Origin of the sequence: Amycolatopsis dongchuanensis (assembly GCF_039542405.1) — a bacterium.
GTDB classification, from domain to species: domain Bacteria; phylum Actinomycetota; class Actinomycetes; order Mycobacteriales; family Pseudonocardiaceae; genus Amycolatopsis_E; species Amycolatopsis_E sacchari.
The window spans coordinates 54,638-279,662 of sequence record NZ_BAABIB010000045.1 but is presented as its reverse complement, the minus strand read 5'-3'; the positions used below and the strand labels follow the sequence as shown (position 1 = coordinate 279,662).

Genomic DNA, 225,025 nt, shown 5'->3' with positions numbered 1-225,025 from the left:
GACACGACGGGGAGCGCGGACACGATCCCGCTCGACCCCTCGCACCAGGCACCGCCGCCCGCCGAGTTCCCCCGCGTACTCGAAGGCAACGACGGCTGGATGTACCTGGGTGACGAGATTTCCAGCCACTGCGAGCCGGTCCAGCCACTGGACACGACCTTCGCCCAGCTCGACCGGTTGCGCGCTGGGATCGAGGCGACCGGCCGGAAGTTCGTCGTGGTCGTCGCACCGGACAAGGCCACGGTGGTTCCGGACCACCTGCCGGACGACTACGCGGGCAAGGACTGCCACCAGGCCGGGATCCAGGACTTCTGGCGCCGCATCGACCAGGTCGACTACACGGTGGACCTGCGCGCGGGGCTGCGGGACTGGGGCGCACAACTGGGCAAGCCCGTGTACGGCCCGCTCGATGCGCACTGGTCCGACGAAGGCGGCGTCCTCATGGCGCGCGCGCTGGCGGAGAAGCTGCGGCACGGGATCAGCACCACGTGGCGCGTCGAGCCTGGTCAGCCGTGGACGCAGCCCGCCGACCTGCCCCCGCTGATCGGGAAGTCGGGCGAGACCACCGGGCGGAGCTACCAGGTGCTGCCCGACGGGGAGCGGAACCAGGTCCACCCGACCTCCACCGACTTCAGCACCCCGCTGCACCTGAACACGACGTCCGGGCCCGGCACCTACGGACTCGGCGTCGGCCTGCTGTCCGACTCGTTCACCATCCGTGCCCTGCCGTACCTGGCCGCCGCCTTCGGTGATCTCACCGTGCTGCACCACAACGCGGTGGAAGCCGATCAGGGCAGGCTCGCCGGACAGGTGCTCAAGCAGAAGAGCGTGGTCGTGCTCGAGGTCGCCGAGCGCTCTCTGGCACGGGGAACCGTTCCGGTGCTGTCCCCGGCGGTGGTCGACAACATCCTGAAGGGGCTCGCCCCGTGAGCCCCCGTCCTGCCGTGATCCCTGCCGAAGTGATGGAAGAGACGTGACTGACATTCGCATGGCGGAAGCTCTGGACCGCCTCACCCGGCACTACGAACTGCACCTGCCGCCCCGCCGCACCGACCTGCTCGGCAGGCTGGTGTTGCGTTTCCTGTGGCGGCGGCAGCTCAAGTGGCAGGTCGAAACCAACCTCGCCATCCGCGACGCGCTGAGGGTGCTCGACGAGGAGCGCCGCGCCCAGCGGTCCGAACTCGAGGGCCTCGCCGACCGGAGCGGGCTCGTCGGCATCGAGCAGTTGACCCACGAGGTGGCCCAGCTGCGCCAGAGCGACCAGAACCTCACCGCGGGGTTCAACCAGCGCCTCTACTCCGCGGTCGGGCGCCTGCAGTCCGAACTCAGCGATCTGCGGCTGCGCCTCACCGAGTCGGCCGAGCACACCGACAGCGCGGTCGGGCGGCTGAAGGCGCTGGAGGAACAGGTCGAAGCGCTGGGCGCGACCGCGCGTGAACTCCGGCTGCGGAGCACCCGTCTCGACCTCCTGCTCGGGGAGCACCCCTCGGCGCGGCCGGACGAGTCGGAAGGGGCCGCTCCCCAACGGGATTCGTTCCTGGAACTCGCCGTGGCGGAGCTGCTGGACGGCCCCGCCGAGCACGTCCGCACCGCACGTCAGGCGTACCTGCCGCTGATCACGGAGGCTCGCGAGGCCGGCGCGACCGGTCCCGTGCTGGACATGGCACCGGTTCGGGGCGAATGGCTGGAACTGCTCCGCAACGCCGGAGTGCCTTACGAAGCGATGTCGACGAACGGCCTGGTGCGGCGGCACTGCGGGGAGCTCGGTCTCGCGGTGGGCGAAGGCGACCCGCTGCACCGGCTGGCCGCCGCCCCGCCCCGGTCCCTCGGGGCGATCACCGCGTTCCGCTACGCGGAGCGGCTGGACCCCGACTCGCTCGCGCGGTTCGTCAACCTGGCAGCGACGGCGCTGCAGCCGGGCGGTGTACTGATCGTCGAGACGCCCACGACGGGTGCCGCGGCGCCGGACTTCCACCTGGACCCGTTCGCGCGACGCCCGGTGCACCCGGTGTTCCTGCGGTTCCTCGCCGACTCGGCCGGCTTCGCCCGCACCGAGACGAGGTACCCGCAGCCCGGCCCGCTCGCCGGCTGGCCTGCCGAGGCGGCGCTCACGGCGGACCGCACGACCGACCGCTACTGCCTGTTCGCCACGCGGTGAGGGGGTCGAACGTGCGACACCGCGTGTGGACCCCGTTGCCGCCCGAGCGCAGCGGTATTTCGGACTACAGCTACGAGCTGCTCGGCGAGCTGGCCAAGCTGGTCGACGTCGACGCCGTGAGCAGACAACCCGGCGAGGTGCAGGCGCCCGCGGGCGTCCCCGTCGTCGGCCCGGCAGCGGCCGACGGCGATGACGTGCTGCACACCTACCACATGGGCAACCACGTCGGCGTGCACTCGTGGATCTACCGGCAGGCGCTCGCCGAACCCGGCGTGGTCGTGCTGCACGACACGTCGTTGCTGGACTTCGTCCTCGGTCACGTGGGCGGCCTCGACAAGCCTGAATTCGCCGAGGAGGTCCGGTTCGCGCACGGCCCGATCTGGGGTGACCGCGACGATCCCGTGCTGCTGCACGGCTGGCCCGCCATCGAGGTGGACGGCGTGAAGGTGCTCGACGCCCAGACGCTCACGCTCGAACGGCGGCTGCTCTCGGCGAGTCGCGGTGTCCTCGTGCACGACCCGTTCACGGCGGGACTGCTGCGTGCCCGGTACCCGCACCTCCCGGTCCACACGGTGCCGTCCGGAGCTCCCCTTCGTGACGATTCCGGACGCGCCGCGACCCGGGCCCGGCTCGGCTGGCGGGACGACCACGTGGTGTTCGGCATCTTCGGTGGCTTCAACCCGATCAAGCGGACCATGGTGGCGGTACTGGCGTTCGCCGAGCTGCGGCAGCGGTGGCCGCAGGCCCGGCTGCTGATCGCCGGGCACGCGGACTTCCCCGCCGAGGTCCAGGGCGTGCGGCAGGCCATCGGCCAGCTCGGGGTCGCGGACTCCGTGCACCTCGCGCTCTCCCCGGCCAAGGAGGAGTTCGAAGAACTGATCTCCGCCACCGATGCCGTGATCAACCTGCGGTGGCCGACCGCGGGTGAGACGAGCGCCGTGATGATGCGTGCGTTCGGTGCGGGCCGGGTGGTCGTGACGAGCGAACTGCCCCAGCACCGGCACCTCGATCCGGAGTTCTGCCTGCAGGTGCCGACGGACCCGGAACAGGAGTCGGCGCGGCTCTACGCCCACATGGAACGGGTGGCCACGTACACCGACGAGGTGCGCGAGGCCGGCGCGCGTGCGCGGGAGTGGGTCCGCGACAACGCCTCGTGGCCGGTGGTGGCCGCCGCCTACCGGGACGCGCTCGACGCGATCCAGCTCGCACCTCGGGGAAGCCGTCCCGAGCCGGCCAGGGGCGTGAACGTGTTCGCCGACGCCAGGGCGACGACCGGACTCGCGGAGTCCGCGCGGCGGCACGCACTCGCGTTGCTCGGCGCCGGTGCCGACATGACCTTCACCGAGTTCAACACCCGTGCGCCGAACCGTTCGCTGCCGGTGCCCCGCGAGCTCGCCGACCTCCGGCGCGGCAAGGACTACCCGGTCGACCTCTGGTTCATCAACGTCAACGAGTTCCAGCTCATCCCCGAGCACGCCCTCGACCGGTACACCATCGCGGTGTGGGCGTGGGAGCTCCCCGAGGCCCCTGACTACGCGCTGCGGCAGCTGCCGAGGATGGACGAGTTGTGGGTGCTGTCGTCGTTCGTCGCCGACGCGTTCCGCACCGCGACCGACCTGCCGATCACGGTGATCCCCAGCGTCATCCCGCACCGCCCGGGGATCGAAGGCGACCGTGCCCGCTTCGGCCTCCCCGAAGACGCCTTCGTCGCCCTCTTCACCTTCAGCGCGTCCTCGAGCGATGCCCGCAAGAACCCGTGGGCGGTCATCGAGGCGTTCCGCCAGGCGTTCTCCCCCGCCGAGCGGGGCACGGACGCCCACCTGGTGATCAAGGTCGTCGACCTGCACCGCTTCCCGGACCTCGCGCTGCACCTCACCCAGGAGGTGGCGAGCGTCAACGGGACGCTCATCGCCGGTGACCTCACCCGCGACGACATGGACCGCCTGCTCGCCACGTGCGACACCTACGTCTCGCTGCACCGCTCCGAAGGGTTCGGGATGGGCATGGCGGAAGCGATGGCCATGGGCAAGCCCGTGATCGCCACCGGCTACGGCGGCAACGTCGACTTCATGCCGCCCGGCGCGGCCGCACTGGTCGGCTACGAGATGCGGAAGATCCACGAGCGCGACCACCGCTTCGGGGCGGAGTTCGGCGACTGGTACCGCGTCGGACAGCTGTGGGCGGAGCCGGATGTCGGTCAGGCCGCCCGCTGGTTGCGGCGGCTCGCGGACGACCCGGAGCTGCGCCGGTTGCTGGGCAAGCGCGGGGCCGAGGCCATCGAGGCGACGTGCAGCCCCGCGGCTGTCGGCGCCGCGATGCTGCGCCGGCTCGCCGAGATCAACCCGTAGCAGCCGTAGGGGACGCCACCCCTACACGTAGGCCGACAGGCTGACGTGGGGGGTGGCGAACTCGATCCGGCCGGGTTCGGTGCAGAGGTCGAAGTGCCGCACGTTCTCCACCCGGGAGAACCCGGCGGCCAGCAGCATCCGCTCCAGCGCGAACGCGCTGAACTCCCAGTAGTACCAGTAGTCGGCCTCGGTGGCCCGGTCGCCGCGGAAGTAGCACACCGGCTGCCGCGTGGTCGCGCTGTCGGGAGTGGCGGCTGACGACAGGATCAGCCTGTCCTTCGTGACGCTGCGCAGCGCGCGGAGCGCGCCGACGGGATCCGGGAGGTGCAGCAGCAGCGAACCGCACACGACGAGGTCGAACTGACCGAAGGTCGAGTCGAGGTCGTACAGGTTCTTCTGCACGTAGCGGATGCCGAGGTGGAAGGTCCGGATGAGCTGGGCCAGCAGGCAGTCGTCGCCCCAGATGTCGATCGCGGTGACCGTGGCACCACGCCGCTCGGTCTCGATCGCGAAGAAGCCGGAAGCCGTGCCGGCGTCGAGCACGGTCTTCCCGGCGAGGTCCTCCGGCAGGTCGTAGTACGGCAGGTACTTCGGCATGTCGTAGTCGCCCTCGATCACGAGGCCGTCGCCGAAGTCGAGGCGGTGGTAGGTACCGCCCTGCGCGTTGGCCTGCCCGACGAGCCACTTGGCCGCGTCGATGTCGACGGACTCAGGGCTCGGACTCGCGATCGTCATGCTGGATCCTGCTTCTCCCGTGGGGTGACCTCGGCGGGTGGGGGAACGTTCCGCGATGCCGTCAGCTCCGCCACCCTGCTCTCGAGTGCCGCAGCGTACCGCGCGGCTTTCGTGGCACGGTGACGTTCCGCCGCCACGGCCTCTTCGAGGGTTTTGATGTACTCGACGTCCTGGGCCCTGGCTTGTTGCGCCTCGCGCAACCGCTCCTCGAGCCGCCGCACGTAGCCGACCTCGGCGGCACGCACGGAGGGCTGTCTCGCCAGTTCCTCGCGCAGCCGCACCACGGCGTACGGCTCGAACTCGTCGAACACGTTGGCAGGGGCCGACAACGCTTCGACGGCGTCGGCGTCGTCCGCCTGGGCGTAGAAGCGGTTGAGGCCGTCGAACAGCACGCAGCGGTAGCCGGAGTCGAGGAGCACCGGCTCCCAACCGCCGTACGTCGGCGTCGGCACACCGGGCGCGGTCGCCTCGACGACGAGCACCCGCGGGCGGTGGCGGTCCCAGGCGGCGCCCTCGATCACGTCCTGCTCCGCGCCCTCGACGTCGATCTTGAGGAAGTCGACGGCACCGGGGTGCTCGTCGAGGACCTCCGCGAGCGTGACCACCTCGACCTCGAGGTCTTCGACCTGCCAGTGCTGGTCCTCCCGGTACTGACCGGCGAGCTCACCGTCCAGTGTGGACCTTCCGAGCCCGTCGTTCACGACGTGCAGGGTCGCTTTCCCCGGCTCGGCGCCGACCGCCACCTGGAGCGTGGTGTCCTCGGGTCGCGCGGCGCGCAGCTGGTCGGCCTTGACGGGCAGGGGCTCGATGTTGATCCCGCGCCAGCCGATGTCGTAGAAGTGCTTGGTCACCGAGTCCTCGACGGGATCACAGGCACCGATGTCCACGTACCGGCCGGTGCTCTGCCCGGCGAACACCCGGGCGAGCACCACGTCCTCCCAGTTCTGCGCGTAGGAGATCACGGCAGTTCGAGCCCGGCCTTGCGCGCCTCGTACCGCAGGTCGTGGTCGACCATCATCGCCACGAGCGAGTCGAAGTCGACCTCCGGTTTCCAGCCGAGCTCGGTGCGCGCCTTGGTCGCGTCGCCGACGAGGAGGTCCACCTCCGCGGGGCGGAAGAAGCGGGGATCCTGCTGGACGAAGCGCTCCCAGTCGTCGAGGCCGACGTGGCGGAACGCGGCGTCGACGAATTCGCGCACGCTGTGGGTGTGCCCCGTCGCCACCACGTAGTCCGACGGCTGGTCCTGCTGCAGCATGAGCCACATCGCCTGCACGTAGTCCCCGGCGAAACCCCAGTCCCGGCGTGGTTCCAGGTCGCCGAGCACGAGCGTCTCCTGCAGGCCGAGCTTGATCCGCGCGACCGCGTTGGTCACCTTCCTGGTCACGAACTCGATGCCGCGGCGTGGGCTCTCGTGGTTGAACAGGATGCCGGAGCAGGCGAACAGGCCGTAGCTGTCGCGGTAGTTGACCGTGATGTCGTGGCCGAAGACCTTGGCGACCCCGTACGGCGAACGCGGGTAGAAGGGGGTCTGCTCGGTCTGCGGCGACTCACGGACCTTGCCGAACATCTCGGAGCTGGACGCCTGGTAGAAGCGGATCGGGTTGCCGGAGCTGCCGCCGACCATGCGGACCGCCTCCAGCAACCGGAGCACGCCGAGCCCGGTGACGTTCGCCGTCAGCTCGGCCTGCTTGAAGCTGAGCGCCACGAAGGAGATCGCCCCGAGGTTGTAGACCTCGTCGGGCTGGACCTGCTCGAGAGCCGCGACGAGGCTCGACAGGTCCTGCAGATCACCGGACACCAGTTCGACGAACGGGAGCTCGGCCTGGATGAGCTCGATCCTGGGGTTGTTCTGCCCCTTGACCAGGCCGAACACCTCGTAGCCCTTGCTGTTGAGCAGTTCCGCGAGGTACTGCCCGTCCTGACCGGTGATACCGGTGATCAATGCACGCCGCATTCGCAACAGGATAGCGGGGTACCCCCAGCCGGGTGACGGACTCTGCCCAGTTCACCGCCCTGGGGTGACCAGGCCGGACTCGTAGGCCAGTACCACCAGCTGCGCGCGGTCGCGGGCGCCGACCTTCGTCATGATGCGGCTGACGTGCGTGCGGGCCGTGGCGGTGGAGATCACCAGGTGGGCCGCGATCTCGTCGTTGGACAGGCCGCTCGCCACCAGTGCCAGCACCTCGCGTTCGCGGTCGGTGATCTGGCGGACGGCGTCGCGGTCGACGTGGCGGTTTTCGGGTCTCGTGACGAACTCGGCGATCAGCCTGCGGGTCACCGTGGGGGCCAGCAGCGACTCCCCCGCGGCCACCACGCGCAGGGCCCGCAGCAGCTCGACCGGTTCGGTGTCCTTGAGCAGGAAGCCGCTCGCGCCCGCGCGCAACGCCTCGTAGACGTACTCGTCGACGTCGAACGTGGTCAGCACCAGCACCTTCACCGCCGCCAGCTCCTCGTCCGCGGTGATGCGGCGCGTCGCCTCCAGGCCGTCCACCCCGGGCATCCGGACGTCCATCACCACGACGTCCGGGCGGTGCGCGCGCGTCAGCTCCACCGCCTCGCCGCCGTCGCTCGCTTCGCCGCACACCTCGAAGCCGTCCTCGGTCTCCAGCAGCACCCGGAAACCGGCGCGCACCAGTGCCTGGTCGTCGGCGAGCACCACGCGGATCGTCATGAGACCTCCTCGGCGGGCAGCTCCGCCCGCACCTCGAACCCACCTTCGACCGGTCCCGCGGTGACTCGGCCACCGAGCGCCGCGGCCCGTTCCGCCATGCCCCGCAGTCCGTTGCCCGCCACCGCTTCCTGCGGTGCACGGCCGTCGTCCCGCACCGCCAGCGCGAACCTGCCGTCACTGCGTCCGAAGTGGATGTCCACTCTGGACGGATCGGTCGCGTGCCGCACCACGTTCGTCAGGGACTCCTGCAGTATCCGGTACGCCGTGCCGTCGACGGGGGCGGGCAGCTCCCCCGGGGAGCCGTGCACCTCGACCCGCAGACCGGTCGCCCTGGCGCGGTCGAGCAGGTCGTCCAGCTGCCGCAGGCTCGGCGCCGGCGCGAGCCCCTGCCCCGACCGCAGCACCGCGACCGTCGCCCGCAGGTCCGCGAGCGCCGCCGCGCTCGCCTCCTTGATCGCCAGCAGTGCGGCGACCGCCTGCTCCGGCCGCCGGTCCGCGACGTGCGCCGCGACCCCGGCCTGCACGTTGATCATCGCCAGGCTGTGCGCCACGACGTCGTGCACCTCGCGCGCGATGAGCAGCCGTTCCCGTTCGGCCATCCGGGACTGGTGCTCCGCCGCGCGCTCCCGCGCCGCGTGGACGGCGGCCGCCCGGTTGCGCACCGCCGTGCCGATGCCCAGCACCGCCGCGAGCCAGACGACGAGCAGCCCCACCGGGGTGTTCGCCGCGAGCCTGCCGCCGGTGCCGAAGTACACGGCGAGCGCGGCCAGCAGCGCGGCGCCGCCGGTGATCCCGGCGACGAGCGGACCCCGGCGCCGGGTCAGGATGAACAACGCGATCGTCGGCAGCAGCAGCGCCGGGCCGTCCGGGTACGGCATGCGGTAGTAGGCCACCACCACCGACCCCGTCACGAGGAACACCGGCAGCGGGAACCGGCGCACCAGCAGCAGCGGCAGCGCCGCACCGATCAGCCACAGGTACCCGGGCAGCTCCAGCGGCTCCGAACCGGGCCGCATGCGCCCGGCCGCCGTCGTCGCGCCGAGCACGAACACCATCGGCACGAACGTCAGCAGCAGGTCACGCGCATACCCGCTCACTCGCCACACGCACAGAAAACTACGGCACCCGCGGCCGTCCGCGCGTCCGTCGAAAAGCGGCTTCCCCGGCTACGCGTTGTGCAGGCGCAGCTTGCGCTCGGTCTCGTCGTCGGCGGGCACGAACGTGGTCAGCCGCGTCTCCGAGCGGCGGCCGAACCACATGTGGGTCGAGTCGAAGCTGAGCAGCCCCGCCTCGGGGTGGCGCACCCGCTTGGTCAGGTTGCGCATCGGCTGGACGTCGTGCCGGTGCCACAGCGCCGCGAACTCCGGCGACTCGCGGTTCAGCCGTTTGACCAGCTGCTTCCAGGCCGGCTCGTCGACGTGCTCCGCCATCGAGGCCCGCAGCTGCGCGACCGAGCGGGCCTCGTTCGTCTTCCAGTCGACCATCCGCGCCTGCCAGGCGGGGTTGGTGAAGCACTGCAGGATCGAGTTGCGCTCGTCGAAGGGCACGGCACTCACGTCGAAGAGCCAGTCGTACACGCGGTTGAAGGCGAGGATGTCGGTGCGCGCGTTGTACACCGCCGCCGGGTAGGGCTCCAGCTTCTCGAGCATCGCGCGGACCGCCGGGGTCACCGCGGCGCACTCCCGCTCGTCCACCGGCTCCGGCAGCCCGGCGAGGGTGAACAGGTGCGAGCGCTCGTGCGGGTCGAGCCGCAGCGTCTTCGCGACGGCACGCAGCACCTGCTCGGAGGCGTTGATGTCGCGCCCCTGTTCCAGCCACGTGTACCAGGTCACCCCGACGCCGGCGAGGTGCGCGACCTCCTCCCGCCGCAGCCCCGGCGTGCGCCGCCTGCCGCCCACCGGCAGACCGACCTGCTCCGGGGTGATGCGCTCGCGGCGGCTGCGCAGGAAGGCCGCCAGCTCACGACGGCGGATCTCGTCGGCGGACAGGCGCACAGCGGTGGTCATGCTGCCACTGTCACACAGCCCGCAGCCGGTTACCAGGTGGTGCGGATACCTGGATAACCACGCTCTGGTACCACGATCCGCGGCGGCCGACCGTGGGTTCCATGACGACTGTTCTGCCACTCGCGGCGCCCGGGACCCGGACGCTGTCGCGAGCCGGGCTGGCGACCGTGCTGCTCGGCGCGGCGCTGGCCCCCATCGACCTGTTCATCGTCAACGTCGCACTGCCCACCATCGACGCCGACCTGCACGCCTCCACCGCGACACTGGAGTGGATCGTCGCCGGGTACGGCATCGCGTTCGCGCTGCTGCTCGTCGTCGGCGGCCGCCTCGGGGACGCCTTCGGCCGCCGCAGGATGTTCATCGGCGGGCTCTCCGCGTTCACCCTGCTGTCACTGGTCTGCGGGATCGCCCCGGACGCCACCACACTGGTGCTCGCCAGGGCGGCGCAGGGCGCGGCCGCGGCGATGCTGGTGCCGCAGGTGCTGTCGATCATCCAGGCCACCACCACCGGCGAGCACCGGGCCCGCACGCTCGGCTACTACGGCGCGATCGGTGGCATCGCGATGGTCGTGGGACAGCTGCTCGGCGGCGTCCTCGTCTCGGCGGACCTCGGCGGCTCGGGCTGGCGGCCGATCTTCCTGGTGAACGTGCCGATCGGCGTGCTCGGCGTCGTGCTGGCGCGCCGCACCCTGCCGGAGACCCGCGCGGAGCACCCGATGCCGGTGGACCGCGCCGGGACCGCGCTCCTCGGCACCGCACTGCTGGCGCTGCTGATCCCGCTCATGGAAGGCCGCGCGCTCGGCTGGCCCGTGTGGTGCTGGGTGCTGCTCGCCCTGTCGCCGGTCGCGGCGGCCGCTTTCGTCGCCGTCGAACGCCGGCTGGAGGCGGCGGGCGGCGTACCGCTGCTGCCGATGTCGCTGCTGCGCACCCCGACCATGCGGCGCGGGCTCGGCATCGCGGCACCGTTCTTCGTCGGCTTCGGCGGTTTCCTGTTCGTCTACGCGCTGACCCTGCAGGACGGTCTGCACCTCGGGCCGCTGGAGTCCGGGCTCGCGCTCACCCCGCTCGCGGTCGCGTTCCTCGGCGCGTCCCTGCTCAGCAGCAGGCTCGTGGCCCGGCTCGGGCACCGGGTGGTCGTGCTCGGCGCGAGCACGCAGCTGCTCGGGCTGCTGACGCTGGTCGCCACGGTGCTGGTGGCCTGGCCGGACGTGAACGCGCTCGCCCTCGTGCCCGGCACCCTGCTGTGCGGCATCGGGCAGGGCCTGACCGCGCCGACGATGTTCCGCGTCATCCTGTCCCGCGTGCCCGCCTCCAGCGCCGGGGTCGGCAGCGGGATGCTCACCACCACGCAGCAGACGTGCCTCGCGCTCGGCGTCGCCCTGCTGGGCACCCTGTTCTCCGCCTTCGACTTCGAACGCGGGCTGGTCACGGTGACGCTGGTGCAGGCACTGCTGGTCGCCGGGATCGCGTTCGCGGCGCGGCGGCTGCCCGATCCGCGCGGCTGAAAAAAGTCCGGTTCGGGGCGTCGGAAAACCCCGGCGCCGGACGACGATGGGGATGTGAGCGAACCGCGGGTGAGACCGGACCCGGCCTTCGCGCTGCTCGACGTGTACGAGGAGGCGCTGCCGGAGGTGTACGGCTACCTGCTGTCCCGCTGCGGGAACCGGGCGGTCGCCGAGGAGCTGACGTCGGAGACGTTCCTCGGCGCCGTGTCCGCCTGCCGCACCCCGGGAGCGCCGCCGGTGAGCACCCGGTGGCTGATCGGGGTGGCCCGGCACAAGCTGGTCGACCACTGGCGGCGCCGGGAGCGGGAGGAACGCGGGCTGCGGCTGGTGCACGAGACCGAGGCCGTCGACCCCTGGGATTCCGAGGTCGACGCTTTGCTGGCCCGGGAGGTGCTCGCCGAGCTCGGCGGGCACCACCGAGCCGCGCCCGCCCGTCGCCCGACCACCACCCCCGATCGAGACACTTCGTGCCACAGTGTTGTCGTGCGGTACCTCGACGGGCTGCCGGTCCCCGAGGTCGCGCGACTGCTCGGGCGCACGGTGCGCGCGACGGAAGCACTGCTGGTGCGGGCGAAAGCCGCGTTCCGCGCCGCCTACCGGGGGAAGGAGGGCCGCCATGACTGACCCGTTCGACGCCCTCCGCGAGCCGGTGCGCCCGGCCGAGCCCGATCCGCGGTTCGCCGCCGAACTACGCGAGAGGTTGCAGCGTGCCGTTCTGAACGGAGGAGACATGACCACGACCGAAGCGCCCGCGGAAGCGCGGCTGCACTCCCTGACCCCGTACCTCGCCGTGTCCGACGCCCGTCGCGCGCTCGACTTCTACGTCGAGGTGTTCGGCGCGACCCGCCGCGCGGAGCCGATCGTCATGCCGGACGGCCGCATCGGGCACGCGGAACTGGCCATCGGCGACTCGGTGCTGATGCTCGCCGAGGAGTTCGAGGACATCGGCCACGTCGCCACGCCCGGTGGCGCGTCCGTCCGCGTCGAAGTGTCCGATGTGGAGGATTGCGTGCGCAGGGCGGTGGACCGGGGCGCGGAGGTGCTGCGCCCGGTCGCCGACACCGGGCACGGGCTGAGCGGCGCGATCCGCGACCCGTTCGGCCAGCGGTGGCTCGTCGCGCAGGCCCCGGTCCGGACGCCGCAGGGCACGCGCCCGCGGCACGGGGAGGCCGGGTACTTCACGTTCCAGGTGCCCGACGACGAGGCGGCGAAGGCGTTCTACGGCGGCGTGCTCGGCTGGCAGTTCGCGCCGGGCCGCGTCGAAGGTGGTTGGAACGTGGAAGGTTCCGGGCTTTTCGGCGGTCTGTGGGGCGGCCCGGGCCGCCAGGTCGGCTGGAAGCTCATGTACGCGGTCGACGACCTGGACGCCGCTCTCGTCCGCGTCCGCGAACTGGGCGGCCAGGCCGGTGAGGTGGAGCGTCAGCCGTACGGGCTGTCCGCGGACTGCGTGGACAACCAGGGCATCGAGTTCTGGCTCTGGCAGCCCTAACCGGCGAGGGCGCGGGCGCGCGGCCTGCCGAGGCCCAGCCACGACAGGCCCGCCGCCAGCACCGAGCGCGGGTCGAGCAGGTTGCGGGTGTCGACGACGGAGTCGCCGTGCATCAGCTCCGCCACGTAGTTCCAGTCGAGCCTGCGGAACTCGTCCCACTCGGTCAGCACGACGAGCGCGTCCGCGCCCTTCGCCGTCTGGTACGGGTCGTCCACCACCCGCATGCCGGGCAGCTCGCCGCCGACCGCGGGGTCGTAGGCGGTCACCTCGGCGCCGTGGGCGGCGAGCATCGCGGTCACAGACAGGGCAGGCGAATCCCGCAGATCGCTGGTGCCCGCCTTGAACGCCAGCCCCAGCACCCCGATCCGCGCGCCGGCGAGCGTGCCGACGGTGCCCGCGATCTTCGCGACGATCCGGTCCCGCTGGGCGATGTTCTCCTGGATCGCCGCGGACAGCAACGAGAAGTCGAACCCCACGGATTCGGCGACCTGCACGAGCGCGTGGGTGTCCTTGGGCAGGCAGGAACCACCCCAGCCGGGGCCGGGCTTGAGGAACGAACGGCCGATGCGGCGGTCGTAGCCCATGCCCTCGGTCACCGACTCGATGTCGGCGCCCAGCCGCTCGCACAGCTCGGCGATCGCGTTGACGTAGGACAGTTTCATGGCGAGGAAGCAGTTCGCCGCGTACTTCACCAGCTCGGCGCTGGCGGCGTCGGTCACGACGCTCGGCGCGGCGAGGTCGGCGTAGAGCCCGGCCACCCACTGCGCGGCGGCCTCGTCGTCCGCGCCCACGACGATCCGGTCCGGGTTGAGGAAGTCGGCGACCGCGGTGCCCTCGCGCAGGAACTCGGGGTTCGCCACGACCGGCACGTCCGGGCGGCCGAGGAGGGCGCGGATGCGCTGCGCGGTGCCGACGGGCACGGTCGACTTGGTGATCACGGCGCAGCCCGGCGGCAGCGAGCCCGCGATCTCGTCGATCACCGCCTCCACCGCACGCAGGTCGGCGCCCCCGCCGGCACCCATCGGCGTCGGCACGCAGAGGAACACGGCCTCGGCGTCGGCGACCGCCTGCCGCGACCCGACGACGAAGGTGAGCCGTCCGGCCGCCAGCCCGCGCGCGACCAGCTCCTCCAGTCCGGGTTCGAGGATGTCCACCCGGCCGGCCGCGAGTCTCGCGACCTTCACGGCGTCCACGTCCACGCAGGTGACCTGGTGGCCGAGGCTCGCCAGGCAAGCTCCCGTGGTGAGGCCTACGTATCCGGTGCCGATGACGACGATCCGAGCTGAGCCCATGCTGCGAAGGTCGCATCCGGAGTTGACGCCCGTGCTAACGCCGGTGGTCGCGGCCGAATACTCCGCGCGACGGTGAGGAGGACCACCAGGCGGCGATGCGAACGACCGTTAACCTGAGGGCCTGGCAGTGTGGCGAGGAAGGGAACGACATGCGGATCACGGACACGGCGGCGATCGTCACCGGCGGGGCTTCCGGACTCGGTGGCGCGACGGCGAAGGCGCTGGCGGAGCGGGGCGCGCGGGTCTTCGCGTTCGACCTCCCGGCGGGGATCGAGAAGGCGCCCGAGGTCGACGGCGTGACCTACGTGGGTACCGACGTCACCGACCCCGAGCAGGTGAAGGCCGCCGTCGAGCAGGCCGCGGGGGCGGGCGTCCCGCTGCGCACCGTCGTCAACTGCGCGGGCATCGGCCCGTCGGCCCGCATCCTGTCCCGCAAGGGCACGCACGACCTCGGCCTGTTCAAGAAGGTCATCGAGGTCAACCTGATCGGCACGTTCAACGTCATCACGCTGGCCGCCGAGGCGATCGCCCAGACCGAACCCCTGGAGCACGACGCCCGCGGCGTCATCATCAACACCGCGTCCGTGGCGGCGTTCGACGGGCAGATCGGGCAGGTGGCGTACTCGGCGTCGAAGGGCGGTGTGGTCGGGCTGACCCTGCCCGCGGCCCGCGACCTCGCCTCGCAGGGCATCCGCGTCATGACGATCGCGCCGGGCATCGTGGACACCCCGATGCTGGCGACGGTGAGCGAGGAGTTCCGCGCGGGGCTGGCGGCGGGCGTGCCGTTCCCGAAGCGCCTCGCGCGCCCGGACGAGTACGCGCAGCTCGCCCTGTCCATCATCGACCACGACTACCTCAACGGCGAGGTCATCCGCATGGACGGCTCGTTGCGGATGGCGCCGCGGTAGTTAGGCTCGCGGCATGCCGGATACGCAGTACGAAGACCTGCTCCGCCATGTGCTCGAGACGGGTGCTCGCAAGGCCGACCGCACCGGGACGGGTACGCGGTCGGTCTTCGGGCACCAGCTGCGGTACCGGCTGTCCGACGGCTTCCCGCTCATCACGACGAAGAAGGTCCATTTCCGCTCGGTCGCGTACGAGCTGCTGTGGTTCCTGCGTGGCGACTCGAACATCGGCTGGCTGCGGGACAACGGCGTCACGATCTGGGACGAGTGGGCGGCGCCGGACGGCGAGCTGGGCCCGGTGTACGGCGTGCAGTGGCGTTCGTGGCCCACGCCGGACGGCGGGCACGTCGACCAGATCTCCGAGGTGCTGCGGACGCTGCGCGAGAACCCGGATTCGCGGCGGATCATCGTGTCCGCGTGGAACGTCGCCGACATCCCGCGGATGGCACTGCCGCCGTGCCACGCGTTCTTCCAGTTCTACGTCGCCGACGGCGAGCTGTCCTGCCAGCTGTACCAGCGCAGCGCCGACCTGTTCCTCGGCGTGCCGTTCAACATCGCCAGCTACGCGCTGCTGACGCACATGATCGCCGAGCAGGTGGGCCTGCGCGCGGGTGACTTCATCTGGACCGGCGGCGACTGCCACATCTACGACAACCACGTCGAGCAGGTGCGGACGCAGCTCGCCCGCGAGGCGCGCCCGTTCCCCACGCTGCGGCTGAAGCCGGCGGAGAGCCTGTTCGACTACACCTACGAGCACATCACGATCGACGGCTACGACCCGCATCCCGCCATCAAGGCGCCGGTGGCGGTGTGATCGGGCTGGTCTGGGCGCAGTCGGCGAACGGGGTCATCGGCCGGGACGGCGCGCTGCCGTGGCACCTGCCCGAGGACCTCAAGCACTTCCGCACGCTGACCGCGGGCGCCGCCGTGGTGATGGGCCGCCGGACGTGGGAGTCGCTGCCGCCGCGGTTCCGGCCGCTGCCGGGCAGGCGCAACCTCGTGCTGTCGCGCACCCCGCAGGAGGGCGTGGAGACGTTCCCCGACCTGCCGCGGGCGTTCGCCGCGGTGACCGGCGACGTGTGGGTGATCGGCGGCGCCGCGGTGTACCGGGCGGCACTGCCGTTCGCGGACCGGATCGTGGTCACCGAACTCCAGGAGCACTTCGACGGCGACACGCACGCCCCGGACGTCGGCCGCGCGCCGGACTCCGCCGGGGAGTGGCAGGAGTCGGTGACCGGCCTGCACTACCGGTTCCTCACCTGGGGCTAGAGATCTCCCATGTACGGGATCGCGTTGGCGCGGCCGGACATCCAGTCACGCAGGACGCGGGTGGCCTGGACGTCGTCCTCGTTGTAGCGGAGGAGGCGCTCGCGCTGGGTGTCATCCGGGACGCCACCGTCCATGCCCACCGCGTCGCGGTACCAGCGCATCGACGCCTCGCCGCCCGCCTCCGGGTCACGCCACGTGAAGCCGGCCACCGGGGCGATCACCTTGAGCCCCTTGCCCCGGGCGCACAGGAACTGGTCGGTCACCCCGCGGAACAGGTCCACCCACTCGTCCGAGTCCACAAAGGACTGGACCTCGCGGCGCGACGGGATACCGGGGCGGCCCGCGAAGCGCTCGACCGAGCCGAAGAGCCAGCGGTTCTCCGCCAGCGCGTTGTAGCAGTACGCCCGGAACGTCAGCCCCGCCGCGAGCGTGCGCTCCCGCACCTCGCGCAGCCACGCCCAGAACTCCGCGAACGAGCGCGCTTCATCCACAGTGGGCAGTGGGTCCCACGTCGCGAACGCCCGGTACCCCTGCGGCACGCCGATGTCCACGCCGGACAGCAGGCACCCCCACAGGTACGCCCCGGACTCGCCGAAGCTCTCCATGTCCACGTCGACCTCGACGTCCCCGCGCGGCACCGTCACCTCCGGCACGCGGCGCACGACCGTCAGGTCCGCCAGCCACGCCCTGGCCAGCGCTACGGCGTCCCCGAACGGGCCGGACGTCCACGCGACCGGCGGTTCGTCGGCCGGGTCCAGCGCCGCCAGCTTGTCCACAGTGGAGACACCCGCGCGGCGCAGTTCCATCGCGTCCTCACCGCGGACCACGAGGCTCACGTCCCGCTCCGCCCGCAGTCGCGCCTCGCACGTCGGCCACCACGGGCACGTGCGGCACTCCAGCACCCGCGACGGCTCCGCCAGCTCGGGTTCGCCGTTCGCCGCCGCGAGCGCGACGGCCACCCGGTCGGCGAAGCGGCTGTCGTACTCCGTGAGCGCGCTGCGGCCGCCCGGCCACGTCGGCGCCGCCAGGTCGTGCCACAGCACCACGTCGGCGTCCAGCCCGATGACCCCGCCCAGCGGCCGGTGCGCCGCCCTGCCCAGCGTCTGCAGCATCCGGCGCAGGTGGGCCAGGCGCAGCTGGTCACGGGCGTGCGAACGGACCTTGCGCTCCTCGTCGACGACCGCGCGCCCCGGATCGAGCACCGTCGGCGGGGTGGTGACCGCGCCCGTGCCCGGATCGGTGACGCGGTGGCGCACCACGAGCACCGGCAGGTACCCGCCGTCGGAACGCACCAGCAGCTCCGCGCCGCCCCGGCGGTGACCCTCGCGGTCCGGCGGCAGCAGCGCCCCCCAGATGAACTCGGCCTCGTCGGCCAGCGCCCGCTCGGTGACGCGCACCCGGTCCTCGGCGGGAAGATCACGCGGCACCGTCACCCAGCCGGCCCCGGGAACGGCCTCCACCAGGCGCTTCCTGATCACCTCGCGATGCGCGGCGGCGTCGGCGATGCGCTGCTCGGCGGCCGGATCGGGCGGCGCCAGCGGCACACCGCGCATCGCCGGATCGGCTTCGAGGTGCACGCGACGCCGGCAACGGCTCACCGCTCCGGCATCCAGCAGCACCTCTGTTTCCACGTGAACCACTGTAGAAGCACCCACCGACAGAAAGGTCCGGACGTCCGTTATGCAGTAGGGCCAGCCGCTTCCCCACCGCCACCCTCAACGGAGGCGCTCCGCGCCGCTACATTTACCCAATGAGCCGCAAGAAGGACTCCGTCGAGAAGGGCCTCACGCCGAAGAGGGCCCGCAACGCCGTCTCCGTGGCCAAGGTCGTGGTACCGGCGGTGGCACCGGTGCTCGCGCCGGTCGCCATCAAGGTGGCGGCCGCCGTGCGCGAGGGCTACGACCGGTACCAGGCCCGGCGCATCGGGGTGCCCGTCGAGCGCTTGCCGGAGTTCACCGGCCGCGGCGCCGGCCTGCTCGCGCGCATCGCCGGGGTGTCCGACGCGCTCGCCGACCTCCGCGGTGCCGAGCGCGCGAGCGACGACGACCGGAAGTTCGCCGCCGACGCGCACGCGACGCTGCAGCAGCTCACCGCGGCCGTCCGCGCGGCGGAGCGGATGCCCGCGTCCCGCCGCAAGGCCGCGCACCAGGCGGTGGCGAAGGAGCTGGAGCGGCTGGAGACCGAAATCCTTCGCCGCCTCGGCCTTACTTGATAAAGCCCTTCGACACCATCCAGTCGCGCGCGACCTCACCGGCGTCCCTGCCGTCCACGTCGACCTGCTTGCACAGCTCGACCATCTGCTTGTTGTCCATCGCCTTGCCGACGGGCACCAGCACGTCGGCCAGCGCGGGATGCGCCTGGAGGAACGACTTCTTCATCGTCACCGCGGCGTTGTACTGCGGGAAGAACTTCTTGTCGTCGTCCAGCACCCGGAGGTTCAGCCCGGCGATCCGGCCGTCCGTCGTGAAGATCTCGCCGAAGTTGCAGGTGTTGTTCGCCACCGCGGAGTAGATCGCCCCGGTGCCGAACGTCTTGACCGTCGTGGTCGGGAACCCGTAGGTCTTCGTGACGCCCGGCATGCCGTCCTGCCTGCTGGCGAACTCCGTCTCCACGCAGAACACCGCCTGGTCCGGGTGCTCCTTGAGGAACGCCGTCATGTCCGAATTGGTCTTGAGGTTGTGCTCGGCCGCGTAGGCCTCACGCGCGCCGAAGGCGTAGGTGTCGTTGAGCGGCGAGTAGTCCAGCCAGGTGATGCCGAACTGCTGCTCGTCGGCCGCCTTGACCGCGTCGTACTGGCGTTGCTCGTCCGGGATCGGCTGCGTGTTGCCCTGGTAGGAGATCCAGCCGGTGCCGGTGTACTCCCACGACAGGTCGATCTGCCCGTTGAGCAGTGCCTGCCGCGCGCTGTTCGACCCGCTGATGTTGGTCAGGTCGATGACGTTCGCCCCGGCCGCGGACAGCGCCAGCTCGGCCAGGTAGCCGAGGATGATGTTCTCGGTGAAGTCCTTCGAGCCGACCGTCACGGTCAGCCCCTCCAGGCTCGGCACCGGGCGGATCGTGCCGGGTTTCACGTCGTAGGGCAGTGCGGCGTTGACGTTCAGCCCGCACGCCGTGAGCGACGACGCGAGCAGGACCGCGCCGAACAACGCCTTCAGCCGGTGCTTCACTTGAGCCCCCTCGGTCCGAAAACCTCCTCCAGCACCGCGCCCACCCAGTCGACCAGCAGCGCGAGACCGACCGCGAGGACCGCGCCGGTGATGAGCACGGGGATCCGGTTGAGCTTGTAACCGGTGTCGATGAGTTCGCCGAGCCCGCCGCCGTTGACGAAGAACGCCAGCGTCGCGGTGCCGACGGCCAGCACGAGCGACGTGCGCAGCCCGGCGAGGATCAGCGGCACGGCGAGCGGCATCTCGATGCGCCACAGCACCCCCGCGCCGGACATCCCGATGCCGCGGCCGGCGTCGGTGAGCGCCGGGTCGACGGCCTCGATGCCGACGATCGTGTTGCGCAGCACCGGGAGCAGCGAGTAGAAGGCCAGCGGCAGCACCGCGCACCAGAAGCCTTCCCAGTTGGTCCACAGGAAGAACAACACGATCATGCCGAGCGCGGGCGCGGCCTGGCCGATGTTGGCGATGGTCAGGAACACCGGTGCGACGCGGCGCGCCCAGCCGCGGGTGAGCAGCATGCCCAGCGGCACCGCGACCCCGACGACGATCGCCGCCACGGCGACGGTGATCAGCAGGTGCCGCCACGTGTCGGCGAGCAGCGTGGAGAGGTTGAGGTTCTCCGCCTCGATCGCGTCGTTGTCGCGCGTGAGCGCCCAGGCGAGCACGGCACCGACGATGAGCACGACGGCGACCGGCTGGGCGATGAACCGCCCGCGTTCCGCGCGGCGCGAGCCCGACTCGGTGGAGAAACCGCTTTCTACGGTCGTGGTCATGACTCGGTGTGCTCCTCGCGCAGCCGCTGGATCTCCGCCATCACCGTGTCCATTTCGATCATCCCGGCGTACTCGCCGCGCTGACCGGTCACCGGCACCGCGCCACCCTCGACGAGCATGGCTTCCAGCGCGTCCTGCAGGGTGGACTGCAGGCTGACCGAGTCACCGAGCGGTTTGCCCGCCGTGGCCAGCGAGGAGGCGTTCCGCAGGTCACGCACGTGGACCCAGCGCAACGGGCGCCGCCGCTGGTCGAGCACCAGCGCGTACTTCTCGTTCTGCTCGGTGAGCTTCCGGTGCAGGTCGGCCGGCGCGTCGGCGACGCTCGCGGTCACCGTGCTCTGCCGCAGCTCCACGTCGCGGACGCGCAGCAGGGTCAGCTGCTTCAGCGAGGCGCCGGCCCCGACGAAGCCGGCGACCGTGTCGTCGGCGGGGTTGGCCAGGATCGCGTCGGGCGTGTCGTACTGCAGGATCTTCGACTGCGGGCCGAGCACCGCGATCTTGTCGCCGAGCTTGACCGCCTCGTCGAAGTCGTGCGTGACGAACACGATCGTCTTGTGCAGTTCGGACTGCAGGCGCAGCAGCTCGTCCTGCAGGTTGCCGCGCGTGATCGGGTCCACCGCGCCGAACGGCTCGTCCATCAGCAGCACCGGCGGGTCCGCGGCGAGCGCCCGCGCCACACCGACGCGCTGCTGCTGACCGCCGGAGAGCTGGCGCGGGTAGCGGTCGCGGAACTGCGCCGGGTCGAGCCCGACCAGGTCCAGCATCTCCTCGACCCGGTCGTTGACCTTCTTCTTGTCCCAGCCCAGCAGCCCCGGTACGACGGCGATGTTCTGCGCGACGGTGAAGTGCGGGAACAGCCCCGCCTGCTGGATCGCGTAGCCGACCTTGCGGCGCAGGCGGTCGGGGTTGAGCTTCAGCGCGTCCTCGCCGCCGATGGCGATCTTCCCCGACGTCGGTTCGATGAGCCGGTTGATCATCCGCATCGTCGTGGTCTTGCCGCAGCCGGACGGGCCGACGAGGATCACGATCTTGCCTGCCGGGATGGTCATCGTGACGTCGTCGACGGCGGGCTGCCGCGAACCGGGGTACCGCTTCGTGACGTGCTCGAGCTGGATTTCGACGCCGGAGACGGCGTTCTCCGCCGCGGCGGACGACGGACTGGCGATCGTTTCAGACACGGACACCCCTCGGAACGGTGAAACGGGCGATGAGGACGTAGATGCCGTCGAGGATCAGCGCCAGCACGACGACTCCGATCGTGCCGGTCAGCGCCTGGTTGGTGGCGTTGGCGCTGCCCGCGCGCGTGAGCCCGGAGAACACCTCCGACCCCAGGCCGGGCCCCTTGGCGTAGGCGGCGATCACCGCGATGCCCATCAGCATCTGCGTGGCCACGCGCATCCCGGCGAGGATCGCGGGCCACGCCAGCCGCAGCTCGACGCGGGTCAGCACGCGCAGGCGGTTCATGCCGATGCCGCGTGCGGCGTCGGTCACCGCGGGGTCCACTCCGGACAGTCCCACGATGGTGTTGCGCACGATCGGCAGCAGCGCGTACACGACGAGCGGGATGACGCTGGGCGCCACACCCAGGCCCACGACGGGGATGAGCAGGCCGATGAGCGCGAAGGACGGGATCGTGAGGATCGTGCTCGCGAGCGCCGTGGCGAGGGCCGAGCCGATGGGGCTGCGGTACACCGCCACGCCGATCAGCACCCCGAGCACCGCGGCGACGACGGTCGCCTGGACGACCTCGCTCACGTGCAGCCAGGCCTGCAGCGACAGTCTGCTCCACCGGTCCGCGATGTAGTCGAACAGGTTCACGCGGGGCGGCCTCCCTCCGGTTTGTCACTCTTTCGGCGTAGCGAAGGAGCCGGTTCTTGGCTTGATCACCGTTCCTCATTCCTCGGTGATCAGCAACTTCCCGCCCTGGTCAGCACCGCGCGTATCACCCACAAGGACGACGGCTGACCAGGGAAGACAACAGTTGTGCACAATTTTTCCGGGACGTACCCAAACGTTGGGTTCACCACACGACACGGGCTTACCGCGGCTTTGCGACGGTCTCCTACGCTGGGCCGGTGAACAGGCCCCGGGCACGACACGGCGCGTCGCGCGTCGCGCGCGGAGCGCTGCTCGCCCTCTCCTCGGCGGGGCTCGCGATCACCGCGCACGCCCTCGCCGACGGCGGCCTGCCCGACACCGCGCTCACGCTCCTGCTGACCGCGCTGATCGGCTGGATCGGCTCCGCGCTGGCCGAACGGACCCGCGGGCCCCTCGGCGTGCTCGCCGTCCTCGGGACAGCGCAGCTCGCCATGCACCTCGTGCTCACCGGGCTGATGGACCACGGCACCACCACACCGGGCATGTACCTCGCGCACGCCGTGGCGACCGTGCTCACCGCCGGGCTGCTCTCGCACGCCGAGTCGATGCTGCGGGTCGGCGTCGCCCGGCTGTGGCTGCTGCTGCCCGTGGTGTGGCGCCCGGCGCCGGTCGCCGCGGGCCCGGTGCCGGTGCCCGTTCCCGCGCCGGACGTGCCGTTCGTCTCGGTGCTGCTGCGCCGGGTGCACGGGCGGCGCGGCCCACCCGTCCGCTCCTGAACCCCTGTCACCTCGCCGGCGTGTCACCCGCACGCCGGATCCCTTCGTCATGTTCAGGAGCGAACACCCCATGTCCCACCACCGCGCACTGCGCGCGACCGTGCTGGCGACCGCCTTCGGCGCCGCCGGCCTGCTCGGCGCCGGCATCGCGTCGGCGCACGTCACCGCCAACATCTACGGCGCCGAACCCCAGAAGGGCGGCAGCGGCGCCATCGTGTTCCGCGTGCCCAACGAGGAGGCCGACGCGGGCACCACCAAGGTCGAGATCGACATCAAGCCCGAGTACGGGATCAGCTCGGTGCGGTACAAGCCCGTCCCGGGCTGGACCGCCGAGGTGGTCAAGACCACGCTGCCCACGCCCGTGAAGGACGGGAAGAACCTCGACGTGACCGAGCCGGTCACCAAGGTCGTGTTCACCGCACAGCCGGGTTCGGGCATCGCCAAGGGCGAGAGCCAGTTCCAGGAGTTCGAGATCACCGCGTACTCGCTGCCGTCCAACGTGGACGAGCTGGTCCTGCCCGCGATCCAGACCTACGACAACGGCCAGGTCGTGAACTGGGACCAGGTCGAGGCCCCGGGCGGCGAGGAGCCGGAGCACCCCGCGCCGACCGTCCACCTGGCGGCGGCGTCCTCGGGTGACGGGCACGACGCGCACACCGCGAGCACCTCGACCACGGGTGAGGCGGCGAGCACCACGTCGGCCGACACCACCGCCCGCTGGCTCGGCGGCGCGGGGCTCGTGGTCGGCGCGCTCGGGCTCGGTGCCGGCGCCGGGGCCGTGCTGCGGAGCCGCAGGACGGCGAAGTAGATGCGCAAGGCACTGACCGTGCTGGTGGTGGCGGTGGCGGCGCTGGTCGCCACCGCCACCCCGGCGCTCGCCCACAACGTGCTGATCTCGACGGACCCGGCGAAGGGCGCCGCGCTCGACGCCGGGCCCGCGAGGATCACGCTCACCTTCGACGCACCGGTCCAGGGCGGCGACATCAACCAGGTGTCGGTGCTGGGCCCGGACCGCTCGCAGTGGGCGGAAGGCACGGTGGAGATCAACAGCAACGTCGTCAGCGCACCGGTGCGGCCACTCGGCCCCGCCGGGACGTACACCGTCGGCTACCGGATCCTGTCTGCGGACGGGCACCCGGTGGAGGGCGAGTACACGTTCACCCTCACCAAAGCCGGTAACGGCACCCCGGCGACCGCCGGTGCCGCGACCGGAGCCGCGCAGCAGTCCGGCGACAGCTCGGGCGGCAGCGGGGTCCCGGTGTGGGTGTGGATCCTCGGCGCGGTCGTGTTGCTGGCGATCGGGCTGACCCTGGCGCTGCGGACGGGTCGGGAGAAGACGCAGTGAGCAAGACCGAGACCACCTCGCCCACGCGGTACTCCACCGCCGTCGCGACGGTCGCCGCCGCGCTGGCCGGTGTGCTCGTCGGCGTCGCGCTGACGGCCACCGGCCCGGTGCCGGGCGTCACGGACGCGGGCGCGGTGGTCTCGGTCGCCATCCCCGTCGTCCGCGTGCTGCTCGACCTCGCGGCCGTGGCGACCGTCGGGCTCGGCCTGCTGTCGGTGCTGGTCGGGTACGACCGGCCGAAGCTCACCGAACCCGTGCTCGCGCTGGCCCGGCCCGCCGCGGTGGCGAGCGCACTGGTCTGGGCCACCGCGGCGATCGTCACCCTGCTGCTGCAGACCGTGGAGTTCCGCCCTCGCTCGAAGACGGTGTCCTTCGGCGACATCGCCGCGTACGTGGGGCAGATCGGCGCGGGCAAGGCGCTGCTCGTCGTCGCGGGGCTCGCGCTGGCCCACGCGGGGCTCGGCGTGCTCGCGCTGCGGCACGGCGAGAAGGTGCCCGCCGAGGTGCGGGTGGGGCTCGCGTTGTTCGCCCTGCTGCCCTTGCCGGTCACCGGGCACGCGGCGAACTGGAACTACCACGACTACACGATGATCTCGATGGAGCTGCACGTCATGAGCGCCGTCGCGTGGACGGGCGGGCTCGGCGCGATGGTCGTGCTGCTCGTCGGCAACCGGACGCTGCTCGCGCACGCGCTGCCCCGGTTCTCCAGGCTGGCGACGCTGTGCCTGGCGTTGACCGTGGTCACGGGACTGTTCAACGCCGCCGTCGAGATCCTGCTGAACCCGACGATCGGGTTCTTCCCCGCGTTGTTCACCACGGCCTACGGGCAGCTGGTGCTGCTGAAGGTGGTGTGCGCGGTGGCCATCGGCGTGCTGGCGGCGAACCTGCGGTGGCGGCTGATGCCCCGGATCGTCCGGCACGAGCGGACGGCGCTGGCTTCGTGGGCGAGCCTGGAGCTCGTCGTCATGGGGCTGGCCTTCGGCTTCGCCGTCGTGCTGACCCGGGCGCCCGTCTCATAACACCCTGTAGCCGCAATTTGCAAGCGGGGAGTAGCAACTCGCCCGATCAGGGTGACTAGTCGAGCCGAATTTATTACTCAATGCACGTGCATTTGCACAAACGACGAGCGGTCCCCTGTCATCGGCGAATGTCACCGAACGGTCTCGATCTGCGGCTAGCGGTAACGCGCCCAGGGATCGGCCGTGCGCCCGGCCCGCAGGTCGTCCAGCCGGCGCCGCAGCTCCGCCCGCACCTGGGGGTGGCTGCGCAGGATCGGCAGCACGCTCGTCGTCAGCTTCAGCTCCCGCGCCGCCCTGAGCACCGGAAACCCGTCCCAAGCGGCCACGTCGAAGCCGTAGACGTCGGCCAGCATCCGGTACCGGCCCGCCGGGTCCCCGAACCGCTCACGGCCCACCGCGAGCGGCGTCAGGTCCCACTCGCGCGGCCCGTGGGTCGTCGAGTCGAAGTCGCACAGCACCGGCCCGTCCGGCCCCACGATCACGTTGCCGGGGTGCGCGTCGCCGTGGATCAGGCCGCTGGGCAGCGGGAACTCCAGCTCGCCGAGCGCCGCTTCGACCTCGGCGCAGCGCCGCAGCAGGAACCGCCGGTCGCCCGGGTCCAGCTCCTCCGCGTCGGCCACCCGCGCCCGCACGTCGGCGAGCGGCGCCCACTCGCCCACGCCGTCGGGCACGGGCAGCTCGTGCACGCGCCGCAGCAGCAGCGCGAGGTCCTTCGCGGACGCCCTGCGCGCGGCAGGCGGCACGTACTCCCAGGCCGTGACGAGGTGCTCGCCCACGACGAGCGGCTGCTCGACACCCGGCAGCAGGCGGATCGCCGGCACCCCGTGCCGTTCGAAGTGCCGCGCCACGGTCACCACCCGGGAGACCCGGTGCCGCAGCGCGCGGGAGCCGACGATGCGCAGCACGACGGGTGCGCTCGCCAGCCGGTAGACGGCGTTGTTGGTGAACCGCAGCAGCCGGGCACCGCTCGGGTCGAGCCCGAGCAGCCCGGCCGCCGCGGTCAGCGCACCGGCCAGCTTTTCCCTGGTGAAACGGCCATCGAGAGTCGCGGTAGGCATGGTCGTGCACCCACCTTTCGCGGCAGGTTCAGGCGGCGAAGAAGATGCCCAGCCGCTCGGCGAGGTCGCGCGCGTCCGGGTTGTTCTTCCGCTTCTCCGCCTCTTCCTTGAGCGGCTGCATGCGGTCCCGCACGCGGGCGGACTTCAGGCCCTCGGCCGCTTCGAGCGCGGCCCGCCCGACGCGGGCGCCGTGGTCGATGTCGCCCTCGAGCAGGTGGTTGGTCGCCAGCGCGCTCAGGTTGAAGGTCTTGCTGCGCTGCATGTCCTCGCCATAGGCATCGACTGCCCTGGTCAGCGCCGGTATCGCGTACTTCGTGTGCTTGAGGTCCACGCTGCGCGCCAGCACCGTGTGCACGGTGCCGATCATGGCGTAGACGTCGGTCTCGTTGAAGAACTTCACCCAGTCCTCGGCCTCGGCGAGGTTCGCGCGGGCGAACTCGTCCTTGGCGAGGCCCAGCAGCTTCAGCGCCTGGTCCTCGTTCTCCATCATCGCGTAGGCCCACGCCTGGTTGGCCGCGAGCACGGCGATGGCCAGCTCCGAACCCGACTCCTGCGCCGCGATCTGCCCCAGCTGGAACAGCTTCAGCGCGTCGTTCGGGGCGTCCTGGTGCAGGTAGACGCGGCCCATCCGGTACAGGATGTTGGCCACCAGCGGGTTGTTGTCGCCCTGTTTCGCCAGCTCCAGCGCGTTCGCGAAGTGGCCGCGGGCCGAGTCCATCAGGCCCGTGTCGAACGACGTCCAGCCGGCCAGGCTGTGCAGGTCGGCCAGCGCCACGAACAGTCTCGACTTCACCGGGGTCGTCGCCGAGGAGTCCAGCATCTGCTGCCCCCACGACAGCTGCGCCACCACGGCGTCCCGGCAGAACCCGCCGCCGTACTGGTAATCGAGTGCCCGCAGCGCCCTCGTCGCTGCCTCCACCTGGCGCACGTCGGTCATGCCGATGTGGCCCGGCGCCGGCGTCCTCGCGGGAGCCGCCCCCCAGGCCTGCGGGGACGATCCGAAGACCGCCGCCCCCATCGTGACCTGGGCGGCATGCGCGAGGAAGTTCCGCCGTTTCACGGACTCGTCCTCCTCAGCCTGCTGCTCGTCGGCCGCGCCGACGACCTGAATCTCGGTGGCCTCGTCGTAGGCGAGGCCCATGTATCCACGGGGGACGCCCAGTCCGTCCGCGATCCTGGCCAGCACGTCGTAGGCCATGACCTGCCGTCCCTTGAGGATCTCCGAGACCTCGGACTGCGACTGTCCGGTGAGGGCGGCGATCTGGCGCTGGGAGATGCCCTCCTTGCGGAGGTTGCGGTAGACCGCGCTGATCTCGCGCGCGGCCAGCGCTTCGCGCATCTCCCGCTTCTCCCAGACATCAGCGCTGATCGGGTGGCCCTGCCGGGCGTCCCCAGTGCTACTGGCGTCCATTGCGCCCCCTCACCGTTCACGTCGGGCGTCGATTCGCAGCGTAGGCATTCTCATTCAACCGCGCGAAAGCCACTTTGCCGAGTCTGATCAGCCCGGCCGAACTCTCCTGACCGTTCACCGTGTACCCCGGGCCGGTCGCCGCTCCCGTGCCGCAGCGGCTTCTCTTCGCGTCTGGTTCATCGCAATCTAGTTCTCAGTTCTCCGTGAGCGAGCGGGCACACCCCGCGATCACACAGAGCAACCGAAAGACCCGGACAGGCCCGAGACCGACAGAGCGGAGTTGACGCGGTGGAGTTCATGGACTCGATCCCGGCAGCACGTGCGACCGCCGCCCAGGCTCACCACCGCGTCGGGGCGGTGAGGACGGCGGCCCGCTCCGCGGTGCCGGCCGTGACCGACCCGCGTGCCGCGCAGGTGCGCCGTTACGAGGGCGGCCAGCTGGTGTGGCGCGTGCAGTGCGGCGACATGATCAACCGGGAACGTTGTGTGACGGTGCTCGTGCAGGACGACCAGGTGGTGCTGGTGGGACCGCCCGGGGAGACGGCGCGGCTGACCGCGGGCCAGCTCGGCCAGCTGCGGGCGGCGCTCAACGAAGCTGCGAAGCTGACGGAAAGGTAGTTCTGAAGTGGACCAGATTCTTGGGCAGGTGCTCCGCAACGCGGTGTGGGAGCGGCTCGACATGCTCGCCGACCTCGCCACCCGCGCCGACACGGACTCGCTGGTGTCGGTCGCCCGCTCGGAGCTCCCCCGGCTGACCGAAGGCTGGCGCGCGATGCTCTCGGCGCACGAACCGGACGAGCGGGGCGACTGCCCCACCTGCTCGACCCGGTGGCACCGCTGCAAGGCGCCGTGCTCGGTGTGGCAGGTGGCCCACGAGCACCTGGTCGCCGGCGGCCTCGCTCCCCAGCAGGACCTGCGGCGCACGTGGCGCCGGACCAGGGCGAACGTCCCCGCCCAGACCCGCGCCCCGAAGCCCACGCAGGCGGAAACCACGGGACGCCACGCGCTTATACCGCAGGTCGCAGCGCACTGACCGCTCGTCGATTAATCGTAAAAACCTGGCTCCAGACTCTGGCGGACAGTCCCCTCCGCCGCTATGTTGATCACCATGGTCGCTGGTTGCGAAATTGCAGACCGCAGCTTGCGACCGCCCCGCCCTTGACCGGGTGGCCCCGATACCCGCCCCTGACAGGGCGGCCCGAAACTCCGCGGGCCGGTGCCGTTGCACTCCCCTCCCCCGACCGGCACCGGCCCGCGGGCCCACTCCCACTCACTCGCTGCGCTCGTTTCGCGGCGGAGCGGGCCGGTCATCGTTTCCGGGGGGCGACCCCCCGGACCCCCACGGTGCGAGTTCCTCACCCTGCCGGGCGCTGGGCACGTGAACGTTGGACCAACACGGGCGCAGCTTCCTAGTCGGCCGCTGGCGCGGCCTCGTGTTTGGCGAACGCCGCGGACTGGGCCGCTTGCGACTCGCGTTCCCACTGGGGTTTCAGCGCGGTGGCCCAGTCGTAGTTCGCCCGGAGGCTGTCCAGTGACCCCTGGAAGACCGGTGCGACGTGCTGGGCGAACAGTTCGTACGAACGCAGGGTCGCCGCCCGGTCGGCCCAGTTGCCCTCGAAGATCACGAACGACCCGAATCCGCCCGACTGTTCGGTGAGCCGGTTGATCTGCTCGATCGCGTCGTCCGGGGTGCCGATCACGGCGAACCCGCTCTGCCGCACGGCCTCCACCAGATCGCTCACCCCGCTCATGTCGGGCAGCGCCGCCGATGTCAGCTTGGTGACGTAGCCGTGGACCCAGTCCTCGAGCCCGGCCGCGACGTTCGCCGCGGCCTGTTCGCGGGTCTCCGCGAGGTGCACCGGGCAGACGAGGCGCCAGGAACTCCGGTCCACGGTCTGGCCGAACTCCCGCGCTCGCTGCCCCAGCACGTCCCAGTGCCAGGCCAGCGCGTTGAACCCCTCGGGCTGGGTCGCGGCGGCCGACAACAGACCGGCGCCGAACCTCCCCGCCAGGCTCGGCCCCGAGGGCGAGGCGACCGCTGTCACCACGATCTCGAACCTCGGGCGCGTGTAGGGCCGCAACTGCAGCCGGGCGTCCCGCAGCTCGAACCAGCTGGTCTTCCGGTTCACGGGTTCGTCGCCGTCGAGCAGCGCCACGATCGCTTCGAGCGACTCCTCCATCATGTCGCGCGCCCGGCCGAGGTCGACGCCCAGCATGTGCGCGTCGGCCGGGAGCGAACCGGGACCGACACCGAGCATGGTCCGACCGCGCGTGAGGTGGTCCAGCAGCACCATCCTGTTCGCGACGTTCAGCGGGTGGTGGAACGGCAACGTGATGGCGCCGGTGCCGAACCGGATCCGCCGCGTGCGCTCGGCGGCGGCCGCGATGAACACCTCGGGCGAGCTGATCGTCTCGTACCCACCGCTGTGGTGCTCCCCGATCCAGGCTTCGTCGAAACCGAGGTGGTCGAGGTACTCCATCAACTCGACGTCACGCCGCAGCGCGAGCGTCGGGTTCTCGTTGCGCGAGTGAAAGGGCGGGTGGAACACCCCGAACCGCGTCGGGTGCTGGCTGTCGCTCATGGAACCTCCGTTGGGTGTGCACCTTCCAACGTGAGCGTCCCGAGACGTGGTGCCGGCCGAGCTCGCCTGGGGCCCGTTCGGTCCCGTTACCTGCGCCAAAGGGGAACGCGCTAACGGACTGTTTTCACCCCCGCCACGGCGCCTCCGGCCAGTAGCGTCGCGAGGCCAGCGGCCGCGAAGAGCGCCGGGTAGCCACCCAGGTCGGCCAGGATGACGGTCGCCAGCAGGGGCGCGATGACCTGGGGCAGCAGGTTGGCGATGTTGATGACCCCCAGGTCCTTCGCGCGGTCCTGCGCCTTCGGCAGGACCTGCGTCAGGATCGCCAGCGCCACCGCCCAGTAGGCGCCGAAGCCGACGCCCAGCAGCGGGGACGCCGCCAGCGCCGCGGGCCACGTCTGCCACGTCGTCAGCGCGAACGCCGCCGCGGCCATCACCACCACCGACAGGTACACGTACGGCTTGCGCCTGCCGGTCTTGTCGGACAGGTGCCCGACCGCCACCCCGCCGATCGCCAGTGCCACGCCGTAGAGGCCCATCATGATCAGCAGGCCGGTGTCCGGATCCGGGTAGTGGACGGCGTCCTTGAGGAAGTACAGCAGGAAGAACGTGCCGAGGCTGTTGCCGAGGTTGATCAGGAAGTGGCAGCTCCACGCCCAGGCGAAGTCCGGGTGGGCACGCGGTGACACCCACAGCTCCGCCAGCACCTGCCGCCAGCCGTGCGGGGGTCGCCAAGTCCTCGGCAGCGCGAGGTCGGGGGTCCGGAACACGAACACCGCCGCACCGAGCAGCACCAGCACGGCGCACGCGACGTAACCACCCGGCAGGCTCGTGACCACCACCGTCACCAGCACCGCGCCGAGCACCGTGCCCAGCATCTGGCTGATCCCGACCAGACCACCGATGTGCGCGCGCTGCTCCACCGGCACCCGGTCGGGCACCGCCGACGTCAGCGTCGCGAGCATCCCGTTGAGCCCCGCCTGCACGACGCACCAGCCGATGGTCATCACCAGGACGTTCGGCGCGAGCGCCAGCACCACCAGACCCACCGCGCCGACGGCCGCCCCCAGCAGCGTCCACGGGTGCCGCCGGCCGAAGCGCGACCGCGTGCGGTCCGAAGCGAGGCCCACCAGCGGGTTCGCGATCAGCGAGACGACCGCGCCGACGCCGGTGACGATCCCGAACACCAGTTCCTTGTCCGCCGCGTCGAGCAGCTCGGCCTGTTCGGGCAGCAGGATCTGGATCGGCGCGTAGATCCCCAGCCAGAGCCCGATGTTCGCGAGGAACAACAGGGTCGTCCAGCCGGGCCGGACCCGGGTGACCGGTTCGGCCAGCGCCGCGGGCAGTTGCGTTTCGGTCATCGGCTCACCAGTTCCCGGTACCAGGCGAAGGAGTCCTTCGGCGTGCGGCGCTGCGTCTCGTAGTCCACGTGCACGAGCCCGAACCGCGGCGCGTAGCCCTTGGACCACTCGAAATTGTCGAGCAGGGACCACACGAAGTAGCCCCGCACGTCGACCCCCGCGTCCATCGCCGCCCGCAGTGCCGCGAGGTGCCGTTCGAGGAAGTCGATGCGCTCGGGATCGTGCACCCCGTCGAAGCTGCACCCGTTCTCGGTCACGTAGACCGGTGGCAGTTCGTACCTCGCGGCGAAGCGGACGAGCAGCTCCCGCAACCCATCGGGCACGATCGGCGAATGGTTGGTGGTGCGGGGAAAACCCTCGATCGGGCGTAGTTCGAACGGCAGCGGGTTGCCCTCGCCCGGGGCCGCCGCGCCCTGCGGTTCGTAGTAGTTGACCCCGTAGAAGTCGAGCGGCTGCGCGATCACGGGCAGGTCGTCGGCACAGTCCGGCGGCAGGTACGGCAGTAGCTCTTCCGGGTAGCGGCCGAGCAGCACGGGATCGGCGAACAGCCCGTTGAGCAGCGCGTCCAGCCAGTCCGCGGCCGCGCGATCGGCTTCGCTCCCGCTCGCGGGCCACACCGGCGAGTGGTGGTTGGCGGTGCCGACGCTCGTCGCGCCGGCGGCACGCAGCACCCGCACGGCGAGCCCGTGGGCGAGGTGCTGGTGGTGGGCGGTCGGCAGCGCGTCGAGCAGCAATGCCTTGCCGGGGGCGTATTCGCCGATCGCGTACCCGTAGACGGTCGTGACCACGGGTTCGTTGAGCGGGATCCACATCTTCACCCGATCAGCGAAGGCGTCGGCGAGGATCGCCGCGTAGTCCTCGAACCGCGAGGCGGTGTCCCGGTTCAGCCAGCCGCCCGCTTCCTCCAGTTCGAGCGGGAGGTCCCAGTGGTAGAGGGTGCCGACCGGCGCGATCCCGGCAGCGCACACCTCGTCGAGGAGGCGGTCGTAAAAGGCCAGGCCACGGGGGTTCGCCGGGCCGGAGCCACCGGGCTGGACGCGGGGCCAGGCGAAGGACATCCGGTAGGCGTCCACCCCCAGGTCCGCCATCAGCGCGACATCGTCGGCGTAGCGGTGGTAGTGGTCGGTCGCGTCGCCGGCGGGCTCCGGGCCGAAACCGTCCCAAATGGACGGACCACGGCCGTCCTCGCCGGGAGCCCCCTCGATCTGGAAGGCTGAGGTGGACACGCCCCACACGAAATCCGCCGGGAAGATCAGGTTTTCCACTGCCGCACGACCTTTCGCCGAGCAAACATGAAAAGTTCTCATACGATAGCCCGTTCCCTCAACCGGGGGGAAGCGTTTCGGCACGCTAAAGTCGCAGTTCAGAAGCACAGGAGGAGCACAACGTGTCGGACACCCAGGCGACCCCGCTGCGCCGGCAGCCCGTGCAGCAGCGCAGTGCGAAGCGGGTCGAGCAGATGCTGGACGCCAGTGCCCAGCTGATCGACGAGATCGGGTACGACGCGTTGACCACGACGCTGATCGCGAAGCGCGCGGGCGTCGCGGTCGGCTCGCTGTACCAGTTCTTCCCCGACAAGCGCGCGGTCGTGCAGGCGCTGACGCAACGCAACCTCGACCGGTTCATGGCCGTGGTCAGCGAGCGGCTCGCGTCGGAGGACCCGTCGCACTGGTGGGACGTGGTCGACTCCATCCTGGACATCTACCTCGACATGCACCGCACGGTGCCCGGCTTCGCCAAGGTCCACTTCGGTGACGTGGTGGACCGCCAGCTGCTCGACGACAGCCGCGACAACAACAAGGTCATCGCCGACTCGCTGACCGAGCTGGTGCGCAGGTACATCGAGACGCCGGGCGAGCGGCTCGCGCTCGCGGTCTCGGTGGCCATCGAGATGGCGGACGCACTGCTGAAGTTCGCCTTCGCGCGGGACCCGCAGGGCGATCAGGAGATCGTCGACGAGACCAAGCACGTGATCAAGCTGTACCTCGCGAACCGGCTGGGCGAGTAGTCCACACCCCTGTGGACAACCGGGGTGGGTCAGCCGAAGTTCTGCTGCTCGCCGCGGTAGGTCGGGACGGTGCGCACCACCTGGCCGTCGACGACGATGTGGTAGTGCGTGAACCGCTCCGCGAGCTCCCCCGCCTTCGCGTGCCGCAACCACACCCGATCGCCCAACCGCAGGTCACGGGCCGCTTTTCCGCGGACGGGGGTCTGCACCTCGCCCGCTCCTTCGAGCGGCAGCAGCTCCAGCCCGGCGGGCAGGTACGGCGCCGGCAGCCGCGATTTCGACGGCGGCCCGGACGCGATGTAACCACCCGAGAACAGCGTGGCGATGTTGTTGGTCGGCTTGTGGACAACCGGTAGTGCGAAGAACGCGGCGGGTCGCGGCCGGAACCGGGTGTAGCCGTCGAACAGCGTCGAACCGATCAGGCCGGACCCCGCGGCGACCTCGGTGACCGCACGCTCGGCGCTGGTGAGTTCGATGCTGCCCGAACCGCCGCCGTTGACGAACTCCAGTTCGGCCACCTCGCGGACCGCGCGCACGGCCGCGGCCCGGCGCCGCGCGAGTTCCGCGGCCGAGCGGCGCTGCATCCAGCGCACCGCACCGTCGGTGCGGGACCCGGTCGCGTCGGGGAACCCGGCGATCTGCCCCTCGTACGCCATCAGCCCGACGAGCCGGAAACCCTTGCGCGCCACCACTTTCCGCGCGAGGTCCGCGGCCTGGCGGGGGCTGAACACCGGGGACCGGCGCGTGCCGACGTGCACCAGCCCGAACGGCCGCCACGACGCGTCGAGTTCCAGGCAGACGCGGACCGGCGGGTGGTCGTGGCCCGCCGCCGCGTCCACGACGTCGAGGTGCGCAACCGAGTCGATCATGATCGTGACGGTCTCGCGGGCGCGTTCGTCGCGGACCAGCCTGCGCAGCGCGCCGTGGTCGACGGTCGGGTACGCGACGAGGATGTCGTCGCTGGTCCCGTTTTCGACGTGCCACAGCGCCTCGGCCAGCGAGTAGCACATCAGCCCCGCGAAACCGGGTTTGACCAGCGCGCGGTCGATGAGGTAGCGGCAGCGGATCGACTTGCTGACCAGCCGGATCGGGGTACCGTTCGCGCGGCGCACGAGGTCCTCGGCGTTGGCGTCGAACGCGGCCAGGTCGACGACGGCCAGTGGCGGATCGAGATCCTTCGTGGCCAGGTCGAAGACGTCCGGCGAGGTCATGCGAAGTACGGTACGACAACCGGGGTTGAAAAGCGAATATCTTTCACTTACCTTTCTGCCATTCCGACACGAACGGGCAAGCGATGAACCGGTGGAGCAACTGGGCGGGTACCGCGACCGCCGACCCCCAGCGTGTGCATTCGCCGCGCAGCGTGGCCGAGATCGCCGAGGTCGTGGCCGCTTCCGCGGCCGCGGGACACCGCGTCCGGCCGCGCGGCAGCGGGCATTCGTTCACCCCCATCGCCGTCGCCGAAACCGACGCGATTGACCTGAACGAGTGGACCGGCATCGCAGCGGTCGACGCCGGGACGCACCGCGTCACCGTGCGGTCGGGGACCACGCTGAAGCGGCTCAACGCAGAGCTCGACCGGCTCGGGCTCGCGATGACGAACCTCGGGGACATCGACGCGCAGACGGTCGCGGGCGCGATCTCGACCGGGACGCACGGCACCGGCGCGCGCCTCGGCGGCCTCGCGACCCAGGTCGTCGAGCTGGAACTGGTGCTGGCGGACGGTTCCGTCGTGCAGTGCTCGGCGGACGAACGGCCCGAGTTGTTCAGCGCCGCGCGCGTCGGCCTCGGTGCGCTCGGCGTGATCACGACGGTGACCCTGCAGTGCGAACCGTCGTTCGTGCTGCACGCGCAGGAAGGGCCGGAGCCGCTGGAGCAGGTGCTGGAGGGCTTCCACACCTTCGCCGAGGAGAACGACCACTTCGAGTTCTACTGGTTCCCGTACGGCAAGAACGCGCTGGTCAAGCGCAACAACCGGACAGCGGAGCGGCGGCCGCTGAGCCGGCTCCGGGAGTTCGTGGACTACGAGATCATGGAGAACGTCGCGTTCGGCACGCTGTGCCGGACGGGTCGCCTCATGCCACGGCTGATGCCTTCGCTGGGCCGGTTCGCGTCGGCGGCGTTGTCGTCGCGGGAGTACGCGGACGTGTCGCACCGGGTGTTCTCGACGCACCGCGGGGTGCGGTTCGTCGAGTCGGAGTTCGCCGTGCCGCGGGAGTCGCTGCACCACGTGCTGGCGGAACTGCGGGCTCTGGTGCCACGGCTGGAAAACCCGGTCGCCTTCCCGGTGGAGGTCCGCGTCGCCGCGGCCGACGACATCTGGCTGTCCACCGCACACGGCCGGGACTCCGCGTACATCGCGATCCACCAGTTCGTCGGCATGCCCTACCGCGAGTACTTCGCGGGTTTCGCGGCGATCGTCGCGGAGGTCGGCGGCCGCCCGCACTGGGGGAAGATGCACGACCTGGACGCCACGGCGCTGCAGAAGCTGTACCCGCACTTCGACGACTTCGTCCGCGTACGCCGCGAAGTGGACCCGGCCGGTGTCTTCAGCAACCCTTATCTGGAAAGGGTTCTCGGCTCCTAAATCCGCGCGATCGCTTCGGCGATCGGGGTGTTGCCGCCGACCAGTTCGAGGGTGCGGCGGAACGTCCGGCCCTCTTCGAGGATCGCGATGATCACCGCGGCCACGTCCTCGCGGGAGATCTCGCCGTAGTCGACCTCGTCGGCGAGGTGGACCTCGCCCGTCGGCGGTTCGTCGGTGAGGCGGCCGGGACGCAGGATGGTCCAGTCCAGGTCGCGCCCGCGCAGGTCGTCCTCCGCGGCGGCCTTCGCCTCCAGGTACGCGGCGAACACCTCGTCGGTACCGGGGCGGGGCGGCTTGCCGACCCCGATCGAGCCGATCTGCACGTGCCTGCGGACTCCGGCCCGCTCGGCCGCCGCCGCGAACAACGCCGCGGCCCCGCGGTCCACGGTGTCCTTGCGGGCGATGCCGCTGCCCGGGCCCGCGCCGGCGGCGAACACCGCGGCGTCGGCGCCCTTCAGGACCTCGGCGACCTCTTCGACGGAAGCGCTCTCCAGGTCGAGCACCACGGGCTCCGCACTGGAGTCCCGCAGGTCGGCCGCCTGGTCCGGGTTCCGGATCAGGCCCACCGCCTGGTCACCGTTCGCGGCCAGCTGCCGCTCCAGGTGCATCGCGATCTTCCCGTGCCCGCCGGCGATCACCACTCGCATGAGGCCACCTTATGCGGCGCTCAGGCCACCGGCAGGTCGTAGGAGGCGAGCAGCTGCTCGTAGACCATCTCGTTGATCCAGCGCGACACCGGGTCCTGCGGCAGCAGCGGCTGCTCGCGGCGACCCGACAGGTCGAGCGCCACCGTGGCGTCGGCGTCGGCGGACACGACGGACAGGCCGTAGGAGCGGGCCCGCGGCAGGCAGTTGTCCACGTAGTCCTTGCTCAGCACCGCCGAGGACGGCAGCACCATCGCGGCCTCGCCGTAGCGGGCGAACGGCACCGTCGCGGCCATGCCCGTGCGCCAGTGGCGGGCCACCGACAGCACCCCGACGATGTCGGCGGCGGGCGGGGGCGCGGTCGGCGCGAACTCGGGCCAGGTCCACGTCGCGACGGTGGTGCGGTCGGCGACCGGGCCGATGCCGCAGGCGATGCGCTCGGCGTGCACGTCGGTGCGCAGGCGTGCGACCACGCACACCCGGCGGCCGAGGATGGTCACCTCGGGCAGCACGACGCCCTTCCAGCCCAGCTGCGCGGCGGCCGCGCCCGCGAGGTACGAAGTGCTCGCCGGCAGCTCGACCGGCGGCACCACGCGGGTGGGAAAAGACCGGGTTCCGCCGGCCACCACCGCATCCCCGGTGTGCCCTGGTGTAACCGCCACGAGTCCGCCTCCTTTTGCCTGCTTGGTCCTGCGTGCCGTTCCCCCTCGTGAAAACTGGCACATGAATTGAGTACCAGTGCGCGGCCCGCGGGTCTTCGGGTTGGCGGACCAGCTGCGATCGGCGGCGCCCGACGGTCGGTGGCCGGTCGATGAGCGGTCATCGGACTTCAGTCCGACCCTGCGACTAAACGGGTGACGGCAGGCCGAACGGTGCTACTCAGAGGATTTGCGCGTGTCAGAGCCCATTAGGGTGCTGGCATGACCGAGCTGAAACCGCGGCGGTCCGTGCTGTACATGCCGGGCGCGAACGAGCGGGCACTGGAGAAGGCGAAGACGCTGCCCGCCGACGGGGTCGTCCTGGACCTGGAGGACGCCGTCGCCCCGGACGCGAAGGACGCCGCGCGCGAGCGCGTGTGTGCCGCCGCCGCGTCCGGCGACTACGGCAGGCGCGAGGTGGCGATCCGCGTGAACGGCCTGGACACCGCCTGGCACGACGCGGATCTGCGGGCCGCCGCGCAGGCCGGTCCGGCGGCGGTGGTCGTGCCCAAGGTGAACTCGGCACGCGACGTGCACGACGTCGAGAAGGCGCTGGCGCGTGCCGGAGCGCCGGACCGCACGGCGATCTGGGCGATGCTGGAGACGCCCGTCGCCGTGCTGCACGCGGAGGAGATCGCGGCGGCGAGCGACCGGCTGACCGTGCTGGTGCTGGGGACGAACGACCTGGCGAAGGAGCTGCACGCGGAGTCCGTGCCGGGCCGGGCGCCGCTGCTGGGCAGCCTGTCGCTGTGCCTGCTCGCCGCGCGCGCCACGGGGAAGGTCATCCTCGACGGCGTCTACAACGACGTGCGGGACGCCGAGGGTTTCGAGGCGGAGTGCCGGCAGGGCAGGCAGTTCGGCTTCGACGGTAAGACGCTGATCCACCCGTCGCAGATCGAGCCGTGCAACCGGATCTTCGCCCCGTCTCCGGAGGAGGTCGAGCGGGCGCGCCGGATCATCGAGGCGTTCGACGAAGCCGAGGCGGCGGGCCGCGGCGTGGTGACGGTCGACGGCCGCATGGTGGAGAACCTGCACGTCGACGAGGCACGGCGGGTGCTCGCGCTCGCGGCCGCGCTGGAGCCCTGACCTTCAGCAGCCCGGCTCGTGGAGCCAGTCCAGCGCCTTGCGGGCCGCGTTGGACACCATGCGGTCCGGGTGCGCGACGACCATCGACTCCAGCACCTCGCGCGTGCGCGGGTGGCCGCAGATCGTCGCGTCCGCGAGGAACAGCAGTTGCGCCGGGCGGGGTTGCGCGGCGAACTCCTCCAGCGCCTTCTTGCGGCCCGCCGAGCGGATGCCCGCGGCGAGGACGTCGACCATCGTGTAGGTGCGTTCGCGGCCGCTGACCTCGCTCGCGTCGATCAGCCCGGCGTCGAGCAGCCAGCTCAGCGCCGCGGGGCCCGCCGCGGAGTGGTCGCGCAGCGAGGAGATCGCCCCCACGCCGTCCTCGCCGTACTCGGCGAGCAGCTGGAACGCGAGCATCCGGTGCCCGAAGTCGTCCGTGCGGGCGGCCAGCTCGGTCAGCTCCGCGATCGCCCGCTCGGGCGCCCGCGCCCGCAACCACCGCCGCGCGCCCTCCTCGAACGCCTCCTGCGACAGCGGACCGACCCGGGCGAGGAACACCTCCGCCGTCTCGCTCGCGAGGTCGTCGAGGGTGAGCGTCGGGATACCGGCGCGGACCCTGGCGTCGTACATCACGCGCGTGCCGAGCGGGCGCATCCGCACGACCTGCCGTTCCTCCTCGGGCACGTCGTCCACCGAGTCCACCCCGGCGAAGTCGAGCAGGTCCTCGTAGTGCTCCTCGGTCGCCGGGAACAGCTCCACCAGGCCGAACTCCGCGAGCCGGTCCAGCACCCGCAGCACCGGGCCGGCGTCGGCGCAGCGCCAGCTCAGCTCGCCGAGGTCGTCGAGGATCTCCACGAGCATGGGGACCGTGGCGCAGTCGTTGTCGGCCTGGATGGATTCGAGCAGTTCGTAGGCCAGGTGCCGGTCGGCGGCGCGGCGGACCGGACCGCCGTAGCCCGCGATGACGTGCGGCACCGCCACCCGCCACAGCGCCAGCGGATCGGCGAGCAGCGGCGCGGCCCGCTTCACCCGGACCAGCCTGCCCTTGAGCACCCGGACGACGCCGGCGGTCTTCGCCAGCGAGACCAGGTCTCCCGGGTCGGGTTCGTCCAGCCGCTCGGCGAGGTCTCGGGCGTCGGGCTCGGCGAGCCTGCCCTTCGCGGCCAGCTCGCGCCCGTCGCCGACCCAGTCGACGAAGCGGCGCAGGCGCCGCACCACCCGGGTTTCCGCCGCGTCGGCCGCCAGTTCCTCTTCGGACGCCAGCGCCAGCACCGGCGTCGGCTCCAGCGGCTCGACCTCGGCGTCACCCTCGTAGTGCCGGTACGCGATCTCGTGCAGCAGGTCCTGGTCGACCTCGACCTCCCCCTGCTGCACCCGGTCGATGAACTCCTGCGCCTCGAACTCGTCCAGCGGGTCGACGCCGTGCTCGGCCATCACGACCGCCCAGAACTTCGCGAGACCGAAGTTCGCCGGCTCGCGCATCGCCTCGTCGAAGCGGTCCGCGACCCCGCGCAGGAAGACCCGCAGCACCTCGGGCGGGTCGCTGCGGTCGTCGAACAGGTCGGCGTCGTCGAAGAAGTCCAGCAGCGCCTCGATCGTCGACAGCACCGCCGACGAGTGCGGGTCGAGCAGCACGACCTTGCGCGGGAACCACGTCAGCAGCGCGCCACGCAGCACCTCGCGGGTCCACCGGCCGAGCAGCCCGTCCCGCTCGAACCGGTAGTCGAGCAGGGCACCGGCGACCACGGGGTCGACCACCCGCTGCCGCATCTGCGACCACGCGTCGAGCTCGACGAGCAGGCGCTGGCGGGCGTCGACGAAGTCCTCTTCGTCAGCTCCGGTGTAGACCATGCGCATACCGACGATGGTCTCAATTTCCGCCGCCGATTACACCTGGGCGGAGCGTTGCGGTCCGCGAATTCCTTCGAATGCTGCAGCGAGGCGGAGCACGCCGACGTCGTCGAAGCGCCGTCCGGCCAGCTGCAGGCCGATCGGCAGGCCCTCCGAGGTGTATCCGCAGTTCAGCGACACCGCCGGTTGTCCTGACATGTTGTAGGGCACCGTGAACGGAATGTGTTCGAACGGGCGTCGCGGGTCGTTGGTCGGGGATGCCCAGTCCGCGGGCGGCGGGGACACCGGGCACGTCGGGGACAGCACGAAATCGAAGACCTCGGTGGCCCGCAGCGCGGCGACGCTCATCGCGTCGATCTGCGAGAAGCCGCGGTAGGCCGCGACACCGGAAACGTCCGCCCCGCCGCGTGCCCACTCCGCGATGTAGGGCAGCACCTTCGCCTGCCGCTCCTCCGGCAGAGCGGTGAGGTCGCACCAGGCGCGAACCCGCCAGAACGTGTCGAGCCCGTCGAGCATTTCGCGGGTCAGGAACGGTTCCAGCGGCTCGACGACCGCACCCGCCGACTCCAGCAGCCGCGCGGCTTCGACGACCGCCGCCCGGATTTCCGGCTCCACCGCCAGCCCCGCGCCCGGCTCCAGCTGCAGCCCGATCCGCAGGCCCTTGACCTCGCAGGCCAGGTCCGTCCACGGCAGTTCGGCGGGCGGCAGGCTCAGGTGGTCACGCGCATCCGGCCGCGACAGCACACCCATCAGCAACGCCGTGTCCGCGACCGTGCGGGTGAGCGGACCGGCCACGCGCCCCAGGAACGGCGGGTCGACGGGCACGCGCCCGAAGCTCGGCTTGAACCCGACGAGCCCGCACCACCCCGCGGGCAACCGGATCGAGCCGCCGATGTCCGTGCCGACGTGCAGCGGGCCGTACCCCGCCGCCGCGGCCGCCGCCGCGCCCGCGCTCGACCCGCCCGGCGTGCGGTCGAGGTCCCACGGGTTGCGGGTCGGGGTGTGGAAGCTCGAAAGTCCGGATGTCAACATCCCGAAGTCCGGCATGGTGGTCTTCGCCAGCAACACGCCACCGGCCTCCCGGACGCGGGCCGCCGCGGGAGCGTCCTCGGCCGCGGGGACCAGTTCGGTGGCGGCGGTGCCGAGCGGAACGGGGGTGCCGCGGGTGGCGATGTTCTCCTTGAGCGTCAACGGAATCCCGTCGAGCGCGGCCGCCCGCCCCGAACGCCACCGCTGTTCCGACTCCTTCGCCGCCGCGCGGGCCTGCTCGGGTTCGTAGGCGTACAGGGCGTGCAACCGCGGTTCGAGGCGGTCGATCCTGGCCAGCACCGCTTCGGTCACTTCGACCGGGGACAGGGTGCCCGCCCGGTAGTGCGCCAGCAGGTCGACCGCGCTCTCGAACATCATCGCCCTCTCAGCCGCTCCAGTTCCGCGTGCAGGTTCGGCGCGGCCGCGATGAGCTCCCGCGTGTACGGGTGCCGGGGCGCGGAGTAGACGGTGGCGACCTCGCCCCGCTCCACGATCTCCCCGTGCCGCATCACCGCGACCGTGTCACAGATCCGGCGTACCACACCGAGGTCGTGCGAGACGAACACGAGCGTCAGGTCGAAGCGGGCGACGAGGTCCGCGAGCAGGTCGAGGATCTGCTTGCGCACGGACACGTCCAGCGCGCTCACCGGTTCGTCGGCGACGAGGACGCTCGGCCGGGGCGCGAGCGCGCGGGCGATCGAGATGCGCTGCCGTTGTCCGCCGGAGAACTGGTGCGGGTAGCGGTCGCCGCTGTCGGCGGGCAGGCCGACCGCGGCGAGCATTTCCGCCACGCGGGCCCGGTCCGTGCGGCCGAGCGGTTCGCTGATGATGTCGCGGACGCGCATCCGTGGATCGAGCGAACCCATCGGGTCCTGGAAGACCACCTGCAACTTCGACCGCAGGAACCCCAGCCTGCGTTCGGGCAGGTCGTCGATCCGCTTGCCCTGGAAGGAGATCTCACCGGACGTCGGCCGGTCTAGTCCGGCGAGCAGGCGCACCAGCGTCGACTTGCCGGAGCCGGACTCGCCGACGATCCCGAACCGCTGCCCCGCTTCGACGGTCAGCGAAACCCCGCGCAGCGCGTGCACCCGCTGGTACCGCCGGTGCACGTCACGCAACTCGATCACGCCGCCTCCAGGTCGCTCGCCGCGAGGAGCTTCCGCGTGTACTCGTGCCGCGGTTCCGTCAGCACCTGCCGCGTGGTGCCCTCCTCGACGATCTCCCCGTCGAGCATCACCAGCAGCCGTTCGCAGACGCGGGCCACGACGGCGAGGTCGTGCGTGATGAACAGCAGCGCGCTCGACCGCTCCGCGACGCCGGCGAGGATCAGGTCGAGCACCTGCGCCTGCACGGTGACGTCGAGGGCGGTCGTCGGCTCGTCGCAGATCAGCAACGCCGGGTCGTTCGCCAGCGCGATCGCGAGCACCACGCGTTGCCGCTGCCCGCCGGACAGCTGGTGCGGATACGCGCGGAAGACGTCGGGCAGACCCACCGACTCGAGCAGCCGTTGAGCGGTCTCCCGCGCGGGCGCTCCGCGGTTGTGCAGCTTTATCGACTCCGCGACCTGACGGCCCACGCGCATCAGCGGGTTGAGCGCCGACATCGGCTCCTGGAACACCATGGCCAGGTCGTTCCCCCGCAGCCGCGACAGCTCGCGCTCGCTCGCCGACAGCAATTGTTTCCCGTGGAACACCACCGAGCCCGTCGCGTGCAGCTCCTCCGGCAGCAGGCCCATGACCGCGGACGCGGTGAGGGACTTGCCCGAGCCCGACTCGCCGATGAGCCCCACCCGTTCACCCGCGCCGACCTCGAACGACACGTTCCGCACCAGCGCCTTGTCCCCGGCGAAGACGGAAAGCCCATCGACGGTGATCATCGGCGCTCCAGTCGTGGGTCGAAGCGGTCACGCAGCCCGTCGCCGAGCAGGTTGAACCCGAGCACGGCGATGGCGATCGCGATCCCCGGCACGAGTGCCAGCCGCGGCTGCACCGCCAGCAGTTCCTGCGACTCCTGCAGCATGCGCCCCCACGACGGCGTCGGCGGGCGCGTGCCGAACCCGAGGAACGACAACGCCGCCTCGGCCAGCACGGCGATCGCGAACGACACCGAGCACTGCACGATCACCAGCCCCGCGATGTTCGGCAGCACGTGCCGCCGCGCGACGAACGGCCGCGACCGCCCCGCTGACCGCGCCGCGAGCACGTACTCGGTGCTCATCACCTGCAAGGTCCCCGAGCGCGCGATCCGCGCGAACGACGGGATCGTGGCGAAACCGATGGCGATCATGGCGGTCACCGTGCTCGCCCCGAACACCGCGCCGAACATGATCGCCAGCAGCAATGCGGGGAACGCGAGCACGAGGTCGTTGACGCGCATCACGAACTCGCCGAGCCACCGCCGCGACATCCCGGCGAGGATGCCCAGCGGCGTCCCGACCACCGCCGCGACGCCGACCGCGATCACCCCGACGTACAGCGTGGTGCGTGCCCCGACCATGAGCTGCGAGAACACGTCCCGGCCGAATTTGTCGGTACCGAGCCAAAAGTCGGCGCTCGGCCCCGACAGCCGGACGGCCGCGTCGACCTGCAGCGGATCGTGCGGCGTCCACACGAACGACACCAGCGCCGCCAGCACGACCAGCCCGACGAGCACCGAGCCCGCCCACAGGTTCCGGTTCACCGCCTCACCCGCAACCTCGGGTCGATGAGCACGTACAGCACGTCCACCAGGTAGTTCACCAGCAGCACCAGCACCACCAGGACCAGCACGATCCCCTGCACCGTCAGCAGGTCACGCGACGACACCGCGTCCAGCAGCATGCTGCCCAGCCCCGGCAGCACGAACACCCGCTCGACCACGACCGCGCCGATGAGCAACGTCGTCAGCTGCAACCCCAGCACCGTCACGACCGGCACCGCCGCGTTGCGCAACCCGTGCCGCAGCAACGCGGGATACGGCCGCAGCCCCTTGGACCGCGCCGTGCGCAGGTAGTCCTGGCCGAGCGTGTCCAGCACCGCCGAACGGACGTAACGCGTGAGCACGGCGCCCTGCACGAGCCCGAGCGAAAGCGCGGGCAGCACGAGCCCGCGCAGGAACTCGCCGGCGTCCTGGTCCGGTGGCGTCCAGCCGCCCGACGGCAGCCACCGCAACCGCACCGCGAACACCTGCACCAGCAGGATCCCGGCGAGGAACGCGGGCACCGCGACACCCAGCTGGGACACCCCGGAGATCGCCGCGCCGGACGCCCGGCGGTGCCACGTCGCGGCCAGCGTGCCGAACGGCACCGCCAGCACCAGCGCCACGAGCATGCCCGCGCCGACCAGCCACAACGTCACGCCGAGCCGGTCGGCCAGCTGCGGCCCGATCGCCTCACCGGTGACGTAGGAGCGCCCGAAATCCCCGTGCAGCACCCCGCCCAGCCAGCTGAAGTACTGCGTGACGAGCGGCCGGTCGAGCCCGAAGGCGTGCCGCGTCTGCGCCAGCAGTTCCGGCGTCGCGTTCACGCCGAGCGCGACCTGCGCGGGGTCACCGGGCAGCACGGCGAGGAACGCGAACACCACGATCGACGCGATGAAAGCGCTTACCAGGAGGATCGCCGTCCGGCGCAGCAACGCGGTCATGCGCGCCCCAGACCCGTGAGGTCGAAGGACTCGCTGACCTGGTTCGGCGCCAGCCCGGTCACCTTCTTCTTCGCCACCACGACGTTCGGGAACAGGAACAGCCAGTCGGCCGCGGCATCGGTGGTGATCGTGCGCGCGACGCGCTTCATGTCGTCCACCTGCTGCTGCGGGGTGCCCGCGTCGGCCTCGGCCAGCAGCCGCCGGACCTCGGGGCTGTCGTAACCCCAGTAGTACTTCGGGTTCCCGAACGTCGTGATGTCCCGCGCCTCCACGTGCTGCACGATCGACAGGTCGAAGTCGTGGTCGGTGAACACCTGCTTCAGCCACACCGCGGGGAAGTCGAGCGGCTCGATGGACACCTTGACGCCGACCTCCGCCAGGTCCGACTGCACCACCTGCGCGGCCGACACCGCGTACGGCAGGTTCGGGATCCGCAGCCGCAGCGAGAGGTTCGGCTGCCCGGCCTGCGCGAGGAGCGCCTTCGCCTCGTCCGGGCGGTACGGGTAGTACGTCGACAGGTCCTCGTACCAGGGGTCGGTGGGCGGCACCATGCTGCCGATCAGCGTGCCCCGGCCGGCCCACGCCGTGTCGAGCAAGGCCTTCCGGTCGATCGCGAGCGTGAGCGCGCGGCGCACGCGGACGTCGTTCAGCGGGGCGCGGGTGCCGTTGAACGACAGCACGACCTCGCCGTTCGTGGTGCCCTGCAGGACGGTGAACCGCGTGTCGGCCTCGAACTGCGGGATCGAGTCGGGTGCCGTGATCGTGGAGATCACGTCGATCCCGTTGCTGAGCAACGCGTTGTTCAGCGCAGTCGGGTCCTTGATGTACTTCAGCACGACGGTCCGGTACGCCGGTTTCGCGCCCCAGTAGCCCGGGTTCTCCCGCAGCACGATCGAATCACCGCGGCGCCGCTCGGCGACCACGTACGGCCCGGTGCCGACGGGTTTGTTCGCCAGGTCCGCGACCCCGGTCGGGCTGAACATCGCGCCGACGCGCCCGGTCATGTCGAACAGCCAGCCGTTGCTCGGTTTCTTGAGCACGACGCGCGCGTGCAGCGGGTCCACGACCTCGACGTGGTCCACGACGTCCATTTTGGACTTGATCGAGATGGACCAGTCGGTCTTGACGCGTTCGACGGAGAACTTCACGTCCGAGGCGGTGAACGGCGCCCCGTCGCTGAACCGCACGTCCGGCCTCAGCTCGAAGTCGTACGTCTTCCGGTCGGGGCTGATCGTCCAGGACTTCGCGAGCAGCGGCACGATCGCGCCGTTCGCGTCGAGCTTCACCAGGCCCTCGTAGACGTTGTAGAGCAACGCCTGCGGGATGGCCGTCCCGTCCGTGCGGGTGAAGTCGAAGTTCTGCGGTTCGGCGGCGAACCCGACCGAAAGGGTGTCCGGCCCGCCGCTCACCGACGCGGTGGAGCCCGCCGAGCACGCGGTCGCGGGCAACAGCAGCGCCAGCGCCAGTGCCAGCGTCCGGACTTTCATCACCGCTCCAAGCTCAGCCGAGTGCCCGCTCCAGATCCCGCCAGAGGTCCTCTGGATCTTCCAGCCCGACACTGAAGCGGATCAAGCCCGCAGGCAGGTGGGATTCGGCCGCGTACATCGACCGCCGCTCGACGAGGCTCTCCACCCCGCCGAGGCTCGTCGCGTGCACGATCAGTTCGAGCGAGGCGCAGAACCGGTCCGCGGCCTCGGCGTCGGCCAGTTCGAAGGCGATCATCATGCCCTGCCCCGGGTACCGGACGCGGGTCACCGCTTCGTGCTGCGACAGCCGTTCGGCCAGCAACTCGGCCGTCTTGGACTGCTCCGCGAGCCGGACCGGCATCGTGCGCAGGCCCCGCAGCGCGAGCCACGCCTCCAGCGCGCCGGGCGTCGCCCCGTTCCGCGTGCGCGCGTCGCGCAGCTCCCGCGCGAGCGTCTCGTCCTTGGCGATCGTCACGCCGAGCAGCAGGTCGCTGTGGCCGCCGATGAGCTTCGTCGCGCTGTGCACGACGATGTCCGCGCCCTCCGTCAGCGGCCGCTGCACGAGCGGGGTGGCGAACGTGTTGTCCACCACGACCTTCGCGCGGCGGCCGGTGAGCGCCGCGTAGTCCATGAGCTGCAGCATCGGGTTGGTGGGCGACTCGATCCACAGCACGTCGACCTCGTCGGCCGCCGCCTGCCACGCCGCGGTGTCCTCCGGGTCGAGCTGCCGCACGGTGAAGCGGCCCTGCTTTTCGGCGTGCTCCAGCAGTCCGCGCGTGCCGGAGTAGCTGACCGTGGGCACCGCCACGCCGGCGCCGATCGGGAACAGCTCGAACACCGCCGCGATGGCCCCGATCCCCGAGGCGAAGGCCGTGGCGTAGCCGCCTTCGAGCGAACCGACGGCCTCCTCCAGCGCCACCCACGTCGGCGTGCCGCTCTCGCGCGCGTAGGTGAAGTCGCCACCCGCGACGTACGTGCTCGTCGCGACGAGCGGGGTGTTCAACGGCTCGCCCGGAGCCGCGGGGCGGCCCGCGGCGATCGCACGCGTGCGGAGTGACCAGTCCATGCCCTGAGCGTAGAGACCACTGGAAATGCGATCGGGACACCGGGTCGATACGGTGCAGCGAGCCGAGAACGAGGAGTGACCATGGCATTGAGCAAGCCCGAGGTGGACCGCCCCGACGGCCCGCCGCCCGCGGACCTGGAGATCACCGACGTGAGCGTCGGCGACGGCGAGGAGGCCACCGCGGGCAAGGTCGTGTCCGTGCACTACGTCGGCGTCTCGCACTCGACCGGCGAGCAGTTCGACGCGTCGTGGGACCGCGGGCAGCCGCTGCGCTTCCCGCTGGGGCAGGGGCACGTCATCCCCGGCTGGGACCGGGGCGTGCAGGGCATGAAGGTCGGCGGCAGGCGCAAGCTGGTCATCCCGCCGCACCTGGCCTACGGCGAACGCGGCGCGGGCGGCGTGATCAAGCCCAACGAGACCCTGATCTTCGTGGTGGACCTCGTCGAGGTCGGCTAGCGGCCAGCCGCTTCCCCACCGCCACCCTCAACGGACGCCCTACGGGCGGCTGTTCCGCACCACCTCCCGGAGCAGGTCGACCATCGTGGTCACCTGCCCGGGAGGGCGGGCGCGGTGCACGGTGAAGATCTCCCGCACGGGCCGCCGCCCGTCGAGGTCGCGCACCACGATGCCGTCCCGCGCCGCGCTGCCGAGCAGGCTCTGCGGCACGAACGCCACCCCCAGCCCCGCCCGCACCAGCGCGAGGATCGCCGCGTAGTCCCGCGTCTCGTACGCCACCCGCGGCCGGATGCCGGTCTCGGCGGTCAGGCTCTCGAAGCAGATCCGGCTCGGCGCGTTCCCGTCGCCGGACACCCAGTCGTCGTCCGCGAGGTCCTCGAACCGCAGCCGCGGCGCCCCGGCGAGCCGGTGGTCGGCGGGCAGCACGACCCGCAACCGGTCGGCCAGCAACGGCTGCCGCGCCAGCCCGCGGACCGGGGGCAGCGCCACACCCGGGTAGCGGTGCGTGATCAACAGGTCCAGCTCCCCCGACACCACCAGGTCGTAGCCGTCCGGCGGTTCGAGGTCGATCAGGCGCAACCTCGTGTCCGGGTGGGCAGTCCGGAACGCCCGCATCGCGGGCGGCAGCAGCACCTGACCGGCCGTGGCGAACGTGCCGATGCCCAGGTCCGCGACCGGCTGACGGCGCAGCGCCGCCAGCGCCTGCTCGGCGGCACGCAGTTCGCCCGCGACGACCTCGCCGTGGGTCACCAGCAGCCGCCCCGCCTCGGTCAGCGAGGCACCCGTAGGACGGCGTTCCAGCAGCGCACAGCCGACCTCGCGCTCCAGCCGCGCGAGCTGCTGGGACAGCGCCGACGGCGTGAACCCCAGCCGCCGGGCGGCGGTCGCGATCGAACCGGCGTGCGCCACCTCGACGAGGATCCGCAGTCGTTCGGCGTGCAGCACGTCGTAAGTATCGCTGAAGTCTGCTTAGCGAACCGCGTTATCCGCTAATGGCTTCCGGCGCGCAGAGTGGAGGTATGACAGCCACGCTCGCCTCCGAGGTCTCGGCCGCCGCCGAGCGGATCCGCCCGTACGTCCGCCGCACGCCCGTCCTGCGCACCGAGTTCGACGGGCGGCCGCTGGTGCTCAAGCTGGAGCACCTGCAGCGGACGGGCTCGTTCAAACTGCGGGGTGCGTTGAACGCGCTGCTCAGCGGTCCTTTGCCGGAACGCGTGGTGACGGCGTCGGGCGGCAACCACGGCATCGGCGTGGCGACGGCGGCTTCGATCCTCGGCGTGCCCGCGACCGTGTACGCCCCGAAGTCCATTCCGGACGGCAAGGCCGAGCGCATCGAGGCGGCGGGCGCCGAGCTGGTCCGCGCCGGCGACACCTACTCGGAGGCGGCCGCCGCGGCCCTCGAGGTGACCGGTGCCCGCTACGTCGAGGCCTACAACGATCCCGTCGTCGTCGCGGGACAGGGCACTGTCGCGGCGGAACTGGTCGAGGACGTGCCGGAGGTGGACTCCATCGCGGTCTCGGTGGGCGGCGGCGGTCTCGCGGCCGGGATCGCACTGGGCGGCGGGCGCCTGACGGTCGCGGTGGAACCGGAGCACTGCGACTGCCTGAACCGGGCACTGGAAGCGGGCCACCCCGTCGACGCCGACACCACCTCGGTCGCCTCGTCTGCGCTCGGCGCGACCCGGATCGGCGAAGTGCCCTTCGGGATCCTGACCAGCCACCCGGTCCACGCGCTCCGCGTCACGGACGAGCAGATCCTCGACGCGCAAACCGTGCTGTGGCAGGAGTTCCGCCTGGCCGTCGAACCCGCCGCGGCCACGCCGTTCGCCGCCTGGCTGGCCGGTCAGGTCCCCGGCGCCCTCCCGGCGATCGTCCTCTGCGGCGCCAACACCACCTGGACGCCGTGACCCCGTTCTAGGATGGGCCGTCGTGTCGGTCGACAGCTGGAGCACCGTCCGCGCCGAGCGGACCGTACTGGCCGTGGTGCACAACACCACCGCGGCGACCCGGCTGTTCGACGTCCTCCCGCTGTTCGCCGAGGACCCCCGCGTCGAGACCGTGTTCACGTGCCCGGGTTCGAGCGCGTTCACCGCGGGCACGGACACGTTCCTCGCCGGTGCCGGGATCACCCGGCTGTTGCCGTGGCGGCAGGCGCTGCGGCAGCGGCCGGACTTCGCGATCGCCGCGAGCTACGGCGGGGACCTGCACGAGATCACCGCGCCGCTCATGGTCGTGCCGCACGGCATGGGCTACAACAAGTACCTCGAATCGGACGGGGCCAGGAGCGTCTTCGGGCTGTCGAGCCCGTGGCTGCTGCACCGCGGCAGGCCGGTGCCGTCGGTCATCGTGCTCTCCCACGCCGAGCAGCTCACGCGCCTCGCCGAAGCCTGTCCCGAGGCCGTCGGCGCCGCACTCGTCGCGGGCGACCCGTGCTTCGACCGGCTCGTCGCGAGCCGCCCACTGCGGGAGACCTACCGGCAGGCACTGGGCGTCCGCCCGCACCAGCGGCTCGTGCTCGTGTCGTCGACGTGGGGCGCGAACTCGTTGTACGGCAGCGATCCCGGCCTGGTCTCGCGGCTCGCGGCCGGGCTGGACCTCGGGACCTACCGGCTCGCCGTGGCGCTGCACCCGAACATCGCCGGACGGCATTCGCGCTGGCAGGTGGACAGCTGGCTGGCCGACTGCGCACGGGCCGGCGTGCTCGTGCTGCCCAGCGAACGGCTGTGGGGCCCGGCGCTCGTCGCCGCGGACGTGACGATCGGCGACCACGGCTCGGTCAGCTTCTACTCCGCCGCGCTCGGCACACCGCTGCTGCTCGCCGCCGCCCCGGCGGACGCCGTGGACCCGCGGTCCCCGATCGGCAGGCTGCTGGAGGTGGCACCACGGCTGGACCCGCACGCCCCGCCAGGTCCGCAGCTGGAACGGGCCGTCCGGGAACCCGTTGATCTGACCGAGATCACCGGGCTCACGACGTCACTGCCCGGGAAGTCGGCGGCCGTGCTGCGCGAAACCATCTACCGCTGGCTGGACCTCGCACCACCGCGGTACTCCGCGGAGATCCGCGCCCTGCCCGTGCCGGAGGTGCGGGTGCCCCGGGCACACGCCCAGCTCGTCCAGGTGCGCTGGGGCGACGACGAGGCGACGGTCACCTGCTTCCCCGCGGAGGTGCTGCGTGACCCCGACGCACCGTGCCCCGACGGGCACCTCGTGGTGGACACGGAGGAACCGAACGTCCGGCTGCTCGACCTCGCCGACGTCCTCGTCCACGACCGCCCCCGCGACGCGGAGCACTGGATCGAACGGACGCTGGCGAACCTGCCGGGCTGCCGGCTCGCCGTCGCCCGGCTGACCGCCACGAGCTGGCTCGTCGGCACGGCCGACCGCGCGCTCATCCGGCTCGACCCGGTCACCGGACCCGTCGCCGCGTTCGCGGCCGCACTCCTGCACTCGGCGGTTCCGGGCCCGCTGACGGTCGTGGTGGGCGGACAGCGCTACCGCGCCGAAACTACGTTGATCAAACCGGCCGATCGGCCACCGAGCGCGCGAGCGCGGTGAGCCCGTGGCGGCGGAACAGCTCCTCCGCCTCCCGCAGTTTCTCCGCGGCACGCTCGGTTTCGCCCAGCGCCAGTGCCAGCTCCGCCTGTTCGACCAGCGCTTCACCCCGCTCGCGGTGGCCGGCCCCGACCCGGTCGAGCGCTTGCGCGGCCTCGGTCAGCCGGCCGGCCTCACGCAGTTTGCGGCCGCGCCACAGGTCGATCTTCGCGAGGTTGTACTCCTCCGTCCGCAGTCCCTCCGCCGCCTGGTCCAGCAGCGGCAGGGCCTCCGCGGGCGGCACGGCCTTGGCCAGGTGGAGCCGGGCGAGCGCGAGACGCCGCGGGTCAGCGGTGGCGGCGGCGAGTTCGACGTTGCGGCGCAGCAGGCCGAGCGCTTCGGCGTCCCCGCGCGCGAGGTGGGCCAGCGCGAGCGACTCGACCGCGGTGGCTTCGGCCTCGAGCGAACCGGCGCGCCTGGCGGCATCCTGCGCCTCGCGCAGAACTGCCATGGCGCGGTCGGTGTCCTCGCGTTGCAGGTGGGCGAACCCCAGCTGGAACCCGAGCACCGCGCGGCACAGGTCGTCGCCGCGCGCTCCGGCGGCGCGGAGGCCGAGTTCGTTGACCGCCACCATGTCCTGGGTGTGGCCACCCCGCTCGTAGTAGGGCCACAACGCGACCGCGAACCGGCAGACCTCGTCGAGCAGGCCGAGCCGCGAGGCGACCTCGACCGCGGCACGGACGTTCTGCCCTTCGACGTCCAGCCACTGCTCCGCGGACGACGCCGTGCCGGACGCGGTGACGCGGGGCAGCAGCGCGCGGTGCCACACCCGGTCCGGCATGAGCAACGCGGCCGCCGCGACCGTGCGCGTCAGGTAGTGCTGGACGAACCCGCGCAGCACCCGGTCGCTGTCGACGGCCTTGGTCCGCGCGTGCCGCCGCACCAGCCCGGACATCAGGTAGCGGTCTTCCTCGGGCGTGCTCACCAGCCTGGCGTGCACGAGTTCCTGCAGTGCGTCCGACACGTCGTCGGCCGGTTCCGCGAGCACGGCCGCGACGGCGTCGACGGAGACCTCACCGGTTCCCGGGTGTGCGCCCAGCGCCTGGTAGCAGCGCCGCGCCTGCTCGCCGAGCCGCTCGTACGCGGCGTCGAACACCACGGCGACCGACAGGCTGCTGTCCCGGGAGAGCTCGCGGAGCACGCGCTCGTCGTGCGCGAGTTTGTCGGCGAGCCGGGCGATGGGCCGGTCCGGGAACTCCTTGAGCAGCGCCCCGACCACGCACAACGCGATCGTCGAACCCTCGCAGCGCGCGAGCAGCCGGTCGACGGCCTCGGGTTCGGCGCCGATCCGCTCCACGCCCACGAGCCGGCCGAGGAGTTCGCGGGCAGCGGAATCGGCCATCGGGTCGACGTCGACGAGCGTGGCAGTCGCGGACGCGAGCAGCCCGGTGAGGCGGCCCGCCTCGGTGACCAGTACCGCGGAGGCGCCCTCTCCCGGCAGGAGGCTGTGCACCTGGGAGGCGGTCAACGCGTCGTCGATGACGAGGGCGACGCGCTTGCCCGTGGTCCAGGAGCGCCACCAGCCTGCCCGTCCGTCCAGGCTCGCCGGGATCTCTTCGGGGCGGTGGCTGGTGGCGAGCAGGAGCTCGCGGAGCGCGGCCCGCTCCCGGTCGGCGCCGTCGGGCCCGCTCGCGAGCCGCACGAAGAACCGCCCGTCGGGATAGTCGTGCCGGTGCCGCCCGACCCAGTGGTTGACCAGCGTGGTGCGCCCCGACCCGGGCGCCCCACGCACGATCGCGACGCGAGGCCCGCCACCAGCGGCAAACCACTCGTCGAGCTCCCCCAGCGGCCGCTCGTTGTCGGTGTAGTGCGCCGGCACCACCGGCACCTGGCACAACGCCGCCCCTCGCCGAACCTCATGGAAGTGCACCTCCCCGATGTCACGTGCCATGACAACGGACTCGGCCTCCCCACCGAACTGGTTCTGCACCCCCAAACCGTACCGCCCCCCACCGCACCCGACAGCACCAAAAACCACAGCTGGTCCAGACAACAAGCACCACCCACCAAAGGCGAGGAGCACGCACCGTGGGGGTCTGGGGGGTCGCCCCCCAGATGTGATAAGGACAACGGGAAAGACCCCCGGCGTTCGCCGGGGGTCTGAACAGGGTGGGCGAGGAGGGAGTTGAACCCTCACGTCCTTTCGGACACACGGACCTGAACCGTGCGCGTCTGCCATTCCGCCACTCGCCCCGAGTGCCTCAACTGCGGCAGCCAGGAAACTGTATCAGGCCGGTTCGAGGGGTTTCACCGGGGGCCGTGTCCGTAGGCCCGGATGCGGATAGGATCGATGCGAAAGCACACGTGCGAAGGAGGCTACGAGTCCCGGTGGGCCGCGTTGAACGGTTCGATCGACGCCTGGAAAGCCTGGTGGGCAATACCTTCGCGCGCATGTTCGGCGGCAACGTCGTCACCCAGGAAGTGGCGCAAGCCCTGGAACGGGAGAGCGAGGACAACGTCCGTGAGCTGGCCGGCGGTAGGCTCCTGGCCCCGAACCACTACGTGGTGTCGTTGGGTCCGGCCGACCACGACCGGATGGCCGGCGACGAACAACGCGTCACCGGGGTGCTCGCCGAAGCGGTGGGGCAGCACCTCGCCGAGCACGGCTGGGACACCTATGGTGACGTCGTAGTCTCGCTCGAGCGCAACGAGGCGCTGCATACTGGACAATTCAAGATCCGTTCATCCGTCGACCCGGACGTCAGCGCGCGTGGCGGTCCGGGTCCAGGACGGCCAGCTCGACCCAGCAACGCAGGAGACCCAGCAATGAGCCAGCCCCCCGGCTACGGCCAATACGACCAGGGTGACCCGTACGGCCAGCACGGCGGCCAGTACGGCTACGGACAGCAGGGACAGCCCGGCTACGACCAGGGTTACGGCGGTCAGCAGGGCTACGACCAGGGCTATGGCCAGCAGCCGCAGGGCGGGTACGACCAGGGCGGTTACGGCGGTCAGCCCGGCTACGACCAGGGCGGGTACGGGCAGGCCCCCCAGGGCGGTTACGACCAGGGCGGCTACGGCCAGCCCCAGGGTGGTTACGGCCAGGGCGGGTACGGGCAGGGCGGCTACGGCGGCCAGCCCGGCTACGACCAGGGTTACGGCCAGGCGCCGCAGGGCGGCTACGACCAGGGCTACGGGCAGGCCCCGCCGGCGGGGTACGACCAGGCCGGCTACGGCCAGCCGCAGGGCGCGCCGGACCCGTACGCGCAGCAGGGCTACGCCCCGCCCGCGGTGCAGGGCGGCAACCGCCAGCTGCAGGCGACCCTCCAGCTCGACGACGGCTCGAACCGCACCTACTCGCTGAAGCAGGGCGGCAACGTGGTCGGCCGCGGGCAGGACGCGGACTTCCGGCTGCCGGACACCGGTGTGTCCCGCAGGCACCTGGAGATCACCTGGGACGGCCAGAGCGCGACGCTCGCCGACATCGGCTCCACCAACGGCACCACCGTCAACGGCACGCCGGTCCAGACCTGGCAGCTGGCCGACGGTGACGTGATCCGGGTGGGCCACTCGTCCCTGGTGTTCCGCACGCAGGCCTGATCCGGACGGCAGCACGGGCACCTGTCTGCCTCCGTTGGCCGAGCCGCTGGGAAGCTGGTATCCCCTGTCCCGCAGAATTACCTCCGGCGGGGGCCCGTGGCGCACCGGTGTCACGGGTGGGAGCACAGAAGGCGGGAGCTGACACAACAGGTGCCAGAGCTGGTCGTTCAACTCACCAGGGTGGGCTTTCTGATCCTGCTCTGGCTGTTCGTGCTGGCCGCGCTGCGGGTGGTGCGGTCCGATCTGTACGCGGCCTCCGGGCTGAAGGTGGCGATCCCCGGCCTGCGACGGGGCAAGGAGAAGCAGCGGCCGAAGGGGTCGGGCAAGACCCCCCGGCAGCTGATCGTGACGCACGGGGTGCTGGCGGGGACCCGGATAGCGCTCGACGGCAGGCCGATCACCATCGGCAGGGCCGACGATTCGACGCTGGTGCTGGACGACGACTACGCGTCGACGCGGCACGCGCGGATCTCCCTGCGGGGTAATGACTGGTACGTGGAAGACCTGGGCTCCACAAACGGGACTTACCTCGACCGGGCTAAGGTCACTGCACCCCTCCGAGTTCCACTCGGTGTCCCCATCCGGATCGGCAAGACGGTGATCGAGCTTCGCCCATGACACTCGTTCTTCGCTACGCGGCCCGAAGCGACCGTGGCCTGGTTCGTTCGAGCAACCAGGACTCGGTCTACGCGGGACCGCGCCTGCTCGCACTCGCCGACGGCATGGGTGGCCATGCCGCGGGTGAGGTCGCCAGCAAGGTGGTCATCGCGTCCCTCGCCCCGCTCGACGACGACGAGCCCGGCGACGACCTGCTCTCCCAGCTCAGAGACGCGGTTTCGGGCGGGAACGCGGCCATCTCGGAGCTGGTGGCGAACGACCCCGACCTGGACGGGATGGGCACCACCCTGACCGCGATGCTGTTCTCCGGCTCGCGCATGGGCATGGTGCACGTCGGGGACTCGCGCGCCTACCTCTACCGCAACGGGCAGTTCTCGCAGATCACCCGTGACGACAGCTTCGTGAACGAGCTGCTCGAGCAGGGCCGGATCACCGCGGACCAGGCGGCGACGCACCCGCAGCGGTCCCTGCTGCTGAAAGCGCTTACCGGGCACGAGGTCGAGCCGAGCCTGACGGTGCGCGAGGCGCGTGCCGGGGACCGCTACCTGCTGTGCTCGGACGGGCTGTCCGGCATGGTCAGCGACGAGACGCTCGCCGAGGCGATCCAGATCCCCGACCCGCAGGACTGCGCGGACCGGATGATCGAGCTGGCGCTCAAGGGCGGCGGCACGGACAACGTGACCGTGATCGTGGCCGACGTGGTGGACGTGGACTTCGGCGAGGACGCGCCGATCGTGGGCGGCGCCGCCGGTGACGGCAGCGACGAGTACCACCAGGGCGATTCGCCCGCCGCGCGCGCCAGGGCGCTCACCGCGCCCCCGCCGCCCCCGCCGCAGCAGCTCTCCGAACCCGAGCCGGACCCGAAGGCGAAGCGCCGCAGGCGCTGGCGCTGGTTCGTCGGCATCCTGCTCGTGCTGGTCCTGCTGGGCGCCGGCGGCATCGCCACGCGGTACTTCGTGCTGAGCCAGTACTACGTCGGCGAGGGCCCGAACAACGAGGTCGCGATCTTCCGCGGCGTGCCGGGCAGCATCCTGGGTGTCCAGCTGCACCAGGAGGCGGAGGGCTCGTGCCCGCCGGGCGGCTCGCTGTGCGACGTGCTGACCGTGCCGCAGCTGCAGCAGGACGCGCAGAACGCCGTGCGCAACGGCGTCAAGAAGGACACCCTGCAGGCCGCGCGCGACTACATCAACAACTTCCTGCGCTACAAGACGCTCAAGGACTGCACCACCCAGCCGGCCGACCAGGGCACGTCGCCGGCGCCGACGGGCACGGACTGCCAGACGACGCCCCCGCCGGGTGGCGGTGGCTGATGAGCCAGGCGACGCCCGACTCCGCCGCCGCGATCTACCAGAGCAACCCGCAACGGGAGCTGCCCACGCGGCGGGGTACCGAGCTGGCCATGCTCGGTTTCGCCGCGTTCATCGTGACGTGCGCGTTCGTGCTGGTGCAGGCCAACCAGGAGCAGGAGCTGTCCTTCTCCATCATCTGGTACGGCCTGGCCTACCTCGGCCTGTTCGGGGTCGCGCACTTCGCGGTGCGCCGCTGGGCCCCGTACGCGGACCCGCTGATCCTGCCCAGCGTCGCGCTGCTCAACGGCATCGGCCTGGTCATGATCTACCGGATCGACCTGGCGCTGACGGAGAAGGCGACGCAGAGCGGCCGCGACTACAGCGCCGCGGCGCCGAAGCAGGTGCTGTTCACGGCGCTCTCGCTGGTGTTGTTCCTCGCGGTGCTGATCTGGGTGAAGGACCACCGGACGCTGACCCGCTACGGGTACACGTGCGGGCTGGTCGGCATCGCCGCGCTCGCGCTGCCCGCGATCCTGCCGCGCTCGCTGTCCGAGACGAACGGCGCGAAGGTGTGGATCAAGCTGCCGTTCTTCTCGATCCAGCCGGGTGAGTTCGCGAAGATCCTGCTGATGGTCTTCTTCGCCACGTTCCTGGTGGCGAAACGCGACCTGTTCATGATCGCGGGCAAGAAGGTGTTCGGCGTCGAGCTGCCGCGGGCCCGCGACCTCGGCCCGCTGCTCATCGCCGCCGCGGTCTGCCTGCTGGTCCTGGTGTTCGAGAAGGACCTGGGTACGTCGCTGCTGTTCTTCGCGATCGTGCTGGTGCTGATCTACATCGCGACCGAGCGCGCGATCTGGGTGGTCACGGGGCTCGGCTTCTTCGTGGTCGGCTGCCTGATCGCCTACAAGCTGTTCACGCACGTCCAGCAGCGGGTGGCGAACTGGGTCGACCCGCTGGCCACCTACATGGACGACGGCGGCGGCTACCAGATCGCGCAGGCCCTGTTCGGGCTGGGCACCGGCGGGGTCGGCGGCACCGGGCTCGGTGCCGGGCGGCCGGACATCGTGCCCGAGGCCAACACCGACTTCATCACCGCCGGGATCGGCGAGGAGCTCGGTTTCGTCGGGCTCGCCGCGATCCTGATGGTGTACCTGATCCTCGCCACCCGCGGGATGCGCAGCGCGCTCGCGGTGCGCGACACGTTCGGCAAGCTGCTCGGCTGCGGCCTGTCGTTCTCGATCGTCATGCAGGTGTTCGTGATCGTCGGCGGGGTCACCAAGCTGATCCCGATGACCGGTATCACGACGCCGTTCCTGTCCTACGGTGGTTCGTCGCTGCTGGCGAACTACATCCTGGTGGCGCTGCTGCTGCGCATCTCCGACGCCGCCCGCCGGCCCGCTCCCAAGGCGCGGCCGAAGGCGCCGCCGCAGCAGGCGCCGATCGCGGAGGCGAGCACCGTGCTGGTGCAGCGCCCGCCCGCCGATCCGGAAGCAGGGGGTGCCCGGTGAACAAGCCCATGCGCCGCGTCGGCATCGCCATGCTCGTCATGGTGGTGCTGCTGCTGATCAACAGCACCTACATCCAGGTGGTGAAGGCCGACGACTACCGCACGGACTCCCGCAACCAGCGGGTGCTCCTCGACGAGTACTCGCGGCAGCGCGGCAGCTTCGTGTCGCAGTACAACGGCCAGGTCATCGCCGACGTCGTGGCGACGGACGACAAGCTGAAGTTCGAGCGGCACTACGTCAACGGCCCGCTGTACGCGCCCGTGACCGGCTACTACTCGGTGCGCTACGGCTCGGCGGGCCTGGAGCGGGTCGAGGACGACATCCTCACCGGCTCGGACCCGCGGCTGTTCGTGCGGCGGCTGTCGGACATGGTCACCGGCCGGGACCCGCGTGGCGGCAACGTCCAGCTGACCATCAACCCGGCGGTCCAGCAGGCGGCCTACAACGCCATGACGTCCAGGGGCTACACCGGTGCCGTCGTCGCGATGAACCCGAAGACCGGCGAAATCCTCGCCATGGTCTCCACGCCCTCCTACGACCCGAACGGCCTCGCCTCGCACGACGGGGACGCGCAGCAGAAGGCGTGGAAGCAGTTCACCAACGACCCGAAGAACCCGATGCTGAACCGGGCGATCTCGGAGACCTACCCGCCGGGCTCGACGTTCAAGCTGGTCGTGGCGGCCGCCGAGCTGCAGAACGGCGCCGGCCCGGACACCCCGGTCAGCAACGCGCCGAACGTCAAGCTGCCCGGCACCAACGTCACGCTGGAGAACTACGGCGGCGAGACGTGCCCCGGCACGACCTTCAAGGATGCCCTCGCGCACTCGTGCAACGTCCCCTTCGCGACGTTCGCGGGTGAGCTGGGTGCCGACAAGCTGCGCCAGACCGCCGCGAACTTCGGCATCGGCCAGACCGACCTGGCGATCCCGACGAAGGTCGCCGCGTCCGGCCTCGGCGCGCTCGACTCGACCGCCGCGCTGTACCAGAGCGGTATCGGCCAGCGCGACGTCCGGCTGACCCCGCTGCAGGACTGCCTGCTCGCCGCGACCGTCGCCAACGGCGGCATGGCGATGAAGCCGCAGCTGGTGAAGAAGCTGCTCGCCCCCGACCTGTCCGACCTGCAGGGCTTCACGCCCGAGGAGCTCACCGGCACGCCGGCGCTGTCCGCCGCCAACGCCGAGATCCTCAAGCAGATGATGGAGGCGTCGGAGGACAACACGAAGGGCGGCGGTAAGAAGGCGAACATCAAGATCGCCTCCAAGACCGGTACCGCCGAGCACGGCAACGACCCGAAGAACACCCCGCCGCACGCCTGGTACACCGCGTTCGCCCCGGCCGACGACCCGCAGATCGCCGTCGCGGTCATCGTCGAGTCGGGTGGCAACCGGGGCCTGGAGGCCACCGGTGGCAGCGTCGCCGCGGAGATCGGCCGGGCCGCGATCAACGCGCAGCTCGGAGGTGGGTAGCGGATGCTGTCCACGGGTCAGCTGGTGGCGGAGCGCTACCGCTTGGTCAGCCGGATCGCCGTCGGGGGGATGGGCGAGGTCTGGCAGGCCAGTGACACCCGTTTGGACCGCACCGTCGCCGTCAAGGTGCTCAAGTCGGAGCTGTCGGGGGACGCCGAGTTCCTGCACCGCTTCCGCACGGAGGCCCGCACGACGGCCTCGTTGAACCACCCCGGGATCGCGGCCGTGCACGACTACGGTGAATCCGCCGCGGACGACCACTCGATCGCGTACCTGGTCATGGAGCTCGTCGAGGGCGAGCCACTGGCCGGCATCCTGGCGCGCGAGGGCAGGCTCGCCGCGGACCGCGTGCTCGACATCCTGGAGCAGGCGGGCCACGCGCTGCAGGCCGCGCACGAGCGCGGGCTGGTGCACCGCGACATCAAGCCGGGCAACATCCTGGTCACGCCCGCCAACAAGGTCAAGATCACCGACTTCGGCATCGCGAAGGCCGCGCACGCCGCGCCGGTGACCCGCTCGGGCATGGTCATGGGCACCGCCCACTACATCGCCCCGGAGCAGGCGCTCGGCCAGGACGCGGAGCCGGCCAGCGACGTGTACTCGCTCGCGGTGTGCGGCTACGAATGCCTCGCGGGGCACCGGCCGTTCCTGTCGGAGCACTCGGTGACGGTCGCGATGATGCACATCCGGGACCTGCCGCCGCCGCTGCCGCCGGACGTGCCGCCCGGCGCGCGGGCGCTGATCGAGGCGACGATGGTCAAGGACCCGCGCCAGCGGTACCGGACCGGCGGTGAGTTCGCGGCCGCGGTCGCCGCGGTGCGGGCGGGGCTCCCGCTGCCGACGCCGTCCGGGCTGGTGCAGGCGTACGCGCCCCCGGTGGGCCCGGTCTCGCACCCGGTGCTGCAGCCCGTGGCGCCCCCGCCGATGGGGCACCCGAGCGGCGTGGTGCCGATGCCCGTGCCGCCGCGGAGACGGAACCTGACAGCGTTGTGGGTGGTGCTGGCCGTGGTGGTCGTGGGGCTGGTCGTCGCCGCGGTGCTGGTCCTGCCCCGGTTGCTCGGCTCACGGGACGAGCCGGTCCAGCCGGGGAGAGTGGGCACGAGCGAACTGGTGCCGGGCCACGGGCAGGCACCTCCCCCCGAACCGACGACCTACGGGGCATGATGAGTACACCTTGGACGGAATGGACAGGCTTTCTCCGATGAGCACACCCCGACTGCTCTCCAACCGCTACGAACTGGGCGACACGCTCGGCTACGGCGGCATGTCCGAGGTGCACCACGGCACCGACATCCGCCTCGGGCGCGAGGTCGCGGTGAAGATCCTGCGGGCGGACCTGGCGCGGGACCCGCAGTTCCAGGAGCGGTTCCGCCGCGAGGCGCAGAACGCCGCGGCGCTCAACCACCCGGCGATCGTCGCCGTCTACGACACGGGTGAGACGCAGACCGAGTACGGTCCGCTCCCCTACATCGTGATGGAGTACGTCAACGGTCGGACGCTGCGCGACATCGTCAAGACCGAGGGCCCGATGTCGCAGAAGCGGGCCATGGAGGTCATGGCGGACGTCTGCGCCGCGCTCGACTTCTCGCACCGGCACGGCATCGTGCACCGCGACGTGAAGCCGGCGAACGTGATGATCACCAACCACGGCGCCGTGAAGGTGATGGACTTCGGCATCGCGCGGGCAATGCACGACGGCCAGGCGGCGATGACGCAGACCGCCGCGGTGATCGGTACCGCCCAGTACCTGTCGCCGGAGCAGGCGCGCGGCGAGGGCGTGGACGCGCGGTCGGACGTGTACGCCGCGGGCTGCGTGCTGTACGAGCTGATCACGGGCGAGCCGCCGTTCACCGGGGACTCGCCGGTCGCGGTGGCCTACCAGCACGTCCGTGAGGACCCGAAGGCCCCGTCGACGGTGAACCCGGCGGTGTCGCCGGAGCTGGACGCGATCGTGCTGAAGGCGCTGGCCAAGGGCCCGGCGAACCGCTACCAGTCGGCCGCGGAGATGCGGTCGGACATGGTGCGGGTGCTGTCGGGGCAGCGCCCGTCGGCGCCGATGGTGATGACGGCGGACGAGCGCACGCAGGTGCTCAACGGCGGTGGCCCGGCCGGGCACGCCGCGGACTACGAGGAGTACAGCGACTTCTACGCCGACGACCCGGCCCGCAGGCGGCGGCGCAGGGCGTGGACCGCGGTGATCTTCACCGTGATCGGGCTCGCGCTGGTCGCGTTCATCGTGTGGCTGTCGGGCGCGTTCGACACGAAGGCCCCGGCGGCGGCGGTGCCGGACGTGCGCGGCCAGCAGCAGAACGTCGCGACGGACACGCTCCGGAACGCGGGCTTCACGAAGGTCTCGATCGTGCCGGTGTCGTGCAAGATGCTGCCGAACCAGCAGCCGGCGTGCGCGAACCCCGACGACGTCGGCAAGGTGCTGTCCACCGACCCGGCGGCCGGGGCCACGGTGGCCACGTCGACCGAGATCAAGCTGAGTGTCGGCACGGCGCCGAAGAAGGTGTCGGTGCCGAACCTGGCGGGCAAGAGCAGGGACGAGGCGACGGCGGCGCTGCAGGCGGTGGGCCTGTACCTCGACCCGAACGTGCCCGAGGTGGACGTCAGCGACCCGAACCAGTACGGCAAGGTCGTCCGGCAGAGCGTCGCGGCCAACGCGACCGTGGACGAGGGCACCACGGTGACGATCACCGTGGGCAAGACCAAGAACATGGTCCAGATCACCGACTACACGGGCAAGCAGTTCTCCGAGGCGCAGGCCGCGTTGCAGGCCGCCGGGTTCGTGGTGAAGAAGGAGACGCAGGCGTCGGGTGAGGCCGAGGGCACGGTCGTGAACCAGAAGCCGAACGCGGGTCTCCAGCCGGAGGGCACCACGGTGACGCTGTACGTGTCCGACGGTTCGCAGCAGCAGATCACCATGCCGGACCTGACGGGCCTGACCCAGCAGCAGGCGCAGCAGCGGCTGGGGCAGGCGGGCTGGGACGGCACGCTGAACTACCAGGTGGACCAGGTCAACGATCCCGACGAGGACGGCAAGGTCACCCGCACCGCGCCCGCGGCGGGTACCCAGATCGCCAAGAACCAGACGATCACTCTGTTCATCGGCGAGCGGCGCAACGGCGGAGGCGGCGGCAACACCACGACGCCGACGACGACGTCATCACCGCGGACGGGGATCCCCGGATTCCCGTGATCCGTCTGAAGGCTGACTGAGGCCAGGTCCCCGCGCGGGACCTGGCCTCACTGCTGTCCGGGGCACGTCGCGGCCCACCGCGTTCGCCGTGGCGGGGCCGGTGGCGGGACTGCGATACTGGCGTCATGGCCGGAGCAGTCGTCGACGCCCCGCACCGCCGGGTGACGCTGGCGGAGGTGCGTGCCCACCGCGAGGAGATCTACCGCATCGCCGAGAAGTACGGGGTGCGGAACGTCCGCGTGTTCGGCTCGGTGGCAAGAGACGAAGCCGACGACGACAGCGACCTGGACCTGCTGGTGGATCCGGGCCCCCACACCAGTTTGTGGGGATTGTCCGGCTTCGCCCTGGACGTGGAGGAGCTGCTGAACGTCTTCACCCAGGTAGCGACGCCGAACGGGCTCAAGGCCCGGATCCGGGACCGGGTGCTGGCAGAAGCGGTCCCCGTGTGAAGCGGGAGACGCCCGAACGCCTGCGGGACATTCTCGAGGCAGCCGCAACGGCAGAGCAGATCCGGCCGCGCACCCGGACCGAGTTCGACACGAACCTCACCGCTCAACTGGCCCTGACGCGCCTGGTCGAGATCATCGGGGAGGCGGCAAACCACGTGGCTCCCGAGGTCCAGGCCGCGAACAGCGACGTGCCGTGGCGCGCCATCGTGGGCATGCGGAACCGCATCACCCACGGCTACTTCGACATGGACCTCAATGCTTTGTGGCGGGTGCTGACCGTCGACCTGCCCGCGGTGCTACCTCGAATCGAGCAGATCCTCGCCGACTCAACTCCGGCGCTGGACGACGGCTCCGACCGCGACACCACTCACCACCAGTAACCCCACCGACGTCACCGCGCCGAGCACCAACGGTCCCGTGGCGGGCGCCTCCGCCGCCAGGGCTCGCAGCATCGGGTTGAGCAGCGGGACCTGCCGGATCAGCAGCACCACCGCGAGCACCACCGGGGCGGTCAGCACCGTGTAACCGATCCGCGGCAACAGCAGCCGCGAGCACGGCAGGCCGACCGCGATGCCCGTCGCCGTGGCGGAGAGGTGCGCGAGGATCCCCAGACCGAGGGTGCCGAGCGGGTTCCCGCCGTGCACCACCGATGACCACACGAGCGGCGCCACCGTGAGCAGCGCCCCGCAGACCAGCACCGCGCCCACCACGCCGCCGAGCACGGTCGACAACCGCCGGGCGTGGACGCGCGTGATCAGTCGCTGGACCGGGTCCTCGGCGTCGACCAGTGCGATCGTCAGCCAGCAGGTGATCACCGCGAGCCCACCGGCGCTCAACGCGAACTCCGGCAGCACCGGCGTGCCCGGGTCCGCGTACACGACGCCCAGCAGCAGCGCGAACAGCAGCGACGGCGGCAGCCAGCGTTGCGAGTGTCCGAGCAGGGCCAGCTGGTACCGGATCACCGCCGGACCTCCCGCACCGACCAGCCGCTCCGCAACGCGTCGAGCAGCACCTCGTCGACCTGTTCGGAGGGCACCGCCAGCTCCTTCCGGTCACCGTCCCGGCAGAGCACGACCCGCGCGACCGAATCGGCCGCCTCCCTCAGCACGCCGTCGGCCAACCGGAAGACCTGGCCGGCGTGGACCCGTGCGACGCGCTCGTCGTGCGCCGTGAACACCACGCCGGCGCCGCGGTCCCGTGCCTCCGCGATCAGTTCGCCCAGCACGCCGTGCGCCGCCGGGTCCAGGCCCGACCACGGTTCGTCCAGCACCAGCAGCTCCGGCTCCGCCAGCAGCGCCTGCGCCAGGCCCACCTTCTGCGCGTTGCCCTTCGACAACCGGCGGATCGGCGCGCCAGGGCCACCCTCCAGCGCGAGCCGCTCCAGCAAAGCCTCGGCCCGCTGCCCGGCGCCGGGCACCCCAGAGATCCGCCCGAGGTGCCGCAGGTACGCCACCGCACTCATCCGCGTGGACGCGGGAAAGCGGTCCGGCACGTAGCCCGTCGAAGGGGTGCCGACGACGCTGCCGGAAGTCGGTTCGGAAATCCGCGCGAGGATGCGCAGCAGCGTGGACTTGCCGGAACCGTTCGTCCCGACCAGCCCGGTCACCTGACCGCCGCGCACCTCCAGGTCCACCCCGGACAGCACGGGACGGCCGCGGCCGTAGCTCTTGCCGACCCGGTCGAGCCGGACCAGCGTCACGCCACCGCGGCCTTCTGCAACGCCTCGACCTCGCGCACGAGCGAATCCACCGTCGCGTCGGGAACCGGGTGGCCCGCGGCGGCCATCCAGTTCGCGAGCATCCGGTGCCCGCGCTGCGTCAGCACCGACTCCGGGTGGAACTGCACGCCTTCGACCGGCAGCTCGCGGTGCCGCATGCCCATCACCACACCCGACTCCGTGCGGGCGGTGACCTCGAACTCGGCCGGGATGGTCTCCGGGAGCACGGTCAGCGAGTGGTAGCGGGTCGCGGTGAACGGGTCCGGCAGCCCGGCCAGGACACCCGTCCCCTCGTGGTGCACCTGGCTCGTCTTGCCGTGCAGCAGCTCGGGCGCCCGGTCGACCGTGGCACCCCACGCGACGCCGATCGCCTGGTGGCCGAGGCAGACGCCCAGCAGCGGGGTGCGCTGCTCCGCGCACCGGCGCACGACCTCGATGCTCTGCCCCGCGCGTTCCGGCGTGCCGGGGCCCGGCGAGACCAGCACGCCGTCGAACTCGCCGAGGCGCTCGGTGTCCACGACGTCGTTGCGCCACACCGTGCAGTCGGCGCCGAGCTGCGCCAGGTACTGCACCAGGTTGTAGACGAAGCTGTCGTAGTTGTCGACGACGAGGACACGCATGAGACCCAGCGTACCGATTCCAGAGCGTGGACCGTACGCCATATCACAGTGATAGTTAGGGTCACCTCACTTTACCGTGGAACGGTGAGCCGAACTCTTCGTGTTGCGATCGTGGGCGCCGGTCCGGCCGGCATCTACGCCGCCGACATCCTCGACAAGTCCGAAGCCGAGGTCAGCGTCGATCTCTTCGAACGCATGCCGGCACCGTTCGGCCTGATCCGCTACGGCGTGGCGCCCGACCACCCGCGCATCAAGGGCATCGTGACCGCGCTGCACAAGGTGCTGGACCGGCCGGGGATCCGCCTGCTCGGCAACATCGACTACGGCACCGACATCAAGCTCGACGACCTGCGCGAGTACTACGACGCCGTCATCTTCGCGACCGGCGCGATGAGCGACCGCCCGCTCGAGATCCCGGGCATCGACCTGCCCGGCAGCTTCGGCGCCGCCGACTTCGTCTCCTGGTACGACGGGCACCCCGACGTGCCGCGCACCTGGCCGCTGGAGGCCACCAGCGTCGCCGTGCTGGGCGTCGGCAACGTGGCGCTCGACGTCGCCCGCATCCTCGCGAAGACCGCCGACGAGCTGCTGTCCACCGACATCCCGCCGAACGTCTACGAGGGCCTCAAGGCCAGCCCGGTGACCGACGTGCACGTGTTCGGCCGCCGCGGTCCCGCGCAGGCCAAGTTCACCCCGCTGGAGCTGCGGGAGCTGGACCACTCGCCGAACGTCGAGGTCATCGTGTACCCGGAGGACATCGAGTTCGACGAGGGTTCGATGGCCGCGATCCGGTCCTCGAAGCAGGTCGACATGGTCGTGAAGACGCTGCAGGAGTGGGCGATCCGCGACCAGGGCGACCGGCCGAAGCGGCTGCACCTGCACTTCTTCCACTCGCCGACGGAGATCCTCGGCGAGGACCGGGTCACCGGCCTCCGCACGGAGCGCACCGAGCTGACCGGCGACGGCAACGTCCGCGGCACCGGCGAGTTCCACGACTGGGACGTGCAGGCGGTCTACCGCGCCGTCGGCTACCTGTCCTCACCGCTGACGGAGGTCCCGTTCGACCACGGCACCGGCACCGTGCCCAACAAGGGCGGCCGCGTGCTGGACATGGACGAGAACCAGGTGCCCGGCGTGTACGTCACGGGCTGGATCAAGCGCGGCCCGGTGGGCCTGATCGGGCACACCAAGGGCGACGCGGCCGAGACGATCGCGAACCTGCTCGCGGACGCGGACTCGCTGGCCCGCCCGAAGCACGACGACCCGGACGCGATCCTGGCCTTCCTGACCGAGCGCGGTGTCCCGTTCACCACCTGGGAGGGCTGGGGCAAGCTGGACGCGCACGAGCGCTCGCTCGGCGAGCCGCAGGGCCGCGAGCGCGTGAAGGTCGTCGAGCGCGACGAGATGGTGCGCGTCAGCCGCCGGTGACGGAAACCTGGTTGAACGGCAGCAGCGGGTCCAGCCAGGGGAACACCACGAAGAGCAGCAGCGCCACCACCGCCAGGACCAGGATGGCCGCGAGGACGAGCTTCGCGGCCACCGGTCCCGGCAGGTGCCGCCAGATCCAGGAGTACATCAGGCCCCTCCGATCGCCTGGAGCAGTTGTGCGTAGGTCGCGCCGGGTGTCTTCGGGAACTGGTTGGTCAGCACGGCGTGCACGATGAGCCGCTGCTTGTCCGAGAACTGCGGGTGGCAGGTGGTCAGGGTGAGCAGCGCGACCTGCTGCGCGGCGGGCAGCACGTCGGTGGGCTGGTGCGGCACCGGCGCGACGACGTCGCCCTGGTCCGGGTTCACCACCTCGCGGCCGACGGTCTGCCCGTAGGCACCGCCGCCGGGCGCGTCCGTGCGCAGGGTGCTGACCTTCGCGCACTGCGGCTGCTTCCCCTTGCCGTTGGCCCAGTTCGCGAGCTCGTCGCTGTGCGGCAGCACGCGGTAGACGAAGAAGTCGGTCTGGGTCTCGACGACGATCGCGTCGCACGAGCTGAGCAGGTCGAGGTCGTTGAACGGCGCGCCCTTGCCGACCCGGTGCCCCGCGACCGAGAAGTTGCCGGGCTCCCCCGGCAGCGCGGTGCCCTTGTAGTGCCCGGGCCCGACCTCGAGCGCGGCGGCGTCGGTGCCCTCCTGGATCGTGAAGTGGTAGTCGGCGCCGAAGCTGGGGATGTACAGCTTCGCGAACGCCTTGCCGTCGATCAGCTCCGAATGCAGCTCGCGGCCCTGCGCCCAGTCCTGGTCCAGGTCCGCGGTCGCGCTGGCCTGCTTCTGCGCGGAGAAGAGGTCGGTGACGTAGAGCTCGTAGACCACGAACAGCAGCACGACCAGACCGGCCGTGATCAGCAGTTCGCCGATGGTCCGCACCACCCGGCCGCCGCGCCCGCGCGACGATCCGGCCGGCGGCGCTTCCAGTATCGCCACGCACGCTCCTCTCCACTGCCTGCTTACGTTAACGTGTGGAGGTAGACGTGGTTGCGCGCTGAACCCGCGCGCCACCGGCGAGTTCCTGTCGAGTACGCGAGGTCCCGATGCCGAAGTCCAAGGTCCGCAAGAAGACGGCGTATACCCCGCCCGCCGACCGGCGTACCCCGGTCAAGGTGCGTGCCGCGGGACCGTCGCACCCGGTCTACAAGGTCGTCATGTTCGGGCTCATGGTCATCGGGCTCGCCTGGCTCGTGGTCAACTACATCGCGGGCGACAAGATCGGGTTCATGGCCGACCTCGGCAACTGGAACTTCGCGATCGGCTTCGCGCTGATGATCTCCGGGCTGCTGATGACGATGCGGTGGCGCTAGGTCGGCTTCGATGTTGACCCGCTCGGCCTATTGACACCGAATTACACCACTGTGACTCATCCCCATTGTGGATAACTCCTGTGGATAACCCTTCCAGCTGGGCCCCACGGCCGGCTCTGGTGGCGGTCGCGCTACTCGGCGCCCTCGTGGCGCTCGCCGGTGCGGTCTTCTCCCCCGATCGGATGGGAGCGGTGCTGTTCGGGGTCGCGGCGGTCGTCCTCGCCGCGTTGTCCGCACACGGGCTGTTCGTCCGGCCCCGGCTGGCGGCCGACGACAGGGGCGTGCGCATCCGGACCACCGGCGGCGTGCACGAGTTCAGCTGGCCCGAGACGCACACGAGGCTGCGCAGCACGCGGCGCCTCGGCAGGGACAGCACGACGCTGGAGATCTCCGTCGGCGAGCAGTTGTTCGTGTTCGGCTGGCTGGAGCTGGGCACCGACCCCCGGGACGTGCTCGACGTGCTGGGTGCCCTACGGCGCTGAGCACTGCAGGCCCGCTCCGGACCCGGTGCACACGACGCTCGCCAGCTGGGCGTCACGCAGGAAGAAGACCCCCAGCAGCGCCACCAGCAGCACGGCCAGCGCACCCGATTGCCAGGCCACGCGGTTCTTCTCCGGCGCGTACACCAGCGCCGCCGTGGCCAGCGCACCCACGACGAGCCCGCCCAGGTGCCCGAACAGCGAGATGTTGGGCAGCGTCACCGTGATGATCAGGTTCAGCACGATCGTGCCGATCGCGGGCACGGGGTTGAGCCGCAGCCGCAGCACCGCGACGAGGATGCCGCCCAGCAGCCCGTAGATCGCGCCGGACGCGCCGGCCGTCGGCCCGTCGAACGCGCCGAACAGGTACACGAGCACGCTGCCGCCCAGCAGCGACAGCCCGTACAGCGCGAGGTAGCGGACCTTGCCGAGGAGCACCTCCAGCTCCCGGCCGATGATCCACAGCGAGAACATGTTCACCACGAGGTGGATGGGCCCGTAGTGCAGGAACCCGGCGGTGAGCAGGCGCCACCACTCGCCGCCCGCGATTCCCGGCGGCCACAGCACCCAGGCGTTGAACAGGCTCGACAACCGGTTGTTCATCGGGTCGTGCGCCTCGACCGCCGTGATGGCGTAGACCAGCACGTTCAGCGCGATGAGCACCGGCGTGACGACTAGCCGGGAGGAAACCCGGGCACCGGCGATCGTCCGCGCGCCGTGGCCCAGCGCGCGGTGCTGCCGGCGGGAGGTCTCGTGCTCCCGCCGGCCGGCCTGCACGCAGTCGATGCACTGGGCACCGACGGCTGCCTCGCGGAGGCAGTCCGGGCACGCAGGCCGGCCGCAGCGGGTGCAGCTCAGCCCGGTCTGGCGGCTGGGGTGCCACCAGCAGCCGGGCAGTGCGGCGGGCGGCGTGTGCGGTATCGGCTCGTTCACGATGCCGCCCACGTTACCCGCGTATTCAGCGTTCGATGTCGATCTTCTCGATGACCACGTCGGCGAGCGGGCGGTCGGCGACACCGGTCGCGGTGTTGGCGATCGTGTCCACCACGTTCTGCGAGTCCTGGTCCGCGACCTCGCCGAAGATGGTGTGCTTGAAGTTCAGGTGCGTCGTGGGCGCCACCGTGATGAAGAACTGGGACCCGTTGGTGCCGGGGCCCGCGTTCGCCATCGCGAGCAGGTAGGGGCGGTTGAACTGCAGCTCCGGGTGGAACTCGTCGCCGAAGCGGTAGCCGGGACCGCCGCGGCCGGTGCCCGTCGGGTCACCGCCCTGGATCATGAAACCGGAGATGACGCGGTGGAAGATCGAACCGTCGTAGAACGGCCCCGACTTGCCACCCTTGGCGTTCGGCTGGGTGTACTCTTTCGTCCCTTCGGCCAGGCCCACGAAGTTGGCCACGGTCTTGGGCGCGTGATCGGGAAAGAGGTTCAGCCGGATGTCACCGTGGTTGGTGTGCAGCACGGCGCGCACCTTCGTCCCCACGGGGGATTCGTTGCTCTCAGTCACGCGCCTCATCGTGCCATCCGCAGCGAGATCCGGCGGAAACGGGCAGGATAGATGCCGGGGATACATCCGAAGACGCAACGATTGACGAGGTGAAGGCCATGACCCGAGCCGCAGACTCGGTCGGCGAGTCGGTGCGGACCGGCTTGCTGGGCCTGCGTGAGCGCGCCGTGGAGGCGGGCAAGGTGGGCGCGGAAGCGACGGCCCGTGCGGCACAGGCAGCCGAGCAACTGCTCGCCGAGAACACCGAGGAACTCCGCAAGGAGGCCACCAAGCGGGGCCGCAAGGCACGCAAGGAGCTCGCCAAGGCCGGCGCGCAGAAGCGCAAGGAGCTGGCCAAGAAGTCGGGCCAGACCCGCAAGGAGCTGGCCAGGGCGAGCGCCGAGGCGCGCAAGGAGGCCGCCGCCCGGCTGGCCGAGATGCGGGCGCCGGGCCGCAAGGCGCGTGCCGCCGCGATCAAGGCCGCCAAGGCCGCGGGCGAGTCCAAGCGCAAGGCCAAGCGCGACTTCAAGTCCGCGAAGAAGGAGTTCAAGGTCGCGGTCGCCGAGGCCAAGGCCGCGGCGAAGGGTGAGCGCAAGCGCCGCCGCTGGCCCTGGCTGCTGGGCATCGGCCTGGCCGCCGCGGCCGCCGCCTACGCGCTGCGCGCCAAGGAGCAGCCGCCGGTCGCCACCGAGCCCCCGAAGGCCACGCCGACCCCGGCGGACCCGAAGCCGGCCACGAACGGTCAGGCTTCGACGCCGTCGCCGGCGCCGAAACAGGGCTGAGCAACGCGAAAGGCCGCCTCCGGAACCCTCCCGGAGGCGGCCTTCGGCGTGCGCAGCCGCGGCTCAGGCGTTGGCCGCGTGCTTGTCGATCAGCTGGCCGAGGCGGGGAAGCGCTTCCTCGACGTTCTTCTTGCCGTTCGGGCGCAGCTTCGAGTAGACCTTCTTGATGCTGTCCCGGCTGCTCTTCTCGGCGCGGGCGTCGGTGACCTCGAGCAGCGCGTCGGCCGCCTGGTCGCCCCGGCTCGACAGGTAGGCGCCGAAGTCGCCGCCGCCCTGGCCCTTGAAGTCGGCGTAGAACGGCTCGAGCTTCGCGGTGAAGTCGTCCAGCAGGCTGTCGACCGCGGACCCGATGATGCCCGGCTTGATCTTCTTGACCGCGGCGAAACCGGTCTTGATCACGGCACCGGAAACGCCGCCCTTGTCCGAGACCTCCTGGTCGACCAGGGTCTCCAGGTCGCTCACGACAGCCGGACGCCTGCTGGAGTCGAGCAGGATTTCCTTGAGGGTGTCAGCCACTGGTGTCTGTCCTTCTTCACTTCGAGGTACACGGAGGTTCGCTGCGGCCCTTGGCACGCCGAGACCGGGTGCTGGTCCTCCCCGGCCGCAGGTGGGGGTCAGCGTAGTACAAGATCAAGTGGCCACTTCAGCCACTGGGTGCTAAAGCCCGAGTGAAGAAATTGTTTGCTTCGCAACGGTTCTCGCCTTGACCGTCTGCGTCTGGTCGGTCGAGACCACGACCGCCGTGCCCGCCTTCGCCACCGCGTACACCGCGCCGGCCGCCGTCGCCTGGTAGCCACCCTCCCAGCCCGCGGGGTCCGTGGCGGGATTACTGCTGTTCACGGGTGCCGCCTTGTCCACCAAGGCCTTCGCGGTCGCCGGGTCACCGACGTACACGCGGACGGTCAGCTGGAGCTTGCCGCTGCGGGCGTAGAAGAAGCACGCCGGATGCGGTTTGTCGGCGGAGGTCTGCACCTTCGACACGTGCTGGCCGTTGGCGTCCGCGACGAACGAGGTCTCCAGGTACGGGCACGGGCCGGGACCGGTCGGCTGCGGATCGGGCGGCGGTTGCGCGGCGGTGGTGGCGGGCGGAGGCGCGCTGGAGGGGGCGGGCGCGGCGGACTGCGGTTGCGAGCAGCCGGCCAGCACGGCGGCGGTGCCGAGGGCGAGCGCGAGTCGACGCATGGGCCGACAGTAAAGCCATGGACGGTCAGTCCAGCACTTTGACATGCTGTCTGAGTGAACCTCGACGACATTCGCGCGGCCGCGACCCGGCTCGCCGGCATCGCCCACCGCACCCCCGTGCTGACCTCCCGCACCCTGGACGACCGCGTGGGCGCGCGGGTGCTGCTCAAGTGCGAGAACTTCCAGCGCGTGGGCGCCTTCAAGTTCCGCGGGGCGTACCACACGCTTTCCCGGTTGTCCCCGGAGCAGTTGGGGCGCGGCGTGTGCGCGTACTCGTCGGGGAACCACGCGCAGGCGGTCGCGTTGAGCGCGGCGCTGCTCGGGACCAAGGCGACGATCTTCATGCCGGAGGACGCGCCGACGTCCAAAGTGGACGCTGTGCTCGGGTACGGCGCTGAGGTGCGGCGCTTCGACCGGTACCGGGACGACCGGGCGGCGCTCGCCGGGGAGTACGCCGGGGAGCGCGGCATGGCGATCATCCCGCCGTACGAGCACCCGGACGTCATGGCGGGCCAGGGCACCGCGGCGCTGGAACTGCTGGAGGACGCGGGCGAGCTCGACGTCCTGATCGCCCCGATGGGCGGCGGCGGGCTGATGGCGGGCAGCGCGACGGCGGCGACCGCGTTGCGGCCGGGCATCAAGGTGATCGGCGTGGAGCCCGAAGAGGGCGACGACTACCGGCAGTCCCTCGCCGCCGGGAAGCGGGTGCGGATCGACGTGCCGCGCACGATCGCGGACGGCATCGCGACGAGCGAGCCCGGCGAGCAGACGTTCGAGATCAACCGGAAACTGGTTTCGGAGATCACGACGGTGACCGACGAGGAGATCGTCGAGGCCATGCGGTTCCTGTTCGACCGCTTGAAGATCGTGGTGGAGCCGAGCGGTGCCGTGGGGGTGGCGACGTTGCTGACCGGGAAGGTGCGCGCGGCGGGGAAGCGCGTCGGCGTGATCATCTCCGGCGGCAACGTGTCGGCGGAGCGGTTCGCGGCGTTGCTCAGCTGAACGAGTTCGGCGGCGGTACCGGAGCGGTCATCCGGTTCTCGTCGGTGAGTGGTTTCGCTTTGCCGTGGAAGGATTTCAGGTCGTCGCCGGCGAGGCAGCGCGCGGGGAAGGCCGCGGACGCCGCCCGGCCGGCGACGGCCCGCACGGGCAGTTCGTTCATCGACGCGGCGAGCACGATGTTGCCGTAGCGGCGGCCGCGCAGGACGCCGGGTTCGGCGAGCATCAACGCGTGCGGGAAGACTTCGGCGATCGTCGCGATGACGCGGCGCGTGAACAGCAGGCCGGGACCGTCCGCGATGTTCATCAGGTACACGCCCGAGGACCGCAGGACGCGGGCGACGTCCGCGGTGAATTCGACGGTCGCGATTTCGCTGGGCATGCTGAACTGTTTGAACACGTCGGCGACGACGAGGTCGGCGGAGTCGTCGTGCCGCGTCGCGACTCCCTCGCGGCCGTCGGAGATGCGCACGCGGAGTTGCGGCACGCTGCGCAGGTCGAGGTGCTCGCGGACGAGTTCGATGAGGGGCCCGTCGGCGTCGAAGACGAGCTGGCGGGAACCGGGCCGCATCGCGGCGATGTAGCGCGGCAGGGTGCAGCCGGCGCCGCCGAGGTGCAACGCGTCGAGCGGCCCGCGGTCGAGCGCGTCGACGACGTCGGCCATCCGCCGGATGTAGTCGAACTCGAGGTGCTGCGGGTCATCGAGGTCCACATAGGACTGTGCGACGCCGTCGACGCTGAGCAGCCACCCGCCGGGCCGGTCGGCGTCGGCGAGGAGTTCCGCGGTGCCGAAGCGCACGGGGTAGAGGCCCGGCACGGGTTCGGCTGGTTTGCGCCGCTTGCTCAAGCGCCGGTGGCCCCGTCGGTGCGTTCACGCAGGAGGTCGGCGTGCCCGTTGTGGCGCGCGTACTCCTGGATGAGGTGGAGGTAGAGGAAGCGCACGGAGAAGACCTGGCCGTCGTGGGTGAAGGTGTCGTCGAGGGCGGCGCTCGCGAAGATCTTGTCGGCGAGGCGCTGTTCCTCCAGCAGCCGCTCGTAGTCCGCGGCGGCGTCGGCGGGATCGGCGTCATCGAAGTCGACGTCCTTGCCGGGGTGCAGCCGTTCGACCCCCTCGGCCGCGAACCGCTCACGCAACCAGATGCGCTCGACCTTGGCCATGTGCCGCACGAGCCCCAGCAACGAAAGCGACGACGGCGGCACGGTGCGGCGGGCCAGCTCCTCGCCGGTGAGCCCGGCGCACTTGTGCAACAACACGCTGCGGTGCCAGGCGAGGTAGCCGGCGAGCATGGTCCGCTCGTCGGCCGCAGTCGAGCCGGAGAAGATCTCGACTCGAGGAGCTGTCCAGGTCACGGCCCCAGCCTAGCTGGCGAGGGGTGAGGAAGGTTCGTACGGCGGACCGTCACCACGGCGCAGCCGTGGACGTTCAAACTAGTCCATCCGAGTGAACTTCACCTCCAAGGCTACGGGGCGCGTGTCACCAGTCTTCGCTAAAGGTGTTTTCAAATTCGAGCCCACTTATCCATCCGAGGAACCCACTCCAGTTCTGAAGGATAGTTGAGCAGAATTCAAAGATTCTTGGCGCCAGTGCAGTTCAACAATATATTCGGTGCTCTCGAGAGGAGCATTCCTGTCGCCGAGATCTTTTTGCCGTCGCCATACGCAGGATGCGACCCGCGCAACCCGGGTTCGTGCACGGTCGAAGCGGCCCGCAACACAGTACGCGACAGGAGTGCCGACAACGCCGATCAGGACGCGATCTGGCGTGCTTTGATCCAGCCAGTCAGGCGCGAACCCGAGCAATGGACCCAGATCGCCTACTGGATGATGTTGCCCAGCCAGCGGGGCACCGCTCCTCGACTTCCTCGAAGCGCTCACCCAGGTGGACCTCGACGGCGAACTCGGCAAGCAGTTGTGGTGGAGAACTTTCAATTTCGCCAACAACGCACGCAAGAAGCACGCACACGAGCAAGCCACTGACCAGATCGAAAAGATCATCTCGCAGGCCACTGAAGCCGCCGACGATCCGAACTTTTGGAGCCCGACGGCGAACGCCCACTACGACCCTGAATTGATCGAGGGCGAACGTCTCGGCGCCCTCGCCAGCAGACTCGGCCTGCAGAGCCTGCTCGACGACTCCTCCCACCAAACCATGGACTGGCTGTTTTTCAACGAAGAACACCGAGGTGAGGCAGCATGACCGAACTGGTCCCCGTACGCCGACTTCCCGCACCCACTTCGAAACCGGAACCGCGCCGCGCTTCCGGCACCCTCACTTTTCCTGAAGTCTTCCAACTGCCGGCTTCTGTCGACCTGACCACAGCAGCCAAAGCTCTGGGCATTCACGTCAACACCGCCTACAAGCTCATCCAACGCGGCACGTTCCCCTGCCCTGTCATGCGCGTGGGAGGGCAGTACCGAGTCGCGACGAGGGCGCTGCTGGTCACCTTGCACATAGACGAGATCCCCGTGCAGCCCGAGCACGTCAACAACGGCGCTGCCTTCGCCCGGCACGCCGACAAGCGCTAGTCCCACCAAAGCAAATGCCCCGTTTCGGCACGGTTGCGTGTCGAAACGGGGCATCGCACTACGTGGAGCTGAGGGGAATCGAACCCCTGACCTCTGCCTTGCAAAAGCAGCGCTCTACCAATTGAGCTACAGCCCCGGACCGCGGGCGGACCCGCGGGGAGTTTCAGTTGTTCTGGCCCGCACCCGCGGCGCGCGCCGGGGCGGTGCCGTTCGTCGAGACGGCGCCGAGCGGCTTGTCGGTGGGGGCGGTGGCCTCGCGCCACAGCTCGGCTTCGGCCTTGGCGTCCTTGTTGCGCTTGAGAACGAACAGCACACCACCCGCGACCACCGCGAGCGCCAACAGCTTCTTCACCTGAAGCCCCTTTTTCGACGTTTCCGCTGACTTCACGATGCTACCGGACCCGAGGCATACCACGTTCGAGGGCTGGGTAGCCGACTGAAGACGGGGCGCGAGCGCTCCGGGCAGTAACCCACTGACTACGGCCAGGGTCGTCGCGGCGTCGTTCCCCGTCGTCCCTGGCCATTCCACGTGGAACCACGGCAGTCTTGACCTTGACCTCGGGGCAGGCCACACGGTGGTGGCATGAGGAGGGCGAGCTTGGGACTGCTGACGATCGGGGCCTTCGCGCGGGCGTCCCGCCTGTCGCCGAAGGCGTTGCGGCTGTACGACGAGCTCGGGCTGTTGCGCCCGGTCGCCGTCGATCCGCGGTCCGGCTACCGCTTCTACGCGCCCGAGCAGCTCGAACGGGCGCGACTGGTCGCGTGGCTTCGCCGGCTGGGCATGCCCTTGGCCCGGATCCGGCGGGTCTGCGAACTGGACGGACCTGCGGCCGCGGACGAGATCGCCGACTACTGGCGTGAGGTCGAGGCCGATATGCGGTCTCGCGAAAAGCTCGCTTCCTTCCTCATGAACCACCTCTCGAGGAAGGACGAACCCATGTCACCGCTGACCATCCGCTACGCCGTCCGCACCGATCGCGGCCTCGTCCGCGAGGAGAACCAGGACGTCGCCTATGCCGGGCCGAACCTGCTCGCCGTCGCCGACGGTTTCGGCGGCGCCACGGCCAGTACCGCCGCCATCGACGCGCTGAAGCCCCTCGACGAGACCGTCCCCGCCGGGGATCTGCTCAACGCGCTGTCCGATGCGGTCGAACGCGCCGGCACGGCCGTCCGGGAGCTCGGCGCGAACACCGGGACCACACTCACCGCGCTCGTCCGGTCGGGCTCGCAGCTCGCACTCGTCCACATCGGTGATTCCCGCGTCTACCTGCTGCGCGACGGTCGTTTCTTCCAGATCACCCAGGACCACACGCTCGTCCAGTCGATGATCGACGACGGACGCCTCACCGCCGAGGAAGCGCTTTCACACCCTCAGCGCAGCCTCCTCGTCAAGGCGCTGCACAGCGACGGGTCCGCCGAACCGGATCTCGAACTCCGCGACGCCCAGCCCGGCGACCGCTACCTCCTCTGTTCGGATGGCCTCTACACCGCCCTCGAACCAGCGGCACTGCGCGAGGTGATGGCGGACGTCGCCGATCCCGGGGAGGCGGTGCGCGAACTCGTCGACCTCGCCAACTCCCGCGGCGGTCCGGACAACATCGCCTGCGTCGTCGCGGACGTGGCTTAGGCGCGGACCGCCTGGACGTCCAGCCGGACCTCCACCGTCGACCCGACCACCACCAGTCCCTTGGCCAGCGTCTGCTGCCAGTTGATGGTGAAGTCCTCGCGGTGCAGCTCCGTGGTGGCGCGGGCGCCCAGGCGGTCGCCGTTCCACGAGCGCAGGCCGAGGTACCCGGCGTCGAGCCGCACGCCGCGGCTGGCGCCACGCAGGTTCAGCGTGCCGTCGAGGTACCAGCGGTCGCCCGCGGTCCGGGTGACGCGGTTGCTGAAGAAGTGCAGCCGGGGGTGGTTCTCGACGTCGAGGAAGTCGGCGGAACGCAGGTGCTCGTCCCGTTTCGGCGCCGCCGTGTCGATGCTCGCCGCGTCGATGATCACCTCGACGGAGGAGTCCTCGATCCGCGGGGCCACGTTGATGCTGCCGCGGAAACTGGTGAACCGGCCGTGCACGAGGGACAGCCCGATGTGCCGCGCCACAAAGCGGATCGACGTGTGGTCGGGGTCGAGCACCCACTCGCCGGGCTCGGGCAGGCGCAGGCTCGCGTCCGGCTGCAGCTCGACCTCACCGAGCGCGGTGTGGTCGCCGCTCACGACTTCGACGTTGTGGACGCTTTCCCGGTACCCGCCGGCGCTGATCGTCACGGCGTACACCCCGGCGGCCGCGGTGCAGACGACGAGACCGTAGTCGTCGGAGGTCGCGCGGCTGGTGCGCTGGGTGCGCCGGTGCCGCAGCACGAGCTCGGCGCCCGCCAGCGGGCGCCCGTTCTCGTCCCGCACGCGGGCGCTGACCAGCCCCGCCCCGGGGTCGAAGGTGACCGGCTCCCCCTGCCGGCCATCCCTGCGCAGTAGGCGGCCGAACATCACTGCATCTCCCGTCACTCGTAGGTGCCCCATCGGACACTAACGAAGCGGCGGAAGGAGGTGAGCCCACACGTTAGGCAGACCACACCCGGGCCTACCTGCGGTTCCGCTCGTCGAGCTGGCGTTTGAGGTCCTCGATGTTCCAGCGGTGGTGCCCTCCCGCAGTGGTCAACGTGGGCTTGACCGAGCCCTCGCTGACCCAACGCTGGAGGGTGCGCCGGTCGACTCCGACGGCTTTCGCGGCATCCTTGGTCGGGACAAGATCACCGGGCACTTACCTACTCTTGCCTGCGTATGTCGCGATCGTCCACCCCGCTGGCGCGCTTGACAACAAAGACAGCAAGTTACGGCAGTTAGTCGCATTCGTAGCGACTAGCCGCAGTTATCACAGGAGCAAAGAGGCGAGTGGCGGTACGTCATCCTTGCCCGGCATGTGATTCCCGAGCGGAGGAGACCGCCGATGTGCAGCGCTGTCGATCCCTCGCTCCTGCGTGAGCTGGGCAGCGGCCTCGTCGACCCGGAGCGCCCGGACGGAAGGGTGTGCGTCCGATGTGGCGCCCCCGCGACGCTCTACGCCGTCGATCTCCTCGAGTCCGTGTGGGACACCTGCGCCAGGCACCACGGCGCGGTCATGATCGACCTGCTCCACGGCGAGGTCGAGGACATCGGACCCGGCTGGCGCAGGCCCGCGTTGAAACTGCTCAGGTTTCCGCACCCCGACGCGTAAGCGCCCAGCACGAAATCAGGCCCCGCCTCCTCGGGAGGAGACGGGGCCTGATGGTGTCCGGTGGGCCCAGGAGGACTTGAACCTCCGACCTCTTCGTTATCAGAAGAACGGGTCGCGTCTCAGGCGTGTCCCGCGGTCTCAAACGGCCCTGTTCGCTCGCCGTCGCGACATCGGGGCGTCTCACGTTGTCTCAGGATTCACACCCTGTCGCGAGCCGCTCTGGACACAGGATTGGACACCACTTCCGGGGCGCTTGCCTCCTACCCACCGGGTCGGCGGGCGAGCAGCATCTCCAACATCTCGGCCGGTGTCGCACAACGAAAGCCCGTGTCGTCAGGCCGCCGGAACGAGGACTTCTCCGACAGCGTTTGACATGCGAGACGACCCACGGGAGGTTCATCGGCGTGACCCCACACAGCGCTAGAGCGGGAGACCCTATCCCCATGGACAAGGACCGATGGATCGTCCACGGCGAGCGTCCCGTCTACGAGACCGAGTGGGTCAAAGTCGGCTTAGCCGACATCTCGCAGCCATCGGGCGAGCGCTTCGAGCATCACACCGTGTGGTTTCCGCCCGTCGCCATGGCGATCGTCTTCAACGACACTGCGGATCACGTTCTCATGGCTTGGCGACACAGGTTCGCACCAAACATCTGGAGCTGGGAAGTACCCGGCGGCATCATCGACGGCGACGAGTCCCCTGAGGAGACCGTCGTCCGCGAGATCGAGGAAGAGACCGGCTACCGGCCGCGCTCGATCGAGCCGCTGATCACGTTCGAGCCCGCGGTGGGCATGCTGCGCAACCCGAACCACCTCTTTGTCGTCCGAGGCGTCGAGCAAGTCGCCGACCCGACCGAGCAGAACGAAGGCACCTTCCAGTGGATGCCCTTCCGCGACGTTCCCGACCTCATCCGAGCAGGCCAGGTCGGGAACTCAGGCGCTCTGATCGGGCTGCTGCACGTTCTCGCGCTAGGCGGCAAGTAGCTCCGCGATCCGGGCTCGCTGCCGGGCTGAGCCTGTTGTGCCGGCCAGCTCGGCGGCTTGTCGGGCCTGCACGCGCGACTCGTCCAGGTCGCCGCGCTTCCGCAGGGCAAGCGCGAGGTCTACACGAAGCCCCGCCTCTGCTCGCCGTGAGGTGAGCGTGGTGAGCCCATCGAGCGCCGCTGTCAGGTCCTCGATCGCCTGGTCTTCGCCAAGTCGCGCCAAGCAGTTGCCCCGCCACCGGGCGAGGTGCGCGCCGTTCAGCATCAGGTACGGCAACTCAGGGTCGTTGTCGCCAGCTGGCAGCACGTCGGCCGCTTGATCGAGCCGCCGCATCGCGCCGGATCGGTCCCCCGCCGCGGCCAGGAACTCGGCGTGCGCCGCGGCCAACCACGACCGAAGGCGTGCGGGGACCTGTCCGAGCAGCCTGGGTTCGCTTGCATACTCGACCAGCTCCACCGCATCGGCGGCCCGGCCGGCATCGAGCAGAACGTAAGCCTGCTGCGCCGTGACGTGCGCGAGCACGGCTGGGTTCTCCCCCTGCCGTGCTGCGGACTTCGCGATGTCGTGCAGGTCCCACGCTTTCCGGAGATCACCCGCATCGAGCGCTTGCCAACCGGCGAGCGCAGCCGCCTCAGCGAGGGTCACCGCCGCTGTCGGAAGGTGGCCGCTCGGCAGCGCATTTCGCAGCATCTGCTCAAGGTTGCGGACGTGGGCTTCGGTCTGCGGAATGATCGCCGCCCCCAGCAGCCGGTCCTGCAGCCGGTAGAAGTTCGTCTGCTGGTCTAGCAGCGAAATCACCGCTGGATCGAGCCGGACCACCTCGAATGTGCTCGGGAGGTCGAGCGCAGGTGGCGGTGTGGTCTCGACCAACCCGAGCGCGGCCGGTGGAAGCTCGAATACCTCGCACAGTTCGTCCCGCCAGTCCGTCGGGATCACCGCGCCGGTCTCCCACGACGTGTACATCCGCTTCAAGCTGGCTTCCTTCGGGGGCATCTTGCCCCGGCGACGGCGAGCCTGCGTGAGCTTGGCCCGGACCTCGCCTTGCGTCATCCCGGCGGCAAGGCGAGCACGGCGAAGCTTGCTCTCGGTTGCCCCGCTGTCCCCCACGGTCACCTCCCTTGCGGGCATTGTGCCTGGTCAGCCCCTGGTGAGTCGAGCGAATCACCAACGACTCACCAGGGACTCATCTCCCCAAGAAGCCGGAACCAGACGAATCTTGAGGCATGGCAACGGAAACCGCCGAGCCGCAGAACCTGGGAGGTAGCCATGGGCAAGAAGGGCAACATGATTCCGGTCCCGACTGGTGGGAGCGGGCTACTGCCGAAGGTGCTGGGCGCCCTGATCGCGCTCGCGCTACTGGTCTTCGTTGTGAAGCACCCGACCGATGCGGCGAACTGGGCCAAGGCACTCGCCGCGGGCATCGGCAGCATCATCGACGGGATTGCCGCCTTCACCCGGCAGCTCGCCGCATAGCCGAGCCTGTTGACTCGTCACGAGCCGAGACGCCCCAAGGCAGCAGACAACCGACGCTCCAGGTCTTCGAACTGGTGCCTGATCGTGCGGACTTCGTCGCGAAGTTCCAGCAGCTCAGTCCGAGCGTCAGCAAGCCGGGACTCTGGCGTCTTCCCAGCATCCTCGGGAGCGAGCACAACCGCGGCACTCTTCTCCCTCAGGGCGACAAGACCTTCCGCAGCGAGCAGCCGAAGTGCCTGATTCGCCGTGGTGCGAGAACCGCCGTGCTGCGCGACCAGCTCGCGAGTGCTGGGCAACCGCTCCCCCGGCTTGAGATCACCCGCAAGGATGCGCTCACGTAGCTGACCGGCGATGTCTTCCCTGGTCACGACCATCGAATCCCCTTCCGCAGCGCACCCAGTCTAGCGCTGTCCTAGGCCAGACCCTTGACAAGCAAATCTGTCCTACTTACTGTCTCACTCAAGCCAACTGGCCTAGGACAGAAGTCCTCGAAGTTCAACGAACAGGAGAGCAATGAAGTACGCACGGATCACCAGCCCCACGGCCGTCGACGCGCTGTTTCCGCTGGTCGATGAGGACATTTCCGCCGTGGCGCGGGATGAGGAGATCGCGGCGGAGGTCGCGGAGATCGATGCGCTGATCGAGGAGGCGGAGCGGGAGTGGGCCGCGGCGGAGCGTGTGGAGTCGTTCCGGGTGTCGCGGGAGCTGACTGACCTGGTCAGCGCGCGTCGGGCGGTTCGGCGGGTGACGCGGGAGGTGCTGCGTTCCCGGGTCCGCACCGGCAGTGCGGGTAAGGCGGCTGCCTGACCATGTGGCGGTTGGACGGGGACTTCGAGGGCACGGCGGAGCTCCACATTCTGGGTGGCACGAGTGCCGGGTCGGAGACTCTCACGCTCACCTCGGGTCAGATCGGGCCGCAGGAGGAGGAGTTCTTCGGGCAGAGCCACTGCCACTGGCTGGCGGCGGCGATGAGCTGCATGACCGGCTGGGAGCTGGTGGGGGTCAAGCTCTACTACCCCGGCCAGGGGTGGACGGCCGTGCACACGGCGGTAGCCACGCCGGATGGGGCGGTGCTGGACATCTACGGCCGCCACGACTCCTTGGACGCCTTCGCCGAGCGGTACCGGAAGCTGACCGGCCTGGAGGTGGAAGTGCGGCGGCTGCCGCGCGAGGAACTGTTCCACGACCACCTCACCACCACCGATTCGCGCCTGATCGACGACCCGTTGTGGTGGACCCGCACCGACTCCGACCGCCGGATGCCAGCTCTGTACCAGCACTACGCCCGGCTGGTGCTCACCAAGGCCGGACACGAGGTGCCCGAACACTGCCGCCCCGCCCCACAACCGGACGCCAACGGGACGCAGACGCCCCCACCGCCGAGCACGACGGCAACCACCACCACAACAGCAGGAGGAACACCCGCAATGTCGAGCATCGAGGAAATCCGCGCGGTTCTGGCCGGCAGCAACGAGCAGGCCGAGGGTGTGCTCGGCGCACTCGGGCAGGCAGCCCAGGCCGCGTCCGAGATTCAGGGCCGCCTGCACTCCGTCGCCGGGGGCAGCAGCCAGGCCCCGGTGCAGGAGGCCCTGAGCCTCTACGCCGAGCTGCGCGACACCGTCGAGAAGCTCATGGGCATGGTCGCCGCCGCCCGCTCCGCGGTCGAGACCTACGCCACCAGCCTCTAGGAGGCCGCCGTGAGCAACGCCCAGTCCATTTCGGGTCCCGGCGCGGCGCATCCCGCCAAGAACGTCACCGCGCCGGGTCTCCCCAACCACTCGCGTAACGACTCGAAGGGAAGGACCCCAATGGTAGGCAAGGCCCGCGCCCGGATCAGCACCGCGGCCGCCCGGCTGGCTCTGGCGATCGACGATGAGCTGGTCACCTACACCCCGCAGGCACTCAACGAACTGATCTCGACCGTAGTGGCCCGTGAGGTCGCCGGACGGCAGCGCGAGCGGGCCGCCTGGCACCGGGAGCAGGCCGCCAGGCAGGCCGAGATCACTCGCCAGGTCCCGCTGGGCGCTTCGCAGCCTTCGTTCCTCCGCGCCCGGGATCACCACCGCGAGGCCGACGCCCTGGAGGCGCTGGCGCAGCGCGAGCTGGACCGGATCAAGGAGGCCGCGTGAGCGCCCGCATCGCGGTCGGCACCACCCCGGCCCAGCTCAAAACGCTGTGCATCCGCCGCTACGAGGCCACGACCGGCAAGCGGTGGCGGGAGGCCACCGAGACGGCCAAGCGGAAGTGGCTCGCGAAGACCGAGCCGGTGATCCGCGGTGAGGAAGGCATCGCCGCCGACGCGGTGTGGCGGGACGAGGCGTGGCAGCCCGCCGGCCAAACCGACCTGTTCTCCCTGACCGACGCCGACACGGAGGTTCCGGCATGAGCAAGACCAACGTGCTGCCCAAGAAGAACACCCTGCGCAAGCTGCTCTGGCTCGCCGTGCTGGTCGCCGTCGTGGTGTGGATCGTGCAGCACCCCTACCAGGCCCGGCACGCGCTGGACAGCGTCGTGCACGCGCTGACCGTGCTGTTCTCTGGCCTGGGAGGTGGCCGCTGATGACCGGCCCCGAGCACTACCGCGAAGCTGAGCGACTGCTGGAGATGGCCGCGGTCTCTGCCGCACGGGATGCCTACCGCGAGGTGCCGCTTGACCGGCCGCCGTCGCCGTCCGTGGAGGCCGCACAGGTCCACGCGACGCTGGCGCTGGCTGCGGCGACAGCGATGGGCGGGGACCTCGACGTTCCTGAGTGGACGGCTTGGCGTCGTGTCGCCGCGACCAAGCGGGGTGAGCGGTGATGTCGATGTTCGAGGTTCTGCGTCGGTGCGGGACGTTCGCGCTGCTGGTGTTCACCGGCGTGGTGCTGGTGTTCCTGGTGCTGCACCTGGTCCGGATTCCGCTGGTGCTGATCGCGAAGGTGCTGGAGATCTCCATGCGCCGCCTGGACGGGTTCGTGGCCCGGCACGCGAGCAAGCCCCCGGCCGGTCCGAAAAACCAGTTCTTCCACCACCCCACCGTCACCCGGGAGGAGGCCATCAATGTTCACGCCTGAGCCCAAGCCCACCACCGACCACACTGGACAGTCCACGACCGACGCCGCGGTCGAGGCGCGCCGCGCGGCCGATCTGGCGATCTACACCAGCGCCAAGTACCCCACCCGCACCACCCAGACCGTGTCCTGGATCGGCTGGCACTTCGGTGAACTGTCCGGCGTGGTCGTGCCGCTCGGTCTCGGAGCGGCGGTGTGGGACGGCTTCTACGCCCTGTCGCTGCTGACCGCCCTGGGGTGGGCGGCGAACGAGCTGCGGCTGCGTCGTCAGCAGCGCGCCCTGCGCACCCGCCCGGCCGCCCGTGGCGAGTCCACGAAGGACGGGGAGGTGTCGCAGTGAGCTGGTATGAGGAGCGGCGCGAGAACAAGCGCACGGAGGCGATGATCCGGCGCGAGGATGCCGCCGCTGCCGCGCAGGTGCGGATCGCGGAGCGGCAGGCGGCCGCGCAGATCAAGCGGGCCGACGAGCAGGCCCGGCAGAAGGCACGGGAGGAGGCGGCGGATAAGCGCCGCGCCCGCTGGCGCAAAGCCTGGTCCACCGTCACCGGGTGGCTCGCCGCGCACGTGGTGGAGCTGCTGATCTACCCGATTGCGCTGCTGTCGTTCGCGCTGGCGGCCCCGTCGATGGCCGCCTATGGCGCGTCCGTCTACGGCTCCGCCCTGGGGGCGCTGCTGCCCGGGATCACCGAGCTGGGGATGTGGGCGTTCGCGGTCGCGGTGGTGATCGAGCGCCGTCGCCACCCGGATCGCTCGGTGTGGGGTCTGGTGGCCGGGGTGCTGGTGTTCGGCGCGGTGGCGTTCGGGATCAACTTCACCCACGGTCTGACCACCGCGTGGGACCACGGCGTGGTGATGGGTACCGCCTCGATCGCCGGGGTGGTCGCCCACCAGCTCACGCTGGCGACCGCCCCGAAGTCCGGGCAGCAGCGGCGGGAGGCGCGGATCGAGCGGGCCGCCGCCCGCAAGGTCGCCCGCATCCGCCGCGCCGCGGTCAAGCGCGCGGTGGCCGAGATCGACGCGGACGGGTCGGCCCGGCTGCTCTACGCCCCCGGCCGCTACACCCTCACCCGCCGTGGCCTGCGGCCCGCGACCGTGCCCGGCCTGCCGGTGGCCGAGCCAACCGACTGGGATCGCGAGCTGGCCGACCTGCTCGCCACCACCGGCACCGCCACCGCGACCGGCCCGGTGCCCTCGATCGAGGACGACCAGGACCGAGGCGACTCGATCGAAGGCGGGGCGGTGGCGACCCTCGACCACGGCCCTGACCTGCATGAGTCGACCCCGAACCGGCCGGTGATCGACCGCAAGCCGGGCCGCTCGATCGAGCAGCTCCGCGCCGAGCTGGCCGCCGCGATCGAGGCCGGGAAGGTCAACCCGACCTCGGCGGAGTCGATCCGCAAGACCCTGCGCATCGGGATTGCCCGCGCCCGCCAGCTCCGCGACGAACACACCAAGGGAGGACGCAAGTGACCCAGCAGCACGAGCAGGAGGAATTGGCGCGGGTGCACTACCTGCCCACCCATCGCGCCGACTCCACCCCGGCCGCGTCCGAGACGGAGGTGGTGGAAGGGGAGCTGATCTCCGAGGAGGAGTACCAGCGGCTGTTCACCCAGCGCGGGCAGGCCATCGAGCGCTACAAGGGCTACCGCCGCGACCTGGTCACCGCTGGGCGGGCGGTGAAGACCGTCGCCTTCCACGACCGCACCAAGATCCTCGTGAAGGCCACCGGGCGGCACGTGTTCGGCTACCCGATCGCCGGGGCCGGGGTGGTGCTCAAGCGGTGGCGCGACATGCACGGCGCGTCCCGCTACGAGCGGCAGATGCAGGCCGCGGAGATGGAGGGCAACCACGAGCGGCTGCTGGAGTGGGAGGCCCGCGACGTCGCGGAGAAGCAGCGCCGCCACCAGCGCGTCATGGACTGGGCCGCCGCGCCCGGCCAGTGGATCAAGGCCGGGGCGCTCGGGCTCGTTGGTGTGACCGGGTTCCTGCTGGTCCTCGGCGTGGTGCTGGCGATCAACTCCAAGCAGCTCGCCGACGTGGTCGCCCCGATCAGCGCCGTGGTGGACGCGATCGCGTTCGCCGTGTGGTTCCTGGTCACCTACGGCGTCTTCCTGCTCGCCGGGGGCACCGCGGCCGGGTTCTACTACCTGCACTACCAGGGCCGCAAGCATGTCGAGCTGCCCGGCTGGCTGCGCTCGGCCCCGGCCGCCGCGGGCGGCCCGGAGACGGCGGTGGACGAGTCGGTGATCATGAACGCGCTGCGCAACCTGGGCCACCCGGCGCTGAACAAGAAGCTCAAGGAGGGCTGGGGCACCGCGATCACCCCGACCTGGGTGCAGCCGCCGCTGCCGGTCGGGCACGGCTGGGAGTTCGTCCTCCGGCTCCCGTCCGGGGTGCCCGCGACCAGCATCAACGCCCGCAAGACCGTGCTGGCGCACAACCTCGGGCGACGCCCGGAGGAGGTGTGGGTCGAGGTCGACGACAACGACCCGATGGCGATGAAGTGCCTGGTCCTCGACCCCGGGTCGCTGCGGAAGCCGGTGCCGGACTACCCGCTGCTCGACGGCGGACAGACCGACTTCTGGACCGGGTTCCCGGTCGGCATCGACGCCCGCTGGAACCCCGTGGAAACGCCGGTGTTCGAGCGCAACTTCGTCAAGGCCGGGATCATGGGCTCCGGTAAGTCCACGCTGGTCCAGACCGAGCTGGCCGGGGCGGTGCTCGACCCGCTGGTGGACATCGACGTGTTCTGCTTCGCCGAGAACAACGACTACGAATGGCTGCGCCCAGTCGCCTCGATCATCTCCATGGGCGACACCGCCGAGAACGTCCAGGCGTGCATGGACCACATCCACGAGCTGCACGCCAGCCTCGCCGAGCGTGGCCGGCTGCTGCGTGAGTACGGCATCAGCGCCGTGACCCGCGAGGCAGCGGAGAAGGACGACCGGTTGCGGCCCCGGATCGTGGTCGTCGACGAGTGCCAGAGCTTCTTCCGGCAGGACAAGCCCGAAGACCGGCGCGAGGTGGTCAACCTGGTCGTGCGGTTCTTCTCCGCCGCCCGCAAGTACGGGATCGTGCTGGTCTTCGCCACCCCGACCCCCTCGGACCAGTCCCTGCCGCGGGATCTGGTCGCGGTCACCACCAACAAGGCGTGCTTCGCCATCGGCGACAAGGCCCGCAACAACGTCGTGCTGGGCGAGAAGGCGTACGAGAACGGGCTCTCGGCGCTGGAACTCAAGCCCGCGGTGAAGAAGGGCGGCAAGATCGTGGCCCTCAACGACGTGGGCACCTCGGTCACCGTCGGGTACATGGACACCCCCGGCCTGCTGCGCTCCTACAACCTCACCGACCACCAGAAGGCCGCGATCGTCACCCGCGGAGTCGAGCTGCGCGGCGGCCGGGTCCACCGCGCCGCGATCGAGCAGCCGCAGCAGCGTGACCTGCTCGCCGACGTAGCCGCCGTGCTGGAGCCCGGGGAGGACAAAGTGCCGGCCACCGACGTCTGCTCCCGGCTGCGCAAGCTGGCCCCCGACTACCGCCCCTACCTCAGCCTCAAGGCCGAAGGGCTGCGCGACCAGCTCGCCGAGCACGGCTGCAAGGTCACCAAGGTCAGCGTCCTCATGGTGTTCACCGAGCGTGTCCACCAGGCGCTCGCTGCCCGCGAGGGAGGGAACGGCTGACCGGGCCGGAAAACCCGCCTGCCAGCCCACCTCGCGGGCGGGTTCTCCCTCCGTTCCCTCACTCCCTTCAGTACTGAAACCGCAGATCAACCCTAGGGAAGCCGCCTAGGGGCACGCCGGGGGGAATTTTCCCTACCCATCACCGGATTCCCTCGCCCGCTCCCTGCCGATTCCCTACCCCCGCACGCCCACCGATCGTCACTCACAGTCACTTTCGGAGGTTCGATGACTGCCCGCCTCGCCCGCCTGATCGCCGCCTTCGTCGCCACCTGCCCCGACTGCGGCGCGCAGCTCCCGGCCGACCAGGTCATGTGCTCCATCTGCGCCAACAAGTAACCCACCGTCTGGAAAGGACACGCCTCGATGGGAAGCAACAAGCCCTTGGTGCACCGCGGAACCAAGTCCTGGTGGACCGGCGACGTGAAGACCCTCTGCGGGCTCACGATCCCGCGTGGTGACGCGAAGTCGCCCTGGTTCACCAGCCCGGCCTGCCCGCAGTGCGAGGCCATTCACGCAGCCCGCAAGCGCAAGTAGCCACCGACCCTGCCGGGCCGTCCGCGACACCGCCTCCGGGCGGCCCGGCAGCCCCCAAGACCGTCCGCACTCGCGAAAGGTTGTCCATGCCTACCGCCACCGCGACAGACGCCCTGACCGACCCGGAGCGCCAGTTCCTCGGCTGCCTGATGCAGATGCCCGCCCGCCCCGCGCGGCGGGTGCTGGCCGGGATGCGCGCGACCGACTTCACCGGCGGCATGGCCGCCCACGTCCTCCAACTCGCCATCGAGGTCGTGGCCGCCGACCACACCCCGGCCCCGGTCACCCTCTACGCCCACGCCCTCGCCACCGGCCAGGCACCGGGTGAGAAGCGCCGCGAGTGGCTGTCCGGCTGGCTCGTTGACACCTTCCGCGACGCCCCGCCGCCTGAGCTGGCTCACCACCTCAAGGCCGTGCTGCTGGAGGCCGCGTGGCGGCGCGCGCTGCTCGCCCACGCCCGCCGCATCGAGCAGGCCGCGTCCAGCTCGCCCACTGCCGTGCTGCGGGAGCTGGCCGACGACACCGCAGCCATCGACGAACTGTGGACCCGCTACCAGGCCGCCACGACGGCCCCGACCCACCTGGAGGTGGCCGCCTGATGACCGCCAACCCCGGAGCGACACTGCTCGCCCAGCTCCACGACGCCCTGACCCGCTACGTGGTCATGCCCTCCGAACAGGCCACCGACGCTGTCGTCCTCTGGATCGCCGCCACCCACGTCCAACCCGCCTGGGCACACGCCCCGCGGCTGGTGATCCGGGCACCGGAGCGGCGGTGCGGCAAGTCGCGGCTGCTCGACATCGTGGAGGCCACCTGCCACGACCCGCTGATCACGGTCAACGCCAGCCCGGCCGCGGTGTACCGCTCGATCACCCCGGACCCGCCGGTGCTGCTGGTGGACGAGGCCGACACCATCTTCGGCCCCAAGGCCGGGGACAACGAGGACCTGCGGGGGCTGCTCAACGCCGGACACCAGCGCGGCCGGCCAGCGCTGCGCTACGACGCCGCCACCTCCAAGGTCGTGACCATCCCCACGTTCGCGATGGCCGCGCTCGCCGGGATCGGGGCGATGCCCGACACCATCGAGGACCGCGCCGTGGTCGTGCACATGCGCCGCCGCGCCTCCGGGGAGAAGACCTTCCCCTACCGCGCTCGCCGCGACCGGGAACCGCTCCGGGCGCTCGCGCAGCGGCTCACCGAGTGGCTGCGCGGCGACATGGCCGTCCTCGAGCGCGCCGAACCGACCATGCCCGTTGAGGACCGGGCCGCCGACACGTGGGAGCCGCTGGTGGCCGTCGCCGACCACGCCGGGGGCGACTGGCCCGAACGTGCCCGCACCGCCGCCGTGGAGATGACCCGGGAGCACAACGAGACCGGGGAAATCTCCGACCGGCTGCGGCTGCTCATCGACTGCCGCACCGCCTTCGCCGACGACCTCGCCCTGCCCACCGCCGAGCTGCTGCACCGCCTGCGCGGGCTGGAGGAGTCCCCGTGGCGGGAGTTCGGTCCGACCGGGCTCACCGCCATGAAACTCGGGTCGCTGCTCAAGGAGTACGGCATCCGCTCGGCCACCATCCGCTTCCCCGGCAGCGGGCAGGCCAAGGGCTACCAGCGCGCCGACTTCGCCGACGCCTGGAGCCGCTACGCACCCGATCTCGACACGTCCGGAGGGGGTGAGCCGTCCCAGCCGTACCAGCCTCATAACCCCAGCTCAGACCCGGTACGGCTTGACGAGTGGTACGGCTCAAGCCGTACCAGCAAAAAAGCCGTACCGCCCCTGACCAGCAAAAACGAGGCTGGTACGGCTGGGACGGCAACCCCCCTCAAAGTCGTCGGCAACAACGCCTGACCACCCCTACATGCCCCCTCGACCACACCCAGTTCGACTCATGGGAGCACACCACATGGACACCGCAGGATCGGTAACCACGACGGCTGGTCAGTCCCTTCCGCCATTGATCCCGCTGCCGACCGCCGCCCAGCTCCTCGGGCTCAGCCGTGCGTCCGCATACCGGTACGCCGCTGCCGGTGAGCTGCCTGTGCGTCGCTTCGGCCGCCGGGTCTTCGTCCTGCGCTCTGGCCTCGCCGCGCTACTTGAAGTCGACGAGTCCGAGCTGCCCACGATTGGTGAGGAGGCCGCCTGATGCCACGTACCAGGAAGCGCCGCGGTATCCCCGGTTCGGTCACTCGACGCGGCAACAAGTGGGCGTTCGCGTTCGACGGTCCGGCGGACCCGCTGACCGGTGAACGGAACCGGATCCGGAAAAGCGGCTTCGAGTCCGAGGACGAGGCGTGGGAAAAGATGGCCGAGGCGCAGGCCAAGCTGCGGGAGGGCCAGCTCACCAAGCCGTCGAAACGGACAGTCGCCCAGTTCTTCGAGGAGTGGTTCCCGAGGATGCGCAACAGCATCGGGTCACCGACGACGGCGAACAACTATGAGACCTTGGCTCGCGCGTACGTCATCCCGGTGATCGGTAAGAAGCGCCTCCAGGACATCGACGCAGTCACCGTGACCTCCCTCTACGAGCACCTGCTCAACAGCGGCCGGAGGAAGCGCGACACGAACGGAGAGATGTTCAGAATCTGGCAGGAGGTGACTGGCCGCGGTGATGAGATCAGCGCGCGGGAGCTAGCCCGGGAGGTCGGAGTGACGCACGACGCGGCCTACAAGGCGATGCGGAGGTTCCGCGCCGGACGCACGCCGACCGGCGAAACGAACGGCCTGAGCAAGAAGACGGTGCGTTCGGTCCACATCATGCTCAGGTCAGCCTTCGCCGATGCGGTGACCTGGAAGTACGTACCCACGAATCCCGTAGCGGCTGTCAAGGCTCCGTCCCCGGAGAATCGAGGCCACCGCACCTGGACCCCGACGGAGCTACGACGGTTCCTCACGGCCGTCCAGTCGGACCGCCTCTACGCGATGTGGCTGCTGCTGGCTACGACCGGAATGCGCCGCTCGGAAGTCGCCGGCCTCCGCTTGGACGGGCTGGACCTCGACAACGGGGCGCTTGCGGTGAAGACGACGAGGGTGGTCACGAACGGCAAAGTTCGACAGGGGTTTGGCAAGTCGCGCCGGAGCCGTCGTCGCCTCTCGCTGGACAAGGCGACAGTGGCCGCCTTGCTCACCCACGTGGAGATGATCCAGGCCGAGAAGGCGACCTGGGCCGACGCGTACCAGGACCACGGCCTGGTGTTCTGCTGGGAGGATGGGCGGCCGATCTACCCGGACACGATCACCGAGTGGCTGGCCCGTATCGCCGACCGGCTGGGGCTGCCGCACCTGACCCTGCATGAACTCAGGCACACCTACGCCACCACGGCGCTGCGGGCCGGGGTCCATCCCAAGATCGTCAGCACCCGGCTGGGTCACGCCACGGTCGCGTTCACCCTGGACCTCTACACCGCGGACATCCCGGAACTCGATCAGGCCGCAGCTCAGGAGATCAGCAACCTGTTCCTCGGTACGCCTGGCTTCGGGACAGATGCGGTGGAGGTCACACTAGAAGCCGCCTGACGCCCCCACTCACCACGGAAATCAGGCCGTTTGGCCACAAGGTTGGCCACAAGTCCGGCTCGCCCGCTAGAACCACAAAACCCCGGTGGCGCTGTCTTGCCTGATCAGCGCTACCGGGGTGGTGGTGGGCCCAGGAGGACTTGAACCTCCGACCTCTTCGTTATCAGCGAAGCGCTCTAACCGCCTGAGCTATGGGCCCCGGGAACGAGGAAAGACTACAGGATGCCCTCTACTCCCTTTCCGACAGGGTCACCTCAAGGCCACCGGCCAGGTCGGCGGACACGTTGTAGATGAACGCGCTCACCGTGGCCAGTGCCGAGAGCAGCACGATGTTGATCGCGCCGAGGATGGCCGCTATGCCGAACACCCGGCCCGCGCTGATGAGCGGGTCGGACGGGGCGTTACCACCGTCACCCGAGACCAGGGACGAGTAGGTGCCGTTCAGCTTGTCCCACACGCCCATGCCGTCGAGCACCGTGTACAGCACGCCGACCGCAACCAGCCACACGAAGAACATCGCCACGCCGAGCACCAGCGACAGCTTCAGCACCGACCACGGGTCGAACCGCTTGACCTGGAGGCTCGCCCGGCGCGGGCCGCGGCCGGGGCGGCGCAGCGCGCTCGGCGTGCCCCGCCCCTTCCCCTGGGTGCCCGGTACGTTCACCGTCTCCTGCGTGCGCAGGCCCGCGAACGGGTCGTCGGCCGGCTGGGCCGCGTTCCCGAACAGGCCCTGCGCCGCGCTGCCGCTGACGACCGGCCGCTCGGGCGCGGCGGGCGTGGCCGGCGCCGCCGCTTCCGCCTGCTGGCCGGCCTTCGGCAGCCACTGCGTCGGACCTTCGGCCGTGCCGTTTCCGCTGTCCTTGCCCAAGCGCTGCCAGGGCGGGGACGCCTTGTCGGCGGCGACCGTGGGCTGTTCGGAGTTCTCGGGCGAAGTCACTCAATAATCCTTACCCGGCATCAGGCTGCGGAGCCTGGGCACCGGTCTCGTCTCCGTTGCCTTCACCATTACCGACGTCTGAGGGCTCGTCCGCGTTGCGTGCCACCGCGAGCAGAGTCGTCCCCTCCCCCAGGTTGATCAGGCGCACGCCCTTGGTCTGCCGTCCCGCCTTGCGCACCTGCTCCGCCGCGGTCCGGATCACCCCGCCGCTCGAGGTGATGGCGTACAGCTCGTCGTCCACGTCGACGATGAGCGCACCCACCAGCCTGCCACGTTTCCGGTCGTGCTGGATGGTCAGCACGCCCTTTCCGCCACGGCCCTGTACCGGATAGTCCTCGATCGGCGTCCGCTTGGCGTAACCACCGTCGGTGGCGACCAGCAGGAACTTCTCCGGCTTCACCACGTTCAGCGCGAGCAGCTCGTCGCCCTCGTTGAAGCGCATGCCCAGCACACCCGAGGTCGCGCGGCCCATGGGGCGCAACGTCTCGTCGGTGGCGTGGAACCGGATCGACTGGCCCTCCGCCGACACCAGCAGCAGGTCGTCCTCCGGGCCGGCGAGCACGGCACCGACCAGTTCGTCGCCTTCGCGCAGGTTGACCGCGATCAGGCCGCCGGAGCGGTTCGAGTCGAAGTCGCTGAGCTTGGTCTTCTTGACGAGGCCCTTCTTCGTGGCGAGCACCAGGTACGGCGCCACCTCGTAGTTCGGGATCTCGATGACCTGGGCGATCTCCTCGTCGGGCTGGAACGCCAGCAGGTTCGCGACGTGCTGGCCGCGGGCGGCGCGGTTGGCCTCCGGCAGCTCGTACGCCTTGGCGCGGTAGACCCGGCCCTTGTTCGTGAAGAACAGGAGCCAGTCGTGCGTGGAGCACACGAAGAAGTGCTGCACGATGTCGTCCTGCTTGAGCGCCGCGCCCTGCACGCCCTTGCCGCCACGCTTCTGCGAGCGGTACAGGTCGGTCTTGGTGCGCTTGGCGTAGCCGGTGCGCGTGATGGTGACCACCACGTCCTCGACCGCGATCAGGTCCTCGACCGACACGTCGCCGTCGAACGGGATGATCTGGGTGCGCCGGTCGTCGCCGTACTTCTCGACGATCTCGGCCAGCTCGTCCTTGACGATCTGCCGCTGCCGCTCGGGCTTGTCGAGGATGTCCTTGTAGTCCGCGATCTCCAGCTCGATCTTCGCCAGCTCGTCGACGATCTTCTGCCGCTCCAGCGCGGCCAGCCGCCGCAGCTGCATCTCCAGGATCGCCGTGGCCTGGATCTCGTCGACGTCGAGCAGCTCCATCAGGCCGGTCCGCGCGACGTCGACCGTCTCCGACCGGCGGATCAACGCGATGACCTCGTCGAGCATGTCGAGCGCCTTGACGTACCCACGCAGGATGTGGGCCCGTTCCTCGGCCTTGCGCAGGCGGAACCGGGTGCGCCGGACGATGACCTCGATCTGGTGCTTGATGTAGTGCCGCACCACCTGGTCCAGCCGCAGCGTGCGGGGCACGCCGTCGACGAGGGCCAGCATGTTGACGCCGAAGTTGTACTGCAGCTGGGTGTGCTTGTAGAGGTTGTTCAGCACGACCTTCGCGACCGCGTCCCGCTTCAGCGTGATCACGATCCGCATGCCGCGGCGGCTGTTCGACTCGTCGGCGATGTCGGCGATGCCGGTGAGCTTCCCGTCGCGCACGAGCGCGGCGATGTTCTCCACCAGGTTGTCCGGGTTGACCTGGTACGGCAGCTCCGTGACGACCAGCGTGGTGCGGCCCTTGAGGTCCTCCTCGACCTCGACGACCGCGCGCATCTTCACCGAACCGCGGCCGGTGCGGTACGCCTCCTCGATCCCCGAAGTGCCCAGGATCAGGCCCTTCGTGGGGAAGTCCGGGCCCTTGATGCGCATCAGCAGCGCCGCGAGCAGCTCGTCGTCGGTGGCTTCCCAGTTGTCCAGCGACCAGACGATGCCGTCGGCGACCTCCCGCAGGTTGTGCGGCGGGATGTTGGTCGCCATGCCGACCGCGATCCCCGACGTGCCGTTGACCAGCAGGTTCGGGATGCGGGCCGGCAGGACGTCCGGCTCCTGGGTGCGGCCGTCGTAGTTGTCCGAGAAGTCGACGGTCTCCTCGTCGATCTCCCGGAGCATCTCCATCGCGAGCGGGTCCAGGCGGCACTCGGTGTACCGCATGGCGGCCGCCGGGTCGTTGCCCGGCGAGCCGAAGTTGCCCTGCCCGTCGATCAGCGGGTACCGCATCGCCCAGGGCTGGGCGAGCCGCACGAGCGCGTCGTAGATCGCCGAGTCACCGTGCGGGTGGTAGTTGCCCATGACGTCGCCGACCACGCGCGAGCACTTGTTGTACCCGCGGTCCGGCCGGAAACCCGAGTCGTACATGGAGTACAGCACGCGGCGGTGCACCGGCTTGAGGCCGTCACGCACGTCCGGCAGCGCCCGCGACACGATCACGCTCATCGCGTAGTCGATGTAGGAGCGCTGCATCTCCTGCTGGATGTCGACCGGCTCGGTGCGGTCGTGCTCCGGCGGCAAGGTTTCCGTCATGGGATCCTTCTCGTGAAAAACTCGGGCTGGACGGCGGGACGGCTACACGTCGAGGAAGCGGACGTCCTTGGCGTTGCGCGTGATGAACGAGCGGCGTGCTTCCACGTCCTCACCCATCAGGACGCTGAACAGCTCGTCCGCGGCGGCGGCGTCGTCGAGGGTCACCTGCAGCAGCAGGCGGCGGGCGGGGTCCATCGTGGTCTCCCACAGCTCCTCGGCGTTCATCTCGCCGAGACCCTTGTAACGCTGGATGCCGTCTTCCTTCGGCAGCTTGCGGCCGGCCTCGGCACCCGCGGCCAGCAGACCGTCGCGTTCCTTGTCCGAGTAGGCGTACTCCGGCTCCGACCGCGGCCACTTGATCTTGTACAGCGGCGGGCACGCGAGGTACACGTGGCCGTGCTCGATCAGCTGCGGCATGAAGCGGAACAGCAGCGTCAGCAGCAGGGTGCGGATGTGCTGGCCGTCGACGTCGGCGTCGGCCATCAGCACGATCTTGTGGTAGCGCAGCTTGGAGATGTCGAAGTCGTCGTGGATACCCGTGCCCAGCGCGGTGATCAGCGACTGGACCTCGTTGTTCTTGAGCACCCGGTCGATGCGGGCCTTCTCCACGTTGATGATCTTGCCCCGGATCGGCAGGATCGCCTGGAACCGCGACTCGCGGCCCTCCTTGGCCGAACCACCCGCCGAGTCACCCTCGACGATGTAGAGCTCGCACTCCTCCGGGTTGGTGGACTGGCAGTCCTTGAGCTTGCCGGGCAGGCCGCCGATGTCCATCGCGCCCTTGCGGCGCACCAGATCGCGCGCCCGCCGGGCGGCCATGCGCGCCTGCGCGCTGCCGATCGCCTTGTTGATGATCGTCTTGGCTTCCCCGGGATTGCGCTCGAACCAGTCGGCGAGCCACTCGTTCGTCTTGCTCTGCACGAACGACTTCGCCTCGCTGTTGCCCAGCTTGGTCTTGGTCTGGCCCTCGAACTGCGGCTCCGCCAGCTTGATCGACACGATCGCGGCGAGCCCCTCGCGCACGTCCTCGCCGGAGAGGTTCTCGTCCTTCTCCTTGAGCAGCTTCTTGTCGCGCGCGTACGCGTTCACGACACGCGTGAGCGCCGCGCGGAAGCCCTCCTCGTGCGTACCGCCCTCGTGCGTGTTGATCGTGTTGGCGAACGTGTGCACCGACGGCGTGTAGGAGTTGTTCCACTGCATCGCGACCTCGACCTCGAGGCCTTCGCCCTTGGCGTCGAAGGAGATGACGCTCGGGTGGATGGGGTCCTTGCTGCCGTTGATGTGCTTGACGAAGTCCTCGAGCCCGCCCGGGTAGTGGTAGACGCGCTCCCTCACGCGGGCCTGCTGGCCGTCGACGTCGGTCTCGGTCTCGTCGTCGGTGACGCGCTCGTCCCGCAGGGTGATGTAGAGGCCCTTGTTGAGGAAGGCCATCTCCTGCAGCCGACGGGCGACCGTCTCCGCGTTGTACGTCGTGGTTTCGAAGATGTCCGGGTCGGCCCAGAACGTGGTGGTGGTGCCGGTGTCCTCGGCGGGGCCGGCGTCGACGAGCTCCCCGGGCTTCGCGTGGTCGTAGTGCTGCTTCCAGAGCCGGCCGTCGCGGCGGACCTCGACGTCGAGCGCCGTGGACAGCGCGTTGACGACCGAGATGCCCACGCCGTGCAGACCGCCGGAGACCGCGTACGAGTCGCTGTCGAACTTGCCGCCCGCGTGCAGCACGGTGTGCACGACCTCGATGGTCGGCCGGTGCTCCTTCGGGTGCATGTCGACGGGGATGCCGCGGCCGTCGTCGGCGACGCGGACGCCGCCGTCGGCCAGCAGCGTCACCTCGACCTTGGTCGCGTACCCGGCCATCGCCTCGTCGACGGAGTTGTCGACGACTTCCTGGATAAGATGGTGGAGGCCGCGCTCACCGGTCGAGCCGATGTACATGCCGGGACGTTTCCGGACGGCTTCGAGCCCCTCGAGCACGGTGATGGAGGACGCGTTGTAATCGTTCTTGGCTGCCACAGGCCTGCTTTCTCCTCAGTCTCGCCCAAGGGGTCCCCGCTCCCTCGTCCATTCTACTTGGCCAGGCGCGCACACATGCGGCAAGGACACCCCTGATTTCCTCACAGAGCCACGAACTCGAACCCGGATGGGTGCCGGGGTGGCTCTGCGTCATGCCGAGGCATCAGGACGCGTTCGCGCCTCAGCCGTACGTGTCCCGGGGACCGCGTCCGGAAATGTGCCGGGGACCCTTGCGCCAGCTGGGCGCGGTGGGCCCGTGGATGCGCATGCGCTTGACCACGCCGTGCCCGACCGCGGCGGCGATCTTCGTGAGGAGCTGGCCCTGGAGCAGCCGGAGCTGGGTGGCCCACGCGGTGGAGCTGGCGCGGACGGTGAGTTCGCCGTCCTTGAGGGACACCGGCTGGGCGTGCTCGGCGACCTCCTCGCCGACGAGCCGGGCCCACTGCCCGAACACCTGGCCGTCCGTCAGCCGCTGGTTCCACCCTCGTTCGCTGGCCACCCGGTTCATCAGGCGCCCGAGCGGCTGGGGGTCGCGGGGGTCGGCGCCGGGGCCGGACCAGCGGCGCCGGCGGGGGTTCTGGTTGAGCTCGCTCGCCTTCACGGGTTTGCGCCTGCCCGGTTCCACACCCCGGGCCTCGGCCTTCGCACGGGCGGCCGCCAGCGCGTCCCTCGCCAGGTCACGGCCGGTGACGGGGCCGGGTGCGGGGTCACGATCCGTGGCGGATATGGTGTCTCCCGCCCCTTCACCCCCCGCTCGGGTTGTCGAATCCGACTCGTTCGGCCGCTTGCTCACCCGCGGCGATGACGCGCTCACCGTGTTATCCACACTATCCACAGACTTATCCCCAGATCGGTGGGTAAATTGTGTGGCCCCGGTCACTCGGGGTACCTGGTCGGGTTCCTCAGGCACGGCGCACCTCTCCCTCTGCGACGGCGAACCGCGTGCCCGTCAGCTCTTCGGGCAAGTCCTCGTCCACCGCCGCGGTGATCAGGACCTGTTCGGCGACCGCCGCGACCTCCGCGAGCCGCGCCCGGCGACGGCGGTCCAGCTCGGCGAACACGTCGTCCAGCATCAACACGGGTTCACCGTTCTCCGCGCGCAGCAGCTCGTACGACCCCAACCGCAGCGCGAGCGCGAAGGACCACGACTCGCCGTGGCTCGCGTACCCCTTCGCCGGTGCCTCACCGAGGATCAGCTCCAGCTCGTCGCGGTGCGGGCCGACCAGGCTCACCCCGCGTTCCAGCTCGGACTGCCGCGCCTCGGCCAGCGCCTCGACGAGGATGGCCGACAGCTTCTCCGGATCCGCCCGTTCCCCGTCCGGTCTGCCGTAGCCCGCAGGCAACGCCTCACCCAGGCTCGACCGGTAGGAGATCTTCGCCGGGCGTGAGTCGGGTGCGACCCCGGCGTACGCCGCCGACGTGTGCGGCGCCAGGTCGGCGACGAGGTCCAGCCGCGCGGCGAGCAACTGCGCGCCGACCGTCGCGAGGTGGTTGTCCCACACTTCGAGCGTCGACAGCGCGTACGGGTCGTCACGCGCACCTTTTCTCTTACCGGCCGTTTTCAGCAGAGCGTTGCGCTGCCGCAGGACACGTTCGTAGTCCGAGCGCACCCCCGCCCAGCGCGGGGCGCGCTGCACGAGCAGCTCGTCCAGAAAGCGCCGCCGCTCACCGGGGTCACCCCGCACGAGCGCCAGGTCCTCCGGGGAGAACAGCACCGTGCGCAGGATGCCGAGGATGTCGCGCGGCTTGCCGACCGCACCGCGGTTGACCCGCGCGCGGTTGGCCTTGCCCGGCGTGATCTCGAGTTCGACGGTCAGCTCGCGGTCGTCGTTGACCACGGCCGCCCGCACCAGGGCGCGCTCACAGCCGTGCCGGACGAGCGGCGCGTCCGTGGCGACGCGGTGCGAACCGAGCGTCGCCAGGTAACCGATCGCCTCCAGCAGGTTGGTCTTGCCCCGGCCGTTGGGGCCGACCAGCACGGTCGGCCCCGGCGTCAACGGCAGGTCGGCGTGCTCCCACGAACGGAAGTCGGTGACCTGGAGGTGACGGAGGTACAAGGTCGCCTACTGACCGACCTTCTTGACGGAGTGCCCGCCGAACTGGTTGCGCAGCGCGGCGACGGCCCGCATCGCGGCGGAGTCCTTCTGGCGGGAGGAGAACCGGGCGAACAGCGCGGCCGAGATCACCGGGGCGGGCACCGCGTTGTTGATGGCCTCCTCCAGCGTCCAGCGGCCCTCGCCCGAGTCCTCGACGTAACCCTCGAGGTCGTCGAGGTCGGGGTCCTCGTCGAGCGCGCGGACCAGCAGGTCGAGCAGCCAGGACCGGACGACGGTGCCCCGCTGCCAGCCCTTGATGACGGCGGGCACGTCGTCGATGACCTTCGCGGCTTCCATCAGCTCGAAGCCCTCGGCGTAGGCCTGCATGACGCCGTACTCGATGCCGTTGTGGATCATCTTCGCGTAGTGGCCGGCGCCGACCGAGCCCGCGTGCGAGAAGCCCTCCTCGCGCGGCCCCTCCGGGCGCAGCGCGTCGAAGATCGGCATCGCGCGCTCGACGTCCTCCGCGGGGCCGCCGACCATCAGGCCGTACCCGTTGTCCTTGCCCCACACGCCACCGGAGACACCGCAGTCGAGGTAGCCGATGTTCTTGGCGGCGAGCACCTCGGAGTTGCGCTTGTCGTCGGTGAACTTCGAGTTCCCGCCGTCGATCACCAGGTCACCGTCGGACAGCAGCCCCGCCAGCTCGTCCACCGTGTCGCGCGTCGGGCCGCCCGCGGGCACCATGATCCACACGATGCGCGGCGCCTCGAGCTTCGACACCATGTCGGCGAGCGAGGTCGAGTCGCTCACCTCGGGGTTGCGGTCGTAGCCCACCACCTCGTGCCCGGCGGCGCGCAGCCGCTCGCGCATGTTGAAGCCCATCTTGCCGAGGCCGACGAGGCCCAGCTGAACCATCGAAAATCCCCTTTTGTCGTTCGCTTCCGGTCAGCCGGGTAGGCGGACCGGCATCAACAGGTAGAGGTAACCAGGAACGACCTGGCCCTGCTCGTCTGCCGGCTTGATCAAAGCCGGACGGTTGGGGGTGGTGAACGTCAGCTCGGCCCGGTCGGCGTGCAGCGCGCCGAGGCCGTCGACCAGGTAACCCGGGTTGAACGCGATCGTCACCGGCTCGCCTTCGTAGTCCACCGGCAGCTCTTCCTCGGCACTGCCCTCGTCGTCACCACCCGCGGACAACCGCAGTGAACCGTCCGCGAATTCCAGCCGCACCTGGGTACCCCGCTCCGCGACGAGGGACACGCGCTTGATCGCGTCCGACAGCGGGGCGACGTTGATCACCGCGCGGGAGGTGTGCTGCGCGGGCAGCAGCTGGCGGTACGGCGGGAACTCCGCGTCGAGCAGGCGGGTCGTGGTGTAGCGGCCGGAGCCGGCGAGACCGAGGAGGCCCTCACCGCTGGCGAGGCTCAGCGAAACCTTCGCCCCGCTCGCGCCGAGCGACTTGGCGGCTTCGGCGAGCGTCCGCGCGGGCACGAGCACCGCGGCGTCCTCGAGACCTTCGGCCGGTTCCCACGTGAACTCGCGCATCGCGAGCCGGAAGCGGTCGGTGGCAACGAGGGTGAGCGTGGTGCCGGAGATCTCCAGCCGCATGCCGGTGAGCATGGGGAGCGTGTCGTCCTTGCCCGCGGCGACGGCGACCTGGGTGACGGCCTGGCCGAAGGCGTCGCCGGCGACCTCACCGGCGAGCGCGGGCTGGGCCGGCAGCGCCGGGTAGTCCTCGACGGGCATGGTCGGCAGGGAGAAGCGCGCGTTGCCGCACGTGATGGACGCGCGGGAGCCGTCGACGAAGATCTCGACCGGCTGTGCGGGCAGCGCCTTGGTGATGTCGGCGAGCAACCGGCCCGACACGAGCAGCCGCCCGCCGTCGGCGATCGTCGCGGGGACGCCCACCGTCGCGGAGACCTCGTAGTCGAAGCCGGAGACGGTGAGCGCGTCGGTGGACCCGTCGGATCCGGCGTCGAGCAGGACGCCGCCGAGTACCGGTACCGGTGGCCGGGACGGCAGGCTGCGTGCCACCCACGCGACGGCGTCGGCCAGCCCGTCTCGCTCGACGCGGATCTTCATGCGCCCATCCTTTCGACAGCCGAGCCACCCCCCTTGGGGGCTCGAGAAGATCGACAAACGGCCCTGGACGCGCGGTACGCAGCGCGGTGACCAGGGATCTCGCGGTGTGGTGGAGCCCGGCAGCCGGTGTCGCCAACGACCTGCGGGCCTGGGTGTGGATACCCACGTTAGAACGTGACCCCGCCTGCCGTCATTCGGGGCAGGCCATCGACTTGTCGACAAGTGTCCTGCCTCGTCCCCGCTTGTCCCCAGATCCACAGCCGCCTGTTTTTGCTTTGCAAGAACTTCTTGAGAAGAACAAGGGCAGTGACAGTAATAGGGGCTGTGAATTGTGTGGACAGCCGGTGTCGTCGCAGGTCCGACGGCGCGGCGGGATGTGGACAGCTGGGGAGTACTCCCCGTGGACAGTTTCGGGCGTCCGTGGACAACTCCCGGCTTCCCACAGCCCGTCCACATCCATCCACAGTTGTCCACACAACCTTCCCCAACTGTGGGTGGGTTTGTGCCCAGGCTTTCCTCAGACGCGGAGGGCCGCGGAGTTCACTCCGGTGAGGGACGGAGATCTATTTTCGATGCGGTCCCGTTACCGGGATCACAGGCGAACGCACGCTTCGAGTACCCGTGCCGTCCGCGGGAAAACTCGGTGCAGCGCGGCCGGATCCGGCGTGCAGGGCGCCGTCGCGGACAGCAGCGCCGGAAACCGTTGCCCCGCAACGGCCGCCTGACGTCTGCGGCGACTGTCCTACTTGAACACTCCAAAACCCCCGTCGCGCAATGGAAACGAACACGCGCGGATCAAGGAGGCCGCGGTCGAACGCGGCCTGGCGGAGATCAGGGGGCAGTGCGCGGCTACTGCCGAGCGCGCTGCTTGATGCGGAAGGTCAGTTCCTGCACCTGGTCGTAGATCCGGCGCCGCTCCGCCATTTCCTTGCGGATCTTCTTGTCCGCGTGCATGACGGTGGTGTGGTCTCGACCACCGAAGGTCTGGCCGATCTTCGGCAGCGACATGTCGGTCAGTTCACGGCACAGGTACATCGCGATCTGCCGCGCCGTGGCGAGCGCTTTCGTCTTGCCGGGACCGCAGAGGTCGTCGATCGTCACGTCGAAGAACTCCGCCGTCGTCGCCATGATCGTCGGGGCGCTGATCTCCGGCGCCTGCGAATCGGGGATGAGATCGCGCAGCACGATCTCCGCCAGGCCGACGTCGACCGGTTGCTGGTTCAGCGACGCGAACGCCGTGACGCGGATGAGCGCGCCTTCGAGTTCGCGGATGTTCGCCTCGACGCGCGAGGCGATGAACTCCAGCACCTCACCAGGCACGGCGAGCCGGTCCTGCGCGGCCTTCTTCCGCAGGATCGCGATGCGGGTTTCCAGCTCGGGCGGCTGGATGTCGGTGATCAGTCCCCACTCGAACCGCGTGCGCAGCCGGTCCTCCAGGGTTTCCAGCCGCTTGGGCGGCCGGTCCGAGGACACGACGATCTGCTTGTTCGCGTTGTGGAGCGTGTTGAAGGTGTGGAAGAACTCCTCCTGGGTTCCTTCCTTCCCTTCCAGGAACTGGATGTCGTCGACAAGCAGGATGTCGATGTCGCGGTAGCGGCGCTGGAACGCCACCTTGCGGTCGTCGCGCAGCGAGTTGATGAAGTCGTTGGTGAATTCCTCGGTCGACACGTAACGCACGCGCATCCCGGGGAACAGCCGTTGCGCGTAGTGCCCGACCGCGTGCAGCAGGTGCGTCTTCCCCAGCCCGGACTCGCCCCAGATGAACAAGGGGTTGTACGCGCGGGAAGGCGCTTCCGCGACGGCGAAGGCGGCCGCGTGCGCGAAGCGGTTCGAGGCGCCGATGACGAAGGTGTCGAACGTGTACTTCTCGTTCAGGCGCGTCTTCGAAGTCTGCGGCTGGGCCGGCGCGGTGTACGGCTGGCCGGCGACCGGCTGTCCGGAGAACATCGGCCAGATCTCGTGTGCGGCGGCGAGCGCGTCGCCCTCTTCGTCCACTTCTTCGTCTCCGTCGTCGTCGACGGGCGCGAGGATCGGCTTCGCGGGCTCGGCCTGGACGCGGGTGCGCCGCATCGGCGGCAGCATGCCGTCGTCGAGCGGCGGCATCACCGGCCGGGCCGGGGCTTCCGCGGGCACGTTGTCCACGCGAGCGGGTGACGGTGCGTACTGGGGTTGCGGCGGCGGAGGCGGCACCTCGGCCGTGTCGACCTTCACCGCCAGCGACACCGGACGGCCGAGGCGGCGGGACAGGGCGTGCGTGATCGGTTCACGCAGCGCGCGCTCGATGGCTTCCTTCGCGAAGTCACTGGGGGCGGCCAGCAGCGCGGTGCCGTCGAGCAGACCGATCGGACGGGTGACGCGCATCCAGGCGCGCTGCTGGGGGGAGAGTGTCCCGTCGGACAGCTCACGGACCACCTGCTCCCAGACGACACCCAGATTCATCTGGTGCTCGGACACCGCTTCAGCTCCCCTCCCCTCGTCACCCCAGGCGGAACCACCCCTCGGCCACGGTCGCGGGCAGCGGCCATCCACAGAGTTGTCCACAACTGTGCACTAATGTACGGCGACCCACAGCGACTCCACCTGCGGGTGCAACCTACGCCAGCAAGATCCTCCGCACCTTTCGCCGGCGGCGCCGAGCCCCACGGACGGGTGACTCAAGAGGAGACACGCTAACAAAGCCTCGCGCTGCCAGACAAGACGCCTGGTGCAGAAGGATTCCACGACCCGCCCCCGCCCGCCACCCGGCCCGCGCCCTGCGGTGCGGTGAATGCCCGAAAGTGCCGGTCCGCGCACTACAGGGGGGTGGCTGGCGGGTCACCTGAGCGGGTGCGTACCCTCGTAAAGTCCCCGCTTGCCGCGGGCACCTTCGCGTGTCCGCGTTCACGAGCCGCAGGGACACACCAGACCTGACGGTGGTTCCTCGTACCGCCGGTATGTCGAGAGCAGGAGAAGCAGAGTCGTGAGCAAGGGTAAGCGCACTTTCCAGCCGAACAACCGCCGACGCGCCCGCACGCACGGATTCCGGCTGCGCATGCGCACCCGCGCCGGCCGGGCGATCCTCGCGGCCCGTCGTCGCAAGGGCCGCGAGAAGCTGTCCGCCTGATCGCGCCACCTCCAGGCGCAACCCATGCTGCCCCCTGCCGCGCGCCTGCGGCGAAGTGAGGATTTCCGCGAGGTCATGCGCCGCGGATCCCGCGCCGGGCGGCGGCGCCTGGTGGTGCACGCACTGGTGGTTCCCGACCCGCCCGCGTCAAGCACGCGGGCGGGTTTTGTGGTGAGCAAGGCCGTCGGCAACTCCGTCGTGCGGCACCGGGTGAGCAGGCGACTGCGGCACCTCGTCGCCGCCCGGCTCGGAACCGTGCCGCCCGGCAGCTCGTTGGTCGTGAGGGCGTTGCCGCCGGCGGCCACCGCGTCCAGCGCCGAACTCGGCGCCGACCTCGACGCGGCACTGCGGCGGCTCGGCCTCCTCACGGAGCGGCGCAAGGCCTGCTCCGACAACGACGAAGATGGGCCGGCGGTGTGAACGAACACACGACCGCGATCGGCGACGAGACCCAGGAGGCTCACCGCCCGGGTCCGGTCGCCTGGATCCTGCTGCTCCCCCTGCGCTTCTACCGGAAGTGCATCTCCCCCTTCCTCCCGCCGAGCTGCCGCTTCTACCCGAGCTGCAGCACGTACGCGGTTGAGGCCCTGACCCGGTTCGGCGCCGCGCGGGGTTCGTACCTCGCGCTGCGCCGGTTGCTGCGCTGCGGTCCGTGGACGCCACCCGGCCGCGACCCGGTGCCCGAGAAGTTCTCCTGGCGCCACACCAGACCTGGTTTGTCAACCGAGGAGTAGCTCAGTGCTCAACTTCATCTACTACCCCGTGTCCTTCATCCTCTGGTGTTGGCACAAAGTCTTCGGTTTCGTCTTCGGCGACAACAACGCGATCGCCTGGATCCTCGCGATCATGTTCCTGACGTTCACGGTCCGCGGCATCATGTTCAAGCCGTTCGTGAACCAGGTCCGGTCGATGAAGAAGATGCAGGAGTTCGCGCCGGAACTGAAGAAGATCCAGAAGAAGTACGCGAACGACAAGCAGCGCCAAGCCGCGGAGATGCAGAAGCTCCAGCGGGAGCACGGCGTCAACCCGCTGGGCAGCTGCCTGCCGATGCTGCTGCAGATCCCGGTCTTCATCGGTCTGAACTGGGTGCTCCGGGCGTTCAGCATCCAGCCCGCCGGTGGCGGCCCGAAGACCAACAACTACTTCTTCGACCAGCAGGGCGTCGAGTCCTACGTCAACGCGAAGCTGTTCGGCGTCAACATCGGCGACGCCATCCACCACGCGTCGGTCCTCGGCGGCACCGGTGGCGGCTGGAACTGGCACGTGGCCCCGGTCGCGGTTCCGCTGATGATCCTCGCGAGCGTGCTGACCCACCTGACGGCGCGGCACTCGGCGGCCCGCCAGGCGGCGGCGGCCACCGACGCCAACCCGCAGGCCGCGATGATGCAGAAGCTGACGATGTACGTCTTCCCGCTGGGCGTGCTCGTGTTCGGTGCCTTCTTCCCGATCGGTCTGCTCGTGTACTGGCTGTCGAACAACGGCTGGACCCTGATGCAGCAGCGCCTGGTCTACACCCGCATCGACAAGGAAGAGGCCGCGAAGAAGGCCGAGGCCAAGGAGAAGCGCGACGCGCTCGCCCCGAAGCCGGGTGCCAAGCCGAAGCCCGGTCAGAAGCCGGCGCAGCAGCCCAAGGTGACCACGGAGGACAAGCCGGAAGGCGGCGGTGCCACGGCGGCGTCGAGCGGTAACGGCAAGCGCAGTTCGAAGGCAGGCTCCCCCCACCGGTTCGCGCAGCAACCGCAGCGCCCGCAGAACGGTGCGGCGCAGCAGCGGAAGAAGCCGGGCTCCGGTGGCAAGAACTCAGGACAGAAAGGCTCGGGGCAGAAGCGTCGCTGACGGCTTCCCCGGGGAAGGAGACGAATGATGTCGGAGACGGTCGAGGCTGTCGAGACCGAGCAGGACAAGCCCGGCGACGACGAGAACGGGCCGACGGGCGCCGACCTCCTGGTGCAGGAGGGCGATATCGCCGGTGACTACCTGGAGCGGCTGCTGGACCTGCTCGACTACGACGGGGACATCGACCTGGACGTCGAGGCGGGCCGGGCGGTCGTCAGCATCGACGGCGGGGACGATCTGGAGAAGCTCGTCGGCAACCGCGGGCAGGTGCTCGAGGCGCTGCAGGAGCTGACCCGGCTGGCGGTGCAGCAGGAGACCGGCACGCGCAGCCGCCTGATGCTGGACATCGCGGGCTGGCGGGCCGCCCGTCGTGAGGAGCTTCACGAGCTGGGCCGGTCGACGGCGGAGACGGTGGTGTCGACGGGCGAGAAGGTCCGCCTGCAGCCGATGAGCCCGTTCGAGCGGAAGGTCGTGCACGACGCGGTCGCCACCGTGAAGGGCGCGCGGAGCGAGAGTGAGGGCGAGGAGCCCAAGCGTCGCGTGGTGGTCCTCCCCGACGACGAGGACTGACAAACCAGGAACCCGAAGAGCGGCCCGCCGGACGAACCGGCGGGCCGCTCTTTTTTGTGCGTCCTGTTTCACGTGAAACGGGTCCGCCTCCCCCTCTTGATGTTGGCGTCAGGGACAATCGGCAGAAGTGGTTTCACGTGAAACGGGGTGACGAGTGGGAGACGTGCCAGGCTCGGCGGCCGAGGTGTTCGGCGCCGGGCTGCCGGACGCGGAGCGGTTCGCGGCGCTGCTCGAACGACATGGGGTCGAGCGGGGGTTGATCGGCCCACGCGAGGTCGACCGGCTCTGGGAGCGCCACCTGCTCAACTCCGCCGTCATCGGAGAGTGCGTCCCGAAGGGTGCGCGTGTGGTCGATGTCGGCTCGGGCGCCGGACTGCCCGGCATCCCGCTGGCGATCGCACGCGCCGATCTGGAGCTCACGCTCGTCGAGCCGATGGCGCGGCGGGTGGAGTGGCTGACGGAGGTCGTCGACGAACTCGATCTCGACGTACGCGTGATTCGTGGTCGCGCGGAGGAGCGTGCCGTCCGGGCGGAGGTCGGTGAGGTCGACGTCGTGACGGCCCGCGCGGTCGCTCCCCTGGCCCGCCTCGCGGGTTGGTGCCTGCCTTTGCTGCGCGAGGGTGGCATGATGCTCGCATTGAAGGGGGCCAGTGCGCGGGACGAAATCGCCCGCGACGCGACCGCTGTCGCCCGTGCCGGTGGCGGTGAAGCGAAGGTCTCCGATTGTGGGGTCGGCCTCGTGGAGGTCCCCACAACCGTTGTGATTGTCGAGCGAATCCGCCCGCGGACACCGGCGCAGGGGAAACGGCGGCGCAACACCGTCGGTGCCCGGCCGAAACGAGCGGGATGAAAAGATGGCCATGTTCCACGTGAAACCGTGCGACGTGCGCGGTGGAGTGTCGATACCAGAGAGGTGGCTCGGCCGGTGACCCCGCCTTCGTCAGACTGGACCCCGATCGCCGAAGAAGCCGAGCGCGCGGCGCGCGTTCTGCATCCCGAACCCAACAGCCTGCCCCGGCCGGACCACCGGCGCGTCTTCACCGTCGCCAACCAGAAGGGTGGCGTCGGGAAGACCACCAGCGCGGTGAACCTCGCCGCGGCGCTCGCGGTGCACGGCCTCAAGACCCTGGTGATCGATCTCGACCCACAGGGCAACGCCAGCACCGCCCTCAACATCGAGCACCGCTCCGGGACGCCCTCGGTCTACGAGGTGCTCCTCGGGGAGGTCTCGCTCGCCGAGGCGACCGCCGTCAGCGAGCAGTCCCCGAACCTGCTGTGCGTGCCCGCGACGATCGACCTCGCCGGTGCCGAGATCGAACTCGTCGAGATGGAGAACCGCGAGTCCCGGCTGAAGGAGTCGCTGTGGGCGGACGCCTTCAACGAGATCGGCGTCGACTACGTCTTCATCGACTGCCCGCCCTCGCTCGGCCTGCTCACGGTGAACGCGCTCGTGGCCGCCCGCGAGGTGCTCATCCCGATCCAGTGCGAGTACTACGCGCTGGAGGGTCTCGGGCAGCTGCTGAGCAACATCGACCTCGTGCAGAAGCACCTGAACCCCGCGCTCACGGTCTCCACCATCCTGCTCACGATGTACGACGGCCGGACCAAGCTGGCCGACCAGGTGACCGCCGAGGTGCGCGGCCACTTCGGCGACGTCGTGCTGAAGACGGTCATCCCCCGCAACGTGAAGGTGTCGGAGGCGCCCAGCTACGGCCAGACCGTGCTCGCCTACGACCCCGGCTCGCGGGGGGCGATGAGCTACATGGACGCCGCGAAGGAGATCGCCGAACGCGGCAGCACCAACGGATCGAGGAGCGGAACGTTATGACGGAGCGCAGAGGAGGGCTCGGCCGCGGCCTGGCGGCGTTGATCCCCACGGGACCCGCGGCGAGTGAAACGCCCGCCGAAACCCGGCCCGAGGCGTCCTCGCGCAACGGCGAGAAGGACTGGTTCGCCGCCAACAGCGAGATCAAGCCGGCCGGGGGCGAGGTCGCCGGCGCGGTCTACCGGGAGGTGCCGATCAATGCGATCCGGCCGAACCCGAAGCAGCCGCGCCAGGTGTTCGACCAGGAGGCGCTCTCCGAGCTGGAGCACTCGATCCGCGAGTTCGGGCTCATGCAGCCCATCGTCGTCCGGGAACTGCCGGACAACGAGTACGAGCTCGTCATGGGCGAGCGGCGTCTCCGCGCGTCGCAGCAGGCGGAGCTGGAGACGATTCCCGCGATCGTGCGCCAGACCGCCGACGAGGCGATGTTGCGGGACGCCCTCCTGGAGAACATCCACCGCGTCCAGCTGAACCCGCTCGAAGAGGCCGCCGCGTACCAGCAGCTGCTCGACGAGTTCGAGGTGACGCACGAGGAGCTGGCGACCCGCATCGGCCGCAGCCGTCCCGTCATCACCAACACCATCCGGTTGCTGAAGCTCCCCCTCCCCGTGCAGCGCCGCGTCGCCGCCGGGGTGTTGTCGGCCGGCCACGCCCGTGCCCTGCTGTCCCTGGAGGACCCGGAGGCGCAGGAGGAGCTGGCGACCCGCATCGTCGCCGAGGGGCTTTCGGTGCGTGCGACCGAAGAGGCGGTGACGCTCAAGAAGAGCGAGACGCCGGCCAAGCCGAAGGCCCAGCCGCGCAAACCGCTTCAGGCGCCGGGGCTGCAGGAGCTGGCGACCCGGCTCTCGGACACCTTCGACACCCGCGTGAAGGTCGACCTCGGGCGGCGCAAGGGCCGGATCGTCGTGGAGTTCGGCTCGGTCGACGATCTTGAGCGGATTGTCGCCCTGATGGCGCCGGAAGCGGCAAATCGGACACGCGATTCCGATGATGGATGACACCAGGTCATTTCGTCACGGTGATGAATAACTGAAGGGGCCCTCCGCGACTCGCGGAGGGCCCCTTCGTTCGTCTGGTCAGGCAGCGCGGGCGATCGCGCGCGAAATCAGGTCGGCGAACACCTCACCGAGGTTCGTGCCGGCCGCCTCCATCGCCATCGGCACCGTCGACGTCTCGGTGAGCCCGGGCGAGGAGTTCACCTCCAGGAACTGGACGGTGCCGTCCGGCGCGACGATCGCGTCGGTCCGCGAGATGTCCCGCATCCCGAGCAACCGGTGCGCCGCGACCGCGAGCTCGCCCACCGCCTTCGCCACGTCCTCCGGCAGCCGGGCGGGCGCGAAGAAGTCGGTCAGGCCGGCGGTGTAGCGGGACGTGTAGTTGTAGATCCCGCTCTCCGGCACGATCTCCACGGCGGGCAGCGCCTGCGGGCCCCCGTCGCGCTCCACGACGCCGACCGCGATCTCCGTACCGTCGATGAGCCGCTCCGCCAGCACGGTGTCGCCGTACGCGAAGCAGCCGACCATCGCGGCGGGCAGCTCGGCCGCGTCCCGCACGACCTGCGTGCCGAGCGCGGAACCACCCTGGTCCGGCTTGAGGATCAGCGGCAGCCCGAGGTCCTCGACGATCGCGTCCAGCACCGGCTGGGCGCCCAGCTCGCGGAAGGTGCTGTTGGGCAGCGCCACCCAGTCCGGGGTCGAGAACCCGGCTTCGGCGACGAGCGCCTTGGCGGTGGGCTTGTCCCACGCACGGCGGCAGCCCTGCGAGCTGGTGCCGACGTAGGGCACCTTCAGCATCTCCAGAATGGTCTGGACCGAGCCGTTCTCGCCCTCACCGCCGTGCAGCGCGATCACGGCCGCATCCGGCCGGTCCCGCCGCAGCCGGTCGAGCAACCCGGCGTCGGTGTCCCATTCCTCGACGGTCAGCCCCTGGTCGCGCAGTGCGGCGGAGAGCCGCCTGCCGGATCGGAGCGACACGTCCCGTTCGTGCGAGAGGCCGCCTGCCAGCACCGCCACGGTGGGCACAACCACGCCGTACTCCCCTGAGTGTCTGATGTGGACAGCGAATCAGGCCGTGTCCGGGGACGGGTTCTCCGGCCCGGAAATCGGCTTCATGCTGACGTTACCGAAGGTGCGGACCAGGTCCATTTCGGACTCGAGCACACCGGCGAGACGGCGCACGCCCTCGCGGATCCGCTCCGGCGTCGGGTAGCAGTACGACACGCGCATCTGCCTGCTGCCGAAACCGTCGGCGTAGAAACCGGTTCCCGACGCGTAGGCCACGCGGGCGGTCACCGCGCGCGGCAGCATCGCCTTGGTGTCCACGCCCTCGGGGACGGTCACCCACACGTAGAAGCCGCCGTCGGGCCGGGTCCAGCTGCAGCCGGCGGGCATGTGCTGTTCCAGCGCGGAGAGGATCGCGTCGCGCCGCTCCCGGTAGTTCTCGCGGAAGGTCTTGATCTGGCCCTTCCAGTCGTGCGTCGCCAGGTACCGCGAGACCACCAGCTGGTTCAGCGTCGGCGGGCACAGCGTCGCGGACTCGGCCGCCAGCACGAGCTTCTCGCGCACCGCGTGGGGCGCGAGCACCCAGCCGACCCGCAGGCCCGAGGCGAACGTCTTCGAGAACGAGCCGAGGTAGACGACGTTCTCCGGGTCGAGGGAGCGCAGCGCCGGGTAGGTCTGCCCGTCGAAGCCGAGGAGGCCGTACGGGTTGTCCTCCACGACCAGCACGCCGTGCTCGCGGCAGATCGCCAGGATCTCCGCGCGCCGCTCGACGGCGAGCGTCACGCCGGCGGGGTTGTGGAAGTTGGGGATCGTGTAGAGGAACTTGACGCGGCGGCCGGCCTTTTCGGCCTGGGCGAGCGCGTCACGTAGCGCCTCGGGGACGAGCCCGTCGTCGTCCATCGCGACGTGCACGACCTGCGCCTGGTACGCGGCGAACGAGCCGAGCGCTCCGACGTAGGACGGGCCCTCGGCGATCACGACGTCACCGGGGTCGCAGAAGATGCGGGTGACCATGTCGAGGCCCATCTGGGAGCCCACGGTCACCACGACGTCGTCAGCGTGGGCTGAGATGCCCTCCAGGGCCATGATCTCGCAGATCTGCTCCCGGAGTACCGGGATGCCCTGCGCGGAGCCGTATTGGAGCGCCACGAGCCCGTCCTCGGCGATCAGCTCGGCCATCTGCGCCGAGAGGCTGTCGAGCGGCAGCGCGGCGAGGTTCGGCATGCCGCCGGCCAGCGAGACGACCTCCGGCCTGCTCGCCACGGCGAACAACGCTCGGATCTCCGACGCGGTCATCCCCGCGGTGCGCGCTGCGTACCGGTCGAGGTGCGGATCGAGGTTGTGGCGGCCGGAGCGTTCGGGCATCGAGGCAGTCATCAGCACTTCGCAAGCGTGTCGGCGGTCAGTCAGTCGAGTGTAACCACCCTTCCTTGTGACGTTCGCGGCCTTTCGGCGTGCGTCACAGACGCCTATCCTCAGAAGCGGCCGAAATCTAGTGACGATACGTCACGCCCGTCGGCCGGTCCTGCACGGCGATCTGGGAGGTCGGGTGTCGCGTCGCGTCGTGGGCGTCACGCTGGACAACCTGGAGCAGCTGCCGAAGCACTGCCGCCGGTGTGTCTACTGGGAACTGGCGCCGCACCTGCGGGCCCAGGCCGAGGAGTTCGGGTCGACGGAGGTCGAGAAGGAAGCCTGGGTGTCCAGCGTGCTGCTGGAATGGGGTTCCTGCGGCCGCCTGATCTACAGCGACAACCTGCCCGTGGGCTTCGTGCTGTACGCACCGCCGAACGCCGTGCCGCGCGCCAATGCCTTTCCTACGTCCCCGCCCAGCGCGGACGCCGTGTTGTTGACGGGTTTTCACGTGCTGCCGGAGTTCCGCGGCGGCGGGCTGGGGCGCACGCTCGTCCAGGCCGTGGCGAAGGACCTCACGCGCCGCGGTGTGCGGGCCATCGAGTCGTTCGGGGACGCGGACCCCGAGGAGCCGGGGAACGACGCGCTGGGGCACACGTGCGTGGTGCCGGCGGACTTCCTCACCGCCGTGGGCTTCAAAACCGTGCGGCCGCACCCCAAGTGGCCGCGGCTGCGCCTGGAACTGCGCTCGGCGATCTCGTGGAAGGAAGACGTCGAGGCGGCGTTGGAGCGGCTGCTCGACCAGGTCACCATCCGCACGGCGGAACCGAGCACCCTGCGCGCCTAGTTGTCCACAGTTCTGTGGACAGATGGACAGGGTTGTACACAGCCATGTGAGTGGATTGCTCTCTTCGGGCGGTTCCTGCCGTTTCTGCCCATGCGCCGCGAGTGACGTCGCCGGGAGCCTGCGCGCCAAGACGAACAGCAGCCGACACCGACGGGACCGGCAACGTGTCCCCGCTCGGGGGCGGCCGCACTGGGGTACGCGGACGTTCGGTTCGACGGGCTGCACTACGCCTCCGACCGGCGCGGCAGCACCACCGTCATCGCCGAAGTGGCTCCTGGACGGGGGAGGCCGGACGGCGAAACCCTCGACGCGGCCGCCGAGATCGCCGTTCTCTTGCCGAACCCCTGAACTACTCGGCCTTCGCCAGCTCGTGGGCCAGCACGTCGGCGAAGGTGAAGGTGCCCGTGGGCTGGTCGCCCTCGCCGAGGAGGTACAGGCGCTTGACCGCCACGAGGATGCCCTCGGCCACGACGTCGCGGAAGGCGGGGTCCGACATCCGCGCCCGGTCGCCCGGGTTGCTCAGGTAGCCGATCTCCACGCGCACCGCGGGGCAGCGCGTCAGCCGCAGGATCTCCCACGTCTTCGCGTGCGTGCGGCAGTCCAGCAGCCCCGTCCGCGCGGCCAGCTCCCGCTGGATGTACCCCGCGAGCAGCTCCCCGACCGTCGACGTGGTGCCGTAGCCGTTGCCGAAGTGGAACGTCGCCACGCCCTGGGCGTGCGGCGACTGGTTGTAGTCGCAGTGCAGGGACAGGAACAGGTCCGCCCCCGCCTCGTTCGCGAACGCGGCCCGCTCGGCCTCGGTCGGGCCCTGGTCGGGGCCACGCGAGATCAGGGCCTCCATGCCGGTGGCCTTCATCCGGCCTTCGAGCCGGCGCGCGAGGTCCCACGCCAGGTCGGCCTCCCGCACGCCCTCGACCACGACACCCGTGTCCGGACCGCCGTGCCCAGGGTCGATCACGATGCGCTTGCCGCGCAGTCGGGGACCGGCCTGCCGCACCTGCTCCTGCTCACGCAGGAACACCGGGCGGCCACCGCGGGCCCGCGGCGAAAGCTGGCGCAGCGCGCGCACGGTCGCCGGGCCGCAGATGCCGTCGACGGTGAGCCCGTAGTCGCGCTGGAAGTTCCGGAGGGCCTTCTCGGTACGTGGGCCGAACAACCCGTCCGGGCGACCCGCGTCGTACCCCAGCTCGGTGAGCCTGTCCTGCAGTGCGAACACATCGTCACCGGAGACGGGCGAGGAGATCAGGTACGCGAGCGGACGGCTCCCGAGGTGGAAGGTCGCGCCCCGCAGCACCTGGTAGGTGGCCGGGCCGACCACGCCGTCCGTGATCAGGCCCCGGCGCTGCTGGAAACCGCGGACGGCTCGCTCGACCTCCTGGTCGAAGAGTGCGTGTCCGTCGGCGGCGCCGGGCGCCGTGAGCAGGCCCAACGACACCAGCATCGACCGGATCTCAGCGACGTCTTCACCGGCGTCACCGCGGCGGAGTACCCGCATGCACTCCTCGCTCTTCCTTGGGCACCGGCGGGGAAATCCGGTGCGGCGCAAACAGTTCCGGGTAGCTGACCCGGATCCTTATTCTGCCCTGTGGACTCTCCGTGACCGCGCAGGGCCGGTCAGTACGTCACCCGCGCGTGGGATGGGCAGCACAGAACCCGGGGGCCGTCTTGAGAAGACGCAGGCCCCCGGGTCCAGGTTGCCTCGCTCAGGCGAGAACGTCGGAAAGATCCGAAAGCAGTGCGGCCTTCGGCTTCGCGCCGACGATCTGCTTCACCGGCTTGCCGCCCTTGAACAGGATCAGCGTCGGGATCGACATGACCTGGTAGTCACGGGCCGTGCCCGGGTTCTCGTCGATGTCGAGCTTCGCGACCTTGATCTTGTCCTTGTGCTCGCCCGCGATCTCCTCGAGCACCGGGGCGACCATCTTGCACGGGCCGCACCAGGTGGCCCAGAAGTCGACGAGGACCGGGGTCTCGCTGGTCAGCACGTCGTCGGCGAACGACTTGTCGGTCACCTTCACCGTGTTGGACATGACTCTCTCCTTACCTGTGGGATGCGACGTCAGGTGGTCAGTTGGCCGAACCGTAGCCGCCGCCGACCAGCTCGGGGGCGGTCTCGGCCTGCTCGGTACCGGCGTGTTCGGCGAGCCAGCGCTCGGCGTCGATGGCCGCGCTGCAGCCCGAGCCGGCGGCGGTGATCGCCTGGCGGTAGGTGCGGTCGACCAGGTCACCGGCCGCGAACACCCCGTCGAGGTTGGTGTACGACGTCCGGCCCTTGGTCACGACGTACCCGTCGTCGTCGAGCTCGACCTGGCCGCGGACCAGCGCGCTGCGCGGGTCGTGGCCGATCGCGACGAAGAAACCGGTGACGTCGAGGGTCGACTCCTCGCCGGTGACGGTGTCCCGCAGCTTCACGCCCTGGACCTTGCCGTCCCCCAGCACCTCGGTGACCTGCTTGTTCAGCGCCCAGCGGATCTTGTCGTTCGACCGCGCGCGCTCCAGCATGATCTTCGAGGCGCGGAACTCCTCGCGCCGGTGGATGATCGTCACCGACCTGGCGAACTTCGTCAGGAACGTCGCCTCCTCCATCGCGGAGTCGCCACCGCCGATGACGGCGATGTCGTGCTCGCGGAAGAAGAACCCGTCACAGGTGGCGCACGCGGACACGCCGCGACCGAGCAGCTCCTGCTCGCCGGGCACGTTGAGGTAGCGCGCGGCGGCACCCATCGCGAGGATGACGGCCTTCGCCGCGTACCGGACGCCGTTCGCGGTCACGTACTTGACGTCGCCGGTCAGCTCGACCGACTCGACGTCCTCGGCACGCAGTTCCGCGCCGAAGCGCTCGGCCTGCTTGCGCATCTCGTCCATCAGGTCCGGACCCTGGATGCCGCCGGAGAAGCCCGGGTAGTTCTCCACCTCGGTGGTCGTCATCAACGCGCCACCGAACTGCGAACCCTCGAACACCAGAGGCTCGAGCTGGGCGCGCGCGGCGTAGACCGCCGCCGTGTACCCAGCCGGTCCGGATCCCACGATGATCAGGTTCCGAACGTTTTCCGCTGCCACCCGTGACCTCCGCTCGTCGTGACCTGCGTACCAGGCTCAACACGATCGTAGGGTCAGCTGTTCCCGGGGGTGACGCCCGTCGCGCGGGGTGGAAGGCTACTTGCCGACGACCTTGTCGAGCAGCGCCCGCGGCCCGCACTCCGGGGCCAGCCCGACGAGCCGGAACTCGGCGAGCTTGCCCGTGGTCAGCAGCGCCAGCACCGCGGGCCTGCCGTCGACCGTGCCGGGGCGGACCCCGATCGGCGCGGCGGTCGGCGCGAACCCGGCCTCCTGCAGGCACGTGCTCAGCCGCTGCGCGTCACCGAGCGGGCCGTAGTCCTTGACCCCGGTGCTCAGCTGCCCGACCGCGGCCTGCGGCTGGTCACTGCGCACGGCGAGGGAACCGGCGGAAGGCGCACTGCTCGCGGGCGGCTGGGCCACCGGCGTACCCGTCGTGTCCGCGGACTTCGGCACCACGACGGCGATCGCGGCCACCGCGGCGGCGGCCACGGCGACGACACCGCTGACCCAGCCGATCCGCTTGTTCCGCCTGCGCCGTGCGGCCGCGAGGTCCACCACCGGGGCGGGCGGGGCCTGCCCCGCCTCCCGTGCCAGTGCGGCGTCGATCCGGGCGGCCACTTCGGCGGGCATCGGCGGCGCGGGCGCGGTGGCCAGGCTCGCCAGGTCTGCCGTGGTCGCCTCGAGCGCGCCGAGGATCGCGCGGGCCTCGGGGTCGGCCTGGACGCGCGGCCACAACCCGGCCGCCTCGTGCTCGTCGAGCGCGCCCGCCTGCAGGTCCGCGAGCAGGTCGACAGACCACGGCCGGCCGGCGATCCCCCGACTCTCGTCCGTCATCGAGCCTCCCGTCGGCGTTTGCTTTCGGAAGTTGGGACGTTCGCAATCGCATCCGGGTTCCGCAGATGACCGAGAACCTTGGCGAGTTTCGCGCGGCCCCTGGCGCAGCGGCTCTTCACGGTGCCTTCGGCGATGCCGAGCAGCTTCGCGGTCTCGCTGACCGAGTAGCCCTCGACGTCCACCAGCACGATCGGCGTGCGCTGGTCCTCGGGCAGCTGGTCGAGCGCGGCGGTGATGACCAGCCGCGTCTCGCGGTCGGCCATCGAGTCACGCGGGGTGGCGGGTTCGTTGAACCCGGTCTCCGGCAGCGGCACCGTCGGGCGGGCCTGCCTGCGGCGCATGCGGTCGAGGCAGGCGTTGACCACGATGCGGTGCAGCCACGTGGTCACCTGGGACTCGGCACGGAAGTTGCCGGCGGCCCGGAAGGCGGAGATGAAGGCGTCCTGCAGCGCGTCGGCCGCCTCCTCGGGGTCACGCAGCGTGCGCAACGCGACGGCCCACATCCGGTCCCGGTGCCGCCGGACCAGTTCGCTGAACGCTGCGGGGTCCCCCGCGGCATGCGCCGCGATGAGCTCGGCGTCCGTCGGTACGGCTGCGGTCACCCGCGACACACTACTGGGCAGGCAGGAACGTCAATTCGCCCATCTGGGACTGGTACTTCCCGGAGCTGTTCGTCAGCTGGCTGATCCACAGCACGAAGTACTCCCCCTGCTGGGGCTGGGGCAGTGTGATGTCCGTGGTCGGCCCGTTGAGCGTGGCCGTGCCCAGCACCCGCGTGGAGCTCAGCGGCGGCTCCTTGGAGTCGGCCGCCCGCAGCTCGACGACCGTGCCCGCGCTGCCACCGTCGATCGTCACCTTGCCCAGGTTGATCGGGTTGTCGAAGTTCACGATGATCCCGACGCCCTGCTTGATCGTCGGGAACTGCTGCCGGTACTGGTCGGTGCGCCACGTGGTGCCCGGGTCCCCGTCGATCAGGTTCTTCGCCCGGCTCGTGTTGTCACCGTCGCCGTCCGGGTTGTAGACGCTGGCACTGGCGGGCTTGACGGGGGCGCCGAGCTGCGCCTGCCCGCTCGGGCTGCCGCTGGTGGGCGGAGGCGCCTCCGACGACGTGGGCGGCGGGGCGGCCGTCGACGTCGGCTGGGCTACGTTGATCGGCGGACCGGCCGTGGGGCTGTCCTGGAAGAAGCTGATCGCGAGCATCCCGAGCCACGCGAGGATCGCGACCGCGGCGACCACCAGCACCGTGACGCCGAGCGCGAGCTTGCGCCGCCTGGCCTTGTCCTTGACCGGCTTCTTGGTGGTCCAGATCGTGCCGTCGTCGTCGGGCTTGACGCCCGAGGCGTTGATCAGCTGGGTGCGTTCCTCGGCCTCGGCGGCCAGTTCGAGCGCCTGCAGGATGGCGGCGCTGGTCCGGATACCACCGTGCCCGCCGTCCTCGATCGTCCGCACGGCCAGCGACGAGAGTTCGGCGGGCACCGAGGGCACCAGCGAACGGGGCGGCACGAGTCTGCCGTTCGGCGCGTGCGGGGCCGCCGGGATCGCCGCCGGACCGCCCGGCAGCGCCCACCGGCCGGTGAGCAGCAGGTACAGCACGGCGCCGATCGCCTTGACGTCGTCACGCAGCGTCGCGTCCGGCAGCGGACCGGGGAACGCGAGCCGCAGCGTGCCGTCCGTGGTCAGCCGCAGCCGCTGCGGGTGGTCGAGGCCGAGCACGAGACCCGCGTGGTGGGCGCGTTCGACCGCGCCGGCGAGCTTCTGCACCATGCGCGCGGCGGTGAGCGGGGCGACCGGGTGCTCGGCGACCAGGTCGATCAGGTCGGTGCCCTTGGTCCACTCCGTGACCACGACCCCGAGCAGCCCCTCGCTGGAGGTGATGCCGTTGCCGAGGCTGAGGACGTCGAGCACGCGGGCGACGCCTTCGTGCGTGAACTTCGCGGCGTGCGCGGCTCGTTCGAGGGTGCGGCGCGCCATGCGGGCCGACTCGGCGTCCGCCGGGTCACCCACCAGCAGCGTCAGCGCGACGTCACGGCGGAGCTGCCCGTCACGGGCCCGCCAGAGGTGCGCACCGGCGCGTTCGTCGATCCCGAACTGGGCAAGGAGCCGGTACCTGCCGTCGCCGACGACACTGCCGGGCGCGAGGGAACCACCCCGCGCGCGGACACCGACGTGCTCGCTCCGCTTCTCGTCCACCCCACGCTCTCTCTTTTCGCCCATTCAAGAGACGAGCGTACGCGAGTACGACGGGTCATTCAGGGTTATCGGTGTGTCGATTGTTACCGGCGCTTCACCAAACGGGTGAACCGCTTGGTTGCCGGGGCAAGCTCCTCGACCTTGAGGGCAGCCAGCACGCCGAACGAGACGCCGAGGCCGACGATCCCCTGCAGCACCAGCTTGATCCACGCCGTCAGCCGCGGCCCGAAGTCCGGCACGACCGTGCCGACGAGCACCGCCGCGACCACGCCCAGCACGCTCGCGACGACGGTGAACAGGATGACGCCGAGCACGCGCTTGCTGCGGAGGTTGCCGAGGCTCACCCACAGCCACACCTGGCCCATGATCGCGCCGACCACGAACGTCAGCGAGTTGACCATCATGGCGCCCAGCACGATGTTCTCGTCGGAGAGCAGCGCCTGGCACAGGTACAGCAGCGGGATCTTGACCAGCGTCATCACGATCATGATCAGGGTCGGGGTGCGGGCGTCCTTCATCGCGTAGAACACCCGCAGCTGCAGCATGACCAGCGCGTACGGCAGCAGGCCGAACGCCGAGATCGCCAGTGCCTCGCCGAGCCGCTGCGCCTGCGCGGCGGAGTTCTCGCCGCCGCTGAACAACGCGACGCCGACCGGGGAGCCGATGACGCTCAGCACCGCCGCGATCGGGACGAGCATCACGGTCGAGATGCGCGAGGCGTACGACAGGTCGGCGACGACCTTGCGGGTGTCGCCGTCGGCGGCGTTGCGGCTCAGCCGGGGCATGATCGCGGTCAGCAGCGACACCCCGATGACGCCGTAGGGCAGCTGGAACAGCAGCCAGGCGTTCGAGTAGATCGTCACGCCACCGGCGTCGCCGCTGGTCAGCACCCGCGTGTTGATCGTGAAACCGATCTGGCTGACGGCGACGTAGCCGAGGATCCACAGCGCCAGGCCGCCGAACTCCCGCATCCGCCGGTCGATGCCCCAGCGCCACTTGAACCGGAACCCGGTGCGCAGCAGCGGCGGCACGAGCATGAGCGCCTGCACGACGATGCCCATCGTCACGCCGATGCCGAGCACCAGCAGCTTCGGCTCGCCCAACCGCACCGGGTCGAGGCTGATCTGGCCGGGCAGCACCATGAACACGGCCAGCGTGGCGATCACGACCAGGTTGTTCACCACCGGCGCCCACGCCGCCGGACCGAAGATCTGCTTCGCGTTGAGCACCGCCGAGAGCAGCGCGAACACGCCGTAGAACAGGATCTCGGGCAACAGCAGCCTGGCGAACGCCGTGGTCAGCTCGGGACTCGCCTTGCCGCTGCCGCTGTCCAGGTACAGCGACGTGAACAGCGGCGCGGCGATGACGGCGATCACCGTGCCGACCAGCAGCAGCACGAACGCCACCGTGAGCATGCGCTGCGTGTACGCCTCACCGCCGTCCGGGTCGTCCTGCGAACGGACCAGCAGCGGCACCACGACACTGCTCAGCACCCCGCCGAGCAGCAGCTCGAACACGATGTTCGGCAGCGTGTTGGCGATGTTGAACGAGTCGTTGACGATGCCGGTGCCCACCGCCCAGACCAGCATGATCTTCCAGAAGAAGCCGGTGATGCGGCTGATCAGGGAGGCGATCGCGATCCGGCTGCTCGACTTGGCCAGCGACGGCGCGGCCGGTTTGGCCGGCGGCTCGACCTTCGGCAGGTAGCCCGTCGCGTCGAGGCCCGGCCCCGCGCCGAACGTGCTCGCGGCGGGAGGCGGGCTGGGCAGCCGCGGCAGCATCCGCGTGGCCAGCGTGTCGTACGGCCGCATCGAGTCCGGGTCGGCGACCGGCCACTTCGAGCTCGCGGGCACCCCGCCGATGCGGGGGATGAACATCGTCGCGTCGGGGTCGTTCGGCGGCAGCGGCGGCGCCCCGAAGGGCATGCTGTCCTGCTGGCGCTCGCGTTCCTGGCGCCACGGCCGCACCGGCTGGCGGCGCGGGGGCTGCGGCTGGCGCTGCGGCGGTTGCTGCCGCACGGGCGGCGGCGGGACCTGGGCCCGAGGGGGCGGCGGCTGCCGGCGGCGGCCGTTGACCGGCGGCACCCGCCGGGTGGGCTGCTCCGACGGCGGCTGGCGGTCAGTCGGTGGCCGCCTCGCCACACGTTCGGCGGGACGCTCGGGTGGCCACCCCGGCTCTCTGTCCAACGCGTGCCCAATCCTCGGCGGTCGATATCGTCACTCCAGGGTAATCACTGCTTCCCCCGGCCACGGACCCGGCGATAGATCTGCCGACCCGAAAGCAGCACCAGCGCGACACCGCCGGCGATCGTCAGCACGAGCGTCACCACGCCGTACTGGTTGGACCGGAGTTCGAACCGGGCGGGGCTGCCCAGCTGGGTGCCGCCCGGCGTGCTCAGCGCGACGGTCACGCTGAACCGGCCCGCCCGCAGCGCCTCCGCGGGGATGGTGATCTTGTTGTTGCTGCCGAGCCCCGCGGGCAGCAGCACGTCGCCGATGTCACCCGTGCGCAGCCCGGTGCTGTTGTTGAGCGTGACCCGCACGTTGACCTGCACCGGCAGGAAGTTGTGCAGGAACACCGGCAGCGGCGCCGAACCCGAGGCCAGCGAGATCGGCACGCCGGGGGTGTCCACCGTGACCTGGCCGAGCAGCGCCTGCAGCTGGGTGCGGGAGTCGGCCGCGGACACCTCGGCGGCGTCCGTGCCGGGCGGCCAGGCCGTCGACGTGTTGCGCACGAGCGCGTACCGCAGCGGCATCAGCAGCTGGTCGGGGTCGACCTGCGCCACCGGGTCGATCGCCATCGCGCTCCGCAGGTCCGCCATCGTCGCCTCGATCGAGGACATCGTGCCGGTCACCGACGTGGGCGTGGCCGCGGCGACGTCCTCCGCGGTGTAGTTCATCGTCGTCGTCTCGGCGGGCGCGGTCGCGAGCAGCTGGTTCAGCGGGAGCGCGGTCAGCATCCGCCTGCTGATCAGCTCGCCGACCCCCTGCAACAGGCGCGTCAGCTCGGCCTCGGGCAGCGACCAGCGCCGCGGCGGGGTGACCAGCACCGAGCCGGTCGACCCCGTGAGCCCGCGGAAGGCGAGCGCGGCGAGGCCGTTCTGCGCACCGATCGCCGGGTCGTCCGGCGGGGTCGCGGCGGCCGACGCCGAGCGGCCCCGCGCCCCGGCCAGCCCGGTCGCGACGAGGGAGTCGGCAGGCTGGGCCCGCAGCGAGGTGCCCTTGACGGTCGCCGCGTCCTCCGCGTCTCCCGACAGGTCGGCGGGGTCGGCCACGAGCGTCCTGATCCCCGCGTTCTGCAGGGCGGTGAGCGCGGCGGAGTCGAGCGGGCCGTCCGCCCACAGCACGCCCGGCAGGGGCTGCGTGCCGATCAGCTGCTGCACGTGCTGCGCGGTGTTCAGCGCGTACGCCATCAGGTCACCGCCGCGGACGCCCGCCAGCGCGGACAGGTCCGCGTCGGCGTAGGGCATCTGGATCACGCACTGGTTCGCGACCAGCTGCCTGAGCGAGCCCAGCCACGCCTTCGCCGCGTCGGCGCCGCTGCCGGGCACGTTCCCCGTCGGCGTGCGGACCTCGTACCCGCGGCTCATCGTGTCCACGGTGTCCAGCAGGTCGGGGTCCACGGCGTAGCAGATCGACCGGGACAGCTGCGCGTCGTCGCGGACCGCCAGCGCGGACGACACGAGCGCGTCGAGCCGCCCGCCGGGCCGCAGGTCCCCGGCCAGCACGTCCTCGCCCAGCACGACCTTGCCGTTGAACGGGGCCGCGACGATCCGCGGCCGCGTGTCGGCGATCGGCCACACGACGGTGACCTCCGAGGGATCAGCCGGTGGCTGGGCCTGCGGCTTGCCGGGGGCGCCGAGGACGGGCAGCAGCAGGCTCAGCGACGCCAGCCGCGCCTGCCCGCCGTACGCGGGCGTGCCGTTGACGTTCACCAGCAGCGGGTACACCCCGGCGTTCGGCACGCGCAGGCCGCCCGCGGTGCCGTCGAGCCGCACGGTGATCGTGAACTGCCCGGTCTGCCCCGGTTCGAGCGTGCCGGGGTCGATGTCGAGGAACTTCGTGCTGGTCGCCGCCGCGGCCGGCGTACCGGACATCGCGGAGCGGACCTGCTTTTCCGTGCCCAGCCGCTCGCCGAGGTCCAGCTTCACCTGCAGGTCAGTGATCCGCCGGTCGCCGACGTTGGCCACCGTGCCGGTGATGTTGAGCGTGGTGGAGGTGGACGTCAGCACGCGGGGGTTCATCTGCGTGACGTCCAGCCGCAGCCGGTTCGGGGTGTCCGTCACCGACTGCGCGGCCGCGGACAGCGGGGCGAGCAGCACGATCAGGAACGCGACCGACACCACGGCGGCGAACCGCTTCACTCTCCGACTCCTTCGGTCGCCGGCTCTTCGTCCGCGAACAGCTCTCGGGCCCTGCGCACCAGGGCGCGTTCGTCGGTGTAGGCGAGCCAGCGCTCCAGGTCCGCGACCGGTACCCAGGCCACCTCGGTGACCTCGACGTCCTCGTCGGAGAGCTCGCCACCGACGGCTTCCAGCAGGAAATGATGCACGGTCTTGTGCACCCGCCGGCGCTCGGCCACGAACCAGTAGTCGATCGTCCCCAGCGGGCAGAGCACACGCGCGGAGATGCCGGTCTCCTCCTTGACTTCGCGCAGTGCGGTCTGCTCCACCGTCTCGCCGTCCTCGATGTGCCCCTTGGGCAGGGACCAGAGCAGTTTGCCGTGCCGGTCGAGCCTGCCGATCAACACGGCCCGCTCGCGCCCGGCGTCCACCACGAGGCCGCCGGCGGACGTCTCGTCGACCGTGGTCATCTTCCGGCCGCGGCGCCGTCGCGACCTGCGTCGCGGCTTGCCGCCGTCGGAACGACCGGCCGATCCAGACATGCTGCGATGCTAGTGGTTGCCGGTGCTCAGCGGTTGCGAACGCGTAGTTGAGCCCTCACTTTCGGTCGATGGGTACGCTGGCTACTCGTGTCTCGTCCGGCAACAGGAGATCCTGCAGGTGGTTGTGTCCCAGTGAACGAACTCGCTGCCAAGCGGAACGCCGTGGTCGAGCTGATGCGGATCTCCCCGCTCGCCGACGAGCTGGCCGGCCGGTTCGCCGACGCCGGCCACCGGCTCTACCTCGTCGGCGGGAGTGTGCGCGACGCGCTGCTCGGCAGGCTGTCGAGCGACCTCGACTTCACCACCGACGCCAGGCCCGAGCGCATCCTCGAGATCGTGCGCGGCTGGGCGGACGGGGTGTGGGACACCGGGATCGAGTTCGGCACCGTCGGCGTCACGAAGCGCGGTGCGACGCTGGAGATCACCACGTTCCGCGCCGACAGCTACGACAGGGTCAGCCGCAACCCCGAGGTCACCTTCGGCGACACCATCGAGGGTGACCTGCTGCGCCGGGACTTCACGGTCAACGCGATGGCGATCGAGTTGTCGACGAAGCAGTTCGTCGACCCGCACAACGGGCTGGAAGCGCTTTCCCAGCGGCTCCTCGACACCCCGGCCACGCCGCAGGAGTCCTTCGCCGACGACCCGCTGCGCATGCTGCGGGCCGCGCGGTTCGTGTCGCAGCTGGGGTTCGCGCCCGCGCCCCGCGTGGTCGAGGCGATGACGGAGATGGCGGGCGAGATCCAGCGCATCACCGCCGAACGCGTGCAGACGGAGATCTCGAAGCTCCTGCTGGGCGCCCAGCCACGCCGCGCGTTGGAGCTGATGGTCGACACCGGGCTGGCCCAGCACGTGCTGCCCGAGGTTCCCGGGATGCGCCTGGCCATCGACGAGCACCACCAGCACAAGGACGTCTACCAGCACTCGCTGACCGTGCTGGAGCAGGCGATCGCGCTGGAGCAGGACGGGCCGGACCTCGTGCTGCGCCTGGCCGCGCTGCTGCACGACATCGGCAAGCCGGCCACCCGGCGGTTCGAGGACGGTGGCGGCGTGAGCTTCCACCACCACGAGGTCGTCGGCGCGAAGATGGCGCGCAAACGGTTGCGGGCGCTGAAGTACTCGAAGCAGATCGTGGACGACGTGAGCCAGCTGGTGTTCCTGCACCTGCGGTTCCACGGCTACGGCAAGGGCGAGTGGACGGACTCGGCGGTGCGGCGCTACGTCACCGACGCGGGGCCGCTGCTCGAGCGCCTGCACAAGCTCGTGCGTGCCGACTGCACCACGCGCAACAAGCGCAAGGCCGCCGCGCTGCAGCGCACGTACGACGAGCTCGAGGAGCGGATCGCCCGGCTGCAGGCCGAGGAGGACCTCGCGAAGGTGCGCCCCGACCTCGACGGCAACGAGATCATGCGGCTGCTGAACCTGCCGCCGGGTCCACTGGTCGGCAAGGCGTGGCGGTACCTCAAGGAGCTGCGGCTGGACCGCGGGCCCCTGTCCCACGAAGAGGCCGTCGCGGAGCTGCGGCGCTGGGCCGAGGAAAACGGGATTTCGTAACTTCCGGCGGCCCGAGGGGGACTGAACAGGCGTGAGTTCGGAACAGCGACGTGCCGGGTTCCTCCTGACCCTCCTCCGCCGGGGTGCCCCGGCGATGGCGACGGCGTCCAGCGAGCTGGACGACAGCATCGCCGACCCGACGCCCGTGCCGGCGCTGCGCCGGATGCGGCGGATGGCGGGGCCGGTCGACACCGGGGTGCGCGACAACCTGCTGCTGCGCGCGACGCGCTACGTGGCGATGGTGCCGCTGCTGTACCGCATCGTCGCCGTGGTGGGCGCGCTGGTGGCGTTCTTCGCCGAAGGTGGCAGCTCGCCCGTCGTGGTCGTCGTCGCGGTGCTGTGCGTGGCGCTCAACGTGTTCGGGCTGCGCTGGCTGCTGCGGTCGGCGCCGTTCGAGAACGGCAACGCGGGCAGGCTGCTGCTGCTCGACGTGGTGTTCACGCTCGCGGCGTACCTCGTGGTGGCCGCGGCGGTCCCGGAGTCGTCGTTCGCCGCGGCGATGCAGGTGCCGGACAAGGAGCTGCTGGGCGGGATCGCGCTGCTGACCCTGGCGTTGGGGATCGGCTACGGCGGCGGGCTGATGCTGCTCAGCATCCCGCTGAGCATGCTCGCGTGGCAGCTCAACACGGGCGTGTTCAACGTGAAACAAGGCTTCGCCGCGCTCGGCACGATGCTCGGCGTCCTGCTCACGGCCACCGGCGCGCTCGTGCTGCTCGGCCTCGGCACGCGGCTCGCGCTGGCGTACGGCATCCGGCACGGACGCCTCGCCGAGCGCGCCCGGCAGCACCGCGCGCTGCACGACACGGTGTTGCAGACGCTGGAGAGCATCGCGCTGCCGCGGGGTGGCGACCCGGAGCAGCAGCTCGCGGAGCTGCGGGGCGTCGCGCGGGCGCAGGCGCTGGAGGTGCGGCAGCTGCTGGAGTCGGCGCAGCGCGAGGCGGACGAGGAGGCGGCCCGCCCGCTCGGCGAGAAGCTGACGGCGCTCGCGGCGGAGATGGCCAGGGAGGGGCTGCGTGCCCAGCTCGTGATGGCCGAGCTTGATGAGGACACCCTCGACGAAGTGCGCCAGCTGGCCATCAGGGACGCCGCCCGCGAGGCGATGCGCAACACCCTCAAGCACGCCGGCACGGACCAGGTGGTGGTCCGCGTGGCGGAGGAACGGGGCGGCATCGCCGTGGTGATCCGCGACCACGGCACCGGCTTCGACGAGTCGGACCGCCCGGCGGGCTTCGGCATCAGCGAGTCGATCACTGCCCGGCTCGCGGAGGCAGGCGGCAGCGCCCGCGTGGAGTCCAGCCCCGGCGGCGGCACCCGCGTGACCTTGTGGATGCCGCGCTAGGCCGCGATGCCGCGATACAGCGCGTCCGCAGGTCAGAGGCAGTTTTGGCGGGTCCTACGGTGGCGCCATGACCGAACAACTGGAGAGCCGCGTGGTCGTCGCTGAGGCCACTGCGAAGGAAGCGCTTGAGATCGCCAAGACCGCGAGGGAGGATGCCCGCATGGCGACCGAAGCGTGGCGAGCACGGCAGCGGATGGACAACGCGTTGCTGAACTCCCTGCGCGCCACCCAGCTGGAGCACGGCAAGATCCTCGAGGAGCACGGCAGGCGCCTCGACCGCCTGGAGCGCAAGGTCGACCGCCTGGAGCGGAAGGTCGACGAGGGCTTCACCAAGATCTCCCTCGGCATGTCGCAGATCGTCGCGCTGATCACCAACCTCCAGCGTTAGAGCCGCTCCAGGGCGCCCATCTCCACGTGTTGCGCGATGGGGCGCGGCAGGAGGTAGCCGATCGCGCCGCCGGGCATCGGGCCCCACGGGAGCGTCACGCCCGTGAGCGCGGGCAGGCCGCGGACCAGGCGGTACCGCTGCTGCAGCTGCTCCCGTTCCGGCGCCAGCGACGCCTCCGGGAACCGCGTTCCCGGCTCGTGCACCAGGTTCCCCGTGTCGTTCCCGAAGCGCAGCACCGTCGTCCCCGCGGGGAGGACGATCATCCGCTTCGCGCGGAAGAAGTTCAGCGGGGGCTCACCCCGCAGCGGCACGATCGGCCAGTCCAGCTGCTGCGGTTCCTCCGTGCGTGCCGGGTACAGCAGCAGCGACCCCAGCAGGAACCGCGCCGCCTCCTCGACGTGCGAGAACGCCGCCGGTTCCCCACCGCCCGGGCCGCTGACCTCCCAGCTCGCCTTCGTCCGCACCAGGCACCACGCGCCTTCGACGGCCTCGCCGATCCGGTACGCCGACTGCGGGATGCCGTACTCCCCCAGCCGCCGTTCCAGCACGGTCAGCACCTGCGACGCCCGCAGCCCCATGGGCGGCTCGCCGCCCCGGTCGACCACCGCGACCGGGTCCGGCTCCGGCGGCGCGGGCACCGGCGGGCGCGGGCGGCCGAGCACTTCGGCCTCCGCCACCGCCCGGACCTGCGACGACAGGTACGGCACGCGGTAGGCCGCCGCCCTGATGCGCTCCAGCAGCTCCGGCTCCGGCGGGATGCCGTACTTCCGCAGGTAGTGGGGCACGGCGGCGGGCCAGATCCACAGGCCGTCGGTGTGGAACGCGTCCGGCACGTCCGCGGGGCCGCCCGGGTTGACCGTGTCGGGCAGCCAGCCGGGCCTGCTCACCACGACCGGCGCGCGGTAGAGGTAGTCCAGCACCGGCCGGACCTCCTCCTGCGCCAGCGGCTGCGGCTGCTCGGGCAGCCGCGCCTGCCGGAACGGCATGTCCAGCGGCAGCCCGGCCTTGCCGGCCAGCCACTCCGGCACCTGCCTGCGCTCACGCGGGAACCGCTCCAGCTCGGCGTCGTAGGACCGGGCGGTCAGCCGGTCGCGCGGGGACTGCCGCCAGTTCGGTTCGCTCGTCGTGTCGTAGTCGAAGGAGAACGACGACGGCGCTTCGAGCGTGAGCGTGCCCTGGAACCACGTGCCCGTGTCGGGCCGGTACATCGCGGACCGCAGCTGCGAGAACAGCTGGCCGAGCCGCGGCGGCGCGGGCAGGGACACCGACTCCGCCTCGCCCAGCGACCGGATCTCGATCTCGGCGTAGTCCCCCACCTGCCGGAACTGGGCCGCGACCCGCTGCCAGCCCTCGGGCAGCACCGCCCGCACGGTCAGCGCGATCGACCGGACCAGCTCCTCCGGGTCCCCCTGCCCCGGCTGGGGCCGGGTGGCGCCGGGGAAGTCGTGGCGTTCCTGCCACAACGCGGTGATCTCGTCCGGGGCCGCGGTCGCGGTCAGCTCCGTGAGCCCCAGCTGGCGGGCCCGCTCCTCGTCCGTCCCGGACCAGCGCAGCGTCAGCACGCGCGGGTCGGGGTCGGGGGCGATGCGGAAGATCTCGTCGTCGAACAGGCAGTGCGTCTGGAGGGTGAAGGTGCCCTCGGCCTGGTCCTCCGGGACGACCTTCGCCGGGCGCGACTGCCATTCCGTGTCGAAGTCCTCCGGCGCGTCCTCGTCGGGGGCCGCGACGAGCAGCAGGGTGCCGTCCGTCGTGGAGCGTTCCGCCTGGAACGCCCGGCCCCGCCACACGCCGTACAACCCGTCCGGACGGGCCGCCAGCTCTACTCGGTAACGCACTTCTCCCCCTGTGCCTGTGTCACGGACTCGTAGAACCTAACCGACAAATCGCTCGAGACTGCCATCGGTGACGTGGTCGCGGACCGCCCGCGGCAGGACGTAGCTCACCGCGCCGCCGGGCAGCCCCGCCCACGGCACCGCGATGCCGAGGATCACCGACAGCGGGCGGCACACCCGGTACTTCCGCTCGTCGCGTTCCCGCTCGATCGGCAGCGACGTCGTGGGGAACCGGGTCTCGTCGTGGTGCACCAGGTTCCCGCCGTCACCGCCGAAGCGCAGCACCACGGTGCCCGCCGCGAGGCGCACGATCCGCTTGTTGCGCAACAACGTCAGCGGCGGTTCGCCTTCGGTGGGCTGGATGGGCCAGTCCGCCAGCTCCGCCGAGGTCTCCAGCGGCGTCTCCTGACCGGCCGTGCGCCGCGCCGGGTGCAGCAGCAGCGTGCCGAGCAGGAACTGCGCCGCGTCCTGCGCCTGCTCGAAGTGGTGCGCCTCGACCGGCTCGTCGTTCTCGTACCACGCGACCTCCCAGCCCCGGTCGGTCGCGTTGAGGCACCACGCGTGGTCGGCGCGTGCCGCGATCCGGTACGCCTCCGGCCACACCCCCTGCTGGCCGAGCCGTTCCGCGAGCACGACGAGCAGCGCGGCGTCGTCGAGCTTCGGGTCGGTCTGCGTCTCCAGCGCCGCGGCGACGTCCCCGCTGGTGGGACCGAGGTCGCGGGCGTCGGCGCGGGGCCGCGGACGGCCGAGCAGGTCGGCGGCCGCCGTGCGGCGCAGTAACTTGTCGACATACGGCGGCCGGTGGTCCTGGGCGCGGATGTGCGCGAGGAAGTCCGGCTCCGGCGGGATGCCGTGCTTGCGCAGGTAGTGCGGCACCGACGCGTGCCAGACCCACGTGCCGTCCGTGTGGTAGCTCTCCGGCACGTCCACCTCGCCGGTGAACCTGTCCGGTCCGAAGCCGCTGCCGACCAGGACGGCGGGCTGGCGTTCCAGGTACCGCAGGACCCTCGGCACCTCGTCCTCGGGCAGCGGCGAGCCGGGCGCGTCGACCACCCGGGCGTGCCGGAAGGTCACGGCGAGCGGTTGTCCTGCCGTGGCGTCCATCGCGCTCACTGTAAGCGAGAAGCTCCGGCCGGACTCACGATTTGCGGCGGATGGCCAGGAGATAGCCACCCCCGCCGAGCAGGTAGACGGCCGTCGCGACGAGCAGCAGCGCGGGCGACCGCCCGTCGAGCGGGACGAAGGCCGCCGCGGCCGCCACCGCGACCACCTGCGTGATGTTGAACAGGGTGTCGTAGAGCGCGAACACGCGGCCGCGGGCCTCGTCCCCGATGTCCCGCTGCACCGCCGAGTCGACGCACAGCTTGAGCACCTGGCCGGCACCGGTGATCAGGAACGCGGCCAGCAGGATCGTGGGCAGCCGCATCGGCAGCCCGAGCCCGGCCTGGCTCGCGGCGGCCAGCAGCAGGCAGCTGAGCACGACGCGGTGCCTGCCGAACCGGTTGACCAGCCGCGGCGTGGCGAACCCGGCGAGCAGGATGCCCGCGGCGCCCATCACCGCGAGCTGCCCCAGCCCGGGCAGCCCGGCCTTGAGCAGTCCGGAGTCGGTGAACGAGTAGCGCAGCAGCAGCACCGTGAGCAGCAGCGAGATGCCGTAGGACGCCCGGTGCGCGAACAGCGCGACGAACCCGGCCGTGACCGTGGGCGCACCCAGTGCGGCGCGCCCACCGTCGGCGAGCCCGCGTGCCACGGCGACGAAGGCGTCCTCGGGTTCGTCGACGGAGTCCGGGCCGAGGCTCCCCGCGGTGAAACGCGAGGCGATGAAGGCGGCGACGATCGTGCCGAGCACCGCGGTCGCCGTGGTCCAGGCGGAACCGGTGTTACCGGAGCCGATCACCGCCCGCAGCCCGATGGCGCAACCACCGCCGACGACCGCGACCATCGCGCCGAGCGTGGTGGCGACCGCGTTCGCCGTGACCAGCGAGTGCCGGGGCACGACGTGCGGGAGCGAAGCCGACATCCCGGAGCCGACGAACCGCGAAACGCCCTCGACCAGCAACGCCAGCACGAACAACTCCGTGCCGGCGAGCCCGAACCCGACGGCCGCGGAGGCGAGCACGATCGTCAGCCCGCGTAGCAGGTTCGCGGTCACGAGCACCCGCCGCCGGTCCCACCGGTCCAGCAGCGCGCCCGCGAACGGGCCGATCACGGAGTACGGCAGCAGCAGGACGGCGAACCCGCCGGCGATGGTCAGCGGGTCGGCGCCGCGCTCGGGGTTGAACAACACCGCTCCGGCGAGCCCGGCGCGGAAGACCCCGTCGGACCACTGCGCGGCGAAGCGGGAGAACAGCAGCCTGCGGAAACCCGGCATGCGGAAGAACGCGCGAGGCCCCAGCTTCACCGTCGCAGGTTCCGCGCTAGCCGTCACAACACGACAGCATACGGTGCCGGATCAAGATCTCAGGGTGAACGGAAGGGGCCGGCGCACTTGGTCGCCTCTCGGCGGCGTGGCGCAGTGTGGCTCCAGCCGAACGGTATTCCACAAAGGCTCTTCTCAAGTGGGCCCGGGGGACACGGAGTGCGCCGGCCACCACGTCCAACGGGCCCCGGCGGCGTGTTGTTCCCGCTCCGTGCGAATTGCCGGGGACGTGAGTGGGATCATGACGGGCGTGCCAGCGGACGCCGAGGTTGAACCGGGCTCGCTCCTGGTTGCCGCCCCCACCATGTTCGATCCCAACTTCCGCCGGACGGTCGTCTTCATCATCGACCACCGGGAAGAGGGGACGCTCGGTGTCGTGCTCAACAGGCCGAGTGACGTGCCGGTGGACGACGTGCTGCCCAGCTGGGGCAGGCACGTGGTCGAACCGCAGTCGGTGTTCGTCGGCGGTCCTGTGGAGAAGAAGACCGCGTTGTGCCTGGCGGCGTTGCGGGCCGGGGAGACGGCGGCGGCCGTGCCGGGGCTGATCGGCGTGCGCGGTCCGGTGGCGCTCGTGGACCTCGACGCGGATCCGGACCTGCTGGTGCCGAAGGTGCGCGGGCTGCGCGTGTTCGCCGGGTACGCGGGCTGGGACTCGGGTCAGCTGGCGGGCGAGATCGACCGCGGCGACTGGCTCATCGTGCCCGCGCTGCCCGGTGACGTGCTGGCGACGCCGGATCGCGATCTGTGGGCGCAGGTGCTGCGCCGCCAGGGCGTGCCGACGGCGCTACTGGCCACCCACCCCGGCGACCTGCAACGAAACTAAGGCCAGCCCCTCGCCCGACCACCACCCCCAGCGGAGGCGCTTCGCGCCGCTAGGCCTTCTGGAGCGAACAACCCCCGCACGCACAACCAGAGCACCCGCCCCCACCGGGAGCGACGGGCTCCGGGACGGCGAGCGCGGCGCGGTGCCCGAGCAGCCCGCCGGCGGTGACCAGCGCGAACATCCCGATCAGCCCGACCAGCGCCGCGACGACGACGCCCGCGGTGGTGGGCATGAACAGCCCGGCGAGCCCGGCGACGATCCCCACCGCCCCGGCGACCATCGTGGGCAGTCCGGCGACCTTGTTCGCCGTGCGGAAGGCCTGCGCGGAACGCAGCGTCGCCTCCGTGCGCACCCCCGCGCCGCGGTCCGCGAGTTTCTCCTGCCAGCCGAGGACCCCGCCCCAGCCGACGACGAGACCGAGCACGACGGGAATCAGCGCGAGTACGAACACGGGGTAAGGATACGGGTCAAAACGATTCGGACCGGCGGCATACCATTGCAGGTGTGAGTGAGGCAACCGAGGAGATCCCCGGCCACCGCTACAACGCGGACCTGGCCGGCCGGATCGAGCTGCGCTGGCAGAACTACTGGGCCGACCACGGCACGTACCACGCGCCGAACCCCGTCGGCCCCCTCGCCGAGACGCCGCTGCCCTCGGACAAGCTCTTCGTCCAGGACATGTTCCCGTACCCGTCGGGCGCCGGCCTGCACGTCGGGCACCCGCTGGGCTTCATCGGCACCGACGTCTACGCCCGCTACCACCGGATGATCGGGCGGAACGTCCTGCACACCATGGGTTTCGACGCGTTCGGCCTGCCCGCGGAGCAGTACGCGGTGCAGACCGGGCAGCACCCGCGCAAGACCACCGAAGAGAACATCGAGACCTACCTGCGGCAGATCCGCAGGCTGGGCCTGGGCCACGACGAGCGGCGCCGCATCGCGACGATCGACCCCGAGTACTACAAGTGGACGCAGTGGATCTTCCTGCAGATCTACAACGCCTGGTACGACGAGGCGCAGGCCAAGGCGCGGCCCATCGCCGAGCTGGAGGCGGAGTTCGCCGCGGGCGAGCGCCCGACCCCGGACGGCCGTGCGTGGGGTGAGTTGTCCTCCTCGGAGCAGCGGGAGGTCATCGACTCGCACCGGCTGGTGTACATCTCCGAGGCGCCGGTGAACTGGGCGCCCGGCCTGGGCACCGTGGTCGCCAACGAGGAGGTCACCGCGGAGGGCCGCACCGACCGCGGCAACTTCCCGGTGTTCCGCAAGAACCTGCGCCAGTGGATGATGCGGATCACCGCGTACGCGGACCGCCTGCTGGACGACCTGGAGCTGCTGGACTGGCCCGAGAAGGTCAAGACCATGCAGCGCAACTGGATCGGCCGCTCGCGGGGTGCGCAGGTCGCCTTCGCCGTCGGCGACGAGCGGGTCGAGGTGTTCACCACCAGGCCCGACACGCTGTTCGGCGCGACGTACCTGGTGCTGGCGCCGGAGCACCCGTTGGTGGACAAGCTGACCGCCGCGTCGTGGCCGTCCGATGTGGACGAGGCGTGGACCGGTGGCGCGGCGACCCCGGCCGAGGCGGTCAAGGCGTACCGGCTGGCGGCCTCCCGCAAGTCCGAACTGGACCGCCAGGAGAGCAAGGAGAAGACGGGCGTCTTCATCGGCGCCACCGCGGTGAACCCGGTGAACGGCAAGGAGATCCCGGTCTTCATCGCCGACTACGTGCTGATGGGGTACGGCACCGGCGCGATCATGGCGGTGCCGGGCCAGGACCAGCGTGACTGGGACTTCGCGGAGAAGTTCGGGCTGGAGATCATCCGTACGGTGCAGCCGTCGGAGGGCTTCGACGGCGAGGCGTACACCGGTGCCGGCCCCGCGATCAACTCCGGCTTCCTGGACGGGATGGACGTCGACGAGGCCAAGAAGGCGATCATCGAGTGGCTGGAGGAACACGGCCACGGCAAGGGCACGACGCAGTACAAGCTGCGGGACTGGCTGTTCGCGCGGCAGCGGTACTGGGGCGAGCCGTTCCCGATCGTGTACGACTCCGACGGCAGGCCGATCCCGCTGCCGGAGAGCGAGCTGCCGGTCGTGCTGCCGGACGTCGACGACTACTCGCCGCAGACGTTCGACCCGGAGGACGCCGACTCCGAACCGTCGCCGCCGCTGGCGAAGGCGACGGACTGGGTCAACGTGACGCTGGACCTGGGTGACGGCCCGAAGCAGTACCGCCGCGACACCAACGTGATGCCGCAGTGGGCGGGCTCGTGCTGGTACCAGCTGCGCTACGTCGACCCGACGAACTCGGAAGCGTTCGTCGACCCCGAGAACGAGCAGTACTGGATGGGCCCGCGCCCCGCGGAGCACGGCGTCGCGGACCCGGGTGGTCTGGACCTGTACGTCGGCGGCGTGGAGCACGCGGTGCTGCACCTGCTGTACGCGCGGTTCTGGCAGAAGGTGCTGTACGACCTGGGCCACGTCTCCGCGAAGGAGCCGTACCGCAGGCTGTTCAACCAGGGCTACATCCAGGCGTACGCGTACACCGATTCCCGTGGTGTCTACGTTCCTGCCGAGGAGGTCGAGGAGAAGGACGGCAAGTTCTTCTTCCACGGCCAGGAGGTCAAGCAGGAATACGGGAAGATGGGCAAGAGCCTGAAGAACGTGGTCACGCCCGACCAGATGGCGGCGGACTACGGGGCCGACACCTTCCGGTTCTACGAGATGGCCATGGGCCCGCTGGACGTCTCGCGCCCGTGGGCGACGAAGGACGTCGTGGGCGCGCACCGGTTCCTGCAGCGGCTGTGGCGCCTGGTGGTCGACGAGCAGACCGGCGAGCTGCGGGTCACGTCGGCGGAACCCACCGCCGAGGACCGCAAGCAGCTGCACCGCGCCATCGCCGGGGTCCGCGAGGACTACGCGGAGATGCGCTTCAACACCGCCGGCGCGAAGCTGATCGAGCTGAACAACCACCTGACGAAGGTGTACGGCGCGACCGAGGGCACGCCGCGTGAGCTGGTGGAGCCGCTGGTGCTGATGCTGGCGCCGCTGTGCCCGCACATCGCGGAGGAGCTGTGGCACCGGCTGGGCCACACGGACACGCTGGTGCACGGGCCGTTCCCGGTGGCGGACGAGCGGTACCTGATCGAGGACACGGTCGAGTACCCGATCCAGGTCAACGGCAAGGTGCGGGCCCGCATCACGGTCGCCGCGGACGCCGACAAGGACGCGGTGCAGGCGGCGGCGCTGGCCGAGGAGAAGATCCAGGCCCTGCTCAACGGCGGCGAGCCCCGCAAGGTGATCGTCGTACCGGGGCGACTGGTGAACGTGGTCCTCTAGAGGGCGGGCTCCAGGCCGATCTCCCGCGCGAGGTCGGCCAGGAGCGCGTCGAACACCGCGTCCGGTTTGGACAGTGGGATCGGGTAGTTCCCGAACACCTCGAGCGTGATGTGGCCGTAGAGCCGCGCCCAGAACTGGATCATCACGTACGTCGTGCCGAGGTTGAGCTTGTCCGGCGGGAACTCGGCGCCGGACTCACGCAGCACGGTGAGCAGCTCGTCCTGGAAGGCGATGAGGTCGTCGTGCAGTTCGGGCGGCACGGCGTCGGCCTGCGGGATGGTGAGCTGGTGCGTGGCCAGGATCCGGCCCGCGGCCAGGAGGAAGATGCGGCCGAAGGGTTCGCTCGCGCGCTGGAGGGTCGCGACGCTGCCGGCGGCGGACCCGGTTTCGCCGGTCGGTGACGCGAAGACGAGCGTGAACTCCTTGGTGTGCGTCAGCGCCCAGCGGCGGAACCCGCGGCAGATCGCGAACAGCTGGGCCGCCCCGTCCGCGGCGAGCGCGCCGACCTCTTCGGTCAGTTCGGCGGCGAGGTCGGCGATGACGTCGAGGCGGAGGTGCTCGACGAGGTCGTCACGGGAGCCGTAGTACCGGTAGAGCGCCGGCGCCGTGATCCCGAGTTCGCGGGCGATCGCGCGCAGCGTCACCGCTTCCGGGCCGCGCTGGACCAGCAGCGTGCGGGCGGTCCGCCGGATGTCCTGGTCGGTCGCGACCCGCACGCGCCCTCGGCGCGTCGGCTTGTCCATTCCCGCATTCTAGGTCGGGGGTGCGCCCGCGGAACGCGGTTTCCGCGGAAGGAGAGGGGCGCCGCCGGTACCGATCACTCGGGGGGCTACGCGATCGGTACCGGCGACCCGATGCCCGTTTCCGGCGGGGCCGGGCACGGACAGCTTAGGAGAGTCCGGAATGGTGCCGTCGGGACGGTCAGACGGCTAATTCCCCCATTCGGGTGATCCAGACCGGGCACTCACCCTAGTGTCGCATCTCCCGGCCGAGAAGTTACAAAGATCTTCACATTTGCCAACCGAACTTCCCGCCCATTCTGGGGGAGGCGCCGCGCGCCACTAGATTCGGGGTGTGCACACCGAAGTCCTCGTCATCGGCTCCGCGAACGCCGACCTGGTGGTCCCGGCCGAACGCCGCCCGGGCAGCGGCGAAACCGTCCTCGGCGGCGACACCACCGTCCTGCCCGGCGGCAAGGGCGCCAACACCGCGGTGGCTGCCGCGAGGCTCGGTGCGGACGTCGCGCTGCTCGCCGCGATCGGCGACGACGCCTACGGGGCCATGCTCACCGAGTCCCTGCGCGACGCCGGGGTGCGCACCGAGCTCGTGCGGAAAGTCGGCCGGCCGACGGGCATCGCCTACATCACCGTGACCCCCGACGGCGAGAACTCGATCCTCGTCTCGCCCGGCGCCAACAGCGCGCTCGAACCCGGCGCGCTCGACTTCGCCGGGGCGAAGGTCTTGGTGGCGTCGCTGGAGATCCCGCTGCCGACGGTCGAATGGGCGATCGCCGAGGCCGCTTCGGCCGGGGTGCGGACGATGCTCAACCTGTCGCCGGTCGCGGAGCTGTCGCCGCGCACGCTGGCCGCGCTGGACGTGCTGCTCGTCAACGAACACGAAGCCGCCGCCCTGCTGGGAGAGGGCGTCGGACTCGGGAAACTGCTGGAACTCGGGCCGCGTTCGGCGGTGGTGACCCTGGGCGCGCGGGGCGCGCTCGTGCTCACCGGGGACGGGGAGACCGAGGTACCGGCGCCACCCGTCGAGCCGGTGGACACGACCGGCGCCGGGGACGCGTTCACTGGGGCGCTAGCCGCGTCGCTGGCCACCGGGGTCACCCTGGAGACGGCGGCCCGCAAGGCCGCCCGGGTCGCGGCGATCTCGGTGACCCGCCGGGGTGCGCAGCCGTCCTATCCGTCCGCTGCCGAACTCGAGGGCCGCTGACACTGTCCGTCGTGGTCGGGGAAAGGTATGGTCTAGACCATGTCGCACGAAAGGCTGACCGGAGTCGCCGTGAGCCCCGGCCGCGCCCGCGGTCCCGTCGTCCGGGTCGCCGAACCGCTCGGCGAGCCCGCCGGCACGCCGAAACCCGAGGACCCGCAGGCCGAAGCGGCGCGGATCGCTCCGGCGACGCAGGCCGTCGCCGCCCGTCTGGAAGCGCTTTCCGCGACCGCCTCCGGTGAGGCCGCGACGATCCTGATCACCACCGCCGCGATGGCCGGGGACCCGGCGCTGATCAGCGAGGCCGAACGGCTCGTGGTCGCCGAAGGGCTGCCAGCCCCGCGCGCGGTCTACGAATCCGCGAACGGTTTCGCCAAGACGCTCGCCGCCGCCGGTGGGTACATGGCCGAGCGCGTGCGCGACATCGAGGACGTGCGGGACCGCGTGGTGGCCGAGCTGCTCGGCGTGGAACCGCCCGGCGTGCCCGAACTGACCACGCCGAGTGTCCTGGTGGCCCGCGACCTCGCCCCCGCGGACACGGCCGGGCTCGACCCGGCGAAGGTGCTCGCCCTCGTCACCGAGGAGGGCGGGCCGACCAGCCACACCGCGATCTTGGCGCGGGCGCTGGGAATTCCCGCGGTCGTCGCCGTCCGCGGCGTGCTCGCGCTGGACGCCGCCGCGTTGCTCGTGGACGGTGACACCGGCGAGGTCGAGGTCGCCGACGCCGCGGAACCGGTGCTGACGGCCGTCGCGGGCGGACCGGCCGAGTGGAACGGCACCGGGACCACTTCGGACGGTCACCTCGTCAAGGTGCTCGGCAACGTCGGCAAACCCGCCGACGCCCGCGCCGCCGCGGAGGCCGGTGCCGAAGGAGTGGGCCTGTTCCGCACGGAGTTCTGCTACCTCGACGCCGCCGACGAACCGTCCGTCGCCGACCAGCGCGCGGCGTACGCGGCCGTGCTCACGCCGTTCGCGGGAAAGCCCGTCGTCGTCCGGACCCTCGATGCGGGTGCCGACAAACCGCTCGCGTTCCTGTCCCCCGAGGACGAGCCGAACCCCGCGCTGGGTGTTCGCGGCCTGCGCGTCGCCTTCGACCGGCCCGAGGTGCTGGACCGCCAGCTCGAAGCGATCGCGGGCGCGGCACAGGATTCCGGCGCCGAGGTCTCGGTGATGGCGCCGATGGTCGCCACCGCCGAGGAGGCCGCATGGTTCGCCGAGCGCGTGCGCGCGGCGGGCATCGCACGGGCGGGCGTGATGATCGAGATCCCGGCCGCGGCCCTGTCCGCCAGGGAGATCCTCGACGCGGTCGACTTCGTTTCGCTGGGCACGAACGACCTGGCGCAGTACACCTTCGCCGCCGACCGGCAGCTCGGCGCCGTCGCGGCGCTCAACGACCCGTGGCAGCCCGCGCTGCTGCGGCTGATCAAGCTCGTCGGCGACGCGGCGAAGGCCACCGGCAAACCGGCGGGCGTGTGTGGCGAGGCGGCGGCGGACCCGCTCCTCGCGCGGGTGCTGACGGGCCTCGGGGTGACCAGCCTGTCGATGAACGCACCGGCGGTGCGGGCGGTGGGCGCGAGCCTGGCCGCCGTCACGCTCGCGCAGTGCGAAGCGCTCGCGGAAGCCGTGCTGGCGACCGGGGACGCGAAGGCCGCGCGCGCGGTCGCGAGGGGTTAGTCCTCCCCGGCGGCGGCCAGCACCGCGTCCAGCAGGCCGGGGAACCGCGCGTCGAGGTCTTCGCGGCGCAAGGACAGCAGGTTCTCCCTGCCGTGCGGGCGTTGCCAGATGACGCCGCTGTCGCGCAGCACCTGCCAGTGCCGGGTGAGGGTGGACTTCGACACGCCCGTGAGGATCGTGCCGCAGGGCCGTTCCCCTTCGTCCGCGAGCCGCCGCACGATCTTCATCCGCAGCGGGTTGCCGAGTGCGGTCAGCACGTTCTCCAGGCGGATCTGGTGCGGTTCCGGGTGCTGCGCGAGCATGGGCCCAGTGTAGATCAGTACGCGTAGATACGAACTTTCCTCTTGACTGACTGTACGTATATACGCGTACATTCCTACCGTGACTTCCTCGACTCGCCCCGCCTGGGTGCTCGTCCTCCTCGCACTCGCCCAGCTGATCTACGCGCTCGACCTCAACATCGTGTTCGTCGCACTCCCCGAGATCGGCGCGGACCTCGGCTTCTCCGGCCAGACCCAGCAGTGGGTGGTCAGCGCCTACGTGGTGTTCGCCGGCGGGTTCCTGCTCCTCGGTGGCCGTGCCGCGGACCTGCTCGGCCGCCGTCGCGTGTTCGTCCTCGCGCTGGTGCTCTACGCGCTGTCGTCGCTGGCAGGAGGCCTCGCCACGGGACAGCTGATGATCGTCGTCGCGCGGGCCGTGCAGGGGATCGGCGGCGCGCTGCTGCTGCCCGCCACCCTCGCGCTGATCGGCACGCTCTTCCCCGAAGGGCGCGAGCGCAACCGCGCGCTCGCGGTGTGGGGCGGCGCGGGAGCCAGCGGCCTCACGGTGGGCGCGCTGCTGGGCGGCGTGCTCACGCAGGCCTTCGGCTGGTCCGCGGTGTTCTTCGTCAACGTGCCCCTCGCCGGGCTGGTCGCCGTGGCCGCGCTGGCCGTGGTGCCCGCCGACCCGCCGCGCGCCACCGGACGCCGCTTCGACCTGCCCGGCGCCTTGACCGCCACCGCGGGCGCGACGCTCCTCGTGTTCGCACTGGTCCAAGGCCCGGACGCCGGGTGGACCTCACCCGGCGTCGTGCTCGCCGCGGCACTGGCCGTGGTCCTGCTCGGGGTGTTCGCGGTGGTCGAGGCACGCGGCGCGGACCCGCTGCTGCCGCCGAGCCTGCTCCGCAACCGCGCGCTCCTCACGGGGATCGGCGTGACCGCGCTCTACATGGCGACGTTCGGCACGCTGCCCTACTTCCTGACGGTGTTGTTCCAGACCGTCCGCGGGATGAGCGCGCTGCAGACCGGGCTCGCGTTCCTGGTGCCCTCGCTCGCGATCGCGGCGGGCACCCAGCTCGGCGAGCGCCTCACCGGCCGCTTCGGCGCACGCACCACGCTGGTCGCGGGCTTCGGCGTGGGCGCGGTCGGCACCGTCGTGCTCGCCGTGGGTTTCGGTGGCGGCTACGGCGCCGTCGTGCCTGGGCTGGTCGTCTCCGGCGTCGGACAGGGCGTCACGTGGACGGCGATGTGGATCACCGCGGCCACCGGCGTCGTGCCGGAGGAACAGGGCGTGGCCAACGGCATGGCCTCCACGACCCTCAACCTCGGCAACGCCGTCGGGCTCGCGGTCCTCATCGCGTTCGCCGGGGCGTCCGGAAGCCGGGCGGCGGTGCTGGTCGCCGCGGCGGGCATGGCCGTGGGCGCCGTCCTCGTCGCGTTCGCGCGGACAGCCGCTAGGAGAACAGCCCGCGACGGGGACGCCGGACGACCACTGAACCGCCGTGCACGCGTCCGGTGAACACCAGCCGGGGCGTACCCGGGAGGCCGTTGCTGCCGGTCTTGTCGTCCAGGGAGCCGTACTTGAGCTCGGTGATCGAGTTGAGGTCCACGGCCATGCCCTCGGGGACGATCACCTCGACCGAACCCCACTTGCAGTCCAGCTCGATCTGCACCGTCGGGCTCGTCACCTGGGCGTCGCTGAAGTCCAGCTTGGTCGAGCCGTACTTGCTGTGCACGACGACCTCGGCAGGCACGATCCACCGCCCGTTGCGCACGAGCGAGGAGTACTTCGCCGACAGCTCCAGCCGCTGCGAGGGATCGGTGGCCTTCGGCGGCGGGGCGCCGAGATCGCGGTTGACCGTGCCGGGGATGTCCACCAGCACGGCGTTCAGCTCGCCGCGGGTGCGGGAGGCGAGCGCGATGTCGGTGCGCTCGGTGAACTCGTCGAGGTCGATCAGCCCCCGCCCGATCGCCTTCTGCAGTATCGCGACGACGTGCTCGCGCTCCTCGTCGGACACCCGCAGGTCCCGCGGGCTGAGCGTCGCGGTCTCGGTCTCTTCGCCCATGGGGGCAGCGTAATTCGGCGGACCCCGGCCCGGATCCGGGAAAAACCCGGACTTACTCCTTGTCCAGCCCGTGTTCGATCGCGTACCGGGCCAGTTCGACGCGGTTGTGCAGCTGGAGCTTCCGCAGGGTGGACTGCACGTGGTTCTCCACCGTGCGGTGCGACAGCACGAGCCGTTCGGCGATCTGCCGCGACGTGAGGCCCTTCGCGACCAGGCGCAGCACCTCGGTTTCGCGCTCGGTCAGCCGCGGCACCGGGTTGTCGGTCGCCGGGCCCTCCGCCATCCGCCGGTACTCGCCGAGCACGAGGCCCGCCAGCCCCGGGGTGAACACGGGATCACCCGCGGCGGTCCGGTGCACGGCCTCGACGAGCTCCTGCGCGGACGCGGACTTCACGAGGTAGCCCGACGCACCTGCCTTCACCGCCTCCAGCACGTCGCTGTGCTCCCCGCTGGCGGACAGCACCAGCACCCGCGTGTCCGGCAGCGCCATCGTGATCTCCCGCGTGGCGTCCACGCCGGAGGACTGGCCCAGGTTGATGTCCATGAGCACGACGTCGGGCCGCACGGCACTGGCGATGCGCACCGCCGCGTCGGCGTCGGGCGCGGTGGCCCGCACCTCGAACCCGTGCTCCGTCAGGTCCCTGGCCACGCCGTCCCGCCAGATGGGGTGGTCGTCGACGACCATCACCGAGATCATCGCTTCCTGCCCGCCTTCGGCACCCGAACCTCCCATTCGGTCCCCCGCTCCGGAGCGGTCTCCAGGGAAATGCTCCCACCCAGCTCAAGTACCCGGCCCTTCATCGACCGGGCGACGCCGAGCTGTCCCTGCGCCTCCGCCTCGGCGAGCCTGCCTTCGGGGATGCCCGGGCCGTCGTCCCTGACGGTGACCACGACCTCGTCGGCGAGGTTCTCCAGCAGCACCCACGCCTTCGCGCCTGGCGCGTGCTTGGCCGTGTTGGACAGGGCCTCGCGGACGACGGCGACGAGTTCGGCGGTGACGCGGGCGGGCAGCAGCACGTCGTCGGCGGGCGCGGCGACCTGCACCTTCGACGAGGCGAGCAGCTGCAGCGCGGCCCGCAGGTCGGTCTCCCCCGCGCCGGTCGTGCTGGGCTCGGTGGTGACGAGCGCGCGCAACGCGATCTCCTGCTCCCCGGCCAGCTCCGCGAGCTCCGCGGCCTCGCCGCCGACCTCCGCACCACGGCGGCGCACCCGGGCCAGCACCTGCAGCACGTTGTCGTGGATGGAGCGGGCGAGCCGTTCACGCTCGGCGGTCGCCGCCTCCTTGCGCCACGCCTCCGCGAGCGCGGCCGCGGACTTGCGGGCAGTCGTGGCGCTCATGCCGATGAGCAGCCCCGTCGCGACGAGCAGCACCCCGTCCCGCGCGACGTCGAGCGTGAACGCCTGGCGCGCCACCGCCGTCGCCGCGCCGACCACGAGCCCGGCCGCCATCCCGCCGTAACCACCGAACCGCGTCCCCGCGACCACCGGCACCCCGGCGACCCAGACGGTCGTGATCAGCGGGTCCACATTGGCCAGCTGCTCGGGGCTGAGTATCAGCGGCGAGGTCAGCATCAGCCCGCACACCACCACGACGTCGAGCACCACGAACCAGCGCCACCGCCAGCGCAACGCCTCGCGCGAGTAGACGAGCCCGGTCAGCACGGTCCACACCGCCATGCAGCCCAGTACGACCCAGGCGAGCGCGGGCCGTGCGTAGTCGCGGTCGTGCACGACGACGGCGCCGAGCGCGAACAGCCACGTCACCACCCGCAGCCCGATCCCGCCCCACCACAGTGGTGCCGCGGGTTCGACGGCCGTGGGGCCGAAGCGCTGCCTCATCGATCCTCGTCCTCGACCTTCCCCGGGTCGCCGTCCGGCGCGGCCGCCTCCTGGTCGTGCAGGACGTCCACCTCCTCCGGGTGCGGGTCGGTCTCGTGCAGCAGCGAGCGGATCCCGGAGTTGAGGACGGCCAGCAGCGGCACCGCGAGCAGCGCGCCCGCGATCCCGGCGACGACGAGGCCGACGGCGATCGCCAGCACGACGGCCAGCGGGTGCAGGCGGACCGCGCGGCCCAGCAGCAGCGGCTGCAGGATGTGGCTCTCCAGCTGCATCACCAGGATCACGATGCCCAGCACAATGAGCGCGGTGACGAACCCGTTGGTGACGAGCGCGACCAGCACCGCGACCGCGCCGGCGACGACCGCACCGATGATCGGCACGAACGCGGTGAGGAACACGAGCGTGGCGAGCGGGACCACCAGCGGCACCCGCACGATCCACAGCCCGATGCCGATGCCGACGGCGTCCACCACGGCGACCGCCGCGGTCGCGCGCACGTACGCGACGAGGGAGGCGAACCCGCGCCGCCCGGCGACGTCGACCCGGTCCCGGACCTGGCCGGGCACACCGAGCATCAGGAAGTGCCAGATCCGCTCGCCGCCGGCGAGGAAGAAGATGGTCACGAACAGCGTGAGCAGGAACCCGGTGAGGATCTCGCCGACGGTGCCCGCGGTGGTGAGCGCGTTGGTGGTCAGCGCCGCCTGGTTGTGCTGCAGGTAGCCGATGGCGTTGTCGATGAACTGCTGGATCTGCTCCTGGCGCAGGTGCAGGTCGTTGATCAGCCAGTCCCGCACCTGGTCGAGGCTGTTGTTCAGCTGTTTCTGCAGCTGCGGCAGCCCGTCGGTGAACTGGATGATCACGAACGCGAGCAGGCCACCGAGGATCGCGAGCCCCCCGACGAGCACGAGCGCGGTGGCGAGCCCGCGGGGTACGCGGATGGTGACGAGGTGGGAGACGGCCGGGGCCATCAGCGCGGCCAGCAGCAGCGCGATCGAGACCGGGATGACGACCACCGACAGCCTGCCGATGAGCCACACGACGACGTAGAGCGCGGCGATGACGAGCAGGAACCGCCACGAGAAGGCCGCGGCGATGCGGAGCCCGCGGGGCACGGCGGCGGTCGTGCCGGCGTCCTCGCCGAAGGGGTGCGTCTTGGGGCGGTCGGTCACGGCATCACCCTAGCGACTCCGGCGAAACGGACGGGTACGCCCGGAAGCGTGGCGCGTACCCACTGGCACACCGCTCAATCCACACGATCGAGTGCTCCTGGTGTGTCCACTGTGTACAGCCGTCCGCTGCTTTGGTTATCTCATTTCCGGGAGTGCGAAGAGGTTCGACAGGAGCCGCCGGGCTGGGGAGGTTCGGCGGCCCATCCCCATTTCGCGGAGCGTTCCGAAGTGTATTTCGGAGCGCCCTTCCGCATGTCCGGAAAGCGTTTTCTCACCGCGCGGAGCAGGCATTACACGACTGGGTGGCACCGGTGGAAAATTACTCACCTTGCTGTTTACAGTGATCAACGAGGGCGAACAAACGACCCTCGGGAACCGCGGAAAGGATTTCGACCTTCTGGTCGAAATCGAGCCCGCACCGATGATCCTCCATCCATCGGCAACCAACGCACACGAAGGGAACCGTCCCATGCGCAAGACCCTCACCCGCACGGTCGCTGTGATCGCGCTGTCCGCCGGCGCGTTCGGCCTGGCCGGGGGCATCGCCTCCGCCGACGAGCTGACCGCGCCCGTGGTCGTGCCGCAGCACCCGACGGGCGCGGACTACGTCAACGCCTGGAACCAGTCCGGCGCGCTGCTGGGTGCCGGTGCGGCCGGCCTGATCAGCTCCGCCTGGGCGGGCGCCATCCCGTCCATCCTCGAAGGCGTGGTCGACTAGTTCGATCGAGTGGTTCGTCGTCAGGTGGGGTCTGTCTCGGGTAGTCGTTCCCGGCAGGCCCCGCCTGTGTGAAACGCCTGTTCCGGTGACGGTCGGTGAGTCCGCCGGACACTGAGCGATCTTCACACCATCGAGCGATCAAGGTCTCTCCGGGATGCGAGCCCGGTGTCACCTTTGATTACCTCTCCACTGCAAGCCCGTTCGGACAGCAATGCGAACCGTTTTCGGAAATCGCGGGACGAACGGACGAATTCCTCGGCAGGAGAACCGTGAAGCAGCAGAACGCGTCCGCGCAGCGGGGCACAGCACGTGCCCGTCGCTGGCTGACGCGCGCGCTGTTCGTGGTCGGCGGCGCCGTCGCCGGTACTGCCGCCGCGTGGGCCGTGTCCACGGCCAGCGCCTCCGCGGAAACCGCTTCCCCCGTGTCCGGCCCCGAAGCCGTCGTCCAGCAGGACGAGCAGGCGACGGCCGCCGACGCGACGGAAGCCGAGCGCGCGGAGCACACCGAGTTCCGCCTCTCGCAGGGCAAGCAGGTCGCGGCCGACGCGCTCGAGCAGAGCCGCCGCATCACGGCCGAGGTCGCCGAGTCGGTGCAGCGGTTCACGCAGCGCACCGTCGTCGAGCCCGCGCGGCAGGTGGTCGACACCGCGGTGCGGGTGACGCTCGAACCGCAGTCGGCGCCGCGCGTGCTCAGCGAGGCGCTGACCCCGTCGCACGACGTCCTGCACTTCCTGCGCCCCGCCGCCACCGGCGAGCTGATCAAGCTGCCCGGCCTGCCCGGCAGGACGGACGCCGACGAGCAGACGCAGGCCTCCGCCCCGGCCGCCGCGAACCCCGTGGCGCCGGCGCTGCCCGCCGGGCCGCTGGGCCCGGTCGCGGCCGTGCTGCCCGACGCGCACGCCGCGGCGGCGCAGCACCTCGATGCGCGGGACCAGTCCGGCCGGCAGTCGCACGCGACGCAGCCGGACCGGTTCCCGTTCTCGCCGGAGCGCGGCCCGCTGGCCCCCTCCGGCCTTCCGTTCGGCCCCGGTGGCTCCGTCACCGGTGGTCATGTGGACGGTCCGCTGTTCGGCGTTCCCGCCGGCCCGCTGACCGTCGTCGGAGCCACCGGCCTGCGTGCCGTGCGCTTCGGCATCCGGCACACGCCGGTCCAGCCGGGCGAGCAGCCCGGCGTCACGCCTGACTGAGTCGCGAGCGGGGTAGCGGAACGCGCCCTGTTCGCCGGTTTCTCCTGTGCCGGTCGCGTGTTCCCTCGCACCCCGCTTGTCCTCGTCGCGCCTCCGCCGCGACCTCGGGTGACTTCACCCACCCCACAAGCCCCGCAAGGGAACCCAACGAAGAAGGAGAAACTCTCAATGCAGACCTGGGCAAAGCGCGGATTCCAGACCGCGCTGGTCACGGGTGGCCTGCTGATGCTGGGCACCGGCATCGCCTCGGCCGACGAGAACGTCAACCCGGACACCCCCGCCGGACCGTTGGACCTGAACGCCAGCATCCCCGTCGACATCTCGCAGAACGCCGTCGGAACCCTCGGCAAGCAGGTCAACCTGCCGGATGTCCACAAGGAGATCAGCACCAAGCCCGTCACGGACAAGCTGAACCGCGCGCTCGCGCCGGTCAGCAAGACCGGGGCCCTCAAGCCCGCGTCACCCGCGCTGAGCGCGACCAACGGGGTCACGACCAAGGTCACCGGCGCGGCGAGCCAGGTCGGCCAGTCGCTGTCGCACGCCGGCGGCGGGCAGCGCACCGACCAGGTCACCCGCCCTTCGGTGGAGTCCACCGGCGACCCGGTGATGGGCAACAAGGTCGTCGGCAACGTCGCGCTGCCGATCCAGATCACCGGCAACGCTGTCGGCGTGCTCGGCGACGCCGCGGTCCAGTCCGACTCGACGCAGGTCTACGAGCACAACAGCGACGTCAGCACCAGCGGTGAGCGCGGCGGCCTCGCGGGCAACGCCGTGAACCTCGACTGGGCGCTGCCGGTGCAGATCTCCGGCAACGCGCTCGGCCTCGTCGGCAGTGGCCGGACCTCGGGCAGCGCGACGCAGTCCGCCGCCACCACCGGTGACACCACGACCGACGGCACCAACGGTGCGGTGGCGGGGAACGTGGTGAGCCCGCAGGGCGCCACCCCCGTGCAGGTGTCGGGCAACGCGCTCGGCTGGTTCCTCGGCCATGCCGAGACCGACTTCGACAGCACCAGCGAAGCCACCTCGGGCGGCTACGTCGACACGGCCGGCTCGCACGGCGCGGGCACCGGCAACGTGGCGGCGCTGCCGATCGCCCTGCCGGTCAAGGCTTCGAACAACGCCGTGTCCTGGGGCGGCGACGCCGACGCGGCAGGCAGCGCGGCTTCCGCCGCGGCCGCCGGCGACACCAAGGCGGGTCCGCACGGCGACCAGTACATCCAGACGCAGGGTGAGGAGGCGTTCCTCGGGGGGAACGTCGTCCAGCCGCAGGGTGCGGTGCCCGCCACCGTCGTGGGCAACGCCGCGGCCTGGATCGGGAACTCGGTGGCGGGCTCCGACGTCCAGCGCGCCGGGAACATCATCAGCACGGACGCGCAGGCGGGCGGTACGACGTCCACCACCGGCCAGAACGGTGCGGGTTCGGGCAACATCGTCGACGCTCCGGTCGCGCTGCCCGTCGAGGCGTTCTGCGTCGGCGGCACCTGGATCGGCAACGCTCACGCGACCGGTTGCGACAACGAGGTCGACACCGCCGCCGGTGGCAACACCTACACCAACGGCAACGGGTCGTTCCTGGGCGGCAACAGCGTGCACCCGCAGCCCGCGGGCACCGTCGAGGCGTTCGGCGTGGGCGGTTCCTGGATCGGCAACGCGTCCGGCTCGGCGACCGAGGACAAGACCGTCACCGCCGGTGGCTACAACGGCAGCCTCGGCAACGACTCGACCGGCGCCGGCAACGTCGTGCAGGTCCCGGTGGCCGTGCCCGCCGAGGTGTTCGGCGTGGGCGGTTCCTGGATCGGCCAGGGCACCGGTGCGGCCGAGGAGACCAAGGACGTCACCGCGGGCGGGGGTGGCAACACCCAGGACGACCACGGTGCGGGCAGCGCGAACCTGATCGCCGCGCCGGTTTCGCTGCCGGCGCAGGTGTTCGGCATCGGCGGCGCCTGGATCGGCCAGGGCCACGGTGCGGCCACGACCGACACCACCTCGCAGGCCGGCGGCGACCTGAAGGCCAACGGCAAGGAGGGCTTCCTCGCCGGCAACATCGGCGACGTCCCGGTGTCGCTGCCCACGCAGGTCCACGGCCTCGGCGCCGCCTGGATCGGGAACGGCTTCGGCGCGAGCGAGAACCTGACCGACTCGACCGCGGGTGGCGACAGCCACTCGACCGGCGAGGGCGGCTCGCTGGCGGGCAACCTGGTGCGGGTGCCCGTGGGCTCGGCCGCTTCGGTGTTCGGCCTCGGTGCGGTGTGGGGCGGTGTCGCCTCCGGCGAGGCGGTCAACGACGTCGTGTCCACGGCGGGCGGTGACTCCGCGACGAACGGCGACGGTGGCTCGATCGCGGGCAACGTGGTCAGCGCCGACGCGCTGCCGGTCGCCCAGGTCTTCGGCGACGCGGCCAGCCTGGTCGGTGTCGCGCGCGGCACCGGGCTGAACAACACCGAGGCCACCTCGGGCGGTGACTCCACGACGTCCGGTGTGGACGGTGCGCTGTCCGGCGACATCTTCGACGTGCCGGTCGCGGCCGTGGCTCAGGTGTTCGGCGTCGCCGCTTCGCTCGGCGGGGTCGCGCACGCGGTCGCGGACAACACGACCGTCGGCACCGTCAGCGGTGACACCGAGACGGCGGGCCACCACAAGGCGCTGTCGGGGCTGGACAAGCAGGTCCCGCTGGGCGTCGTGGCGCAGATCTTCGACATCTCGCCCGGCCTGCTCGCCGTGGCGGACTCGGACACGCGCAACGTCACGGACGTCCTCGTGGCCGACCGTGAGGCGTCGGTCATCGACCTGCCCGCGAGGACCTCGGAGCTGTCGGCGACCAGCCTGCCGAAGCTGCCCGACCTGCGCAGCCTGCCCGCCCAGCGGTCGGCCCGCACGGACCTGACCGACATCGCCACCAACATGTCGCTGCTCCCGAAGAACGGCGCGCTGCCGTCGGTGGACGCGGTGCCGGGCGCGGAGGCGGTCACCGCGGTGCTGCCGAAGCTGCCGCTGGCCCCGGGTGCCGACGCACTGGCCGGTCAGCACGTCCTGCCGGAGAACGTCGGCGGGGTGCTGCCGCAGGCCCAGCTGCCCGCGCTGCCGAACCTGGACGCCAGCCCGGCGTCGCTGGTCGACAAGCTGACCGGCGGCGAGGGGCTGCGTCTGCCCTTCCAGCACTGACGCGGAACCGGACGCGGGTCCGGGGCAACGGCGCCCCGAACCCGCGTCCGGGTGTCAGCCCAGCTGCACGGAGCGTTTGGCGAGGCCGTACCAGTAGCCGTCGATGACGGTCTCCGGTGCGGCTTCGTCACCCGCGCCGAGGGTCACGAACAGCGGCGCGAAGTGCTCGATGCGCGGATGCGCGAGCGTGGCGGCCGGGGCCTTGCGCTGGAAGTCCAGCAGCGCGTCGACGTTCCCGGTGCGGAGCATCTCGTCGCCCCACGCGTCGAACTCGGCCGACCAGAGCGGCGGGCGGCCGTCGGTGCCGTCCACCTGGCGCATCGCGGCGAGGTTGTGCGTGAAGAAACCGCTGCCGATGATCAGCACCCCTTCGTCGCGCAGCGGCCGGAGCTTGCGCCCGAGCGTGAACAGTTCACGCGGGTCGAGCGAGGGCATCGACAGCTGCAGCACCGGGATGTCGGCGTCGGGGTACATCTCCACGAGCGGCACGTAGGCGCCGTGGTCGAGGCCGCGGTCGGGTGCGTCGTGCACGGGCGTACCGGGTCCGTGCAGCAGCTTGCGGACCTTCTCGGCGAGTTCCGGTGCTCCCGGCGCCGGGTAGGTCACCTGGTAGTAGCGCTGGGGGAAGCCCCAGAAGTCGTAGACGAGCGGGACCGTCGTCGTGGCGCCGAGGGTGAGCGGCGCCTCCTCCCAGTGCGCCGACACGACCAGGATCGCCTTGGGGCGCGGCAGTTCCGCCGACCAGTCCGCGAGCTGGCGGGTCCACGTGGCGTCGTCGGCGAGCGGCGGCGCGCCGTGGCTCAGGTACAGCACGGGGGTCGCACCCATCGCAGCCTCCATCGGTTGAATGTTCAACTACGAAGATAACCGACGTCCGCGGGGCGGGAGATATTCCACGTGCCCGGAACCGGTCAAGAGTGGCGGAGGCCGTGGGGCCCGCGCCTATCCTCAGGCATGACGGTCCCCATCGGGAACGTGCTCGCCTACTTCGCGGTCTGCCTCGGACCGCTGCTCGTGTTCTGGCTGTTCGCCAAGCTCCCCCGCGTCGCCTTCGCCTGGCGGGAACGACGGCGCCCGCCGGCCCCGGCCGGCCCGCCCATCGAACGCCTGGCCGCCGACCTGCGCCGCGTCCGCCGGGCACTGGACCGGTTGCCCCCGCACGCCCCGGCCGTGCGCCGTTTCGCGACGGAACAGGCCTACGACGAGCTGCTGGCACAGGCGTGCCGCGCCGTCGGCGAGGAGCAGTGGCTCGACACGCTGCCGCCCGGGCTGGAACGGGAGATCGAGCGCCTGCGGGTCGAGGAGAGCCTGCACCGCTGCGGCGTCCTCGGTTCTTGACCTTGACACCGTGACAAGGTCTTCACTGGTGGGGAGGAGGTGGTCCCCATCAACCCGACATCCACACGGCTGCTGGACGCACTGCGGGCGGACAACTCGTCGGTGCGGCTCAAGGCGGCTCTCGCGGCGGGTACGCAGCCCGACCCCGGCTTGGTCGACGCACTCCTCGCGCGGTGCGCCGTCGAGCCGGACTTCTTCGTGCGTGACATGCTCACCTGGGCGTTGACCCGCTTGCCCGCGGAGCTCACGGTGCCCAGGCTCCTGGCGGAGCTCCGCTCCGAGCGCGCCCAGGCCCGCAGCCAGGCGTTGCACACGTTGTCCAAGATCGGGGACCGGACGGCCTGGCCCGCGATCACGCGGTCGCTGCTGCACGACGCCGACGACGAGGTCGCGCGGAGCGCGTGGCGTGCGGCCGTGGTGCTCGTGCCCGCCGGGGAGGAGAAGGAGTTGGCCACGCAGCTGGCGGCACAACTCGGCCGTGGCGACCGGGCCGTGCGGCTGAGCCTCAGCCGGGCGCTCGTCGCGCTCGGGGACGTGATCGAGCCGGCCCTGCGGGAGGCGATGACGAACGCCGACCCCGAGGTGCGCGCCCACGCCAGGGCGACGCGGCGCCTGCTCCAGGACCCGGACGCCGGTTTCGACCTGGACGTCGACGAGGCGAAGCGGATCGTCGCGCTCGGCCCGGAGCGGGGCGCGTGACCGGATGCTGATCGGCGAGGTGGCGCGCCGGTCCGGGGTGAGCACCCGGATGCTGCGGCATTACGACTCACTCGGGCTGGTGCGCCCGACCGGCCGGACCGTGGGCGGCTACCGCGAGTACTCCGAGGAGGACATCCGGCGGATCTTCCACGTGGAAGGTCTGCGGTCGCTCGGGCTGTCGCTGCGCCAGATCGGACGGGCGCTGGAGGACCCCGCCTTCACCCCGTCCACGCTGGTCGGCGACCTCATCCGGCGGACAGAGGAGCGGCTGAAGCGGGAGCAGGAACTGCTCCAGCGGCTGCGGGCGATCGACGCCTCGGCGCCCTCCGGCTGGCAGGACGTCCTGCGCACCGTCGAACTCCTGCACGGCCTCGGCTCACCCTTCGCCGCCCGGCGGCAGCAGGCGGTGCTGGCCGAGGACCTGCCGGTACCCGCCGAACTGCTGGCCAGCGCGGTCCTCACCGAACCCGACGCGAACGTCGCGGGCGCCCTGCGGTGGGCGCTCGCGCGCACGGGTGACGGTGTGGCGAGCCTGGCGTCCGGCCTGAGGTCGGAGGACGCCGGCATCCGGCGCCGGGCGGTGCTGGCTCTCGCGGAGCTGCCCGGGGACGAGGCGACGGCGGCGCTCGCGGACGCACTGGACGACCCGGACCCGGGCGTGCGCCGGCAGGCCGCCCTCGCTTCGGCGCGGCGTGGCGCGCCGACGGCCGTGCCGACGCTCGTCGAAATGATCATCGAGGGTGCGAACGACGTCGAAGCGGCCGAGGTGCTGGGCACGCTCGCGTCGGACCCGGCTGTGGCGGACCGGATCATCACCGCGCTGACCGGCGCGCTCGCCGAAACCGCGGATTCCGCCGCGCGCATCCGCGTGACCCAGGCACTGCTCGAGCTGCCGAAGGCCGCCGCGCGGGAACTCCTGGCGCAGCTGGCCCACGACAACGACCAGTCGGTCGCCCGCGTCGCCTCGGCTCTGCTCGGCGTCCTCGACGAGCGCTGAACCCGGCTCAGGTCTGGGCGAGGTCCGCGAAACGGCTGTAGTGCAGCTGGTGCGCGACGACGATCGTGCTCGTCGGGCCGGCACGGTGCTTCGCCAGGATCAGGTCCGCCTCGCCGGCACGCGGGTCGTCCCGCTCCCACGCGTCGGGGCGGTTGATCAGGATGACCATGTCGGCGTCCTGCTCCAGCGAACCGGACTCACGCAGGTCCGACAGCATCGGCCGCTTGTCGGTGCGCTGCTCGGGACCACGGTTCAGCTGGCTGATCGCGACCACCGGGACTTCGAGCTCCTTCGCCAGCAGCTTCAGCTGCCGCGAGAACTCCGAAACCTCCTGCTGCCGCGATTCGACGCGCTTACCGGACGTCATCAGCTGCATGTAGTCGACCACGACGAGCTTGAGGTCGTTGCGCTGCTTGAGCCGCCGCGCCTTCGCCCGGATCTCCATCATCGTCATGTTCGGCGAGTCGTCGATGAACAGCGGTGCTTCGCTGATCTCGCTCATCCGCCGCGCCAGCCGCGTCCAGTCGTCGTCGGACATGCGGCCACCACGCATGTCGGCGAGGCGGATGCGCGCCTCGGCCGAGAGCATGCGCATGACGATTTCGATCCGGCTCATTTCCAGCGAGAAGATGACGCTGGTCATGCCGTGCTTGATGGAGCAGGACCGGGCGAAGTCCAGCCCCAGTGTCGACTTGCCGACACCGGGACGGGCCGCGACGATGATCATCTGACCGGCGTGCAGCCCGTTGGTGACCTCGTCGAGGTCGGCGAACCCCGTCGGCACCCCCTGCGCGGTGCCACCGCGGGACGCGATCGCGTCGATCTCGTCCATCGTGGGCTGCAGCAGCTCTTCCAGCGCGATGTAGTCCTCGCTGGTGCGCCGCTCGGTGACCTCGTAGATCGCCGCCTGCGCGCGGTCGACGACCTCGTTGATCTCGCCGCCCTCGTTCGCGGCGCCGTAGCCGTACTGCACGATCCTCGTGCCGGCCTCGACGAGCCGCCGCAGGATCGCCTTCTCGGCGACGATCTCGGCGTAGTACCCGGCGTTCGCGGCGGTCGGCACCGTCGCGATCAGCGTGTGCAGGTACGGGGCGCCGCCGACGCGCGCCAGCTCGCCGCGGCGCTCCAGCTCGGCGGAGACGGTGATCGGGTCCGCCGGCTCGCCGCGGCCGTACAGGTCGAGGATGCAGTCGTAGACCGCCTGGTGCTTCGGCAGGTAGAAGTCGCTCGGGCCGAGCGCCTCGACCACGTCGGCGATCGCGTCCTTCGACAGCAGCATGCCGCCGAGTACCGACTGCTCCGCCGCCACGTCCTGTGGCGGCTGCCGGTCGAACTCACCGCGTCGCGGCCCCGGGTCCTCCGGACCGGGATCGGATGCGTAGGCGGGACCGCGGTCGTCCGTCAGCGCCACCGCGCGGACACCTCCTCGTCAAGCGAACACCAGTTCGATTATGCCGTCTCACCGGCTCGGCGCCCACCTCCGGGGGCGGGCGTGTCGCGCACTGCGCGCTACTGCTTCCCGGGCACGCTAGATCGCTCGGAAGGAGCAAGGCAAACCTGCCTGTTGATCGCTTGGGGACACCTTGTGGACAGCTTGTGGAAGAGCAGGCCGAACGAATCACAGGTGGCCCCGCGACTGTGTACAACTTGGGGACAGCCGTGGGGCGACCCGGGAAAAGTGCTGGTCAGGCCCTGTGGGCAAGCTGTGGACAACTCTGCGGAAAACTCGTCGGCGTGTCGCGCCGGCAGGGTTCTTCGGCGTGTCGCGCTGACGGTTGTGCACGAGGGGGCAGGTCGGCCTGTGGATGATTGCTACGGACGGTAGACAGCCAGTCGCCTGGGCTGATCGGGTGATACCGCCCGCGTTCAGCCGAGCGCGCTCAGTGCGTTCCGTAACCGCTCGGCGAGCACCTGGGGGGCACCGGGGGTGAAGACGACGAGCGATTCGCCGCGCCCGGGCCGCTCCTCCATCAGCCAGCGCCCTTCGGTGGTGTCCACGAAGTTCAGCGGCCGTTCACATCGGCGGCGGGTGCCGCTGCGCGTGCGGGCGGCGACGTAGAGGCTGCCCGCACCGGTGCGCGGCGCCTCCATGATCCGCTTCATCTCCTTCGCGGGCGCCGGTGCGGCATCACGCCCCGAGCGCATGACGGTGTATTCGCCCTCGGGGAGCGCGTCCCGCCCGGACTCGAACTCGGCCTTCGTCGTGACGAGGGGCTGCCCGGGCGCGGGTCGTGCCGCGGGGATCTGGTTGACGAAGCCGTCGAGCAGTTCCTCGGGGCGCTCGGGCGCGAGGATCACCGTGTCGTCGGTGAGCACGCGGACGAGCACGAAGGCGCCTCCGCTGCCGCTGCCCGCGTACACCGTGAAATTGCCCGGGGTGCCGGGGAACTGTCCCTCGAACCAGCCGTAGTACTCCACGTCCGGGCGCGAGATCGACTCGACCGCGTTGAGCAGGCCGCGGTCCATACCGCGCGGCCCCATCAGCCCGTGCTGCGTGAGCAGGGAGTTGACCTCCTGGTCGACGCCGCGCTGGGCGCTCTCGTCGAACCAGACGGGCATGCTGGACAGCGTCGGGTGCGGCTCGCCACCGCGACGGCGGATCAGGTTCAGCAGGATCGGGGTGGCGAGCTTGATCGGGGTGGTCAGCACGTCACTCGCCGATCACCGGTGGGGCGGTCAGCTCGTCGGTGCCGAACAACTCGTTGGGGTCCTCGCTGACCAGGTACTTCGTCTGGTGCTCCTCGTCCTCGGCACCCTTGCCGCGGCCGCCGTGCCCCATGCCGGCCATGCCGGAGGTCCCGGCCCGGCCCGCGGCGCCCGCGCCACCTGCGCCGGCCAGACCGCGCCCGGCACCCGCGGCGCCGCCGGCGGCACCACTGCCCGCCCCGGCACCGGTGCTGGAGCCCGCGCCGAGCGAACCCGAACCGGCGGGCCCGAAACCGGCGGCACCGATCGAGCCCACCCCACCGGGGCCGAACCCACCACCGGAACCGGAACCGAAACCGCCGCCGGTGCCGCCGATCCCGTAACCCGAGCCGGTCGGACCGAAGTCGCTGCTGAAGTCCGTGCCGGAGGTGCTGGGCCGGTACCCCGCGGCGGAGGTGCTGTCGTCCCACTTCGGGGACTGGTAGCCGGGGTAGGTGGAGCCGGGCACGTTCGGCTGGTAGCCGGGGCCGTGACCAGTCTCGCTGCCGGTACCCGTGCCTGTGCCGAAATGCGAGCCGGACGTGCCGGGCAGGTTCCCGGTCGACCCGCCGGGGATGCTGCCGACTCCACCACCGGGGATGCTGCCGACGTTGGACGGCTGGTAGCCCCCGACGTTGCCGGTGCTGGGCGTGTTGCCGATGCGGCCGTTGCCGTTGGTGTCGCCCGTGTCGCCCTTGCCGTTGCCGTCGGAGAAGGTGTTGCCCTGCCAGGCGCTGAACTGCGGCATGCCCGCCGCGTTCTGCGCGCTCGCCTGGTAGTAGGCGTTGAAGGCCTCGACGTTGGTCTGGCCCTGCTCGTTGTACTTGCGGATCTCGTCGTCCTTGTCGCTCCACGGGTTGATGTGGTCGACGAACCCCGCGTGCGGCGGGGTGGCGGCGATTTCCTGGACCTTGCGCTGGGCGGCGTCGAAGGCGTCGGCCTGGGAGGTGAGGTAGCCCTGGCTCTTGGTGAGGTTGCTGGCGGAGTCACGCAGCCAGATGCCGAGCGGGTGCGCCCCGGCCTGCACCTGCTGCGAAGCGTCCCCCTGCCAGGCGGCGTCCATCGCCTTGTTGATCTCGTCGATGAGCTGGGCACGCTGGTCGTGCACCGACTGCAGCTGGCCCGCCGCGCCGGCCCCCTGGTGCAGGGAGTCGGAGCTGCCGGGGTGGATCTGCTCCCAGATCTGCCGCGCGTCGATGGTCCGCCCGCCGACGCTGGCCTGCCGCTGCTGGGCCTCCGGGCCGGAGAAGAGGTCGTACAACCCACCGGCCACCGTGCCGATGATGGTGCCGGTCCCGGGCATGATCGCGGTGCCCACGGTCTGCCCGATCAGCGCGCCGTTCCCCATCTGCTCATCCCCTCCTATGAGCCCTGCAGGTGCTGGATCATCGCGGTGGCCACCCGCTCGACGACCGGACAGGGATTGGACTTGTTCTGCCCCGTGCCGATCTGGGTGGACACCGATACCGCGAGTTGGTCGGTCACGCCGACCCACAGCGAGCAGTCACCGTTGGCCCGGCTGTCAAGGATGTCCGCGTACACCGCGGGGTAGCCGCTCACCGTGGTCGGCTCGAAGTACTTGTCTTTCGGCTTGTTCGCGTAGATGTCGTTGAGCCCGTTCTTGTTCGCCGTGATCGGCGAGATGAACACGGCGTTGAACTGGGAGGTGGCCGACTTCCACTTGCACATCGGCCCCGCGTCGCTCTGCTCACTCGTGCCGGGACCGGAAAGCCCGATGTTCTGGACCTGCTCGGCCGAGAGCGCGCTGCACGGGTCACTGACCAGCGCGTCTGTCGGCAGCGGGTTGGCGACCGCGGGGGCGAGCTGCTCGGCGGAGCTGCTCGCGGCAGTCGAGCCGGGCGTGGAACTCAGCGGTGGGATCGAACCCCCACCACCGCTCCCGCCGGAGCAGGCCGACAGCACACCGGCAGCCGCCAGAACGGCCGCGCCGAGCTGGAACGCCCGGGTCTTGCTCATACGATTCCCTGTCCCTGCTTCGCGGCTGCCTGCTGTGCGTCATCTTCCGACTGCGTGATCTGCCCGCTCGCCTTCTGCAGCGCGGTGATGTAGTTCTGCACGTAATCCCGCATCCGCTCGTGCTGCTGCAGCAATGTGTCCCCCGAGGGGCCCGCGCCACGCTGGACGAAGTCACTGCTGGCGAACTCCTGGCCGGGCGGGCGCACGTTCGCCACTGTCCTCGCCTTCGCGATGTCGTCCTGGAGCTCGTCGTAGAGCTTCTGCCACTTCTGGATCACGCCCTGCACCTCGTCCGGGTCGAACTGGTATCCGCCCGGGGTGCCGTTCTTGCCCACCTGGATGGGGGCCGGTGGCGGGACCGAGGTCAGCGTGTCGACCGGCGCGTTGGACGGAGCCGGCTGCGTCATCGTGACGAACCCCCTTCGCTACGTGTCGCGTCCCGTCCTGGGGAAGCAGCATGTTGGATGCTAGCGCAGCCGCTCCGGTTCCCGTGTCCGAAAGGGAAAAGCCCCCTTCCGGGCGGAAGGGGGCTTTTCCGGGCTGCGGGCGCGGGAGGACTACTCCCCGGCCTTGATCTCGATCCGCACCGAGGCCTGGACCTGCGGGTGCAGGCGCGCGCTGACCTGGTGCTTGCCGACGGTCTTGATGTGACCCTCGGTCTCGAGGATGCGCTTGTCCAGCAGCGGGCCGCCGGCCGCCTTGATGGCCGCGGCGATGTCGCCGGTGGTCACCGAGCCGAACAGCTTCTTCGAACCCGCCGCGGCCTTCGCGGTCAGCGGAACCGTGCCGAGCTGCTCGAGCTGGTTCTTGACCTCCTTGGCGTGGTCGAGGTCGCGGATCCGGCGGGCCTCCTGGGTGCGCCGGATGGTCTGCACGTTCTTCTCCGCACCCTTGGTGGCCACGATGGCGTAGCCCCGCGGGAGCAGGTAGTTGCGCGCGTACCCGTCCTTGACCTCGACGATGTCACCGGGACCGCCCAGGTTGGCCACGTCGGTGGTCAGAATGATCTTCGCCATTGACGTGCCTCCCTTAGCGCGCGGTCGAGGTGTAGGGCAGCAGCGCCATCTCGCGGGAGTTCTTGACCGCGATGGCGATGTCACGCTGGTGCTGGCTGCAGTTGCCGGTCACCCGGCGGGCACGGATCTTGCCGCGGTCGGAGATGTACTTCCGCAGCAGGTTCGTGTCCTTGTAGTCGATCAGCTCGGGACGGCCCTTCTGCTCCGCCTTGCAGAACACGCAGACCTTCTTCTTGGGCTTGCGAATGGGTGGCTTGGCCACGGTGATGCTCCTGGGAATTCCGAAAAGAGTGGTTGGTTAGAAGGGGGGCTCGTCCGCGAAACCGCCGCCGCCCCCGGCAGGCGGGGCCGAACCCCACGGGTCGTCGGCGGGCGCGCCGCCGCCGTATCCGCCGCCACCGCCGCCGCCGGTGCCCCGGCTGACCTTGTTCACCTTCGCGGTGGCGTAGCGCAGCGACGGGCCGATCTCGTCGACCTCGAGCTCGACGACCGTGCGCTTCTCGCCTTCCTTGGTCTCGAACGAACGCTGCTTGAGCCTGCCCTGCACCACGACGCGCGCGCCGCGGGTCAGGCTCTCGGCCACGTTCTCCGCCGCCTGGCGCCAGATGTTGCAGCGCATGAACAGCGCCTCGCCGTCCTTCCACTCACCGCTGGCGCGGTCGAAGGTGCGAGGCGTGGACGCCACGGTGAAGTTCGCGACGGCCGCCCCGGAGGGGGTGAACCGCAGCTCGGGGTCGGCGGTCAGGTTGCCGACGAGCGTGATGACGGTGTCTCCGGCCATGGTCGCCGCCTCAGGCCTTCGCCGCGACCTTGGCGGCCTTGCGCGGAGCGACCTTGCGCACGACCTTGGTGCGCAGGATGTTCTCCTGCAGCGACAGCTGCCGGTCCAGCTCCTTGACCGCGTCCGGCTCGGAGTTCACGTCCAGCAGGGCGTAGATGCCCTCGGCGTGCTTCTTGATCTCGTAGGCCAGGCGCCGCCGGCCCCACACGTCGACCTTCTCCACGCTGCCGCCGGACTGGCGGATCACGTTGAGGAAGTTGTCCAGCGTCGGAGCGACGGTGCGCTCGTCCAGCGTGGGATCGAGGATGACCATTACCTCGTAATGGCGTGACACAACCACTCACCTCCTGTGGGCTTCGCGGCCACGGACTGTCCGTGGCAGGAGGGTTTGTCGGCTACCAGGGTAACCGGCCGCTACGACACTTTTCGCAGCACCCAGGTCCGGACCAGCGCGGCGCTGACCCCGGCCAGCGCGACGACCGCCAGCAGCATGGGCAGCTGCACCGTGTTCGACGACGGTGCGGAGGCCAGCGCGTCGGCGTTGCCGGTGTTGCGCACGTCGTTCTGCCCGCCGGCTGCACTGCCGCCGAGGACCTCCGGCGTGGGCAGTCCGGCGACCGGAGCGCTGGACGGGTAACGCGCACCCGGCGAGACCGCGACGCCGACGCCGGGGAGCGCGGCGGGGACGTTGCCGTAGTCACGCGGGGGCGCGGTCGAGGTGCCCGTCGAAGTCGTGCCGGGCTGCGTGGTCGGCTGGACGGGCATCGCGCCGCCGGTGCCGCCCGAGGGCAGCGCCGTGACCGACGAGTAGTTGCCCGCGTAGGTCGTCATGCCGCAGTTGCCCGCGACCTTGGTGGTGATGGAGCCGAGCGTCTTCTGCTTCTGGTCGGCGGTGACGCCGAGTCCGCTCGCGTCCTGCAGCGCCTGCTTCACGGCCGCGGCGACGTTCTCGCCGGTGATGGAGCCGTTGGGCGCGTTGGGCACGGAGCCGACGGTCAGCGCGCCGGCCTTCGTGATCGCGTCAGCGAGCGCGTCGGGGTCGACACCGTTGAAGTGCAGGAAGATCTCCTGCTCCTTCGCGCCGGCCTTCACGATCCCGGCGAGGTCCTTGCCCTGCACGGCGACCTGGTCGCCGATGTTGCCGACGACGCTGCCGGTGCAGCCCTGCGCGAGCACGGTGCTCGCCGAGGCCGTGCCCTGGAACGCGAGGCCGCCGAAGAGGGCGGCGAGCGCGCCGGCGGTGAGTACCCGTCGCGTCGTCCTGGTCAGGTCGGTCCGCGTTGGCATCCGCACGGGTGCAGTCCTCCAGTGGTCGCGAGCGTCGTCCGAGGGGACAACGAGAAGCAGGCCACGAAGATACTAGGCAGTAGCTCCCCTGAGAACCCAAGTGCGTACCAGTGCGGCGCTGACCCCGGACAACGTCAGTACGGCCAGCAGCATCGGCAGGCCCAGGTCACCAGGCAGTCCGCCGCTGGTGCCACCGGGCATCGCCTGTGCCTCGCCCGCGTTCTGCACCGCGCGGTTCTGCTGGCCGGAACCGTTGCCGAGCGCGCCGACCTCCGGCGCGTAGCCCGGGATCTGGCCGCCGTAGCGGACGCCGGGCGACGGCGCGAACAACCCGGCGAGCGCGTACGGGACGTCGCTGTAGTCGCGCATCGGGGCGTAGCCGCTGGAGCCGAACGGCAGCAGGTCGAACATCGCCGCGTCGCTGCCGGGCAGCACCGGGCTGCTGGGGCCGGGGATGAGGTTCGCCAGTCCCGTGTTCGGGCTGCCGGCCGCACCGCCCTGGGTGCCGCCCGTCGGACCGGTCTGCGGGGAGCCCCCGTTGCTCGGCGGCTTCTGCGGCGCGGGCTGCCCGCCGCCGGTGAGCGCACCCGTCACGCCCTGGACGGCGGACGTGGCCCCGTTGGTGGCGCCCGCGACGGTGTTGTCGACCGCGCCCGCGACCGGGGCGCCGACCACCGGCACCGGCGCGACCACCGTGTCGACGACGTTCACGGTGATCTTGCACAGGCCGGAGAGCAGCCCGCCGACGATCGAGGTCAGCCCGTCGGTGACGGTCTGCAGGCCGAGTGGGCTCTTGATGGTGTCACCGGGGTGGACGGTGACGGTGTCCCCGCACTTCGCGGTGACCGTTTCCGCCGCGTTCGCGGTGCCCGGCGTGGCCAGCACCGCGGATCCGGCCAGTGCGAAGGCGGCCGCACCGACCGCCGCGACCTTGCGCGTTCGACCCTGCATCGGAGCCCTCCAGTGGCGGCGTCACTCACTGAGATAACGAAGGTAACCGAGTGGAGTGACGCGTGCAGGGCGCGAAATTCAGCCGAGCCTGCGGCGCAGCCAGCTGTGCGCCAGCCCCGCACCCACGGCGGCCAGCGCGATCGCGGCCAGCAGCAGCGGCAGCCGCGCCGGCTGCGCCGGGGCGGGCAGCGCCTGCGCGGAGCCGGAGTTCTGCGTGGTCACGGTCGGGCTCGTACCGGTGGGCGGGATGACTCCCGGCGCGTCGGGCGCGAGTGCGACCGGGGGCAGCAGACCGGACAGGTCGCCCAGTGGCAGCGCGTCCACCGTCAGCGGGGACGTCGCGTCGAGCGGGAACGAGATGGGCCGCACCTCGACGGGCTCCACCGCGATCGGCGTGCTCGGTGCGGGCTGCTCCGACAGCGCCGGGGGCTTCGGCGAAGTGCTGGGCGGAGGCGTCGGCTGGTCCGCCGGAGCCGGAGCGCCGCTGAGCAGGGTGTTCACCGTGCCCTGGGCGTCGGTGCACAGCACGCGGACCGCGCCGGTGCCCGGGACCCTGCTGACGTGCAGCGCCTTGGCCGCGTCGGCGACGTCGACGGTGGCGAGCGGGTCACCCGGCGAGGACGGGCCTGTGCCGACCGTCAGCCCGGCGACGTCCAGTGCGAGCGCGCGCCCCGAGCCGCCCAGCGTCGCCGCGCAGTCCCCCGGCAACACTGGACCTGCGACGGCCGGGGAGGCGAAACCCGTTGCTGCGCCGAGGAAGAGGCCTACGGCGAGCACCCGTTGCGCGGTCTTCCTCATCACTCCCCCTGGGCGTCGGCGGCTCGCGCTCACGCTACTGCATTCGGAGCAACGCGCTAGCGTGGCGTCATGCAGATCGGTGCCCACGTCCGGGATGACGACCCGCTGTCCGCCGCTCGCGAGCGGAACGCCGAGGTCGTGCAGTTCTTCCTCGCCGACCCCCAGGGCTGGAAGAAGCCGGTGCCCGCGCCCAGCGCGGCCGAGGTCGAGGCGGCCGGGGTCACGGTCTTCATCCACTCGCCGTACGTGGTGAACGTGGCCTCGCTCAACAACCGCATCCGGATCCCCTCACGCAAGGCTGTCGCGCAGCACGCGGCCGCCGCGGCCGAGATCGGCGCGAAGGGCCTGATCGTGCACGGCGGGCACGTGCGCAAGGACGAGGACCCGGAGCAGGGGCTCGCCAACTGGGGCAAGTTGTTCGAGCGGCAGGCCGACGAGGGCGGGTTCGGCGTGCCGATCCTGATCGAGAACACCGCGGGCGGCGACGGCGCGATGGCGCGTCACCTCGACATGCTGGCGCGGCTGTGGGACGTCGTCGGCGACCACGGCGCCGGGTTCTGCCTCGACACGTGCCACGCGTTCGCGGCGGGCTGGGAACTGGACGGGCTCGTCGCGAAGGTCAAGGCCATCACCGGCCGGATCGACCTCGTGCACCTGAACAACTCGCGGGACGAGTTCGGCTCGACCCGCGACCGGCACGCCAACGTCGTGCACGGCGGCGGCACGATCGAGCCCGAACTCCTGGCCGCCGTCGCCAAGGAGGCCCAGGCGCCCGTCGTCGTCGAGACCCCGTCCGACGGGCAGGCCGACGACATCGCGTACCTGCGGGAAGCCCTCAGCTGACCGCGACGCGCGGCTTGGCGGCGAGGACGTCCCGCGCGCCGTCGAGGACGCCACCCGCCGGGTCGTCGTCGCCGGCGAGGCGGACCTTGTCCAGCGCCGGGCGGTAGATCTCCCGCAGCACCAGCACGCACAGCCCCACCACGGCGAGGTCGCGGACCACGACGAAGCCGAGGAACCAGTCCTGCGGCAGTCCCTTGTGGTCCACGCCGAGGTAGTAGAACATCCGCGGCACCCACACGAGCGCGTCCAGCAGCATCCAGCCGAACAACAGCCGCCAGCGCGGGATCGCCAGCGCCGCGAGCGGCACGAGCCACAGCGAGTACTGCGGGCTCCACGTCTTGCTCACCAGCAGGAACGCCGCCACGACGAGGAAACACAGCTGCGCGACCCGCGGCCGCACCGGGGCGGTGAACCCGACGTACGCGATTCCCGCGCAGCACAACACGAACAGGCCGCCGCTGACGACGTTCAGCCACGTCGGCACCTGGCCCGGCTGCAGCGCACCGTCGAAACCGGACCAGCCGGTGAAGTACGAGACGACGTTGTAGAGCGAGTCGGGGTCCATCCCGCGTTCGACGTTGAGCTGGAAGAACTCCCGCCAGCCCGCGTTGAACGCGAGCGCGACCGGCAGGTTGATCGCGAGCCACGCGACGACGGCGGCCCCGGCCGTCTGCGCCCACTGCCGGAACCGGCCGGCCCGCAGGCACAGCACGAGCAGCGGTCCGAGGAACAGCAGCGGGTACAGCTTCGCCGCGGCCCCGACGCCCAGCAGGACGCCGGCCAGCACGGGTTTCCGGCGTGCCCAGGCCAGCAGGCCGGTGGCGGCGAACGCCGTCGCCACGGCGTCGAAGTTGGTGAACGCGTGCACCAGCACCAGCGGGGACAACGCGACGAGCGCCGCGTCCCACGGTCTGCGGCGCGCGGTGCGGCCCACCGCCCAGACGGTGACGAGCCACGCGACCGCGAGCCAGAACGCGGTGATGTCGAAGTAGACGGCGACGGGCAGGGCGCCCGGCAGCCAGCCCGCGTCGTGCACCGCCAGCCACCCGGCGGTCAGCTTCGCGTTGACCCACTGGAACAGGCCGGTGAGCACCGGGTACTCCATGTACCGCTGCTGCGCGTCCGGCGTGCCCGCGTTGTCGACCCAGCCGGTGCGGTACGGGAACGTGCCCGCCTGGTCGAGCCGCTCGGCGCTGTAGAGCGGCACGATGTCCGTGTAGCACATCGCGACGTACGGGCGGCCCGCTCGCCAGTCGAGCTGGTTCTGGCCGTTGTCGTCCGTGTACTGCTGGATGCAGCTCGCCTTGCCGAACCAGCACAGCAACAGCGCGAGCGTCGCCATCGCCAGCCCGACGCGCTGCGGGGACCAGAACCAGTGCCTGCCCACGGCGGCGTGCTCGCCCACCGGCCCGCCGATCGCTCTGCTCGCGGCGGCCACGAGCGGCTCGGTGCGGCTGGGGGCGATCCGCTCCTCCGCGCTCAGGGACGTGGGCAGGGGTTCTCGGTCGCTCGGGCTGGACACCCGGGCGATGTTACGGGCAGTGGAGTGGGTTCCGGCTGAAGACGCCCGGTCGGGTACAGCGAAAGGGCGGTGGGCATCGTCCGATACCCACCGCCCTGCCGGTCCTCGTCCGGATCAGCCGCCCGGCTGCCCCGTCGAGTCACCGGTGCCGAAGTTGTCGCGACCCGACGGCGGCCACGAGATGCCCGACGGGAGGCTCGGCTTCGACCTGCTGGAGCTCGGCGCCTCCGACGAGCTGCTCGGCGTGCTCGACGTGGACGGCGGCGGGGGCGCCGAGGACGACGTCGAGGTCGGCGGCGTCGACTTCCTGCTCGACGAGTCGTCGTTGGCGGCCGCGGTCGCCGACTTCCCGATCGGCTGGACCGTGGAGAACTTCTCGCTCGGCTTGCCCTGCAGGTAGGAGTTGATGAACTCCTGCCACATCTGGGCGGGCAGCCCGGTGCTGCCGACCGACTCGCCGTTCTTGTCCTTCAGCGGCTTGCTCGGATCCGAACCCACCCACGAGGCGACCGAAATGGACGGGGTGTAGCCGATCATCCACACCTGCGAGTTGAACCTCGCCAGGTCCGGGTCGCTCGAGTCGTACTGCTGCGTACCGGTCTTGCCGGCGCACTCGTGACCCGTGGGGCACTTCAGCTTCGAGAAGCCGATCACGGGCTTGAGCGCGGTCGTGACGTTGCCCGCGATCTGCTTGCTCTTGTCGGCGTTGTTCTCCGCGAAGGCGGGCTGCGGGTTGCTCGGCGCCTGGTAGACGACGTTGCCGCCGGGATCGGTGATCTTCGTGACGAAGTGGCGGTCCAGCGTGATCCCGTCGGCGGCGAACGTGGCGTACGCCGAGGCCATGTCCAGCGGGGTGGCCTCGGTGGTGCCACCGCCGAGCGAGATGTTGTTGTCCAGCGCGGCCTTGCTGTTCTTCAGGCTCTGCACGCCCGCTTCCTCGGCGGCGTCGCGCACGGCCTGCCAGCCCGTCTGGTTCGCGACCATGTCGAAGAACACCGTGTTGGTCGAGCGCATCGTCGCCTCGGCGACCGTGCAGTCCGTACCGCAGCTGTTCGACGCACCCGCGTTGCGGACCGTGCGGGAGCCGAACTGGCGTGGTGACGTGCCGTTGAAGGTCTCGCCGAGCCCCTTGCCCATCTTGAGGAACGCGGCGATGTCGAAGGCCTTGAACGACGAACCCGGGTTGTGCGGTGTGGACGCCCAGTCCCGCTGGTCGCTCTTGTCGTTCGGGCCGCCGTAGTAGGCGATCACCCCGCGCGTCTTCGGGTCGACCGCGACCAGCGCGCTCTTCAGCGTGTCCGGCTGGTCGTCCATGTACTTGTGCGAGATGTCCTCGGCCAGCTTCTGCGCCGCGGGGTCGATGGTCGTGTAGATGTTGTAGCCACCGGCCTGCAGCTTCTCCTTGGAGTAGCCCGCCGCGTCCAGCTCGTCCTCGACCTCGGACTGGATGAACGCCGCAGGGCCCTTGATCGCCTGCGGCTTGGTCTGGTCCTTCGGCAGCGGGGCCGGGAACTGCGCCGCCTGCCGCTCCGCGGAGGGCAGCCAGTTGTACTTGACCATGTTGTCCATCACGTAGTTCCAGCGCCACTGGGCGTACGTGGTGTTCTCCGACTTGCTCGGGCCCTGGATCAGACCGGCCAGCAGCGCCGCCTCCGACGGGCTGAGCTGCGCGGCGTCCTTGTTGAAGTACGCGTGCGCCGCCGCCTGGATGCCGTAGGCGTTCCGTCCGAAGTAGACGATGTTGAGGTACGCCGTGATGATGTCTTCCTTGGGCTGGGTCTGGTTCATCTTGAACGACTTGACCAGCTCCGTGGCCTTGCGGGTGAGCGTCGGCGCCTCGTTCTCGGTGGCCTTCTTGATGTACTGCTGCGAGATGGTCGAACCACCACCGGTACCGCCGGTGAGGTTGTTGTAGACGGCGCGCGCGATGCCGAGCACGTCGAACCCGTTGTTGGTCTCGAACGTGGCGTCCTCGGCCGCGTACACGGCGTGCTTGACCGTCTCGGGAATCTGCCCGGGCTTCAGGATTTCGCGGTTCCCGGTGTCCGGGACCTCCTTGCCCATCACCGAGTTGTCGGCGTAGTAGTACGTGACCACCTGGCTCTGCTGCGCCAGCACCTCTTCCGGGGTGGGCACGTCGACCAGGAAGTACGAGATCGTGAACGCGATCGCCGGCACGATGACGAACAGGCCGAACAGGGCGTAGAGCGTGCGGCGCACGATCTTCCACCGGCGCTTCTTCCGCTGCCGGGGCGTCAGCGCGGCCTTGCCCTTCTTCCCGCCCTCGTCCTCGGCGGGAAGCTCGTCCTCGGGTCCGTACTCGTCGAACCGGGCCTGCTCGTCGTCGTAGTCGTCGTACCCGTCGTAGTCGTCCTCGGGCTGACCGCCGCCGAGCGGGTTGTGCGTGAGCAGACCCGGCTCGCGGTCCGGCGGACCCGAGGGTGGGGGCGGCGTGCGGTGGCCGCCGTTGGGCGGACCGGGCGGGGGCCCGGGACGGCGCGGCGGCACCGGACGGCCTGCCGGCGGGACACGCCGCTGTCCGGGCGCGCCGTCGGGGTCTCCCCCGCCGGGCCACTGCGGCTGCTGCCCTTCCCCGGGCCACTGGGGGCGGCCCTGCGGACGGCGCGGCGCGCCGCCACCCTGCCACTGCCCCTGCCGGGGATCGTCGGGCTCCTGACCTGGCCAGGAGCGGTTGTACTGGTCGTTCACGGATGAGCCTCCCAGAACGGCGGTTCGGGGTACGCCGCTGGTGCGGTCACGGTTTCCCTGCGGTCACTGCCCGGCGGTCCTCTTGCTCGGGCCGTGTGGTGTTCCCGTGCCCAGGACGTACGACAGCACCAGGTGGTTCCATCGGCACGCCCGGCAGACCTCCACGACGTGGACGGTGAACTCGCCGAACAGCCCCGCCATCCGGGACAGCTCGGCGGGCGTCCTCGCGGATCCGGCTACGTGCTTGAGCTCGTCGCCGTAGACCCAGGACACCTCCATCAGGGACGACGAAAGGCAGACCGGGCACTCGGCCGTGGCCGGCTCTCCGTGGAACTTCGCCGCCCTGAGCAGGTACGGGTCCGCGTCGCAGACGTCCTTCCTACCGAGGCGACCGGCGCGGAAATCGGTCAGCAACGCGCGGCGTTGCAAGCCGTAGTCCACGACGTGTCGCTGCTTCTGCACGCTGACAGAGTACGTGGCCCGTGTGGGGGTGCCATGAGCTGTTCTGGGTAAAGAACTGGGCGGGGTGGAGGAACACGCCGACGGTTCGATAACTCCTGCGTGAACTTCACCACCCTGTCCGAGTGAACCCCAGGTGTTCTGAATCGTTATCTGCGCCACTTCGATGTATCGGCTCGATATAATCGGGCGTTAGGTTGACGGCATGACGTCGTTTGTCGCCCGGAAGGGGGTGCACCGTGCTGGAGTTCGCCATCCTGGGGCTGCTGCACGAGGCGCCGATGCACGGATACGTGCTGCGCAAACGGCTGCACGAGACGCTCGGCATGTTCCGCACGTTCTCGTACGGCTCGCTGTACCCGACCCTGCGGAGGTTGCAGCGGGCTGGCTTCATCGTCGAGGAAGCCGATGAGGTCGGTGAGCACGCGAAGCCACAGTCCAGGTCGAGGGTCCGGCGCGCGCGACGGGTGTACAAGCTCACTGCCGAAGGCAAGGAGCACTTCGCCCAGCTGCTCGGTGACGCCGGCCCGCAGACGTGGGACGACGAAGGCTTCGGGGTGCACCTCGCGTTCTTCTCCAGGACTCCGGCCGATGTCCGGATGCGCATCCTCGAGGGCCGCCGCCGTCGCGTGGAGGAGCGCAGGGAAGGCCTGCGGGCGGCCATGGCCAGAGCCGAGGAGAAGATCGACCGCTACACCCGCGAGCTGCACCGGCTCGGCCTCGAGAGCAGCGAGCGCGAAGTCCGCTGGCTCAACGAGCTGATCGCGCACGAGCAAGCCGAACAGCGCGGCCTGCACAACTAGGCGGCCGCACCTCTTTTCCTGCTGACGAGCAGCACTGACCTGTCAAGAAACGACCGAAGGAGAAACCGGCATGGGCGACAACAGCGGCCGCGTGAAGGTGGCCATCGTTGGCGTCGGCAACTGCGCGGCATCACTGGTGCAGGGGGTGCACTACTACCAGGACGCCGACGAGACGTCCCGCGTGCCCGGCCTGATGCACGTGCGGTTCGGCCCGTACCACGTCCGCGACGTGGAGTTCGTCGCCGCGTTCGACGTGGACGCGAAGAAGGTCGGCCGCGACCTGTCCGAGGCGATCCTGGCCAGCGAGAACAACACCATCAAGATCGCGGACGTGCCGCCGCTGGGCGTGCCGGTGCTGCGCGGGCCCACGATGGACGGGCTCGGCCGCTTCTACCAGGAGACCATCGAGGAGTCCGACGAGGCGCCGGTCGACGTGGTCGCCGCGCTGCGGGAGTCGGGCGCCGAGGTGCTGGTGTCGTACCTGCCGGTCGGCTCGGAGGCGGCCCAGAAGTTCTACGCGCAGTGCGCGATCGACGCGGGTCTCGCGTTCGTCAACGCCATCCCGGTGTTCATCGCGTCGAACCCGGAGTGGGCGCAGAAGTTCACCGACGCCGGGCTGCCGATCGTCGGTGACGACATCAAGTCCCAGGTCGGCGCCACCATCACGCACCGCGTGCTGGCGAAGCTGTTCGAGGACCGCGGGGTCCAGCTCGACCGCACCATGCAGCTCAACGTGGGCGGCAACATGGACTTCAAGAACATGAAGGAGCTGGAGCGGCTGGAGTCCAAGAAGGTCTCCAAGACGCAGGCCGTCACGTCCCAGGTGGACCGCGACATGGGCAAGGCCAACGTGCACGTCGGACCGTCGGACTACGTGCAGTGGCTCGACGACCGCAAGTGGGCCTACGTCCGGCTGGAGGGCCGCGCGTTCGGTGACGTGCCGCTGAACCTGGAGTACAAGCTCGAGGTGTGGGACTCGCCGAACTCGGCGGGCATCATCATCGACGCCGTGCGCGCCGCGAAGATCGCGCTGGACCGCGGTATCGGCGGCCCGCTGCTGTCGGCGTCCTCGTACTTCATGAAGTCGCCGCCGGTGCAGTACAACGACTCGCAGGCCCGTGACTCGGTCGAGGCGTTCATCCGCGGCGAGATCGAGCGCTGATCCCCGCTTTCCTCCTCCGGCCCTCACCCGGCCGGGGGAGGGCTGCGGCGTGCTCGACTGGATGTACGTACAGTCAAAGTCACTCGGGTTCCGGTGCTCTCCGGCAGGCAGAGTAGAGGGGGTCTGCCGGCGAGCGCCGGTTTTTTCGCGTGTGAGGAGTGCGGTGGCCCGGTCGGCCAGCCTGAACGAGGAGATGCGGGCGGAGTCGCGGCAGAAGATCCTGGCCGCGGCGCTGGAGGTGTTCGCGGAAAAGGGCTACCACGGCGCGACGATCACGGAGATCACCCGGCGGGCCGGGGTCTCGCGCGGGCTCGCCTCCTACTACTTCCCCAACAAGCACCTGCTGGTCGACGAGCTGATCGACGCCTACCTCGACGGGGTCGCGGCGGTCGTCGACGTGCCGGGGACGCCGGACGAGCGGCTGGCCGGGATCATCGACGGCGTGCTCGGCGGGCTGCTGGGGAACCTGCCGGTGCAGGGCGTGATCCTCAGCCTCGTGGTGCAACCGTCGACGCACCCGATCTTCGCCGAGGTCGAGGCCCGCAAGGACGAACGGCTGAGCCTGCTGGAGGACAGCCTGCGGGAGCTGTTCGCGGGGCGCGGCGCCGAGGATCCGGCCGTCGAGGAGGTCATGCTGCGCAGCGTCCTCGAAGGCGTGATCTACAAGGCTGTCGTGTACGGCCCGCAGTACCCGGTGGAGCAGGTGCGGCGGTGGTTGTACCGCATGTACGGCCTGCCGGAGCCGGAGACGACGCTGTCCGGTGAGGAGCCCGCGCCGGTCGGGCGGCTGCGCGCGTCGGACCGGGGTTTCTAGAGTTTTTCAACCAGTTCAGTGATGTCCTTGAGCACGAACGCCACCTCGGCGAGCACCGCCGGGTCCGGTGGGAAGTGCGGGTTCGGCACGGCGTAGACCGCCATGCCCGCCGCCATCGCGGCGCGGAGTCCGTTCGTGGTGTCCTCGACGGCGGCACACGTCTCGGGCCGGACGGCCAGCTGCTCGGCGGCCTTGAGGTAGACGTCGGGCGCCGGTTTGCCCGCCGCGACCTGCTCGCTCGACACGGCGACGCGCACCAGCCCGGTCAGGCCGGTGGCTTCGAGGAACGCCTTGATCAGCACGGGCGGCGACGAGCTGGCGATCGCGACCGGGTACCGCTCACCCACCGCGCGGACGGTTTCCGGGGCGCCGGGCAGGACCGGCGGGCCGTCGGCGTAGCGCCGCGCCATCTCGTCGACCACCACCTCGGCGAGCCGCTCCGGCGTGAGCTTCGCGCCCAGCTCCTCGACGAGGTACCGCGCCCATTCCGGGGTGCTCATCCCCTGGACGGCGCGGGTGGCCTCCTCGGTCCACCGCCCGCCGTGCTCGGCGACGACGTGGCGCCGCACCTCGTCCCACGTCCGTTCGGAGTCGACGAGCACGCCGTCGAGGTCGAAAACCACCGCTTCCATGCCCAGCACGGTACCTGTGAGGCCAATTACTTCGACACCCTAAATAAAATTGCTTAGACTGGCTAAGTGACATCCGGAGTGCACGAACTCGCCCACGAGCTGCGGCCCCTCGTCTTCCGCCTGTACTACATGGTCCGGCGCCTCACCCCGCAACACCAGCTCACCCTGACCCAGGGTTCCGTCCTGGGCGAGCTGGTCACGAACGGCCCGCGGCGCATGAGCGCGCTCGCCGACCTGGAGGGGGTGCGGCAGCCGTCGATGACCGACCTGGTGCGCCGGCTCGAACGGCTCGGGCTCGTGACCAGGACCGCCGACCCCGAGGACCGCCGGGCGGTGCTCGTCGAGGCCACCGAGGCGGGCAGGCAGTACATCGACGCGCTGATCGTGGCCCGCGAGGAGTTCCTGCGGGAGCGCCTCGCCGCTCTGGACCCCGCCGAGCGCGCGGCCATCGACACCGCGCTGCCGGCACTGCGACGGCTGATCGATCCAGCCAAGAAGAAGGAGGAAGTGCTCGATGAGCGGTAACGCTCACGGAAGCTTGCTGGACGCGGTGAAGGGCCAGCCCAAACAGGTCTGGATCACCGCGTTCGCCGCGGTCATCGCGTTCATGGGCATCGGGCTGGTGGACCCCATCCTGCTGTCCATCGCCGAGGGCCTGCACGCCACCGCGTCTCAGGTCACCCTGCTGTTCTCGTCGTACCTCGGCGTCCAGGTGCTGGCCATGCTGATCACCGGCGCCGCGAGCGCCCGGTTCGGTCCGAAGAGGACAGTGCTGACCGGCCTCGTGCTGATCGTGCTCGCGACGGCGCTGTGTGCCGCCGCCGGGTCGATCACCCAGCTCGTCGCGCTGCGCGCGGTGTGGGGGCTGGGCAACGCGTTCTTCATCGCGACCGCGCTCTCGGTGATCGTCGGCGCCGCGACCGGCGGGCAGGCCGGCGCGATCCTGCTGTACGAGGCGGCGCTCGGCGTCGGACTCGCCGTCGGGCCGCTGCTCGGCGCTCTGCTGGGCAGCATCTCGTGGCGAGGCCCGTTCATGGGCACCGCGGTGCTGATGGCCGCGGCGCTGGTGCTGTGCTCGATCTTCCTCAACCGCGACGCGGACGAGGAACGGCCGAAGATCCGGCTGGCCGACCCGCTGCGCGCCTTGGCGCACAAGGGGTTGCTGCGCACGTCGATCGGTTCGGCGCTCTACACCGCGGCGTTCTTCACGGTGCTGGCGTGGACGCCGTTCGTGCTCGAGTGGAGTGCGGTGGCCGTCGGCCTGGTCTTCTGCGGCTGGGGCCTGTGCGTCGCGATCGCGGGCGTGGTGCTCGCGCCGAAACTCGCGCACCGGCTCGGCGAGCGGCACGCCACCGCGGTCTCGGTGCTCGGGTACGCGGTGCTGATGCTCGTGCTCGCGGTGCCGAGCAAGCCGGTCGTCGTGGTCGGGGTGATCGTGTCCGGGCTGATCTCCGGCCTGCTGAACACGTTGTTCACCGGGACCGCGATGTCGATCAGCGACGCGCCGCGGCCGGTGGCCAGCGCGGGCTACAACTTCTGCCGCTGGCTCGGTGGTGCGGTCGCCGCGACCCTGGTCGGGCACGTCGCGGACTGGTTCGGTTCGCCGCACTCGCCGTTCCTCGTCGCGGCGGTGCTGTGCGTGATCGCGGGCGGGCTGCTGTTCGTGCGCGAAAAGTCCGCTGACGTCCGGGAACTGCCGGAAGGGGCGGCTTTGGTGGGCGAAGAGCTTTAGGAGCTGTTTACCCGGAGTTTGTCGGTACCTGGCCTTCGTTGCTTAACGTCACGGGCGTTCCCCTGACTGAGTGATGGAGGCCTTGTGCTGTCTCTGCCCCTGTTCGCGCACTCCGGCAGATCGCCGGTGACCTGCGAGTACCGCTGCGGCAACGCCTGTGCCCACGAGGCGCCGAACACCTCCGACAACGAGTACTTCGGCGACGTCGCGAAGAACGTGCTCTCCCGGCGTGGCGCCTTCAAGGCCGGTGCCGTGATGGCCGCCGCCGCGGGCGGGTTCGCCGCCCTGTCCGGCACCGCCGCCCCGGAGGCCGCCGCGTCCCCGGTCGCGCTGACCCGGCCCGGCCGTCCCGTGCCCGGCACGGACTTCACGCCGGTCGCGCCGAACACCGCTGACGCGCTCGTCGTGCCGCGCGGCTTCCGGCAGAACGTCGTGATCCGCTGGGGCGACCCGGTGGTGCCCGGCGCGCCGAAGTTCGACCCGGCGAAGCAGACGGCGGCCGCGCAGGCCAAGCAGTTCGGCTACAACAACGACTTCGTGGGCCTCATCGGCTGCGGGCACAACCGGTGGCTGATGGTCGTGAACCACGAGTACACGACCGAAGTCCAGATGTTCCCGCAGTACGACGCGAACAACCCGACCCGCGAGCAGGTCGAGGTCGCGTGGGCGGCACACGGGCTGTCCGTCGTGCAGGTCGAGAAGCAGCGCGGTGGCGGGCTGAAGGTCGTGCCGAGCCGCTACGGCCGCCGGATCACGCTGAACACCGAGTTCGAGGTGCGTGGTCCCGCCGCCGGCTCGAAGTACCTGAAGACCTCCGCCGACCCGACGGGCCGCCGCGTGCGCGGCACGCAGAACAACTGCTCGGGTGGCGTGACCCCGTGGGGCACCGTGCTTTCCGGTGAGGAGAACTTCCACCAGTACTTCGCCAACGCGGACAAGGTGACCGACCCGGTCGCGCAGGCGCGGCTCAAGCGCTACGGCGTCGGCACCGGCACGAGCACCCGCAAGTGGGAGCGGTTCGACAAGCGGTGGGACGTCGCGCAGGAGCCCAACGAGCCCAACCGGTTCGGCTGGGTCGTCGAGATCGACCCCAACGACCCGAACTCGACGCCGGTCAAGCACACCGCGCTCGGCCGGTTCAAGCACGAGGCCGCCAACGTCAAGATCACCAGGGACGGCCGGGTCGCGGTCTACTCCGGTGACGACGAGCGCTTCGACTACATCTACAAGTTCGTCTCCAAGGGCAAGTACAAGCCGGGCAACAGCGCGCTGGCCCGCAGGCACAACATGGCGCTGCTGGACGAGGGCACGCTGTACGTCGCGAAGTTCACCGGTGACAACCCCGGCGACATCGACGGCACCGGCAAGCTGCCCGCCGACGGCGAGTTCGACGGCACCGGCGAGTGGATCCCGCTCGCCAGCGGCGACAAGTCCTTCGTGGAGGGCTTCACCGCCGAGGAGGTGTACGTCTTCACGCGGCTCGCGGCGGACAAGGCGGGCGCGACCAAGATGGACCGGCCCGAGGACATCGAGCCGAATCCCGTCAACGGCCGCATCTACGCCGCGCTGACCAACAACACCGACCGCGGTGCCGCGGGCAAAGCCGCCGCGGACGAGGCGAACCCGCGCAACGGCAACAAGAACGGGCACGTGCTGGAGTGGGAGGAGGCCTGGGGCGACGCCGCGTCGACGAAGTTCGCCTGGCGCCTGCTGCTCGTCTGCGGTGACCCGAAGACGGCTGACACCTACTTCGGTGGTTTCCCGAAGGACCAGGTCAGCCCGATCTCCTGCCCGGACAACGTGGCGTTCGACCCGTACGGCAACCTGTGGATCTCCACGGACGGCAACGCGCTCGGCTCCAACGACGGCCTGTTCTCGGTGCCGGTCGCCGGTCCGGAACGCGGGCACGTCAAGCAGTTCCTCACCGTGCCGGTCGGCGCCGAGACGTGCGGCCCGGTGGTCACGAACGACTTCGTCGTCGTGGCCGTGCAGCACCCGGGTGAGAACGGCACGCCGGCCGCGCCGACCTCGCACTGGCCGGACGGCGGGAACTCGCTCGCCCGTCCCGCGGTGGTCTCCGTCTGGCGGGACTGAAGCCCGGCGGGGCACCGGTTACCGTGGGCGCATGTCGTCACTCGCCCTGGTCACCGGTGCCTCGCGTGGCATCGGCGCCGCCACCGCCGTCGCCCTCCAGCCGCACTACCGCCTCCTGCTCGGCGGACGGGACGCGTCGGCGCTGGAGAAGCAGGCCGCCGAGCTGCGGGACGCGCGGCCGTGGCCGGTGGAGCTGACCGACTTCGCCGCACTGGCGGAGGCCGCGGCGGGGATCGACCGGCTCGACGTGCTGGTGCACTCCGCGGGCGTGGCCGAGCTCGGCACCGTCGAGGAGGCGCCGATCGACGCGTGGCGCCGCGACTACGAGGTCAACGTGCTCGCGGTGGTGGAACTCACGCGGCTGCTGCTGCCGGCGTTGCGGGCCGCGCGCGGGCACGTCGTAGTGATCAACTCCGGTGCGGGGATGAACGCCAAGGCGGGCTGGGGCCCGTACGCGGCGAGCAAGTTCGCCGCCCGCGCCTTCGCCGACACCCTGCGGCAGGAGGAGGAACCCCACGGCGTCCGCGTCACGTCGGTCTTCCCCGGCCGCACGGCGACGGAGATGCAGGAAGCCGTGACCGCGGCCGAGGGGACCGAGTACCGGCCGGAGGAGTACCTGCGCCCGGAGTCCGTGGCCGCCGCCGTGCTCGGCGCGGTGACGGCGACGCCGGACGCGCACCCGACGGAGGTCGTGGTGCGTCCCCGGCGCCGATGAGTTCTGGCCGCGTCCGCGGTCTGTACCGGTATGACTCCTTCCGAGACCAAGAACCTGGACCGCTACGGCAGCGACGCACTGCCCTGGAGCCGGGCGCGCGACGCGCTGGCGCAGGACCCGACGCCCGACGTCACCCACTTCCTCGGCACCTGCCGCGACGGCATCCCGCACGCGGCCGGCATCGGCGCGCAGTGGCTGGACGACTACCTGTACTTCACCAGCAACCCCAGGGCGCGCAAGGCCCGCGACCTCGCGGTCAACCCGCGCTGCACGATCTCCGCGCGGCTGCCGGGGATCGACCTGGTGCTCGACGGCACCGCGGAGCGCGTGACCGACGGCGAGACCCTCGAAGCGGTCGCCGCGGGGTACCGCGCGGGCGGCTGGCCCGCCGAGGTCGAGGGGGACGCGCTCACCGCGCCGTACAGCGCCCCCAGCGCGGGCGCGCCGCCGTGGCACGTCTACCGGTTCACGTTCACCAAGGTCGTCGGCGTCGCCACCGCCGAGCCCTACGGTGCCACCCGCTGGACCTTCGACCGCTAATAGCTGTTCTGGGGTGATTTGCGGGCCGGTGCGGGTAGCGGAACCTGAGACGGCCCCTCGCTCCGGGATCGCCTCCTCATGACCCCCCGCCCGCCAGCCCGACCACCACCCCGCACGGACGCTCCGCGGCTGTGCCTCCCACCACGGAGCCGCTGTCCTCGCGAGGAGCCGCCCACCCGTCGCCCGCACCACCCTCAACGGACGCGCTCCGCGCGGCTGCCACGTTCAAACCCGCGGCGGTGCAAGCTGACTGGGTGGTGAAAGCGGCTGCGCCGCTCGAACCCTCAGGCCCGGATCCTGGCGGCCGACTCGCTCGCGGCGGCGTAGGCCTTTTCCCGGTCCACGCGGGGGGATTCGCCGTCGGCGAGTACCTGTTCGCCTGCGACCCACACGTCCCGCACGCGGCGGGAACCCGCTGCCCACACGAGGTTCGACAGCAGCTGCGGGTCGGGCACGTCGAGCCCGGTCGCGAAGGCGAAGCCGTCCGTCTCGATGTGCACGAAGTCCGCCCAGCGGCCCGGTTCCAGCGCGCCGATGTCGTCCCGGCCCAGCGCCTCGGCGCCGCCGCGGGTGGCCATGAGCAGGGCGCTCGGTGCGTCGAGCGCCGTCGAGTCCTTTGTGGACAGACGGGCGAGCAGTGCGGCGAGCTGGATCTCCTCCCACAGGTCCAGGTCGTCGTTGCTCGCCGGGCCGTCGGTGCCCAGGCCCACCGCGACCGCCGCCGCCCGCAGGTCCGCCAGCCGCGCTATCCCCGACGCCAGCTTCCCGTTCGAGCCGGGGCAGTGCGCGACGCCGACCCCGTGCCGGGCGAACAGCTGGATGTCCTCATCGGACAGGTGGACGGCGTGTGCGGCGAGCAACCGCCCGTCGAGCAGGCCCACCTCGCCGAGCAGCCGCGGCACCGAGCCGTACTCCGCCCGCTGCTCCTGGTCCTCGTCCGCCGCCTCGGCGACGTGGATCTGCACCAGCGCGCCCCGCGCCGCGGCGGCTTCCGCGGTCAGCCGCAACGCCTCCGTCGGCAGCATGTACGCCGAGTGCGGGGCGAAGGACAGCTCGATCCGCTCGCCCGGCCCGAACCGCAGGCCGTCGGTGTCGATCCACCGTTCCGTGGACCGGACCATCGCGTGCCAGTCGATCCCGGGCAGCCCGATGATGGGGCCGCCGAGCACGGCGCGGGCACCGGTGGCGAGCACCGCGTCCGCCATCTCCTCGGGGTGGAAGTACATCTCGGCGCTCGTGGTCACGCCGTGGCTGAGCATCTCCAGCGAGCCCAGCACCATCCCGGCCCGCACGTCCTCCGCCCGCAGCTTCGCCTCGGCGGGCCAGATGATCTCGTTGAGCCAGCGCAGCAGCGGCAGGTCGCCGCCCATGCCCCGCAGCAACGTCATCGGGCTGTGCGCGTGCGTGTTCACCAAGCCGGGCAACAGGATTCCCGTCAACGCGGTGACGGGGGCCGACGTCGCCGGTGCCTGGGCGGCCGGGCCGCAGTAGGTGATGCGCCCGCTGTCGTCGACGTCCAGGACTCCGTCGCGCACGACGGTGCAGGCGGGATCACAGGGCAGGACAACGGGAGCGGTGTACCTCGACGACATCAGTCCATCAAACCACTGCGCCACGCCCACGCCGCGATCTCCACGCGGTTGCGCGCCCCGATCTTGCCCTGGACGGCGGCCAGGTGTGTCTTCACGGTCGACAGCGACAGGTACAGCTCGGCCCCGATCTCGGTGTTCGTCAGCCCACGGGCCGTCGCACGCACGACGTCGAGTTCACGTGCCGTCAACGGTTCCTTGGGCGGGTCGACCTCGCGACGGGCCGTCGTGCCGTCGAAGTGCTTGAGCAGCCGCACGGTGACCTGCGGCGACACCAGCGCGTCCCCGCGCTCGGCCGCGCGCACCGCCTCGATCAGCAGCGCCGGGCCCGCGTCCTTGAGCAGGAAGCCGCTCGCGCCGTTGCGCAGCGCGGTGTGCACGTACTCGTCGAGGTCGAACGTGGTGACCACGACCACCTTGAACGGGTCGGCGACGTCCGGCCCCGCGAGCTGCCGCGTGACCTCCAGCCCGTCGAGCCCGGGCATGCGGATGTCGAGCAGGCACACGTCCGGCCGCAGCTCGCGCGCCTTCGTCACCGCCGCCACCCCGTCGGCGACGTCGGCGACCACCTCGATGTCGTCCTGGCTCTCCAGGATCATCCGGAACCCGGTGCGCACCATGCTCTGGTCATCGGCGATGAGCACCCGGATCATTCGGCTTCCCCTTCGAGCGGCAACCACGCTTCCACGGCCCAGCCCCCTTCGACCGGCCCGGCCAGGAGCCGGCCGTGCAACAACTCGACCCGCTCCCGCATCCCGACGAGACCGTATCCTCCCTCCCGCCACCCACCGCCACCCTCAACGGAGACGCTGCGCGTCGCTGTCTCGACTCCACCGCCGGCGGGACGCACGTGCTCCATCCTCCCGTCGTCGGTCACCCTGATGTGCAGCTCGCGGTCGTGGACCTCGGCCAGAACGACCACGCGCGTCGCGCCGGCGGCGTGCTTCCCGACGTTCGTGAGCGACTCCTGAACCAGGCGCAGCGCCGACCGCGCGACCTCCTGCGGGATGTCCGGCGTCAGCGCCAGCTTCAGGTCCGTGCGCACGCCGTGGTGCGCGGTGTCGGCGAGCCTGCGCAGATCGGCTTCCAGGTCCGTGGTCGCCTGCTCGGTCTGCCCGTCGTCGCTGCGCATGCTGCGGACCAGGCGCCGCATCGCGACGAGCGCCTCGGTGCCCGCCTCCTCGATCCGCTGCAGCGCGTCCAGTGCCAGTGCCGGGTTCTTGCCGCCGATCAGCTTCGCCGCCTGCGCCTGCACCACGATGCCGGTGACGTGGTGGGCGACGACGTCGTGCAGCTCGCGGGCCAGCGCCATCCGTTCCGAGGTCTGCGCCTCGGTCACCGCGGCCTCGACGACCTTCGCGCGTTCGGAGTCACGGGCCCGGAAGTACAGCCCGATCGCCACCGAGATGCCCAGCACGAGCAGCGCGGCCAGCGCGAATGACCGCAGCCCCAGCGAGTAAAAACCGGTGCGGCTGTAGACGTTGGCCGCCGTGGTGAGGGCGACCGCCACCGACATCACGCCGATGACCGTCCACGCCTGTGCCGGACGTGCCGTGCGCACCAGGAGCACGACGAGGACGATGCCCGCGACGATCTCGGTCAGCGGCATGGCCTGGAACGGCAGGTTGTAGCGCACCGGGGCGACCCAGCCGAAGAACCCGGACAGCAGGAACACGCCCGATGTCAGCACCCCGGCGACGACCGGCCGCACCGTGCCGTAGACGGCGAGCGCCGCGCTCGCGATCGAGCACAGCAGCATCAGGTAATCCCGCGGGCCGCGCTGCAGTGCCTGGGTCAGCTCCAGGAACAGCGGCAGGGTCAGCACGCCGATCAGCGGCCACTGGTCCCGCACCAGCCGGGTGAGCGCGTTCGTGTGCTTCGGTGCGGACTCGCGCCGCAACCGCATCCCCGCGACGACCGCCGCGACGAGCAGTGTCGCCCCCATCAGCAGGGTCAGCAGCGTCCGGTCGGAACCGAACCTGGTGTCACCGCGCAGCGTCGAGGCGAACAGCCCGGCGATCACCAGGTTGGTCACCGCCGCGAACGCGAGGCCCGGCCGCAGCCACCGGACGGCGAGGTACACCAGCTCGACCCCGGCGATCGTCTCGGTCAGCGAAATGTCGGTCAGCAGCGTGGAGAACGGCGGGGTTTCGGTGGCCCGGATCAACACCGTCGAGCCGACGAGCGCGGCGGCCCCGCCGAACGCCCCGCGCGCGGGGTGCGCCCGCCCCCACAGCGCGCAGCCGGCGATCGCGACGATGCCGGGCAGCAACAGCAGATCGCGCCCGCGCGGGCCGATGTCGTCGAACGCGGCGGGGAGCATGATCAACACGTCGCACAGCAGTGCCGCGAGCAGCACGACGCCCTCGAGGCCCAGCCAGCGCCAGGCCGCGCGGGCGCGATCGGAGAACGGCACAACCGAACGGTAGAGGATTCGCGGGCTCGCGCACCCTGGCCGGGCGGCCACCCCACATCGGCCGATCGGCCGATCCGGACACCCCCGCCCCGCTGTGAACCTGATCGGCATGAATCCACAGTGGAACGACCGGGCCGTGTTGTCCGGACGGGGGTTGGTGAAGCGGTACGGCACGCAGTTCGCACTGGCGGGAGTGGACATCGAGGTGCGGCCCGGCGAGGCGATCGCCATCGTCGGGCCGTCGGGGTCCGGCAAGACCACGCTGCTGCACGTGCTGGCCGGCATCCTGCGCCCCGACGAAGGCGAGATCTCGCTCGGCGGGCAGCGCATCGACCAGCTGTCCGAGAAGAAGCGCAGCGAGCTGCGCCGCAGCGAGTTCGGGTTCGTGTTCCAGCAGGGCATGCTGGTCGCGGAGCTGACCGCGGAGGAGAACGTGGCGCTGCCGATGCTGCTGGGCGGCACCTCCCGCAAGGAGGCGCTGACCGCGGCGCGGGAGTGGCTGCGGCGGCTGGGGCTCGGCGAGCGCGGTGGCAGCAGGCCCGGTGAGCTGTCCGGCGGGCAGGCGCAGCGCGTCGCGATCGCGCGGGCGCTCACCCACCGGCCGAAGGTGATCTTCGCCGACGAGCCGACCGGCGCTCTCGACACCCGCACCGGCAAGGAGACGATGGACGCGCTGCTCGTCGCGGCGGCGGACGCGGGGGCCGCGGTGCTGATCGTGACCCACGACCGCGAGCTGGCGGCGTCACTGCCGCGCACCGTCACGATCCGCGACGGCAAGATCTCGTCGCCCGTGGAGGCGGTCGCGTGAACCCCGTGCGCCTGGCGTTCCGGGTGCTGCGCGTCGACGGGCGCACCCGGGCGTCGACCATCCTCATGGCCGTCGGCGTCGCCGTCGCGACCGGGCTCGTGCTGCTGCTGGCGAGCCTGCCGTACGCGACGAAGGCGAGGGCCGAGCGGGCGATCTGGCAGCAGCCCTACTACGGCTCGCAGGGCGAGTCGATGCTGATCACCTCGGCGGAGGACTTCAGCAGGGGCACCATGATCACGCGACTCGACGTGGCGTCCACCTCGGACCCTTCGGCGATCGCGCTGCCGCAGGGGATGCCGAAGTTCCCCGCTCCCGGCGAGGTGCTCGTGTCCCCGGCGTTGTTCGAGCGCATGCACGAGCTGCCCGCGCCCGCGCTCGCGGACCGGTTCCCCGGGCGGGTCGTCGGCACGCTGAGCGACGAGGCGCTGCAGTACCCGGAGCAGTTCGTCGCGGTGGTCGGGCACGCGCCCGGTGAGATGCCCGGCGACGCCTACCACGTCGCGGGCTTCAGCAGCCCCTCCAGCGCGCGGGTGGACCCGTTGTTGTCGCTGCTCGCCGGGGTCGGGGTCGTGGTGCTGGTCGTGCCGAGCCTCGTGCTCGTCGCGTCGTCCGCGCGGCTGACCGCCGCGCGCCGGGAACGGCGGCTGGCCGCGTTGCGGCTCGCCGGCGCCACCCCGGGTCAGGTCACCGGCATCGTCGCGGCGGAGACGGGGGTCGCCGCGGTGGCCGGTGCGCTGCTCGGGCTCGCGATCAGCCCGGTGCTGCACCAGCTGGCGACGTACGTGCCGTGGGGCGGCGGGACGTGGCTGGCGAGCGACTTCGGGCTGCCGCCCGTGATGACGGCCTTGCTGGTGGCCGCGATGCCGGTGCTCGTGCTGGTCGCGGCGGTGGCCGGGTTGCGGCGCGTGGTGAGCAACCCGGTCGGCGCGGTCGCCGGGCACACGCCGAAGCCGCTGCGGGCGTGGCGGCTGCTGGCACTGCCGGTGGCGGGTGGGGTGTTCTTCTTCGCGGTGACGAGCAAGTCGTCGAGCGTGGCGATGGTGTTGTTCGGGTTGCTGCTGGTGGTCGGGTCGGCGGTGGTCGTCGGGCCGTGGCTCACGTTCGCGGTCGGGCGGATCTTCGTGCAGCGCTGGCGGAAACCGGCGGGCCTGCTCGCCGGGCGGCGGCTGCTGGACGACCCGCGTGGCGCGTACCGGGCGTCGGCCGGGGTCGTGCTCGCGGTGCTGATCGGCTCGATGGCGCTCACGCTGCTGCCCAGTTTCGACCGGATGTCCGGCGGTGGCGGGGACTTCCGCGATTCGGCGTTGTCCTACTCGACGTCGCCGAAGGAAGCCGGGCCGGCCATCGCGCGGATCAACGAGCGGCTCGCGGCTTCGGGCCAGCAGGCGCGCGCGACCGAGATCCACTCGGTGGTGCTCACGTCGGTCAACGGCAGCAAGGTGCAGGCGTACGTGGCGAAGTGCGAGGACGCGGTGCGGTTGCTGCGCGTCCAGCTCAGCTGTGTACCGGGACCGGTGGTGTACGGCGACGACGAGCTGGCCGGCTACCGCGTGAGCGGGGACTGGGACTCGCCGGGTGTGCCGTTGGTGGCCGGGACCAGGAGCGCGCCGATGTCCTCGCTGGACGCGGCCGTGAACGTGTCCGCGGTCGTCGACCCGGCGGCGGTGCCGCCGGGTGTCGTGCCGTCCTACGCCAGGGTGGCGGTGCCGACCGAGGGCAGCGATCCCGAGATTGTGCGCACGGCGCTCGTCGCGGAGGGCGTGAGCGTCTACAACCGCGACATCTACCTGGCGGAGCAGCAGACCCAGCTGGCCGACCTGCGCCGCGTGACGGTCATCGGCCTGGTCGCGGCGGCCGTGCTCGCCGGCTGCAGCGCGGCGATCGCCACCGCGGGATCGGTGATGGACCGCCGCCGCACGTTCGGCGCGTTGATGGCGGCCGGCACGGGGGTCGGCACGCTGTCACGGGCGTTGCGGGCGGAGGCGGCACTGCCCGCACTCGCCGCGACGATCGGTGCCGGTGTGGTGGGAATGCTCGTGGGCATCGGGTTGTTCGGACTCGTGCGGGAGGGGCGTGAAGGGGTGTCCGCGGTGCTGACGCCGTGGCTGCTGGCTCCGGTGGTGCTCGGCCTCGGGGTGGCCGTGCTCGCCGCGTCGGTGTGCACCCCCGCGCTGAAGCGGGTGCGAGCCGAGCCACTGGCCGACGAGTGACGGGGGCCGGGGGCGCCGCCTTTCGTCGGGGGAAGGGCGGCGCTCCCGGGATTTTCTCAGGCCGGGAGCCGCTCGAAGATCAGGTCGCGGCTGACCCGGCCTTCTTCGTCGGCACGCTGCTCGAACTTCGTCCTGGGGCGCCAGCCGGGGCGCGGTGCCCAGTCGGGGAAGCGGTTGCGCAGCAACGGTTCCGCGCTGCACACCTCGAGCATCTGGTCGGCGTAGTGCGCCCAGTCGGTGGCGAGGTGGAGTATCCCGCCCGGCGCGAGCCGGGACGCCACGAGCTCGATGAACGGCGGCTGCACCAGCCGCCGTTTGTGGTGCCGCTTCTTGGGCCACGGGTCGGGGAAGAAGATGCGCACCCCGGAGAGCGATTCGGGCGCGATGTGCTCGTTCAGCAGGACGACGGCGTCCCCGTGCAGCAGCCGCAGGTTCCGCAGCGCGAGCTTCTCGGCCCGCAGCATCAGCTGCCCGAGCCCCGCCTCGTACACCTCGACGGCGACGTAGTTGACCTCCGGCTCGGCGGCGGCGAGCTGTGCCGTCGTCTCGCCCATGCCGGACCCGATCTCCAGCAGCACCGGCGCCGACCGCCCGAACCACCCGGCGAAGTCGAGCGGACCCGGCGGCAGCTCCGCCACCTCACGGCCCAGCTCCGGCCAGTGCTGCTCCCAGGCCCGCTGCTGCCCGACGGTCATCCGCCCGCCGCGCTGCACGTAGCTGACCACGCTCCGGAGTCTTGGCTGCTGCTCGCTCTCCACAGGCCCAAACTAGCCGGGCCCTAACGCACCGCTTCGAACTCCCCCAGGCGGGAGCGCAGCCCGGCCAGGCCCGCGACCGCGATCGGTGCCGGGGTGGTGCCGCTGTGTGCGGGCAGCACGTCGATCCAGCCGTCGTGCCTGCTGGTGTGCAGCAACGTCGTGGGGATGTGGTGCCCCGACCGGCCGCGCTCGGAGGGCACGAACTCCCAGTACCCGGACTCGCCGTCGGCGACCCACGGCACGTACTCCCAGCCCGGGCGGCGCGCCAGCAGCTGCGCCACGCGGTCCTCGACGCGGAACCCGTCCGCGCGGGTGGCGAGCCTGCCTTCGGCCAGCGCGCGCAGCCACCACGGACAGGGGATCTGCTCCCCGCTCGCGGACACCGCGCGGTAGAGGCTCAGCACCTCGCTCTCCGGGGCGCGGTGGATCCAGGCGCGGCGGATCTCCGCCGGTCTGGCCGCCATCGCGGCGTCACGGGGCAGCTCGATCGCGTGGGACCACTGCAGGCCGTCCAGCGGTTCGAGAAGCGGGGGGTGCGCGGCAGTGCGCGGAGCGGGAACGGGAATGGCGATCTCTCGTCCGATTTCCACCGTCAAGGGTCACCTCCATCGGGTTTCCTGACGTGGTGACACCCATATTCCCTGGTCAATCCCCCCATGTCTGCTTCCTGTGGCCCCCAACACAGATCATTAACGACGTCTTAACCTGATTCGGCTAACGGTCACCAGGGATTAATCGATGACCGGCCCCCCGGAATGGCGAAGGCCCGGGCCGCCCCCCGAATGGCGGCCCGGGCCTTTCTTCCCCTGTCCGGCTGGGCGCTCCCCGAATTTTCAGCGCCTGTCCGCCGGAGTCCCCTGTGGGAGTTCCTACGCGTCGCGCCGCTTGGCGGTGCTGATCGCGATGATCAACAGGACGGCGGCCACCCCGGCGAAGTACACCAGCGCCCAGCCCTGGTCCAGCGGCGACGTCGACAGCGGTGCGCCCGCCGCCGCGTCCCGCCCGGCGTTGGCGCCGCCGCTGCCGGTGAGGAACTTGTTGGCCACGTTGAACGGCATCCACTCGTAGATGTCGTCGCCGATGCTGGGGATCAGCCGGACCAGGCTCTCCACCGCGAGCATGTAGATCAGCAGCAGCGCGATGGCCCCGGCGCTGTGCCGCAGCAGGATGCCGACGGCGACCGCGATGACGGCGGCCAGCGCGTAGACCACGCCGACCCCGGCGACGTTGATCCAGTCGGCCCCGCTGTCGAGCGCCAGGTCCGCGTTGGGCTTGAGCACCGTGCCGATGGCCCACGAGCCGAACGCGCTGATCTCCCCGATGACCAGCGCGAGCAGCGCGACGACGGTCGTCTTGGCCAGCAGCGCCGACGCCCGGTGCGGCACGGCCTGGAAGGTGGTGCGGATGGTGCCGAAGCGGTACTCGGTGGTGACCGACAGCGCGGCCAGCACCATGATCACGGCCATCCCGAAGCTGTAGCCGAACTGGGTCGACGCGACGGTGGCCGGGAACTCGTCGCCGGAGTTGCCGACGACCAGCGCCGAGAACCCGATCGTGATCACGAGCGCGATCAGCGCGCACCACCACGGCGAGCGGGTGGTGAACAGCTTGATGCGTTCCACTGCGAGCAGAGTCATTGTTCTCGTCTCCCCTATTCGGCGCTCGTCCGGAGCACCTGCTGCGCTTCGGCCTCGAGGCCGGTGTGGTACTCCACCGAATCGCCGGTGATCTGCATGAACGCCTGCTCCAGCGAGCCCGTCTGCGGGCTCAGCTCGTGCAGCACGACGCCGTTCTCCGCGGCCAGCTCACCGATCTTGTCACTGTCCATTCCGGACACGAGCACGCCGCCGTCGTTGTCCGTGAGCGAGGCGCCGGCCCGTTCGAGCACGGGCCGCAGCCGGTCGAGGTGCGGGCTGCGCACCTTCACCGTGTTGTCCGCGGCGCGGGCGACGAACTGCTGGGTGGTGCTCTGCGAGATGAGCCTGCCCTTGCCGATGACCACCAGGTTGCTCGCGGTCAGCGCCATCTCCGACAGCAGGTGGCTGGACACGAACACCGTCCGCCCCTCGTCGGCGAGGCGGTGCATGAACTTGCGGATCCAGAGGATGCCCTCCGGGTCCAGCCCGTTCACCGGCTCGTCGAACAGCAGCACCTCCGGGTCGCCGAGCAACGCCCCCGCGATGCCCAGCCGCTGCGACATGCCCAGCGAGAACCCGCCGGCCCGCTTGTTCGCGACGCTGGTGAGACCGACGATCTCCAGCACCTCGTCGACGCGGCGCATCGGGATCTTGTTCGACGTCGCCATCCAGCGCAGGTGGGAGCGCGCCGAACGGTTCGGGTGCACCCACTTCGCGTCGAGCAGCGCGCCGACGGTGCGCAGCGGGGACTTGAGGTCGTGATAGCGCTTTCCGCCGATGGTGACGGAACCCGCGGTCGGGTTGTCGAGCCCGAGGATCATCCGCATGGTGGTGGATTTCCCGGCGCCGTTCGGGCCGAGGAAGCCGGTGACGCGGCCTGGTTCGACACTGAACGACAGGTTGTCCACGGCCAGCGTCTTGCCGTATCGCTTGGTGAGGCCCTGTGCCTCGATCATGACTGCTCCCCTGTGTCAGGCCTTCGATTGCCCCTCGTGCCACATCTTTTCGGATCGGGCGGTGCCGGCGCGTCATCCTGGAGGTCGAACTTCCACCCGACTGCGGTAGTAGCTTCCCCTGCCCGGCCCTCCCCCGCGATCGGGAATGACCCTGAGTGACCCCTGAGCTTTCGTCACCCGCGCCCTGAGATGTTCCGCAGATGGGCGGCGACGCTCTCGAGGTCGCGACGATCGCCGAAGGGGTTTCGCATGCGGGACAGACCAGAACCGGGTCATCGCGATCCGGTCGGCCGCCGCACGAACCACAGCGCGGCTGGTCCGCCTCGTCGCGCTTCTTCCGTCGCCCGAAGAACACCAAGGCCCCCTTTGCGGGTTCGTCAGCCCTGACCCGGCCGGATCAGGCCCGTCTCGTAGGTGAGGACGACCGCCTGCACGCGGTCGCGCAGTCCGAGTTTCGCCAGAATGCGGCCGACGTGGGTTTTCACCGTCGCCTCGGAGAGGAACAGCTTTTCCGCGATTTCGACGTTCGACAGGCCTTTCCCGATCAACACGAGCACCTCTCGCTCCCGGTCGGTCAGCACGTCCAACACCGATTCGTCCCGTGGCGCGCCCGCGCTGACGAACCGGTCCAGCAGGCGCCGGGTCACCGACGGCGAGACCACCGCGTCCCCGCTGGCCACCGCGTGCAGGGCGGACACCAGGTGCGCCGGCGGCGTGTCCTTCAGCAGGAACCCGCTCGCGCCGCCCTGCAGCGCCGCGTACACGTACTCGTCCAGGTCGAACGTCGTCATCACGAGCACGCGGGCGGTCCCGGCCGCGACGATCCGCTTCGTCGCCTCGACGCCGTCGAGCACGGGCATCCGCACGTCCATCAGCACGACGTCCGGCCGCAGTTCGTCGGCGAGCCGCACCGCCTCGGCGCCGTCACCGGCTTCCCCGACGAGCTCGATGCCCTCCTGCGCGCCGAGCACCATGCGGAACCCGGCCCGCATCAGCTCCTGGTCGTCGACCACCACCACCCTGATCACGGCGTCAACCTAACGGGCAGCGTCGCGTGCACCCGCCACCCACCGCCGGGCACCGGGCCGACCTCGAGCGAGCCCCCGTAGACGTGGGTGCGCTCGCGCATCCCGATCACCCCATTGCCGCCCGGCAGCGGCCGTTCCGCGGGCACCAGCAGCCGGCCCGCCCCGTCGTCGGTGACCACGACCTCGACGACGTCCTCACCGCGTTCGACGCGCACGTGCGCCCGCGCCCCGCGCCCGGCGTGCTTGAGCGTGTTGGTCAGCGACTCCTGCACGATCCGGTACACCCCGAGCGAGACCCCGGCGGGCAGCCCGGTCAGCGTGCCCTCGATCTCCAGCCGCACCGGCACCCCCGCCTGCCGCACGCGTTCGGCCAGCTCGGCGAGCGACTCGGCGTCGGGCTGCGGGATGCGGGGCACGCCGGCGTCCTCGTCGCGCAGGACCTGCAGCAGCCTGCGCAGCTCGGCCAGCGCCTCCCGGCCGGTGGCCGAGATCGTCTGCACCGCGCGTTCCGCCAGCTCCGGGTTCGAGCGCAGCGCGTACGACGCGCCGTCCGCCTGCACGACGATCACGCTGACCGCGTGCGCCACCACGTCGTGCAGTTCACGCGCGATGCGCCCCCGCTCCACGGCGACGGCGATGCGGCTGGCGTGGTCGCGTTCGGTCTCCAGCAGGTGCAGCCGTGCCTCGACCTCCGCGTGGTACGCCCGCCGCGCGCCGACGAACTCGCCCATGAGCCAGCAGAACGAGAAGGCCACCGTGACCACGATCAGCGCGACCACCCACTGCGTCGACCAGGTCACCGCGGTCTGCACGACGATCGTGACCAGCTGCGCCGCGAGGTACCAGGCCCCCTGCCTGCGCCCGACGTAGACGACCAGCGTGTACAACGCGATCACGCTCGCGAACAGGCTGCCGAACCCCAGCTGGAGCACGCTGTGCGGGATGCTCACGGCCAGCACGACGTAGGCGGTGGTGAGCGGGGCTCGCCGCCGGAACGCCAGCGGCACGACCATCGCCAGGTCCAGCGGGACGGCGACGTACCACGGGTGGCCGTCCGGCTGCTGCTGGTTCGCGGCGATCACGAACACCAGCAGGTCCAGCAGTGCCAGCAGCGCGGCGAGGAGGCTGTCGCCCACCATCGGATGCGCGCGCATCCAGAGACTCAGTCGGCGCACGGGGTCCACGGTAGGCGCGGGCGGGCCGCACCCGCGTCAGCCGGCGGTAGCACCTTCGATGGGACTCCGGGACGATGCGTGGCAGTATCCGGTTCCGGAGAACTGCGGAGGGGGGCGCGTCGTGCCGGACCAGGGCCGTCTGGCTGGCCCGCTGTCGATGTCGGTGGCCGCGTTGTGCCGCCGGCTGCAGCCGCAGGTGTCCGCCCGCACCGCGGCCGGGTTCGCGGAGGTGGTCCGCAGGCTCGGTGCCCCGCTGCAGGTGGCGGTCGCCGGGCGCATCAAGTCCGGTAAGTCCACGCTGGTCAACGCCCTGATCGGGCGCCGGGTCGCGCCGACCGACGTCGGCGAGTGCACGCGGCTGGTCACCCGCTTCCAGTACGGCACGGTCGACCGGATCGAGGTCGTGTTCCGCAACGGCCGCAAGCAGGTGCTGCCCTTCGCGCCGGACGGCAGCATCCCCGCCGACCTCGGCCTCGACATCGCCGCCGTCTCGCACCTGGAGGCGTACCTGACGAGCGCGGTGCTGCAGGGCATGACCGTCATCGACACCCCGGGGCTCGGCTCGCTCGACGCGGCGTCGGTGTCGCGCACGGAGGAGCTGCTGGGCGCCGCGAAGCAGGACCAGGGCTCCGACGAGCTGGACGACACCTCGCGGAACGCGGTCGCCGGCGCCGAGGCCGTGCTGTACGTCGTGACCCAGGGCGTGCGCGCCGACGACCACCAGGCGCTCGCGGCGTTCACGGCCGCCACGGCGAGCCGCGAGGCGGGGCCCGTCAACGCGATCGCCGTGCTGAACAAGGCGGACACGATCGCGCCGGAGTCCGTGGAAGGCGCGGGCGACGACGTGTGGAAGGCCGCCACGATCCTCGCCGAGAAGCAGGCCGCCCTGCTCAAACCCCGCGTCGCCGACGTGCTGCCGGTGATCGGTCTGCTCGCCGAGACGGCCGAGTCCGGGCAGTTCACCTCCGCCGACGCCGAGGCGCTGCGCAGGCTGGCGGCCCTGGACGAGGCGACGCTGGAAACCATGCTGATGGCGGCGGACATCTTCACCAGCTGGGAGTGCGACGTGCCCGCCGGCACGCGCCTGCGGCTGCTGGAGAAGCTCGACCTGCACGGCGTGCGCCGCGCGCTCGACGCGATCCGCGCCGACCCGGACATCCCGGCGGGGTCGCTGCGCCGCATCCTGCTCGACGCGTCGGGGCTCGCCGCGGTGCGGGCGAGGCTCAACGTCGTGTTCGCCGCCCGAGCCGACGGCATCAAAGCCGCCGCCGCGCTCGCCTCGGTGACCGCGCTCGCGCACGCGTCGGGTGATCCGGCGGAGCGGCAGCGCGTCCACGACGCGATCGAGGTCCTGCTCGCCCGGCCGGAGGCGCACCAGCTGCGGTTGCTGGAGGCGCTGACCCTGGTCGCGGGCGGGGCGGTCGACCTGCCCGAGGACCTGGCCGAGGAGGTGCTGCGGGTGGGCAGCAACGCCGACCTCGACGCCCAGCTGGGCCTGCCCGGCGGCACGAGGGCGGAGCTGGCGGCGCACGCGCTGGAGCGGGCGGGCTGGTGGCGTTCGTTCGCGTCCTTCGGCGCGACCCCGGCGCAGAGCCGCGTCGCCCACGTCGTGCACCGCGCGTACTTCCTGATCTGGCAACAGCTGCGCGAGAACCGGGGGTGAGTGCAGTGCCTTCGTGGTTTCGCCGGGAACCCGACCCGGACACCGAGGACCCGACCGGGCAGATCCCGGCCGAGCACATGGCGAAGTTCATCGAGGAGGCCGACGGAACCGGGGCGGGCGGCGGCGCGTCGAACGACGACGTGAACTCGCTGTTGGAGCGGGCGCTGGCCGACCGCCAGGCGCTCATTCAGCTGTGCCTCTACGCCCTCGACCGGGCGCGCAGCGGCGGCGTGGTCGAGCGCATCGAACAGGGCCTTGCCGGGATCGGCGTGACGGCGGTGCGCCCGGACGGGCAGCGGTTCGACCCGTCGCGGCACGAGGCGGGTGGCGCGGTGCTGACCGACGACCCGGCGCTGGACGGCGTGGTCGCCGAGACCGAGGTGGTCGGGTTCGCCGACCACGACCAGCTGCTGCGGGCCCCGGTCGTCACGGTGTACACGAAGCGATGACGGTCACGAGCCTGCCCGCCCAGGTCAAGCAGGCCCGCGAAGCCCTGCTGGCGCTGCTGCGGGAGAACGACCCGCGTGCGGCGCAGTGGGTGGAGGACGTCCGCCGCGCCCGGCCGCGCAAACCGTCGGTCGTCGTGGTCGGCGAGACCAACCGGGGGAAGAGTTCACTGGTCAACGCGTTGCTCGCGACGCCGGGGCTGTCCCCGGTCGACGCCGACGTGGCCACGGCGACGTACCTGGTGTTCGACCACGCGCCCGCGTGGTCGGCGCAGGCGTGCTACCCCGGTCAGCTCGCGCCGGTGGGCATCCCGCTCGGCGAGCTGGTCCGGTGGGTCTCGGCCGCGCACGAGCTGCCCGAGGGCCAGCTCCCGCCCCGGTACGTCGAGGTCACCGGCCCCGTGCCGATCCTCGAACGGGTCTCCATTGTGGACACTCCGGGCGTAGGCGGGCTCGACGCCGCACACGGTGAGCTGGCGATGGAGGCCGCTGCCGGGGCCACCGCGTTGCTGTTCGTGGTCGACGCGTCGGCCCCCTTCACCGCGGGCGAGCTGGACTTCCTGCGCCGGGCGGGTGACCGCGTCGAAACCGTCCTGTTTGCACTGTCCAAAACGGACCAATTCCGCGGCTGGCGCGAGGTGCTTGAAGCCGACCGGCGGCTGCTGGCGGAGCACGCCCCGCGGTTCGCCGACAGCGCGTTCCACCCCGTGTCGGCGCGGATGTTCGAGATGGCCGGCCGTGCGCCGAACGAGCAGGCGGCCGTGCTGCTGCGGGAGCAGTCGGGCGTCATCGCGTTGCAGACCGCCGTGCAGGAGCAGCTGCTCGGCCGGTCGGCGATGCTCGGCGAGGCCAACACGTTGCGCGCGCTCGCCACGGCACTGGGCGAGCAGCACGCGCGGCTGCAGGCGGAGCAGCGTGCGCTGTCCTCCGGCGAGGCCGAGGCCGAAGCCCTGCGCGAGCGCCGTGACCAGCTCGCGGTGGAACGGCGTTCCTCCACGCGGAGCTGGCAGCTGAAGCTGCGCGGCGAGATCCAGCGGGCGCGCGTCGACCTCGGGCACGAGTCGAGCAGGCAGATGCGGGACGCGCAGTCCTGGTTCCGCCAGCAGATCGAGGCGGCGAAGCGCGAGCAGCTGCAGGCGCTGCCGCAGCAGGTGGACGCGGCGCTGAGGATGATCTCGCAGCGGGTCTCGGCGACGCTGGCGTTCCGGCTCAACCGCGTCACCGACGTCGCGCTCGCCGACCTGTTCTCGCCCGAGGAGCTGGACGTCATCCGCGCCCAGTTCCTGCGTGCGGGCGGGCCGCAGGTGGTGCTGCGCCCGCCGGACAAGCGGCCGCCGACGCCGGAGGACAAGCTGCTGGTGTTCATGGGCGTCTCGGGTGGTGTCGGCGCCGGCAAGATCGCCGCGTTGCCGCTGGCCGGGGTCGCCCTGCTGAACCCGGTGGTGCTGCCCGCGACGATCGTCATCGGGCTCGGCGCGGGCTGGTGGATGGCGCGCACGCGCCGGCACGCCGCGGACAAGCAGCACATGAAGCAGTGGCTCGTGGAGTCGATCGCCGACGCGCGCTCGACGCTCGACCAGCTGGTCGCCGAGCAGCTCATCGAGGCCGAGCAGCAGCTGTCGCTCGCGCTCGACGACGCGCTGGGCAGGCGCATCGAGGCCATCGAGACCGAGCTGAAAGAAGTCGACAAGGCGATCAAGATGGACACCCAGGAACGGTCCCGCCGGCTCGCCGAGCTGAACCGGCGGATCCGCGAGACCGCGGAGGGCCGTGACCGGGCCGAACAGCTGTTGTCCCACATCCGCACCATCCGCGACCAGGGCTGATGCCGATCGGGTCTGGCTGGTTGTGCCGGGGAACCGAACCGGCATACGGTGAGTCCAAGTTCCCGAGATCAGTGACCTCGGAAGGGGAAGAGCGGGCCGTGTGGATCGATGAGACTGGTGGCGCCGACGCGACGAGCACCGCACCCGACGGCGAGCTGGAGATCTCCGTCGAGGGCCAGACGTACAGCGCGGATGAGAACTTCGACATCGACCACGACGGGCAGGACGACACGGTCCGCCTCGACAACGCCGACGGCACGATGACCGCGTACGTCGACACGGACGGCGACGGTCACGCCGACGAGTACCTGCACACCGACACCGAGGGCAACGTCGTCGAGGCCGCCCGCTTCGACTCCACCACGGGTGACTGGATCGCCTCCGGCGAGCCCGGCGGCACCGGCTCGGGCAGTGACGCCGGGCACCAGGGCGAGCTGACCGCGGACCTGGCGGACGGCACGGTGGAGCTCGGGCCCGCCACCGTCGACAGCGACAACGACGGCACGGCCGACACCGCGGTCGTCACCGACGCCGACGGCAACACCCGCCTGTTCACCGACACCGACGGTGACGGCAGCGCCGACGTGCAGACGGTCATCACCCCGGCAGGCGAGTCGCACACGTACGACCACAGCGGCACCGGCGAGTGGACCGAGGTGAACGGCGTCCGCGCCGACAGCGACGCGTTGTGGGGCACGCCGGGCCGGGACACCGTCGAAGGGGTCGCGCGCATCGACTCCGGCACCGGGCAGTGGATTTCGCAGAACTGAGGGGCCAGCACCCCGAGCCGGCTTCCCCGCGGGGGAGCCGGCTTTTTGCTGTCCGTTACGCGCGAATCGGGTATCGGCCAGATCACGGTGACGCCGGAAAAATTTCTCGGCTACGCCGTCTCAGCGATATCTGAATCGATTCCCTGATCGTTCTTGTGAGAGAACCGACAGCTCAGGGCTCGGTTACCGGCCTTCGCCTTGGCTACCCTCAAGGAATCCCATTTCCCAGCACACCGGTCGCCAGCCGGTGCGCGAAGCCATTCGGTCGCCGGCGATGGAGCCCGCATCCGGACAACCAGTCGCGTCCGGGTGCGGGCTCCTCCCGTCGAAGTCAGGAGAAGGAATGACTGCAGTAGCCATCCCGGGACTGGACAAGGCGCCGACCTCACACAGCGGAGTGCTCGCGTGGGTTCGTGAAGTCGCCGAGCTGACCACTCCTGACCGAGTGGTGTGGTGTGACGGCTCCGAGGAAGAGGCCGCGCGGATCAATTCCGAACTCGTCGACGCGGGCACGTTCGTGCCGCTGGAGGCGAAGCCGAACTCGTTCTGGGCCGCGTCGGACCCCAGCGACGTCGCGCGCGTGGAGGAGCGGACGTTCATCTGCTCCGAGCGCGAGGAGGACGCCGGGCCGACCAACAACTGGGTGCACCCGGACGAAATGCGCGCCACGATGACCGAGCTGTACCGGGGCTGCATGCGGGGCCGCACGATGTACGTGATCCCGTTCTGCATGGGCCCGCTCGGCGCGGACGACCCGAAGCTGGGCATCGAGATCACCGACTTCGCCTACGTCGTCGCGTCGATGCGCGTGATGACGCGGATGGGCAAGGCGGCGCTGGAGAAGTTCGTGACCGAGGACGGCACCGAGCGCCCGTTCGTGCCCGCGCTGCACTCGGTGGGCAAGCCGCTGGAGCCGGGTGAGCAGGACGTGCCCTGGCCCTGCAACGACACGAAGTACATCTCGCACTTCCCGGAGACGCGTGAGATCTGGAGCTACGGCTCGGGCTACGGCGGGAACTCCTTGCTGGGCAAGAAGTGCTACTCGCTGCGCATCGGTTCGGTGATCGCCCGCGACGAGGGCTGGCTCGCCGAGCACATGCTGATCCTCAAGCTGATCTCGCCGGAGGACAAGGCGTACTACATCGCCGCGGCGTTCCCCAGTGCGTGCGGCAAGACCAACCTCGCGATGCTGCAGCCGACGATCCCGGGCTGGCGCGCGGAAACCCTCGGCGACGACATCGCGTGGATGCGCTTCGGCGAGGACGGCCGGCTGTACGCGGTGAACCCGGAGTTCGGCTTCTTCGGCGTCGCGCCGGGCACCGACTGGCACACCAACCCGAACGCCATGCGCACCATCGAGCAGGGCAACACGGTGTTCACCAACGTCGCGCTGACCGACGACGGTGACGTGTGGTGGGAGGGCATGGACTCCAAGCCCGAGCACCTGACGTCGTGGAAGAAGCAGGACTGGACGCCGGAGTCGAGCGAGCCCGCCGCGCACCCGAACTCGCGCTACTGCACGCCGATGTCGCAGTGCCCGATCCTCGCGCCCGAGTGGGACGACCCGAAGGGCGTGCCGATCTCGGCGATCCTGTTCGGCGGCCGCCGCGCCACCACGGTGCCGCTGGTGAACGAGGCGCGTGACTGGCAGCACGGCGTGTTCATGGGCGCCACCATGTCGTCGGAGAAGACGGCCGCCGCGGCCGGCAAGGTCGGCGAGGTGCGCCGCGACCCGATGGCGATGCTGCCGTTCCTCGGCTACCACGCCGGTGACTACTTCAAGCACTGGATCGAGCTCGGCAAGTCGGCCGACGGCACGAAGCTGCCGAAGATCTTCTACGTCAACTGGTTCCGCCGCGGCGACGACAAGCGGTTCCTGTGGCCGGGCTTCGGCGAGAACTCGCGCGTGCTCAAGTGGATCGTCGAGCGCATCGAGGGCAAGGCGAACGCCGTCGAGACGCCGATCGGTCTCGTGCCGCGGGCCGAGGACCTCGACACCGAGGGCCTGAAGGAGCCGCTGGCCGACATCCAGGCGGCGCTGGACGTCGACCCCGACGAGTGGCGCCAGGAGATTCCGCTGATCGAGGAGTGGTTCGCCAAGATCGGCGACAGGGTCCCGTCCAACCTGCGGGATGAGCTGGAGTTGCTCAGGCAGCGGCTCGGCTGAGGTATGCCGGAGGCAGCCGGTTTTCCCTTGACAGAAGGGAAAACCGGCTGCTTCCGTGAGTGGCGTGTTCCGGTTCGGGGTCAACATGATGGCGCCCGGCGAGCGCGCCGGGTGGGTGGACAAGTGCCGCAGGGCCGAGGACCTGGGGTACGACGTGGTGTGCGTGGCCGACCACCTGGGCATGCCGGCGCCGTTCCCGGCGCTGGTGCTCGCGGCGGAGGTCACCGAGCGCCCGAAACTGTGTCCGTTCGTGCTGAACGCGGCGTTCTACAACCCCGTGCTGCTGGCCCGCGAGATCACGACGGTGCGGGACTTCCTGGGCGGGCGGCTGGAGCTGGGGCTGGGCGCGGGCTACGCGAAGCCGGAGTTCGACGAGGCCGGTATCCCGTGGGAGAGCGGCGGCAGGCGGATCGACCGGATGGTGGCCGCGCTCGACGCGCTCGGTGCGCCCGGCTGCCCGCTGCTCATCGGCGGCTGGGGCGACCGCATGCTCCGGCTGGCGGCCGAGCGGGCCGACATCGTCGCGTTCACCGGCGCGGGCGCGCAGCCGGACGGGAGTTTGTCGACGCTGGCGGGGGCGCCGGCGTTCCGCGAGCGCGTCGAGTTCGTGCGTGCCGCGCTGGGCGAGCGCGAAGCCGAGCTGAACGTCCTGATCCAGTTCGTCGACGTGACGGCCGATCGCCGCGGCTCGCTGGAACGGTTGCGGCCGTACGCGCCGGGGCTGTCGGCCGAGGAACTGGGCGAGCTGCCGACGCTGCTCGTCGGCACGGCGGAGCAGATCGCCGAGCAACTGCGCGAGCAGCGCGAAAAGCTGGGCCTGACCTACATCAGCGTCATGGAGCGCGACTTCGAGGCCTTCGCCCCGGTGATCGAACTGCTCCGCTAGCAGCAACACCTAAGCCGGGACGGCTCCACGCAGGGCTTCGAGCGGCAGGCCGACCGCGTCGGCCACCGCGACGACCGTGAAGAACGCCGGGGTCGGGATGCGGCCCGTCTCGATCTTCCGCAGCGTTTCCACCGAGATCCCGGCCTCCGCGGCCACCTCGACCATGCTGCGCGAGCCCCGCGCCTCCCGGAGGACGGCACCCAGCCGCTCACCACGGGCACGCTCGGCTTCGGTCAGCGGGACACGCACCATGTCCCCAGTCTATCCGCCAAATCCTCCACAACCTGTGGACAACTCTGTGCACAGGTTGTGGGCAAAGCGAAGGCCCCGCCGGGCGATCGCACGGCGGGGCCTTCGAACTGCGGGAACTCAGGCGCCGGGCGGCACCGGCAACGGCATCCCCGGCAGGGTCTGGTCGTTCGGCACGATGCCGTCCACCAGGTAGTCCTCCACAACCTTGTCCACCGCCGCGTTGCCGCCGGCGTAGATGCCGTGGTCGCCCTCACCGGTCACGGTGATCATCCGCGAGCCCTGGAACGCCCGGTGCGCGCGCTGCGCCCCTTCGATCGGCGTCGCCGGGTCGTGGGTGGACTGGACCATCAGCACCGGGGCCACACCCTTGCCGTTGAGCACGGGCAGCGGCACCGGCTGGTTGCGCCAGAAGATGCACGGCTGGATCAGCCAGCCCCAGCCGAGCAGCGGGTACTGCGGGCCGAGCTGGTCGGACTGCCGGATCGCGGTCTGGCGGTTGCCGAACCACGGGCCCTCGTTGCACGGGATCGTCCAGAAGCTCGCGTCGTAGGCGTCGTCGTAGTCGGTCGGCACGACGAGCGGCTGCGGGCCGAGCGCCTTGTCCTCCGCGTGCTCCGCCTTGACCTCGCGCTTCGCCGCGACCTGCTGGTCGGCGGGCGCGTTCTGCGTCAGCGTCCGGACGTTGACCAGGTACTCGGCCAGCGACGGGAACGAGCGCTTGCTGTAGATGTTCGACGCGATGTAGGAGTCCAGCTCGTTGGCCGACAGCGGCGCGCCGTCGACGTCCACGGGCTGCTTCGCCAGCGCGGCGCGGACCTGCTCGTACGTCTGCCGAGCGGCCTCACCCGTGGTGCCGAAGTGGTACAGCTTGTCGTACTTCGCCATCCACGGCAGGAAGTCCTCGCGCCACCGGCGCTCGAAGCCCAGCGGCTGCCAGTCGAACGACTTCTGCCACGTGGTGGTGAACTCGGTGTTCGAGTCCAGCACGAAGTGCTCGGCGCGGTTCGGGAACGCCTGCGCGTAGTGCGCGCCCAGCCACGTGCCCGCCGAGTAGCCCACCCAGTTGACCTTCTGCCTGCCCAGCAGCACGCGCAGCAGGTCCAGGTCGTGCACGGTCTGGTCGGTGTTGATGAACGGCCCCAGCTCGCCCGACTTGACCTGGCACGAGTCCGCCGCGTACTTCGTCGCGTCGAGGATCAGGTTCAGGTTCGGCCTGCTGCGGTCACGCGGGTCGAGCGTGTTGCCCGTGCCGATCGCGCCACCGCACGTGATGTTCGTGCTCTTGCCCGTGCCGCGCACGTCGAACCCGACGATCTCCTGGTGCGCGCGCAGCTTCGCCTGGTTGCGCAGCCGGGCGGGGAAGATCCGGCCGGGCGCGCCCGGCCCGCCGGGGTTGACCAGGACGCTCGCGGTCGCGTCGCCGGTCGCCTTGAGCCTGCTCACGGCGATCGTCAGGTCGACGTTCGCGCCGGGGTGGTACCAGTCGCGCGGGGTGCGGTAGGTCGCGCACTCGATACCCTCCGCCCCCGCGGGCGGCGTCTGGCCGGACAGCTCGTCCGAGGTGCAGGTGTGCCAGCTCAGCGCCTGGCTCGCGTACTTGGCGGGAATGCCCGTGGAGTTCAACGGCAGTGCCGGGGCCGCCGCGGCGACCGTGCTGCCCGCCAGCAGGGCGCCGGCCAGTGCCGGGATCACCACCGCGTAGCGCTTCGACTTCATGCTTCGCCCCTTCGGTTCAGCGGTCGCACCTTCCTATCCGCCGAGGGCGATCCGGGCAACCCTCCTTAGTCGGGCGTTCCCTGCCCGAATCGATATCACGGGTGGTCGTGACGGAGCCGGGAGGCAGGACATAAGGTGCTGCTCGGTCGTCCGAACGTGCTAGCGAGGTCCGATGTCTGGCAAAGCCGCCGGGAAGGTCACGGGGCTGCAGTTCCGCCCGTGGAACCTGTTCCTGCTGATCCCGTTGTTGATGTTGGTCACCCCGTGGTTCAACTTCGACAGGCCGAGGTTGTTCGGGTTGCCGTTCTTCTACTGGTTCCAGTTCGTCTACGTGATCATCGGGGTCGCCTCGGTGGCCGTGGTGTACCTGACCACGAAGGACACGCCCGTCGTGAAGGGCAAGCCGGACCGGCTCGCCGTCGACGAGCTGGACGAGGGGGAGCAGCGATGACGCCGGGCAACGGCCTGCAGTGGACCGAGCTGAGCATCTTCGTGGTGCTCTTCCTGTTCGTCACGGTCCTGGGGTTCGTGGCGGCCCGCTGGAAGGCGGCGTCCTCCCTCGACCACCTCGACGAATGGGGGCTGGGCGGCCGCAAGTTCGGCGGCTGGATCACGTGGTTCCTCGTCGGCGGTGACCTCTACACCGCGTACACGTTCGTCGCCGTGCCGGCGCTCGTGTTCGGTGCCGGAGCGCTCGGCTTCTATGCCCTTCCGTACACGGTGATCCTGTACCCGATCGTCTTCCTGCCCGCGCTGCGCATGTGGTCGGTGTCCCGCTCCCGCGGTTACGTGACGCCGGCGGACTTCGTGCGCGGCCGGTACGGCTCGCCGACGCTGGCGCTGCTGATCGCGATCACCGGCATCGTCGCGACGATGCCCTACATCGCGCTGCAGCTGGTGGGCCTGGAGGCGGTGCTGCGCACGATGGGCCTCAACGGTTCGGGCATCGTCGGGCACCTGCCGCTGCTGATCGCGTTCGTCATCCTGGCGCTCTACACCTACCAGTCCGGGCTGCGCGCGCCCGCGTTGATCGCGTTCGTCAAGGACGGGCTGATCTACGTCGTCATCCTGGTCGCGGTGTTCTACCTGCCCGCGAAGCTCGGCGGCTGGTCGCACATCATCGACACCTCGGCGGCGACGTTCGCGCAGAAGAAGTCCGGTTCGGTGCTGCTGACCGGCACCAACCAGCTGCAGTACATCACCCTGGCGCTGGGTTCGGCGCTGGCGCTGTTCCTCTACCCGCACTCGCTCACGGGCGTGCTCGCCTCGCGCGGCCGCAACGTGATCAAGCGGAACATGATGGCGCTGCCCGCGTACTCGTTCCTGCTGGGCCTGCTCGCGCTGCTGGGCTACGTCGCCATCACGGCGGGCGTCAAGCCGATCACCAACGCGGCCACCGGCAGGCCGGACTCGAACACCGTCATCCCGGTGCTGTTCGACATCCAGTTCCCGTCGTGGTTCGCGGGCATCGCGTTCGCGGCCATCGGGATCGGCGCGCTCGTGCCGGCGGCGATCATGTCGATCGCGGCGGCGAACCTGTGGACCCGCAACATCTACAAGGAGTACCTGAAGCGGGACGCGACGCCGAAGCAGGAGGCGAACCAGGCGAAGCTGGCCTCGCTGGTGGTGAAGTTCGGCGCGGTCGCGTTCATCCTGTTCATCGACCCGCAGTTCTCCATCGACCTGCAGCTGATCGGCGGTGTGCTGATCCTGCAGACGCTGCCCGCGGTGGCGATCGCGCTGTACACGCGCTGGCTGCACCGCTGGGGGCTCATCGCGGGCTGGGCCGTCGGCATGGCGTGGGGCCTGATCATGCTCTACAACATCCCGAACCCGGCCAACGGCAAGGCGCACTTCGGTGGCTCGGCGATGCCGCTGGGCAAGCTGTCGATCTTCGGCTGGCACCCGTTCGACGGCGTGGCGACGCAGATCTACCCGGGTTTCGTGGCGCTGGTGGCGAACCTCGTGGTCGCGGTCGTCGTCACGGTGATCGCCCGGCAGCTGAAGATCTTCAACGGCACGGACGACACCGAGGGCACCGACTACCACGCCGACGAGCACGACGAGGACCTCCGGCCGATCGGGGCGCACTGACGTGCCCGTCAGCCGCTTCCCGGTGGTCGAGCTGGAGGACCTGCCCGGCGACCTCCGCGATCGCGTCGGCGCGATCGCGGAGAAGTCGGGGTTCGTGCCGAACATCTTCCGGGCGCTCGGCCACCGCCCGGCGGAGCTGCGGGCGTTCCTCGACTACCACGACGCGCTGATGGACCGCTCCGAAGGCCTGAGCAAGGCCGAGCGAGAGCTGGTCGTGGTCGCCACCTCGGGCGCCAACCACTGCACGTACTGCGTGGTGGCGCACGGGGCGATCCTGCGGATCCGGGCGAAGGACCCGGAGCTGGCGGACCGCGTGTCGAGCAACCCGTGGCAGGTGGAGCTGGACCGGCGGGGGCGGGCGATCGTCGAGCTCGCCCTCGCGCTGGCCCGCGACTCGCACCTGTTCGGCGAGCGGCACGTCGAGGCGGCACGCGAGGCGGGCCTGACCGAGGACGAGATCTGGGACATCGGCGCGATCACGGCGTTGTTCGCGATGTCGAACCGGCTGGCCCACTTGACCGCGCTCCGCCCGAACCCGGAGTTCTACGGGATGGGCCGGTAGTTCCCCACTCCAGCCGCCAGGTCTCGCCGACCAGGTCCGCGCCGAAGCTGTGGTGCGGTTCCCGGCCGACGACCTGGAACCCCGCCCCGGCGTAGATGCGGCGGGCGGCGGTGAGCACGTCGTTGGTCCACAGCTCCATCGCGGTGTAGCCCTGAGCCTTGGCGAACGCGACGCACTCGGCGACGAGCCGTTTGCCGAGGCCCTGCCCGCGCGCACCCGGCTCGACGAGCAGCAGCCGCAACTTGGCGGTGTGCTCGTCGGAACCGCGGACGCAGAACACGCAGCCCGCGCGTTCCCCGCCGACCTCGGCGATCCACGCCGCTTCCTTCGCGGGCACGTGGTTCTCGACGTAGTCGGCCACGATCCGGGCGGTGAGCGCTTCGAACGTGGCGTCCCACCCGTACTCCTGCGCGTACAACGCGCCGTGCCGCGCCACGACCCAGCCGAAGTCGCCCGGCCGGGGCGGGCGCAGCACGACGGTGGCGTCACGGGGTCGGTCGCCGACGAGCTCGGTGATCACCCGCATGGAGCGCAGGAGCCGCTGCTGGTCCTCGTCGGTGAACCGGCCGAGGAGCTTGCCGATCTGTTCGATGGTGCGCTGTTCGAGCGAATGCTGAGCTTCCCGGCCGGCTTCGGTGAGCCGGATGAGCTGGCGCCGGGCGTCGGTTTCCGAGCGTTCCCGGACCAGCAGACCGCGGCTCTCCAGGCGGCCGAGCAGGCGGCTGGCGTACCCGGCGTCGAGATCGAGCCGGCGGCGCAGCTCCGCCACTTCCGTGACGCCCTGCTGCTCCAGCTCGTAGAGCACGCGGGCCTCGCTGAGCGAGTGCTCCGTGCCGACGAGCCCTTCGTCGAGGACGCCGATGACGCCCGTGTAGAGCCGGTTGAACGCGCGGACGCGGGAGACCCGGTCCAGCAGCTGGCGATCGTTCATTTGCTCACCTCAACCACTTCGTTGACTGCGTCAAAGAATAACGCGCGCGTCAACCGGGTTCAGGCAATGGAAAACCCCGTGATGCTGCCAGGTCGGGGGTCCGCCAGCATCACGGGGTCGTATGGGGTATCGCCGACTCTTCCGGTGGCGTTACACCCGGGCTCGTTTGTGTTCCAGCTCACTTCTTACCGCATGTGCGACTGGTGCGCCTGCGCGATCGCCAACAGCTCCTGGCGCACGGTCGGGCTGGCGGCGGTCTCGATGGCACGGTTCACCGCGCGACGGGTCCGGGCCTGCGCGCGGCGGGCACGAAGCTTGGCGGCGAAGTTGCTCATGGGTTCTCGCATCCCCTCAGGTGGAGTCTCTCGTGGTGACTCCTCCAGTATGCACCTTTTTTCACAAGCTCGCCAACGATCCTCCGGTGACTTGGCGCACTCGCCGATGAATCATCGGCGAAGAAGGCGTATCGCGGACGATTGCGATCTCTAGCTGAAAAGCTAGAAAGCATTAGAAGACCCGATCAGTCCTCGCGGCGGCTGAGCAGGTAGTGCCCGAAGTGCGGCACCGTGAAGGCGATGAGCCCCCGCTCGGCGGAGTACACGAGCCCCTTCTTCATCAGGCTGTCGCGCGCCGGGGACAGCGACGACGGCTTCCGGCCCAGGTAGACGGCGATGTCCGAGGTGCCGGCACCCTCGTCGCGGCCCTGCGTCAGCTCCGCCATCGCCAGCAGGTACTCACGCTCGGCGGGCGTCGCGCGCTCGTAGCGCGAACCGAAGAAGCCCACGGCCAGCTCCTGCTCCGCCTCCGGGGCGGCGACCTGCACGTCCTTCACGGTGATCGGATCGGCGGGCGCGGCGTCCCAGGCCGCCTTCGCGTACGCCTGGATGAAGTACGGGTAGCCGCCCGAGGCGTCGAACAGCGCGTCCAGCGCCTCCGGTTCGATCCCGGCTTCCTCACGCTCGATGGGCGCCATCACCGCCCGGTCGGCGTCGTCGCGGTCGAGCCGGTCGATCCGCGCGTACCGGAACAACCGCTCGGAGTAGGACTTCGACGCCGACAGGACCGCGGGCACGTGCGGCAGCCCGGCGCCGACCACGACGAGCGGCGCACCCGACTGCGAAAGCTCGTGGCACGCCGCGCACAACGCCGACACGTCCGGTGCCTTGAGGTCCTGCATCTCGTCGATCAGGATCACCGCGCCCGTGCCCACGTCCGCGGCCAGTTCGGCGACGTCGGTGAACAGCTCGACGAGGTCGATCTCGATGTCGCCGGAATCCGCCCGCCCCTGTGCGGCGGGCACGTCGATGCCCGGCTGCCACCGGTCACGCAGCTTCGCGTCGGGCTTGCTCGCCTTCAGCGCGAACGCCTTGAGCACGCCCAGCACCTCGTCGACGCGGTCCGGCGCGCGGTGCCGCACCGCGAGATCCCGGATCGCGCGGTGCAACGCCGCCGACAGCGGCCGCCGCAGCTCCGCGTCCGGGCGGGCCTCGATCTTGCCCGCGCCCCAGCCGTGTTTGACCGCCATCGACCGCAGCTCGCCCAGCAGCACGGTCTTGCCGACACCACGCAGCCCGGTCAGGATCAGGCTCCGCTCCGGCCGCCCCCGCGCCACGCGTTGCAGCACCACCTCGAACGCGGACAGCTCGCGTTCCCGTCCGGCCAGTTCCGGCGGCCGTTGCCCGGCACCCGGCGCGAAGGGGTTGCGGATGGGGTCCATCCCTACGACGGTATCGGGGTTTCTAGTGCTGCTCTGATATTTGCCGAGAGACCGCTATCGGCGTGTCGCTACGGCTTTCTAGCGCTTTCTAGTGTTGAGCCAATAAAGCTGTAGAGCTTTGAAGAGGGGGCTAGTGGGTACTTCGGCGGCATCCGGAAGGCAACCTAGGAAGGCGACGACCGTGATCCTGCGTCGACTGGCCCGCCCCATGCTGGCGTCCATCTTCATCTACGGCGGCATCAACGCGCTGCGTCAGGCCGAAGGGCACGCCGAGGTGGCGAAACCCCTGATCGACAAGACGGTCGGGCAGCAGCAGGACAAGCTGCCCGACCAGGTGCCCACCGACCCGGTGAGCCTCGTCAAGATCGACGCGGGCGTGAAGATCGCCGCCGGCACCGCGCTCGCCTTCGGCAAGTTCCCCCGCCTGTCCTCGCTCGCGCTGGTGGGCAGCCTCGTGCCGACCACCGTGGCGGGGCACGCGTTCTGGGAGGCCAAGGACGCCGACAAGCAGGAGCAGATCATCCACTTCCTGAAGAACCTCGCCCTCGTCGGCGGGCTGCTCATCGCGGCGGCCGACACCGAGGGCAAGCCGTCCGTCGGCTGGCGCACGCGCCGCGCCGCCGCGAAGGCCTCCAAGCAGGTGGCCAGCACGGCGGGCGCGGCGAAGGACCTGCTGCCCGGCTGAGGCGTTACTTCTCCAGGATGGCCGTGATCCCCTGGCCACCGGCGGCGCAGATCGAGATCAGCCCGCGGCCGGAGCCCTTCTCGTGCAGGAGCTTCGCCAGCGTGGCGACGATGCGCCCGCCGGTGGCCGCGAAGGGGTGGCCCGCCGCGAGCGACGACCCGTTGACGTTGAGCTTCGCGCGGTCGATCGAGCCCAGCGGCTCGTCCAGGCCCAGCTTCTCCTTGGCGAAGCCCGGGTCCTCCCACGCCTTCAACGTCGCCAGCACCTGGGAGGCGAACGCCTCGTGGATCTCGTAGAAGTCGAAGTCCTGCAACGAGAGCCCGGCCTTGGCGAGCATCCGCGGCACGGCGTACGCGGGAGCCATCAGCAGGCCCTCGCGGCCGTGCACGTAGTCCACCGCCGCGGTTTCGGCGAACGTCAGGTACGCCAGCACCGGCAGCTTGTGCGCCTTCGCCCACTCCTCGCTCGCGAGCAGCACGGTGGACGCGCCGTCGGTGAGCGGGGTGGAGTTGCCCGCGGTCATCGTCCCGTCCGGCCCGCCGAACACCGGCTTGAGCTTGGCGAGCTTCTCCGCCGTCGAGTCCGGGCGCAGGTTCTGGTCGCGCGTGAGCCTGAGGAACGGCGTCATCAGGTCGTCGAAGAAGCCGCGGTCGTACGCGGCGGCCAGGCGCTGGTGGCTCGTCGCGGCCAGCTCGTCCTGGGCCTCGCGCGTGATGCCCCACTCCTTCGCGGTCAGCGCCGCGTGCTCGCCCATCGACAGCCCGGTGCGCGGCTCGGCGTTGCGCGGGATCTCGGGCACGATCTGGCCCGGGCGCAGCTTCGTCAGCAGCCTCAGCCGCTCGCCGAGGGACTTCGCCGAGTTGAGCCGCACGAGGATGCGGCGCAGGTCGTCGTTCACCGCGAGCGGCGCGTCGGACGTGGTGTCCACGCCACCGGCGATCGCCGAGTCGAGCTGGCCGAGCGCGATCTTGTTGGCGACGTTGACGATCGCCTGCAGGCCGGTGCCGCACGCCATCTGCACGTCGGAGGCCGGTGTCTCGGGCGAGAGCTTGCTGCCGAGCACGGCTTCGCGCGCCAGGTTGAAGTCCCGCGCGTGCTTGAGCACCGCGCCGGCGGCGACCTCGCCGATGCGTTCGCCCTGCAGGGAGAACCGGCTGACGAGCCCGTCGATCGCGGCGGTGAGCATGTCCTGGTTGGACGCGCTCGCGTAGGGGCCGTTCGAGCGCGCGAACGGGATGCGGTTGCCGCCGAGGATCGCGACCTTGCGGACGTCCATGACTTGCCTCCTGGTGGATCGCTGGGAACAGTGTAACCTACTCGCGAGTAGGTTGCGTGCGAAGCAAGGAGGGGTCCCGATGGCCGACCGCTACCAGCAGTTCACCAAGACGCCCGTCGGCAGGTTCCTGGTGCCGAAGCTCGGTCTGCCCAACCCCGCCACGCTGCGCCGCTACCGGCCGGGGCAGCCTCCGCTCGATGGTCCCGCACTCCTCGGCGCCGCGCCCGGTGGACGGCTGGAGAAGACCGTCCGCACGCAGCTGTCCGGTGCCGGGATCGAGGTGCTCACCGCGCCGGTCGAGGACCGGCGGTACGGCGCGCTCGTCTTCGACGCCACCGGCATCACCGACCCCGCGCAGCTGCGCGAGCTGTACCTGTTCTTCCACCCGGTCATCCGCAAGGTCGGCGCGTGCGGCCGGGTCGTCGTGCTCGGCACGCCGCCCGAGCTGGCCGAAGGCCGTGAGCGGATCGCGCAGCGCGCGCTGGAGGGCTTCACGCGCTCGGTCGGCAAGGAGCTGAAGCGGGGCGCGACGGTGCAGCTCGTGTACGTCGCGCCGGGGGCCGAGGAGGCCGCGGAGTCGACGCTGCGCTTCCTGCTGTCGGCGAAGTCGGCGTTCGTGGACGGCCAGGTCGTCCGCGTCGGCACCGAAGGGATTCCGGCCGTGCCGACGCCCGAGAACTGGGAGAAGCCGCTCGCCGGCAAGGTCGCGCTCGTGACCGGTGCCTCCCGTGGCATCGGCGAGGCGATCGCCGAGGTGTTCGCGCGGGACGGCGCGCACGTCGTCGCGCTGGACATCCCCGCCCAGGGTGCGGACCTGTCGAAGGTCGCGAACCGCATCGGCGGCTCGGCGCTGCAGCTCGACATCACCGCGGCCGACGCACCGGAGAAGCTCGCGAACCACCTCAAGGAACGGCACGACGGCGTGGACATCGTCGTGCACAACGCCGGCATCACCCGCGACAAGACGCTCGGCAACCTCACCGAAGGCGCGTGGGACGCCGTGCTCACCGTCAACCTCGCCGCGCAGCTCGCCGTGAACGACAAGCTGCTCGCGGACAAGGTGCTGCGGCCGAACGGCCGCATCATCGGCGTTTCGTCGATGGCGGGCATCGCGGGCAACGTCGGGCAGACGAACTACGCCACCAGCAAGGCGGGCGTGATCGGCATGGTCAACGACGCCGCGCCGAAGCTCGCCGAGTACGGCGGCACGATCAACGCCGTCGCCCCGGGCTTCATCGAGACGCAGATGACGGCGGCGATCCCGCTGGTCATCCGCGAGGCGGGGCGGCGGCTGTCGAGCCTCGGCCAGGGCGGGCTGCCGGTGGACGTCGCGGAAACCATCGCCTGGTATGCGAATCCCGCGTCCGCCGCGGTGAACGGCAACGTGGTCCGCGTGTGCGGCCAGGCGCTGCTGGGGGCGTGATGGTGGAGGAACTGAAGGCCGCGCCGCGACTGGCGCCGCTCTACGCGAAGGCGTTGTTGCCGTCCCGTGGCGGCGACACGCTGCCCGACGCCGAATACGTGCGCCGGGACGTGGAATTCGATCCACGGCACGTCGCCGCCTACGACCAGGTGTGTGGATTCCGCTTCGGTGACGAACTTCCCGCGACGTACCCGCACATGCTCGCGTTCCCGCTGCAGATGGCGTTGATGACGCGGCCGGACTTCCCGTTCCCGCTGCTGGGCATGGTGCACGTGGCGAACCGGATCACGCAGCACCGGCCGGTGCGGCTGGGCGACACGGTGTCCGTGCGGGTGTGGGCGGAGAACCTGCGCCCGCACGAAAAGGGCCGCCAGTTCGACGTGCTGAGCGAGGTGTCCACTTCGGACCGTGTGGTGTGGACGGAGGTGAGCACGTACCTGCGCCGCGGCGGTGGCGGCGAGAAGTCCGCGCCGGGCAAGCAGCTCGCCGCGCCGTCGCCGAACGCGATCTGGCGCGTGCCGGGCGACATCGGCCGCCGGTACGCGGAGGTGTCGGGCGACCGCAACCCGATCCACCTGCACCCGTTGACCGCGAAGCTGTTCGGCTTCCCGTCGGCGATCGCGCACGGCATGTGGACGAAGGCGCGGGTGCTCGCCGCGTTCGAAGGCCGTCTGCCCGACGCCTACACGGTGGACGTGCGGTTCAAGCTTCCCGTGCTGCTGCCCGCGAAGGTGGCGTTCACTTCTTGGCAAACCGAGACGGGCTGGGCTTTCGAGCTGTGGAACGCGCGGAAACCCAAGCCGCACCTGGAAGGCACGATCAGTCCGCCGGGCGCCACACCCGCCCCTCGACGAGATCGTTGAACCCCAGCCACACGAGGTTCATCAGCCACGACGCGAGCACGCCGTCGGAGACGTCGGAGTGGTCGAGCCACCAGTCGGCGAGCGATTCGGCCGCGCCGACGAGCGACGCGGCGAGCGCGGGCCCGGAGAACTCGGCCACCTGGCCGAGGCCCTTCTTGGTGCCCGCGTTGACGACGAGCGCGGCGACGATGTCGATCGCCTTGCTGCGCAACAGGTTCACCTCGTCCGCGAACTGCCCGCCGGTGGTGAGCGCGTGGCGGTGCAGCACCGTCCAGGAGTCGCGGTACTCGGCGACGAAGCGGTAGAACGCGCGCAGGCCGTGCCACAGCTGCATGTCCGGCGGCAGTTCCGGGCGCACGCCCTCGCGCACGGCCTCCAGCAGCCTGGTGGACTCGCGCTGGACGCACTTGGCGAACAGGTCCTCCTTGGCGCCGAGGTAGGAGTAGATCATCGGCTTGGAGACGCCGGCGACCTCGGAGATCTCGTCCATCGACGCGGAGTGGTAGCCGTGGCGGGAGAACACCTGCACGGCGGCGTCGAAGATCTGCCGTTCCCGCACGGCCCTCGGCAGGCGCCGGGACCGGGGCGGCGGGGCTTTCACGTCGTCGGTCACAGCAAGACGCTACCCTTTTCCACCGGTACGATCATCGGGTGTCTTCCGAAGTGATCGACGCACTGGCGCGGCGACTCGACCTCGCGAAGCTCGATGCCGGGCAGTTCATCCGGCTGCTGGAAACCCTGCACATGCTCGGCGTCGCGGGCGCGGGCGTGGAAATGCGCGAGATGTCCACGGAAACGCTGGTCGACGTCGTGGCCAGGGCGTCGAAGGAACAGTTGCGCGCGGTGGCCGAGCACCCGGAACTGCGCAGGGTGTTCCTGGAGGAGATCTTCCGCCGCATGTCGCGGCATTTCCTGCCCGAAAAGGCACGCTATTCGTCGGTGGTGGTGAACTGGCGGTTCTCCGGCGGTGAAGGGGACGGCGGGTACGACCGCTTCCAGACCGTGATCGAGGACGGGCGGTGTGTCTCCGGCGCCGATCTCGGCCGCGAGCCGGACACCACGATCACGCTGGCCGCCGACGACTTCTTCCGCATCGCCACGGGAAACGCGGCGGTGGCGGCGATGTTCGTGACGGGCAAGGTCCGCGTCAAGGGCGAGTACGCCCCCGCCGTGCGGCTGTCCGGCTACTTCGACATCCCTAGCGCCCCTCGATGACCGGGTGCGCGCGGTCGTCGGGCACGACCTCGCTGTCCACCACGATCACGCTCGGCGGCGTCCGCCTCTCGACGCGGCGCAGCCACGCGCGCCGGACCACGCCACGGGTCGGGGGCAGCAGCAGGAGCAGGCCCGCGAGGTCGCTGAGGAACCCGGGCACGAGGATGAGCACCCCGCCGAGCGCGACGAGCATCCCGTCGGTCACCTCGGCCTGCGGTGAACGCCCGGCCCGCGCGGCGTCGAGGAACGCGCGGGCGGCCCGCGCCCCCTCCCGGCGGGCGAGCCAGGACCCGAGCACGGCGCCGGCCAGCAGCAACCCGAGCGTGCCGAACACCCCGACGACGGAACCGACCGCCCAGACCGCGGCCACCTCGGCGACCACGTAGAGCAGGAACACGACAGCCATACCGGTTCAACGGACGGGCAGGTCCGTTTGCTCCCCGCAGCGGATGATCAACTCGGCGAGCGCCGCGGGCTGGGACAGGAACGGGTGGTGCCCGGCCGCCAGCTCCACCACCTCGCTGGCCCGGCGTGCCTGGGCGCGTTGCAGCGCCGGAGGTGTCGCGCGGTCCTCGGCGCACACGACGTACGTCGAGGGCAGCGTCCGCCAGCCCACGGAGTGCGGCGACTGCCCGAAGACCACCGAAGACTGCGCTGTCAGCCGTGCCTCCGCTCCGGCGACCGCCTCGTCGTCGCAGTCGTGCACGAACAGCGGCATCAGCGCCGGCTTCAACCGCACGAGGCCCTCGCCCGCGGGCTCGTACGGTGGCGGCCCGGACGCCAAGGTCGCGATCGATTCGCCGAGCTCCGGGAGGAACGAGTCGATGAAGATCAGCCGCCGTGCCGGAGGAGCCGCGGCCTCGGTGATCACCATGCCGCCGTAGGAGTGCCCGCACAGCAGTGCCGGCTCGTCCGAGGCCTCGAGCGCGGCCCGGACCGCCGCGGCGTCGTCGTGCAGGTCACCGCCTCCGCCGCAGCTCGGCAGTTCCACCGCCACGCTGTCGATCCCCGCCTCCGCGAGCAGCGGAGCCATCCGGCTCCACCACCACGCGCCGTCGCGGACGAGGGCGCCGTGCACGAACACCAGTCGCATATGAGTAGGTGTACTCAAGACAGGACCCGCCGCACAGGCGCATGGTTGCGCTCATGACGAAATCGACCACCGGGGCCTTCTTCGCCCAGGCCGCGATCTCCTTCGGGGTCGCGCTCGTCGCCGTCGCGGCGGGCATCGTGTTCCTGCCCGTCAGTGGGTGGGTGCGGGCCTTCCTGGCGCTCGGCCTGCTCTACACCGTCACCTCCGCCTTCACCCTCGCCAAGTGCGTGCGGGACCGGCAGGAGGACAGCGCGCTCACCAACCGGGTCGACCAGGCACGACTGGAGAAGCTCCTCGCCGAGCACGACCCCTACAAGGAGCCCGCACTGTGAAGTTCCACATGGCGGACACCGGGAACAACCCGCCGCGAACCGCTCGTTGTGCGTTGACGTGACTTCTGTGCAACGCACGCCCCGGGTGCGCGCGCCCGAGCTGTCCGGCGACGGGTGGTTCAACACCGGCGGCACGCAGCCGACGCTCGCCGAGCTGCGCGGCAAGATCGTGCTGCTCGACTTCTGGACGTCCGGCTGCATCAACTGCCTGCACGTGCTCGACGAGCTGCGCCCGCTGGAGGCCGAGTTCGCCGACGTGCTGGTGACGATCGGCGTGCACTCGCCGAAGTTCCTGCACGAGGGCGAGGCCGCGTCCGTCGAGGCGGCGGTGCGCCGGTACGAGGTGCACCACCCCGTGCTCAGCGACCCGAAGATGGAGCTCTGGTCGCAGTACGCCGTGAAGGCGTGGCCGACCCTGGTCGTCATCGACCCGCAGGGTTACGTCGTGCACGTCGCCGCCGGGGAGGGGCACGCGGAGGCGCTGCGCCGCGTCATTTCGGGGCTGGTCGCCGAGCACGAAGCCAAGGGCACGCTCCGCCGCGGCGGCAGCCTCTACGTGCCGGTGGAAGAACAGCAGTCCGAGCTGAAGTTCCCCAGCAAGGCCATCGCGACCGCGGAGGGGCGCATCCTCGTCGCAGACACGGCGCACCACTCCATCGTCGAGTTCGCCTCCGACGGGGAGACCGTGGTGCGCCGCTTCGGCAGCGGCGAGCGCGGCTCCGCGGACGGCGCCTTCGACGTGGCGACCTTCGCCGAGCCGTCGGGCCTGGCGCTGCTGCCCGCCGAGGTCGCCGAGCGCGTCGGCTACCACCTGCTCGTCGCAGACACGGCGAACCACCTGCTGCGGGGCGTGAACCTCGGCAACGGCATGGTCTCCACCGTCGCGGGCACGGGCAGGCAGTGGCGCGACGGCGAGACCGGTGGCCCGGCCCGCGAGATCGACCTCACCAGCCCCTGGGACGTCGTCTGGTTCGCACCCGCCGGTGGAGCGGTCGTCGCGATGGCGGGCAACCACACGCTCGGCCTGTTCGACCCCGTCGAGGGCGCCATCACCCGGTACGCGGGCACGACGGTCGAGGGCCTGCGGGACGGCGTGCTCGCCGAGGCGTTCTTCGCGCAGACGTCCGGTCTCGCCGTGCAGGGCAACCGGCTGTGGCTGGCCGACGCGGAGACGTCGGCGCTGCGCTGGATCGAGGACGGCGAGGTGCACACGGCCGTCGGCTACGACCTGTTCACCTTCGGCCACCGGGACGGCGACGCCGCCGACGCGCTGCTCCAGCACCCGCTCGGCGTCGCGGTGCTGCCCGACGGCACGATCGCCATCGCCGACACCTACAACGGCGCGATCCGCCGCTACGACCCCGAGACCACCAAGGTCGGCACGATCGCGAGCGGGCTGGCCGAGCCCTCCGGGCTGCTGGTCACCGACGAGGCGCTGATCGTCGTCGAGTCCGCCGGGCACCGGCTCACGGCGTTGCCGCTGTCGCCGGACGCCGCGCAGGTCGCCGGGGACGCGCACGAGGTCCGCCGCCCGCCGAGCGTGCTCGCGCCGGGTGAGGTGGAGCTGACGGTGGTGTTCACGCCGCCGCCCGGGGAGAAGCTCGACGACCGGTTCGGTCCGTCGACGCGCCTGGAAATCAGCGCCTCCCCGCCCGAACTGCTCGTCGACGGTGGTGGCACGGGCACCGAGCTGACGCGGAAGATCCGGCTCGCCGAGGGCTTGTCCGAAGGTGTGCTGCAGGTCGTGGCGCAGGCCGCGAGCTGCGATTCCGACGCCGAGCACCCGGTGTGCCGGGTGACGCGTCAGGACTGGGGCGTGCCGGTGCGGCTGACCGCCGACGGCCCGGCGGAGCTGCGGCTCATCCTGGCGGGGGCGGGGTAAGGCCCCGTTCGAGGACGTCCATGGCCTGGTGCAGGAGTGTCACCAGGTCGGGACCCTCGCCGGGCTGCCAGGACGCGATGGCGGTGCGGTTCGCGGCGAACGCGGCCGCCGCCGTCGTGCGCACGTAGACGTCGTCGGCGGGCAGCCCGGTGCGGTCCGCGATCGCCCGCACGACGGTCTCTTCGATGGTCTTGTTGGTGTGCGCCAGCCGGTTCATCAGCTCGGGGTACTCGCGGAGCAGCAGCGTGCGCTCCCGGAACGTCTCGCTCCCCGTCATCTCGGCGAAGCGCGCGGCGAACACCGCCCGTAGCGCGGTGAGCGGGTTCTCCTCCGCCGGGCGCTCGGTGATCCGCCGGCCCAGCGTGGCGATGCTGAGGTCGAGCGACAGGACGGCGTCGTCCTTGCACTCGAAGTAGTTGAAGAAGGTCCTCGGCGAGACGCCGGCCTTCGCGCAGATGTCCTCGACGGTCACCGACTGCGGCCCGTGCTCGCGGTAGAGGGTGATCGCCGCGTGCCGCAACGCCTGCCGCGTCGCTTCCTTCTTCCGCTCGCGAAGCCCCGTCGCTGTCATACTTCTTACAGTACTGCATTTTTGCACTGCTGCAAAAAAGCGTACGATGGACCATATGGCGGATGGAGTGGAGACCGAGACGAACGAATCGAAGCAGCCCCTGACCCGGACACTGGCGGAGACGCTGTGGTTCCCCGTGTTCTTCTTCACCGGCTTCCTGGTCTGCTACCTGCTGGCGTTCCACCAGCCGACGCCGCACCACGTGAAGGTCGCCGTGGCCGATCCCGCCGCGGCCGCGCGCATCGACGCCGCGCTGGGCCAGGCGAGCCCCGGCGCCTTCGACGTCCTCCCCGTCGCCAGCGGTGACGCGGCCCGCCAGGCCGTCCTGGACCGCGACGCGACGGCCGGCTTCTCCGCCGACCCGGCCCACCCGACGCTGTACGTCGCCAAGGCCGACGGCTACATGCTCGAGTCGATCCTCACCCAGACCTTCACGCCGATCGCCGCGCGGAGCGGCGGCACGATGGCCGTCGTCGACCTCGCCCCGACCGCGAGCGGCGACCCGATGGGCACCGGCATGTTCTACCTGGTGCTGGCGTGGAACATCCCCAGCTACATCGTGGTCATGATGCTGCTGCGGGCCGTTACCATGAGCCGTCGCACGAAGCTGTGGCTGCTCGTCGGCTGGGCCGCGTTCCTCAGCGTGGCCGGTTACCTCGGCGGGCTCGCGATGCACGTCATCCCGAACCACCCGGCGGTCATCCCGCTGGCGTTCCTGCTCAGCCTCGGCATCTCGCTGACCTCGTTCGGTTTCGTGCCGATCGCCAAGCAGTACTTCCCCGGGGTCGCGATGGGGCTGTTCGTGCTGCTGTCGATGCCCTCCAGCGGCGGGGCCGTGCCGGTCCAGCTCGTGCCGGGCTTCTTCCGCGCGCTGCACCCGTTCATGCCCATGGGCAACCTCATCGAGGCCGCCCGCGGCATCTTCTACTTCAACGGCGTCGGCATCCTGCGGCCCATTCTCATGTTGTGCGCCTGGGTGCTGGTCGGTGTCGCGCTGGTCGCCGGTCACGCGCTGTGGCAGAAGCGGAAGGCGGCCCCCGAACAGGCCGTCGCCGAGCCGCCCGTCGAGGACCCGGTGTTCGAGATGCCCCAGCCCACGGCGGTTCCGGCGCGGCACCGCCACTTCGGCGAGCCGGTGCCCGTGGTCAGCGGTGCGGTCCGCGGCAGCGAAGGTGAACCCGTGCCCGGTGCCGTGGTGACGGTCATGGGCGGGCGCGGCCAGCAGCTCGTGCGGACGGTCGCGGACGAGTCCGGTTGCTACGCCGTGGCGGGGTTGCCGGAGCAGTTCGTGGACCTGGTCGTGTCCGCGCCGGGCCGGTATTCGACGGTGCGGCGGATCCTCGTCCGCGAGGGTGAAACACGCCGCGAGGACTTCGAGCTGAGCGGCAGGCGCCAGCCGGTGTCCGCGGTGGCGGGTGCGTAGCATTACCAAGGTGTCCGAACCCACCAGTGTCCCAGCTCCGGGACCCAAACTCGAGATTCAGATGCTGCACGACCGGGTACTGGTCCGGTTGGCGGCCGAGGAGGGCGAGCGGCGGAGCAGCGGCGGCATCGTGATCCCCGCGACGGCCCAGGTCGCGCGCCGGCTTGCCTGGGGCGATGTACTCGGGGTAGGCAGTAACGTGCGCAACGTGAAGGTCTCCGACCGCGTGCTGTTCAACCCGGAGGACCAGTTGGAGGTGGAGGTCCAGGGCGAGGCGTACCTCGTCATGCGGGAGCGCGACATCCACGCGGTGGCGACCGAACGCACGGAGCACGGAACGGGGCTGTACCTGTAACTGCGCGGGGAGGGGTGTGTGCGGGAGGAGCACTGGCCGGGCTGGGACTCCGAGGCCCCGCCCACGGAACAGCTCGACAGACCCCTCGACGAGCAGCCCGCGCTGGTCGAGGAGCTCCTCGACGGCGACCGCGTCTCGCCCGTGCCGCCCTCGCCCGGAAAGCGCTTGCTGGCGAAGGTCCTGATGGCGGTCGGCGGCGTGCTCGCCGCCGGTGTCGTGCTCTACACCGTGGACCTGGTGCTCAGCGCCGGTGAGGTGCCGCGCGGGGTCGTCGTCGCGGGCGTGGACGTGGGTGGCCTCAGCCGTGCCGACGCCGAGGCGAAGCTGCGCCGCGAGCTCGAACCCCGCCTCACCGAACCGGTACCGGTCCTCGCCGGGGACGTCCAGACGACGCTGGACCCGGTGCGCTCGGGGCTCGGCCTGGACTGGCCCTCCACCCTCGCGCAGGCCGGGCACCAGCCGCTCGACCCGCTCGACCGCCTCACCTCGTTCTTCACCCGGCGCACGGTGGACGTCGTGACCACGGTGGACGCCGACGCGCTGACCCAGGCGGTCGACAGGCTCGCGGCGGAACAGCTCGACCACCCCGCCACGGAGGGCGGCATCGTGTTCCGCGCGGCCGGGGACGGCGTCGGCGCGTACGCCGTCGAGCCCCGCTGGGGCCAGCAGCTGACCGACCTGCGTGGCGCGGTGAACCTCGTGAAGACCCGCTGGCTCGACAAGAGCGGGGTGCAGCTGCCGATGGCGCTCACGCCCGTGAAGGCGACCGCGGCGGGGGTGCAGGCGGCGCTCGACAACATCGTGCGCCCGGCGGTCGCGAAACCCGTTGTCCTGCACGGAGAAGGCACGGACGCGATCCTCACGCCGCTGGCCATCTCCGCCGCGATGACCATCACGCCGCGCGACGACGGGAGCCTCGACGTGCGCGTCGACCCGGCCAAGCTGCGGCAGAACCTGCAGCCGCAGCTCGCGGGGACCGAGCAGGACGGCAGGGACGCGCAGATCGTGTTCACCAGCGGCGCGCCGACGGTCCGGCCGTCCGAGGACGGGCGCCGCGTCGACTGGGCGGGCACCTTCTCGCCGTTGATGGGCGTGCTGGTCAAGGCCGATGGCCGGGAGCTGCCCGTGCGGTACCGCACCACGAAGCCCGCGTTGACCACCGAAGCCGCGAATGCGCTGGGCATCAGGGAGGTCGTCGGCGAGTTCAGCACCGGGGAGCCGGTCGAACCCGCCGCGGCGAACGTCCGCGCGATGGCCGCGAAGGTCGACGGCGCGCTCGTGAAACCCGGTGAGACCTTCAGCCTCCTGGCCAGGACGGGTTCCTACGGCGCGGCTTTCGTGCCGGCCCCGGCGAACGACGACGGCACCGGGCCCACGGTCCGCGGTGGTGGCGTCTCGCAGTTCGCCACCACGCTGTACAACGCCGCCTACCTCGCGGGCCTGACCGACGCCGGGCACACCCCGCAGCCCTACTACCTCGACCGCTACCCGGTGGGCCGGGACGCCGCGGCGATCCGGGACGACGGCTCCCCGGTGGACCTGAAGTTCACCAACAGCCTCAACGGCGCCGTGATCGTCCAGGCGAACGTCACGGGCTCGACGGTCACGGTGCGGATCTGGGGCGCCCGGCAGTACCGGGTGGAGAGCGACACGGGACCTCGGACGAACTTCACGCCACCCGGCGTCGAACCGGGTCCGCCCGGCTGCCAGTGGTCGGCGGGGTCCCCGGGCTTCAGCGTCAGCGACACGCGCGTGCTCTACGACGCCGCCACCGGCGCCGAGGTCCGCCGCGACAGCACCAGCACGACGTACTCGGCCAGGTCCGCCGTCATCTGTTAGGGCAGCACGTCCGGGGGAAATCGTGCCGGAACCCTGGCGGAACGCCGTGCCCGCGGGGCCATACTCACCGTCGTCCTGGTGTCACGGAGTGTTTCTGGGAGGTTGGTGTCTTGAGGTCCGCCAAGGTGTTCGTCGTGTGCGCGGGGGTGGCGGGGGCGGTGCTGGCCGTGCCGCAGGCGGCGGGTGCCGCGGAAGCCGAACCGGCGCTGGTGCACGCCTCGCCGGCGAACGACTGCAGGCTCAACGTGCGGGCGGCGGCCGATCCCGGCTCCGCCCTGCTGGGCACGCTGACCTGCAACAACTACACGACGTGCGTAAGCGCGACGGACGTGCCGTGCGGGCCGTACGTGACGGGCGGCGAGTACAGCTGCGTCGGGGCGGATGGCAAGCAGGTGAAGGACAACCGCTGGGCCGAGGTGGCCTGGCGGACGCCGCAGAAGTCCTACGTCGCGGTGGCCTGCGCGGTGTTCCGGAAATGAAAAAAAGGGTGGGGAGGGCGCCCCGCCGCGCCCTCCCCACCCGGTTACCGGAGGGTTGGTCCTTCTACCTGGTCAAGTTGCGGCGGCCGTACATGCCGCTCGCCAGCGAGACCCCGATCGCGGCCAGCACCACCTGGGTGAGCACTTCCAGCCAGTCGATGCCGTCGGTGTCCGCGTAACCGATGCCCCGCGCGATCGCCGTACCGATGAACGCGGCGACGATGCCGATCACGATCGTCAGCCAGATCGGGATGCTCTGCTTGCCGGGGGCGAGCAGGCGACCGAGCGCACCGATGATCAGACCGACGACGATCGCCGAGATGATTCCGCCAATGGTCATCGAAACTCCTTATGTCGCTGGCCCCCAGGGGATACCGCAGCGGTTCCTCCGGCAAACCTCTCGTTTTGGAAACGAGAAAGGGCCCCGTCACGAGGACGGGGCCCTTCCACCGGGACCGGTCAGAACGCGGCTTCCGGAACCTCCATGAGGTCGTTGTCCGCGGCTTCGACGACCGCGCGGCGCGCGGTCAGCTCGGGCAGCACGGTCTTGGCGAAGAACGACGCCACCGCGAGCTTGCCCTGGTAGAAGGCCTGGTCCTTGGCGGAGGCGGTGTCGAGCTTGGTCAGGGCGATCTCGGCCTGGCGCAGCAGCTGCCAGCCGACGAGCAGGTCACCGGCGGACATCAGCAGCCGCACGGTGTGCTGGCCGACCTTGTACAGGTTGGTGATGTCCTCCTGCGCCGAGGTCAGGTAGCCGATCATCGCGCCGAGCATGCCCTGCACGTCCTCGAGGGCCTGCTTGAGCAGCTGCCGCTCGTTCTTCAGCCGCCCGTTGCCCGCCTCCGAGTCGATGAACTTGGTGATCTCGCCCGCGATGTAGCCCAGCGCCACACCCTTGTCGCGGATGATCTTGCGGAAGAAGAAGTCCTGCGACTGGATCGCGGTGGTGCCCTCGTACAGCGAGTCGATCTTCGAGTCGCGGATGTACTGCTCCAGCGGGTAGTCCTGCAGGAAGCCCGAGCCACCCAGGGTCTGCAGCGACTGCACCAGCTGCTCGGTCGCGCGCTCCGAGCCCACGCCCTTGACGATCGGCAGCAGCAGGTCGTTGACCCGCTCGGCCAGCTTCAGCGTCTCCTCGTCGCCCTCACCGGTCCACACCTGGTCCTGGAACGACGCCGTGTAGAGGTAGACGGCGCGCAGGCCCTCGGCGTAGGCCTTCTGCAGCATCAGCGAGCGGCGCACGTCTGGGTGGTGGGTGATGGTGACCCGGGGCGCGGTCTTGTCCGTCATCTGGGTCAGGTCGGCGCCCTGCACACGCTCCTTGGCGAACTCCAGCGCGTTGAGGTAGCCGGTGGACAGGGTGGCGATCGCCTTGGTGCCGACCATCATCCGGGCGTACTCGATGACCTGGAACATCTGCGCGATGCCGTCGTGCACCTCGCCCAGCAGCCAGCCCTTGGCGGGGGTGCCGTGCTGGCCGAAGGTCACCTCGCAGGTCGTGGAGACCTTCAGGCCCATCTTGTGCTCGACGTTGGTGACGAACACGCCGTTGCGCTCACCCAGCTCGCCGGTGTTGGTGTCGAAGTGGAACTTCGGGACCAGGAACAGCGACAGGCCCTTGGTGCCGGGCTTGGGCTCGATGCCGGGGCCCTCGGGGCGGGCCAGCACCAGGTGCATGATGTTCTCGGTCATGTCCTGGTCACCCGAGGTGATGAACCGCTTCACCCCGTCGAGGTGCCAGGAGCCGTCCTCCTGCCGCACGGCCTTGGTGCGGCCCGCGCCGACGTCGGAACCCGCGTCGGGCTCGGTGAGCACCATCGTGGCGCCCCAGCCGCGGTCGATCATGATCCGCGCCCAGCGCTTCTGCTCCTCGGTGCCGTTGCGGTCGAGGATCATCGCGAAGTTCGGGCCCGCCATGTACATGAACAGGGCCGGGTTGGCGCCGAGGATCAGCTCGGAGGCCGCCCACTGCACGGTCGGCGGCAGGCCGAGGCCGCCGAGGTCGTTGGTCAGGCCCAGCCGCCACCACTCGCCGTCCCACAGCTGCTGGTAGCTCTTCTTGAACGACTCGGGCAGCTTCGCCGAGAACGTCTTCGGGTCGTACACCGGCGGGTTGCGGTCCGCGTCGGCGAACGACTCCGCCAGCGGGCCCACGGCCAGGTTGTTCAGCTCGTGCAGCGCGCCGCGCGCGGTCTCCTCGTCGGAGTCCGCCAGTACGCCCTTGCCGAGGCGGTTCTGGACGCCGAGCACCTCGAAGAGGTTGAACTCCAGGTCTCGGACGTTGCTCTTGTAGTGGCCCATGTCGTTCGCTCCGTTGGTCATCGGGTCTTCCGGCTGGGCGCATGCTGGTGTCCCCTACTGGCCGGTAACTTCAGGATATTACCTGTGGGTAACTGGGGCAAGGAGATCCAGCCGGTTGTGACCGGCGGAGCACGTCAGCGGGCGCGCTGCTCCACCATCCCGGACGGGGGCGCGGCAGACGGGCCGGGCGTCTGGCCCTCCGTGCCGTCGTCGGGCTGCGCGATGAGGATGCCGCCGCGGAACGCGATCGTGACGGCGTGCGTGCGGTCCCGTGCGGAGAGCTTGCGCAGGATGCTCTTGACGTGGGTCCGCACGGTTTCGACCGACAGGTAGAGGATCTTGGCGATCGCCGCGTTCTCCAGGCCCTCCGCGACCAGCTGGAGCACCTGGAACTCCCGGCGCGACAACGGCATCCGCGGCCGCTGCGTCGCGACGACGGGTTCGCCCGGCCGCAGCCCCTGCCGCTGGGTCACGAGCGGGGCGAGCGCCGGGTCGAGGTAGCGCCGGTCGAGCTGCACCCGGCGGATCGCCTCGACCAGCCTGCGTGCCTCGGCCGTCCGCGGCAGGACGCCGTGCGTGCCGGCGAGCATTGCGGCCTGCAGGAACGGCGCCGTGCGGTGGGACTCCCTGACGAGCAGGACCACCAGCAGCGACGCGTCGCCGTTGACCAGCAACTTCGTCAGGTGCCCGTGCGGGTCGAGGCCGGAGTCGAGCAGGATCACGTCGGGGTGCACCTGCTCGGCGAGCTGGAGCGCGGCGTGCGGGTTCCCGGCGTGCCCGGCCCAGTGCAGGCCCGGGGTCCGCTGGACGATCGCGGACAGACCTTCGCGGCAGAACGGCACCGGGTCGACGGCGGCGATGCCGAGGCTGCGGACCGGTGGCGAGCCCTGCGGTGCCCGGCTGGGCTCGTTACTGCGCGTCATGAACAACTCCGTCTCGCACGGTCAGTCCCCGGGGTGCGCGCCGCCCCGGGACGGCCGCCCCCTCGACGGCCCTCCCGGGCTGTACCGGCGCCACAGTCCGATCCCCCCTGCTGGGACCGGCCGAGCCTGACACCTCGTCCATTGTGGGAGTAGCCAACCCGTCAGGTGTGACGCGGGTTCACCCAGCTGAGAACAGGACTACTCTGAGTAGAAATTTGAACGGAGTTCAGCGAACTCCTCGGCGAGCGTCGCGGGCGTCCAGTGGGCGTTCAAGCCACTCGGGTTCGGCAATACCCAAACGGCGGTTTCGCCAACCGAATCCGGCTGAAGGCCCACTCGCGCCTTCGGGTGACCGAAGGCCGTGCGGTACGCGGTGACGCCGACCACGGCGAGGCAGCGCGGCCGGTACCGCTCGATCTTCCGCACGAGGATCTCGCCGCCCTCGCGCAGTTCGTCGGCGGTCAGCTCGTCGGCACGGGCGGTCGCGCGGGCGACGAGGTTCGTGATGCCGAGCCCGAGTGCCGGCAGTTCCGCCTGCTCGCTGGGGTCGAAGCGGCGCGGGGTGAAGCCGCTCGCGTGCAGCGCGGGCCAGAACCGGTTACCCGGACGGGCGAAGTGGTACCCGGTGGCGCCGGAGTACAGCCCCGGGTTGATCCCGCAGAACAGCACGCGCAGGCCGGGGGCGATGACGTCCGGGATCGTCGTGCCGTGCGCGGCGGCCAGCTGGTCCTTGGTCGGTCGGGAGGAAGTCATGAGCAGCCGGATCGTAGCCGTCGCGGTGGACTGCCACGACGCCGAAGCGCTCGCCGCGTTCTGGCGCGAGGCGCTCGGCTGCCGCGAGACGAAGCGCTGGCAGGACGCGAAAGGCCTCGAATACGTCCAGCTCCAGGGCGAGCCGATCGTGCTCTTCCAGCCGGTCGGCGAGGACAAGGTGGTGAAGAACCGCCTGCACCTCGACCTGCGCCCGGACGAGGGCAGCCAGGCCGGCGAGGTGCGCCGCCTCGTGGACCTCGGCGCGAAGGTCGTGTCGGACGAGCCGGACTTCCCGTGGGTCGTGCTGACCGACCCGGAGGGCAACGAGTTCTGCGTGCTGCCCCCGCGGTGACACGCTGGGGGCATGACCACCGCGGACGGCTGTTCCGTCGACCTCTACCGGCTCCTCCCGCCCGACGGGGAGGCGGAGATCGTGCACGGCGCGGTGCCGCCGGGAGCCGCCGTGCTCGACCTCGGCTGCGGGACCGGGCGGATCGCCCACCGCCTCCAGGAGCTCGGCCACCCGGTCGTCGCCGTCGACGATTCGCCCGAGATGCTCGCGCACGTGCGCACCGAGGCGGTCCTCTCCCGGATCGAGGACCTGCGGCTGGACCAGCGGTTCGAGGCCGTGTTGCTCGCGAGCCACCTGGTCAACCAGCCGCACGGCGCGCCGCTGCTCGCGGCGGTCGCACGGCACCTGTCGCCGACGGGCCGGGCGGTCGTGCAGTGGCACCCGCCGTCCTGGTTCGACACGGTCGCGGACGGGATGGGCGGCTACTTCGGTGAGGTGCGGGTCGAGCTGTCCGGCGTCGAGCGCCAGGGCGACCTGCTGAGCGCGGTTGTCCGGTACGAGGCAGGCGGTTCGACGTGGACGCAGGCCTTCACCGCGAGGCGGCTCACCGAACCGCAGCTCACGGCTCTGCTCGCCGACGTGGGGCTCGCTTTCGACGGTTTCCTCTCGCCCGAGGAGTCCTGGTTCGCGGCAAAGGTGGCGTAAAGCACACCACAGGCGTACTCTGTGTGATCTGCCACACAAGGACGACGCCAAGGGAGGCGGCGTGGAACTCGCGATCGTCCTGGGCCTCGTAGTGCTGTTCTTCGCGATCGCCACGCTCGTGGTGGCGCTCGAGGACCGGCGGGCCGCTCATCGCCGCGCTGTGCAGCGCGCGGCGCGTCTAGCGCGCCTCGGTGAGGTCGACCCTCTCGCGCCCCAGAGGCTCCGCACGGACCGCTGAAGTCCGCAGCGCGAGGTAGCAAGCCGCGGCGATCCAGCCGAGCGCCGCGCCGCTGGTGTTGGTGATCAGGTCGTCGACGTCGAAGATCCGGTACTGGAACGGCGCCGTCCCCCAGTTCGCGGTCAGCTGCGTGACCTCGACGGCGAACGAGGCCGCGAAGCCCAGCAGCACCGTCCCGGCGAACCCGCGCCGCCACAGCAGCCGCGCGAAGAGCCCGAACGGCACGAACAGCAGGACGTTCAGCGCCATCTGCTCGAACGCCGTGGTGCTCAGTTCCGCGAGCAGCCCGGAGCCGGCCGCGTCCCGGTGCACGTCCGCGATCCACTGGAACGGCACCAGCTGGACGCTCTGCACGAGGTGCCGCGCCCTCGGCCCCGGCAGCGGCAGGAACACCACCGCGAACGCCAGCCAGCCGTAGCAGAGCACGGCTCCCGTCGCGACGACCCGCCGCACGACCACCCGGCCGTACCGGGCGTGGTGCACGATCAGCTGTGGCACGAGCACGACGGCCCAGCTGGCGAGGAAGCCGAGCAACCCGGCCTGGAGTGCGTTGACCTGCGCTGATGTCATACCCCGACGCTAGGTCGGCCGGGTGGCGCCGCGGATCGGTCGAGCAGCCGGAACCCCGCGCCGCGCATCGGCCGGATGGCCGATCCGCGTTCGTTCACCCACCTTCCACCTGTCGGCTCTGGTTTCTGTCGCTCCGCGCAGGCAAGATCCTGCGGGTTATGCCCGTTACGGAGGAAAAATGGCTTCTTCATCCCGCGTTGTGCGACGCTCGGTAGCCGTCACCGCTGCCGTGCTCGCCGCCGCCGTGGCCACCGCCACGCCGGCGTCCGCACAACGACCCGTCCCCACCACCGACGTCCGGTTGATCGCCTTCAACGACTTCCACGGCAACCTCGAACCGCCGTCGGGTTCGTCCGGGCGCATCACGCTGTCCAACGGCACCACCGTCGACGCGGGCGGCGCCGCGTACCTCGCGACGCACGTGAAGCAGCTCGAAGCGCAGGTGCGGAACTCGGTGCTGCTGTCCGCGGGCGACAACGTGGGTGCGTCCCCGCTGACCTCGGCCCTGTTCCACGATGAGCCGACCATCGACTTCCTCAACGAGATCGGGGTGCGCGCGTCCGTCGTCGGCAACCACGAGTTCGACGAGGGGTACCGGGAACTGCAGCGCATGCAGTTCGGCGGCTGCCACCCCACCGACGGCTGCCAGTACGAGAACTCCTTCCGTGGCGCGAAGTTCCCGTTCCTGGGCAGCAACGTGTACTTCGACAACGGGGTGCCCGCGCTGCTGCCGTTCACGGTGCAGGTCTCCGGTGGCGTGCCGATCGGCGTCATCGGCGCGACGCTGGAGGACCTGCCCACCGTCGTCACCCCGACCGCGATCGAGGGGCTGAAGTTCGGCGACGAGGTCGAGGCGATCAACCGCACCTCGGGCTGGCTCGACAGGCTCGGCATCAAGGCCCAGGTCGTGTTGCTGCACCAGGGCGACAACACCGGCGGCGGCGGTCCGGACGACTGCAAGGTCACCCCGGGCCCGGCGACGCAGATCGCCA

Annotated in this window: 229 protein-coding genes and 3 tRNA genes (2 of these 232 cut by a window edge); 113 read left to right on the top strand and 119 right to left on the bottom strand. The window is 70.7% G+C overall.

Annotation, left to right across the window (positions count from 1 at the left end):
- The 3 genes in view from ABFX51_RS09650 to ABFX51_RS09640 are tightly spaced (at most 43 nt apart) and all read left to right on the top strand, a layout consistent with a single transcriptional unit that may run on beyond the window.
- A protein-coding gene (locus tag ABFX51_RS09650) for an alginate O-acetyltransferase AlgX-related protein (protein WP_346053489.1) crosses the window boundary here: on the top strand, positions 1–930 show its 3' portion. The gene continues 339 nt to the left of window position 1, outside the view; 930 of the gene's 1,269 nt are visible here — the last part of the coding sequence; the start codon falls outside the window, past its left edge; its stop codon occupies positions 928–930.
- Between the two features lie 43 nt (positions 931–973).
- Positions 974–2,158, top strand: a complete 1,185-nt coding sequence (locus tag ABFX51_RS09645) for a hypothetical protein (protein WP_346053487.1) — start codon at positions 974–976, stop codon at positions 2,156–2,158.
- An 11-nt stretch (positions 2,159–2,169) separates the two neighbouring features.
- Positions 2,170–4,506, top strand: coding sequence for a glycosyltransferase family 4 protein (locus ABFX51_RS09640; protein WP_346053485.1), 2,337 nt, complete (start codon positions 2,170–2,172; stop codon positions 4,504–4,506).
- Positions 4,507–4,527: 21 nt separating this feature from the next.
- Here the strand turns inward: ABFX51_RS09640 and ABFX51_RS09635 are convergent, their stop codons facing one another.
- From ABFX51_RS09635 to ABFX51_RS09610, 6 genes are all read right to left on the bottom strand, one after another.
- Positions 4,528–5,241: a class I SAM-dependent methyltransferase gene (locus ABFX51_RS09635; protein ID WP_346053483.1), complete on the bottom strand. Its 714-nt coding sequence runs from the start codon at positions 5,239–5,241 to the stop codon at positions 4,528–4,530.
- Positions 5,238–6,203: an FkbM family methyltransferase gene (locus ABFX51_RS09630; RefSeq protein WP_346053481.1), complete on the bottom strand. Its 966-nt coding sequence runs from the start codon at positions 6,201–6,203 to the stop codon at positions 5,238–5,240. The genes ABFX51_RS09635 and ABFX51_RS09630 overlap by 4 nt, the downstream gene beginning before the upstream one ends.
- Positions 6,200–7,195, bottom strand: a complete 996-nt coding sequence (gene gmd / locus ABFX51_RS09625) for a GDP-mannose 4,6-dehydratase (RefSeq protein ID WP_346053479.1) — start codon at positions 7,193–7,195, stop codon at positions 6,200–6,202. Before gmd ends, ABFX51_RS09630 begins: the two co-directional genes overlap by 4 nt.
- A 51-nt stretch (positions 7,196–7,246) precedes the next feature.
- A complete protein-coding gene (locus ABFX51_RS09620) occupies positions 7,247–7,912 on the bottom strand; it encodes a response regulator (protein ID WP_091506862.1) in 666 nt (221 codons plus the stop codon).
- Positions 7,909–8,967: a sensor histidine kinase gene (locus ABFX51_RS09615; protein ID WP_091507088.1), complete on the bottom strand. Its 1,059-nt coding sequence runs from the start codon at positions 8,965–8,967 to the stop codon at positions 7,909–7,911. The genes ABFX51_RS09620 and ABFX51_RS09615 overlap by 4 nt, the downstream gene beginning before the upstream one ends.
- A gap of 111 nt (positions 8,968–9,078) precedes the next feature.
- The gene (locus ABFX51_RS09610; protein WP_346053477.1) at positions 9,079–9,918 is read right to left on the bottom strand and encodes a helix-turn-helix transcriptional regulator; all 840 of its coding nucleotides are present in this window, start codon (positions 9,916–9,918) and stop codon (positions 9,079–9,081) included.
- Between the two features lie 101 nt (positions 9,919–10,019).
- Here ABFX51_RS09610 and ABFX51_RS09605 point away from each other — a divergent pair, with 101 nt between their 5' ends.
- The 3 genes from ABFX51_RS09605 to ABFX51_RS09595 are packed head-to-tail and all read left to right on the top strand — an operon-like array spanning position 10,020 to position 12,912.
- Positions 10,020–11,423, top strand: coding sequence for an MFS transporter (locus ABFX51_RS09605; RefSeq protein ID WP_346053475.1), 1,404 nt, complete (start codon positions 10,020–10,022; stop codon positions 11,421–11,423).
- 54 nt (positions 11,424–11,477) lie between these two features.
- Entirely contained in the window at positions 11,478–12,047 is a 570-nt protein-coding gene (locus tag ABFX51_RS09600; RefSeq protein ID WP_346053473.1) for an RNA polymerase sigma factor, read from the top strand.
- Positions 12,040–12,912 carry a VOC family protein gene (locus tag ABFX51_RS09595; RefSeq protein WP_346053471.1) on the top strand — a complete coding sequence of 291 codons (873 nt, stop codon included), beginning with the start codon at positions 12,040–12,042 and terminating at the stop codon, positions 12,910–12,912. Before ABFX51_RS09600 ends, ABFX51_RS09595 begins: the two co-directional genes overlap by 8 nt.
- Here ABFX51_RS09595 and ABFX51_RS09590 read toward each other — a convergent pair.
- Positions 12,909–14,204, bottom strand: coding sequence for a UDP-glucose dehydrogenase family protein (locus tag ABFX51_RS09590; RefSeq protein WP_346053470.1), 1,296 nt, complete (start codon positions 14,202–14,204; stop codon positions 12,909–12,911). The two genes, ABFX51_RS09595 and ABFX51_RS09590, sit on opposite strands and share 4 nt — an antisense overlap.
- A 149-nt stretch (positions 14,205–14,353) precedes the next feature.
- Here ABFX51_RS09590 and ABFX51_RS09585 point away from each other — a divergent pair, with 149 nt between their 5' ends.
- From ABFX51_RS09585 to ABFX51_RS09575, 3 genes are read left to right on the top strand one after another with little or no spacing between them, the layout of a single operon-like run.
- Positions 14,354–15,112, top strand: a complete 759-nt coding sequence (locus ABFX51_RS09585) for an SDR family NAD(P)-dependent oxidoreductase (protein WP_091506848.1) — start codon at positions 14,354–14,356, stop codon at positions 15,110–15,112.
- A 13-nt stretch (positions 15,113–15,125) separates the two neighbouring features.
- Entirely contained in the window at positions 15,126–15,923 is a 798-nt protein-coding gene (locus tag ABFX51_RS09580; RefSeq protein WP_346053468.1) for a thymidylate synthase, read from the top strand.
- Positions 15,920–16,378 (top strand): dihydrofolate reductase, encoded by a 459-nt coding sequence (locus tag ABFX51_RS09575; RefSeq protein ID WP_091506843.1) that lies wholly within the window; start codon positions 15,920–15,922, stop codon positions 16,376–16,378. Before ABFX51_RS09580 ends, ABFX51_RS09575 begins: the two co-directional genes overlap by 4 nt.
- On the opposite strand, the gene ABFX51_RS09570 is transcribed toward ABFX51_RS09575, so the two are convergent.
- Positions 16,375–18,009 (bottom strand): TM0106 family RecB-like putative nuclease, encoded by a 1,635-nt coding sequence (locus ABFX51_RS09570; protein WP_346053466.1) that lies wholly within the window; start codon positions 18,007–18,009, stop codon positions 16,375–16,377. The two genes, ABFX51_RS09575 and ABFX51_RS09570, sit on opposite strands and share 4 nt — an antisense overlap.
- A gap of 119 nt (positions 18,010–18,128) precedes the next feature.
- Here ABFX51_RS09570 and ABFX51_RS09565 point away from each other — a divergent pair, with 119 nt between their 5' ends.
- Positions 18,129–18,590, top strand: a complete 462-nt coding sequence (locus ABFX51_RS09565) for a DUF6474 family protein (protein ID WP_091506838.1) — start codon at positions 18,129–18,131, stop codon at positions 18,588–18,590.
- Here ABFX51_RS09565 and ABFX51_RS09560 read toward each other — a convergent pair.
- The 4 genes from ABFX51_RS09560 to ABFX51_RS09545 are packed head-to-tail and all read right to left on the bottom strand — an operon-like array spanning position 18,583 to position 22,136.
- Positions 18,583–19,545, bottom strand: coding sequence for a glycine betaine ABC transporter substrate-binding protein (locus ABFX51_RS09560; RefSeq protein WP_091506836.1), 963 nt, complete (start codon positions 19,543–19,545; stop codon positions 18,583–18,585). The two genes, ABFX51_RS09565 and ABFX51_RS09560, sit on opposite strands and share 8 nt — an antisense overlap.
- Entirely contained in the window at positions 19,542–20,318 is a 777-nt protein-coding gene (locus tag ABFX51_RS09555) for an ABC transporter permease (RefSeq protein WP_091506834.1), read from the bottom strand. Before ABFX51_RS09555 ends, ABFX51_RS09560 begins: the two co-directional genes overlap by 4 nt.
- Complete coding sequence (locus ABFX51_RS09550; protein WP_428832461.1) at positions 20,315–21,496, bottom strand: ABC transporter ATP-binding protein; 1,182 nt, start codon at positions 21,494–21,496, stop codon at positions 20,315–20,317. The genes ABFX51_RS09555 and ABFX51_RS09550 overlap by 4 nt, the downstream gene beginning before the upstream one ends.
- On the bottom strand, positions 21,489–22,136 hold the full coding sequence (locus tag ABFX51_RS09545; RefSeq protein ID WP_091506832.1) for an ABC transporter permease: 648 nt from the start codon (positions 22,134–22,136) through the stop codon (positions 21,489–21,491). Before ABFX51_RS09545 ends, ABFX51_RS09550 begins: the two co-directional genes overlap by 8 nt.
- A gap of 257 nt (positions 22,137–22,393) precedes the next feature.
- Between ABFX51_RS09545 and ABFX51_RS09540 the strand changes: the two genes are divergently transcribed.
- The 4 genes from ABFX51_RS09540 to ABFX51_RS09525 all read left to right on the top strand — a co-directional run bounded on the left by ABFX51_RS09540 (position 22,394) and on the right by ABFX51_RS09525 (position 25,276).
- The gene (locus ABFX51_RS09540) at positions 22,394–22,912 is read left to right on the top strand and encodes a hypothetical protein (RefSeq protein ID WP_346053461.1); all 519 of its coding nucleotides are present in this window, start codon (positions 22,394–22,396) and stop codon (positions 22,910–22,912) included.
- 70 nt (positions 22,913–22,982) lie between these two features.
- The gene (locus ABFX51_RS09535) at positions 22,983–23,720 is read left to right on the top strand and encodes a YcnI family copper-binding membrane protein (RefSeq protein ID WP_091506827.1); all 738 of its coding nucleotides are present in this window, start codon (positions 22,983–22,985) and stop codon (positions 23,718–23,720) included.
- Positions 23,721–24,257, top strand: a complete 537-nt coding sequence (locus ABFX51_RS09530) for a copper resistance CopC family protein (protein WP_346053459.1) — start codon at positions 23,721–23,723, stop codon at positions 24,255–24,257.
- Positions 24,254–25,276 carry a copper resistance D family protein gene (locus ABFX51_RS09525; RefSeq protein WP_346053457.1) on the top strand — a complete coding sequence of 341 codons (1,023 nt, stop codon included), beginning with the start codon at positions 24,254–24,256 and terminating at the stop codon, positions 25,274–25,276. Before ABFX51_RS09530 ends, ABFX51_RS09525 begins: the two co-directional genes overlap by 4 nt.
- A gap of 155 nt (positions 25,277–25,431) precedes the next feature.
- On the opposite strand, the gene ABFX51_RS09520 is transcribed toward ABFX51_RS09525, so the two are convergent.
- On the bottom strand, positions 25,432–26,334 hold the full coding sequence (locus ABFX51_RS09520) for a phosphotransferase enzyme family protein (RefSeq protein WP_346053455.1): 903 nt from the start codon (positions 26,332–26,334) through the stop codon (positions 25,432–25,434).
- A 28-nt stretch (positions 26,335–26,362) separates the two neighbouring features.
- Positions 26,363–27,745, bottom strand: a complete 1,383-nt coding sequence (locus tag ABFX51_RS09515; RefSeq protein ID WP_091506817.1) for a helix-turn-helix transcriptional regulator — start codon at positions 27,743–27,745, stop codon at positions 26,363–26,365.
- A gap of 288 nt (positions 27,746–28,033) precedes the next feature.
- Between ABFX51_RS09515 and ABFX51_RS09510 the strand changes: the two genes are divergently transcribed.
- Positions 28,034–28,363, top strand: a complete 330-nt coding sequence (locus tag ABFX51_RS09510) for a hypothetical protein (protein WP_091506815.1) — start codon at positions 28,034–28,036, stop codon at positions 28,361–28,363.
- Between the two features lie 7 nt (positions 28,364–28,370).
- The gene (locus ABFX51_RS09505; RefSeq protein ID WP_091506813.1) at positions 28,371–28,778 is read left to right on the top strand and encodes a hypothetical protein; all 408 of its coding nucleotides are present in this window, start codon (positions 28,371–28,373) and stop codon (positions 28,776–28,778) included.
- A 376-nt stretch (positions 28,779–29,154) separates the two neighbouring features.
- On the opposite strand, the gene ABFX51_RS09500 is transcribed toward ABFX51_RS09505, so the two are convergent.
- The 3 genes from ABFX51_RS09500 to ABFX51_RS09490 all read right to left on the bottom strand — a co-directional run bounded on the left by ABFX51_RS09500 (position 29,155) and on the right by ABFX51_RS09490 (position 32,950).
- Positions 29,155–30,327 carry an LLM class flavin-dependent oxidoreductase gene (locus ABFX51_RS09500; RefSeq protein WP_091506811.1) on the bottom strand — a complete coding sequence of 391 codons (1,173 nt, stop codon included), beginning with the start codon at positions 30,325–30,327 and terminating at the stop codon, positions 29,155–29,157.
- 110 nt (positions 30,328–30,437) lie between these two features.
- A complete protein-coding gene (locus ABFX51_RS09495) occupies positions 30,438–31,685 on the bottom strand; it encodes an MFS transporter (RefSeq protein WP_091506809.1) in 1,248 nt (415 codons plus the stop codon).
- The gene (locus ABFX51_RS09490) at positions 31,682–32,950 is read right to left on the bottom strand and encodes a GH1 family beta-glucosidase (protein ID WP_091506806.1); all 1,269 of its coding nucleotides are present in this window, start codon (positions 32,948–32,950) and stop codon (positions 31,682–31,684) included. The genes ABFX51_RS09495 and ABFX51_RS09490 overlap by 4 nt, the downstream gene beginning before the upstream one ends.
- 122 nt (positions 32,951–33,072) lie before the next feature.
- Between ABFX51_RS09490 and ABFX51_RS09485 the strand changes: the two genes are divergently transcribed.
- Entirely contained in the window at positions 33,073–33,693 is a 621-nt protein-coding gene (locus tag ABFX51_RS09485; protein ID WP_091506804.1) for a TetR/AcrR family transcriptional regulator, read from the top strand.
- 29 nt (positions 33,694–33,722) lie between these two features.
- Here ABFX51_RS09485 and ABFX51_RS09480 read toward each other — a convergent pair whose 3' ends face one another.
- Entirely contained in the window at positions 33,723–34,904 is a 1,182-nt protein-coding gene (locus ABFX51_RS09480) for an amino acid deaminase/aldolase (protein WP_346053451.1), read from the bottom strand.
- Positions 34,905–34,987: 83 nt separating this feature from the next.
- Between ABFX51_RS09480 and ABFX51_RS09475 the strand changes: the two genes are divergently transcribed.
- Positions 34,988–36,280: a D-arabinono-1,4-lactone oxidase gene (locus ABFX51_RS09475; RefSeq protein ID WP_091506799.1), complete on the top strand. Its 1,293-nt coding sequence runs from the start codon at positions 34,988–34,990 to the stop codon at positions 36,278–36,280.
- On the opposite strand, the gene ABFX51_RS09470 is transcribed toward ABFX51_RS09475, so the two are convergent.
- Complete coding sequence (locus ABFX51_RS09470) at positions 36,277–36,927, bottom strand: NAD(P)H-binding protein (protein ID WP_091506797.1); 651 nt, start codon at positions 36,925–36,927, stop codon at positions 36,277–36,279. The two genes, ABFX51_RS09475 and ABFX51_RS09470, sit on opposite strands and share 4 nt — an antisense overlap.
- Positions 36,928–36,947: 20 nt before the next feature.
- Positions 36,948–37,586, bottom strand: coding sequence for a hypothetical protein (locus tag ABFX51_RS09465; protein WP_346053449.1), 639 nt, complete (start codon positions 37,584–37,586; stop codon positions 36,948–36,950).
- Between the two features lie 258 nt (positions 37,587–37,844).
- Between ABFX51_RS09465 and ABFX51_RS09460 the strand changes: the two genes are divergently transcribed.
- Complete coding sequence (locus tag ABFX51_RS09460; RefSeq protein ID WP_091506791.1) at positions 37,845–38,708, top strand: HpcH/HpaI aldolase/citrate lyase family protein; 864 nt, start codon at positions 37,845–37,847, stop codon at positions 38,706–38,708.
- Between the two features lie 3 nt (positions 38,709–38,711).
- On the opposite strand, the gene ABFX51_RS09455 is transcribed toward ABFX51_RS09460, so the two are convergent.
- From ABFX51_RS09455 to ABFX51_RS09420, 8 genes are read right to left on the bottom strand one after another with little or no spacing between them, the layout of a single operon-like run.
- On the bottom strand, positions 38,712–40,544 hold the full coding sequence (locus ABFX51_RS09455) for a hypothetical protein (protein WP_091506788.1): 1,833 nt from the start codon (positions 40,542–40,544) through the stop codon (positions 38,712–38,714).
- Between the two features lie 30 nt (positions 40,545–40,574).
- Positions 40,575–41,945, bottom strand: coding sequence for an amidase (locus tag ABFX51_RS09450; RefSeq protein ID WP_346053446.1), 1,371 nt, complete (start codon positions 41,943–41,945; stop codon positions 40,575–40,577).
- Complete coding sequence (locus ABFX51_RS09445) at positions 41,942–42,694, bottom strand: ABC transporter ATP-binding protein (protein WP_346053444.1); 753 nt, start codon at positions 42,692–42,694, stop codon at positions 41,942–41,944. Before ABFX51_RS09445 ends, ABFX51_RS09450 begins: the two co-directional genes overlap by 4 nt.
- Positions 42,691–43,443, bottom strand: a complete 753-nt coding sequence (locus tag ABFX51_RS09440; RefSeq protein WP_346053442.1) for an ATP-binding cassette domain-containing protein — start codon at positions 43,441–43,443, stop codon at positions 42,691–42,693. Before ABFX51_RS09440 ends, ABFX51_RS09445 begins: the two co-directional genes overlap by 4 nt.
- The gene (locus ABFX51_RS09435) at positions 43,440–44,246 is read right to left on the bottom strand and encodes an ABC transporter permease (protein ID WP_091506777.1); all 807 of its coding nucleotides are present in this window, start codon (positions 44,244–44,246) and stop codon (positions 43,440–43,442) included. Before ABFX51_RS09435 ends, ABFX51_RS09440 begins: the two co-directional genes overlap by 4 nt.
- Positions 44,243–45,187, bottom strand: a complete 945-nt coding sequence (locus tag ABFX51_RS09430) for an ABC transporter permease (RefSeq protein WP_091506776.1) — start codon at positions 45,185–45,187, stop codon at positions 44,243–44,245. The genes ABFX51_RS09435 and ABFX51_RS09430 overlap by 4 nt, the downstream gene beginning before the upstream one ends.
- The gene (locus ABFX51_RS09425) at positions 45,184–46,674 is read right to left on the bottom strand and encodes an ABC transporter substrate-binding protein (RefSeq protein WP_346053439.1); all 1,491 of its coding nucleotides are present in this window, start codon (positions 46,672–46,674) and stop codon (positions 45,184–45,186) included. Before ABFX51_RS09425 ends, ABFX51_RS09430 begins: the two co-directional genes overlap by 4 nt.
- Positions 46,675–46,687: 13 nt before the next feature.
- Entirely contained in the window at positions 46,688–47,719 is a 1,032-nt protein-coding gene (locus ABFX51_RS09420; RefSeq protein ID WP_346053437.1) for a trans-sulfuration enzyme family protein, read from the bottom strand.
- An 81-nt stretch (positions 47,720–47,800) separates the two neighbouring features.
- Between ABFX51_RS09420 and ABFX51_RS09415 the strand changes: the two genes are divergently transcribed.
- Positions 47,801–48,175 (top strand): FKBP-type peptidyl-prolyl cis-trans isomerase, encoded by a 375-nt coding sequence (locus ABFX51_RS09415; RefSeq protein WP_091506771.1) that lies wholly within the window; start codon positions 47,801–47,803, stop codon positions 48,173–48,175.
- A 39-nt stretch (positions 48,176–48,214) separates the two neighbouring features.
- Here the strand turns inward: ABFX51_RS09415 and ABFX51_RS09410 are convergent, their stop codons facing one another.
- Positions 48,215–49,120 (bottom strand): LysR family transcriptional regulator, encoded by a 906-nt coding sequence (locus ABFX51_RS09410; protein WP_091506769.1) that lies wholly within the window; start codon positions 49,118–49,120, stop codon positions 48,215–48,217.
- A gap of 74 nt (positions 49,121–49,194) precedes the next feature.
- Between ABFX51_RS09410 and ABFX51_RS09405 the strand changes: the two genes are divergently transcribed.
- Both ABFX51_RS09405 and ABFX51_RS09400 read left to right on the top strand, forming a co-directional pair.
- Complete coding sequence (locus ABFX51_RS09405) at positions 49,195–50,082, top strand: serine/threonine dehydratase (protein ID WP_091506766.1); 888 nt, start codon at positions 49,195–49,197, stop codon at positions 50,080–50,082.
- A gap of 22 nt (positions 50,083–50,104) precedes the next feature.
- On the top strand, positions 50,105–51,730 hold the full coding sequence (locus ABFX51_RS09400) for a hypothetical protein (RefSeq protein WP_091506764.1): 1,626 nt from the start codon (positions 50,105–50,107) through the stop codon (positions 51,728–51,730).
- On the opposite strand, the gene ABFX51_RS09395 is transcribed toward ABFX51_RS09400, so the two are convergent.
- Both ABFX51_RS09395 and ABFX51_RS09390 read right to left on the bottom strand, forming a co-directional pair.
- Positions 51,690–53,696, bottom strand: a complete 2,007-nt coding sequence (locus ABFX51_RS09395) for a hypothetical protein (protein ID WP_346053434.1) — start codon at positions 53,694–53,696, stop codon at positions 51,690–51,692. The two genes, ABFX51_RS09400 and ABFX51_RS09395, sit on opposite strands and share 41 nt — an antisense overlap.
- A 180-nt stretch (positions 53,697–53,876) precedes the next feature.
- Positions 53,877–53,959, bottom strand: a tRNA-Leu gene (locus tag ABFX51_RS09390).
- Positions 53,960–54,094: 135 nt separating this feature from the next.
- Between ABFX51_RS09390 and ABFX51_RS09385 the strand changes: the two genes are divergently transcribed.
- The 9 genes from ABFX51_RS09385 to ABFX51_RS09345 all read left to right on the top strand — a co-directional run bounded on the left by ABFX51_RS09385 (position 54,095) and on the right by ABFX51_RS09345 (position 64,218).
- Complete coding sequence (locus ABFX51_RS09385) at positions 54,095–55,306, top strand: FHA domain-containing protein (RefSeq protein ID WP_091506759.1); 1,212 nt, start codon at positions 54,095–54,097, stop codon at positions 55,304–55,306.
- Positions 55,307–55,456: 150 nt separating this feature from the next.
- The gene (locus ABFX51_RS09380; RefSeq protein ID WP_091506757.1) at positions 55,457–55,924 is read left to right on the top strand and encodes an FHA domain-containing protein FhaB/FipA; all 468 of its coding nucleotides are present in this window, start codon (positions 55,457–55,459) and stop codon (positions 55,922–55,924) included.
- Positions 55,921–57,234: a PP2C family protein-serine/threonine phosphatase gene (locus tag ABFX51_RS09375; RefSeq protein ID WP_091506755.1), complete on the top strand. Its 1,314-nt coding sequence runs from the start codon at positions 55,921–55,923 to the stop codon at positions 57,232–57,234. Before ABFX51_RS09380 ends, ABFX51_RS09375 begins: the two co-directional genes overlap by 4 nt.
- A complete protein-coding gene (locus ABFX51_RS09370) occupies positions 57,234–58,721 on the top strand; it encodes an FtsW/RodA/SpoVE family cell cycle protein (RefSeq protein ID WP_091506753.1) in 1,488 nt (495 codons plus the stop codon). The genes ABFX51_RS09375 and ABFX51_RS09370 overlap by 1 nt, the downstream gene beginning before the upstream one ends.
- The gene (locus ABFX51_RS09365) at positions 58,718–60,187 is read left to right on the top strand and encodes a peptidoglycan D,D-transpeptidase FtsI family protein (protein ID WP_091506751.1); all 1,470 of its coding nucleotides are present in this window, start codon (positions 58,718–58,720) and stop codon (positions 60,185–60,187) included. Before ABFX51_RS09370 ends, ABFX51_RS09365 begins: the two co-directional genes overlap by 4 nt.
- A gap of 3 nt (positions 60,188–60,190) precedes the next feature.
- A complete protein-coding gene (locus tag ABFX51_RS09360) occupies positions 60,191–61,351 on the top strand; it encodes a serine/threonine-protein kinase (RefSeq protein ID WP_091506749.1) in 1,161 nt (386 codons plus the stop codon).
- A 37-nt stretch (positions 61,352–61,388) separates the two neighbouring features.
- A complete protein-coding gene (gene pknB, locus ABFX51_RS09355; protein WP_346053431.1) occupies positions 61,389–63,389 on the top strand; it encodes a Stk1 family PASTA domain-containing Ser/Thr kinase in 2,001 nt (666 codons plus the stop codon).
- 125 nt (positions 63,390–63,514) lie between these two features.
- On the top strand, positions 63,515–63,838 hold the full coding sequence (locus tag ABFX51_RS09350; RefSeq protein WP_346053429.1) for a nucleotidyltransferase family protein: 324 nt from the start codon (positions 63,515–63,517) through the stop codon (positions 63,836–63,838).
- On the top strand, positions 63,835–64,218 hold the full coding sequence (locus tag ABFX51_RS09345; protein WP_346053427.1) for a HepT-like ribonuclease domain-containing protein: 384 nt from the start codon (positions 63,835–63,837) through the stop codon (positions 64,216–64,218). Before ABFX51_RS09350 ends, ABFX51_RS09345 begins: the two co-directional genes overlap by 4 nt.
- On the opposite strand, the gene ABFX51_RS09340 is transcribed toward ABFX51_RS09345, so the two are convergent.
- The 3 genes from ABFX51_RS09340 to ABFX51_RS09330 are packed head-to-tail and all read right to left on the bottom strand — an operon-like array spanning position 64,165 to position 66,175.
- A complete protein-coding gene (locus tag ABFX51_RS09340; protein WP_346053425.1) occupies positions 64,165–64,800 on the bottom strand; it encodes a hypothetical protein in 636 nt (211 codons plus the stop codon). The two genes, ABFX51_RS09345 and ABFX51_RS09340, sit on opposite strands and share 54 nt — an antisense overlap.
- A complete protein-coding gene (locus tag ABFX51_RS09335; RefSeq protein ID WP_091507080.1) occupies positions 64,797–65,531 on the bottom strand; it encodes an ATP-binding cassette domain-containing protein in 735 nt (244 codons plus the stop codon). The genes ABFX51_RS09340 and ABFX51_RS09335 overlap by 4 nt, the downstream gene beginning before the upstream one ends.
- 2 nt (positions 65,532–65,533) lie before the next feature.
- Positions 65,534–66,175 (bottom strand): aminodeoxychorismate/anthranilate synthase component II, encoded by a 642-nt coding sequence (locus tag ABFX51_RS09330; protein ID WP_091506740.1) that lies wholly within the window; start codon positions 66,173–66,175, stop codon positions 65,534–65,536.
- Between the two features lie 111 nt (positions 66,176–66,286).
- On the opposite strand from ABFX51_RS09330, the gene ABFX51_RS09325 reads away from it, so the two are divergent.
- Positions 66,287–67,603, top strand: a complete 1,317-nt coding sequence (locus tag ABFX51_RS09325; protein WP_091506737.1) for an FAD-dependent oxidoreductase — start codon at positions 66,287–66,289, stop codon at positions 67,601–67,603.
- Here ABFX51_RS09325 and ABFX51_RS09320 read toward each other — a convergent pair.
- Positions 67,590–67,751, bottom strand: coding sequence for a hypothetical protein (locus ABFX51_RS09320; RefSeq protein ID WP_091506736.1), 162 nt, complete (start codon positions 67,749–67,751; stop codon positions 67,590–67,592). The two genes, ABFX51_RS09325 and ABFX51_RS09320, sit on opposite strands and share 14 nt — an antisense overlap.
- Positions 67,751–68,587 (bottom strand): class E sortase, encoded by an 837-nt coding sequence (locus ABFX51_RS09315; RefSeq protein WP_091506734.1) that lies wholly within the window; start codon positions 68,585–68,587, stop codon positions 67,751–67,753. Before ABFX51_RS09315 ends, ABFX51_RS09320 begins: the two co-directional genes overlap by 1 nt.
- 107 nt (positions 68,588–68,694) lie before the next feature.
- Between ABFX51_RS09315 and crgA the strand changes: the two genes are divergently transcribed.
- Both crgA and ABFX51_RS09305 read left to right on the top strand, forming a co-directional pair.
- On the top strand, positions 68,695–68,961 hold the full coding sequence (crgA, locus tag ABFX51_RS09310; RefSeq protein WP_091506732.1) for a cell division protein CrgA: 267 nt from the start codon (positions 68,695–68,697) through the stop codon (positions 68,959–68,961).
- Between the two features lie 119 nt (positions 68,962–69,080).
- A complete protein-coding gene (locus tag ABFX51_RS09305; RefSeq protein ID WP_346053422.1) occupies positions 69,081–69,443 on the top strand; it encodes a PH domain-containing protein in 363 nt (120 codons plus the stop codon).
- Here the strand turns inward: ABFX51_RS09305 and ABFX51_RS09300 are convergent.
- Positions 69,432–70,373: a rhomboid family intramembrane serine protease gene (locus ABFX51_RS09300; RefSeq protein ID WP_177228669.1), complete on the bottom strand. Its 942-nt coding sequence runs from the start codon at positions 70,371–70,373 to the stop codon at positions 69,432–69,434. The two genes, ABFX51_RS09305 and ABFX51_RS09300, sit on opposite strands and share 12 nt — an antisense overlap.
- Positions 70,374–70,398: 25 nt before the next feature.
- The gene (locus ABFX51_RS09295) at positions 70,399–70,953 is read right to left on the bottom strand and encodes a peptidylprolyl isomerase (protein WP_091506727.1); all 555 of its coding nucleotides are present in this window, start codon (positions 70,951–70,953) and stop codon (positions 70,399–70,401) included.
- An 89-nt stretch (positions 70,954–71,042) separates the two neighbouring features.
- Here ABFX51_RS09295 and ABFX51_RS09290 point away from each other — a divergent pair, with 89 nt between their 5' ends.
- Positions 71,043–71,705 carry a hypothetical protein gene (locus ABFX51_RS09290; protein ID WP_091506725.1) on the top strand — a complete coding sequence of 221 codons (663 nt, stop codon included), beginning with the start codon at positions 71,043–71,045 and terminating at the stop codon, positions 71,703–71,705.
- Positions 71,706–71,768: 63 nt separating this feature from the next.
- Here ABFX51_RS09290 and ABFX51_RS09285 read toward each other — a convergent pair whose 3' ends face one another.
- Together ABFX51_RS09285 and ABFX51_RS09280 are read right to left on the bottom strand one after the other, a co-directional pair.
- Positions 71,769–72,221: a DUF6918 family protein gene (locus ABFX51_RS09285; protein ID WP_091506723.1), complete on the bottom strand. Its 453-nt coding sequence runs from the start codon at positions 72,219–72,221 to the stop codon at positions 71,769–71,771.
- Between the two features lie 141 nt (positions 72,222–72,362).
- Entirely contained in the window at positions 72,363–72,887 is a 525-nt protein-coding gene (locus ABFX51_RS09280; protein WP_091506718.1) for a DUF2020 domain-containing protein, read from the bottom strand.
- 54 nt (positions 72,888–72,941) lie between these two features.
- On the opposite strand from ABFX51_RS09280, the gene ABFX51_RS09275 reads away from it, so the two are divergent.
- Positions 72,942–73,889, top strand: a complete 948-nt coding sequence (locus tag ABFX51_RS09275; protein ID WP_091506716.1) for a pyridoxal-phosphate dependent enzyme — start codon at positions 72,942–72,944, stop codon at positions 73,887–73,889.
- Here ABFX51_RS09275 and ABFX51_RS09270 read toward each other — a convergent pair.
- Positions 73,882–74,733 (bottom strand): spermidine synthase, encoded by an 852-nt coding sequence (locus tag ABFX51_RS09270; RefSeq protein WP_346053419.1) that lies wholly within the window; start codon positions 74,731–74,733, stop codon positions 73,882–73,884. The genes ABFX51_RS09275 and ABFX51_RS09270 overlap by 8 nt on opposite strands.
- Entirely contained in the window at positions 74,730–75,236 is a 507-nt protein-coding gene (locus ABFX51_RS09265) for a DinB family protein (protein ID WP_346053417.1), read from the bottom strand. Before ABFX51_RS09265 ends, ABFX51_RS09270 begins: the two co-directional genes overlap by 4 nt.
- 529 nt (positions 75,237–75,765) lie before the next feature.
- Here ABFX51_RS09265 and ABFX51_RS09260 point away from each other — a divergent pair.
- A complete protein-coding gene (locus ABFX51_RS09260; RefSeq protein WP_346053415.1) occupies positions 75,766–76,083 on the top strand; it encodes a hypothetical protein in 318 nt (105 codons plus the stop codon).
- Positions 76,080–76,412, top strand: coding sequence for a helix-turn-helix domain-containing protein (locus ABFX51_RS09255; RefSeq protein ID WP_346053413.1), 333 nt, complete (start codon positions 76,080–76,082; stop codon positions 76,410–76,412). Before ABFX51_RS09260 ends, ABFX51_RS09255 begins: the two co-directional genes overlap by 4 nt.
- 63 nt (positions 76,413–76,475) lie before the next feature.
- Here ABFX51_RS09255 and ABFX51_RS09250 read toward each other — a convergent pair.
- A tRNA-Ala gene (locus tag ABFX51_RS09250) sits at positions 76,476–76,548 on the bottom strand.
- Between the two features lie 27 nt (positions 76,549–76,575).
- Positions 76,576–76,764, bottom strand: coding sequence for a DLW-39 family protein (locus tag ABFX51_RS09245; protein WP_091506707.1), 189 nt, complete (start codon positions 76,762–76,764; stop codon positions 76,576–76,578).
- A 231-nt stretch (positions 76,765–76,995) separates the two neighbouring features.
- On the opposite strand from ABFX51_RS09245, the gene ABFX51_RS09240 reads away from it, so the two are divergent.
- On the top strand, positions 76,996–78,039 hold the full coding sequence (locus tag ABFX51_RS09240; RefSeq protein ID WP_346053411.1) for a MerR family transcriptional regulator: 1,044 nt from the start codon (positions 76,996–76,998) through the stop codon (positions 78,037–78,039).
- Here the strand turns inward: ABFX51_RS09240 and ABFX51_RS09235 are convergent.
- Entirely contained in the window at positions 78,036–78,890 is an 855-nt protein-coding gene (locus tag ABFX51_RS09235) for a YceI family protein (protein ID WP_346053409.1), read from the bottom strand. The two genes, ABFX51_RS09240 and ABFX51_RS09235, sit on opposite strands and share 4 nt — an antisense overlap.
- 94 nt (positions 78,891–78,984) lie before the next feature.
- On the bottom strand, positions 78,985–79,164 hold the full coding sequence (locus tag ABFX51_RS09230; protein WP_091506700.1) for a helix-turn-helix domain-containing protein: 180 nt from the start codon (positions 79,162–79,164) through the stop codon (positions 78,985–78,987).
- Between the two features lie 186 nt (positions 79,165–79,350).
- On the opposite strand from ABFX51_RS09230, the gene ABFX51_RS09225 reads away from it, so the two are divergent.
- Together ABFX51_RS09225 and ABFX51_RS09220 are read left to right on the top strand one after the other, a co-directional pair.
- Complete coding sequence (locus tag ABFX51_RS09225; RefSeq protein WP_346053407.1) at positions 79,351–79,617, top strand: hypothetical protein; 267 nt, start codon at positions 79,351–79,353, stop codon at positions 79,615–79,617.
- Between the two features lie 443 nt (positions 79,618–80,060).
- Positions 80,061–80,600 (top strand): NUDIX hydrolase, encoded by a 540-nt coding sequence (locus tag ABFX51_RS09220; protein ID WP_017985976.1) that lies wholly within the window; start codon positions 80,061–80,063, stop codon positions 80,598–80,600.
- On the opposite strand, the gene ABFX51_RS09215 is transcribed toward ABFX51_RS09220, so the two are convergent.
- Positions 80,586–81,713, bottom strand: a complete 1,128-nt coding sequence (locus ABFX51_RS09215; protein WP_026153659.1) for an NsdA family TPR-like regulatory protein — start codon at positions 81,711–81,713, stop codon at positions 80,586–80,588. The two genes, ABFX51_RS09220 and ABFX51_RS09215, sit on opposite strands and share 15 nt — an antisense overlap.
- A 153-nt stretch (positions 81,714–81,866) precedes the next feature.
- Between ABFX51_RS09215 and ABFX51_RS09210 the strand changes: the two genes are divergently transcribed.
- Positions 81,867–82,073 carry a hypothetical protein gene (locus ABFX51_RS09210; RefSeq protein ID WP_017985974.1) on the top strand — a complete coding sequence of 69 codons (207 nt, stop codon included), beginning with the start codon at positions 81,867–81,869 and terminating at the stop codon, positions 82,071–82,073.
- 17 nt (positions 82,074–82,090) lie between these two features.
- Here the strand turns inward: ABFX51_RS09210 and ABFX51_RS09205 are convergent, their stop codons facing one another.
- A complete protein-coding gene (locus ABFX51_RS09205) occupies positions 82,091–82,447 on the bottom strand; it encodes a winged helix-turn-helix domain-containing protein (protein ID WP_306990786.1) in 357 nt (118 codons plus the stop codon).
- 139 nt (positions 82,448–82,586) lie between these two features.
- Here ABFX51_RS09205 and ABFX51_RS09200 point away from each other — a divergent pair, with 139 nt between their 5' ends.
- From ABFX51_RS09200 to ABFX51_RS09130, 15 genes are all read left to right on the top strand, one after another.
- Complete coding sequence (locus ABFX51_RS09200) at positions 82,587–82,880, top strand: hypothetical protein (RefSeq protein WP_346053404.1); 294 nt, start codon at positions 82,587–82,589, stop codon at positions 82,878–82,880.
- 11 nt (positions 82,881–82,891) lie between these two features.
- Entirely contained in the window at positions 82,892–83,761 is an 870-nt protein-coding gene (locus ABFX51_RS09195) for a hypothetical protein (protein ID WP_346053403.1), read from the top strand.
- Positions 83,762–83,770: 9 nt separating this feature from the next.
- A complete protein-coding gene (locus tag ABFX51_RS09190; protein ID WP_346053402.1) occupies positions 83,771–84,202 on the top strand; it encodes a hypothetical protein in 432 nt (143 codons plus the stop codon).
- Entirely contained in the window at positions 84,199–84,459 is a 261-nt protein-coding gene (locus tag ABFX51_RS09185) for a hypothetical protein (RefSeq protein WP_346053401.1), read from the top strand. The genes ABFX51_RS09190 and ABFX51_RS09185 overlap by 4 nt, the downstream gene beginning before the upstream one ends.
- Complete coding sequence (locus tag ABFX51_RS09180; protein WP_346053399.1) at positions 84,456–84,632, top strand: hypothetical protein; 177 nt, start codon at positions 84,456–84,458, stop codon at positions 84,630–84,632. Before ABFX51_RS09185 ends, ABFX51_RS09180 begins: the two co-directional genes overlap by 4 nt.
- Positions 84,632–84,871 (top strand): hypothetical protein, encoded by a 240-nt coding sequence (locus ABFX51_RS09175; RefSeq protein ID WP_346053397.1) that lies wholly within the window; start codon positions 84,632–84,634, stop codon positions 84,869–84,871. Before ABFX51_RS09180 ends, ABFX51_RS09175 begins: the two co-directional genes overlap by 1 nt.
- Positions 84,872–84,876: 5 nt before the next feature.
- Positions 84,877–85,125 (top strand): hypothetical protein, encoded by a 249-nt coding sequence (locus tag ABFX51_RS09170; RefSeq protein ID WP_346053395.1) that lies wholly within the window; start codon positions 84,877–84,879, stop codon positions 85,123–85,125.
- A complete protein-coding gene (locus ABFX51_RS09165) occupies positions 85,112–85,462 on the top strand; it encodes a hypothetical protein (RefSeq protein ID WP_346053393.1) in 351 nt (116 codons plus the stop codon). The genes ABFX51_RS09170 and ABFX51_RS09165 overlap by 14 nt, the downstream gene beginning before the upstream one ends.
- Positions 85,459–86,592, top strand: coding sequence for a hypothetical protein (locus ABFX51_RS09160; RefSeq protein WP_346053391.1), 1,134 nt, complete (start codon positions 85,459–85,461; stop codon positions 86,590–86,592). The genes ABFX51_RS09165 and ABFX51_RS09160 overlap by 4 nt, the downstream gene beginning before the upstream one ends.
- Positions 86,589–88,802, top strand: a complete 2,214-nt coding sequence (locus ABFX51_RS09155; protein WP_346053389.1) for a P-loop NTPase family protein — start codon at positions 86,589–86,591, stop codon at positions 88,800–88,802. The genes ABFX51_RS09160 and ABFX51_RS09155 overlap by 4 nt, the downstream gene beginning before the upstream one ends.
- A 363-nt stretch (positions 88,803–89,165) precedes the next feature.
- A complete protein-coding gene (locus tag ABFX51_RS09150; protein ID WP_017985961.1) occupies positions 89,166–89,336 on the top strand; it encodes a hypothetical protein in 171 nt (56 codons plus the stop codon).
- Positions 89,337–89,422: 86 nt separating this feature from the next.
- A complete protein-coding gene (locus tag ABFX51_RS09145; protein ID WP_017985960.1) occupies positions 89,423–89,935 on the top strand; it encodes a hypothetical protein in 513 nt (170 codons plus the stop codon).
- Positions 89,935–91,185 carry a DUF3631 domain-containing protein gene (locus ABFX51_RS09140; protein ID WP_346053386.1) on the top strand — a complete coding sequence of 417 codons (1,251 nt, stop codon included), beginning with the start codon at positions 89,935–89,937 and terminating at the stop codon, positions 91,183–91,185. The genes ABFX51_RS09145 and ABFX51_RS09140 overlap by 1 nt, the downstream gene beginning before the upstream one ends.
- 55 nt (positions 91,186–91,240) lie before the next feature.
- On the top strand, positions 91,241–91,480 hold the full coding sequence (locus tag ABFX51_RS09135; protein WP_051079477.1) for a helix-turn-helix domain-containing protein: 240 nt from the start codon (positions 91,241–91,243) through the stop codon (positions 91,478–91,480).
- On the top strand, positions 91,480–92,850 hold the full coding sequence (locus ABFX51_RS09130; RefSeq protein WP_346053384.1) for a tyrosine-type recombinase/integrase: 1,371 nt from the start codon (positions 91,480–91,482) through the stop codon (positions 92,848–92,850). Before ABFX51_RS09135 ends, ABFX51_RS09130 begins: the two co-directional genes overlap by 1 nt.
- Before the next feature lie 122 nt (positions 92,851–92,972).
- Here the strand turns inward: ABFX51_RS09130 and ABFX51_RS09125 are convergent.
- The 9 genes from ABFX51_RS09125 to dnaA all read right to left on the bottom strand — a co-directional run bounded on the left by ABFX51_RS09125 (position 92,973) and on the right by dnaA (position 104,905).
- Positions 92,973–93,049 (bottom strand) — tRNA-Ile (locus ABFX51_RS09125).
- Positions 93,050–93,079: 30 nt separating this feature from the next.
- The gene (locus ABFX51_RS09120; protein ID WP_346053382.1) at positions 93,080–93,787 is read right to left on the bottom strand and encodes a DUF3566 domain-containing protein; all 708 of its coding nucleotides are present in this window, start codon (positions 93,785–93,787) and stop codon (positions 93,080–93,082) included.
- A 10-nt stretch (positions 93,788–93,797) separates the two neighbouring features.
- Complete coding sequence (gene gyrA / locus ABFX51_RS09115; protein ID WP_091506658.1) at positions 93,798–96,326, bottom strand: DNA gyrase subunit A; 2,529 nt, start codon at positions 96,324–96,326, stop codon at positions 93,798–93,800.
- A gap of 42 nt (positions 96,327–96,368) precedes the next feature.
- Positions 96,369–98,333 carry a DNA topoisomerase (ATP-hydrolyzing) subunit B gene (gene gyrB / locus ABFX51_RS09110; protein ID WP_346053380.1) on the bottom strand — a complete coding sequence of 655 codons (1,965 nt, stop codon included), beginning with the start codon at positions 98,331–98,333 and terminating at the stop codon, positions 96,369–96,371.
- 181 nt (positions 98,334–98,514) lie between these two features.
- Positions 98,515–99,060, bottom strand: coding sequence for a DciA family protein (locus ABFX51_RS09105; RefSeq protein ID WP_091507071.1), 546 nt, complete (start codon positions 99,058–99,060; stop codon positions 98,515–98,517).
- Positions 99,061–99,235: 175 nt separating this feature from the next.
- Positions 99,236–100,390, bottom strand: a complete 1,155-nt coding sequence (gene recF / locus ABFX51_RS09100) for a DNA replication/repair protein RecF (protein WP_091506652.1) — start codon at positions 100,388–100,390, stop codon at positions 99,236–99,238.
- 6 nt (positions 100,391–100,396) lie between these two features.
- Positions 100,397–101,287: a phosphogluconate dehydrogenase (NAD(+)-dependent, decarboxylating) gene (gene gnd / locus ABFX51_RS09095; protein WP_091506651.1), complete on the bottom strand. Its 891-nt coding sequence runs from the start codon at positions 101,285–101,287 to the stop codon at positions 100,397–100,399.
- Positions 101,288–101,317: 30 nt separating this feature from the next.
- Positions 101,318–102,451, bottom strand: coding sequence for a DNA polymerase III subunit beta (dnaN, locus tag ABFX51_RS09090; protein WP_091506648.1), 1,134 nt, complete (start codon positions 102,449–102,451; stop codon positions 101,318–101,320).
- An 849-nt stretch (positions 102,452–103,300) separates the two neighbouring features.
- Positions 103,301–104,905, bottom strand: a complete 1,605-nt coding sequence (gene dnaA, locus ABFX51_RS09085; protein ID WP_091506646.1) for a chromosomal replication initiator protein DnaA — start codon at positions 104,903–104,905, stop codon at positions 103,301–103,303.
- A gap of 505 nt (positions 104,906–105,410) precedes the next feature.
- Here dnaA and rpmH point away from each other — a divergent pair.
- The 8 genes from rpmH to ABFX51_RS09045 all read left to right on the top strand — a co-directional run bounded on the left by rpmH (position 105,411) and on the right by ABFX51_RS09045 (position 110,783).
- Positions 105,411–105,554, top strand: a complete 144-nt coding sequence (rpmH, locus tag ABFX51_RS09080; protein WP_027941633.1) for a 50S ribosomal protein L34 — start codon at positions 105,411–105,413, stop codon at positions 105,552–105,554.
- A gap of 24 nt (positions 105,555–105,578) precedes the next feature.
- Positions 105,579–105,974: a ribonuclease P protein component gene (gene rnpA / locus ABFX51_RS09075; RefSeq protein ID WP_091506644.1), complete on the top strand. Its 396-nt coding sequence runs from the start codon at positions 105,579–105,581 to the stop codon at positions 105,972–105,974.
- Positions 105,971–106,288, top strand: a complete 318-nt coding sequence (yidD, locus tag ABFX51_RS09070) for a membrane protein insertion efficiency factor YidD (RefSeq protein ID WP_091506642.1) — start codon at positions 105,971–105,973, stop codon at positions 106,286–106,288. Before rnpA ends, yidD begins: the two co-directional genes overlap by 4 nt.
- A 4-nt stretch (positions 106,289–106,292) precedes the next feature.
- Positions 106,293–107,390 carry a membrane protein insertase YidC gene (gene yidC, locus ABFX51_RS09065; RefSeq protein ID WP_091506639.1) on the top strand — a complete coding sequence of 366 codons (1,098 nt, stop codon included), beginning with the start codon at positions 106,293–106,295 and terminating at the stop codon, positions 107,388–107,390.
- A gap of 27 nt (positions 107,391–107,417) precedes the next feature.
- Positions 107,418–107,960, top strand: coding sequence for a Jag family protein (locus ABFX51_RS09060; RefSeq protein WP_346053376.1), 543 nt, complete (start codon positions 107,418–107,420; stop codon positions 107,958–107,960).
- A 154-nt stretch (positions 107,961–108,114) separates the two neighbouring features.
- Entirely contained in the window at positions 108,115–108,810 is a 696-nt protein-coding gene (gene rsmG / locus ABFX51_RS09055) for a 16S rRNA (guanine(527)-N(7))-methyltransferase RsmG (RefSeq protein ID WP_428832460.1), read from the top strand.
- A gap of 75 nt (positions 108,811–108,885) precedes the next feature.
- Positions 108,886–109,788, top strand: coding sequence for a ParA family protein (locus ABFX51_RS09050; protein WP_346053372.1), 903 nt, complete (start codon positions 108,886–108,888; stop codon positions 109,786–109,788).
- Positions 109,785–110,783 carry a ParB/RepB/Spo0J family partition protein gene (locus tag ABFX51_RS09045; protein WP_346053370.1) on the top strand — a complete coding sequence of 333 codons (999 nt, stop codon included), beginning with the start codon at positions 109,785–109,787 and terminating at the stop codon, positions 110,781–110,783. Before ABFX51_RS09050 ends, ABFX51_RS09045 begins: the two co-directional genes overlap by 4 nt.
- Positions 110,784–110,861: 78 nt before the next feature.
- Here ABFX51_RS09045 and ABFX51_RS09040 read toward each other — a convergent pair whose 3' ends face one another.
- Positions 110,862–111,812, bottom strand: coding sequence for a D-alanine--D-alanine ligase family protein (locus ABFX51_RS09040; protein WP_091506629.1), 951 nt, complete (start codon positions 111,810–111,812; stop codon positions 110,862–110,864).
- A gap of 36 nt (positions 111,813–111,848) precedes the next feature.
- Positions 111,849–113,162, bottom strand: coding sequence for an aminotransferase-like domain-containing protein (locus ABFX51_RS09035; RefSeq protein ID WP_346053367.1), 1,314 nt, complete (start codon positions 113,160–113,162; stop codon positions 111,849–111,851).
- Between the two features lie 172 nt (positions 113,163–113,334).
- Between ABFX51_RS09035 and ABFX51_RS09030 the strand changes: the two genes are divergently transcribed.
- A complete protein-coding gene (locus ABFX51_RS09030; protein ID WP_091506624.1) occupies positions 113,335–113,982 on the top strand; it encodes a GNAT family N-acetyltransferase in 648 nt (215 codons plus the stop codon).
- Positions 113,983–114,331: 349 nt separating this feature from the next.
- Here ABFX51_RS09030 and ABFX51_RS09025 read toward each other — a convergent pair whose 3' ends face one another.
- The 9 genes from ABFX51_RS09025 to ABFX51_RS08985 all read right to left on the bottom strand — a co-directional run bounded on the left by ABFX51_RS09025 (position 114,332) and on the right by ABFX51_RS08985 (position 124,950).
- Positions 114,332–115,477, bottom strand: a complete 1,146-nt coding sequence (locus ABFX51_RS09025; RefSeq protein ID WP_091506621.1) for an N-acetylmuramoyl-L-alanine amidase — start codon at positions 115,475–115,477, stop codon at positions 114,332–114,334.
- Between the two features lie 208 nt (positions 115,478–115,685).
- On the bottom strand, positions 115,686–116,012 hold the full coding sequence (trxA, locus tag ABFX51_RS09020; protein WP_091506619.1) for a thioredoxin: 327 nt from the start codon (positions 116,010–116,012) through the stop codon (positions 115,686–115,688).
- 37 nt (positions 116,013–116,049) lie between these two features.
- The gene (gene trxB / locus ABFX51_RS09015) at positions 116,050–117,042 is read right to left on the bottom strand and encodes a thioredoxin-disulfide reductase (protein WP_346053364.1); all 993 of its coding nucleotides are present in this window, start codon (positions 117,040–117,042) and stop codon (positions 116,050–116,052) included.
- Positions 117,043–117,138: 96 nt separating this feature from the next.
- Positions 117,139–117,876, bottom strand: a complete 738-nt coding sequence (locus ABFX51_RS09010) for a hypothetical protein (protein ID WP_091506614.1) — start codon at positions 117,874–117,876, stop codon at positions 117,139–117,141.
- The gene (gene sigM / locus ABFX51_RS09005) at positions 117,873–118,478 is read right to left on the bottom strand and encodes an RNA polymerase sigma factor SigM (RefSeq protein WP_091507070.1); all 606 of its coding nucleotides are present in this window, start codon (positions 118,476–118,478) and stop codon (positions 117,873–117,875) included. Before sigM ends, ABFX51_RS09010 begins: the two co-directional genes overlap by 4 nt.
- Before the next feature lie 10 nt (positions 118,479–118,488).
- Positions 118,489–120,090 carry a protein kinase family protein gene (locus ABFX51_RS09000; protein WP_346053361.1) on the bottom strand — a complete coding sequence of 534 codons (1,602 nt, stop codon included), beginning with the start codon at positions 120,088–120,090 and terminating at the stop codon, positions 118,489–118,491.
- Between the two features lie 59 nt (positions 120,091–120,149).
- The gene (gene murJ, locus ABFX51_RS08995) at positions 120,150–121,991 is read right to left on the bottom strand and encodes a murein biosynthesis integral membrane protein MurJ (protein WP_091506610.1); all 1,842 of its coding nucleotides are present in this window, start codon (positions 121,989–121,991) and stop codon (positions 120,150–120,152) included.
- A 305-nt stretch (positions 121,992–122,296) separates the two neighbouring features.
- A complete protein-coding gene (locus ABFX51_RS08990; RefSeq protein ID WP_091506608.1) occupies positions 122,297–124,429 on the bottom strand; it encodes a DUF6049 family protein in 2,133 nt (710 codons plus the stop codon).
- The gene (locus ABFX51_RS08985; RefSeq protein WP_091506605.1) at positions 124,426–124,950 is read right to left on the bottom strand and encodes an NUDIX hydrolase; all 525 of its coding nucleotides are present in this window, start codon (positions 124,948–124,950) and stop codon (positions 124,426–124,428) included. The genes ABFX51_RS08990 and ABFX51_RS08985 overlap by 4 nt, the downstream gene beginning before the upstream one ends.
- Before the next feature lie 132 nt (positions 124,951–125,082).
- On the opposite strand from ABFX51_RS08985, the gene ABFX51_RS08980 reads away from it, so the two are divergent.
- The 3 genes from ABFX51_RS08980 (at position 125,083) to ABFX51_RS08970 (ending at position 128,231) form a co-directional block, all read left to right on the top strand.
- Positions 125,083–126,504: a CCA tRNA nucleotidyltransferase gene (locus ABFX51_RS08980; protein ID WP_346053358.1), complete on the top strand. Its 1,422-nt coding sequence runs from the start codon at positions 125,083–125,085 to the stop codon at positions 126,502–126,504.
- A gap of 94 nt (positions 126,505–126,598) precedes the next feature.
- Positions 126,599–127,843 carry a sensor histidine kinase gene (locus ABFX51_RS08975; protein WP_346053574.1) on the top strand — a complete coding sequence of 415 codons (1,245 nt, stop codon included), beginning with the start codon at positions 126,599–126,601 and terminating at the stop codon, positions 127,841–127,843.
- A gap of 67 nt (positions 127,844–127,910) precedes the next feature.
- Complete coding sequence (locus tag ABFX51_RS08970; RefSeq protein WP_346053356.1) at positions 127,911–128,231, top strand: hypothetical protein; 321 nt, start codon at positions 127,911–127,913, stop codon at positions 128,229–128,231.
- On the opposite strand, the gene ABFX51_RS08965 is transcribed toward ABFX51_RS08970, so the two are convergent.
- The 3 genes from ABFX51_RS08965 to ABFX51_RS08955 are packed head-to-tail and all read right to left on the bottom strand — an operon-like array spanning position 128,228 to position 132,434.
- Positions 128,228–130,066, bottom strand: a complete 1,839-nt coding sequence (locus ABFX51_RS08965) for a TNT domain-containing protein (protein WP_346053354.1) — start codon at positions 130,064–130,066, stop codon at positions 128,228–128,230. The genes ABFX51_RS08970 and ABFX51_RS08965 overlap by 4 nt on opposite strands.
- 36 nt (positions 130,067–130,102) lie before the next feature.
- Positions 130,103–131,167 (bottom strand): TNT domain-containing protein, encoded by a 1,065-nt coding sequence (locus ABFX51_RS08960; protein ID WP_091506590.1) that lies wholly within the window; start codon positions 131,165–131,167, stop codon positions 130,103–130,105.
- A 34-nt stretch (positions 131,168–131,201) separates the two neighbouring features.
- The gene (locus tag ABFX51_RS08955; RefSeq protein WP_346053573.1) at positions 131,202–132,434 is read right to left on the bottom strand and encodes an MFS transporter; all 1,233 of its coding nucleotides are present in this window, start codon (positions 132,432–132,434) and stop codon (positions 131,202–131,204) included.
- 289 nt (positions 132,435–132,723) lie between these two features.
- Here ABFX51_RS08955 and ABFX51_RS08950 point away from each other — a divergent pair, with 289 nt between their 5' ends.
- Positions 132,724–133,305 carry a YqgE/AlgH family protein gene (locus ABFX51_RS08950; protein WP_091506588.1) on the top strand — a complete coding sequence of 194 codons (582 nt, stop codon included), beginning with the start codon at positions 132,724–132,726 and terminating at the stop codon, positions 133,303–133,305.
- Between the two features lie 49 nt (positions 133,306–133,354).
- Here ABFX51_RS08950 and ABFX51_RS08945 read toward each other — a convergent pair whose 3' ends face one another.
- Complete coding sequence (locus ABFX51_RS08945; RefSeq protein WP_346053352.1) at positions 133,355–133,756, bottom strand: SdpI family protein; 402 nt, start codon at positions 133,754–133,756, stop codon at positions 133,355–133,357.
- A 53-nt stretch (positions 133,757–133,809) separates the two neighbouring features.
- Between ABFX51_RS08945 and leuS the strand changes: the two genes are divergently transcribed.
- The gene (leuS, locus tag ABFX51_RS08940; RefSeq protein WP_346053350.1) at positions 133,810–136,641 is read left to right on the top strand and encodes a leucine--tRNA ligase; all 2,832 of its coding nucleotides are present in this window, start codon (positions 133,810–133,812) and stop codon (positions 136,639–136,641) included.
- Here leuS and ABFX51_RS08935 read toward each other — a convergent pair.
- Positions 136,638–137,384, bottom strand: coding sequence for a TetR/AcrR family transcriptional regulator (locus ABFX51_RS08935; RefSeq protein ID WP_091506581.1), 747 nt, complete (start codon positions 137,382–137,384; stop codon positions 136,638–136,640). The genes leuS and ABFX51_RS08935 overlap by 4 nt on opposite strands.
- A 331-nt stretch (positions 137,385–137,715) precedes the next feature.
- On the opposite strand from ABFX51_RS08935, the gene ABFX51_RS08930 reads away from it, so the two are divergent.
- Positions 137,716–138,582, top strand: a complete 867-nt coding sequence (locus ABFX51_RS08930) for a ribokinase (RefSeq protein ID WP_346053348.1) — start codon at positions 137,716–137,718, stop codon at positions 138,580–138,582.
- A gap of 39 nt (positions 138,583–138,621) precedes the next feature.
- The gene (gene ptsP, locus ABFX51_RS08925; protein WP_346053346.1) at positions 138,622–140,253 is read left to right on the top strand and encodes a phosphoenolpyruvate--protein phosphotransferase; all 1,632 of its coding nucleotides are present in this window, start codon (positions 138,622–138,624) and stop codon (positions 140,251–140,253) included.
- Here ptsP and ABFX51_RS08920 read toward each other — a convergent pair.
- Positions 140,250–140,555 carry an ArsR/SmtB family transcription factor gene (locus ABFX51_RS08920; RefSeq protein ID WP_346053344.1) on the bottom strand — a complete coding sequence of 102 codons (306 nt, stop codon included), beginning with the start codon at positions 140,553–140,555 and terminating at the stop codon, positions 140,250–140,252. The genes ptsP and ABFX51_RS08920 overlap by 4 nt on opposite strands.
- Positions 140,556–140,634: 79 nt before the next feature.
- Here ABFX51_RS08920 and ABFX51_RS08915 point away from each other — a divergent pair, with 79 nt between their 5' ends.
- A complete protein-coding gene (locus tag ABFX51_RS08915) occupies positions 140,635–142,029 on the top strand; it encodes an MFS transporter (protein WP_346053342.1) in 1,395 nt (464 codons plus the stop codon).
- On the opposite strand, the gene ABFX51_RS08910 is transcribed toward ABFX51_RS08915, so the two are convergent.
- From ABFX51_RS08910 to ABFX51_RS08895, 4 genes are read right to left on the bottom strand one after another with little or no spacing between them, the layout of a single operon-like run.
- Positions 141,965–142,576, bottom strand: a complete 612-nt coding sequence (locus ABFX51_RS08910) for a DUF1707 SHOCT-like domain-containing protein (protein ID WP_091506570.1) — start codon at positions 142,574–142,576, stop codon at positions 141,965–141,967. The two genes, ABFX51_RS08915 and ABFX51_RS08910, sit on opposite strands and share 65 nt — an antisense overlap.
- A 52-nt stretch (positions 142,577–142,628) precedes the next feature.
- The gene (locus ABFX51_RS08905) at positions 142,629–143,273 is read right to left on the bottom strand and encodes a response regulator (RefSeq protein ID WP_091507065.1); all 645 of its coding nucleotides are present in this window, start codon (positions 143,271–143,273) and stop codon (positions 142,629–142,631) included.
- Positions 143,270–144,415: a MacS family sensor histidine kinase gene (macS, locus tag ABFX51_RS08900; protein WP_091506567.1), complete on the bottom strand. Its 1,146-nt coding sequence runs from the start codon at positions 144,413–144,415 to the stop codon at positions 143,270–143,272. The genes ABFX51_RS08905 and macS overlap by 4 nt, the downstream gene beginning before the upstream one ends.
- Positions 144,412–145,584: an AI-2E family transporter gene (locus tag ABFX51_RS08895; protein WP_091506565.1), complete on the bottom strand. Its 1,173-nt coding sequence runs from the start codon at positions 145,582–145,584 to the stop codon at positions 144,412–144,414. Before ABFX51_RS08895 ends, macS begins: the two co-directional genes overlap by 4 nt.
- A 469-nt stretch (positions 145,585–146,053) precedes the next feature.
- On the opposite strand from ABFX51_RS08895, the gene ABFX51_RS08890 reads away from it, so the two are divergent.
- The 3 genes from ABFX51_RS08890 (at position 146,054) to ABFX51_RS08880 (ending at position 150,654) form a co-directional block, all read left to right on the top strand.
- Positions 146,054–146,302 carry a hypothetical protein gene (locus ABFX51_RS08890; protein WP_091507063.1) on the top strand — a complete coding sequence of 83 codons (249 nt, stop codon included), beginning with the start codon at positions 146,054–146,056 and terminating at the stop codon, positions 146,300–146,302.
- A gap of 269 nt (positions 146,303–146,571) precedes the next feature.
- A complete protein-coding gene (locus ABFX51_RS08885; protein ID WP_091506563.1) occupies positions 146,572–147,489 on the top strand; it encodes a hypothetical protein in 918 nt (305 codons plus the stop codon).
- Positions 147,490–147,657: 168 nt separating this feature from the next.
- A complete protein-coding gene (locus ABFX51_RS08880) occupies positions 147,658–150,654 on the top strand; it encodes a beta strand repeat-containing protein (protein WP_091506561.1) in 2,997 nt (998 codons plus the stop codon).
- 54 nt (positions 150,655–150,708) lie between these two features.
- On the opposite strand, the gene ABFX51_RS08875 is transcribed toward ABFX51_RS08880, so the two are convergent.
- Positions 150,709–151,482: a dioxygenase family protein gene (locus ABFX51_RS08875; RefSeq protein ID WP_091506558.1), complete on the bottom strand. Its 774-nt coding sequence runs from the start codon at positions 151,480–151,482 to the stop codon at positions 150,709–150,711.
- 126 nt (positions 151,483–151,608) lie between these two features.
- Here ABFX51_RS08875 and ABFX51_RS08870 point away from each other — a divergent pair, with 126 nt between their 5' ends.
- The 3 genes from ABFX51_RS08870 to ABFX51_RS08860 are packed head-to-tail and all read left to right on the top strand — an operon-like array spanning position 151,609 to position 153,688.
- On the top strand, positions 151,609–151,992 hold the full coding sequence (locus ABFX51_RS08870) for a hypothetical protein (RefSeq protein WP_091506556.1): 384 nt from the start codon (positions 151,609–151,611) through the stop codon (positions 151,990–151,992).
- Positions 151,993–152,031: 39 nt separating this feature from the next.
- Positions 152,032–152,691, top strand: coding sequence for a HEAT repeat domain-containing protein (locus ABFX51_RS08865; protein ID WP_091506553.1), 660 nt, complete (start codon positions 152,032–152,034; stop codon positions 152,689–152,691).
- Positions 152,692–152,695: 4 nt separating this feature from the next.
- Entirely contained in the window at positions 152,696–153,688 is a 993-nt protein-coding gene (locus ABFX51_RS08860) for a HEAT repeat domain-containing protein (RefSeq protein ID WP_091506551.1), read from the top strand.
- A gap of 7 nt (positions 153,689–153,695) precedes the next feature.
- On the opposite strand, the gene dnaB is transcribed toward ABFX51_RS08860, so the two are convergent.
- The 12 genes from dnaB to ABFX51_RS08800 all read right to left on the bottom strand — a co-directional run bounded on the left by dnaB (position 153,696) and on the right by ABFX51_RS08800 (position 163,183).
- The gene (gene dnaB / locus ABFX51_RS08855) at positions 153,696–155,099 is read right to left on the bottom strand and encodes a replicative DNA helicase (RefSeq protein WP_091506548.1); all 1,404 of its coding nucleotides are present in this window, start codon (positions 155,097–155,099) and stop codon (positions 153,696–153,698) included.
- 455 nt (positions 155,100–155,554) lie between these two features.
- Positions 155,555–156,337: an ESX secretion-associated protein EspG gene (locus tag ABFX51_RS08850; protein WP_346053337.1), complete on the bottom strand. Its 783-nt coding sequence runs from the start codon at positions 156,335–156,337 to the stop codon at positions 155,555–155,557.
- Between the two features lies 1 nt (position 156,338).
- Positions 156,339–157,721 (bottom strand): PPE domain-containing protein, encoded by a 1,383-nt coding sequence (locus ABFX51_RS08845; RefSeq protein WP_346053335.1) that lies wholly within the window; start codon positions 157,719–157,721, stop codon positions 156,339–156,341.
- Between the two features lie 14 nt (positions 157,722–157,735).
- Positions 157,736–158,350, bottom strand: coding sequence for a DUF3558 domain-containing protein (locus ABFX51_RS08840; protein ID WP_346053333.1), 615 nt, complete (start codon positions 158,348–158,350; stop codon positions 157,736–157,738).
- Complete coding sequence (locus tag ABFX51_RS08835; RefSeq protein WP_091506539.1) at positions 158,347–158,757, bottom strand: hypothetical protein; 411 nt, start codon at positions 158,755–158,757, stop codon at positions 158,347–158,349. The genes ABFX51_RS08840 and ABFX51_RS08835 overlap by 4 nt, the downstream gene beginning before the upstream one ends.
- A gap of 150 nt (positions 158,758–158,907) precedes the next feature.
- Positions 158,908–159,366 (bottom strand): 50S ribosomal protein L9, encoded by a 459-nt coding sequence (gene rplI, locus ABFX51_RS08830; protein WP_091506537.1) that lies wholly within the window; start codon positions 159,364–159,366, stop codon positions 158,908–158,910.
- A 13-nt stretch (positions 159,367–159,379) separates the two neighbouring features.
- Complete coding sequence (rpsR, locus tag ABFX51_RS08825; protein WP_027941586.1) at positions 159,380–159,628, bottom strand: 30S ribosomal protein S18; 249 nt, start codon at positions 159,626–159,628, stop codon at positions 159,380–159,382.
- A gap of 36 nt (positions 159,629–159,664) precedes the next feature.
- A complete protein-coding gene (locus ABFX51_RS08820) occupies positions 159,665–160,147 on the bottom strand; it encodes a single-stranded DNA-binding protein (protein WP_091506535.1) in 483 nt (160 codons plus the stop codon).
- A gap of 10 nt (positions 160,148–160,157) precedes the next feature.
- Positions 160,158–160,481 (bottom strand): 30S ribosomal protein S6, encoded by a 324-nt coding sequence (rpsF, locus tag ABFX51_RS08815; protein ID WP_091506533.1) that lies wholly within the window; start codon positions 160,479–160,481, stop codon positions 160,158–160,160.
- 80 nt (positions 160,482–160,561) lie between these two features.
- Positions 160,562–161,434, bottom strand: coding sequence for a hypothetical protein (locus tag ABFX51_RS08810; RefSeq protein ID WP_346053330.1), 873 nt, complete (start codon positions 161,432–161,434; stop codon positions 160,562–160,564).
- A 72-nt stretch (positions 161,435–161,506) separates the two neighbouring features.
- Complete coding sequence (locus ABFX51_RS08805) at positions 161,507–162,385, bottom strand: hypothetical protein (protein WP_346053328.1); 879 nt, start codon at positions 162,383–162,385, stop codon at positions 161,507–161,509.
- A 78-nt stretch (positions 162,386–162,463) separates the two neighbouring features.
- A complete protein-coding gene (locus ABFX51_RS08800; protein ID WP_346053326.1) occupies positions 162,464–163,183 on the bottom strand; it encodes a hypothetical protein in 720 nt (239 codons plus the stop codon).
- A 69-nt stretch (positions 163,184–163,252) separates the two neighbouring features.
- On the opposite strand from ABFX51_RS08800, the gene ABFX51_RS08795 reads away from it, so the two are divergent.
- On the top strand, positions 163,253–164,026 hold the full coding sequence (locus ABFX51_RS08795) for a deoxyribonuclease IV (protein WP_346053324.1): 774 nt from the start codon (positions 163,253–163,255) through the stop codon (positions 164,024–164,026).
- On the opposite strand, the gene ABFX51_RS08790 is transcribed toward ABFX51_RS08795, so the two are convergent.
- The 3 genes from ABFX51_RS08790 to ABFX51_RS08780 form a co-directional block, all read right to left on the bottom strand.
- Complete coding sequence (locus ABFX51_RS08790) at positions 164,019–165,548, bottom strand: glycosyltransferase family 87 protein (RefSeq protein ID WP_346053322.1); 1,530 nt, start codon at positions 165,546–165,548, stop codon at positions 164,019–164,021. The two genes, ABFX51_RS08795 and ABFX51_RS08790, sit on opposite strands and share 8 nt — an antisense overlap.
- 114 nt (positions 165,549–165,662) lie before the next feature.
- Positions 165,663–168,257 (bottom strand): transglycosylase domain-containing protein, encoded by a 2,595-nt coding sequence (locus ABFX51_RS08785; protein ID WP_346053320.1) that lies wholly within the window; start codon positions 168,255–168,257, stop codon positions 165,663–165,665.
- A gap of 63 nt (positions 168,258–168,320) precedes the next feature.
- Positions 168,321–168,719: a DUF5318 family protein gene (locus tag ABFX51_RS08780; protein ID WP_091506519.1), complete on the bottom strand. Its 399-nt coding sequence runs from the start codon at positions 168,717–168,719 to the stop codon at positions 168,321–168,323.
- 236 nt (positions 168,720–168,955) lie between these two features.
- Between ABFX51_RS08780 and ABFX51_RS08775 the strand changes: the two genes are divergently transcribed.
- The 3 genes from ABFX51_RS08775 to ABFX51_RS08765 all read left to right on the top strand — a co-directional run bounded on the left by ABFX51_RS08775 (position 168,956) and on the right by ABFX51_RS08765 (position 171,495).
- Positions 168,956–169,519 carry a PadR family transcriptional regulator gene (locus ABFX51_RS08775; protein ID WP_091506518.1) on the top strand — a complete coding sequence of 188 codons (564 nt, stop codon included), beginning with the start codon at positions 168,956–168,958 and terminating at the stop codon, positions 169,517–169,519.
- A 70-nt stretch (positions 169,520–169,589) separates the two neighbouring features.
- Positions 169,590–170,681, top strand: a complete 1,092-nt coding sequence (locus ABFX51_RS08770) for an inositol-3-phosphate synthase (protein ID WP_346053318.1) — start codon at positions 169,590–169,592, stop codon at positions 170,679–170,681.
- Positions 170,682–170,844: 163 nt separating this feature from the next.
- Positions 170,845–171,495, top strand: a complete 651-nt coding sequence (locus ABFX51_RS08765; protein WP_346053316.1) for a TetR/AcrR family transcriptional regulator — start codon at positions 170,845–170,847, stop codon at positions 171,493–171,495.
- Here ABFX51_RS08765 and ABFX51_RS08760 read toward each other — a convergent pair.
- Entirely contained in the window at positions 171,492–172,127 is a 636-nt protein-coding gene (locus ABFX51_RS08760; RefSeq protein ID WP_346053315.1) for an HAD family hydrolase, read from the bottom strand. The genes ABFX51_RS08765 and ABFX51_RS08760 overlap by 4 nt on opposite strands.
- 66 nt (positions 172,128–172,193) lie before the next feature.
- Between ABFX51_RS08760 and ABFX51_RS08755 the strand changes: the two genes are divergently transcribed.
- The 5 genes from ABFX51_RS08755 (at position 172,194) to ABFX51_RS08735 (ending at position 177,208) form a co-directional block, all read left to right on the top strand.
- Complete coding sequence (locus tag ABFX51_RS08755) at positions 172,194–172,652, top strand: MarR family winged helix-turn-helix transcriptional regulator (protein ID WP_091506508.1); 459 nt, start codon at positions 172,194–172,196, stop codon at positions 172,650–172,652.
- Positions 172,642–173,859, top strand: coding sequence for an MFS transporter (locus ABFX51_RS08750; protein WP_091506506.1), 1,218 nt, complete (start codon positions 172,642–172,644; stop codon positions 173,857–173,859). Before ABFX51_RS08755 ends, ABFX51_RS08750 begins: the two co-directional genes overlap by 11 nt.
- Before the next feature lie 84 nt (positions 173,860–173,943).
- Complete coding sequence (locus ABFX51_RS08745; RefSeq protein WP_091506504.1) at positions 173,944–175,953, top strand: PhoX family protein; 2,010 nt, start codon at positions 173,944–173,946, stop codon at positions 175,951–175,953.
- 31 nt (positions 175,954–175,984) lie between these two features.
- Positions 175,985–176,668 carry an SDR family oxidoreductase gene (locus tag ABFX51_RS08740; RefSeq protein ID WP_346053312.1) on the top strand — a complete coding sequence of 228 codons (684 nt, stop codon included), beginning with the start codon at positions 175,985–175,987 and terminating at the stop codon, positions 176,666–176,668.
- A gap of 30 nt (positions 176,669–176,698) precedes the next feature.
- Entirely contained in the window at positions 176,699–177,208 is a 510-nt protein-coding gene (locus ABFX51_RS08735; protein ID WP_346053310.1) for a pyridoxamine 5'-phosphate oxidase family protein, read from the top strand.
- Between the two features lie 284 nt (positions 177,209–177,492).
- On the opposite strand, the gene ABFX51_RS08730 is transcribed toward ABFX51_RS08735, so the two are convergent.
- Genes ABFX51_RS08730 through ABFX51_RS08720 form a run of 3 tightly spaced genes read right to left on the bottom strand, consistent with a single transcriptional unit; the run spans position 177,493 to position 181,213 of the window.
- Positions 177,493–178,800, bottom strand: coding sequence for an amidohydrolase family protein (locus ABFX51_RS08730; protein ID WP_091506497.1), 1,308 nt, complete (start codon positions 178,798–178,800; stop codon positions 177,493–177,495).
- The gene (locus ABFX51_RS08725; RefSeq protein ID WP_091506495.1) at positions 178,800–179,450 is read right to left on the bottom strand and encodes a response regulator; all 651 of its coding nucleotides are present in this window, start codon (positions 179,448–179,450) and stop codon (positions 178,800–178,802) included. Before ABFX51_RS08725 ends, ABFX51_RS08730 begins: the two co-directional genes overlap by 1 nt.
- The gene (locus ABFX51_RS08720) at positions 179,447–181,213 is read right to left on the bottom strand and encodes a sensor histidine kinase (RefSeq protein WP_245783028.1); all 1,767 of its coding nucleotides are present in this window, start codon (positions 181,211–181,213) and stop codon (positions 179,447–179,449) included. The genes ABFX51_RS08725 and ABFX51_RS08720 overlap by 4 nt, the downstream gene beginning before the upstream one ends.
- A 109-nt stretch (positions 181,214–181,322) precedes the next feature.
- Here ABFX51_RS08720 and ABFX51_RS08715 point away from each other — a divergent pair, with 109 nt between their 5' ends.
- Both ABFX51_RS08715 and ABFX51_RS08710 read left to right on the top strand, forming a co-directional pair.
- Complete coding sequence (locus ABFX51_RS08715; protein ID WP_091507057.1) at positions 181,323–182,021, top strand: ABC transporter ATP-binding protein; 699 nt, start codon at positions 181,323–181,325, stop codon at positions 182,019–182,021.
- On the top strand, positions 182,018–184,231 hold the full coding sequence (locus ABFX51_RS08710) for an FtsX-like permease family protein (RefSeq protein WP_346053307.1): 2,214 nt from the start codon (positions 182,018–182,020) through the stop codon (positions 184,229–184,231). Before ABFX51_RS08715 ends, ABFX51_RS08710 begins: the two co-directional genes overlap by 4 nt.
- A 56-nt stretch (positions 184,232–184,287) precedes the next feature.
- Here the strand turns inward: ABFX51_RS08710 and trmB are convergent, their stop codons facing one another.
- The 6 genes from trmB to ABFX51_RS08680 all read right to left on the bottom strand — a co-directional run bounded on the left by trmB (position 184,288) and on the right by ABFX51_RS08680 (position 189,749).
- On the bottom strand, positions 184,288–184,989 hold the full coding sequence (trmB, locus tag ABFX51_RS08705; protein WP_091506487.1) for a tRNA (guanosine(46)-N7)-methyltransferase TrmB: 702 nt from the start codon (positions 184,987–184,989) through the stop codon (positions 184,288–184,290).
- 20 nt (positions 184,990–185,009) lie between these two features.
- Positions 185,010–185,585, bottom strand: coding sequence for a hypothetical protein (locus ABFX51_RS08700; protein WP_091506486.1), 576 nt, complete (start codon positions 185,583–185,585; stop codon positions 185,010–185,012).
- A gap of 273 nt (positions 185,586–185,858) precedes the next feature.
- Positions 185,859–186,626, bottom strand: coding sequence for an ABC transporter permease (locus tag ABFX51_RS08695; protein ID WP_143249855.1), 768 nt, complete (start codon positions 186,624–186,626; stop codon positions 185,859–185,861).
- A 14-nt stretch (positions 186,627–186,640) separates the two neighbouring features.
- On the bottom strand, positions 186,641–187,582 hold the full coding sequence (locus ABFX51_RS08690) for an ABC transporter ATP-binding protein (protein WP_346053304.1): 942 nt from the start codon (positions 187,580–187,582) through the stop codon (positions 186,641–186,643).
- A gap of 377 nt (positions 187,583–187,959) precedes the next feature.
- Complete coding sequence (locus ABFX51_RS08685; protein WP_346053302.1) at positions 187,960–188,610, bottom strand: response regulator; 651 nt, start codon at positions 188,608–188,610, stop codon at positions 187,960–187,962.
- Complete coding sequence (locus ABFX51_RS08680; protein ID WP_091506479.1) at positions 188,607–189,749, bottom strand: sensor histidine kinase; 1,143 nt, start codon at positions 189,747–189,749, stop codon at positions 188,607–188,609. The genes ABFX51_RS08685 and ABFX51_RS08680 overlap by 4 nt, the downstream gene beginning before the upstream one ends.
- 193 nt (positions 189,750–189,942) lie before the next feature.
- On the opposite strand from ABFX51_RS08680, the gene ABFX51_RS08675 reads away from it, so the two are divergent.
- The 6 genes from ABFX51_RS08675 (at position 189,943) to ABFX51_RS08650 (ending at position 197,543) form a co-directional block, all read left to right on the top strand.
- Positions 189,943–191,448 carry a dynamin family protein gene (locus tag ABFX51_RS08675; RefSeq protein ID WP_346053572.1) on the top strand — a complete coding sequence of 502 codons (1,506 nt, stop codon included), beginning with the start codon at positions 189,943–189,945 and terminating at the stop codon, positions 191,446–191,448.
- Positions 191,445–191,897, top strand: a complete 453-nt coding sequence (gene grpE, locus ABFX51_RS08670; protein ID WP_428832459.1) for a nucleotide exchange factor GrpE — start codon at positions 191,445–191,447, stop codon at positions 191,895–191,897. Before ABFX51_RS08675 ends, grpE begins: the two co-directional genes overlap by 4 nt.
- On the top strand, positions 191,894–193,720 hold the full coding sequence (locus ABFX51_RS08665; RefSeq protein WP_346053301.1) for a dynamin family protein: 1,827 nt from the start codon (positions 191,894–191,896) through the stop codon (positions 193,718–193,720). Before grpE ends, ABFX51_RS08665 begins: the two co-directional genes overlap by 4 nt.
- Positions 193,721–193,818: 98 nt before the next feature.
- Positions 193,819–194,490: a DUF6802 family protein gene (locus ABFX51_RS08660; protein WP_346053299.1), complete on the top strand. Its 672-nt coding sequence runs from the start codon at positions 193,819–193,821 to the stop codon at positions 194,488–194,490.
- Positions 194,491–194,833: 343 nt separating this feature from the next.
- On the top strand, positions 194,834–196,657 hold the full coding sequence (locus tag ABFX51_RS08655; RefSeq protein WP_346053297.1) for a phosphoenolpyruvate carboxykinase (GTP): 1,824 nt from the start codon (positions 194,834–194,836) through the stop codon (positions 196,655–196,657).
- Positions 196,658–196,712: 55 nt separating this feature from the next.
- Complete coding sequence (locus ABFX51_RS08650; protein WP_346053295.1) at positions 196,713–197,543, top strand: TIGR03621 family F420-dependent LLM class oxidoreductase; 831 nt, start codon at positions 196,713–196,715, stop codon at positions 197,541–197,543.
- Positions 197,544–197,552: 9 nt separating this feature from the next.
- On the opposite strand, the gene ABFX51_RS08645 is transcribed toward ABFX51_RS08650, so the two are convergent.
- Positions 197,553–197,795, bottom strand: a complete 243-nt coding sequence (locus ABFX51_RS08645; RefSeq protein ID WP_091506467.1) for a helix-turn-helix domain-containing protein — start codon at positions 197,793–197,795, stop codon at positions 197,553–197,555.
- A gap of 117 nt (positions 197,796–197,912) precedes the next feature.
- Positions 197,913–199,511 carry an alpha/beta hydrolase gene (locus tag ABFX51_RS08640; protein WP_346053293.1) on the bottom strand — a complete coding sequence of 533 codons (1,599 nt, stop codon included), beginning with the start codon at positions 199,509–199,511 and terminating at the stop codon, positions 197,913–197,915.
- A gap of 172 nt (positions 199,512–199,683) precedes the next feature.
- Between ABFX51_RS08640 and ABFX51_RS08635 the strand changes: the two genes are divergently transcribed.
- From ABFX51_RS08635 to ABFX51_RS08625, 3 genes are read left to right on the top strand one after another with little or no spacing between them, the layout of a single operon-like run.
- A complete protein-coding gene (locus ABFX51_RS08635; protein WP_091506463.1) occupies positions 199,684–199,962 on the top strand; it encodes a DUF3311 domain-containing protein in 279 nt (92 codons plus the stop codon).
- Positions 199,959–201,605 carry a monocarboxylate uptake permease MctP gene (gene mctP, locus ABFX51_RS08630; protein ID WP_346053291.1) on the top strand — a complete coding sequence of 549 codons (1,647 nt, stop codon included), beginning with the start codon at positions 199,959–199,961 and terminating at the stop codon, positions 201,603–201,605. The genes ABFX51_RS08635 and mctP overlap by 4 nt, the downstream gene beginning before the upstream one ends.
- 1 nt (position 201,606) lies before the next feature.
- Complete coding sequence (locus ABFX51_RS08625) at positions 201,607–202,167, top strand: peroxidase-related enzyme (RefSeq protein ID WP_346053289.1); 561 nt, start codon at positions 201,607–201,609, stop codon at positions 202,165–202,167.
- Here the strand turns inward: ABFX51_RS08625 and ABFX51_RS08620 are convergent.
- The 3 genes from ABFX51_RS08620 to ABFX51_RS08610 all read right to left on the bottom strand — a co-directional run bounded on the left by ABFX51_RS08620 (position 202,082) and on the right by ABFX51_RS08610 (position 204,815).
- A complete protein-coding gene (locus ABFX51_RS08620; RefSeq protein WP_346053287.1) occupies positions 202,082–203,098 on the bottom strand; it encodes a bifunctional helix-turn-helix transcriptional regulator/GNAT family N-acetyltransferase in 1,017 nt (338 codons plus the stop codon). The two genes, ABFX51_RS08625 and ABFX51_RS08620, sit on opposite strands and share 86 nt — an antisense overlap.
- 185 nt (positions 203,099–203,283) lie before the next feature.
- The gene (locus ABFX51_RS08615) at positions 203,284–203,433 is read right to left on the bottom strand and encodes a hypothetical protein (protein ID WP_346053285.1); all 150 of its coding nucleotides are present in this window, start codon (positions 203,431–203,433) and stop codon (positions 203,284–203,286) included.
- A 185-nt stretch (positions 203,434–203,618) separates the two neighbouring features.
- On the bottom strand, positions 203,619–204,815 hold the full coding sequence (locus ABFX51_RS08610) for an ATP-binding protein (RefSeq protein WP_091506452.1): 1,197 nt from the start codon (positions 204,813–204,815) through the stop codon (positions 203,619–203,621).
- Between the two features lie 181 nt (positions 204,816–204,996).
- Between ABFX51_RS08610 and ABFX51_RS08605 the strand changes: the two genes are divergently transcribed.
- The gene (locus tag ABFX51_RS08605) at positions 204,997–205,500 is read left to right on the top strand and encodes a DoxX family protein (RefSeq protein ID WP_245783027.1); all 504 of its coding nucleotides are present in this window, start codon (positions 204,997–204,999) and stop codon (positions 205,498–205,500) included.
- A 4-nt stretch (positions 205,501–205,504) separates the two neighbouring features.
- On the opposite strand, the gene ABFX51_RS08600 is transcribed toward ABFX51_RS08605, so the two are convergent.
- Positions 205,505–206,776 (bottom strand): acetyl-CoA C-acetyltransferase, encoded by a 1,272-nt coding sequence (locus tag ABFX51_RS08600; protein ID WP_091506450.1) that lies wholly within the window; start codon positions 206,774–206,776, stop codon positions 205,505–205,507.
- A 79-nt stretch (positions 206,777–206,855) separates the two neighbouring features.
- Between ABFX51_RS08600 and ABFX51_RS08595 the strand changes: the two genes are divergently transcribed.
- The gene (locus ABFX51_RS08595; protein ID WP_091506447.1) at positions 206,856–208,199 is read left to right on the top strand and encodes a 3-oxoacyl-ACP reductase; all 1,344 of its coding nucleotides are present in this window, start codon (positions 206,856–206,858) and stop codon (positions 208,197–208,199) included.
- Entirely contained in the window at positions 208,199–209,062 is an 864-nt protein-coding gene (locus tag ABFX51_RS08590) for a MaoC/PaaZ C-terminal domain-containing protein (RefSeq protein ID WP_428832458.1), read from the top strand. Before ABFX51_RS08595 ends, ABFX51_RS08590 begins: the two co-directional genes overlap by 1 nt.
- Here the strand turns inward: ABFX51_RS08590 and ABFX51_RS08585 are convergent.
- Complete coding sequence (locus tag ABFX51_RS08585; protein WP_091506442.1) at positions 209,019–209,675, bottom strand: TetR/AcrR family transcriptional regulator; 657 nt, start codon at positions 209,673–209,675, stop codon at positions 209,019–209,021. The genes ABFX51_RS08590 and ABFX51_RS08585 overlap by 44 nt on opposite strands.
- A 50-nt stretch (positions 209,676–209,725) precedes the next feature.
- Between ABFX51_RS08585 and ABFX51_RS08580 the strand changes: the two genes are divergently transcribed.
- Positions 209,726–210,277 carry an SCP2 sterol-binding domain-containing protein gene (locus tag ABFX51_RS08580; protein WP_425425805.1) on the top strand — a complete coding sequence of 184 codons (552 nt, stop codon included), beginning with the start codon at positions 209,726–209,728 and terminating at the stop codon, positions 210,275–210,277.
- On the opposite strand, the gene ABFX51_RS08575 is transcribed toward ABFX51_RS08580, so the two are convergent.
- Positions 210,261–210,683: an FxsA family protein gene (locus ABFX51_RS08575; protein ID WP_091506439.1), complete on the bottom strand. Its 423-nt coding sequence runs from the start codon at positions 210,681–210,683 to the stop codon at positions 210,261–210,263. The genes ABFX51_RS08580 and ABFX51_RS08575 overlap by 17 nt on opposite strands.
- 6 nt (positions 210,684–210,689) lie before the next feature.
- Complete coding sequence (locus ABFX51_RS08570; protein ID WP_346053279.1) at positions 210,690–211,370, bottom strand: alpha/beta hydrolase; 681 nt, start codon at positions 211,368–211,370, stop codon at positions 210,690–210,692.
- 53 nt (positions 211,371–211,423) lie between these two features.
- Between ABFX51_RS08570 and ABFX51_RS08565 the strand changes: the two genes are divergently transcribed.
- The gene (locus tag ABFX51_RS08565) at positions 211,424–211,702 is read left to right on the top strand and encodes a YiaA/YiaB family inner membrane protein (protein WP_091506436.1); all 279 of its coding nucleotides are present in this window, start codon (positions 211,424–211,426) and stop codon (positions 211,700–211,702) included.
- 85 nt (positions 211,703–211,787) lie between these two features.
- Positions 211,788–213,584 carry an NHL domain-containing thioredoxin family protein gene (locus tag ABFX51_RS08560; RefSeq protein WP_346053568.1) on the top strand — a complete coding sequence of 599 codons (1,797 nt, stop codon included), beginning with the start codon at positions 211,788–211,790 and terminating at the stop codon, positions 213,582–213,584.
- On the opposite strand, the gene ABFX51_RS08555 is transcribed toward ABFX51_RS08560, so the two are convergent.
- On the bottom strand, positions 213,562–214,155 hold the full coding sequence (locus ABFX51_RS08555; protein WP_346053277.1) for a TetR/AcrR family transcriptional regulator: 594 nt from the start codon (positions 214,153–214,155) through the stop codon (positions 213,562–213,564). The genes ABFX51_RS08560 and ABFX51_RS08555 overlap by 23 nt on opposite strands.
- Before the next feature lie 55 nt (positions 214,156–214,210).
- Between ABFX51_RS08555 and ABFX51_RS08550 the strand changes: the two genes are divergently transcribed.
- The 4 genes from ABFX51_RS08550 (at position 214,211) to ABFX51_RS08535 (ending at position 218,251) form a co-directional block, all read left to right on the top strand.
- Positions 214,211–215,578 carry a carboxypeptidase regulatory-like domain-containing protein gene (locus ABFX51_RS08550; protein ID WP_346053275.1) on the top strand — a complete coding sequence of 456 codons (1,368 nt, stop codon included), beginning with the start codon at positions 214,211–214,213 and terminating at the stop codon, positions 215,576–215,578.
- A 61-nt stretch (positions 215,579–215,639) separates the two neighbouring features.
- Entirely contained in the window at positions 215,640–215,933 is a 294-nt protein-coding gene (locus ABFX51_RS08545) for a GroES family chaperonin (RefSeq protein WP_091506427.1), read from the top strand.
- Positions 215,934–215,951: 18 nt separating this feature from the next.
- The gene (locus ABFX51_RS08540) at positions 215,952–217,772 is read left to right on the top strand and encodes a VanW family protein (protein ID WP_346053273.1); all 1,821 of its coding nucleotides are present in this window, start codon (positions 215,952–215,954) and stop codon (positions 217,770–217,772) included.
- Positions 217,773–217,882: 110 nt separating this feature from the next.
- Complete coding sequence (locus ABFX51_RS08535; protein ID WP_245783024.1) at positions 217,883–218,251, top strand: hypothetical protein; 369 nt, start codon at positions 217,883–217,885, stop codon at positions 218,249–218,251.
- A gap of 64 nt (positions 218,252–218,315) precedes the next feature.
- Here ABFX51_RS08535 and ABFX51_RS08530 read toward each other — a convergent pair whose 3' ends face one another.
- The 4 genes from ABFX51_RS08530 to mug form a co-directional block, all read right to left on the bottom strand.
- Positions 218,316–218,591 carry a GlsB/YeaQ/YmgE family stress response membrane protein gene (locus ABFX51_RS08530; protein WP_346053271.1) on the bottom strand — a complete coding sequence of 92 codons (276 nt, stop codon included), beginning with the start codon at positions 218,589–218,591 and terminating at the stop codon, positions 218,316–218,318.
- 119 nt (positions 218,592–218,710) lie between these two features.
- The gene (locus ABFX51_RS08525; protein ID WP_346053566.1) at positions 218,711–220,552 is read right to left on the bottom strand and encodes an acyl-CoA dehydrogenase; all 1,842 of its coding nucleotides are present in this window, start codon (positions 220,550–220,552) and stop codon (positions 218,711–218,713) included.
- 134 nt (positions 220,553–220,686) lie between these two features.
- Positions 220,687–221,475, bottom strand: a complete 789-nt coding sequence (locus ABFX51_RS08520; protein ID WP_346053269.1) for a response regulator transcription factor — start codon at positions 221,473–221,475, stop codon at positions 220,687–220,689.
- Positions 221,476–221,673: 198 nt separating this feature from the next.
- Positions 221,674–222,228: a G/U mismatch-specific DNA glycosylase gene (mug, locus tag ABFX51_RS08515; protein ID WP_091506418.1), complete on the bottom strand. Its 555-nt coding sequence runs from the start codon at positions 222,226–222,228 to the stop codon at positions 221,674–221,676.
- Between mug and ABFX51_RS08510 the strand changes: the two genes are divergently transcribed.
- Positions 222,227–222,580 (top strand): VOC family protein, encoded by a 354-nt coding sequence (locus tag ABFX51_RS08510; protein WP_346053267.1) that lies wholly within the window; start codon positions 222,227–222,229, stop codon positions 222,578–222,580. The two genes, mug and ABFX51_RS08510, sit on opposite strands and share 2 nt — an antisense overlap.
- 12 nt (positions 222,581–222,592) lie before the next feature.
- Positions 222,593–223,225: a class I SAM-dependent methyltransferase gene (locus ABFX51_RS08505; RefSeq protein WP_346053265.1), complete on the top strand. Its 633-nt coding sequence runs from the start codon at positions 222,593–222,595 to the stop codon at positions 223,223–223,225.
- Positions 223,226–223,403: 178 nt separating this feature from the next.
- Here ABFX51_RS08505 and ABFX51_RS08500 read toward each other — a convergent pair whose 3' ends face one another.
- Positions 223,404–224,033 (bottom strand): VanZ family protein, encoded by a 630-nt coding sequence (locus tag ABFX51_RS08500; protein ID WP_346053263.1) that lies wholly within the window; start codon positions 224,031–224,033, stop codon positions 223,404–223,406.
- Positions 224,034–224,211: 178 nt separating this feature from the next.
- Here ABFX51_RS08500 and ABFX51_RS08495 point away from each other — a divergent pair, with 178 nt between their 5' ends.
- On the top strand, positions 224,212–225,025 hold the 5' end (the start) of the coding sequence (locus ABFX51_RS08495; protein WP_346053261.1) for a bifunctional metallophosphatase/5'-nucleotidase. The gene runs 887 nt beyond the window's last position; the window shows 814 of its 1,701 coding nt (coding positions 1–814); its start codon is at positions 224,212–224,214; its stop codon lies off the right edge, out of view.

Coding starts and splice junctions, on each gene's coding strand:
- ABFX51_RS09635 (WP_346053483.1), bottom strand. CDS start 5,241: ATGACGATCGCGAGTCCGAGCCCTGAGTCCGTCGACATCGACGCGGCC.
- gmd (WP_346053479.1), bottom strand. CDS start 7,195: ATGCGGCGTGCATTGATCACCGGTATCACCGGTCAGGACGGGCAGTAC.
- ABFX51_RS09620 (WP_091506862.1), bottom strand. CDS start 7,912: ATGACGATCCGCGTGGTGCTCGCCGACGACCAGGCACTGGTGCGCGCC.
- ABFX51_RS09615 (WP_091507088.1), bottom strand. CDS start 8,967: ATGGTGTTCGTGCTCGGCGCGACGACGGCGGCCGGGCGCATGCGGCCC.
- ABFX51_RS09610 (WP_346053477.1), bottom strand. CDS start 9,918: ATGACCACCGCTGTGCGCCTGTCCGCCGACGAGATCCGCCGTCGTGAG.
- ABFX51_RS09605 (WP_346053475.1), top strand. CDS start 10,020: ATGACGACTGTTCTGCCACTCGCGGCGCCCGGGACCCGGACGCTGTCG.
- ABFX51_RS09595 (WP_346053471.1), top strand. CDS start 12,040: ATGACTGACCCGTTCGACGCCCTCCGCGAGCCGGTGCGCCCGGCCGAG.
- ABFX51_RS09590 (WP_346053470.1), bottom strand. CDS start 14,204: ATGGGCTCAGCTCGGATCGTCGTCATCGGCACCGGATACGTAGGCCTC.
- ABFX51_RS09585 (WP_091506848.1), top strand. CDS start 14,354: ATGCGGATCACGGACACGGCGGCGATCGTCACCGGCGGGGCTTCCGGA.
- ABFX51_RS09580 (WP_346053468.1), top strand. CDS start 15,126: ATGCCGGATACGCAGTACGAAGACCTGCTCCGCCATGTGCTCGAGACG.
- ABFX51_RS09565 (WP_091506838.1), top strand. CDS start 18,129: ATGAGCCGCAAGAAGGACTCCGTCGAGAAGGGCCTCACGCCGAAGAGG.
- ABFX51_RS09555 (WP_091506834.1), bottom strand. CDS start 20,318: ATGACCACGACCGTAGAAAGCGGTTTCTCCACCGAGTCGGGCTCGCGC.
- ABFX51_RS09535 (WP_091506827.1), top strand. CDS start 22,983: ATGTCCCACCACCGCGCACTGCGCGCGACCGTGCTGGCGACCGCCTTC.
- ABFX51_RS09530 (WP_346053459.1), top strand. CDS start 23,721: ATGCGCAAGGCACTGACCGTGCTGGTGGTGGCGGTGGCGGCGCTGGTC.
- ABFX51_RS09520 (WP_346053455.1), bottom strand. CDS start 26,334: ATGCCTACCGCGACTCTCGATGGCCGTTTCACCAGGGAAAAGCTGGCC.
- ABFX51_RS09515 (WP_091506817.1), bottom strand. CDS start 27,745: ATGGACGCCAGTAGCACTGGGGACGCCCGGCAGGGCCACCCGATCAGC.
- ABFX51_RS09500 (WP_091506811.1), bottom strand. CDS start 30,327: ATGAGCGACAGCCAGCACCCGACGCGGTTCGGGGTGTTCCACCCGCCC.
- ABFX51_RS09495 (WP_091506809.1), bottom strand. CDS start 31,685: ATGACCGAAACGCAACTGCCCGCGGCGCTGGCCGAACCGGTCACCCGG.
- ABFX51_RS09480 (WP_346053451.1), bottom strand. CDS start 34,904: ATGACCTCGCCGGACGTCTTCGACCTGGCCACGAAGGATCTCGATCCG.
- ABFX51_RS09475 (WP_091506799.1), top strand. CDS start 34,988: ATGAACCGGTGGAGCAACTGGGCGGGTACCGCGACCGCCGACCCCCAG.
- ABFX51_RS09470 (WP_091506797.1), bottom strand. CDS start 36,927: ATGCGAGTGGTGATCGCCGGCGGGCACGGGAAGATCGCGATGCACCTG.
- ABFX51_RS09460 (WP_091506791.1), top strand. CDS start 37,845: ATGACCGAGCTGAAACCGCGGCGGTCCGTGCTGTACATGCCGGGCGCG.
- ABFX51_RS09455 (WP_091506788.1), bottom strand. CDS start 40,544: ATGCGCATGGTCTACACCGGAGCTGACGAAGAGGACTTCGTCGACGCC.
- ABFX51_RS09450 (WP_346053446.1), bottom strand. CDS start 41,945: ATGATGTTCGAGAGCGCGGTCGACCTGCTGGCGCACTACCGGGCGGGC.
- ABFX51_RS09440 (WP_346053442.1), bottom strand. CDS start 43,443: ATGATCACCGTCGATGGGCTTTCCGTCTTCGCCGGGGACAAGGCGCTG.
- ABFX51_RS09430 (WP_091506776.1), bottom strand. CDS start 45,187: ATGACCGCGTTGCTGCGCCGGACGGCGATCCTCCTGGTAAGCGCTTTC.
- ABFX51_RS09425 (WP_346053439.1), bottom strand. CDS start 46,674: ATGAAAGTCCGGACGCTGGCACTGGCGCTGGCGCTGCTGTTGCCCGCG.
- ABFX51_RS09420 (WP_346053437.1), bottom strand. CDS start 47,719: ATGGACTGGTCACTCCGCACGCGTGCGATCGCCGCGGGCCGCCCCGCG.
- ABFX51_RS09415 (WP_091506771.1), top strand. CDS start 47,801: ATGGCATTGAGCAAGCCCGAGGTGGACCGCCCCGACGGCCCGCCGCCC.
- ABFX51_RS09405 (WP_091506766.1), top strand. CDS start 49,195: ATGACAGCCACGCTCGCCTCCGAGGTCTCGGCCGCCGCCGAGCGGATC.
- ABFX51_RS09375 (WP_091506755.1), top strand. CDS start 55,921: ATGACACTCGTTCTTCGCTACGCGGCCCGAAGCGACCGTGGCCTGGTT.
- ABFX51_RS09370 (WP_091506753.1), top strand. CDS start 57,234: ATGAGCCAGGCGACGCCCGACTCCGCCGCCGCGATCTACCAGAGCAAC.
- ABFX51_RS09360 (WP_091506749.1), top strand. CDS start 60,191: ATGCTGTCCACGGGTCAGCTGGTGGCGGAGCGCTACCGCTTGGTCAGC.
- pknB (WP_346053431.1), top strand. CDS start 61,389: ATGAGCACACCCCGACTGCTCTCCAACCGCTACGAACTGGGCGACACG.
- ABFX51_RS09350 (WP_346053429.1), top strand. CDS start 63,515: ATGGCCGGAGCAGTCGTCGACGCCCCGCACCGCCGGGTGACGCTGGCG.
- ABFX51_RS09330 (WP_091506740.1), bottom strand. CDS start 66,175: ATGCGTGTCCTCGTCGTCGACAACTACGACAGCTTCGTCTACAACCTG.
- ABFX51_RS09320 (WP_091506736.1), bottom strand. CDS start 67,751: ATGTACTCCTGGATCTGGCGGCACCTGCCGGGACCGGTGGCCGCGAAG.
- crgA (WP_091506732.1), top strand. CDS start 68,695: ATGCCGAAGTCCAAGGTCCGCAAGAAGACGGCGTATACCCCGCCCGCC.
- ABFX51_RS09295 (WP_091506727.1), bottom strand. CDS start 70,953: ATGAGGCGCGTGACTGAGAGCAACGAATCCCCCGTGGGGACGAAGGTG.
- ABFX51_RS09290 (WP_091506725.1), top strand. CDS start 71,043: ATGACCCGAGCCGCAGACTCGGTCGGCGAGTCGGTGCGGACCGGCTTG.
- ABFX51_RS09280 (WP_091506718.1), bottom strand. CDS start 72,887: ATGCGTCGACTCGCGCTCGCCCTCGGCACCGCCGCCGTGCTGGCCGGC.
- ABFX51_RS09255 (WP_346053413.1), top strand. CDS start 76,080: ATGACCGAACTGGTCCCCGTACGCCGACTTCCCGCACCCACTTCGAAA.
- ABFX51_RS09240 (WP_346053411.1), top strand. CDS start 76,996: ATGAGGAGGGCGAGCTTGGGACTGCTGACGATCGGGGCCTTCGCGCGG.
- ABFX51_RS09235 (WP_346053409.1), bottom strand. CDS start 78,890: ATGTTCGGCCGCCTACTGCGCAGGGATGGCCGGCAGGGGGAGCCGGTC.
- ABFX51_RS09225 (WP_346053407.1), top strand. CDS start 79,351: ATGTGCAGCGCTGTCGATCCCTCGCTCCTGCGTGAGCTGGGCAGCGGC.
- ABFX51_RS09220 (WP_017985976.1), top strand. CDS start 80,061: ATGGACAAGGACCGATGGATCGTCCACGGCGAGCGTCCCGTCTACGAG.
- ABFX51_RS09210 (WP_017985974.1), top strand. CDS start 81,867: ATGGGCAAGAAGGGCAACATGATTCCGGTCCCGACTGGTGGGAGCGGG.
- ABFX51_RS09205 (WP_306990786.1), bottom strand. CDS start 82,447: ATGGTCGTGACCAGGGAAGACATCGCCGGTCAGCTACGTGAGCGCATC.
- ABFX51_RS09200 (WP_346053404.1), top strand. CDS start 82,587: ATGAAGTACGCACGGATCACCAGCCCCACGGCCGTCGACGCGCTGTTT.
- ABFX51_RS09180 (WP_346053399.1), top strand. CDS start 84,456: ATGAGCAAGACCAACGTGCTGCCCAAGAAGAACACCCTGCGCAAGCTG.
- ABFX51_RS09175 (WP_346053397.1), top strand. CDS start 84,632: ATGACCGGCCCCGAGCACTACCGCGAAGCTGAGCGACTGCTGGAGATG.
- ABFX51_RS09170 (WP_346053395.1), top strand. CDS start 84,877: ATGTTCGAGGTTCTGCGTCGGTGCGGGACGTTCGCGCTGCTGGTGTTC.
- ABFX51_RS09165 (WP_346053393.1), top strand. CDS start 85,112: ATGTTCACGCCTGAGCCCAAGCCCACCACCGACCACACTGGACAGTCC.
- ABFX51_RS09150 (WP_017985961.1), top strand. CDS start 89,166: ATGGGAAGCAACAAGCCCTTGGTGCACCGCGGAACCAAGTCCTGGTGG.
- ABFX51_RS09145 (WP_017985960.1), top strand. CDS start 89,423: ATGCCTACCGCCACCGCGACAGACGCCCTGACCGACCCGGAGCGCCAG.
- ABFX51_RS09140 (WP_346053386.1), top strand. CDS start 89,935: ATGACCGCCAACCCCGGAGCGACACTGCTCGCCCAGCTCCACGACGCC.
- ABFX51_RS09135 (WP_051079477.1), top strand. CDS start 91,241: ATGGACACCGCAGGATCGGTAACCACGACGGCTGGTCAGTCCCTTCCG.
- ABFX51_RS09130 (WP_346053384.1), top strand. CDS start 91,480: ATGCCACGTACCAGGAAGCGCCGCGGTATCCCCGGTTCGGTCACTCGA.
- gyrA (WP_091506658.1), bottom strand. CDS start 96,326: ATGACGGAAACCTTGCCGCCGGAGCACGACCGCACCGAGCCGGTCGAC.
- gnd (WP_091506651.1), bottom strand. CDS start 101,287: ATGGTTCAGCTGGGCCTCGTCGGCCTCGGCAAGATGGGCTTCAACATG.
- dnaN (WP_091506648.1), bottom strand. CDS start 102,451: ATGAAGATCCGCGTCGAGCGAGACGGGCTGGCCGACGCCGTCGCGTGG.
- rnpA (WP_091506644.1), top strand. CDS start 105,579: ATGCTGCCCCCTGCCGCGCGCCTGCGGCGAAGTGAGGATTTCCGCGAG.
- ABFX51_RS09060 (WP_346053376.1), top strand. CDS start 107,418: ATGTCGGAGACGGTCGAGGCTGTCGAGACCGAGCAGGACAAGCCCGGC.
- ABFX51_RS09045 (WP_346053370.1), top strand. CDS start 109,785: ATGACGGAGCGCAGAGGAGGGCTCGGCCGCGGCCTGGCGGCGTTGATC.
- ABFX51_RS09035 (WP_346053367.1), bottom strand. CDS start 113,162: ATGACTGCCTCGATGCCCGAACGCTCCGGCCGCCACAACCTCGATCCG.
- ABFX51_RS09025 (WP_091506621.1), bottom strand. CDS start 115,477: ATGCGGGTACTCCGCCGCGGTGACGCCGGTGAAGACGTCGCTGAGATC.
- trxA (WP_091506619.1), bottom strand. CDS start 116,012: ATGTCCAACACGGTGAAGGTGACCGACAAGTCGTTCGCCGACGACGTG.
- ABFX51_RS09010 (WP_091506614.1), bottom strand. CDS start 117,876: ATGACGGACGAGAGTCGGGGGATCGCCGGCCGGCCGTGGTCTGTCGAC.
- ABFX51_RS09000 (WP_346053361.1), bottom strand. CDS start 120,090: ATGGGCGAAAAGAGAGAGCGTGGGGTGGACGAGAAGCGGAGCGAGCAC.
- murJ (WP_091506610.1), bottom strand. CDS start 121,991: ATGCCCTTCGGGGCGCCGCCGCTGCCGCCGAACGACCCCGACGCGACG.
- ABFX51_RS08985 (WP_091506605.1), bottom strand. CDS start 124,950: ATGTCTGGATCGGCCGGTCGTTCCGACGGCGGCAAGCCGCGACGCAGG.
- ABFX51_RS08975 (WP_346053574.1), top strand. CDS start 126,599: ATGGCGACGGCGTCCAGCGAGCTGGACGACAGCATCGCCGACCCGACG.
- ABFX51_RS08970 (WP_346053356.1), top strand. CDS start 127,911: ATGACCGAACAACTGGAGAGCCGCGTGGTCGTCGCTGAGGCCACTGCG.
- ABFX51_RS08960 (WP_091506590.1), bottom strand. CDS start 131,167: ATGGACGCCACGGCAGGACAACCGCTCGCCGTGACCTTCCGGCACGCC.
- ABFX51_RS08955 (WP_346053573.1), bottom strand. CDS start 132,434: ATGCCGGGTTTCCGCAGGCTGCTGTTCTCCCGCTTCGCCGCGCAGTGG.
- ABFX51_RS08950 (WP_091506588.1), top strand. CDS start 132,724: ATGACGGGCGTGCCAGCGGACGCCGAGGTTGAACCGGGCTCGCTCCTG.
- ABFX51_RS08935 (WP_091506581.1), bottom strand. CDS start 137,384: ATGGACAAGCCGACGCGCCGAGGGCGCGTGCGGGTCGCGACCGACCAG.
- ptsP (WP_346053346.1), top strand. CDS start 138,622: ATGTCGCACGAAAGGCTGACCGGAGTCGCCGTGAGCCCCGGCCGCGCC.
- ABFX51_RS08920 (WP_346053344.1), bottom strand. CDS start 140,555: ATGCTCGCGCAGCACCCGGAACCGCACCAGATCCGCCTGGAGAACGTG.
- ABFX51_RS08910 (WP_091506570.1), bottom strand. CDS start 142,576: ATGGGCGAAGAGACCGAGACCGCGACGCTCAGCCCGCGGGACCTGCGG.
- ABFX51_RS08905 (WP_091507065.1), bottom strand. CDS start 143,273: ATGATCTCGGTGATGGTCGTCGACGACCACCCCATCTGGCGGGACGGC.
- macS (WP_091506567.1), bottom strand. CDS start 144,415: ATGAGGCAGCGCTTCGGCCCCACGGCCGTCGAACCCGCGGCACCACTG.
- ABFX51_RS08890 (WP_091507063.1), top strand. CDS start 146,054: ATGCGCAAGACCCTCACCCGCACGGTCGCTGTGATCGCGCTGTCCGCC.
- ABFX51_RS08880 (WP_091506561.1), top strand. CDS start 147,658: ATGCAGACCTGGGCAAAGCGCGGATTCCAGACCGCGCTGGTCACGGGT.
- ABFX51_RS08875 (WP_091506558.1), bottom strand. CDS start 151,482: ATGGGTGCGACCCCCGTGCTGTACCTGAGCCACGGCGCGCCGCCGCTC.
- ABFX51_RS08870 (WP_091506556.1), top strand. CDS start 151,609: ATGACGGTCCCCATCGGGAACGTGCTCGCCTACTTCGCGGTCTGCCTC.
- ABFX51_RS08860 (WP_091506551.1), top strand. CDS start 152,696: ATGCTGATCGGCGAGGTGGCGCGCCGGTCCGGGGTGAGCACCCGGATG.
- ABFX51_RS08845 (WP_346053335.1), bottom strand. CDS start 157,721: ATGGGGAACGGCGCGCTGATCGGGCAGACCGTGGGCACCGCGATCATG.
- ABFX51_RS08840 (WP_346053333.1), bottom strand. CDS start 158,350: ATGAGCAAGACCCGGGCGTTCCAGCTCGGCGCGGCCGTTCTGGCGGCT.
- ABFX51_RS08835 (WP_091506539.1), bottom strand. CDS start 158,757: ATGACGCAGCCGGCTCCGTCCAACGCGCCGGTCGACACGCTGACCTCG.
- rplI (WP_091506537.1), bottom strand. CDS start 159,366: ATGGCGAAGATCATTCTGACCACCGACGTGGCCAACCTGGGCGGTCCC.
- ABFX51_RS08820 (WP_091506535.1), bottom strand. CDS start 160,147: ATGGCCGGAGACACCGTCATCACGCTCGTCGGCAACCTGACCGCCGAC.
- ABFX51_RS08810 (WP_346053330.1), bottom strand. CDS start 161,434: ATGCCAACGCGGACCGACCTGACCAGGACGACGCGACGGGTACTCACC.
- ABFX51_RS08805 (WP_346053328.1), bottom strand. CDS start 162,385: ATGCAGGGTCGAACGCGCAAGGTCGCGGCGGTCGGTGCGGCCGCCTTC.
- ABFX51_RS08800 (WP_346053326.1), bottom strand. CDS start 163,183: ATGAGGAAGACCGCGCAACGGGTGCTCGCCGTAGGCCTCTTCCTCGGC.
- ABFX51_RS08795 (WP_346053324.1), top strand. CDS start 163,253: ATGCAGATCGGTGCCCACGTCCGGGATGACGACCCGCTGTCCGCCGCT.
- ABFX51_RS08770 (WP_346053318.1), top strand. CDS start 169,590: ATGGGCGACAACAGCGGCCGCGTGAAGGTGGCCATCGTTGGCGTCGGC.
- ABFX51_RS08760 (WP_346053315.1), bottom strand. CDS start 172,127: ATGGAAGCGGTGGTTTTCGACCTCGACGGCGTGCTCGTCGACTCCGAA.
- ABFX51_RS08750 (WP_091506506.1), top strand. CDS start 172,642: ATGAGCGGTAACGCTCACGGAAGCTTGCTGGACGCGGTGAAGGGCCAG.
- ABFX51_RS08740 (WP_346053312.1), top strand. CDS start 175,985: ATGTCGTCACTCGCCCTGGTCACCGGTGCCTCGCGTGGCATCGGCGCC.
- ABFX51_RS08735 (WP_346053310.1), top strand. CDS start 176,699: ATGACTCCTTCCGAGACCAAGAACCTGGACCGCTACGGCAGCGACGCA.
- ABFX51_RS08730 (WP_091506497.1), bottom strand. CDS start 178,800: ATGTCGTCGAGGTACACCGCTCCCGTTGTCCTGCCCTGTGATCCCGCC.
- ABFX51_RS08725 (WP_091506495.1), bottom strand. CDS start 179,450: ATGATCCGGGTGCTCATCGCCGATGACCAGAGCATGGTGCGCACCGGG.
- ABFX51_RS08715 (WP_091507057.1), top strand. CDS start 181,323: ATGAATCCACAGTGGAACGACCGGGCCGTGTTGTCCGGACGGGGGTTG.
- ABFX51_RS08695 (WP_143249855.1), bottom strand. CDS start 186,626: ATGACTCTGCTCGCAGTGGAACGCATCAAGCTGTTCACCACCCGCTCG.
- ABFX51_RS08690 (WP_346053304.1), bottom strand. CDS start 187,582: ATGATCGAGGCACAGGGCCTCACCAAGCGATACGGCAAGACGCTGGCC.
- ABFX51_RS08680 (WP_091506479.1), bottom strand. CDS start 189,749: ATGGTGGGCGACAGCCTCCTCGCCGCGCTGCTGGCACTGCTGGACCTG.
- ABFX51_RS08675 (WP_346053572.1), top strand. CDS start 189,943: ATGTCGGTGGCCGCGTTGTGCCGCCGGCTGCAGCCGCAGGTGTCCGCC.
- ABFX51_RS08665 (WP_346053301.1), top strand. CDS start 191,894: ATGACGGTCACGAGCCTGCCCGCCCAGGTCAAGCAGGCCCGCGAAGCC.
- ABFX51_RS08655 (WP_346053297.1), top strand. CDS start 194,834: ATGACTGCAGTAGCCATCCCGGGACTGGACAAGGCGCCGACCTCACAC.
- ABFX51_RS08645 (WP_091506467.1), bottom strand. CDS start 197,795: ATGGTGCGTGTCCCGCTGACCGAAGCCGAGCGTGCCCGTGGTGAGCGG.
- ABFX51_RS08640 (WP_346053293.1), bottom strand. CDS start 199,511: ATGAAGTCGAAGCGCTACGCGGTGGTGATCCCGGCACTGGCCGGCGCC.
- ABFX51_RS08635 (WP_091506463.1), top strand. CDS start 199,684: ATGTCTGGCAAAGCCGCCGGGAAGGTCACGGGGCTGCAGTTCCGCCCG.
- mctP (WP_346053291.1), top strand. CDS start 199,959: ATGACGCCGGGCAACGGCCTGCAGTGGACCGAGCTGAGCATCTTCGTG.
- ABFX51_RS08620 (WP_346053287.1), bottom strand. CDS start 203,098: ATGAACGATCGCCAGCTGCTGGACCGGGTCTCCCGCGTCCGCGCGTTC.
- ABFX51_RS08615 (WP_346053285.1), bottom strand. CDS start 203,433: ATGAGCAACTTCGCCGCCAAGCTTCGTGCCCGCCGCGCGCAGGCCCGG.
- ABFX51_RS08610 (WP_091506452.1), bottom strand. CDS start 204,815: ATGGACCCCATCCGCAACCCCTTCGCGCCGGGTGCCGGGCAACGGCCG.
- ABFX51_RS08600 (WP_091506450.1), bottom strand. CDS start 206,776: ATGGACGTCCGCAAGGTCGCGATCCTCGGCGGCAACCGCATCCCGTTC.
- ABFX51_RS08595 (WP_091506447.1), top strand. CDS start 206,856: ATGGCCGACCGCTACCAGCAGTTCACCAAGACGCCCGTCGGCAGGTTC.
- ABFX51_RS08590 (WP_428832458.1), top strand. CDS start 208,199: ATGGTGGAGGAACTGAAGGCCGCGCCGCGACTGGCGCCGCTCTACGCG.
- ABFX51_RS08575 (WP_091506439.1), bottom strand. CDS start 210,683: ATGGCTGTCGTGTTCCTGCTCTACGTGGTCGCCGAGGTGGCCGCGGTC.
- ABFX51_RS08570 (WP_346053279.1), bottom strand. CDS start 211,370: ATGCGACTGGTGTTCGTGCACGGCGCCCTCGTCCGCGACGGCGCGTGG.
- ABFX51_RS08565 (WP_091506436.1), top strand. CDS start 211,424: ATGACGAAATCGACCACCGGGGCCTTCTTCGCCCAGGCCGCGATCTCC.
- ABFX51_RS08555 (WP_346053277.1), bottom strand. CDS start 214,155: ATGACAGCGACGGGGCTTCGCGAGCGGAAGAAGGAAGCGACGCGGCAG.
- ABFX51_RS08550 (WP_346053275.1), top strand. CDS start 214,211: ATGGCGGATGGAGTGGAGACCGAGACGAACGAATCGAAGCAGCCCCTG.
- ABFX51_RS08545 (WP_091506427.1), top strand. CDS start 215,640: ATGCTGCACGACCGGGTACTGGTCCGGTTGGCGGCCGAGGAGGGCGAG.
- ABFX51_RS08530 (WP_346053271.1), bottom strand. CDS start 218,591: ATGACCATTGGCGGAATCATCTCGGCGATCGTCGTCGGTCTGATCATC.
- ABFX51_RS08525 (WP_346053566.1), bottom strand. CDS start 220,552: ATGGGCCACTACAAGAGCAACGTCCGAGACCTGGAGTTCAACCTCTTC.
- ABFX51_RS08520 (WP_346053269.1), bottom strand. CDS start 221,475: ATGACGCGCAGTAACGAGCCCAGCCGGGCACCGCAGGGCTCGCCACCG.
- ABFX51_RS08510 (WP_346053267.1), top strand. CDS start 222,227: ATGAGCAGCCGGATCGTAGCCGTCGCGGTGGACTGCCACGACGCCGAA.
- mug (WP_091506418.1), bottom strand. CDS start 222,228: ATGACTTCCTCCCGACCGACCAAGGACCAGCTGGCCGCCGCGCACGGC.
- ABFX51_RS08505 (WP_346053265.1), top strand. CDS start 222,593: ATGACCACCGCGGACGGCTGTTCCGTCGACCTCTACCGGCTCCTCCCG.
- ABFX51_RS08500 (WP_346053263.1), bottom strand. CDS start 224,033: ATGACATCAGCGCAGGTCAACGCACTCCAGGCCGGGTTGCTCGGCTTC.